Origin of the sequence: Falsochrobactrum tianjinense, from assembly GCF_019100495.1 — a bacterium.
Classification (GTDB): Bacteria; Pseudomonadota; Alphaproteobacteria; order Rhizobiales; family Rhizobiaceae; genus Brucella; species Brucella tianjinense.
Map to the genome: position 1 here is coordinate 1 of NZ_JAHRVA010000007.1, position 229,496 is coordinate 229,496.

The window sequence follows — 229,496 nt, forward strand, 5'->3', positions numbered from 1 at the left end:
AGACCCCAACATCCAAAACTGTCAACGACAAAAAAACAAAAATGACATTTTTATTTCCACAGGGGAAAGAGTTGGATTTTACTCTTTATCGAGGGTTTTGGCCACGCCGATTCTGATGCCAGACAATATGAAGACTGGCCCATGAGCACCCCCTTGAAATCGCTCAAAAGGTACTCCATCCCATGTGTCTTGCCACCGCGTCGGCCAAGGCACGGACTCGCTGACCCATACCCTCTATAATATCAGGCCGCGCTTCCGCAGCCATCATCGACAAGGCAACGCCTGCCACCGGGCGAGACTGGCTGTCGCATATTGCGGCACCGATGCAGAACATACCTTCACGCAACTGGCCATTATCGAGCGAATAGCCTTTCGCACTCACTTCCGCTATTTCCACCCCCAATGCCTGCACCGAGCGCACACTTGCAGGCGTGATCGGATCGGGCCAGTCTGGAGGAAGGTGGCGAATGCGCTCGTGCTGAGACATTGCGGCAAGCATGGCCTTGCCGGTAGCCGTGAAGACGGCAGGCACCCGCATACCGATGCGGAAGGTGATCCCAAGTGGCGCCGATGAATTGCGGCAAGAAAGATAAATGACTTCCGGCCCTTCGAGATGCGAAAGCGTCAGGGTATATGCATCAAGCTCTTTCTCCTGCACAACCGCGGCATGAAAGGCCCCGATAATATCACTACTCGCCAGAAACACATTGGCCCAGCGCACCGATTGCGGCCCCATGGTAAAACTGCCGTCACTATTGAGTTTTAGAAGCTTAAGATACACCAGTGTGTGGCAAAGCCCATGCACACTGCTTTTCGGCAGACCGGTCTGGCGCACAAGATCGGAAAGTTTCATTCCTCCGCCTGCCTGTGCGATTTGGTCCAGAATTTGTGCGGCGCGCATCACCGCCGGGACCAGCTTCAGGGAACTCTCCCCGCTCGATATCGTTGTATTCATGACACCCGCTTGATTGATTGACTTTGGTGCTTATAGCTGATTAATTCAATATATCATACAGTGTTCAATATACTGAACAGAATTCTGATGCAATATGGGGATGAGAAATAGTCATGATTGCCTTGAAAGATGGTTCGCTGCTCAAATCGCAATGCTTTGTCGATGGCCGTTGGACCGACGCAGCCGATGGCCGCACCATTGATGTCACCAATCCTGCTGACGGTTCGCTTATTGGCACTGTCCCATCGTTGTCGGTGGATTCGGTCAGGGAAGTCATCGCTGCATCAGCCCGGGCGCTTCCGGCGTGGGCGGCGAAACCAGCAAAGGAACGCGCCAGCATACTGCGCAAATGGTTCGAGCTTATCGTCGCCAATGCCGATGATATCGCCCTCATCATGACCTCGGAACAAGGCAAGCCGCTGGCCGAGGCGCGCGGCGAAGTGCTTTATGCCGCCTCATTCATCGAATGGTTCGCCGAAGAAGCCAAGCGCGTCTATGGCGACGTCATCCCCGCCCCGCAGAATGGCCAGCGCCTGACCGTCATACGCCAGCCGGTCGGTGTAACGGCTGCGATCACCCCATGGAATTTCCCGGCAGCCATGATTACTCGCAAGGCAGCCCCTGCCCTTGCCGCGGGCTGCACCATGATCGTGCGCCCTGCCGACCTTACCCCGCTGACGGCTCTGGCACTTGGCGTATTGGCCGAAAAGGCTGGCATTCCGGCAGGCGTTCTGCAAATCGTGACTGGTAAAGCACGCGATATCGGTGCCGAGCTCACCAGCAACGATACTGTGCGCAAGCTTTCCTTCACCGGCTCGACCGAAGTGGGCCGCCTGCTGATGGCGCAATGCGCGCCCACCATCAAACGTATCTCGCTCGAACTGGGCGGCAACGCGCCCTTCATCGTTTTTGATGACGCGGATCTCGATGCGGCGGTTGAAGGCGCGATGATTTCGAAATATCGTAATGCAGGCCAGACCTGCGTCTGTGCCAATCGAATTTATGTGCAGCGCGGCATTTACGACAAGTTTGCCGAAAAGCTCGCCGCCAAGGTCAAGGAACTCAAGGTTGGCAAAGGGACCGAGCCGGGCGTCGTGATCGGCCCGATGATTGAGGAAAAAGCCATCACCAAGGTCAAGGCACATATTGACGATGCGGTTTCCAAGGGTGCCAAGCTCATCACTGGCGGCAAGGAATTGGGTGGCCTGTTCTTCGAGCCGGGTATTCTGACCGGCGTCACGTCGGAAATGATCGTGGCCAAAGAGGAAACCTTCGGCCCCCTTGCCCCGCTCTTCGCCTTCGATACGGAAGAAGAGGCCGTCGCCATGGCCAACGATACGATTTTCGGACTGGCGGCTTATTTCTATACAGAAAATTTCAGCCGTGCGATTCGTGTCAGCGAAGCGCTGGAATATGGCATGGTCGGACATAATACCGGCCTCATCTCCAACGAAGTCGCCCCCTTCGGCGGCGTCAAGCAATCCGGGCTTGGCCGGGAAGGTTCGAAATACGGCATCGAGGAATATCTTGAAACCAAATATGTCTGCAGCGCTTACAAGAACTGAATACAGGGCAAATCGGCCTTAAAAGGCGGCGGCATTGTTTACGCCGCCTTTTTTATTTATAGACCATGCGAACGAACCATGGCTCTCCAAACAATCCGGAAAATCAATGCTGCGCCGCCTTTACGATTGGACGATTTCGCTCGCTGCCAGAAAATCCGCCGAATGGTGGCTCGCCATCATTGCTTTCATCGAAAGTTCGGTTTTTCTCGTGCCTGCCGATGTGCTCTATCTACCCATGGCACTCGCCCGGCCCGAGCGCGCCTGGCGCTATGCGCTTGTCGCAACCATTGCTTCGGTTCTCGGTGGCATTGCGGGCTGGTATCTTGGGTTTTATGCTTATGAACAGATCGCAAAACCGGTGCTGGAAATATATGGCAAGCTCGACACTTTCGAGCAACTGCGCGGCTCGACCAGCGCGGACATGATTCTGCTGATGCTCATTACATCAGGGCTTGCGCATCTGCCGCCGATCAAGGTCGTGACAATCCTTGCCGGAGCGGCTGGCATCAATATATGGCTTTTCATTGCTTCGGCCATTGTCGCCCGAGGCGCACGCTTTTTCTTCCTCGCGTGGCTTTTGCAGCGTTATGGCGAGCCGATTCGCGAATTCATTGAAAAGCGGCTGGCGCTGATTGCGAGTGCTGCGGCGGCTTTGCTGATCGGACTTTTTTTTGCTGTAAAATATTTACACGCTTGAGTTAAAGCATTTCCAGCAAAAGTGTGAAACGGTCTTGCGCCCGGATAATGCGTCAAAACAAAGAATCAGAGCCATTTCAGGAAACACCATATGGTATTTTCACTTAATAACCCGGTCGGCAAAATTCAGGCTTGGACCGCAGGTATCATGACGGTCGGGCTTGCTGCCACTGTCGGAATTGCACTCGGCTTCGAACACCTTGCTGGTTACATGCCCTGCAAGCTCTGCCTTGAACAGCGCACGCCCTATTATATCGGCGTTCCGGTTCTGGCGGCAGCATGGGCTTCCCACGGCCTCAAATGGCCTCCGCTTCTCACGCGCGGCCTGATTCTCGTCGGCGCGCTTCTGATGACCTACGGCTTGGCACTTGCGGTCTATCATACCGGTGTCGAGCTGAAATATTGGCCGGGGCCGGAAGATTGCAGCGCAGCGACCATGAGAGTCACGCTTGATGCAGGCAATCTGCTGAGCGAGCTTAACTCAACCCGTCCGCCCGCATGCGACAGTGCACCAGGACACTTCCTCGGTCTGTCATTTGCCGGATGGAATGTCATCGCCAGCGCATTGTTTGCGGCTATCGGCTATTACGGGGCATTTGCAAAAGGTAAGGATTAAGGCTCCAGTTCGACATCCCAATAAAGGAAATCGAGCCAGCTTTTATGCAGGTGATTGGGCGGAAAGAGCCGGCCATTATTGTGCAGTTCCTGCACCATAGGCATACTCGGCTTTTGGCGCGGCCACATGTAGGCGGCTGCAGGCATCAATCCTCCTTTGCGCAGATTGCAGGGGGAGCAGGCGGCCACGACATTTTCCCACGTCGTCTGGCCGCCATGACAACGCGGGATAACGTGATCGAAGGTAAGGTCGTGCGGCGAGCCGCAATACTGACATTCGAAGCGGTCGCGCAGAAAAACATTAAAGCGGGTAAAGGCCGGATAGCGCGGCGGCTTCACATAATCCTTCAGGCAAATCACACTCGGTACGCGCATGGAAAATGATGGCGAGGATACAACGTGGTCGTATTCCGCGACGATATTAACGCGTTCGAGAAAGACGGCCTTGATCGCATCCTGCCACGACCATAGCGACAGGGGATAATAACTCAGCGGACGGTAATCCGCATTCAAAACAAGGGCGGGCAATCCGCCTTGTGAAACAGCCCCCGTTGAGACAAGCCCAGTTGAGACGTGCACTGTCAAAAACGCACCTCCTTCAGAACAATTCCACGGAAAAGTGTGAAACGGTTTCCGTGGAATTGCGCTATTTACGGAGCATGCGCGCATCCCATGGGTACGCTAACAACGCTCCAACCTCATGGGACGGCGCTGCAATCTGCGAAAAAGCCAGTTTTCTGCGAATCAAAACGCCGCCTCAGCCGACTGAAATAATGTAAGCCCGACATGACAGGATTGTGAAGCAGAAACGCATTTATGCGCATGTCTAGAAGTCATTTTTCACAGAACCGGAGCGACTTCGCGACCCTTGATGGCGGCATAATAAGCCCAGAAAAGCCTCGCCGCCACACCGCGCCACGGTGCCCATTGCCGGGCAAGCGTGCGCAGGGCGATGGCGTCAGGGCGTGGGTCCTGAGCAAAGGCATGGCCGACCGCCGCCTGCAAGGCCACATCACCCGCCGGAAAAATATCCGGGTGTCCCGCAGCGAAAAGCAGATAGACCTCCGCCGTCCACGGCCCGATCCCCTTGAGCACGGTAAGCTGGCCGATTGCCTCCTCGGCGGGCAGATCGCAAAGCCCGTGCAAATCGAGCGCACCCTCGGTCAGAGCTTCACTCAAGGTGAAAAGCGTACGCTGCTTGGGGCGCGAAAGTCCGGCGAACCGCCACGCCTCCTCCCCGCCCGCAATAAAGCCTGCTGGCGTCAACGGATCGATCACCTGTTTGAGCCGCGCCCAGATAGCATCGGCACTGGCAGTGGAGAGCTGCTGGGCGACAATGATCGATGCGAGGCTTTCAAAGCCCGGTGTGGACCGGCGCAGCGGCACCGCATGGGCGATAGCGCGCACATCGGCCAGCCGTGCATCGGCGCGCACCAGCGCCTCCAGCCCCTCACCGATATCTTCCAGACTATCGATCCGTTGCATCATCCGGCCCTTTAATTCTGTTCACAGACACCCTATCAATGGAATAGAACGATAATCAACCGGCGTGACAATGACCAAGCCTGTCTTCCGTTTTGCTCCTAGCCCCAATGGCCGCCTACATCTGGGCCATGCTTATTCTGCTCTGCTCAACGCAAAAATGGCATCTGGGAGTGCCGGGCGTTTTCTGTTGCGCATGGAAGATATCGACACGGAACGCTGCACCCCGGAACTCGAACAGGGGATTTATGACGACCTGCGCTGGCTTGGCCTTGCATGGGAAGAACCTGTGCGCCGCCAGTCCGAGCATTTTTCCGAATATCGCAATGCGCTGACCCGTCTGGCGGATAAGGGCCTGGTCTACCCTGCGTTTCTGAGCCGCGCACAGATACACTCCCTCATCAATGATTCGCACGCAAAGGGTACGCCATGGCCGACCGACCCGGACGGCACGCCCCTTTACCCGCAAGGCGAACGTAATCTCACCGAACAACAGCAACTCGAACATATGGCGACTGGCATGCCTTATGCATGGCGGCTCGATATGGAGAAGGCTTTGGCGGCAGCTGGGGTGCCTTTGTTCTGGCGTGAAAGCGGCGCAGGCCCGCAGGGTGAGACCGGCAGTATCGCTGCCGACCCGGCCAGATGGGGCGATGTGGTGATCGCACGCAAGGACACGCCAACCAGCTACCACCTTTCCGTGGTGGTGGACGATGCTTTGCAAGGCGTCACTCATATCGTGCGCGGGCGCGACCTGTTTCATGCAACCTCCGTTCACCGGCTTTTGCAGAAGCTGCTCGATTTACCCGAGCCGCTTTACCATCATCACGATCTGATACTGGCAGAAAACGGGTTCAAACTTTCCAAAAGCCGCAAAGACACCGCCCTTGAAAGCTTACGCGAACAGGGCTGGACGCCAGACGATATTCGCGCACGTTTGAAACTCTAGGACATATGGGCAGTTATTTTCGCCTTGGCGTCACAAATGATATGCCCGCACCACGGTTGACGAAATCACTGCAAAGCGGTTCAAGACTATATGGAAAGCCAGTCCTCAGGGGCTGGCAGAAATTCTGAAGGAGGCCAATCCATGCGTGATTATGTCGAGATCGAAGGCTTGCGCGTTGCGCCTGAACTCGTGGAGTTTCTGGCCAAGGAAGCGGCACCCGGCACGGGCGTGGAACCGGATGCCTTCTGGAAGGGCTTTGCCGCCATCATTCGTGATCTTGCCCCGAAAAACCGCACCTTGCTTGCCAAGCGCGACGACATTCAGGCCAAGATAGATGCCTGGTACAAGGAAAACCGCGATAAAGGCTACACCCAGGCCGACTACCAACAGTTTCTGAAGGACATCGGCTATCTTCTGCCGGAAGGCGGCGAGTTCAAGGTTTCGACCGCCGATGTCGACCCGGAAATCACCCACATCGCTGGCCCGCAGCTCGTCGTCCCGGTCATGAATGCCCGCTATGCGCTCAACGCCGCCAACGCGCGCTGGGGTTCGCTCTATGATGCGCTTTACGGCACCGATGCAATTTCCGAAGCCGACGGCGCTGAAAAGCGTAAGGGCTATAATCCGAAGCGTGGCGAAAAAGTCATCGCCTGGGCGAAGAGTTTCCTTGATGAAAGTGCGCCGCTTGGCACCGGCAAATGGGCCGATGTGGCCGGTCTTGCGGTGAAGGACGGCAAGCTTGAAATCAAGCTGACCGACGGCGCCGCCACCGCGCTGAAGGATGCAAGCCAGTTCAAGGGCTATAACGGCGACGCCGCAGCCCCGACCAATGTGCTCCTTGCCAAGAACAACATGCATGTCGACATCGTCGTCAATGCCGATCATCCGATCGGTAAGACTGACCCCGCGCACATCGCCGATGTGGTTCTCGAATCGGCAATCAGCACGATTCAGGATTGCGAGGATTCGATTGCCGCCGTCGATGCCGAAGACAAGGTTGCCGTCTATCGCAACTGGCTCGGCCTGATGAACGGTAAGCTGGAAGACACGTTCGAAAAGAACGGCAGCCAGATGACCCGCCGCCTCAACGGCGACCGCTCTTACAAGGCTGCTGACGGTTCCGCGCTGACGCTGAAAGGCCGCTCGCTGATGCTGGTGCGCAATGTCGGCCACCTGATGACCAACCCGGCCATTCTCGATGCTGAAGGCAACGAAGTGCCGGAAGGCATCATGGATGCGGCTTTCACCAGCCTCATCGCGCTGCATGATATCGGCCCGAACGGCCGCCACCTGAACTCGCGTGAAGGTTCGGTCTATATCGTCAAACCGAAGATGCACGGACCGGAAGAAGTGGCGTTCGCCAACGAGCTTTTCACCCGCACGGAAGAGATGCTCGGCATGAAGCCGAATACGCTCAAGATGGGCGTCATGGACGAAGAGCGCCGCACCACCGTCAATCTCAAGGAAGCGATTCGCGCCGCCAAGGAACGCGTCGTTTTCATCAACACCGGCTTCCTCGACCGCACCGGCGACGAGATTCATACCTCGATGGAAGCAGGCCCGATGATCCGAAAGGGCGACATGAAGCAGGCCGCATGGATCGGCGCTTATGAGCAATGGAACGTCGATATCGGTCTGGAATGCGGCCTGTCGGGCCATGCGCAGATCGGCAAGGGCATGTGGGCCATGCCCGACATGATGGAAGCGATGCTGGAACAGAAGATCGCGCATCCGAAGGCCGGCGCGAACACCGCATGGGTTCCCTCCCCAACAGCAGCAACCCTGCACGCCACTCATTATCATCAGGTGGACGTCGCCGCCGTTCAGGAAAAACTCAAGAGCCGCCCACGCGCCAGCCTCGACGATATTTTGTCGGTGCCAGTCGCAACCCGCCCGAACTGGACGCCGGAAGACATCCAGAAGGAAATCGACAACAACGCACAGGGCATTCTGGGTTATGTCGTGCGCTGGGTCGATCAGGGCGTCGGCTGTTCCAAGGTGCCGGACATCAACAATGTCGGACTGATGGAAGACCGTGCAACGCTGCGCATCTCCGCACAGCACATCGCCAACTGGCTCCATCACGGCATTGTTTCTGAAGCTCAGGTGATGGAAACCATGAAGCGCATGGCAACTGTCGTCGACAAGCAGAACGAAGGCGATCCGCTCTATCGTCCGATGGCCGCAGACTTCGACAAGTCGATCGCTTTCCAGGCCGCTTGCGATCTGGTCTTCAAGGGTCGCGAACAGCCAAACGGCTATACCGAGCCGGTCCTGCATCGCCGCCGTCTGGAGCTGAAGGCGCAGGGCTGAGCTTCTTCACACATAATGAAGCGGCGGGAGAAACCCCGCCGTTTTGCTTAATGGTTATACAAAGATAAAACGTTCAACGTCCGCGATTATGCGTCCGCTCGTAAAGCTGACGAATGATCGTGCTTGCCGTTTTCTCGAACAGGAATGGCAGGATTGCATGAATCAGCGCGGCAAACGCCGCAGCGAACAATTTCGCTGAAAAACCTGCTGCAAACATCATATGCTGAAAATAGGTCTCATCGACCGATTGCGGATGTGCCGTGAAGAGACGCATGATGCGTGTGCTCATTGCAAAATCTCCCAATATAATAACAGTTTCAGTCGATCGCATGAAAGCGAACTCTTGAAGAGCTATTCTATCATTCCAGTTGCGAATCTTGTCTCAAATTGGACTTGATTCTTGCACCTATTTGAGACAATCATCCCAACATGGCAGCAAATATGGATGAAATTGACCAGAAAATTCTGGTCGAACTGCAAATTGATGGCACATTGTCAGTCGATTCGCTTTCGGATCGTGTCCACCTATCGCGCAATGCCTGCTGGCGGCGGGTCAAACGCATGGAAGACGAAGGCATCATCAAGGGGCGGGTCGCGCTAATCGATGCTGAAATGGTCGGCTGCGGCCTGTCGGTCTTCATTCTGGTGCGCACGTCCAGTCACGATCCCGAATGGCTCGCCCGCTTTCGCGGCGTCGTCGGACGGCATCCTGAAATCGTCGGCGTCTATCGCATGACCGGCGATCTCGACTATGTACTCAAAGCCCGCGTCTCCGACGTGAAAGCCTATGATCGTCTTTATCAGCGCCTGATCGCCAGCGTACCCCTATCGGATGTCTCTGCATCTTTTGTGATGGAAGAAATCAAGGAGACGACGGCTGTGCCACTGGAAAACCGTTAAATATGCATGACAGCCGTGCTGGTCATCCGCTATCGTTGCAAAACTGCAAATAGACGGTACACCTTTGTTGTGTTTTCACGTATGAGCGTCGCCAATTTGAACGCACGCAGGAAAGGCTCCCTCATGACCGCAGCATCCTCTTCCGCGCCAACGCTTGGCGTCATCCGCCTCGAACACGCGACGGGCCTTGAGCTTCCCGCTTATGAAACCAGCGGCTCGGCTGGCATGGACTTGCGCGCAGCAGTAGCCGAAGACCGGCAGATAGTTCTGCTGCCCGGTCGCCGCACACTTGTTCCGACCGGCCTGATATTTGAGATTCCTCACGGCTTCGAAGTGCAGGTTCGCCCCCGCTCCGGCCTTGCTTTCAAGCATGGCATAACCTGCCTCAACACGCCGGGAACGATTGATTCCGACTATCGCGGCGAAGTGAAGGTGCTTCTCGTCAATCTAGGCGACGACGATTTCCGCATTGAGCGCGGCATGCGCATTGCGCAGGCTGTCTTTGCGCCGGTCGTCCAGCCGATAATCGACGAACGCGATACGATAAGCGAAACGGCTCGCGGCGCGGGCGGCTTCGGCTCGACCGGAACCGCCTGAAACCAGTTTCAGTTACTAGAGCATTTCCAGCAAAAGTGCATAGCGATTTTGCGTCCGGATAATGCGTTAAAACAAAGGCTTAGAGCGGTTCTAATGATCCGTTTAAACAGAAACCGCTCTAAAGTTGCAGCCGGAGCCACAAGTTCCGGNAAAACAAAGGCTTAGAGCGGTTCTAATGATCCGTTTAAACAGAAACCGCTCTAAAGTTGCAGCCGGAGCCACAAGTTCCGGCTTTTACTTAAAAACAGGTAGTTTAGCGCCCTATTTCTAGGACTATTGAGCGCATGACAAATAATTAAGATGAATTCTGCTATCGGGAAGCATAAATATCCCGATAAGATCAGTTGTTCAGACAAAGAATGCGCCTGAAACATTGCCTTTCGGGTGCATTTTGTCCTGTTTCTACGTAAATCAGAATTGCAACGGGGAATGAACATGGCTCCACGCAAAGACTGACTATCAGGGGTTAGAAGGTGCTTAAATCTACCGATTCTTCTCAAGCGGACCAGCGTCCGGCGTCACATAAGCGTGCGCGGCGCAAGCAGCGCCGCTGGTGGCTTTGGGTGCTCATCGTCGCAGCTGCTCTGGGCACGGGCTGGTATTTTTTCAGCTCGCACGAAGCAGGCAGCGAAAAGAATGCCTATCTCGCCGAAGCCGTGACGCGCGGCAATATTGAAAATGCCATCACCGCCGTCGGCACGTTGAACGCCTTGCGCAGCATTAATGTCGGCGCGCAGGTTTCCGGCCAGCTCAAAAGCGTGCAGGTCCAGGTCGGCGATCAGGTCCAGCAGGGCGAGTTCCTGGCGGAGATCGACCCCTCTCCCTTTGAAAAGAAAGTCGAAATCGCAAGTGCCCAACTCGACAATCTCCGGGCCCAGCTTCTGAGCAAGCAAGCGCAGCTCACACTCAAAAAGGCCAATGCGGCCCGCCAGCGCTCGCTTCTCGCAACCCGCAACGCCTCGCAATCGACCATCGATCAGGCGGATGCCGAACTGGCCATGGCCGACGCGGATGTAAAGGCACTAGGCGCGCAAATCCGCCAGCAGGAAGCCCAGCTTGCCAGCGACAAGGTGGACCTCGGCTATACCAAGATTTACAGCCCCATGGACGGGACCGTGGTCGATCAGAGCGCGAAGGAAGGCGAAACCCTCAATGCCGTGCAAAGCGCGCCAACCGTCGTCACGGTTGCCGATCTCAAAGTGATGACGGTGGAAGCACAAGTGTCGGAAGCCGACATCAGCAAATTGACGCCCGGAATGCCGGTCTATTTCACTCTGCTCGGCCAGCCGGAAAAGCGCTTTACGGGTACGCTCCGCCAGATCAAGCCAACGCCGGAAACCACCAATAATGTAGTGCTTTATTTCGCATTGTTCGACGTACCCAATCCCACCGGCGAACTCATGATCAATATGAGCGCGCAGGTCTATTTCGTGCTTGAACAAGCCGATGATGTTCTGCTCGTCCCCACATCAGCCCTCAATCACAGCCGTGAAGGCGGTGAAGAACCGCAGACCAGCGTCGATGTAGTGGATACAAACGGTGTAGTCGTAAAACGCTCTGTGGAAATCGGCGTGCGTAACCGCGTTCAGGCCGAGGTCAAGAGCGGGCTTGAGGAAGGCGATCAGGTCGTCGTCACCAGCGCATCGGAGACAACTCCACAAGGCCGCCGTAGATCCAGCATGCGCTTGTTCTGATGAGGCCATCAGTGAACGGCACCCCCCTCATCAAGCTGGAAGAAATCAGCAAAACCTATCACAATGGCGATCTTGCCGTTGAGGTTCTGCACGGCATATCGCTCGATATTCGTGCTGGCGAGTTCGTCGCTATCATGGGCGCATCCGGCTCGGGCAAATCTACGCTGATGAATATCCTGGGCTGCCTCGATAGCCCGACCGGCGGACAATATCTGCTCGATGGTGAAGATGTTTCCACTCTCGACGCTGATGCTCTCGCTGCATTGCGACGCCGTACCTTCGGTTTCGTATTCCAGAGCTATAATCTCATTGCGACTTCGACTGCGCAGGAAAATGTCGAGGTTCCGGCCATTTACGCGGGCATGCCTGCAGTTGAACGGCACGAACGCGCAGCAGAGCTGCTCACTTCGCTGAAATTGGGCGACCGGCTCGACCATCGCCCCAACCAGCTTTCCGGCGGTCAGCAGCAGCGCGTGTCCATTGCCCGAGCCCTGATGAATGGCGGGCAGATCATCCTTGCCGACGAACCGACTGGCGCACTCGACAGCCAAAGCGGCAAAGACGTGATGGCGCTTCTGCGCTCCATGCACGAGCAAGGCCATACGATTATCGTCATTACCCATGCTCGCGAAGTGGCCGAACGAGCCGACCGGGTGATCGAGATTCGCGATGGGCAGATCCTTTCCGATACGGTCAAACGGAATGCACCCAACGATTCCGAAGCGAGAGCGTTCGGGCAAAAAGCCACAGGTCATGCGGCGCGCATCGCTGATATTTCCGAAGCCGTTAAAATGGCCATGCGCGCCTTGCGCGCAAATATATTCCGCACCATTCTGACGCTGCTGGGCATCATTATCGGTGTCAGTTCTGTCGTCACGATGCTTGCCATCGGCACCGGCGCGCAGAATTCCATTCTCGACCGCATCAATGCCATGGGCACCGATCTGGTGCTGATTCGCCCGTCCATGCCGGGTTTTCGCGGCACAGGTTCTGTCGCGACGCTGGTGCCTGAAGATGCGGATGCAATCCTGCAATTGCCCAATGTGAAATCCGCCGTTCCCGAAGTAACCGGCAGCGTCACCCTGCGGCGGGGCAATATCGATTACCAATCGCAGGCCAACGGAACGGTTCCCGCCTTCCCAGAGGCCAAATCGTGGAAACTCGCAAGCGGGGATTTCATTACGCAACGCGACATGGAAGCTTATGCGCCAGTCGCCGTCCTCGGCGCGACGATAGTGAAAACCCTGTTTCCCGATGGCGGCAATCCGGTAGGCCAACATATTCTGATCCAGAAAATCCCATTTCAGGTAATCGGAACATTGGAACCGAAAGGTGCAGGCTTCGGTGGGTCTGATCAGGACGATATCGTCATCGTACCGCTTTCGACCGGCAATCTTCGCCTTTTCGGCCAGAAATATGTCCGCACCATCACTGTGCAGGTCAAGGATTCAGACCTTATCGACACCACGCAGGATCAGATTCAGACGCTGCTGGATGATCGGCACAAGCAGCGCGATACGATGATTACCAATATGTCATCGATTCGCGACAATGCGACCGCCATGTCTAATACCATGACGTTGTTTCTGGGTTCGGTCGCAGCAATCTCGCTTCTGGTTGGCGGTATCGGCGTAATGAACATCATGCTTGTCAGCGTCACCGAACGTACCCGCGAAATTGGCGTCCGAATGGCGACCGGTGCACGCAGGCGCGATATCCTGCTTCAATTCATCACCGAGGCGTTGACCGTTTCGGCCATAGGTGGCGCTTTCGGCGTGATGCTGGGCTTGGGCGCTGCTGCGCTGTTATCATTGGCCGGAATGCCGGTTGGCTTTAGCATCGGCCCCGTACTGCTTGCCTTTGCCTGCGCCTTCGCCACGGGACTGGTTTTCGGTTTTCTTCCCGCCCGCAAGGCCTCGCGCCTGCGACCTGCTGTTGCGCTGGCATCCGAATAAGCCAAAACAAATTCGGCCTGTCACAAAGCAACAGGCCGGATTTTCCCAACATCCACTTTCGGGGGGTGCTTTACTTGAATAGCAACGGTAGGGTGATTGGCATGCGCGCCTTGGCCATAGCGGTTGGCGGAGCAGGTACCGGAGATGCGCGGCGGGCAGCCTCCAGCGCCAGTTGATCGACTGAGGAATCACCCGACGAACCTGCGAGACGCGCCGAGAGCACGTTTCCTGACGGATCAATAACAAATGTCACCCGAACCAGCCCCTTGGCATTTCTAGACTTGCGTTGCAGGAAACGGACATTGCGCGCCATATGCGCCTGCAATTTGGACGTCCACTTCGCGGAGCTGGCACCGGGAGACACAGAACTCTGTCCCTTGCGATTGGCTACGGCCTTCGAACCGCTATCTGCGTCGATGCGCGGCGCACTTGCCTGCCGCGTTTTCTTGGCTTTCTTTACTGGCTTGGGCTTGGATTTTTCTGCCTGTTTAACCTGTTTGGACTTCTCCGGCTTCGGCTTTTCGACCTTTGGCTTTTCCGGTTTTATTTCTGGCTTTTCCGCCGGAACAGGTACCACTAACTCCGGCATGGGGGCTTCGGTCACGTCGGGGATAGTTTCCTCCGGCTCATCGACAGGCTCCGGCTCCTGCACGGGTTCCATGACGGGTTCCGGCTCTGGCTCTGGCTCGGGTTTCTGTTCCTCTTGAGGAACATCCTCCGGCTCAACCGTCTCTTCCGGCTCGGTAGCGGTTTCTTCCTGCGCAACTTCCGACACCTGCTCTTCGGCAGGGGCCATCGGTTCAGGCGCAAGCTCTACGAGCATGGCCGCCACCTGCCCACCGTCGGGCTGGTCATCTTCCTGTGTCACATGAACGGCATAAGCACCCGCCGCATGCACGGTCAGAACAATAATGCCCGCACCGATCCAGCGCCCCGCATCGCGCCAGAGCGGATAAGAATGGCTATCCGGCGAGGCTATCTTTATCGGAGGATGATCGGGCGGAAGAATACTCATTGCGCTGCTCCCTGCGCAGCGGGAGCAAGAACGGCGTCGTCGGGCGATGTAGCCCCTAGCGTTTCGAGTCCGACCAGCGCAATCTTGAGATAACCGGCTTCGCGCAGCAGGTTCATCACGCGCATCAGCTCGCCATAGCCGACATTCTTGTCCGCCCGCAAGAAAACGCGCGCTTCCTTGTTACGTTCCGAAAGACCGTCGAGGGCAGAGCCAAGTCCTTCCCTCACTACCGTATCGTTGCCGACACTGATGCTCAGATCGCCCTTGAGCGTCACATAAATCGGTTTATCGGGACGCGGCGCGGGTGCCGCCGTCGACGCAGGCAAATCGACGTTCACATCGACCGTCGCCAGCGGAGCCGCGACCATGAAAATGATAAGCAGCACGAGCATGACGTCGATGAAAGGCGTCACATTGATCTCGTGATTCAGTTCCAGATCGTCACCATCGCTTTCGCGGATTCTGCCAGCCATGACTTTTACTCCGCAGCGTGCAGCGTGCCTTTATGCACGCCCGCAGTTCTGAAATCGAGCTCGCGGCTTACAAGTCGCTCGACGCCGGCGGAAGCATCGGCCAAAAGCTGGCGATAACCTGAAATAGCGCGGGCAAACACGTTGTAGATCACCACAGCGGGAATAGCGGCAACAAGTCCGATCGCCGTTGCAAGCAATGCCTCGGCGATGCCGGGGGCCACGACGGCGAGATTGGTCGTCTGTGCCTGGCTGATCCCGATGAAAGAATTCATTATGCCCCAGACCGTGCCAAACAGGCCGACGAAAGGTGCGACGGAACCGATTGTTGCAAGAATACCGGTTCCTTTGGATATGCGCCGTACGGCCTTGGCCTCGATGCGCATGAGGCGCGAGGAAACGCGCTCCTTGATGCCCTCGCCGCTCACGCGCGGCAACGCAGGAGAAGAAAGCCGGACCTCGTCTTCCGCCGCGCGCACCAGAACGGTGGCTGGACCTTTCACGGCTTCCAGAACCCGAACCGCGTCGGACAATGTTGCCGAATGACCGATGACTTTCAGCGCCTTGTTGGCACGGCGGCGCGCACCGGCAAGCTCAAGCGATTTGGCAACCCAGATCGTCCATGTCAGGAGCGAGGCGATGGCAAGACCGATCATGACCGATTTGACCACCCAGTCAGCCGCCATGAACATGCCCCATGGAGACAGATCATGCGGCAGGATCAGCCCGTTCTGTGTCTCCTCGGAAGCTGCCGGCTCTGCTACCGCTACCGCGTCTAGCTGCTGGATCGACTGTGCCTCGACCGGCTGCTGCACCGGCGCGGCATTCGGAGCCTGTGCGGCGGCAGGCTGCGAGGATGAAGGAGCCGGACTGGTGATGGCAGGATCAGACACTTCCTGCGCAAGGGAGGAACCTGCAAATGCGAGCAGCCCCACACCCATCGCCATGGCTATGCAGCCTTTTCGCCAGAAACCAGTCATCTTTGATCGCCTTTTGATTATTCAGTTCCGAGCGCGCATGACATATCATCCATGCAGGCCATCGCGCCGCTTGTCGGGCCTTTTCTTAACTCTCATTAATATGATTATGCAAGTCATGTTTTGAGCTTAACGATATTTCCCCACGCCAGCAGCATCGATATAGCGCGGACAGTGCAAGAAATCACACTTGCATAAACTCTGCAAATCAGACCTGATAGGACTGATCTGCCAACCATTTTATTGTTTATAAAGCAGAACGGATCATGGGAAAACCGGGGAGAACATTCCGATGATGCTCAAGGACATCCAGATACTCGAAAATGCGGCCCGCACCGCCATGGCGGGCAATGATGATCCCCTTCCCACTGAACGACGCATGCTAAAGCCGTCCCACCTTGGGCTGGCCATTCTCCTCCTCATCGGCGCTGCCTGTCTCTTGCTCATCTGAACAGAAGGGCAGACTTTCGCTTGTCCACCTGCGGCCTTGCATGCAACCATTGCGCCTGCGAAGCGTTATCGGACTGCTGCCCCATGCATGGTAGGATCCGCGATCACAATAGGAGGCTGGATATGGCGCGAGAGACCACGAAGACGAACAAAATCGAAGAAAATCTTGAAGAAGCATTCTCGGAGTCGAGCGCCGAAGATCTTCAAGCGCAGGTCGAGCAACTCAAGGAAGATATTGCCGCCATTGCTGCGACACTGGCTAATCTCGGTTCGCAAACGGTTCGTGACGCGGGACGCACTGCAAAACATACCTATAGAAGCGCCTATATGCAGGGAGAAGACGTTGTTGACGACCTCAAAAGCAAGGCGCAGGATGTTGAAGCGCAATTGTGCGCAACCGTCCGCGAAAGGCCCATCGCATCGCTGGTGACGGCGTTGGGCGTCGGCTATCTGCTTGCACTCCTCTCACGCCGCTGACGTGCTCCATGCTGAAAATTCTCACACCTCTGCTGACAGCGCTGGCCGGTGAGGAGTTGAGACTCGCTACCAGGCGAGTCAGGCGGGCAGCGATTTTTGGAGCGGTGGTTGCCGTCTTCGGCCTCATCGCCCTCATCTTTCTCTGCGTCGCCGCTTTTCTGGCGCTGGCACAGAATTACGGTGGGCCGATTGCAGCCCTCATCCTCGCTGCCCTGTCTCTCATTATTGCCCTGCTTGTCCTCGCCGTTCTGAAAATTCAGGCTGCGGCAGAGGAGAAAAAGCGCAAGCAACGGATTGAAGCGGATAAGTCCGCCCTGATGGCGACTGCGGCAATCGCAACCGTGCCGTCCATTCTTAAACGTCCGATACTGGCGGTGGCCCTGCCTCTTGCAGGGGTCATTCTTGTCAATCTGCTTTCAGACAAAAAGAAACGATAACATTATTAAAACGGGTGGCTTCTATCCTTGGATAGCCCCCCGTTTTGATTTGACCGCGTCTGTGTCGGGGAGTGCATCGCAACTGGCAAGCTGTCCCTGCGCGAGCGAGGAAAGGCGAACCGTCACCCGTGTTCCTGTACCGTCTTCCATCGCGGCATAGATCGGCTTATCACCAAACTGCATGCATAATTGCTCAACAACCAGCATACCGAGTCCATTATGCGCACCCGGTTTTTCCAGATCTTTCCCTTGCCATCCCACGCCGTTGTCCTCGACGACCAGTGCGGGCACATGATCGCTCTCGTCAAGCACGAACCTGACCAAAACCCGGCCTTCCTTGCGTCCCCGGAAAGCATGCTTGACCGCGTTGGTAATCAATTCTCCGACAATAATGCCGATGGTCGTTACATCGCGGGCCTTGAGGTCGAGTGGCGCGAAATCCGTCTCGAAACTGATCTTTCCATCACTGCCGATGGCATTGCGTATATCATCGATGACCGTTGCGAGAAATTCATCGACGCGTGTTGATTCCATATCCTCTCCCAGCCGCAGCCTGCGGTGGGCGGTGGAAACTGTCTGCACACGGTCACGAGCGGCGGAAAGGGCTGCACGCGCTTCTTCGTTACGGATCTGCCGCAATTGCAATCCAAGCAATGAGGACACAGTCGCCAGGGAGTTGCCGATCCGGTGATTGGAATCCTGGAGCAGGATTTCCACGCGTTGGCGTTCCCTTTCGGCGATACGGCGCTCCTGATCGAGTTCGGCAGTGCGCTCCTGCACCCGTTTCTCCAGAAGCTCTTTTTCCGACAGCAGCGCGGACTGCCCATCGATCAGCGCTCGCGCATAGCGCTGGATGCGACTGAACAGCAGCAACCCCAGTATGACGGCCGAGGCCAATGCCACGATAGAAGTGGCTGCCATCCAGTAGCGTATCCGGTTGATATGCGCATTGCGCTTGAAAAGCTCCCGCTCCTCGATATCAGTGAATTGCGAAACCGTGTTGGAAAGCTGGTCGATGAGGACCTTTCCCTCATCCCCGCGCACTTTTTCAATGGCCTCATCTACCTTGCCTTCCTTGGCCAGATTGATGGTCTGGCGCACATCCTCATGCTCACGGTCGACCAGCGCGCTGATTTGCTGCACTCGGGCATCTTGTTGCGAATTATTTTGCGTCAGCAAAGCAAGTTCGGAAAGCGTCTGGTCTATGGAAAGGACCGAGCGCTGGTAGAGGTCGAGATAGGTTTCATCCAGCGTAAGGAGATAGCCCCGGCGGCTCATCTCGATATTATAGGTAAGCTGCGCTACCTTTTCGACTTGCTGGCGCAGATCGAAATTCCGTGCAATATCGACGACCTGCTTATTGACGCTCATCGAAAGAAACAAAGTCATCGCGGCTGAAAGCAACACCAGACCGAGCGAGACGATTACCGCGAGCGGTCGTAAGGATGGCTTGAACAGGTGTTGCGAAAAGGCTGATGACAAGGGGCTATCCACGATAAGCGATTATTCCGCTAAAGCATAATGTACCAGAACCTGTTCAAGCAATGCGCTTTATTCCTTTGTTTAACATGTCATCCGAAACAGGAAGCATTCACCCGATAACCGGAACGATTATTGGGTGAATGTTCAAATAAAGAAGTATCAGTGGAACTTGATATTTAACAGGCAGGAGGCCCTAAGCAAAGCTTCTCAGCGTGGCCCGTGAAGAACTTGCATCAGGTCCGTAATCGGTTGCATCCCCTTGAATTTGCAATATTTCCTGAAGTCGCGTCCGTGCACGGCTGACTCGGCTTTTAATTGTGCCGACAGCACAGCCGCAAATTTCCGCAGCCTCCTCATAGGCAAAGCCCGAAGCACCGATGAGAATGATCGCCTCGCGTTGATCGTCGGGCAACTGTTCCAGCGCCGCTTTGAAATCCTGAAGATCCAGCGAGCCATATTGCGACGGATGTACGGCAAGCTGCTCGCTGAATACGCCATCCGTATCCTGCACCTCTCGGCTCCGCTTGCGCATCTGCGTGTAAAATTCATTACGTAGAATGGTGAATAGCCAAGCCTTCATATTGGTGCCCAGTTCAAAGGACTCCTGCTTGGCCCACGCTTTCATGATCGTATCCTGCACGAGATCATCTGCCCGATCATGCTGGCCGATCAGCGATATCGCGAATGCGCGCAAGCTCGGTAAAGCCGCCAGAAGCTCGCGCTTGAACTGCGGCGTTTCCTTAACTGGCGGAACCGGTTTTTTGCCCACGCACACCCTCCTGTTCGGCCTGATCGAGTTTTTCCAGCAGATCGAGAAAACGATCCGGAATAATCTCGTCCTGTATCGAGGCGTAAAGCGCCTTGAGTTTCAGACCGACCTCGCAATTCGGTCCCAATATGTCCTTCCGGACGCGCCGAGTCGCCGATAGTCCGGCGCCATTCGCATGAAGGTTACTCTTTTGTGTCATCTTTTGATCATTCTAGGCCCTATGCCCTTGATGTGTTATTGACCCAAGCTATTTGCTAAATGCGATCATGCACAAAAAGTTCCTTAAATTGTCTCGCGCAGGCGGAACTTTTTTCAAGGGATGACGTTAACGATCCATAATGCCGCTCTCCGAAGCGTCTTCCCGATGATCTTAATGACTCTCGCACGGGTGATGCAAAAGATAAAGAATTGCGGCTGTGAGGAGTTTCGAACATGACGTTATCGACGCGTATAGCGCCGCACCTTCCTTATTTACGCCGTTTTTCGCGTGCGCTCACCGGCTCCCAAGTATCGGGCGATGCCTACGTAGCAGCCACTTTGGAAGCCTTGATCGCTGATATAAGCATCTTCCCTGACGCATCGACAGATCGGATCGCGCTGTATCGGCTGTTCTGCAACCTTTATAAAACTGCTTCCATCCCTATGCCGGAGCCCACATCCGAACTCACATGGGAGAAGCATACGGCACGCAATCTCTCGCATATCGCGCCCCTTCCCCGTCAGGCATTTCTTCTGGTCGCGGTCGAAGGCTTCAGTGATCATGAGGCAGCGGAAGTTCTTGAAACGAACGAAGCCGATTTCGGCCTTCTTCTGTCTTCTGCTTCCGCCGAAATTTCAAAACAGGTCGCAACCCGCCTCATGATTATTGAGGACGAGCCCCTGATCGCCATGGATATCGAACAAATGGTCGAGAGTCTGGGCCACGAAGTCGTCGGCATCGCACGCACCAAGGAGGAGGCGCTGACGCTTTACAGGCAAGAAAAGCCACGCATGATTCTGGCGGATATCCAACTTGCTGACGGCAGCTCCGGGATCGACGCCGTCAATGAAATATTGCAGGACGATACGGTCCCCGTCATTTTCATCACAGCGTTCCCGGAACGATTGTTGACCGGTGAAAGACCGGAGCCGACATTCCTTGTGACCAAGCCCTTCAACCCCGATATGGTTAAAGCCTTGATCAGTCAGGCGCTGTTCTTTGAAGAATCGGCGCAAGTCGCAGCCTGAAACGCATAAACCGGCCAGCCCGATCCATTATGCTCCTGTGAAGAGAAATCTTTACAGGGACAAAACAGCAGACAAAGCTTGCATTCGCTAAGGAAACAAGCGTTTGATTGTCCGGATTTTAAACTTGCCAATCGACAGGAACCAAAGCCCCCTATCCCGCGTTATCTCTTCAATCGATGAAGAGGAGAACGGATATGCTTTATTATGCTCTTGTATTTCTTGTTGTCGCACTCGTCGCGGGCGCTCTCGGTTTTGGCGGCATAGCAGGCGCATCAGCCGGTATCGCTCAGATTCTGTTTTTCGTATTTCTGGCGCTGCTTGTCATATCTCTTATCGCATCAGCCATACGCAAAGCGTGATCCCCGGATATCTCAGGACAAATTCAAAGGGCGACGTTCCTTCAGCGCCTGTGCTTCTGCCGGGTGACGACGGTAAGGGACGAGCCGCTCCACAAGATCATTTAATGATCGTGCGGCCTCAACGGCTGGCACGATCATTATCATTCACCAATTACGAATTATCTAGCGTCATGAAAGTCAGCACAATCAAAACCCCAGTGCGCAATGCTGGGTGTGGTATCCCATCAGCAACTCCGCGCTGGCGTTCATGTCGCGGGCAGTCCACACATGGGAGCTGAGGCATTCATGACTGCGCCGCACCCACCTTTTCAGGAAACAGAACCGGACGCCGGACGCCTGCGGGCGCTGCTTAGGGCGGTGCGCAACAGCAATGTATGCGTTCTCTACCAGAGCCTCGATTTGCGCTATTTATGGGGCGAGAATTTGCCATCTTACTGGCAGGAAAAATGGAAAGTCGGCGGCCAGGACTGCGATTTCATTTTCTCCACATCCATGTCGCGCCTCGACCATGCAAAACGCGCCGCACTTGAAAGCGGTACGGCACAGAATGTTGAATTGGCGATAAACGATGGTGACATGCTCCGCTGGATAGAGTTTCACATTGATTGCGATCGCGACGCGCAGGGAAACGTTCTCGGTCTCGTCACCACGGCGCTTGAAATCAGTGAACTCAAGCGGCGTGAACAGATTTTGAAGACACTGCTGCGCGAAGTTAGCCACCGTTCGAAGAATCTCCTGGCCATTGTGCAAAGCATCGCCAGCCAGACCGCGCGGTTTACCGATTCCATTGACGACTTCCTGCTCAAATTCCGCGGGCGTATCCAGTCTCTTTCCTATTCGCAGGATCTAGTGACCGATTCGAACTGGCATGGGGCACTGTTTCTTGACCTTTTTCATTCACAGATCGAAAAATACATCGATATCAACGATGAACGCCTCATCATAGACAGCGACAATCCCTATCTCTTTCCCGGTGCGGCCTTGCATCTGGGCCTCGCCCTTCATGAATTGATCGTCAATGCTACATCGTTCGGCGGTCTGTCCATCCCCTATGGCCGTGTGCTTGTCACAGCAAAAGTCTTGCATATGGAAGATGGCGGTGAACAATTCTTCTTCCGCTGGGAAGAAACCAATCCAGCCATGCCCGAAGTCTACAAGCACGATCCACGTTTCGGCAGCGCCGTCCTGCAACGCATCGTGCCTGCCGCGGTCAGCGGCACGGCGGAATACCGCGTCGACGGATCAGGTGCGATTTACTCGCTGACAATCCCCTCCGAACAGTTCGATTCCTGACCGCCCGGTTTCATTTTTGAGTGTCACAGAAAAGCCGCCATGACGTTAAGCCATGGCGGCTCTGAAGATACGGAATACCTGCTGCATCACGGACGGTCGTCAAGTACCCTCTGGACGCATAAAAGATGCGTCTGTTTGAACCTCCGCATCATATCTGCCAAAATCAATCCGATTTTTCAGTCCGATGCAGCGGGCCGTTGCGCGGCATTCTCGTCGTCCGCTTCGTACGGGGAGTTTGAAGCAGACTCTGAAGACCGCTTGCGGGGCGGGGGATGCGGCCTTCATGATCGTAGAACGCCGGTTTAATAGTTTGGTTCCGTCAGGAATTGATTTTTTTGCAATAAAGCTCAAGGCGATGATGTACGATCTCATAACCGAGCGATCGGGCTATCTCGTCCTGCAGTTTTTCGATCTTGTCGGAATGGAACTCAACGACTTCGCCTGAATCCATATCGATAATATGATCGTGATGCGTGCCGGTTGCCTGCTCGAAGCGCGACGGACCCCCATCAAAAGCATGGCGGTGGATGGCTCCGCGCTCTTCCAGAAGCGTCATGGTCCGGTAAACGGTCGATAGCGAGATATTATTGTCGATCTCGACCGCGCGGCGGAAAATCTCAAGCGCATCAGGATGATCGTCGGTATCGCTCAATATGCCCAGAATGATGCGCCGGGGTCGCGTGATGCGCACGCCCGCCTGCCTCAGTTCCTGCTCATAATCGGGTCTTGGCTGCAATTGTCTCATAATGCGATTATGCACCCCCGCCGCGCCAGTTGCAAATTTTTGCAACTGGCGCGGAACAATCTCCCCAATCCTTTTCATAGATCGTAGATTATGGCGCGACACTACTCAGGTCGACAGCTCAAGCCTGCCTGCATTCCCTGCAAGCTTGACTGTTTGGCGAGGTTTTTTTCCGCATTCGCAAGCGCATGAAGTTTGCGCTATCGCAAATAGGCTGGTGCTGATTTCCTCTATGGTAGCCTCGATGGAGGAACAGCATGAAAAAAGAACGCCTTTCGCCCAAACGAGCGGTTTCTATTAGCGGAGATCAGTCGAGCGGCGGCGATTCAAAAGGAAGTACGCTTGCCCCCATGCTGATTGCAGGACTAATTCTTGTCATTCTGGGCGGCATTGGCGTTATGATGTTTGTCTGACATATCCCGCCGTTCCATAAGCTCGTCGGGATATTCAGGTGGAGCCAGTTTCATGTTGTGCGGTACAAGATATGCAGCCTGTGTACCTGATCTTTAAATTCCTCCACCGGCCCTTCGGTTACCGCGTCATTTATGACCTCGCCAATGGATAAGGCCCGCACTGGAGAGGGCGGCATGCCAAGCTCTGAAAGCCATTTGCTTAGTTGTTTCGATGAACTGGCGTAGACAATTCTACCCAATCCAACCCAGCCATGCGCGGCAGCGCACATTGGGCAATGTTCGCCAGACGTATAAACCGTCGCCTTGGCCCGTTCCGAAGCGCTCATATTCTGTGCTGCCCATCGGGCAATGGCGAATTCCGGATGCTGGGTATGGTCGCCTCCTGAAACGCGATTATGATCTTCAAACAAAACCTCACCCTCAGCGGAAACCAGAACTGAACCAAACGGCTCATCACCTTTGGCAAGCGCTTCTGCTGCCAGATCTACGCAGCGCTGAAGGTATTTTTGATCGGCGTTACTGATCATGGCTCTTCCAATAAAATAACTCTTTTCACACATACATATAGTTATCTGAACAGGTATTTTGAGATAGCGACCAAACATATTCGGGCGTGTAAACCCGCAAACAGCAGGAACTGGCGAAAGCGGGGAACACTCCGGCTTTGGTCGTACTCCCCTCAACTTCGCTATCGCCTTTGGAAAGAAGCTATAAAATTGAATATATGGTCGTGACCAGCATGCCAAAAGCGATTGCAAGCCACCATTTTTCTATATTTCTGAATGTTACCCTCTGACGTACATTGCTCATGAGTTCCTCCCTCTCATTAGCTGCAACGCAATGAAAGCCCAAGCGCCGTCAAATGGCAAGCAGGGAAATACCCATTTCATATGCTTCCGGAAGCATCGATAGAACGCCAGAGCGATCAGCTTCCGAAGAAGTCAATTCAGGTCGATTTGCAAAACATAGATTTGCTGGTACGCCCAAGGGGAATCGAACCCCTGTTTGCGCCGTGAGAGGGCGCCGTCCTGACCGCTAGACGATGGGCGCTCAGCGGCATATAAATATCACGGATATATGCCGAAAGCAGAGCGTCGATATAAGCGGCATTCGCCAAAAGCGCAATGCCGTTGTACGAAATAAATGAGCAGCCTATACAGGCCGCCCGGCGATTTTTACTCGACATTACCGAGCTTGATCCGCCCGATGACACGAGATTCCCGATAATCGTAAACGAGAATTTCCGTACCCCCGTCAGGCAGCAGTGTTTCCAGCGAAAGCTGACCACCAGATAGGCTTTGCGACAAAAGGCGAGTGCCGGGCGCAAGCTCGATTTGCGACTCGATCAGCTTGACGGGTTCGGGCTGAACCGGAGCGGTTTGCCCCGGAATGTCTGAACGCGCTTCTTCGACCGCCGCAGCATCGGGGGCGCGATTGATCTTGTAGACAACGGCGACGAGCACAGCCATAAGACCGATCAACATAACGCCGATGGAAACTGCAAGCAGCCGAATCATCTTGCGACGGACCCGTTCCATTGCGGGATCGAGCGGAGGCTCCGGCTGTTCATCCGGATAGTATCCCTGCTGATGGTCCTGATATCCTGAATCCTGGTGATTTTGATATCGGGGGTAGTGTGGATCCTGCATTAAAAGACTCCGGTTCATGCATCCGCGTGGCGCGTGATAACGAAGGGAAGACACGATTGAAAGAGCTAATTGCCGACACCGATGCCGCAGGCAAGCGTCTGGACCAGTGGCTGGCCGCAGCATTGGGGCCGGAACTCTCGCGCAGCCGCGTTCAGTCCCTGATAGCCGAAGGCCATGTGACCGTCGACGGCGCGCCTGCCCGCGAAGCCAAACAAAAGCTGCGCGAAGGCATGAAGATTGCCATCGTACTGCCTGAGCCTGAGCCTGCCGAACCGGAAGGGGAGAACATCCCGCTCGATATTCTTTACGAGGACGATGATCTTATCGTGATCAACAAGCCCGCCGGGCTTGTGGTTCACCCCGGCAACGGCAACTGGACGGGAACGCTGGTTAATGCCCTCATATATCATTGTGGCGATAGCTTGTCCGGAATTGGCGGAATACGACGTCCGGGCATCGTTCATCGCCTCGACAAGGATACGAGCGGCGTCATGGTCGTCGCCAAGAATGACCGCTCGCACCGGCATTTGAGCGAACAATTCGCCGACCATGGCCGCACCGGCGATCTGGAACGCGCCTATCTCGCACTCGTCTGGGGCATGACCGAGCGTCCCCAGGGCACCATCAACGCCCATCTCGGGCGCTCCCATCGCGACCGCACCAAACAGGCAGTCGTGCGCGAAGAACGCGAGGACGCGCGCCACGCCGTCACCCATTACGCGATGATGGAAAAATTCGGACCCCGCGACGATGCCACAGCCCTCGCCTCCCTGGTCGAATGCCGTCTTGAAACAGGCCGTACGCACCAGATTCGCGTGCACATGGCTCATATCGGCCATCCGCTTGTCGGCGATATGGATTATGGCAGCGCCTACAAAACAAAAGCCAACAAACTGCCCGCACCGTTGCAGGATGCCGTGCGGGGATTTCATAGACAGGCGCTGCATGCTTGGCTGCTGGCCTTCACGCATCCGGCAACGGATAAGTTGATGCGCTTTGAAGCGGCAGTACCGGAAGATATGGAGCATCTACTGGAAAGTTTCCGCAACTCCTCTATATAGCCCTGTAAATAACATCAGCTCCGAAACAGCTTGAAGCTGTGTAACTGTTGTATTGAGCTGGTCGCTGATCTCCATTCTTGGAGATATCTGCGGTTCAAGCCGCGTTCACATTGTAGTGACACATTGTTTCATGAGTTAAAGCATCGTGTTTTTGCCAAAATGATGCTTATATATGAAGGCTCGCGTTGGAAGTGCAGGAGGCAGCCGACGCGACAGGTTCGCCAGATGGGAGCCTGAAATTATAAAGGAGGGTGCTCTATGGCCCAGATGAATCTCCCTAGCGTTACGACCGGTGACGGTGGACTCACTCGTTATCTGGAAGAAATCCGCCGTTTTCCCATGCTTCAGCCGCAGGAAGAATATATGCTGGCGAAGCGTTATCATGAACATAGCGATCCCAAGGCTGCTCATAAGCTGGTAACAAGCCATCTTCGTCTCGTCGCAAAGATCGCGATGGGTTATCGCGGTTATGGCCTGCCGATCGGTGAGGTAATTTCCGAAGGCAATGTCGGCCTTATGCAGGCGGTCAAGCGCTTTGAGCCGGAACGCGGTTTCCGTCTCGCTACTTATGCAATGTGGTGGATCAAAGCCTCGATTCAGGAATATGTCCTGCGCTCGTGGAGCCTTGTGAAAATGGGTACGACCGCCAACCAGAAGCGGCTGTTCTTTAATTTGCGCAAGATGAAGAGCAAGATTCAGGCGTTGGATGACGGCGATCTCAATCCCGATCAGATCAAGCAGATCGCCACCAAGCTACAGGTCAGCGAAGATGAGGTGGTTTCCATGAACCGCCGTCTTTCGGGCGACGCCTCGCTCAATGCGCCATTGCGTGCAAGCGAAGGCGAATCCGGCGAGTGGCAGGATTGGCTTGTCGACGATAGCGACAGCCAAGAACAAACACTCATCGAGCAGGACGAGCTGGAAAACCGCCGCTCCATGCTGGAACAGGCCATGGACACGCTCAATGATCGCGAACGGCGCATCTTTCGGGCGCGCCGCCTGTCGGAAGACCCGATAACGCTGGAAGATCTTTCCGGAGAGTTCGGCATCAGCCGCGAACGCGTACGCCAGATTGAAGTGCGTGCTTTTGAAAAAGTTCAGGCTGCGGTCAAGGCTGCGGCTCTCAAGCAGCAAAAGGCACTCACCCCGCTGGAGCCAGCCCACGCCTGATTATCGCTGATAACCCTTATAAAAGGCCGCAGCAAGCGGCCTTTTATTTGTCTCATGCTCGATCCCGCTTTTGCTGGAAATGCTCTAGCCCGCACTGAGGACTTCATTAAAGACTTTCTCGCCCGGAACGCCCTTTTCGAGGCTGATCAAGGCGCGACGGCCATTGCGGTAGGAAACCGGAATATCGATCCATTGCAGGCGCCGCATCAGCGAAAGATTGGTATCCTGCGCTGTGCGGGCATCATTGAGCCATATAATAAAGAAATTATCCGCGATCTTGGACGGCACGGCAATCAACGGGTTGCCCGCCGCTTGTTCCGTATCCTTGAAAGTGATGCGCTGCACATTATCGACCACACCGCCAGAAAAGTCTTCCGGCACGGTAAAGACCATTTCGATCAGATGACTAGCCGGAATCGACTGATCCGTATTCTTGCGGATCGTCATTTTCAATTCGACCTTGCTGTCAGGCATAGTGACATTGCCCCGAATAGCAGGCTCGGCCGGCTCACCCTCGTTCGGGCTTTCCTCGATCACCGACCAGACCACATTGCCGCGCTCCACCGAGCCGGAATCCGTGCCGCCGCGCTCTTCATAAAGGAGCGCCTGCTGTCCTACGGCCACGGCCTGGCCTGGCTGCGGCTGATTCTGGTTCGCAGCCCCGGCCCCAGATGTGGAGGAGGGCGTGGAAGCTGCCGTTGAGGTGCCTTCGCCTATTCCGGCTTCGCCACCAGCGGGTCCCTCATCGACTTCGCTGCCATCCGGCATGAGGCGCTGCGTCAGTTTCTGCTCCTCCGCAGGTGTCTGGGGTGTTTCTTCCCCGCCTGTCGCCTCGTCCGCAGGCGGTGTTTCCTCGCCAGACTGACTCTGCGTATCATCACCCGGCGCATCGCTACGGCCAATGCTTGACGCGAATTCCTGTAGCTTGTCCTTGTTGGCCCAGATTCCGTAGCCTGCGCCGCCAAGCAGCAGGATAGCGACAAGACCGGCAATCAACCCCTTATAGGAGCGCTTCTCGCCCAAAGTGTCGGGATCAGTATACTCGCTGCGGCGGGGGGACTCGTTCTCCACGATGCGATCATGATCGCGTTCCATCGCCCATTCATCGTCGCGACTGCTACGAGCGGAAGAAGCGTCATTTTCCGGCAAGCCATTCTCGTCCGGTAATTTGGCCAGCGGCTCAGCAGCAGCTTCTCCACCACTGCCATGGGAAGAAGATTGCGATGTGTGCGTCGATTCCTGCAGGAAATCTTCCAACGGATCATTCAGCGGCTCTTCAACCACAGGTTCCGATGGTGCGTAAAAGGTCTCAGTTTCTTCGATAGCGTCTTCAAGAAGTTTGCGCTGCCGCACGGCTACGGCCTGCGAGGCGTTTGCCGTTACAAGCTTCTGCTCAATCGTCGCCCGTGCTTTCGCATAGACACGCTGGCGAAGCTCGGGCGATTTATCCGCCTGCGCATCAATCGTCTTTTTCAGGACCGCTACAAAATCTGCCATGCCGTCTTACCCAGTTTCCGCGAGTACGAGATGCAATAAATGCCTCAATAATCATAATAATCAAGGGAAAGCAAAGCTTGAGACAATGATTAAGTGAAGCCTTTCAGAAGGATCGGTCAAATAAAGGCGATATTGCGCCCGGTCGGCAGGCTTCGCCAACCGGGCATTTCAATTTTGTCAATCGTGGAATGGGTCCGTTACCAGGACAGTATCGTCGCGTTCCGGACTTGTCGAAAGCATGGCGACCGGCGCGCCGATCAATTCTTCGATATGACGAACATATTTGACCGCCTGTGCCGGAAGCTCGTTCCACGAACGCGCGCCTGCGGTGGTCTCCGACCAGCCGGGAAGCGTTTCATAGATTGGCTTCACGCGCGCCTGCGCGCCCATCGAGGACGGCAGATAGTCGATGCGCTTGCCGTGGAGTTCATAAGCCACGCAGATCTTGATTTCCTCCAGACCGTCAAGAACGTCGAGCTTGGTCAGCGCAATGCCATTGATGCCGGACGTACGCACCGTCTGGCGCACAATGACGGCATCAAACCAGCCGCAACGGCGCTTGCGGCCTGTCACCACCCCGAATTCATGGCCCTTGGTACCGAGAAATTCGCCGATCTCGTCATCAAGTTCGGTCGGAAACGGGCCTTCGCCCACCCGCGTCGTATAAGCTTTGGTAATACCGAGCACATAGCCGATGGCCGTGGGCCCAAGGCCCGAACCGGCAGCAGCCTGACCGGCAACCGTGTTGGACGAGGTGACGAATGGATAGGTGCCGTGGTCATTGTCGAGCAGCGCGCCCTGCGCGCCTTCGAACAGGATGCGGGCACCAGCCTTGCGGCGCTCATCGAGAACGCGCCAGACCTGATCGATATAGGGCAGAATTTTATCGGCCACGGACGTCAGTTCTTCGAGAATCGTTTCAACTGCGATTTCCTCAAGGCCCATGCCGCGGCGAAGCAGATTGTGGTGCGTGAGCAGGCGTTCAACCTTCGGCGCCAGTGTTTCTGGCTCGGTCAGATCGATGACGCGGATGGCGCGACGACCAACTTTGTCTTCATAAGCGGGACCGATGCCGCGCTTGGTGGTGCCGATCTTGAGGCCGCTCGTCGAGCCTTCGCGCATGGCGTCGAGCTCGCGATGAACCGACAGGATCAGCGGTGCATTTTCAGCGACACGCAGCACATCGGGGTTAATTTCAACACCCTGCCCGCGCAGTTTTTCGATTTCCATCACGAAATGATGAGGATCAACGACCACGCCATTGCCGATCACGCTCAGTTTCCCGCGCACAAGGCCGGATGGCAGAAGCGAAAGCTTGTAACTGACGCCATCGATGACAAGCGTATGACCGGCATTATGGCCGCCCTGATAGCGCACGATCACATCGGCGCGCTCGGACAGCCAGTCCACGATCTTTCCCTTGCCCTCGTCGCCCCATTGCGACCCGACGACAACTACATTCGCCATTGAGAAAACTCCTCGGTCCGGCATTCAGCCGCGTTAACTAGCCCAAGGATCGCAAGCAGCCCGTTAATGCAACGCGGGGTGCTGATCCCTCGTCTCTATACAGATTGAATCCCGCTCGCGCGACTCTTTCGTGCGACAAACGTGTAAATAACGTGAAAATTTTCACGCGAATGTTGAAAAAGATGGCATCAGGTTGCTTGAGATTCTGATTATGGTGCGGCGAAAAGACTGCCAGAACCTGACTATGTGCGGCCTACCCCGCGCGCACCATATAGAGCGCTTCATCTGAATAACCTTTAAGCTTTTCTTCAAGCGCGGGAACGTCACGCACGATAAAGCCTTTCTTTTCCCAGAAGCCTTGCGAGTCATTGACGGCAGCGAGCGCCATGGTGACAAAGCCGTCGCGTTCCGCCTGCCCAGCCATCAGTTCCACAACGCGCGATGCCTGCCCGCCCGAGCGTGCTTGCGGCAAAAGCGCTATGTCGTGGATATAATAGGTGGTCGGATCCTGCGGTAGTTCACCAAGAACCGAATCAAGTGCGGGCACCGAATCGAGTTGCCAGGGATGGCTGATACCATAGCCAAGAATCTCATCCCCCCGGCCCAACACGAAACAACCCGCCGGATAGAGTTTGAAGCGGTCCCGGAAGACCGCCTCATCCTCGAAGAAATCGGAATGAACACTATTACCCACGACACTTACCCGCGCAATATCCTGCTCGCGCATGCGCCGCCATTGCGGTCGTTCGATTTCTTCGGTCATATCGCTCAGGCTTCCTCGATATTGAATTCCAGTGGCCGTGCCGACTTGATTGCCTCCTGCGCCGTCAGTTCGTCAAGCACCGCCTGCGGAATTCTTTCATCGACATAAAGCATCGCAATTGCATCGCCGCCGGGGTGGTTACGCCCGAGAGCAAAATTGGCGATATTAACATCATGCTTGCCGCAGATGGTGCCGAGCAGGCCGATCATACCCGGAATATCGACATTGGTCACATAGAGCATATGCGGCCCGACTTCCGCATCGAGATTGATGCCCTTGATCTGGATGAAGCGCGCCTTGCCGTCAGAAAAGCATGTGCCCGCAATGGCCCGCTCGCGCGTTGTCGTCTTGACGGCAAGCTTGATATAGCCATCGAAAATGCCCGACTTGTCGCGCTTGACCTCGGAAACGATGATGCCGCGCTCCTTGACCATGATCGGCGCGGAAACCATATTCACATCGGCGACCTGCGGACGAATGAGACCCGCCAGCGCCGCGCTGACCAGCGCGCGCGTGTTCATACCCGCCGTCGAGCCGTCGAAAAGCACTTCCACTTCCTGAATGGGTTCGTCCGTCACCTGGCCGACAAAAGCGCCCAGCACTTCGGCAAGCTTCACGAACGGCTTGAGGCGCGGTGCTTCTTCCGCCGTGATCGAGGGCATGTTGATCGCATTGGATACCGCGCCCTTGATGAGATAATCCGACATCTGCTCGGCTACTTGAATCGCTACATTTTCCTGCGCTTCGGACGTAGACGCACCAAGATGCGGTGTACAAACGACATTGGGCAGGTCGAAAAGCTCATTTTCGGTTGCGGGCTCGGTCTCGAACACATCAATACCAGCTCCCGCCACATGGCCGGATTTCAGAGCCTCGACCAGATCCTTTTCGACAATCAGACCGCCCCGGGCGCAATTGATGATGCGAACGCCTTTTTTGGTCTTGGCGAGTGCTCCAGCATTAATGATACCGCGCGTCTTGTCGGTCAACGGCGTGTGCAGCGTGATGAAATCGGCACGCGCCAGGAGCTCGCCCAGCTCCACCTTCTCCACGCCCAGTTCCTGCGCACGGCCTTCTGAAAGGAACGGATCAAAGGCGACCACATGCATTTTCAGCCCGATGGCGCGCGTCGCCACAACTGCACCGATATTGCCACAGCCGATGACGCCCAGCGTCTTGCCGGTGATTTCAACGCCCATGAAGCGGTTCTTTTCCCACTTGCCGGTGCGCGTGGAAATATCCGCTTCCGGCAGCTGGCGCGCAACGGCAAACATAAGGGCGATAGCATGTTCGGCAGTGGTGATCGAATTGCCGAAAGGTGTGTTCATCACGATGATGCCGCGCCGCGATGCGGCGGGAATATCGACATTATCGACACCGATACCGGCGCGACCCACAACCTTGAGGTTTTTAGCGGCAGCGATCAGTTTTTCCGTGACCTTTGTGGCCGAGCGAATAGCCAAACCGTCATATTGGCCGATGACTTCAAGAAGCTTTTCCTTGTCCTTGCCAAGGTCGGGCAGATAATCGACTTCAACGCCGCGATCCTTGAAAATCTGAACAGCCGTTGGCGACAATTTATCGGATACGAGAACGCGAGGTGCCATAATGGCCTCCATCAACTAAGCATGCTTCCCAAAAGCGGAAACCGGTTTTGGGTTTAAAGACATGCGTTAAAACAAAGATTTAAAGCGTGTCGCATGACTATTATTAAACGCGGCACGTTTTAAAATGATCTCAATAAGGAGAAATGCAGGCCGTGACCGCCCCAACGCAATCACGGCTTGATGCATAAATGTCCGATCAGGCAGCAGCCTTGAGCGTGGCTTTCTGCGTCGCAAAAGCCCAGTCGAGCCATGCAGTCAGCGCTTCCAGATCGGAAGCTTCAACCGTTGCCCCAGCCCAGATGCGCAGGCCGGACGGCGCGTCGCGATATGCGCCGATATCATAGGCCACGCCTTCCTTGTCGAGAACCGACACGATGCCCTTGGCGAAAGCCGCCTGCTGATCGGAGGCAAGCGCTGTCACTTCCGGATCGACGATGGTCAGGCAGACCGACGTGTTGGAACGCGTTTTCGGATCGACTGCCAGATTGGCGATCCACGGCGTCTTTTCGATGAAGGCATCCAGAACAGCAAAGTTTGCATCCGCACGCGCAACCAGTCCATCGAGACCGCCAACCGACCGAGCCCAGCTCAGCGCATCGAGATAGTCTTCGACGCACAGCATGGACGGCGTATTGATGGTTTCACCAACGAAAATGCCCTCAATAAGCCTACCGCCCTTGGTCATGCGGAAGATTTTCGGCAGGGGCCAGGCTGGCTTGTAGCTTTCCAGACGCTCGACAGCGCGTGGGCTGAGGATCAGGATGCCGTGGGCACCTTCGCCGCCCAGCACTTTCTGCCAGGAGAAGGTCACGACATCAAGCTTGGCGAAATCAAGACGCTGCGCGAAAGCTGCGGAAGTCGCATCACAAATCGTCAACCCTTCACGAGCTGCCGGAATAAAATCGGCATTGGGAACGCGCACGCCCGATGTGGTGCCATTCCAAGTGAAGACGACATCGCGATCGAAATCAACCTTGGAAAAATCCACGATCTCGCCATAGGGCGCCTCGAAGGTGCGCACGTCTTCGAGCTTGAGCTGCTTGATCACATCCGTGACCCAGCCCGAACCGAAACTCTCCCATGCAACCATGTCCACGCCGCGTTCGCCAAGCAGCGACCACAGCGCCATTTCGACTGCACCTGTATCGGATGCTGGAACGATACCAATGCGGTAATCGGCTGGAACGCCAAGAATTTCGCGGGTAAGGTCGATGGCCTCTTTCAGCTTGCTCTTGCCGATCTTCGCGCGATGCGAACGACCAAGCGACGCATCAGCGAGCGCTTCAAGCGACCAGCCGGGGCGTTTTGCACAGGGACCAGATGAAAAATTAGGGTTAGCCGGGCGAATTGCCGGCTTCACAATCGTCGTCATGATGTTTCCTATCCTCTCAGATAGCACGCGCCTCGTTGGGGAAGCGTGGCCCACTGATGAAAATACCGGAAACGGCAATTTTAACAATAGCACTTTTCAGGATTATTTTTCAAACTCGTCCAAGCTGGCTTGATGATGCCCGCCAGCAGCAAAAATGCCCAATACGGCAAATATAACCAGGCAGTGAAAGGCCCGGAAACAGGGCCTTTCAGGGAATAAGGATGGCTGGATTTATCCGCCGAACATATAGCGCAGGCCGACGCGGACATCGTGGATATGCATGCCCTTGTCGTAGCCGTCGCCCAGCCACGGATTACCTTCGAACATCTTGCCGCCATTGACATGACGATAGCGGTAGCCCGCATCAAGCTTGAGATTATGCGTGAGGTCAACCGATGCGCCGGCCATGAGAGCATAGGTGAAGCGCCAGTTTGCCGCCCCTTCCTGCGTGCCCCCATAACGCACGTCATGTAGATCGGCCCATTTCACGCGCGTACCGCCTAGACCGGCACCGATATACGGCGTAACCCCGCCGAAATTACCCAGATCGACATAGGCATTCGCGAGAATCGACAATGCCGAGAAATGCCCACGTTCATCCGAGGCACAATCAATATTGCCGTCACAATTTGCACCATAGGTATTTCCGTTGAATTTGGCGCGCGTCATATAATCCAAGGTCAGGTCGGTACGGAAATAATCTGTCACCTGATAACCGACACCGCCGCCAATCAGGAAAGAGCCCTTGAGATCGCCATGGAGCGTGTTGCTGCCAAAAGTAGGCGAGCCAGCGCCGCACCCCACACAATTATCGATTGTGGCATAATCGGCATTCTTGAATTTGCTCCAGGAATAGCCAATATCCCCGCGCAGATACCAGCCACCAATTGCTGGCGGAGCAATAACCACTTCGGGCACTGGTTCGATATAATCTGCCGTCAAGCCAGCCGATGCGCCAGCCACCAAAACAACCGATGCCGCGAGACCGGCGTAAAAAGTTCTAACAAGACCGTTCATTTATCTGTCCCATCGAATTGTCACGCCGCAATCGCGCCGGAGACGAATATTCGAGAACAGACTATGCATGAAAAGTTAAATACAACTTAACCTTGTTTTTTTACTATATTTATTAAGCATTACTAAAAAATACTCTGGCCGAGACGGCATAGCACACACAACAAAATGGCCCGGTCGTGCCGCGCCATTTTGTTTCGATGTACCCTGAATTTTCTCAGGCAGCAGTGCTGTTCGAAGAAATCACGCCGACAATATCATTCACCACCTTCTCGATCAGGCTGCGGTCGTCACCTTCGGCCATGACGCGAATGAGCGGTTCGGTCCCCGACGGACGGATGACCAGACGGCCCTGCACTCCAAGCCGGTCGCGCGCTTCGTCGATAGCGCACTTGACCGTTTTGTTTTCAAGCGGCTTACCGCCCGTGGTGCGGACGTTTTTGAGCAGCTGCGGCACCGGCTCGAACTTGTGGCAAAGCTCGCTCAGCGGTTTGTTTTCTTCTTGCGCGACCGCGAGTATCTGCAAGGCCGAGATCAGGCCATCGCCGGTCGTTGCAAAATCAGACAGGACAATATGACCCGACTGTTCGCCGCCGACATTGAAGCCATGTTGGCGCATATGCTCGACGACATAGCGGTCGCCCACTTTCGTCCGGGCGAGCGACAGATTGCGTTCGTTCAGAAAACGTTCCAATCCGAGATTGGACATGATCGTGGCCACGATGCCGCCGCCCTGAAGCCGATCCGTATTCGCCCATGATTCGGCGATCACTGCCATGAGTTGGTCGCCATCAATCACAGTTCCGGTTTCATCGACCAGCAGCACGCGATCCGCATCACCATCGAGTGCGATACCAACATCAGCGCGCACTTCATGCACCTTCTTCATCAGACCGATCGGATGGGTGGAACCGCAATCCTCATTGATGTTGAGGCCATTCGGCTCATCATTGATGGTGATGACTTCCGCGCCCATTTCCCACAGGGCGGCTGGCGCGACCTTGTAGCCCGCGCCATTGGCGCAATCGACCACGACGCGCAGACCGTTGAGCGAGATATTGCGCGGCAAAGTGCGCTTGGCAAATTCAATATAGCGATAAATATCGCCATCCACGCGCTTGGCCTTGCCCACCTCGCCATGGCTGGCCAGATGCGAAGAAAGATCGCCATCGATGAGGCTTTCGATCTGAAGCTCGATATTGTCCGAAAGCTTGTAGCCGTCCGGGCCGAAAAGCTTGATGCCATTATCGTAGAAAGGATTGTGCGACGCGGAAATCATCACCCCTATATCTGCACGCAGGGAGCGACACAGCATGGCGACTGCAGGGGTCGGAATGGGGCCTAGCAGAAAGACGTCCATGCCCGCCGCCGTGAAGCCCGCCACCAGCGCGTTCTCCAGCATATAGCCCGAACGCCGCGTATCCTTGCCAATCACGACACGGGACGCCTGCCCATTGCGGCGAAAGATATGGCCGACCGCCATACCGACTTTCATGGCGATTTCCGGTGTCATTGGAAAACTGTTTGCCTGACCACGAATGCCGTCGGTCCCAAAATATTTCCGTGTCATAATTTTAGCCTTGCGTTGAGCCATAGGGCGATCTGGAAGCTCCTGACTATCTGCCACTTATAAAAACGAAACAGCAATAACTGACCGGGAACCCGAACCCGGTAGGTAATACCAGATGCGTTATTAACGCATAAACCCTCTACGTTGCAATTTCGCTTTTACAACGGCTTAAACGGATTTCGCATCTGAAAGATGCGAACAATTCATATGAGGACAGGATGCGCCGAAATCCTTAACCAAGCGTTTTCAGGCTACCTGCTTGATTGCGCATATTCTACGCGGATCGAGGAATGAAGAAAGCCGGGCAATTTGCCCGGCTTTTAAAGACTGTTACAGGCGCTTACTGGGGCTGTGGATTAGGCTCCATACCCGGCTCGCCTCCCGGTTCATCGCCTTTGCGTTTGCGCGGAGTGCCAGCCTTGGGCACGCCCGAACCGCGTGACGGCGTATCGTTGCCCTGATCGCGCGACGGCTTGTTGCCTGCGATCAGTTCCTTGATTTCGTCACCGCTGAGCGTTTCATATTCAAGCAGCCCTTCGGCCAGCGCGATCCAGTCCTTCTTTTTGGTCGTCAGGATGCGCGTCGCTTCGGCATAGGCTTCGTCGATCAGGCGACGCACTTCGGCATCGATGATCTGCGCAGTTTCTTCCGAAACATTCTGCGTACGGGCTACCGAATGGCCGAGGAAGACTTCTTCCTGATTTTCGCCATAGGCTACACGGCCAAGCTTATCCGAATAGCCCCACTGTGTCACCATTGCGCGAGCCAGCTTGGTGGCCTGCTGAATGTCGGAAGAAGCGCCGGAAGTAATATTCTCCTTGCCGAATTTCAGTTCTTCGGCAACGCGACCGCCCATCATGATGGCAAGACGCGAAACCATCCATGTATAGGTCGCCGAATAGCGATCGCCCTCAGGCAACTGCATCACCATGCCCAGCGCGCGACCGCGTGGAATGATGGTAGCCTTGTGAACCGGATCAGCCTTGGGCACATTAATCGCCACGATGGCATGTCCGGCTTCGTGGTAAGCTGTATTGGCCTTTTCTTCAGGCGTCATGGCCGAGCGCCGTTCCGCGCCCATCATGATCTTGTCCTTGGCGTCCTCGAATTCCTGCATGGTCACGACGCGCTTGTTGCGGCGCGCAGCCATCAATGCCGCTTCGTTGACGAGGTTAGCCAGATCGGCACCCGAAAAGCCGGGGGTTCCGCGCGCCACGATCTTGAGATCGACATTAGGCGCGAGCGGTACATTGCGCACATGCACTTTCAGGATCTGCTCACGACCGACAATATCCGGGTTCGGCACAACGACCTGACGGTCGAAACGGCCCGGACGCAACAAGGCGGGGTCGAGAACATCGGGACGGTTGGTCGCGGCAATCAGAATGATCGATTCATTGGCTTCGAAACCGTCCATCTCCACGAGCAACTGGTTGAGCGTCTGTTCGCGCTCGTCATTGCCGCCGCCAAGCCCTGCGCCGCGATGACGGCCAACCGCATCGATTTCGTCGATGAAGATGATGCAGGGCGCATTCTTCTTGGCTTGCTCGAACATGTCGCGTACACGGCTTGCGCCGACGCCTACGAACATTTCCACAAAGTCCGAACCGGAAATGGTGAAGAACGGAACATTCGCCTCACCAGCGACCGATCGTGCAAGCAGCGTCTTACCGGTTCCGGGAGGGCCGACGAGCAGCACACCACGCGGAATCTTGCCGCCCAGGCGCTGGAACTTCTGCGGATCGCGCAGGAACTCAACGATTTCTTCCAGATCCTGCTTGGCTTCCTCGACGCCCGCAACATCCTGAAATGTCACGCGCCCATGGGCTTCAGTCAAAAGCTTGGCCTTCGACTTGCCAAAACCCATCGCGCCGCGCGAGCCGCCCTGCATCTGGCGCATGAAGAAAATCCACACGCCAAGAATGAGGATCATCGGTAGCCACGAAAGCAGAATGCCTAGAAGCGAACTGGACCCATCGCTTTCAGGACGTGCCGTGATCGCCACATCCTTCGCCTCCAGTCGAGAGACGAGACCGGTATCGCCCGGAGAATAAGTCTGGAAAGTGGCGCCGTTATCGGCATATGTCCCGGTGATTCGCTCTCCCATGATCGTCACCGATTTCACGCGTCCATTGGAAACGTCATCAATAAACTGGGAATAGGAAACTTCACTGGAATTCGTGCGCTGCCCAGGACTCTGGAACAGGTTGAACAACGCGATCAGGAGCAGGGCAATGATCGCCCACAGGGCGAAGTTGCGATAGTTCGGATTCATAACGGGTCCAATCGATACCACTCTCACCCCGCGAGCACGGGACGATATTTCGTACTAACATAGGATCGAAGAATGACCTTGCCAAGGCGCACAACACTCCTTGCCAGCAATTCTTGTCAGTCTGGTTTATAAAAATTAGGACATTTACGGCCAAATTGCCTTTCAACCGCATTTGCCAGCCCAAAATCATAGCCCGGCAGCACATGATCGAAGAGCGCAAAGTGCCTCTCGATATGGATTTGCCCCAGGTTTCCATCAGGGATTCCCTCCGCCGGATTCTGCTCATTGATGGATAGCAGACGCGCAAGCCTGCCGTCTGAGTAAAGCGCGGGCAGAACCAGCAATGCCTCTCTTTGCACGGCATCGATTTCAAGCCCTGCGGCCTTGGCAAAATCCGACAGTTCCTGCCTGCCGGGCGCACCGACATCAAATATATGCTTACTCCGATTGGCCAGACGGAAGCGCCCATCCCACACGATATGTTCGCCTGGGGCCAGATGCATGGTCGGCAGATTGCGCCGCTCGCGCCGAAAGCAGTGTGCCAAGCGATTTTCGCCCCGTTCGATCAATGACCCGAACACCGTCAGCCGCCCGCTTTTCTCCTGCCCTGAAAGAACCCTTTCAATGCGGGAACGCTCCGTGTCTCCGGGAAGAAAGCGCCGCCCGCCCGCAATCGAAGCAAGCAGCCCCGACAACAAGCGGCGCGGATTTTCCGGCAAGGCTGTATAAATTCCCGCATCAAGGCAAATGGAGCCGAGCGGATCGATCGCAAGACTGTACGGATCGGCCAAAGCGGCGATCAGGGCGGCGTTGTCACGTTTGCGGGTAGCGCTCGCCAGTGCGATCTGCGCAAGAACCACCTCCGGGTCTGCCTTGGCAGCAGTTGTGAGTCGCACGCGGGGTCTTTCGTAATCCGTGTTGGAATTGCTTGGATCGTCGATCCAGACAATGCCGCGCCCGATCAGTTCATCGCGCAAATCTTGTCGTGATACGTCCAGCAGCGGACGAATCAGCTCGACCGAATTTTCCAGAATCGAACGCACCGCCATTGCCGCCAGCCCCCGCGCTTGCGAATGGCTGCTGCGTTCCCTGCGCATCAGAAAGGTTTCGATCTGGTCGTCCTGGGTGTGCCCGGTCGCAATGAAATCCGCCCCCGCTTCCCGCGCCGCCTGCACCAGAAGCCGGTAACGCGCCGAACGCGCGGCAGCCGCAAGCCCTCCGGAGGGCTTTGGCTCGTCCCAGGCCAGAATACGATGGGCGATACCGTGGGCACCGCAAAGCACGCTGACATCTTCGGCCTCACGGCGCGATTCACCACGCAGCCGGTGATCGATGGTCACGGCGGTCAGCGGCGGTGCATCATCGAGCGTCGCCAGATAATCTTTCAGCAGGAACAACAGCGCAAGGGAATCGCCGCCACCGGAAACGGCAGCAACAATCCCCCGCGCGTGTTCAAGCCCAAAGGGCGCAAAAATATCGTTCGGGGAAAGCCCCACAGACGTCTCCGCTATCAGCACTTGATCCGGCTGCGCTCGTCGGCAACCCGTTTCAGAATAGCCGGCGCGGCCTTGGGATAGCGTTCGGGAATCTGCTTGAAGGTAGCGCAGGCCACATCGCGATTGTCCATTTTCTCAAGCGTCATGCCAAGCTTGAACATATTTTCAGGCGCGCGCTTGGAATCGGGATAATCGCGCTGCATATCGATGAAAACTGTGGCCGCTTCCGGAAAGCGCCCCTGCCCAAACAAGGATTCACCAAGCCAATAACGCGCTTCTGCGGTCATCGGATCGGCGGGATAACGCTTGACATGCTCCCGGAAACCGGTTTCCGCAGCCTTGTAGTCTCCCGACATCAGATACTGATAGGAAGCCTGATAAAGCGAGTTCGGATTATCATCGCTGGGAAGCGACGCCAGCATATCACCATCCGATGCATTCTCGCCCTGCTCGCCCCCCCTTTGCTCAACTGAGCGCGGCGTGGCATTGAGCGTTTCGCCGATTACATTGCCATTGGTGTCGAAACGGATGGAGCCAAGCGTTTGCGGCGGCTGGCCGCGCGCCGGACCGCTCTGCAAAGCCTCCGAACCAATAGCCACGGAATCGGCGCTCACAGCATTGCCCGCTGCCGCCTGATGAGAAGAAGCAGACGAGGCATCTTGCGATGCCTCGTCTGTTGCGGAAGGGCGCGCGCTTGCGACCGCATGATCGCCATCGCTGCCCGCATCCGAACGCTTGTCTTTTTCCAGTTCCTGAAAACGGAATTCATTATCTTCCTGCGTCTTGCGCAACTGGTCCTGCAATTGAAGAATCTGGAAATTCAGCTCTTCGATCTTGCCTGAAAGCTGACGAAGCTGCTCCTGAAGCTGGCCGACGCGTGGATCACCTACCTGCGCAAGCTGCACGGATTGTTCCGGCGTGGAAGTTCGCTTGCCGCCCCAACCCGGCAGCAGGCCATCGGCGAAAGCCGTCTGAACCGGTTTTGCAATCGGACCAACTCCGCTGGCGAACACACCGGCAGCGAAAGCTGGCGCACCCGCCAAAAGCGGCAGCATGACGATTGCCAGTGTCACTTTCCTCATTCGTTTCCTCATTCCTTTTTGCCCCGTTTTCCTGGCTCCGTTTTTCCTGCACCCCGTTTTTCCTGCACAATGAGTAGGGTATCGGATACCGTGCCTGAATGGTTTCTGAACAGTCCATTTGCGCGGTACTTGTGAGCTTTTAGAACAAATCATCAAAAAGCAAACATGAAAAATAAAGACGCTTTCTCTATGACACCGCCGACTTCGGCCAAAATTTGTCCAAGCGGCGAAACTCTGCCTCAGAAACGAAAAAAGCGGCCCAAAGGCCGCTTTTCCGTAATATCGTTGCATGATCGCAAATTAGCTTCCGGCACCGTTGAGAACGGTGACAGCGCGGCGGTTCTGCGACCAGCAGGAGTCGCTGTCGCAAACGGCGACCGGGCGCTCATTGCCGTAGGAAATAGTGCGCATACGACTGGTCGGCACGCCACGAGCGGCGAGGAAGTCGCGCGTAGCGGCTGCACGGCGTTGCCCGAGAGCGAGGTTGTATTCACGCGTACCGCGTTCATCGGCATGGCCTTCGACCGTGATGGTGTACTGCGGATAACGCTGGAGCCACTGCGCCTGCTTCGATAATATCTGCTGCGCATCGGCACGGATCAGCGATGAATCGAGATCGAACAGAATACGGTCGCCGACATTCACGGTGAAGTCTTGCGAAGAGCCCGGCGTTGCTGCGCCAGCAAGGCCAAGATCACCGGCATTGTTTGGAAGGTTCTTCTTGGACGCGCAGCCGGCAACGGCGAGCGACATGAAAATGGCAATAGCGATAGGGCTACGTGCGATCGACTGGAAACGGCGCATGGGCCGGGGCTCCTTAAGATTTGATGTCCTGCGTAATCAACCAATAATCATATCGAGGTTAAAACAGGCTCAAGAAGTATAGTTAACGTTTTCTTGCGGCCAGATGCAAGCCGGTCATTTCCCGGCAGCAATGCTGTTTGTAGCCCTGATGGTAAAATGCGGCAGAAACACGGCCTGAACGTTATGATTGTGGCGAATGATCGAAAATGAGGGCGCGGAATAGTCGTTCCGCGCTTTTTATTTGCCATTATTCGAGAAGCGGCGACCAGGCCGGATCGGAGGCGAAGTTCGGCGTCTGTATCTGCCGTTCATTGCGTCCGGTCAGATCGATGGTGAAAAGCTTCGGGCCGCCGGCTCCCGCAGCCTTGCGGAAGAACATCAGCACGCGACCATTGGGGGCCCATGTCGGACCTTCATTGTGGAAGCCCGAAGTCAGCAGACGCTCGCCCGAACCGTCGGTCTTCATCACGCCGATGGAGAACTGCCCCTGCGACTGCTTGGTGAAGGCGATCAAATCGCCGCGCGGAGACCAGACAGGTGTCGAATAACTGCCGTCGCCAAACGATATGCGGCGCGGGTTCGAGCCATCTGCGCCCATGAGGTAAAGCTGCGGGCGACCGCCGCGGTCGGAAGAGAACACGATCTGCGAACCATCGGGCGAATAGGACGCGCTGGTGTCGATCGCCTGACTGCTGGTCAAGCGCGTTGTCGTACGATTACGCAGGTCCATCGTATAGATATTGGCGCTGCCATCGTCCTGAAGCAGGCTCATGGCGACCTTCTGGCCGTCAGGCGAGAAGCGAGGCGCGATGGTCATGCCGGGAAAATTGCCGACAAGTTCGCGCTGGCCGGTCTCGAGCTGAAGCAGGTAAACGCGCGGCTGGCCACCGGCAAAGGACATATAGGTCACTTCCTGGCGGTTCGGCGAAAAACGCGGCGTGAGTGCCATGGCGCGGCCATCCGAAAGATAACGCACATTGGCGCCGTCCTGATCCATGATGGCCAGGCGCTTCACGCGCTTCAGGGCCGGGCCGGATTCATCGACAAAAACGATACGCGTATCGAAATAGCCCTTTTCACCGGTCAGACGCTCATAGATGGCATCCGCGATGATATGGGCTACACGACGCCAGTTATCGGGCGTCGTGAAGAATTGCTGGCCGATCATCTGCTGACCGCCGAAAGTGTCCCATAGACGGAATTCCGCCTTGAGCCTCCCGTCCGGCTGCTGCGTGATCCGGCCCGTAACGAGCGCCTGCGCATTGATGACTTTCCAGTCCTCGAAACGTGGCGAAGCGTCGGGATTGGAGATCTTTTCTATGAAAGCGCCCTTGTCGATCGGCGCAAACAGACCCGAGCGTTCAAGGTCGGCTCCAATCACCGATGTAATGTTCGCTCCAAGCTGGTCTCCCGATAGAAAATCGGTGATCGCAATCGGTAATGGCTCAACCACGCCCTGATTGATGTCGATCTCCACCACGGCACGCGCGGGCATGGTCGCAACAAGGCTTGCGGCAATCATACAGGCGAAAGCCGAAAGAATTGTCCGGATCTTTGTATTTATGATGCCGATTTTCATGTCTATAGGGACCTCTTTGTCCTTGGCCTCATCAGGCATACGTTGAAATTGACCAGCCGGGCTGATCAGAACATATCGCTCGGGTCGAAGTTGACGATAACCTCCGACCATGAATCATACTTGTCGCGCGGCAGATTGTAAGGCGCACAGCGCAGCACAGCGCGCTTGGCGCTTTCCGCAGCCGCTCTCCCCACCCCGGAATCGCCGCCGCCAGACGTGACTTGCGGCGCGCCTCGAATATCGCCGGATTCCGTCAGATGCATCCTGACGGTTACGACAAGTCCGGGCGCGTCAGCCACTCCGGCGGGCACGTTCCAGCATTTTGAAATCGCACCGCGCAACGCGTCCATTTCGCTCTGCGTCAGCTTCGAACCGCCTGTATTTCTTCTGCCGCCAAGCGAAGCCTGATCCGTAGAACGCTTTGCCCCGCCGCCAGACGCCTTTTCCTTGTTCAGGAGGGCTGCAACCTCGTCGGCAATAGCGTCATTCTTCGACTGGCTCGTCTGCGAAGCACTTGCTTTTTTCTTCGGCTCTTCGGCGGGCTTGCGGTCCGGCGTTTTGGCTGTATGCGCCTGCGGCGGCTTGGGCTTGGCCTGTGGCGCGGGCACATTATCGGGAAGCTTCGGCGCATCGGGTTCAGGCGTTTCGGCCTGTTTCTCGATGGCTTCCGCCACCGGATCCGGCTTCACTTCCTGTTTTGGCTCCGGCTTGGCCTGCACTTCCGTCGCGGGAACCGGCTCAGGCTTCTGTGCGGGCGCGGGTTCCGGTTTGGGTTCGGGCTCCGGCTCCGGCTTTTTTACCGGCTCAGGCTGGGCCTTCGGCTCTTCTGCGGCTTCGACAGGCTTGGGCTTGTTTTGAGGCTGCGGCGGCGTTGTGGTATCAATCTCCTGATCACCCACATTTTCGGCATCGGGAACCGTTTGCGGCTTTGCCGTCGGCTTCGGCGCGGCTTTTTCGCTTATCGGCGCGGTCTTTTCGCCCTGCTGGATTTGCGTGATCGATTCAATCGGCACGATATCGACCGGGAACGACTCGGAATCCTGCACGTCGAATGCCTTCGGCGCGGAAAACGAGAACAGCCCCAACGCAATGGCGATGGTATGCAGCGCTACGGAAGATGTCAGGCCAGCCTTCATGATGGCGTCAGCTATCCTGCTCCTGGAGGGTCACAAGACCGATATTCCTGAAACCCGCGGCGGAAATACGCGCCATGACCTTCATGACGGTGCCGTAATCGGCAGCCTTGTCGCCGCGCACGAAAATACGCTCTTCATATCCGGTTTTGGCGATGGCCTGAAGTTTTGCCACCACCTCGTCAACGGGAACTTCCGTTTCCTGAAGATAGACTTTACCTTCATTGTTGACCGAAACCGTAATCGGCTGCGTGTCGGCATTCATGGCCTGGGCCTGTGTATCGGGCAGATCGATAGGCACGCCAACCGTCAGCAACGGTGCCGAAATCATGAAGATGATAAGCAGCACCAGCATCACATCCACGAATGGCGTAACGTTGATTTCGCTCATCAATGCTTTTTTGCGGCCACGCCTGCGGCGTCCGCCCGATTGCATTCCCTGATTTCCACCCGACATGCCCATTGCAACATTCCCGAAGGCTTGAATTAGAGTATGGAGAGCCGCCGCTCAGTTACGCGGCGTTAGCTTCTCATCGATTTGGCGCGACAGTATGGCAGAGAACTCGTCTGCAAAACCTTCAAGTCGCCCCGCGATCTTTCCCGCGTCGCCCGTAAGCTTGTTATAGGCAATAACCGCCGGAATTGCGGCGAGAAGGCCGATTGCCGTTGCAAGCAAGGCTTCCGCGATACCCGGAGCCACCACGGCCAGATTGGTATTCTTGGAAGCCGCAATGGCCTGAAACGCCGTCATAATGCCCACAACCGTACCAAAAAGACCGATAAAGGGCGCAGCCGAACCAATTGTTGCAAGAAAGCCCAGGCGCGATTCCAGCTTGTCGCTTTCGCGCGCAAGCGCCACATCCATGGCCTTGTCGATACGCATTTGCAGCGCGATGGGTGAGCGTGCGCCTTTTTCAAAAGACTTCTTCCACTCGCGCATAGCTGCCATGAAAATAGAAGCCATGCCGGTCGTGCGCCGCTCATTGAGGTTGCGGTAAAGCTCTTCCAGCGACTGCCCCGACCAGAAAGTCTGCTCGAAACGATCCACGGCGCGCTTCGCCCGCCCATAAGAAATTGTCTTGTCCACGATGATCGCCCAGGTCCATACCGAGGCGACCAGCAAACCTAGCATAACCAGCTTGACCACCCAGTTCGCCTGCATGAACAAGCCCCAGAGGGTAACATCGGCGACCGGGGCCGCTAACGCAACATTTTCCATCAATCCACCGTCCTGGAGCCTTTTCGTCCGGCCAAACCGGACAGCGCCCCGTACCTTGTGTTTTTCCGCATTTGTCGCCAGCAAAGCCGCTACGCACTTTTGCTGGAAATGCTTCTGAATCCAAACGCCCGGCCACATGACCGGGCGGCATCGCAAATCTTTTACGAAGCGTCCGCCACGGAACGCCGCAAACCTGCCCAGCTTCAATCAAGGAGTTTCCGCATATTCCGACGAATATGCCGATATTCCATGCCGTAACCGCCATTGCCGGATTTCAATTTAAAACCTTCATGGCTTGTTACGGTTAATTTTGGTGAAAGGAAGGCGCTGCGTCTCAAGCCTGCCTCTCAACCGATTCCATCAGCATGATTCATGGAATATTATGGTTAAAGATGCGTTAGCATTCGCGCAGAAGGATGAAAACATTCCCGCATTATTGTGAAAACGGGAGGCAGAAACCGCGATCAGTTGCGACCGTCTTTCGTGAAAGCCTCGCGCCATTCATCCGGAATACGGCGCGGATGACCCTGCTTTGTAATCATCACCGCCTCAACTCTCGCCTCGCAGAGCAAACGCTCCTGACAAGTGATCTTCTGCGTCATGATAACCCGCGCGCCGCGGATTTCGCTGACCCGGGTTTCAATAGCGATGAGATCGTCCATACGCGCCGGTGCCCGATAATCAATCTCCATGCGCCGCACGACCCAGACCATTTCCTCGCCCAACGAACCATCCGCGAGCTCGATATGGTGCACACCCTGAAGACGCAGGAAATCGGTGCGGCCACGTTCGAAAAATTCAAGATAACGGCCATGATAGACAAAGCCCGAAAAATCCGTATCGGCATAATAGATGCGCGCCAAAAGCCGATGGCCGCCGTCTTTCAACTCGCCAGATATAGATCTGCCCGGTGCCTGATATTTCCCGTCAGTCATTCTTCTTCCATAAAAAGGCCGAACTGCGTCTGTCGAATAATTTCAGCAGGAGCAGGAAGCCCCATATGCTGCCATGCGACCGCCGTCAGTACGCGCCCGCGCGGCGTGCGCTGCAAAAAGCCTTGTTGGATAAGATAGGGCTCGATAATGTCCTCAATCGCGTCGCGCGGCTCCGACAGCCCTGCGGCAATCGTTTCGATGCCGACGGGACCACCGCCGAAATTGCGTGCGATCATGTCGAGATAACGCCGGTCGAGCTGGTCAAAGCCGCGATGATCGACTTCGAGGCGCGACAGCGCCTCGTCGGCGATCTTGCGGTCGATGACATCTGCGCCTGCGACCAGCGCGAAATCGCGCACGCGGCGCAAAAGACGTCCGGCAATACGCGGCGTACCACGCGAACGGCGCGCGACTTCCAGCGCACCATCCGCCGAAATGCCCATCTGCATGATGCGCGCGCCGCGCCGCACGATATATTCCAGCTCCTCGACCGTATAGAAATTAAGCCGCACCGGAATGCCGAAACGGTCGCGCAACGGCGTGGTCAGTAGACCGAGACGGGTTGTGGCTGCAACCAGCGTAAACTTGGCAAGGTCGATTTTCACCGAACGCGCCGCCGGTCCCTCGCCGATGATGAGATCAAGCTGGAAATCCTCCATCGCCGGATAGAGAATTTCCTCGACTGCCGGGCTGAGGCGGTGAATCTCGTCGATAAAGAGCACGTCGCGCTCTTCAAGATTGGTAAGCAGTGCCGCCAGATCGCCGGCCTTGGCGATGACCGGACCAGAGGTGGATCGGAAATTAACGCCAAGCTCCTTGGCCATGATCTGCGCCAGCGTGGTCTTGCCAAGACCGGGTGGCCCGACAAAAAGCACATGGTCGAGCGCTTCCCCACGCACTTTGGCCGCCTCGATAAAAACCTTAAGATTGGCGCGCGCCGCCGCCTGCCCGACAAAATCGCCCAGCGTTTGCGGACGCAATGTGGTGTCGGCGTCTTCTCCGCGCTTGTCAGCATCAATGAGAGGATTACGATCGCTCATGGCGTTTTCCTCGCATGGACCCGGCTTTCAGGCAAGCGTCTCACCGCGACAGCTCCTTCAATCCAAGCCGGATGAGCTTGGCCGAATCAGCCCCCTCTCCCGCCTCCCTCATGGCCGCGGCCACCGCATTGGCGGCCTGGTCACGCGAATAGCCAAGATTGGCAAGCGCCGAAACCGCATCCGCCACCGGAGCGGGGGCAGCGCCTGCGCCAAGCTCCTGCTTGAGCCCGATCGTGCCGCTGGCCTCGCCAGCAAAGGCGGGTGCCTTGTTCTTCAACTCGGTGACGATACGCTCGGCGACCTTCTTGCCGACACCGGGCGCGCGCGACACCATGGCAAGATCGCGCAGCGCAATCGCATTGGCGAGTTCAGAAGCAGACAAGGTTCCAAGTACGGCAAGCGCAACCTTGGCTCCCACCCCCTGCACATTCTGCAACAGGCGGAACCATTCGCGCTCAAGCTGCGAGGCGAAACCGTAAAGACGGATCATATCCTCGCGCACATAGGTTTCGATGAACAATATAACGGCTTCCCCCACGCCGCCGAGATTGCTCAGTGTTCTAGCCGAACAGAACGCGACATAGCCAACACCGTGTATATCGACAATGACATGATCATCGGCGATTTCATCGATTACGCCCTTCAGTTTACCGATCATTACGCCCCTCAACCAGCCAGTAATGCCTGCATCCGGCGCGCGCTTACAATGCTCTGCCGATGATGGGCATGGCAAATGGCGATAGCCAGCGCATCGGCAGCGTCGCTCGTGTCGAACGTAGCGCGTGGCATCAACACCTTCACCATCATATGAATCTGCTGCTTCTCACCATGACCTACACCAATCACGGCTTTCTTGACCGCATTGGGCGCATATTCCGCAACTGCGAGACCCGCCTGCGCCGGTGCCAGCAGCGCAATGCCGCGCGCCTGCCCCAGCTTCAGTGTCGCCGTGGCGTCCTTATTGACGAAAGTGTGCTCGACGGCTGCTTCATGCGGCATGTGATCATGCAGTACTTTCGCAAGCCCTTCATGCAGTTGACAGAGCCGTGAGGCGAGATCCATTTCAGCATTCGAAGAGATCGTACCGGAGCCGATGAAATGCAGCGAATTTCCCAGCGATTCGACAATGCCCCAGCCGGTACGGCGCAGGCCCGGATCGATACCAATGATGCGAATCGTTTCTTTCATAAGTGAACCCTATCCCAGACGGATTCACTTGACACCACAAAAGTGAACAAAAGAGAAACATAAGTCACGCAATCCACAACCGGCTACAACCAGGCACGGGAGAACAGGCTTATGAGGCGCCGAAAGCAGTCTTGAGCAAGACGATCTGCTCCGAAACCGGATTGCCGCCGGAATGGCCTTGTAGAGAAACGACTTCGCCATAGACATTGCGGTCCATGCGACGCACACGGGACTGCAAACCTATCGAACGCTCGATAAGTTCGATGAAGTCCTCAGGCAACTCGCTCCAACCCGCTGCAGCTTCGCCCGCGGAAGGCGTATCGAGACGGATCTTGGATTTTTCGGCGGCGATCTGCTGGCGTGTCATCTCGCCGTTGCGCGCGGCGCGCTGCAATAGAAGCCACGAAGCGACCTGCATGAGACGCGTGGTCAGGCGCATTGATTCGGCCGCATAAAGCGTGGCCGCCACCCGCGAGAGATTGCGCGCATTTTCGCGCCCCTCGCCGTCGAGATAGCTCGCGGCTTCCTCGACCATATCCATGCCTTCACCGTAAATCGGCTTGAAGGAGTCCGAGAAGACCATACGCTCGGCGAGGCTGATCATATTGCCCGGCATTTGTCCCTGTTCGCTAATCACTGCTCTGCCACCTTGCATAGCCGCGACAGGCGGCCAATCCATTGCCCGCTTCCGCGCAATGCGGAGGCGAAATACTCATCGAACTTCTGTTCGATCATGGAGACGCTCAAGACGGAACAGGCAGATCAGATGAGTCCACGATAAACTGCACCTTCATGCACTGTGGCGCAAGTTTATGTTTAACGTTCGGTTAATATTTCACGGCTGTTTTGAAAGGATGGCGGGAACCGACCTATTTTCGCCCATAAAAAAAGAGCCGCAAAGGCGGCTCTCAGGAGTTTAACAGGGAGGCGTCAAACAGAGTGGCTAAACCACTCGGTAAGAATCCAGCCGAACTGGATGTAAACCATTTAAAGCGATTAAGATTAATGAAAAGTTAATATCGTAAAATACAGTGGAATAATTCCGCGAAACATCGTTCTCAGTAAAAAGCCGCCCAGAGGCGGCTTTCTAGATGGGGAGCCATCACACTTGCGGCAATACCTGCTTGGGCCGATTGGCGAGCGGCGCTTTCGCAGCTGCGGCAATTATTGCGGGTATGGGTTTGGCGGCGGGCTTCTTGCCCCAGCCGATGCTCGGCAGCCATTCAAGGTAATAGGCCAGAGCGAACTGCATCACCACACCGGTTGCAATCAGCAGCGTGTCATAGGGCAGGCCGCCCGGATTTACGAGCTTCATCACCTGCGCCACCATCGCAAGCAACGTGCCGGCGATGAAAACGGGAAGCGAATGCTTGCCCAGAATGGCCAACGGATTGTGCGGCGCAGTCCGGGCAATGCTGTTGAGCGTCGGAACCACCGCAATCAGATAAGCTATCGCCAGCACATGCAGCAGACGCGGCGCGGACAGGAATGTCTTGTCGAAACCGGTGAGCACGGCGGGCATGCCCATCGACGCATCGATTCCCCAAAGCGGAATGCGAACCCAGGCAAGCGACAGCACCAGATAGCCGACGGCCACAGCGATCAACGCAGGATGCGCGAACAGCTTGCCGCCACGGCGCACATGCATCGTACCGGCAACGCCGATAGCGAACACGAACTGCCATGAAAACGGATTGAGAAACCATACGCCTTCCGTCGGATAATTGATCGGCGCAAAATGATAAAGTCCCGACAGCAGCCAGACCGCACCCGATACGCCCAGCATCAGGAACAGATTGACGCGTGCCAGCAAAAGCATCAGCGGCGTCATCAAAAGCAGCACGGCATACATGGACAGGATATTATTATAGCCAAGCTGATGGCCGAGCGTGACCAGACCCAGCAGGGCCTCCACCGGCTGCTTGACGAGCGGGCCGATATTGATCTGACTGAGAAGCTCGCCATGCTTGAGGAAGATGGCGGCGGCGGCGAATATGCCGATCGTGGCCAATGTCGTCATGATATGTGCCGTATAGAGCACACCGGCGCGCCGCCACATTTTCAGCGACAGCAGCAAGCGGTTGCCTGGAGCAAATTTACTGCCATAGGCGAGCGCCACGGCCATGCCGGAGATAAGCACGAAAGCTTCGGCCGAGTCCGAAAAACCCAGATTCTTATGGGTGAAATGCTCGTAAACCGTTCCCGGAATATGATTGATGAAAATGGTCAGCAGCGCCAGTGCGCGGAAGACGTCAATGCGTGTATCCCGCCCTTGCGGCACCGTTTTTGCCGTTTCAATCGTCATTTCGCCTGCCTGTCATCTATTTATCCGCCACTCGAAGACGGCTTTCATTTGATGGTATATAGCTGTTAATTCCGGCGAAACGCGGTTGGCCCCAATCAACTTTCCTTCCAACCTAAAACATAATGCCAGTATCGGGCACTCTGCCGCGAAAGGGCTGTTAAATGCCGGTCACTTACTTTATGCCCGAATTCCATCAATGTTTTTCGCTAGGTTAGCTTTATGAACGCGCCCTCCACCACCAAACAACCCGAACGCTGCCGTGTCCTGCTCGTTGCCCCGCCGCTTGCAGATGCGAACGCACTCGCTGGTCTTCTAACAGCGGCCCTTTCGGGCGGTGATGTCGCAAGCGTGATCCTCGATTCAGGTGATCTTGACGAGGCAAGTTTTCAGGCAGCAGCGCAAAAAGCTGTCCCCGTCATTCAGGCGGCAGGCGCTGCCGCCATTATTCTCAACGATACGCGCATTGCCGGTCGTGTTGGCGCGGATGGCATCCACATCGAAGGCAACACCGCCACGCTTGCGGAGGCCATCGAAAAGCATACGCCCAAAATGATTGTCGGAACCGGCAATCTGCGTGACCGTCACGGCGCGATGGAAATCGGAGAACTTCAGCCCGATTATGTTTTCTTCGGTAAGATTGGCGCTGATACAAAACCCGACGCCCATCCGCGCAACCTCGCATTGGCGCAATGGTGGTCGGAAATGGTCGAGATTCCCAGTATCGCGCAGGCGGGCAATTCGCTGCAAAGCATTATTGCCACAGTCCGCACCGGCGCTGATTTCGTGGCGCTCGGACGCGCCGTCTTCGAAGCGGACGACCCCGCCAAGGCTGTAGCCGAAGCCAACCAGTTGCTCGATGAACACGCTCCCTCTATTGAAAACTGAGTTCACCAAGGTCGCTTCGCCCTCATGAAGAGCAGATTTCTTATCACCGCCGCTTTGATTTTTATGCTTTTCCCTCCACTCGCACTGGCTGCGGGAGAAGCTATCGAAACGCATGGAAACGCAAACAACAAGGGCGACAGACCAGCGGAAAAACCCGTAATGCTGCCCCAGCCCGCCACGACCGGGCCGATGCCCGCAATCGACCCGAACCGCTTTGGCGACAGGCCCCCTGATGAAGCTTTCGGAGCCTATCAGCGCGGCCTTTATCTCACAGCCTTCAACCTCGCCATGCCACTGGCCGAAAAAGGCGATCCGGCATCGCAGACGCTGGTTGCGGAAATATATGCGCGTGGCCTCGGTATCCCTGCTGATCAGGAAAAGGCTGCGCATTGGTATGCCAAGGCAGCGGAGCAAGGCGTCAACGAAGCGCAATTTCGCTATGCGGCTTTGTTGCTTCAGGGCAAATATGTCCAGAAAGACCCGGCCAAAGCCGAAAAGTTGATGCAAAAGGCGGCCGAAGGCGGAAATACCATGGCGCAGTTCAATTACGGCCAGATTCTGCTGATGAAAACCTCTGGAAAGGTAGGGCTTGACGCCGCATTCCCGTGGTTTGAGAAAGCCGCCGAAGCAAAACTGCCCGATGGCGAATATGCGCTCAGCCAGATTTATGCCAATGGCTCTGTCAAGATTGCCCGCAACGATAAAAAGGCCCGTGAATATTTGTTGCGTGCTGCGCAAAAGGGATATGACACAGCACAATTCGATCTGGCGCGCTGGCTGGTCGAAGGCCGTGGCGGCGAGCGCAATTACGAGCAGGGCTTCGGCTGGATGTCTCTGGCCGCACAGCGAGGCACGGTTGCCGCGCAAACCTGGCTTGCGCGGCTTTATCGCGACGGCATCGGCACCGAAGGCAATACGGTCAAGGCTGCGGCATGGTATATCATCGCCCAGCGCGCCGGTTTTCGCGCGCCCGACCTCGATGACATGATGGACGGGCTTACCGACGAACAGCTCAAGCAAGCCGTCGAAACGGCCAATAATCTGCGTGTGCGGTAGATTCAGGCTGTTTTTCGCTTTCAAAACCCTCTGATTGCCCGCTCAGGCTTGCACAAAGAGCCGTTTTGTGGTCTTGGAAACGCCGATTATTGTGGTCCGAGTTAAGATGGACGCAAGCCCCGTGCGCAAGCGGGAGATTGCCTTTCACTCATGATGCACCGGACCATGAACGATTCCACATTTATTCCCGGATCAAGCTTATGAAAATCAATGGTAACGAAATCCGCCCCGGCAATGTCATCGAGCACGATGGCAGCCTGTGGGTTGCGGTCAAGACCAATGCGGTCAAGCCCGGCAAGGGCGGCGCTTACAATCAGGTCGAACTCAAGAACCTCATCAACGGCACCAAGCTCAACGAGCGTTTCCGTGCCGCTGAAACCGTCGAGCGCGTTCGTCTGGAGCAGAAGGACTTCTCGTTCCTTTACGAACAGGGCGACGCGTTGATTTTCATGGATACCGAGTCCTACGAGCAGCTTGAACTGGCGAAGGATTTTGTCGGCGACCGTTCCGCCTTCCTTCAGGACGGTATGATGGTGACTGTCGAGCTTTATGAAGAAAAGCCCATCGGCATCCGTCTGCCCGATCAGGTAACGTTGGCAATTACCGAAGCCGACCCGGTCGTCAAGGGCCAGACTGCAGCTTCTTCCTACAAGCCAGCCATACTTGAAAACGGTATCCGTATCCTCGTTCCGCCATTCATCGGATCGGGCGAGCGCGTGATCGTCGACACCAATGAACTGACCTACGTCAGCCGCGCCTGATCCGGCGCTCCCGCCTCTTCTGGGAGCGGCGCCACTTTCGCTTTGCGGCGCCGCGACGTGGCGCCGCCGTCCAATGTCCGCCTGCGGGCATTGCGACAGTTCTTTCTCAGATTGCTCAGTTTTGAAGGACGATCAAAATGGCTCGTTCAGCCCTCCTCAATGTTATGGTTCAGACCGCCATCAAGGCCGGACGCAGCCTTGCGCGCGATTTCGGCGAAGTCCAGAATCTTCAGGTTTCTCTCAAAGGCCCTGGCGATTATGTCAGCCAGGCAGACCGCCGCGCCGAAAAAATCATCTATACCGAACTGAGCCGTGCTCGCCCGGATTACGGTTTCCTGATGGAAGAATCGGGCGAGGTCGAATCGAAAGACGGGCAGCATCGCTGGCTGGTCGATCCCCTCGACGGTACCACAAACTTCCTGCATGGCATTCCGCTTTTCGCCGTCTCTATCGCTCTTGAGCGTCAGGGACAGATCGTTGCAGGCGTCATCTACAATCCGGCCATGGACGAGCTTTACACTGCCGAACGCGGCGGCGGCGCGTTTCTCAATGATCGCCGCCTGCGTGTTGCCGCACGCGGCAAACTGGTCGATTCGGTCATCGGCACTGGCATTCCGCATCTGGGCCGAGGCCATCACGGTCATTATCTCGTCGAATTGCGCAATGTCATGGCCGAAACCGCTGGCATCCGCCGCATGGGTGCGGTCGCACTAGACCTCGCTTATGTCGCGGGCGGACGCCTGGACGGCTTCTGGGAAGACGGCATGCATCCATGGGATATGGGCGCAGGCATGCTGATGATCCGCGAGGCAGGCGGCTTCATATCCGACAAGAATGGCGGCCAGGAAATTTTTGCCACCAAAAGTATTGTTGCAGGCAACGAGGCTATTCACGGCGCACTTCTCAAGACGCTCAAAAAGCCGATCTGAAATAGAAAACCGGGCGATTTCCCGCCCGGTTTCCGATATTAAGATATTTTTAGCACGGACTAATTTGGAGTATCCGTATACAATGTATAGCTAAATATTAGCCATACATTGCTTGGAGTACATCCAGAAATTTGTGCCCCGAGGTAATAGCAACGTTAAACAGTAGTCCAGCAATAATACTTAACATATTTCACCATTTTCAATTTTGTATTTCTAACGATTCAATATTATTGATGATCACGAAATATAACAATTCGCAATTTTGTATTTTTATATTAGCCCCAATTTTTTATATACCTATAGATGATACTGGCAAGCGAGCGCGCACCACATCAGTGACACGGAATTTTCTTATTTGAAATGATTCCGCTTCGGGAAAGAATGCGATAGGCTCCCGGCCAGAAGCACATCCATGGAGCGAAACGCATGAGCGATTTGAGACTTTCAGGGGAGCGTCCGGGGCGGGAGCAACTGGACGGGGGCCGCGATTATGACCCGTACCGCCTGACAAGCCCACGGATCGTCATTCTGGCCATGGTGATCTTTCTCATTATCGTGGCCTTTCTGGCAGCGATATTGATGCGGCAGATCCATACGTTCTTCGTTACCAATCCCGGCCTGAACGGGCTGATCCTCGGCGTCCTTCTCGTAGGCATCCTGCTCGCCTTTGGACAGGTTCTGCGTCTCATGCCGGAAATCCGCTGGGTCAACTCCTTCCGCCATGGCGATGCGGATGGCTCATCGCGCCCCCCGGTTCTGCTCGCGCCCATGCGTGCACTCATCGGGCGGCGGCAATCCATGGCCCTGTCACCGGCATCCATGCGCTCGATCCTCGATTCCATAGCCACCCGTCTGGATGAAAGCCGCGACATCTCGCGCTATCTGATCGGCCTTCTGGTCTTCCTCGGCCTGCTCGGCACTTTTTGGGGCCTGCTGGAAACAGTCAGCTCCATCGGTCGCACCATTCAATCGCTTGATCCAAGTTCAGGCAGTACAAGCGATGTGCTCGATTCGCTCAAGGCCGGGTTGCAAGCCCCCCTTTCGGGCATGGGGACAGCGTTTTCATCTTCCCTGTTCGGCCTTTCCGGCTCACTCATTCTGGGCTTTCTCGATCTGCAATCGGGCCGTGCCCAGAACCGCTTCTATACCGAACTTGAGAACTGGCTTTCTTCAGTAACCGATCTTGGCTCCGATCTCGCCACCGACACCGGGAATTCGGACGAAATCCGCGTTCTGGCGGACAGGTTGCAGAACATGCATGGCGCAGATGCCTCCGGCCAGCGCACCACCGCCGCTCTCGCCAATCTGGCCGAAGGCATTCAGGGACTGGTCAGGAGCATGCGAAACGAGCAGCAGATCATGCGCGACTGGGCCGAGAAACAGGCCGAGGAGCAAAAGGCCATCCGGCAAACCCTTGAGCGGCTTTCCGACGCCATAGGCGAACGTGCGCACGATCGCACCCGCTCGGAGTAAAGCGCCATGGCTCTCGCTCGTAACCGCCGCCCGCAACGCCATATCGATTACTGGCCCGGCTTTGTCGATGCGCTGACCACCCTGCTTCTCGCCATCATGTTCCTGCTGACCGTTTTCGTGCTGGCGCAATTTCTGCTCAGTCGCGATGTCGACACCAAGGACAGCGCTCTGGCTCGGCTTAACAGCCAGATACAGGAACTCACCCAGCTTCTCTCGCTTGAGCGCAGCAACACCCAGGATATGCAAGACACCATCGTCAACCTGCAAGCTTCGCTCTCCAGCGCCGAAAGCGAACGCTCGCGGCTTCAGTCCCTGCTCAATGAAGGAAGCGGCGCGGGCGCTGCCGCCGAAAAACGGGCGGGCGAGCTTTCGCAAAACCTTGACGCGGAAAGGCAGGTCAGCGCACAGGCGCTCTCGCAGGTGGAACTGCTCAACCAGCAGATATCCGCGCTTCGCCGCCAGATTGCAGCACTCGAAGACGCGCTCGATGCATCCGAATCACGCGACCGCGAATCCAACGCCAAGATTGCAGATCTGGGACGGCGGCTTAATGTGGCGCTGGCGCAGCGTGTGCAGGAACTCAACCGTTATCGCTCCGATTTCTTCGGCCGTCTGCGGGCGATTCTCTCCGACAAGGAAAATATCCGCATAGTCGGGGACCGCTTCGTCTTCCAGTCCGAAGTGCTCTTTCCCACCGGTTCTTCGGATATCAATCCAGCCGGTCTGGAAGAAATGAAGAAACTGGCCGATGCGGTCGTCACGCTCAACCAGGAAATACCTGACGACATTAATTGGGTATTGCGCGTCGATGGTCATACCGACAATGTGCCGCTCGCCGGCACCGGACGCTTCCGCGACAATTGGGAGCTTTCCTCAGCGCGTGCGACCGCCGTGGTCAAATATCTGATCGCAAACGGCGTACCGGCTAATCGCCTGGTCGCCGCAGGTTTTGGTGAATATCAGCCGCTCGACAACGAAGACAGCGCCGAAGCGCGTGCCAAAAACCGCCGCATCGAACTCAAACTGACAGAGAGATAGAAAAACAGGAAGGGCTTCTGCCTTCATCTCCCCTGAAAGGCGTCCACGCCTGCTTCAAATTGCAGTCTGGCGAGGCGCGCATAAATTCCGTCTTTTTCGACGAGACTGCGATGCGTACCCTCTTCCACGATATGACCACGGTCAAGCACCAGAATACGGTCTGCTTTCAGCACCGTGGCAAGGCGATGCGCAACGACGAGCGTGGTGCGTCCCTTCATCAAACCGTCCAGCGCCTTCTGCACCAGCATTTCGCTTTCGGCGTCCAGCGCCGAAGTGGCTTCATCAAGCAGCAATATGGGTGCCGCACGTAAAATGGCGCGCGCAATGGCAATACGCTGGCGCTGCCCGCCAGAAAGCGTAATCCCGCGCTCGCCGACCTGCGTTTCGTACCCTTTGTTCAGCGCCATGATGAAGTCGTGGGCAAGGGCGGCTCTTGCCGCAGCCTCTATGTCCTCGTCACTGGCTCCCGGCCTGCCAAAGCCGATATTTTCCCGGATGCTTGCGGCAAAAATCGTCACATCCTGCGGCACCACCGCGATACGCTGGCGTACGGCGGCAGGAGTCGCGTCCGGCAATGCCACCCCATCCATCAGCACCGCGCCCGACTGCGGATCGTAATAGCGCATGAGCAGCGAAAATACCGTGCTTTTGCCCGCCCCTGACGGACCAACAATTGCAACCGTCTCGCCCGGTTTGACAGTGAAGCTCACACCCTTGAGAGAGGGCGCGTCAGGACGAGTAGGATAGGAGAAATGCACCTGATCGAATACGACCTCGCCGCGAGGTGGCTCCGGCAAGGCCACAGGATTCGCAGGTGAGACAATACCGGGATTTTCATCGAGAATTTCTGCCAGCCGCTCCGTGGCTCCCGCTGCCTGGGCAAGCTCGCCCCCCACTTCCGAGAGCGCTCCGAATGCACTGGCCGCAAAAACCGCATAGAGCACGAATTGCCCCAGCGTGCCTGCGGTAATGGTGCCGGAAAGCACGTCGCGCGAGCCGAACCACAGCACCGCGACGACGCTCGAAAAAATAAGGAAAATCGCAAAAGCGGTCAGGATCGCGCGCGCCTTGATAGAAGAGCGCGCCGCCTGATAGGCCATCTCGACAGCACGGCCAAAGCGGCCCACCACCATGGTTTCATTGGTGAAGGCTTGCAGGGTGCGCATGGCACCGATCTGTTCGCTGGCATAGGCGTTGGCGTCAGCGAGCATGTCCTGCATCCTGCGCGAGCGGCGGCGCACGGAACGGCCAAATGCAATCAGCGGTATGATAATCAGCGGTATGGCGGCAATTACCAACGCCGACAGTTTAGGGCTGGTTATAACCATCATGATCAACGCGCCCACGCCCAGAATGATGTTGCGCAACGCCACGGAAGCGGTCGCGCCGACAGCCGATTTAATCTGCGTGGTATCGACGGCAAGACGCGAGACGATCTCGCCCGACTGCGACCGGTCGAAAAATTCCGGCGAAAGGCTGGTTACATGCGAAAAGACCGCATTGCGCAGATCAGCCACCACGCGCTCACCCAGCGAGATGACAAAGAAATAGCGCAGGCCCGACGCCAGTGCCAGCATCAGCGCCAGAAGCACGAGCATGCCGAAATAATTGTTGACGAAAATGGCGTTTGCACCGGTGAAACCATGATCGATCATCCGGCGCACCGCTACCGGCACGGCAAGCGTAGTGACGGCAGCAAGAACCAGCGAAAACAGTGCGCCAGCGACGAGCGTCTTATAGCGCACAAGGAATGGAATCATTCGCTTCAGCGGCTTCAGGGAGCGGCGTTTACGGTCCTGCTGTGCATCGATATCGGGGTTCATGCGAATTTGACTGCCTCTGCTGGCCATTCTTGAGATTGTACCCTTGTTATTGGCGTGCGCCTGATGTATAGGCTCGCCAACCCTTTTGGAAGCCGTTGCACGCAAGTAACGGGTCTTCATATCTGCCATAGGGCGGAAGTGCCGCAGTTTCCAATGTGAACTGCGCTTTCGCCTCCCAGATTTTCAGGATTGAGAAGATGAAAGCCAATATCCATCCCGACTACCACACCATCAAGGTCGTGATGACCGATGGCACTGAATACATGACCCGTTCAACCTGGGGCAAGGAAGGCGATACGATGAATCTCGATATCGATCCGACCACGCATCCGGCCTGGACCGGTGGTTCGCAGACCCTGCTTGATCGCGGTGGCCGCGTAACCAAGTTCAAAAACCGTTTCGGCAATCTCGGCATCTAATACCGATTTTGTTGGATTTACGAAAAACCCCGCTCTGGCGGGGTTTTTTATTGCCTGCAAACTACGACACACATAAAAAAACTCCCGGTCGAGCCGGGAGTTTCGAGCTTTGACACTGAGCCTGAAATCAAGCGCTGAGCTTTTCCATGATTTCATCGCTTACTTCGAAATTGGTGTAAACGTTCTGCACATCATCATCATCTTCGAGCACATTGAGCAATTTGAGGACGGAGCGCGCCTTTTCCTCGTCAAGTTCGGTATTGGTCTGCGGCTTCCAGATCGTCTTGATCGATTCGGCCTCCCCAAGCGCCGCTTCAAGCGATTTCGACACATCGCCGATGTCCTCGAAGGCGCACAGGATCACATGCTCTTCCTCGCCCGACTGGACATCCTCCGCACCCGCTTCAATGGCTGCTTCCATCACCTTGTCGGCATCGCCCACTTCGGCCTTGTAGATGATTTCGCCAACACGGTCGAACATGAAGGAAACCGAGCCGGTTTCGCCGAGCGACCCGCCAGCCTTGGTGAAGGCCGCGCGCACATTGGAAGCAGTGCGGTTACGGTTGTCGGTCAGCGCCTCGACGATAACGGACACCCCACCGGGACCACGACCTTCATAGCGTACTTCATCATAGTTTTCACTGTCATTGCCCGCCGCCTTCTTGATGGCGCGCTCAATATTGTCCTTGGGCATGGACTGCGCCTTGGCGTTCTGAATCGCCAACCGCAAGCGCGGGTTCATCGTCGGGTCGGGCATACCCTGCTTGGCGGCGACGGTAATTTCGCGCCCCAGCTTGGAAAACATTTTCGACCGCACAGCATCCTGACGCCCTTTGCGGTGCATGATATTCTTAAACTGTGAATGGCCAGCCATAACACCCCTGTTCCGTTTAAATAAAACGCACAGACGAAGCATCACAAAATTGGGGCAGGCCGCAGCTCGGGCTGCCATGCTTTCCGTGCAGATGGGCGCGTTATAAGGAATTGAGCCCCATTCGTCCAGCAAAAGCACAGACTTGCAACTTTCCCTGTCGATAAAACAGTCGACACTCGACGCCGGGCAACAAAATAGATTATCTATAAAATCATGAATCAGCGCGCAAACGAACCCCACGGCGAAACGATAGCCGTTCGCATCAGCCGCATTCTGGCCGACCGCATCATTGCGGGCGAAATCGAACCGGGCACGAAATTGCGGCAGGACCATATCGCGGCGGAGTTCGAAACCAGCCATGTGCCAGTACGTGAAGCTTTCCGCAGGCTCGAAGCACAGGGACTTGCGGTTTCTGAACCGCGTCGCGGCGTGCGCGTGGCCTCTTTCGACATTGGCGAAATCCGCGAAGTGGCGGAAATGCGCGCAGCGCTTGAAGTGCTGGCCCTGCATCATGCGGCACCGCATATAACCCGCGCCACTCTCGATGCGGCGGAAGAAGCAACGCTTGAAGGTGACAAATCGCGCGATGTAAAGAGTTGGGAAGAGGCAAATCGTCGCTTTCACCGGTTGATTCTCGATCCCTGCCGCATGCCGCGCCTACTGGCCGCCATTGACGATCTGCACGCGGCAAGCGCCCGTTTTCTCTTCGCGACCTGGCGCTCGGAATGGGAAACGCGGACCGACCATGACCATCGTGCCATTCTGGACGCATTGCGTCATAACGATATCGATCAGGCAGCGGCCATCCTCGCGCGCCATGTTCAATGGATCGGCCATCGTCCGGTCAAGACAGCGTCGGGAAAGACCCGCGATTCGTTTGCGATCGTTGGCTGACCTGCGTCCTTCTCCTTCCACTTTCTCTTCCCCCCCCCCCCGCAACTCTCGTCGTTTTGCGGGCTTCTTATTTCTCGCTTGCAAATTTCTTCACTTCGCCGGAAATTAAATAGATCGAATCTCTATTTTATCTATAATTTGAGGAAACCATGACAAACATCACCCAAACACACACATCCTTCAGCCCGCTTAGACTTGAAGCCCGTTCCCCGGCGCTGCGACTCGCAGCGGTCACTTTCGGCACATTGATCCTCGCGCTTACATCGCAGATTGAAGTTCCGATGATTCCGGTTCCAATCACGCTGCAAACGCTCATCGTGCCGCTCATCGGCGCGCTTTACGGCTGGCGCCTTGGCCTCGCCACCGTTCTGGCATGGCTCGGCGAAGCCATGATCGGCCTGCCGGTTCTTGCCGGTGGCGCTGGCGGCATTCATCATTTTGCAGGCTCCACCGGCGGATATCTGGTCGCCTTCCCGATCATCGCGGCAATGACTGGCTATCTGGCTGAACGCGGCTGGAACGGCCAGCGCGTCGGCCTTGCTTTCGTGTCGTTCCTCGCTGCCAATCTTCTTTGCCTTGCACTTGGCGCTTTATGGTTATCGAGCCTGATCGGCATGGAAAAGGCCGTCGCCTTCGGCATGACGCCCTTCCTTGCTGGCGCACTCATCAAATCGGCGCTTGGTGCTGCCATCCTCAAGGCTGCGGTCCGAAAATAAGCCCAGATCCCAAAAACGGAAAAAGCCGCCCTTTTGCCAATGGCGGCTTTTTCATTTTGTCTAGCGCATAGAATTTATTGCTGTTTTCGCCTGCGCCGCGCCAACATGTTGAGTGCCTCGACCAGCGCCGAGAACCCCATGGCCGCGTATATATAGCCCTTCGGCACATGATAGCCGAAGCCATCCGCGATCAGCGTCATGCCGATCATCAGCAGGAAACCCAGCGCCAGCATGACGATCGTCGGATTGGCGGCGATGAAGCGCGACAGTGGATCGGCGGCTAGCAGCATGACCGAAACGGCTGCAACAACTGCAATGACCATGATAGCGATTTCATCGGTCATCCCCACGGCGGTAATGATCGAGTCGACCGAGAAAACCAGATCAAGCAACAGAATCTGCACGATAGCTGCCCCGATGGTCAGTTGAGCGACCTTGCCGCCGATATTCTCCTTGCCGTCATCGGGATCGACCGTGTGGTGAATCTCCTTGGTCGCCTTCCAGACAAGGAAAAGTCCGCCTGCGATCAGAATGATGTCGCGCCATGAAAAGCCATGGCCGAAAGCCTCAAAGACCGGCTCTCTCAACTGCACGATAATGGAAATAGTGAAGAGAAGCGCCAGACGCAGAATGAGGGCCGCGCCGATACCGATCCGCCGGGCGCGCGACTGCTGCTCCGCCGGAAGCTTGTTGGTGAGGATCGATATGAAGATCAGGTTGTCGATGCCAAGCACGATTTCCATCGTAACCAGCGTCACAAGTGCGGCCCATCCGGCAGGACTTTCGAGAAAGGCCAGGTGCTCGGCAAAAAACTCCATGTAATCTCCTTACGAAACAATTGCGCCCGTCGGCCCGATGCAAACAGACATGTCGCAAGAAAATAGGGTGCGGCAGCACGCTTTCAATTAGCTGTTCGCAAAAATCAACACCAGAAGTGCGGAATAGTTTCTTCGAGCCTTGGACCCATACGCAAAGGAGCGATTTTTTCTGCAAGGCCCGTGCGGTCGGAAATCTCAATCCCGACGCCGCACAGGGTTGCTTCTCCATTGGCCGCTTCAAAGCGTCTTTTGGACACTTTGGAGAGGAAGCGGTTCAGCGGCTCTTCTTTGTCCATGCCAAGCGAGGAATCATAATCGCCGCACATGCCCGCATCCGACATATAGCCGGTGCTACCGCGCAGAATCTGGCAATCGGCCGTGGGTACATGCGTATGCGTACCGATCACCGCACTGGCGCGGCCATCCACAAAATGGGCGAAACATTGCTTTTCGCTTGTCGCCTCCGCATGGAAATCGAAAAAGACTGCATCTGCCTGCTCACCGAGCGGACAGGCTTCAAGAATTCTCTCGGCCGCCACGAACGGATCATCGAGATCGGGGTGCATGAAGACGCGTCCCATCACATTGGCAACGAGTACGCGTGCGCCGTTGCGGGCGATATAAAGCCCCTCGCCCTTGCCAGCCGTCCCTTTGGGAAAATTGGCCGGGCGAAGAAAACGCTCTTCGCGCTTGGAAAAATCCAGCGCCTCGCGCTGATCCCACACATGGTTGCCAGTGGTAACAACATCCGCACCCGCACGGATAGTGTCATGAAATATCTCTTCGGTAATCCCGAAGCCGCCCGCAGCGTTTTCGCCGTTGACGATCACAAAATCCAGTTTGAGGTCGGAAACCAATCCCGGTAGCTTATCATATACCGCCGTGCGCCCCGATCGCCCCACCATGTCGCCAAGAAAAAGTAATCTCATGAAAAGGTCTTTATCAGCCTTGATCGAAAAAGCGCAAGCCGCTCTCAGTCAGTATCTGATTAAGAGCAATATCATGCGGCTCATTAGGTACATATGCGACTTCCTGACAATCGAAAGCCATGCCGATCAGCAACGGCTGCAGCCCACGGCTGGAAAACCCGGCCAGCGCCCGGTCGTAATGCCCCGCGCCATAGCCCAGCCGGTGTCCTCGCCCGTCAAACCCGGCCAGTGGCATCAGCATGACGGCCGGCTCCGCCAGAGGCGCGTCTTCATCCGGCCCCATGGTGCCAAAACCGGTGGGTACCAGTTCGGCGTCGGGCAGGAATTCACGAAAGGCAATGGTTTCCCGGTCCAGCACCACGGGCAGACAAAGCCTCGCGCCTTTGGTGCGCAATGCGGACAAAAGCGGGCGCGGATCGATTTCAGAGCGGATCGGCCAGTAACCGGCCACCATCGCCTTATCGGGAAGCGCAATCGTTGCTTCCGCCTCCTGCGCCGCACTAAGCGAAGCCTCATAACGATAGCGCGGGTCGAGTGCATCACGGCGCGCGAGAACTTCGCGCCTGAGTGCCTGCTTGTCGTCATTGCGGCTTTCCCCCGCTTGCGCCATCGTGGCTCCTCCAATTTGCGTCAGGACTTTCACAAGGCTTTTCAAGAACCAATAAAAAATGCCCTGAACCGTGCAAACAGTCAATTTCGGCCATAATAACCGCCGCGCAATGCAGCGCCGGAAAGTATCAGAACCATGAGCAGGGAAGGAAGCGGCGACCACGACAGCCGATGGAAGAGATTGATCCCGGGAACCTACAAAGTAGGTGGGCGCCATATGCGAAAGCCCACGGGCCTCCACAGGGATAGCTCCCTTTAAGATCAATAAGGCCCCGGGGATGCTATTACTCCTGTCGGGAAGCGCAGTTCGCCAATGCCTATATAATCCTTGTTGCAGCCCGGCGCCAGTGGCTTACACGGCCTTGGCGAAGAAACTTTCACAAGACAGGATTATGTCAGGAAGTGCCTGAGGCAGGCAGGATGCGCGCCGCAGCCTGTTCGATACGCACCGCCACTTCCGAAAGCATGTCCGTCAGCACCGCATCATTCCTGTCAGCGCTCGCAAGGGCTTCATCGCGCGATCGGCGCAAGGTTTCCGCTTCACTTTCCAGTCCTGTGATGCGCTTCTGCAATTCAGCAAGCTCATCGATCACCATGATACCAGCCATCACTGTGAGGCGCAGGTCGCCTATCTCCCCGAAGGACGATTTGAGATGGGTAACGTATTGATCGAAACGGTCGGCTAGCCCGGCAAGATGTTCTTCCTGCCCTTCGTCGCAAGCCATCCGATAGGCCTTGCCATCGATGGTAACGGTTACGGTTGCCATGGAGCCTCTCCTATCGATCCAGAACGGCGCGGATTGTCTCCATTGCCGTGACAAGGCGGCGCGATACTTCGCGGTTTGCGGCCTCCAGCCGCTCGGCGCGTGCTTCCGACTGGTCCAGTTCCTGGGCAAGCCGACTGCGATCAGCATTCATGCGCTGCACCTCTTCCTCAGCTTCGACAAAGTCGCCTTCCTTGTCCAGCCGCAAGTCAACCGCTTCTTCAAGCGTGTTGAGTGCCTTTTCCAGCCGTTCCAGGACTTGCCTGAGGGTTGTTTCGGGTGCCATCCATATCCTTTCCAGCGTGGCGGTTCTGAATTTTGCATCACTTCGAAGCGACACCGGCGACAAATTCAGTACCAAAGGGCAACTATCTGGCATGGTGTCGCAGGCATCGAATCGTACCAGCCCGACAAGCCTCTTTCAAAAGACTGTAATAATCAGCTCCGCGATAAGCAACAAATGAGGGGGGCAAGCATGGATTCATGCACCGTTATCCGCTCAAAAACGGCTTTTCGGTGGTAGAAGACGAAGCTCCTCCCACTTTATTGGTGCAATCGTGAAGCGTTTACGGCCCAAAACTCATCGATTTATTGACTCCTTATGCGCAGGTGCTATGTGTCCCCATGCCTAAACCAAAGGCATCGCCGCAACCCCGTTAAACCCTCTATGGAAAGACGGCTGAGACCATGACCAATTCCGACAAACAGAACCAGATGGCCAACGCAATCCGCTTTCTCTCGATCGACGCGGTCGAGAAAGCCAACTCCGGCCATCCCGGCCTGCCCATGGGCGCAGCCGACATAGCGACCACGCTTTACACCCGCTTTCTCTCGCACGACCCGCAGAACCCGCATTGGCCGGATCGCGACCGTTTCGTGCTTTCTGCCGGTCACGGCTCGATGCTGCTCTATTCGCTGCTTTATCTTTCGGGCTACGAAGACATCACCATCGATGAAATCAAGAATTTCCGTCAACTCGGTTCGCGCACTGCCGGCCATCCCGAATATGGTCACGCCGCAGGCATCGAGACGACAACCGGCCCGCTCGGTCAGGGCATTGCCAATGCCGTCGGCATGGCGCTGTCCGAACGCATTCTCAATGCCCAGTTCGGCGACAGCCTTGTCGATCACTATACTTATGTGATCGCTGGTGACGGCTGTCTCATGGAAGGCATCAGCCAGGAAGCCATCGCGCTTGCCGGCCATCTCAAGCTCAACAAGCTCATCGTCTTCTGGGATGACAACAACATTTCCATCGACGGCCCTGTCACGCTTTCCGACAATACCAATCAGCCTGCCCGTTTCGCCGCTTCCGGCTGGAATACGATGGCTGTCGACGGTCACGATCAGGAAGCCATCGCCAAGGCCATCGAACTGGCTAAAGTTTCCGACCGCCCGACCCTGATTGCTTGCAAGACGACCATTGGTTTCGGCTCGCCCAACAAGGCTGGAACCAACAAGGTCCACGGTTCGCCACTGGGCGCGGAAGAAATCGCCGCGACCCGCAAGGCTCTTGGCTGGACTGCCGAACCTTTTACCGTTCCGGCGGAAATTCTCGATGGCTGGCGCGTGGCTGGCCTCAATGCCGCCAAGAAGCGTCAGGAATGGGAAAAGCGTTTCGCTGCCGTTGATGCGGATACCCGCGCCGAATTTGAGCGTCGTATGCGTGGCGACCTGCCCGTCGGTTTCGATGATGTGATCAACGAATACAAGAAGAAGCTTTCCGCAGAAAAGCCGAAGGTCGCGACCCGCAAATCCTCGGAAATGGCGCTGGAAGTCATCAATGGCGTTGTGCCGGAAACAGTCGGCGGCTCCGCTGACCTGACCGGCTCCAACAATACCAAGACCAGCCAGACCAAGGCTGTTACCCCGGAAAATTATGGTGGCCGTTATATCCACTATGGCATCCGCGAACATGGCATGGCTGCTGCAATGAACGGAATCACGCTGCATGGCGGCCTGATTCCTTATTCCGGCACCTTCCTGACGTTCTCGGATTATGCCCGTCCGGCCATGCGTCTTTCTTCGCTGATGGGCATCCGCGTCGTCTATGTCATGACGCATGATTCCATCGGTCTTGGTGAAGACGGCCCGACCCACCAGCCGGTCGAGCATCTGGCCGTGTTGCGCGCCATCCCCAATCATAATGTCTTCCGCCCGGCAGATGCCGTAGAAGCGGCAGAATGCTGGCAACTGGCGCTCAAGTCGAAAAAGACCCCTTCGACATTGGCGCTGACCCGCCAGAATCTGCCGACCGTGCGCACCGAGCATCACGACGAGAACCTCTGCGCCCATGGCGCTTACGAACTCGCCGCCGCAAGCAGTGACGCCAAAGTCACGATCTTCGCATCCGGATCGGAAGTGGAAATCGCTCTGAAAGCGCGCACTCTGCTGGAAGGCAAGGGCATTGCGACTCGCGTGGTTTCCGTGCCCTGCTTCGAACTGTTTGAAGAGCAGAGCGACGCCTACAAGCAGGCGACCCTCGGCAATGCGCCAGTCAAGGTTGCCATCGAAGCGGCAATTTCGCTGGGCTGGGAACGCTTCATCGGCGAGAACGGCGTCTTTATCGGCATGAAGGGTTTTGGCGCTTCCGGCGAGATCAACGATCTCTACAAGCATTTCGGAATCACCGCCGAACATGCTGCCGAGGCTGCGGAAAAGAAGCTCACCACCGCCGCATGATTTTTGGAACGCCGGTGTCGCAAAACGCCGGCGTTTGTCTTTCCAGTCAGGATTACCCAAATAACACTGGCTGAATTACAGCCCTATATGCAGAACCCCGTCGGGAGATTTAGAGAAAATGGCAGTTCGCGTCGCAATCAACGGTTTTGGCCGCATCGGCCGCAATGTCCTTCGCGCTATCGTCGAGTCGGGCCGCACCGACATTCAGGTCGTTGCGATCAACGATCTCGGCCCGGTCGAGACCAACGCGCATCTTTTGCGTTATGACAGCGTCCATGGGCGTTTCCCCCATGAGGTGAAGGTTGCTGGCGACACCATTGATGTGGGCTACGGCCCGATCAGGGTTCATGCGGTTCGCAACCCAGCCGAACTGCCCTGGAAAGAAGAAGGCGTGGATATCGCCCTTGAATGCACCGGCATCTTTACTGCCCGCGACAAGGCAGCACAGCATCTGGAAGCTGGCGCAAAGCGCGTTCTCGTTTCGGCTCCCGGCGATGGCGCTGACCTGACCGTCGTATACGGCGTCAACCATGACAAGCTGACCAAGGATCACATCGTCGTTTCCAACGCCTCGTGCACCACCAACTGCCTTGCGCCGGTGGCCATGATCCTCAACAATGCTTTCGGCATTGAAAAAGGCTTCATGACGACGATCCACGCCTATACGGGTGATCAGCCGACGCTCGACACCATGCATAAGGATCTCTACCGCGCACGCGCTGCCGCCATGTCGATGATCCCGACATCAACGGGCGCTGCCAAGGCTGTCGGCCTCGTTCTGCCGGAACTCAAGGGCAAGCTCGACGGCACGTCCATTCGCGTTCCGACCCCGAACGTTTCGGTCATCGACTTCAAGTTCCTGGCGAAGAAGAATGTGACCGTCGAAGAAGTGAACGCCGTTTTGGTCGCTGCTTCCGAAGGTCCGCTCAAGGGCATTCTGGCCTATACGAACGACCCGCTCGTCTCCATCGACCTCAACCACAATCCGGCATCGTCCACCTTCGCCCTTGACCAGACCAAGGTCATCGAAGGCAATCTCGTGCGCGTGATGTCCTGGTACGACAATGAATGGGGCTTCTCCAACCGTATGTCCGATACGGCTGTTGCCATGGGCAAGCTGCTCTGATTTGTGAATAACGCCCCTTCATCCGGAGGGGCGTTATTCGTTCTGCCATGAAGAATTTTCAAGGATCATGCCAATGAGTTTCCGCACTCTCGACGATGCCGACGTCAAATCGAAACGCGTTCTTGTCCGGGTTGACCTCAATGTGCCGATGGCTGACGGAGACGTCACCGATCTGACCCGTATCGAACGTATTGTGCCAACCATCAAGGAACTCACGCAGAAGGGCGCGAAGGTCATCCTGCTGGCCCATTTCGGCCGTCCCAAGGGCGTTGCGTCGGATGAGAATTCGCTCCGACAGGTCGTCAAGCCGCTGGCCAAAGTGCTTGGCCACGCCGTTCACTTCGCTGACGACTGCATTGGCGACAAGGCCAAAGCCGCTATTGACGCGCTCAAGGATAGCGACATCCTGCTTCTCGAAAATACCCGCTTTCATAAGGGCGAGGAAAAGAACGATCCCGAATTCGTGCAGGCTCTTGCCGCCAATGGCGATCTTTACGTCAATGACGCCTTTTCCGCCGCTCACCGTGCCCATGCATCGACGGAAGGCCTGGCGCATGTGCTGCCAGCCTATGCCGGTCGCGCCATGCAGGCGGAACTCGAAGCGCTGGAAAAGGGTCTCGGCGATCCCGCCCGTCCCGTGGTGGCGATCGTCGGCGGCGCCAAGGTTTCAACCAAGCTCGATCTGCTCTCCAATCTGATTGAAAAGGTCGATGCACTGGTCATTGGCGGCGGCATGGCCAATACGTTCCTTGCAGCCCAGGGCCACGATGTCGGCAAATCGCTGTGCGAACATGACCTTGCCCAGACCGCGCGCGACATCATGGCGAAGGCGGAAAAAACCAAATGCGCCATCATCCTGCCTGTTGACGCGGTTGTGGGCTGGCATTTTGCCGCCGACACGCCCAACCAGACCTATGGCATCGATGCCGTCCCCGCTGACGGCATGATTCTCGATGCGGGCAGCCTGTCCACAGACCTGATTGCGTCCGCCGTAGACGACGCGGCAACGCTCATCTGGAACGGGCCGCTCGGCGCTTTTGAATTGCGCCCCTTTGATGCGGCAACCGTCAAGACGGCGCGCCATGTCGCAGCCCGCACCAAGGCTGGCAAGCTCGTTTCAGTGGGCGGCGGCGGTGACACCGTAGCAGCCCTCAACCATGCGGGCGTGGCCGATGATTTCACCTATATTTCGACGGCAGGCGGCGCTTTCCTCGAATGGATGGAAGGCAAACCGCTGCCCGGTGTGAATATGCTGAAGAAATAGGCTTATTCTTTCGGGGTCAGCCGCAGCAATCGGCCCGGATTATCGTCCTCGATCAGCCAAATTGCGCCATCGGACGCAACGGCTACATCGCGGATGCGGTTTTCCATGGTAAAGCGCTCGGCCTCGTCGGGCTGTCCATCGCTGTTGATGACGACACGCACCAACGCCATGACCGAAAGCCCCCCAATCAAGGCCGAACCGTCCCAATCAGCAAACATCTTGCCTTTATAGAAGGCCAACCCCGCCGGAGCGATCACCGGCGTCCAGAACAAAGGCGGGGCCTCAAAGTCCGGTCGAGTGCTATGGCGTGGAATCGGCCTGCCGCTATAATTGTCGCCATTGGAAACCAGCGGCCAGCCATAATTGAGGCCCGACTTGATGTGATTAAACTCATCGCCTCCACGCGGCCCCATTTCATGCTCCCATAATTTTCCATCCGCCGCGAAAGCAAGACCATACGGATTGCGATGGCCAGTCGACCATGTCAGCGCTTTTATGCCGTCCTCATTTGCATAGGGATTGTCCGCAGGCACGGAACCGTCGAGATTCATACGCAAGATTTTGCCCATGGGCGCATTGTCGTTCTGGGCAGTTGCAGGCTCCATGCGGTCGCCGACCGTAAGAAACAGATGCTTACCGTCCGGCGCAAAGGCGATAATTCCGCCCGGCTGGCCGCCGCGTGCGGCAACCGTCTGTTCCCAGATTGCCACTTTGTCTTCAAGCTTCGCCTTGCCGCCATTTTCATTGAGTATCGCGCGTGCCAGAATAACCCTGCTGCCACCGTTCGCCGGGGCATTGAAGGTGAAATAGATTGCCTTGCTCGTTTTGAAATCGGGCGCTGGCGCAATATCCAGCAAGCCATTCTGGCCGCTATAAGAAACCTCGGGAACCCCCGCGACTTTCGTCTTTTCGCCCCCCTGGGTAATGATGAAAACCCTGCCGCCCTTTTCCGTGAGAAGCAGCCGGTCGTCGGGCAGGAACGCTATCGCCCATGGCGTGTCGAATTCTGCGATGGCGGTGATATTGAACGGCGCTTGCGTCCTTGCTTCGCGTCCGCCCGCATTGATGCTTTCCGCACGGACAATTTGCGGCGCAAGGACGATCATGAATGCCGCCAGAAACATTGGCAGATCTGCAAGAATCCGACGCATTTCTCCTCCTTTTTCTATCTCCATTAAATGGGGTTTGGCACGCCAATGTCAAAGAGCGCACTTGAGAGAGGACGGAACTTGCGATTTTGCGATCGGGCTTATGTTCCCGTGAAATGAAAACCGAGGGTCAGCGCCATAATCAGAATGGCCACAACGGCGATCTTCCAGAAATCACCCCGCCGCCTTAGCCCCGGCAAACCGAGCGGCTTGATGATATGCAATCCCATAAGCGCCAATAACAGTACGGGCAAAATCTTGGTCACAACATGCCTTTGCTTTCCTGATCGTTTCTTGTGCCGCAGTCGCATCGAAGCTGCAAGTACACAAACACTTGCCAATCATTCTGTATCGTATCAATCTTAAGTTTGATGGACGCGGCCACGCTGCTTTGCTCTGTCCCAGGGCAGAACCTTGTCGTGTTTCTCGGAGGAGCAATATGACTTCAAAATATGCTGAAACCTATGGGGCCTGGCAGAGCAACCCGGAAGCCTTCTGGGCGGATGCCGCTGGAGCGGTCGACTGGTTCAAGCCATGGGATCAGGTTTTTGCAGCAGATCAGGGTATTTATGGCCGCTGGTTTGCAGGAGCGCAGTGCAATACCTGCTACAATGCGCTCGACCGGCATGTGGCCAACGGGCGAGGCGACCAGATCGCCCTCATCTATGAAAGCCCTGTCACCAATCGGGTGCGCAAGATCACCTATCGCGAATTGCTCGAAGAGGTCGAGGCGCTTTCCGCAGTCATGATCGATCATGGCGCAAAAAAAGGCGACCGTATTCTCATCTATATGCCCATGGTGCCGGAAGCTGCCGTCGCCATGCTCGCATGCGCGCGTATCGGAGCTGTACATTCCGTGGTCTTTGGCGGTTTCGCCGCCAGCGAACTGGCGACCCGCATCGACGACGCCCGGCCTGTCATGATCGTCGCAGGCTCCTGCGGCATCGAGCCGACGCGCGTAGTTCCCTATCAGGACATGCTCGACAAGGCCATCGACCTCGCCCGACACAAGGTTTCGCATTGCATTATCCTGCAACGACCCGAGCATCAGCACCAACTGGTCGAGGGCCGCGACATCGACTACAAGGCCGCAGTGGACGCTGTGCGGGGCCGTCACATCCCCTGCACGCCGGTCGACGCCACCGACCCGCTCTATGTGCTCTACACTTCCGGCACGACGGGCGAACCCAAGGGAGTCGTGCGTGATAATGGCGGCCATATGGTGGCACTTATCTGGTCGATGAAACATGTCTTCGACGTCAGCCCTGGACAGGTCTTCTGGGCCGCGTCCGATGTTGGCTGGGTTGTCGGCCATTCCTACATCGTCTATGCGCCGCTGCTCGCAGGGGCCACAAGCATTCTCTTCGAAGGCAAGCCCATCGGCACACCCGATGCGGGTACTTACTGGCGCATTATCGCCGAACATGGCGTCGAAGTGATGTTCACCGCACCGACCGCCCTGCGCGCCATCAAGAAGGAAGATGCCGACGGCAATTTTGTCCGCCGCTACGACCTGTCGAAATTCCGCGCACTCTTTCTGGCCGGAGAGCGCGCCGATCCCGACACGATCCACTGGGCAGAAAATCTGCTGGGCTGTCCGGTCATTGATCATTGGTGGCAGACCGAAAGCGGTTGGCCGATGGTGGCGAACCCGCTTGGCCTGGGACTGCTCGAAACCAGATATGGCTCGCCCGCCGTCTGCCTGCCGGGCTACGATATTCATGTTCTGGATGATGAAGGCCATGAAGTGGAACGCGGCCAGCTTGGCAATATTCTCATCCGGCTGCCTCTGCCGCCCGGTTGCCTGCCGACGCTATGGAATGCCGATGATCGCTTCCGCAAGGCCTATCTCGCCGAGTTTCCCGGCTATTATAAAACAGCCGATGCCGGCTACATGGACCGCGATGGCTATCTCTATATCATGAGCCGCACCGACGACATTATCAACATTGCCGGCCACCGCCTGTCGACGGGTGCGATGGAGGAAGTGCTCTCGACTCACCCCGATGTGGCCGAATGCGCGGTGCTTGGCATCTCCGATCCAGTCAAGGGGCAGGTCCCCTGCGGTCTTCTCGTGCTCAAATCCAATATCGACCGCGATCTGCATGAGGTCGAGGCGGAATGCGTTACCATGATTCGCGACAAGATCGGACCTGTTGCCTCTTTCCGGCTCGCATTGACCGTCAAGCGCCTGCCCAAGACCCGCTCCGGCAAGATACTGCGCTCGACGATCCAGAAAATTGCCGATGGCGAGCAATGGAAAATGCCCGCCACCATCGACGATCCGGCGATACTCGATGAGATAAGAGCGGTCCTGAGCGAGCGTCATATCGGCCTGGCATTTGCTTAGGGAATATCTCTCAAAACCGGTCTTGACCGGCAGTTTTCACAAGTTCACTCTTCGCCAAAAATCGGAGAGATTTCATGCAGCTTGAAGGCAAGGTAGCTATCGTTACGGGTGCAGCGCGCGGTATTGGCTATGCTATAGCAAAACGCTTTCTGATGGATGGCGCAAGCGTTGTCCTATCGGACGTGAATGGTGCAGCAGCCTCACGCGCCGTCAAGGATCTCGAACAATATGGCAATATCCACCCTGTCGCCGCCGATGTTGGCGACAAGCTCGATGTGCACAACCTGCTGACATACACGACGACCAATCTGGGCGAGGTCGATATTCTCGTCAACAATGCCGGGATCGTGCACCGGGCGGAATTCCTCGACCTAAAGGAAGAGGATTTCGATCGTGTCATGCGCGTCAATCTGAAGGGCGCGCTTCTGTGCGGACAGGCTGCCGCCAAACGCATGGTTGCGCGCGTGGAAGCGGGCGGCGACGCCGGTACGATCATAAACATATCATCGGTAAATGCCATTTTCGGCCTACCTGACCAGCTTGCCTATTCCGTTTCCAAAGGCGGCATGAACCAGCTCACTCGGGCAATGGCGATAGCACTGGCGCAATGGGGTATCCGCGTGAACGCCATAGGCCCTGGCTCCATCGAGACCGAAATGCTTTCTGCAGTCAATGAGAATGCGGAAAGCCGCAAGAGGCTCCTGTCGCGCACTCCGCTGGGTCGCGTCGGCCAGCCAGACGAGATAGCCGCCATCGCATCCTTCCTCGCCTCGCCGGATTCAAGCTACGTGACAGGGCAGACGATCTATGCGGATGGTGGACGCTTGCCGCTCAATTATACGGTTCCAGCCTCCTGACAGAAGGCTGTCAGGAGGACTATGCGATAGTGCGTTTCCATAGATGAGGGAGACTTGCCATGACTATCGCGATTGCACCACTGATCGCCATATTGAAAGAATATAAGCGCAGACAAGATGCTCGCCGTCGTTTCGTGCGCACACAGCGCACCATCGATGGGCTGCCCAAGGAACTGCGCAAAGATATGGGATGGCCGGATCGCTATCTCGAACAGTGCCGCAAGGGAGAATGATACCGGAATGCGCCGCGCCGATCGCCTGTTTCAGATTGTTCAGCACCTGCGCGGTGGCAGGCTTGTCACCGCGCACCAGCTTGCCGGGCGGCTGGAGGTCTCCGAACGCACCATTTACCGTGATATAGCCGACCTTCAATCAACGGGCGTGCCCATCGATGGCGAAGCCGGCGTCGGTTATATATTGCGCCAGGGATTCGAGCTCCCCCCTCTGATGTTCACCCGCGACGAGATCGTGGCGCTCGTTGCTGGTGCCCGCCTGATCCGCGCCTGGGGCGGTGTATCCATGGCGCGCGGAGCGGAAGAGGCGCTGGTCAAGATTGAAGCCGTATTGCCCAAACAAGAGCGTGCCCGCATCACCGGTACGCAGATTCATTCACCTTCGGCAAGCATCAGCGTAAGCGAGCGCCGCATCATCGATGCCGTGGAACGCGCTGTGGATCAAAGCAACGTTCTCAACATCCGCTATCGTGATCTTGAGCTGAAAGAAAGCGAACGTGACATTCGTCCCCTGGGCCTGTGGTTCTGGGGCAAGGTATGGACGGTGATCGGGTGGTGCGAATTGCGTGATGCATTTCGCACCTTCCGCACGGATCGCATTCTCGAAGCCAATGATGCCGGTCGCCATTTCCGCGCCGAGCGCGGCAAAACACTGACGGACTTTTATCGCTTGATGGAGCTGAGCGAATATAATGCCTTCAAGGATTAGCCACGCCTCCCGAGCCATTCCTCCCGGGAATCAAAAAAGCCCGGTTTTACCGGGCTTTTTTTCAATTCATCCGTAAATAATTATTCTTCATCTTCGTCTTCGTCGCTTTTCGGGCCCTGAAGGGAGGACAGCTTGGCAAAAACCTTGTCCGCATCCAGTTCTTCCTCTTCCGCCGGTGCTTCGTCACGATAATCGAGGTTTTCGGTCGCCGATGCTGGCAGCAGGGTGCTGTCCTCCGCTGCGGCAGGACGATTACGGGCAGCACGATCAACTTCAAGATCCAGATCGATCTGCGAGCAAAGGCCCAATGTGACCGGATCCATGGCCGTCAGATTGGGCGAATTCCAGTGAGTGCGATTGCGAATCTGTTCGATGGTCGATTTCGTCGTGCCTATCAGGCGCGAAATCTGGGCATCCTTGAGTTCAGGATGATTACGCACCAGCCACAAAATCGCATTCGGACGATCCTGACGCTTGGAAAGCGGCGTATAGCGCGGTCCCTTGCGCTTGGCTTCCGGCACTCGCACCTTGGGATCGGCAAGCTTGAGGCGATGATTAGAATCTTTCTCGCCCTTGGCAATTTCCTCGCGGGAAAGCTGTCCAGTGATGACCGGATCAAGTCCCTTGATACCCTGCGAAGCTTCACCGTCGGCGATTGCCTTGACCTCAAGCGGATGCAATTTGCAGAATGCTGCGATCTGATCAAAAGACAGCGCCGTATTATCGACAAGCCAGACGGCCGTTGCTTTCGGCATAAGAAGCTGGGTGGCCATTAGATATAATCCTCTTGTTCGTCCGCTCCGGGGGCGCGGGCCGTGGGCAAAAACCACAATTTCCGGGAAATCACGGCCTATATATATTTTTTTTGGTCTCAGAGCAAGAAAAGTGCTGCAATTGTCTCCACGGTGTTGAAAAGCACCTGTTCTATCACGCAATATCCAGCACGATCTTGCCGATATGCTTGCTACCTTCCATGCGTTCATGCGCCCGCCATGCATCTTTCAGCGAGAAAATCATATCCATGACGGGGGCGATCCGTCGTTCTGCCAGAAGCGGCCAGACTTTCGCCTCCAGTTGACGTGCGATCTCCGCCTTGAACGCGACCGGGCGCGGGCGCAATGTCGAGCCGGTATGGGTCAGACGCTTGGTCATCAATACGCCGACATTGGCCGTTGCCTTGGCACCGTTTAGGAATGCGATCTGCACAATGCGTCCATCCTCTGCCGCCGCCTTGTAATTGCGATCAACATAGTCGCCGCCCACCATGTCGAGAATGACATCCGCGCCGCGGCCATCGGTCGCCTCTTTCACAGCAGCGACAAAATCCTCGTCGCGATAGTTGACGACCCTGTCCGCGCCCAATTTCAGGCAGGCTTCGCACTTCTCGTTTGAGCCTGCCGTCGTAATTACATGCGCGCCAAATGCCTTGCCAAGCTGGATTGCCGTAGTTCCGATGCCGGAAGAGCCCCCATGGACCAGCAACGTTTCGCCGCTTTTCAGTCCGCCACGCTCGAAAACATTATGCCAGACCGTAAAGAAGGTTTCAGGGATCGCCGCTGCTTCGATATAGCCGTAACCGGTCGGCAGCGGCAGCGCATTGGTCTCGTGCACAACCGCATATTCGGCATAGCCGCCACCGGCAAGCAGCGCCATCACCTGATCGCCCATCCGATAGCGCTCGACACCTTCGCCAAGCGCTACGATGTCTCCGGCGATTTCCAGCCCCGGTATGTCGGACGCGCCGGGCGGCGGCGAATAATTTCCCTGCCGTTGCAGCACATCGGGCCGGTTCACCCCGGCAGCACGCACGCGCACCAGAATTTCTCCGGCCCTGGGTTCAGGCATGGAGCGCTGTGCGGGGCGCAGCATATGCGCGCCGCCCGGTCCGGCAATCTCGATTGCTGTCATCTGGGAAGGCAATTCGGCCATCATCGTCAAACTCCTGTTCAATCCCTCGTCCGTCATGGCGGACACTGCTCCGCATTATGCCTGTTCTGGAAAGAACTTGCCCGGAATTAGGGAAATCATCATCGATTTTCATGAATATATATGCGAAGATTCAAGGTGTTAAATCTTTTCTCGGCGCCCAGGCGTATAAGGGGCGCGTCATTGACTTCGGAGGACGGTCATGAGCGGTTTCGATGAGGATGTGATAAAGCCTCGCCATAGCCTGATACTGAGCGAGGAAGAATTGTCGCTGCTTTCGCTGACAGAGATCGATCAGCATATTGCCGTGCTGCAATCCGAAATAGAGCGGCTCAAAGCGGAGAGACTGAGAAAAGGCGACAGCCGAGCCGCAGCGGAAGCGCTCTTTCGGTAGTCTACGCAACAAAGCCATTCTATAATTCCGGGAAAGTTCATTGCGCATTTACATTCAGATTCTGGCCCTTCTCTGCGGAACAGCCTTTCTTCTGATCGCTTCCGGCCTGCATGGGCTATTGCTGCCATTGCGCGGCGGCATCGAAGGCTTTTCCGTAACTTCGCTGGGCCTGCTCGGCACCACATGGGCAGGCGGTTTCGTCGCCGGTTGCATCTTCGCACCTCGCCTCGTGCGCCGTGTCGGACATGTGCGCGCCTTCGGCTGTTTTGCCGCGTCGGCGGCCATTATCGCTTTGCTATCCGGCATCTATATCGATGCGACAATCTGGATTCTCCTGCGTGCTTTCACCGGCTTTTCCATGGCTGGCGCTTTCATGGTCATCGAAAGCTGGCTCAATGAGCGCGCCACCAACGATTCGCGCGGCAGGATTTTCGGCTTCTATATGATGGTCAATTACGGAGCTACTATGGGCGGGCAAATGCTGGTCGCCGCCGGGGATGTGCATGCGGATCATCTGTTCATGGTGACTGGCATATTCTTTTGTCTGGCTCTCATTCCCACCGCCATTTCCACCGCAGTCAGCCCCAAGCCGCTTACAGAAGTACAACTGGACCTGAAGGCACTCTACCGTAACTCCCCCGCCGCTTTTGTCGGCTGCATCTTGATCGGAATCGCCAATGGCGCATGGGGTACGCTCGGTGCGGTCTTCGGCGCGCAGTCCGGCATATCAACCACTGAAATCGCCCTGATGGTCAGCGCCACCATCGCCGCCGGAGCACTCATGCAAATTCCGGTCGGGCGTATTTCCGATCTGGTGGACCGGCGCTTCGTGCTTGCAGGCGTTGCCGCGCTCGCAGCCTTCGTCGGCCTCCTCGCCTTCATTATCGGCCCCTCCAACGGCACACTCATCATCACCATGACGGGCTGTTACGGCGCGCTGGCCTATGCGCTATATCCAGTCGCTGTCGCCCACGCCAACGACCATGCATCATCAGAAAACTTTGTGAAAGTATCGAGCGGCCTGCTTCTGCTCTATGGTTTTGGCACTATGCTCGGCCCATTGCTGGCGGCTATTGCCATGGATATTTTCTGGCCATCGGGCCTCTTCGCCGTCACCGCCTTCGCCCATATCCTGATTACGGCCTATGCGCTGTTCCGTTCTCGCCAGCGCGCATCGGTGCCAAAGGAAGAAAAAGATCAATTCAAGAGCATGCCAGCCAGCCGCAGCGCCACACCTGAAGTCATGAAACTGGACCCAAGATCGGATATGGAAAGCTGACCATCATAGTCGGCGGCTGCGATACAGCCGCCTGACTTGTTTTATTTTTCAGAAAATTTCAGGATTCCGCTATTAGTGGTGAGTTACTTGAGTTCTCAATTTTTCAATCTGCTCTTTGAGCACCAGCTTCTTGCGTTTGAGAGATGCGACATGAAGGTTATCCATTGCCGGTGACGCCAGGGCTTCGGAAATTTCCTGTTCCAGAGCGCCGTGCTTCTTTTCGAGCGTGGCAAGATGGGACTCGATAGCCATCATCATTTCTCCTTTGATTAATTTTCCGTCGGATGGTCCGATGCAGCGCACCCGCAACGCCTCATCCGCATTACCGCGCAGCCATCTGGCAATCCTGCCTCCCAGCTACCCAGTTCCGACCGCCATGAACCGCAGGTTCAACGACCGCCGTTCGTGACAGAACCATGACAGTTTGGCATGAGTTTGGTGTAAAGTCGAATTTGTCATGGTAGCATTTTCCAATCTCGGAAAATATGGTAAGGGCTTCGCCCGTAACAGGCGATAATGAGCTGTACTCGATAGTTCGGCACGGCCTGTAACGTCACTCTGAACAGAACGGGGCAAGCCGCATGTCCGATCAGGAACAGGCCGAAATCAGATTGGCCGTAGCGCGTCTGAAACAGGAACACGCGGATTTCGATGCTGCCATCAACGCCATGATGGCTATGGGCTGTGACCAGTTGCGCATCCAGCGCATGAAGAAGAAAAAACTGGCAATCAAGGACAAGCTTCAGGAAATGGAAGATCAGATCATCCCCGACATTATCGCCTGATCTTCCGATCGCGCATTCTTGCAGCCGGGATTCACCCGGCTTTGTTTTTCATTCCTCAGCCAGCCAATACGGGAAAATCGATGAGCGCCAGTGCAGACATAGCTATTATCATGGGCAGCCAGTCCGATTGGGAAACCATGCGCCATACGGCGGAAACGCTGGATGCGTTGAACATTACCTATGATGCCCGCATCGTATCCGCCCATCGCACGCCTGATCGTCTGGTTGCTTTTGCCAAGGGCGCGAAGGCGGAAGGTTTCAAGGTGGTGATCGCCGGTGCTGGCGGCGCAGCGCATCTGCCCGGCATGACCGCTGCAATGACGCCCCTGCCGGTTTTCGGCGTGCCCGTGCAGTCGAAAGCCCTGTCCGGCCAGGACTCGCTGCTCTCCATCGTGCAGATGCCCGCTGGCATTCCCGTCGGCACACTGGCCATCGGACGCGCAGGCGCGGTCAATGCTGCCCTTCTTGCCGCAGCCGTTCTGGCGCTTCATGATGACGATCTCGCTTCCCGCCTCGATGCCTGGCGCATAGCCCAAACCGAAAGCGTGGCAGAACGTCCATCCGATGAGATTTGATATGACTGAGAACGCTCTGAAGCCCGGCTCTACAATAGGCATTATCGGCGGTGGCCAGTTGGGCCGTATGCTGGCCATGGCCGCAGCCCGCCTTGGCTACCGCACGGTGATTCTGGAGCCGCAGCCCGATTGTCCGGCAGCACAAGCAGCAAACCGCCAGATTGTCGCCGCCTATGACGATCCGGCCGCTCTGGATGAACTGGCAGCGGCCTGCGATGTCATCACATATGAATTTGAGAATGTCCCGGTAAAGGCTGCCGACAGGCTTGCGGAAACAGCGACCGTGCTGCCGCCGCCTGCCGCCCTTGAAATCTCGCAGGATCGCTTTACCGAAAAGCAGTTCCTCAATGAAAGCGGCATTAAGACCGCGCCATGGCATCTGGTTGACGACGAGGAATCACTTATTGCCGCTCTGGGCGCGCTCAATGAGCGCGGTATTCTCAAGACCCGCCGCCTCGGCTATGACGGCAAGGGACAGGTGCGCCTGACCTCGCTTGACGAGACACAAGCTCGAGACGCGCTTGAAGCCATCAATCTTGCCCCCGCCATTCTTGAGGGCTTCGTCGCCTTTGAACGCGAAGTCTCCGTGATTGCCGCGCGTGATCGCAGCGGCAATGTAGCGATCTTCGATATTGCCGAAAATGTGCATAAGGACGGCATTCTCGCAACTTCAACAGTTCCCGCCAGCATCTCCGCGCAGACGGCGGAAACTGCCCGCAAGGCCGCGGAAAAACTTCTCCACGCGCTTGATTATGTTGGCGTGCTCGGCCTCGAATTTTTCGTCCTTGAAGACGGAACGCTGCTTGCCAACGAGTTTGCGCCCCGCGTTCATAATTCCGGCCACTGGACCGAAGCCGCCTGCGCGATCTCGCAGTTCGAGCAACATATCCGCGCGGTCGCCGGTCTGCCTTTGGGCAATACGGACCGGCATTCAGACTGTGTGATGGAGAATCTGATCAGCACCGATGTCGAGAAAGTACCCGCGATTCTATCGCAACCCAATGCCGTCCTGCATCTCTATGGAAAAAGTGAAGCGCGTCCGGGCCGCAAGATGGGCCATGTGACCCATATAGCGCCGCGCGCACCTCTTGCTAAGTGATGAATCCGCGTATTTTGCCGCAAAGCCCGCACTTGCGGCAAGTTTTTCGGCTCTTGCATCTGTGAATCTGCCGCGTAGGAGTTGACATTTGACCGAAACTTTGTGTATTTCGGCCAACCCTTCAGGCACATATCCGTGTCTGTGATCAATTGGCGCCTCGGGCGCCTGTTTTTATGACGCCCGGCGGCATCTTCCTGTCGATGGGCCAACCAGACCGGTGATTGACATGAAGATCAAGAACTCGCTCAAAGCGCTCAAGGCCCGTCATCGCGACTGCCAGCTCGTTCGCCGCAAGGGCCGCGTTTACATCATCAATAAGACTGCCCCGCGCTTCAAGGCTCGCCAGGGCTAATCTTATTTGGCATTTTGCATTTGACGTTTCGCTGCGCATGATAAACATTATGCGCATGCGGAACGCTTTTGCATATTTGAACCCTGTGGCGGCTTTTATCGGCTTTGGAGCCAGCCTGCTCCTCGCCATGTCGGCACATGCGCAGACCAGACCTGCCCTCTCGACGCCGCCTGCCCTCACCGCGCCGCTTGTTCCGGTGCAGATTGGCCCGGACAGTGAACAGAAGTCCGCTCAGGCAGCATCAGAAGCACAAACTGACGAAGAGCGCCTCGACAAGCTCTTTACCGATCTGCGCCGTACCAGCAATGAGGCCAAGGCACGACGCATCACCGTTCAAATCAATCGCATCTGGTCGCAATCGGGCAGCGCCACCATTGATCTGCTGGTGCAATGGGCCAATTCGGCCATGCTTGAGCGTCGCTATGTGCCAGCGCTCGATTTCCTCAATGAAGCGATTGCACTCGACCCTGACTATGCGGAAGCATGGAACCGGCGTGCGACAGTCTATTTTCTGCGCAACGACTATGCGCACGCCATGTATGACATCAATCGTACGCTGGCGCTGCAGCCGCGCCATTATGGCGCGCTGACGGGCATGGCGGCGATCCTGCGCGCCCGCGGCTTGAAGGAACAGGCTCTGAGAGCCTACGAGAAGGCGCTGCTCATCAACCCGATGATGCGTGATGCGCAAAAAAGCTACATTGATCTGACTGAAGAACTGACTGATACCCGTACTTGACCCTTGGTATAAGCTGAAACGAAAACGCGCCCCCGAAGAGGCGCGTTTTGCTTGAATCGCGAGCCGATCAGATTGCCGACTGGCCGTCAGCACCGATATAGGCGATGCGCAGCATATTGGTCGCGCCGGGCGTACCGAAGGGCACGCCTGCGGTGATAATGATGCGATCTCCCGCCTTGGCAAATTTTTCCGTATAGGCGATCTGGCACGCATGATCGACCATACCTTCCAGCTCTTCCGCATCATGCGTTACCACGCAATGCAGGCCCCATACCAGAGAAAGCCTGCGAGCGGTATCGACCACCGGAGAAAGCGCGATGATCGGCGTGCTCGGACGCTCGCGCGCCGCACGCAGGCCGGTCGTGCCAGAAGCGGTATAGGTGACGATAGCGGAAAGCTTGAGAGTTTCAGCAATCTGGCGCGCAGCCAGCGAAATAGCGTCCGCACCGGTCGGCTCGGGAATAGCGCGTTGCGCATCGATTATGGTCGAATAGGTCGGCTCCTGCTCCACCTTTTCTGCGATACGGTTCATGGTAGCGACCGCTTCAACCGGATATTGGCCGGAAGCGGATTCTGCTGAAAGCATGATCGCATCCGCCCCTTCAAACACTGCCGTCGCAACGTCGGAAACTTCGGCGCGGGTCGGCACAGGCGCGGTTATCATCGATTCGAGCATCTGCGTTGCAACCACCACCGGCTTGCCGGCACGACGCGCCTTGCGGGTGATCTGCTTCTGGATGCCCGGAACGCTTTCAAGCGGCATCTCGACGCCAAGATCGCCACGGGCAACCATGAGGGCATCCGAAAGCTCGATGATCTCGTCGAGACGCGTGACCGCCTGCGGCTTTTCAATCTTTGACATCAGCCCAACCTTGCCGCGGGAGATCTTGCGCACTTCCGCAAGATCTTCCGGGCGCTGGATGAAGGACAGCGCCACCCAGTCGATTTCTTCCTTGAGAACGGCCTCAAGGTCCCGGTGGTCCTTTTCGGTCAGCGCGCCGACGCCCAGCGTCGTGTCCGGCAGGCTTACGCCCTTGCGATCAGAAATACGGGTGCCCGAAACCACCTTGCAGCGGATCGACTTGCCGTCACAGACTTCTGCGACCAGATGCAGCCTGCCATCGTCAATGAGCAGGCGATGACCGGGCTGCACGGCTTCCAGAATTTCCGGGTGAGGCAGAAAAACACGGTTTTCATCGCCAGGTTCTTCATTGTTATCGAGCGTGAAAGTCTGGCCGGGAACGAGGTCGACCTTGCTGTCTCTGAATTTTCCAACGCGCAGCTTGGGGCCTTGCAGATCGGCAAGAATGCCGATGGGACGGCCCAGTTTCTTTTCCACATTGCGGATACGCTTGACGAGTGTTCGCATCAGATCGTGATCGGCGTGGCTCATATTGATGCGAAAAACATCGGCACCGGCTTCAAAAAGCTTGGCGATGACAGCTTCTTCACCTGACGCCGGACCCAGCGTGGCGAGAATCTTGACCTTGCGGTTGCGCTTCATTGATTATTCGTTCCTGTAACTGTGGGGTTGTCCAACGGCGCTTCATCGGTGAGCTGCACCATCCAGCTCGACTGCTCGCCAGTATCGTATTCCTGAAAGCCGTTGCGCTGGAAGCCGCGCGCAAAACAATCCTGAACGCCTGTGATACGGAATTCCTTTTCCGCCACACACATGTTCACTTTTCCTTCCCAGCGTCCGCCGCTTTGGGAGTCTTCGGCATAGATATAATAATAGCGTGAGGTAAGCGGGCCTTCGATCAGCGTCTTGCAGGTCGAGCCGTCAATATGCCACCAGCCCTCCGTCACCCAGCCCGCCTTGGCGCGATAGCCGATAGCGACACCGACAAGATTCTGGGTGGAATTACACACTCGAAAATCGGCCCGCGCTTCCATAGACGTCATGCCCATTGCACCCATCAGCACACTGGCAAACAAACCAAGAAACAGTGGAAGTCGCATTCGCCGAACTCCTTCAGCCCGCAATCGCTTTTGCCTCATCAGGGAAATCTTCTCCCGTCGCTCCCTTTTCGGCAGTTTCGCCTTTGATGTCAACGCAATCCCATAGAGAACCAATAAGCTAGAGCATTTCCAGCAAAAGTGTGTAGCGGTTTTGCGTCCAGATAATACGACAAACAAATACCTGGAGCGGGTCCAAAAATTCCTTTTAAACAGGAACCGCTCTCCCGCAAGAATGATCGTTGCAATCCCGGCTTTCTCGTGACAGATCTGGGCTGTTCTTCCTTGCGGCCCGGATAAGTCTTGATGTTATTCAGGGAAATCATTCCATGTCATTTTCGCCTGCCCACCTGATCGGTGGCGATTTCAGCCTTGGCCTGTTTCTGACCGCCGACCATGGACGGCGCGATCTGCCCGCCGAATATGGTACATTAGGCTTGGCAAAAAGCGAATTCGACCGCCACATCGCTTATGATATCGGCGTCGAGGAATTGACGCGGCAACTGGCCCGTCGCCTTGGCGCGCCCGCAGTCATGGGCGGTTTTTCCCGCCTGCTGATTGACCCCAATCGCGGCGAGGACGACCCGACCCTTATCATGCAATTATCCGACGGCGCGGTCATCGCCGGCAATTACCCCATATCAGCGGGCGAACGCGAAAGACGGCTCGCGCGCTTCTATCGCCCCTATCACGATGCGGTTGCCCGTATGAGCGCCGGGGTCAAGGCTACCAGCGGCAAGGCGCCCTTCATCGTTTCCATCCATTCGTTTACCCCGCACTGGAAGAAAACGGCCCGCCCCTGGCATATCGGCCTTCTGTGGGACAGTGATCCACGCGCCGTGGCGCCGCTTCTTTCTATGCTACGCGAAAATCCCGACCTCATTGTCGGCGACAATGAGCCATACGACGGAGCCCTGCGCAATGATGCCATGTATCGCCACGCCACCGCCAATGGCTATGCCCATGTGCTGATTGAGGTGCGGCAAGATCTGATTGCCGATGAAAAGGGTGCTGCCGAATGGGCGGAGCAACTCGCGCCGTTGCTCGCCCGCATCAATGCCCATTCCGAAATTCACGAAATCCGGCATTTCGGGTCCCGCACTGGCCCGGTCATCTGAACGGCTTTGCCCGCTATCCACAGGCATTGCGTCGCAAAACAGTGCCAGCCATCGAAAAAATGCTTAATTTTGGCTGCGACTCACAGGACAAACATTTCCGACTTTCGGCAACAGCCTTATTACTCTAACTCAACCATTCATCATCGACTTGTATTGGAGAAACCCGTGAGCGACGATATTACCAGCGAAGCCCAGACCATTGCCGTTGGCCAGTTGCGTGCTTTCATCGAACGTATCGAGCGTCTGGAAGAAGAAAAAAAGACCATTGGTGACGATATCAAGGAAGTTTACGCGGAATTGAAGGGTTCGGGATTTGACAGCAAGGTCGTAAGAACCATTATTCGTCTGCGTAAAAAAGAAGACCATGAACGTCAGGAAGAGGAAGCCATGCTCCAGCTTTATATGGATGCACTTGGCATGGGCTGATTCTGCCGCCCTCCCTTCCTGAAATCGTAACCCTACGAATCCATCTGGATTCACATTCAAAGGAAGGGGATTGGGTCCATGGAGTTTAGAAAGCTCGGACAGACTGAGCTCGAAGTTTCGCCGCTGTGTTTTGGCGGCAATGTTTTCGGGTGGACGGTTGATGAAGCGACTTCGTTTTCGCTGCTCGACCGTTTTGTCGATGCGGGATTGAATTTCATCGACACGGCGGACGCCTATTCCTCGTGGGCGCCCGGCAATATCGGCGGCGAATCCGAAACTATCATCGGCAACTGGCTGAAATCCCGCGGCCTGCGCCATAAAGTCGTCATCGCTACCAAGGTCGGCTCGGAAATGGGTCCCGGCGAAAAGGGCCTCTCTCCCGCCTATATCCGCAAAGCCGTCGACGCCTCCCTTAAACGGCTGCAAACCGACTATATCGATCTCTACCAATCCCATTGGGACGACCCCGAAACACCTTTCGAGGATGTGCTGGGCACCTATAAGGAACTGATCGAAGCTGGCAAGGTGCGAGCTATCGGCGCTTCAAACCTTACACCGGAACGTCTCTCCGAAGCGCTGGAAACGGCGCAAAAGCATGATCTGCCGCGCTATCAAAGCTTGCAGCCGCTTTACAATCTCTATGATCGCTCAGATTTCGAAAACGGGCTTGAGGCGATCTGCCGCGATAACGGACTGGGCGTCATCCCCTATTTCTCCCTTGCAGCCGGCTTCCTTACCGGGAAATACCGCTCAAAGGATGATCTTGGCCAGAGCGCACGCGGCGGGACGGTGGAAAAATACCTCACCGACCGCGGATTGCGCATTATCGCGGCGCTCGATCAGGTGGCCCGCGCCAGAGATGTCACGCCAGCCCAGATCGCTATTGCCTGGCTGATCGCCCAGCCGTCGATAACCGCACCGATTGCCAGCGCAACCCGCTCCGCCCAGTTGGGCGAACTGATTGACGCAATGCAGATCAAGCTTGATGCAGAAGCTATCGCGCTCCTCAATAAAGCCAGTGCCTGACAAGCAACAGACAGTTGGAAGGGATTACCCTTCCAACTCTTCCCTTAGCATCTCCAGCTCCAGCCATTCTTCTTCCATGACCGAATGCTCGGCGCGCTTCTTTTCCAGATAATCGGCGGTCTTTGCAAAAAGCTCCGGGTCCTTGGCGTAAAGCTGCGGATCGGCCAGCTTCTCTTCCAGCACGGCTATTTCCTTTGCCAGTGCATCCATCTTGCCGGGTAAGGTTTCGAGCGCGAATTTCTGCTTATAGGAAAGCTTGCGCTTCTCTTCGCGCTTTGGCGGCGAAGCCTCTCCGGCCTTGTCATCGGCACGCGTAGCAGCCGTCTTCACATTGCGCCGCGCCAGGGCTTGCTCCTTGCGCTGTGCCATCATATCCGCATAGCCGCCTGCATATTCGAGCCAGCTTCCGTCGCCTTCCGGCGCAATGACTGACGTAACGGTGCGGTCGAGAAAATCGCGGTCATGGCTGACCAGAATGACCGTGCCGGGAAAGCCTGCGACCAGTTCCTGCAACAGATCGAGCGTTTCCATGTCAAGATCATTGGTCGGCTCGTCAAGAATGAGCAGATTGGCAGGTCGCGCAAGCACGCGTGCGAGCATCAGGCGCGCCCTTTCGCCGCCCGAAAGTTCGCGAATCGGCGTTCGTATCTGTTCGGGCTGGAACAGAAAATCCTTCATATAGGACACGACATGGCGCTGTTCGCCATTGACGACGAGGCTTTCACCACGCCCATCGGTCAGATAATGCGCCAGCGTATCATCCAGATTGAGGCTCTCACGCTTCTGGTCGAGTTCCGCCATTTCCAGATTGACGCCAAGCCGCAAGGTGCCTGAATCAGGCGCCAGCTTGCCAGTGAGAAGCGACAGAAGCGTGGTTTTTCCCGCGCCGTTCGGTCCGACAAGACCAATGCGGTCGCCACGCTGCACGCGCGTCGAGAAATCCTTCACCAGCACGCGTTCGCCATACGCCTTGTTGAGGCCCTTTGCCTCGATCACCAGCTTGCCCGATTCTTTTACATCACTCGCCGCCAGCACAGCACTGCCCTGCGCCTTGCGGTGATTGCGGAATTCGGCGCGCATCCCGTGTAATTCGCCCAGACGGCGCATATTGCGCTTGCGCCGCGCGGTGACACCATAACGCAGCCAATGCTCCTCACGCACGATCTGGCGGCCCAGCTTATGCAGATCACGCTCTTCCTCTTCGAGAATCTTGTCACGCCACTCCTCGAAATGCGCAAAGCCCTGTTCGATACGGCGCGTGATACCGCGATCCAGCCACACCGTCGAGCGGCTGACATTCTCAAGAAAACGGCGGTCATGGGAAATCAGCACGATGGCCGAACGTATCTGCCGCAACTCGTCTTCCAGCCATTCGATGGTGTTCAGGTCGAGATGGTTGGTCGGTTCATCCAGAAGCAACACATCGGGCTGCGGCGCGATAACCCGCGCCAGTGCGGCGCGGCGCGCCTCCCCGCCCGAAAGATGATCAGGTTTTTCCTCGCCAGTCAGCCCCAGATGTTCGAGCAGATAGGTCACGCGATGCGGGTCGTCCGCCGGACCAAGTCCCGCTTCGACATAGGTGCGCACATTGGCGAAACCATCCAGATCAGGCACCTGCGGCAAATAACGAACCGTCGCGCCCGGATGCTTGAACACTTCTCCCGAAGTCGGCTCCACCATGTTGGCGGCTATCTTGAGCAGGGTGGACTTGCCCGAGCCATTGCGGCCGACCAGCGCGATCCGATCACCCTCACTGACGGAGAGCGCGGCTTCTTCCAGAAGCGGCGTACCGCCAAAGGTAAGTTTTATCTGATCAAGACGAAGAAGCGGAGGTGCCATGGTTCTCTTTGAAAAATGCCGTTGAAAATTCCGCCCTGCTTGTCGGAGACAAAAGCGGTTATGTCAAATGGAACCGTTGAAAAACAAGCAGGCCGGGTTGCCCCGGCCTGCTTTTGAACTTTGGTGCCGCATAACGGCATGTAACTGATTAGTTACATGGTGCTTCATAGATGCGGCCATAATTATCGCGATAACGGCAATATTCCACGCCATTGCGCGACTGCGCCGCACCGACCAGCGTACCGGCAACGCCGCCAATTGCGGCACCTGCCAGGGCGCCGCGGCCGCTGCCTGTAATAGCACCGCCTGCTAGCGCGCCAAGAGCGGCGCCGCCAACACCATAACCAGCGGTACGCTTTTCCGAAGTCGTGCATGCTGCCATCGAGAACGCGAACACGCCGACAATTGCAATCATGGAAAGACGTGATTTCATGAAACAATCTCCTGTAAGAGTTGACATAACCACCGACTTTGCGTCCCCAATTTCGGCGTAAAGCAGATGATATCCGCTTGAGTCATTTACAATACATTTTGCTTGCAAGCGTCAAGCGTTTTCGGGCGCTAAGGTTAGCGCCCATCATCGAACGCCATTGGCCCCAAATTAGCCAAGAGTATCGCAAGACCAGAACGCATGGTAACGTGAAGAGTTCCATGCACTATATTCGAAACGGTCCACGAGGAACCGAAGGGCAAGGTCACATTATCTAACGGCCACTGCGCATTTGTGATTGAAAGCCCTTCAACAGTGCAGAAATTCACGACACTGAAAAGCGTTCCCTCTGCAAAATCATAAGCGTGACGTCCAGCCACAAGAGGCCATGCTTCTTCCGTGCCGCTGGTAAGAAAGATATCGCGGCCCCTGTTCGCCTGCGCTGCTGCCATCGTCAGATGCAGTAATGTGTGGTCCGTGCGCGCCCCCCCGAAAGCGCCGCAAAGAATGGCCTTGGTCGCCCCACGCTCGAAGGCTTCTTCCAGCGCCAGTTCTCCGTCCGTCATATCCTTGGCGCACGGAAAGGTCTTTTGCGGTATATGCGCATATCGTTTGCGCAAATCTTCCGATGTCGAATCAAAATCTCCCAGCCATAGTTCCGGCTCCACGCCGAGCGCTGCCGCATGACGGATGCCGCTATCAGCCGCAAGAACATGCGCGCCGGAAATCTGACGCTTCAACCGTTCGGTAACGGCGAGATCGCCGCCCAGAAGAATGATGAATGTGCTCATAAGCCGCTCATAACACGAGCAAATCGCAGCCGGAAGCCCAGTTGTGGAAGCGAAGCCTCTCCCTTGCCCTTCTGGCAGGAAAGCATTATCGTCACAATTGCTCTAACGGGGTGCCATTCGCTGTATGAATGGCTGAGAGGCCGCGCTCCGGCCAACCCGCAGAACCTGATCCGGTTTGCACCGGCGGAGGGATTAGATGCTGCCCGATATCCAGATAACGGCGCTCAATCCTCTCGAATATGAAGAAAGGAAGTTCCGTTATGCGGTTTTTATCTTTACTCGCCTTTTCCGCAATCATGGTCCTTGCACCGGCTGCGCAGGCGAAAGACAAGCTCACGATCTACACCTATGACAGTTTCGTTGCAGAATGGGGACCCGGCCCCAAGGTGAAGGAAAACTTCGAGAAGGAATGCAACTGCGAACTCGAATGGGTCGCTTCCGCCGATGGCGTCGCCCTTCTCAACCGTCTCAAGCTTGAAGGCGGCAACACCAAGGCCGATATCGTGCTTGGTCTCGACACGAACCTAACGACCGAAGCGCGCGCTACCGGCTATTTTGCACCGAGCCTCGTCGATCAGGCCAAAATCAGCGTGCCTGGCAACTTCAGGGACGATATTTTCGTACCTTATGATTACGGTTATTTCGCCGTGGTCTATGATTCGGAAAAGCTTGCCCGTCCGCCGCAAAGCCTCAAGGAACTGGTGGATGGCGACCCGTCACAAAAGATCATCATACAGGACCCGCGCACATCCACGCCCGGCCTCGGCATTTTGCTATGGATGAAATCCGTCTATGGCGATCAGGCTGGTGAAGCGTGGGAAAAGCTTCAAAGGCGTATCCTGACCGTCACGCCCGGCTGGTCGGAAGCCTATGGGCTTTTTACCAAGGGCGAAGCGCCAATGGTGCTGTCCTATACGACCTCACCCGCCTATCACATGATTGCAGAGAATACGCAGCGCTATAAGGCGCTGGCCTATCCGGAAGGAAATTACCTCCAGATCGAACTGGCAGCCCAGACCGCGCGCGGCGCAAAAAACCCGCTGGCGCAGAAATTCCTCGCCTTCATGACTGGGCCGGGTTTTCAGGATGTCATTCCCGAAACCAACTGGATGTTCCCGGCAGGCCAGACATCGACGCCCCTGCCCGCAGCTTTCGATCAACTGCCAAAGCCTGAAAAGGCACTTCTCCTGCCACCCGACGAGGTTGCGAAAAATCGCAAGGCATGGGTCGACGAATGGCTGGCTGCGACCAGCAAATGATCCGAACCGGAATACATAACCGCCTGACTGCACCTCCTGTGGTGAAATCATTCGCGGGGGGTGCAGCACTCATCCTGCTTGCAGCACTCGCTGGTGGTTCCCTTGTCGCACTCGGTCTTGAAGCCAGCAGTTCCGACGAGGCCTTCAATTTCGATGCCTATCTGTTACGGGTCGCGCGTTTCACGGTTTTGCAAGCCGTAGCCTCAAGCCTCCTGTCGGTCGCCTTTGCAATTCCGGTCGCGCGCGCCCTCTATTCGCAAGCGCGCTTTCCGGGACGCGGCCTGATCCTGCGCCTTTTCGCTCTGCCTTTGGCTTTGCCCGCACTTGTCGCCGTTCTCGGCGTTACAAGTATTTATGGACGCAACGGCTTTATTGCGCAGGCATCGCAATGGCTCGGCTATCCCTTGCAGCCCGACATTTACGGCCTGACCGGCATTCTCATCGCGCACATCTTTTTCAACATGCCGCTGGCCGCACGGCTGATTCTGGCAGCGTATGAATCCATCCCCACCGATTACTGGAAGCTCGCGGCTCAATTAGGTATGAACAATAGAGCGCGTTTTCGCCTCATCGAATGGCCCGTTATCCGCCGTAACCTGCCCGGAATGACCGGCCTTATTTTCATGCTGTGCGTTACGAGCTTCACCACGGTTCTGACATTGGGGGGCGGGCCGCGCGCCACGACGCTGGAAGTTGCGATCTACCAGAGCCTGCATTTCGATTTCGACCCAGCCCGCGCTGTTGCTCTCACCTTCACCCAACTGGCCTTGACGCTTCTGATCCTGCTTGCACTGCGCCTGACGGGGCGGCCATCGGAGGAAGGCTTCACGCTCGCGACCAGCGTGCGCCACTACTCAAAACCACCAACGTCCGAGCGCCTCTTTAATGTCGTCGTCATCGCAATCGGATTTCTCTATGTGGCCCTGCCGATTGCCGGTGTCGTCGTTTCCGGGCTCGCCGCCGATCTAGTCCGGCTTCTGAGCGAGCGAATCGTCTGGCGCGCTATCGGTACCAGCATCGTGCTTGGCTTCTCGGCGGCATTTCTTTCCGTTATCCTGTCGCTTGCGCTCGTGATTGCCCGCGAAGCGGCCCGGAGTGCCCGGCTGGCCAGCTTCTTCGACACCGGCGCGAGCCTCATTCTGGTCATGCCGCCCATCGTCATTGGCGCGGGCTGGTTCATCCTGCTGCGCCATTTCACCGATCCATTCGGCATGGCGCCCATTATGGTCGTGACCGTTAATGCGGCCATGGCGATGCCCTTTGCGGTGCGGCTTCTGCGCCCGGCCTGGGATACGGCGGCGGCGCGCCATAACAAGCTTTGCGCCCAGCTTGGCATTCATGGCCTCAGCCGGCTGAAACTTGTCGATTGGCCATCGATCCGCAAGCCTTTCGGCATGGCTTTCGCTTTCGCCATGGCGCTTTCGCTGGGAGATCTCGGAACAATCGCCCTTTTCGGCAGCGATGCGCTACAAACCCTGCCCTATCTGCTGTTGCAGCGCATGGGCAGTTATCGCACATTCGACGCAGCGGGCCTTGCGCTCATTCTCGGCCTGTTATGCCTTGGCCTGATGATGACCGCAGATCGCGCCGCCAGCCGTGAAAGTAAATCCGCATGACGACTTCGCCTTCTGCCGCAATCGAGCTGCGCGACGTGCATTTCAGCTATGGCGAGACTGTCATGCATTTTGACGCCCGCGTGCCAGGCGGCGCCATCACTGCAATCGTCGGCCCCAGCGGCTCAGGAAAATCCACCTTGCTCAACCTCATCGCCGGTTTCGAAACCCCGCAAGCAGGCCGCGTTTTCATTGGAGCCGCGGATATTACCGCGCTTCCCCCGGCCAGCCGCCCCGTTTCCATGGTGTTTCAGGAAAACAATTTGTTTGCACATCTGAATGTCGAACAGAATGTCGGACTGGGCCGTGCACCCAATCTCAGGCTGACACAACAAGACCGGCAAGCAGTGGCGGACGCGCTTGGTCGCGTGGAGCTTCGGGGCAAGGAGAAGCGCAAACCCGAAGCGCTTTCGGGCGGCGAGCGCCAGCGGGTCGCCATTGCCCGCGCTCTGGTGCGCGAAAGACCCGTATTGCTTCTGGATGAAGCTTTCGCGTCGCTTGGCCCGGCTCTGCGCCATCAAATGCTCGATCTCGTCCGGCAATTGCAAAGCGAGACCCAAATGACCGTGCTGATGGTGACGCATACGCCCGAAGACGCGCTTTATCTCGACGCATTGTTGCTGTTTCTTGATAATGGCCAAATCGCCGCGCAAGGCCCCGCGCGGGAATTACTATCACCATCTGGACCGGAAGCGCTCCGGCACTATATCGGGGAGCAGGCTTTGAATCTGAAATAGAGTTACACCAACGGACATATTTTGTTCGCAATCACCTTGAAGAACCACCTCCGGCAGTGATCTGCCGCTTGTACCTGTTTGCGTCTGTAGCTAGATTTGCGACAGATCGACCCGGTGCTGATTCAATTGCGAGGATAAGATACTGTTCCGTCAAAAGACCCTCATGCGGGCCTCCCTGTGTCTTCCAGATCTCCTGCCAGTATGGAGGCCGCGCAATTGGCGGCAACCGGCCACCGGACTCGGACTGCTGGCGGTTTCCCTCATATCCGGTTGCCAGTCGATCAATTCAAGCCGTGATCTCGGACTTCAACCATCCTCCAGTCCGGTAACGGTCGAGAACGTTACGCGCAACGACCGTCTGGCCCAGCTTGGCGCGCAGCAGCATCCGCGCATTCTCGCCACCTATGGCGGCGAATATAAAGACCCGAAACTAGAGCGTATGGTCGCCAAGATCGTCGGCAAGCTGACGACAGTCTCCGACAAGCCCGACCAGACTTACCGCATCACTATTCTTGATTCACCCAATATCAATGCTTTCGCATTGCCCGGCGGTTTTCTCTACATAACGCGCGGTCTTCTCGCGCTTGCCAACGATTCATCGGAAGTGGCGGCAGTCATTGCCCATGAGATGGGCCATGTGGTTGCTAATCACGGGATTTTGCGTCAGGAAAAGGAAGCCGAAACGGCAATTGCCGGTCGCGTGGCAAGCGAAGTTCTGCATAATGAGGCTGCGAGCCGTGAAGCGACCATTCGCGGCAAATTGCGTCTGGCACAATTCTCCCGCAATCAGGAGTTGCAAGCCGATGTCCTTGGCATCAGGATGATTGGCGAAGCCGGATATGATCCCTTTGCCTCGGCCCGCTTCCTGCAATCGATGGAAGCCTATACCAGCTTCCGTTCGGTCTCGGGAGCGACCGACGCAAGCCTCGATTTCCTTGCCAGCCATCCGGCAACACCGCAGCGTATCGAACTGGCCCTTGGCCATGCGCGCCGTATCGGTGCGCCGGGCGTGGGCACCGCCGACCGCGATCCCTTCCTCAACGGCATTGACGGGCTTCTTTATGGCGACTCACCCAATGAAGGCTATGTGCGTGGCCAAACCTTCCTTCATCCGAAACTGGGCGTAGCCTTCCGCGTGCCCGATGGCTTCAGCATCGACAATTCGGCCAATGCCGTCATGGCGAGCGGCCCAGGCGAGATCGCCATCCGCTTCGACGGCGCATCGCTGCCATCGGGCTCAAGCCTCACCGACTATATCCGTTCCGGATGGGTGAAGGGTCTCGACGAAAGCTCGATCCGGCCGCTGACGATCAATGGTATGCCTGCCGCCAGTGCGCGCGCCAGCGCCGACCGCTGGCAATTCGATATTGTGGTGATCAGTATAAACAATAAGGTCTATCGCTTCCTGATCGCAGCCCCCAAGGGAAGCGGCGCGCTGTCGCCTGCATCGCAGGCTGTCACCCAATCGTTCCGCCAGCTTTCAGACACCGAACGCGCTGCAATCAAGCCATTGCGCATCCGCGTCGTCACCGTGAAGCCAGGCGATACAATGGCAAGCCTTGCCGCGCGCATGCAAGACGCCACACGCAAGCTCGATCTATTCCGCCTGCTCAACGCCATGCCAGCAGGCGCGACCGTCTCGGTCGGCGACCGCGTAAAACTGATCAGTGAATAAGCCAGCAGAGGAACGCTCAAAATGAAAGTCCGCATTCAAGCTTTGCTTGCTGGCCAGATAGCCCCGCTCGGACCACGACAAGCGCCGAGCGGCATCGACAAGAAGCCGGTCATGCACAGCGTCAAAGTGCTGCGCGAGGGCCTTGAATGTGATGCCCAGGGCGACCGGAAAGCACATGGCGGGCCGGAAAAAGCCCTGCATCATTACCCGCATGATCATTATGCAAGCTGGCGTGAGGAAATTGGCGACAATTCGCGTCTCGATACAACCGGGGCCTTCGGCGAAAATCTTTCCACCACCGGACTGACAGAACAGAATGTAGCAATCGGCGACCGCTTCCGGCTCGGCAGCGCCGTGATCGAGGTTTCGCAGGGACGCCAGCCCTGCTGGAAGCTCAATGCACGGTTCGATCTGCCTGACATGGCGATCCGGGTACAGAAAACCGGACGCACTGGCTGGTATTATCGCGTTGTACAGGAAGGCACGGTTGCAGCAGGCGACACCATGACACTAATCGAGCGGCTCTCACCGGAATGGACCCTGCATCGCCTCTGGCACCTGCTTTATGTCGATATGCTCAATTATGACGAACTGGCCCTGATGGCCAATATTCCTCATCTGGCCGATGGCTGGAAGCGCTACGCCGTACGCCGTCTCGAAAACCGCAAGGTCGAAGACTGGTCGTCACGCCTGGAAGGGGAGAAACAATAGTTCTTTAGCCGCAGATTCACCGCTACAAGCGCTACGCTTGATAGGCCGCCATTTCATGCTGATCCAGCAGAGCCAGCTTCAGCTTTTCCAGCGCTCGGCTTTCAATTTGCCGGACACGCTCCTTTGATATGCCGAGTTTTTGACCCAGCGCTTCCAAAGTTACCCCGTCATCGTCGAGGCGGCGTTCGCGGATGATATGCAGTTCGCGCTCATTGAGGGAATCGAGAGCAACATGAAGCCAGCTCGCGCGGCGCTCCGTATCGATCGTGCTTTCTACAATCTCATCCTGCAACGGGCGATCATCGACGAGAAAATCCATACGGCGTGAAGCTCCCGATTCCTCATTGTTCATTGAGGCCGACAGGGAACTGTCCGGCCCAGAGAGCCTGCTGTCCATGAACTCGACATCTCTGGCCGAAACGCCAAGCTGTTCGGAAATTTCCCGATAGATTTGAGCCTTGCTCATCGTATCGTCTTCCTGCGCCAGTTTGGAGCGCAGCCGCCGCAGATTGAAAAATAGCGACTTCTGCGCCGAACTCGTCCCGCCCCGCACGATAGACCAGTTGCGCAATATATAGTCCTGCATGGAAGCGCGAATCCACCATGACGCATAGGTGGAAAACCGCACCTCACGCTCAGGATCAAAGCGCGCGGCCGCCTCCAGAAGCCCGACATAGCCTTCCTGAATGAGGTCGCTCATCGGCAGCTTGAACTTGCGGAAGCGTCCCGCCATTGAGATGACCAAACGCATGTGCGATGAGGTGATGCGATGGAGCGCCTCTTGATCCCTGTTCTCTTTCCAGCGGATAGCGAGATTGCGCTCTTCCTCACGCTCCAGATAAGGCGCGGACATCGCATTGCGGATCATGGACTGGGAAGATGCGGCGGGCGTCTGAAAACTACGTAAGGTGGATGGTGCCCGGACTGGTGGAACGGTGGAGGAACTGCCCGTGGATGACGGCTTCATCTGGTTCTCCTGTTCTGGCTGCGACGCCTTCAATACAATTGAAATGCAGGACCAAAATTCGCCAGCTCTGCCGGAACCGAAAAACGAATACTCCCTTCGTTCTCAATTCCTTTTCAGACCTGTTTCGAAGTCGGAGTAAAACGCCCCAAAACAAACCCGTTTTCGAACTGGTATTATGGAGAACGCGGAAAGAACCGTCCGGTTCCATCAAACAGGCAACAAATCCCCAATAGACCGAAAAAAGAAGACCTCAAACAATGAGTTCCACAACTCCGATATAGCTATGCATAAATAAAAAGCCCGGACTAAGCCGGGCTTTTTTAAAAGAAAAGGCAGGTTTTCTATGCTGCTTCGACTTCGTTGCCTGCAACGTCACCTTCGGCTTCGGTCTCTGCATCAGCCTTGCCGCGCTTCGGTCCCTTGGCGAGATTGGTTTCGATAAGGCGAACGGCTTCCGTCTCCGACAGCTTGTTCACGGCTGCTATTTCGCGCGCCATGCGGTCGAGCGCTGCTTCATAAAGCTGGCGTTCCGAATAGGACTGCTCCGGCTGGTTTTCTGCGCGGTGCAGGTCGCGCACGACCTCCGAAATGGAGATCAGGTCGCCAGAATTGATCTTCGCATCATATTCTTGCGCACGGCGCGACCACATGGTGCGCTTGACACGGGCGCGGCCCTGTACGACCTTGAGCGCGCGCTCGACATAATCCGTCTCGGACAATTTGCGCATGCCAATGCTGACCGCTTTGGCGACAGGCACCTTGAGGCGCATCTTGTCTTTTTCAAAATCGATTACAAAAAGCTCAAGTTTGTGGCCCGCCACTTCCTGCTCTTCAATAGCTACGATCTGACCCACGCCATGCGCTGGGTAAACAATGGATTCACCGGTTTTGAAACCCTGACGGGCGGGGGATTTCTTCTGCTGGGATGACATACGCTTCAATACTCCCTGTTGTGCCCGGCGTATTTCGCCGGCTGACACATGACACCGACCACACATCTTGTCAGAAGTGCGGAAGTCGTTATCGGTCCTGAACTGAAAGCGTTTTTGAAAAGCACAAACTTATTGACCGGGAGTTATTGGTGGGAAACGGTTGCGAAAATCGCAATAACCCATTCCCGTGCCATACAGCCCAGTAAAAAAGTGCAGCCTTTCAGAGATTAACGCGTTTGCGCCACGAGTTGACGTCCAGTCACCGAAATTATTAACGCAACCTAACACAATTTCGCGAAAGAATCAACAAATTGCCAAATATGTCGCATTTGGCAACTTTATGGCGCTGCCAATCAAGCTTTTTCATTGCCCGACGCAACCAGTTTACGGCAAAATCGTTGCCCGTATGGCGGTTTTAATCGCCCGTGCCGGGTTCCGGCGAGAAGAACTGCTCGAACTTGCCTGACGTGCCATCCATTTCCTTGGCTTCCGGCATCTCGTCCTTCTTGGCCGTGATATTTGGCCACTTCACCGCATATTCGGCATTAAGCTCAAGCCACTTGTCGAGACCCGGTTCGGTATCGGGGCTGATGGCTTCGGCGGGGCATTCCGGCTCGCAGACGCCGCAATCGATGCATTCGTCCGGATTGATGACGAGCATATTCTCGCCTTCATAAAAGCAGTCTACCGGACAGACTTCGACGCAGTCCGTATACTTGCAGCGAATGCAATTATCGGTCACGACATAAGTCATTGTCCAACTCCTATTGCCATTCTTGTGCTCAAGAAATGGCTTTTCTATCCCGAACTGGCCACTGCGGTCTTCCGATCGAACATCTGAAGTGACCCAGCCGCTGCTGCAACTGGACGCTATTGCGAGTCCAGCTCATATCCTTGCAATAACCATAGGTGAGGTAACGATTTTATGACCCCGTGACAAGGGTCCAATCGCCGCAATATGAATATCTCGCAAAGGTTTGAAACAACATTTCCTCAACGCAGCGGCAGCCGGAAAAGTCTTTTACTTTATGAGCTTATTGCGCAACTTCCGTTACAGCCGCTTCCATTCCTGCGGCATCACGTCCTGCCTCAAATGCGACATCCGGCGCGAAGACAGCCAATAAAACGTCATGTGTCCCGCAAGCGGTCCATATCGCGACGTTCTTTCTTGGTCGGTCGGCCAGCCCCGCTTTCGCGCCGGGGAGGCATCCCTTCCGTTGAATTGGAGCGTTCGACCGGCGGAGACATGTCTTCATAAAGAAGCCGGGCTTCCAGTGCCGGGCCGCGCCGCTCGGCGCACGAAACTATCTTGTAGACAAGAATACGCCGTTCAAGCGTGATGGTCAGCACGTCGCCAACCTTCACCGGGTAGGAAGCCTGATCGATCTTATCGCGATTGACGCGAACCTTGCCGCTGGCGGCGAGTTTCGCCGCCAGCGATCTGGATTTGACCACGCGCGCGAAGAACAGCCACTTGTCGATACGCTGTCTTGCAATCGCTTCGCCGGCCATTTTACTTCTTCAGTTGCTCCTTGAGCGCGAGCAGCTTCGCGAAAGGCGAATCGGGGTCGATGCGCGCAGGACGTTCCTGCTCGAACCGCTTGTTGCCCTGCTGGCCAGCATTCTCGCGCTTGGGCTGGCGATCGCGACCGCCGCCGTCACGCGGCTTGCCCTTGAAGCCCTCGCGCTTGCCCTGATTTTCGCTATTGTGACGCTTGTTCTTGTCGAAGCGCTTGCCACCCCCACGCTGTTCGGGAGCGCTCTGGCCCTCGCCCTCAGCCTTGCCGGCTTCGCCGCCGGAACCACGCTGCTGGCCACGATTATGCCGCTGCCGGTTCTGCTCCTGATTGCGGTTGCGACCCTCGAAGCGCCCCTGACGCCAGAGGAAGACGAGCTTGGGCTCTTCGGCCACAGCTTCTTCCTTGGCTTCGGCGACCGGCCCATCTTCTGATGCAATCTCGGCAACTGGTGCGGCTTCGACAACCTTCTCCTCAGCCCGTTCTCCGGTAGGCTTTTCCTCAACGACCGGCGCAGGCACCGGCTCTGCTGGCGGAACGGCGGGCTTTGCATCGACAACCGTAGCAGGGGTACTCTCTTCAGCAGCCTTGAAAACCGTCTCCTTGGCCGCAGCCTCCTCTGCAAAAGCATCGAGTTCGGCAAGCTTTGCCGCTACTTCGCCTGCATCGGCTTCCTCATGGCGATAGCCCAGGCTCTTGAGGATTTCTTCCATATCTTCGGAAGTCGCGCCAAGAATGGACATCATGGCAGGCGTTACGATGAAACGTCCGCCATTATAAGCGCCTTCCGGACGAGCGCCCGAGCCTGGACGCCAGGCAAGCGCCGGACGGATAAGATCGGCAAGGCGTTCCAGAATATCGATGCGCACAGCACGGCGACCGAGCACGCGATATCCGGCGAGACGATAGAACATCGGATCAAAAGCCGGGTCAACGACAGCAGATGTACGCCCCGCCGCCAGAACATTGACCACATCGCCATAACCGGCACGCTCACGCCCGTCATTCTTCAAGGCCCAGAGCAACGTGATGAGGCCAGCGGGAGCTGGCTTCAGCAGCATCGGCATGAAAACATGATAAGCGCCGAAGCGCACTCCGAGGCGGCGAAGTGCCGCGCGCGAATCCTGATCGAGACCACGCACTTCCTCTGCCACGTCACGGCGTTGGAGAATGCCGAGGTTTTCGACGATCTGAAACGCGAGACCGCGCGTCATACCGGTCAGCGCATCGGCGCCGGCAAGATCGGTGAGCGGCTTCAGGACGGTTTCGATATGATGCGCCACAAAGCGATCGATACGCGCGGCAACCTTATCGCGCGCGGGTCCGGTAAGCTGCTCATCGGCCAGAATGACCGCGCGCGGCTTGAGGGTTTCCTCACCCGCGACCAGCGAGGCGACTGTTGCCCCGACCCAGCGCAGCACGCCATCCGAACCCAGCGCGAAATCGGCATTAGGCGCTGCGGCAAAGCGCTCGGCGCGCCGTTCGAATTCGGCGGCGAGCGCCTTTTGTGCAACTCCCTTCACGGCCTTCGCGTCCGGCCCCTCGGCCTGAACGTCGGCAGTGAAACGGAACCCTTCCAGTTGCCCGACATTATGACCTTCGACAATCACGTCTCCGGTCGGGCTGATTTCTGCTTCAAGCATGGCATTCTCTCTCAGGCGCTTCATAAGCACGCTTGTCCTGCGGTCTACAAAGCGTTTCGTCAACCTTTCATGCAGCGCATCGGACAGTCTGTCCTCTATTTCGCGCGTCTTTTCCTGCCAGTGTGTCGGATCGGCAAGCCATCCAGGCCTGTGCGACACAAAAGTCCAGGTTCGAATTTGCGCCACCCGATGCGACAGAGCATCGATTTCTCCCTCTGCACTGTCCGCGAGGCGCACCTGTTTGCTCATATAATCTTCATCAACGCTCCCCCGGCGCACCAGATCCTGATAGATGGTTGCAATGATATCGGCATGTTGCGCCGGTGCAATCTTTCGATAGTCGGGAAGCGCGCAGGCATCCCATAAAAGTGCGATTCGCTCTGGCGTGGTGGCGAGCCGCGCAATGCTCTCGTCTCTCGACAGGTTTTCGAGAGCCTGCTGATCGACGGCGGGCAATGCCTTGGCAAGCCCTTCGATGGGACTGGGCGTTTCCAGTGATCGGCGCAGGGCATCGAACGACGAGAAATCGAAACGTCCGGTTCGCCATTGCAGAACTTTCACCGGATCGAAAGCATGGGCCTCGACCCGCTCGACCAGTTCGATGTCGAAGGGATCGACCTGGCCGGTCACTCCGAACGTGCCGTCACGCAGATGCCGCCCAGCCCGCCCTGCGACCTGCGCAACTTCGGCAGGCGTGAGATCGCGAAACTGATATCCGTCGAATTTGCGGTTCTGCGCGAAAGCGACATGATCGACATCGAGATTGAGGCCCATGCCGATAGCATCGGTCGCCACCAGAAAATCAACGTCGCCGGATTGATAAAGCTCGACCTGCGCATTGCGGGTGCGCGGGGACAGCGCGCCCATCACCACCGCAGCGCCGCCCCGCTGGCGGCGGATCAGTTCGGCAATGGCATAGACTTCATCTGCGGAAAACGCCACGATAGCAGATCGGTTGGGCAGGCGCGTAATCTTCTTCGATCCCGCATAATTCAGTTGCGACAAGCGCGGCCGCGTCACGACATTAATGCCGCGCAGCAACTTTTCCAGAATGTCGCGCATGGTGGCCGCACCCAGCAGCAAGGTCTCCTGACGTCCGCGCAAATGCAGGATGCGGTCAGTGAAGACATGGCCACGTTCCAGATCACCTGCAAGCTGCACCTCGTCGATAGCCACAAAAGCGACATCCGTGTGGCGCGGCATCGCCTCTACAGTGCAGACGGCGTAACGCGCGCCGGGCGGCACAATCTTTTCCTCGCCCGTCACCAGCGAGACATTGGCGGCCCCGACCTTTTCGGCCACCCGATTATAGACTTCACGCGCCAGAAGCCGCAGCGGCAAGCCGATCATGCCGCTTTCATGCGACAGCATACGCTCGATAGCGAGATGCGTCTTGCCGGTATTGGTTGGCCCCAGCACCGCCGTTACATCGCGGCCACTCAGGATCAGCGGCAAGTCATGGGCGGGGAGATGGTTCATGCCAATAATAGAATTCCCGAAACAAAGGCTATACGCGAAACCACGCGATAGCACTATATGACCTGAGCCGAAAGCCGCTCCTGTTAAGTTTCAATCAGTGTTTTAGCCGTCGTTTTCGAATTTAACAAACCCGGACTTTAACAAATAGAACGAGTCTGGAACAAATCGGCTACGAATCGCTGACACTTCATTCTTCGCCTTTTGTTCACGGCTACATATAGTATTCCTATCCCCAAGTCCCACAACATAGTGAATCTGACCTGTTAAGAACTTGTGTTTTAATGGAACAAACTGCTGCACCCGTTAACCTTTGGCGACTGTCCTTTACGACGTAAGGTCAATCGAGCAATAAATTAATAAAACCTCAATGTTTTCTTAAAGTTAATTAACTTCTCCATCACAAAAATCAGCCCTGCCGTTAACCTTCAGGCCAAAGCCGGAACGAATCGGCTACGAATCGCTGATGTGCAAATATTCCCTCTTTGTTCTCACAATATCTAGTGGTGAGTGAGTGCCGCTCCCATAGAATTTCACCCAATTGCTTCCGTTCCAGAAGCAAAATCCAGTCTGTTGTTAACTTTTACGCAAGAGACCTCTGGTTTTCAGGCCGAAATGCCAAGGGCGGCCATCGGGCCGCCCTGCACTATTTCTTTGTTTATTTCCGGCAATCAATCGCGTTCTACACACATGGCGACGCCCATGCCGCCGCCGATGCAAAGCGTAACAAGCCCCCGTTTGGCATTGCGCCTCTTCATTTCATAAAGAAGCGTCGTGAGCACGCGCGCGCCGGATGCACCGATTGGATGACCGATGGCGATTGCACCGCCATTGACATTGACGATTTCGGGATCAAGGCCCAGATCGCGCACCACCGCGCAGGATTGCGCCGCAAAAGCCTCATTAGCCTCGATCAATTCCAGATCGCCCACACTCCAGCCAGCGCGCTCCAGCGCTTTTTTCGTTGCGGGAATGGGTCCAGTTCCCATGATCGACGGATCGACACCAGCCGTCGCCCATGAAACGATACGTGCAAGCGGCTCGATACCGCGCTTCGACGCTTCGTCGCTATCCATCAGAACAACTGCCGCAGCCCCGTCATTAATGCCTGAAGCATTACCCGCCGTAACAGTGCCTTCCTTGTCAAAAGCGGGTCTGAGCTTGGCCAGCGCCTCTGGCGTCGTGCCGGGGCGGATATGTTCGTCTGCTGCAACAATGGTTTCGCCCTTGCGGGTCTTTACCGTGAACGGCACGATTTCCTCGTCGAACCGTCCGGCCTTCTGCGCAGCTTCCGCCTTTTGCTGCGATGCAAGGGCGAATTCATCCTGATCGCTGCGGCTCAGTTGCCATTGCCTGGCGATGTTCTCTGCGGTCGTTCCCATATGATAGCCATGGAAGGCATCAGTCAGGCCGTCCTTGAGCATCGTATCCACCAGCTTGAAATCGCCCATCTTCACGCCGCCGCGTAAATACGCACAATGCGGTGCCATGGACATGGATTCCTGCCCGCCCGCCACGACGATCTTCGCATCGCCGGAAAAAATCTGCTGCATCCCCAGCGCCACGGCGCGCAAACCGGAGCCGCATAGCTGGTTGATGGAGAAAGCCGTCGTCTCCTTGGGGCAGCCGGCTTCCATCGCCGCCTGACGCGCGGGGTTCTGCCCCTCGCCCGCCGTCAGCACCTGTCCCAGAATGACTTCATCGACATCGGCGGCTGCAACACCGACCCGTTCCAGCGCCGCACTGATCGCCACCGCCCCCAGTTCATGCGCCGGAACATTTGCAAAAGCGCCGTTGAATGTGCCCACCGCCGTGCGCGCGGCACTGGCAATGACGATGGTTTTCGAACCGTTAGCAGCAGTCATTCTTTCCTCCTTGAAAGCCCTTTGCGAGAGAGAAAGACCAAAATGCGCCTCTTGGCAAGTTTTGCATTCGGATTTCAGACATCGAAGATCCCGGCATCATGACCGACATCGTCTGATAATAACAAAAGCCGCTTCCGGCAAACCGGAAACGGCTTTTTGAAATATCGCTTCTGATTCCCGCAAGACTGCGGGGTCAGGATTTATTCCTTCGGTTCGATAACCTGACGGCCACGATACATACCGCTCTTCAGATCGATATGGTGCGGGCGGCGAAGTTCACCCGAGTTCTTGTCTTCAACATAAGTCGGTGCCTTCAACGCATCGGCCGAACGGCGCATGCCGCGACGCGATGGAGAAGTTTTTCGTTTTGGTACAGCCATGGATTCAGCTCCACTGATCGGTCAATAAAGGTCCGGCACGGCCCCGGCGGAGCCTGTCACAGCGGACAAAATTCCGGAAAGTCAGGTGCCTATACACGCTCTCGCGGCATTTGACCAGCGGGAGTCTGATCTTTTTTTCAGTCTGCCCATTTATCGCACACAAGTAACATAAGGCCCCGCCCTTGCCGCACGTCCCGAAAAGATGCGCGCGATGCGCTGCATGTTGCGTGTGGGCTTGGTCGGATCGCGCAGGATCGGATTGGGCAGTGTGATGGCCAGCAAGGATGACTGCCGCGCATTGAGCTTGGCTGCAGGCCGCTTGAAATGATACTGTGCGGCAGCTTCAATCCCGTAAATACCCGGCCCCCATTCGGCGATATTGAGATAGATTTCCATGATGCGCCGCTTCGAAAGAATCGCATCCGCGGCGATGGCGAGCGGAAATTCCAGCGCCTTGCGGATATAGGAGCGCCCGTTCCACAGGAAGAGGTTCTTGACCATCTGCATCGTTATGGTCGATGCGCCACGGCTCGGTGTCCCCTCGCCCGCATCGTCCAGAACGAGGCTGAGCTGGTGCCAATCCACGCCATCATGACTGCAAAACTGGCCGTCTTCCGCCATCATGACCGTATTGACCAGCACAGGGGCTATATCCTCGATATTCACCCAGCGCCGGTTCACATCCTGCAATAAGACCTTGTCCTTGACCATAAGCATCGAAACAGGGTGCACGGGGGTCACAGAATAGAGAAAAAGCAGCGCGAACGGCAAAAGGGCCAGAAGCAACAGGAACCTGAATGCAATCACAATCCGCCTGCCCCAACGCGGCTCAGCGAGATAATTGCGCCCACCCTTGCTCTTGATGATGACCTTCGCCACGACCTCTGCCCGCTTGCCTGCACCCTTTTGGCCATCCCTTAGCAGATTTGAACTCGATTCCATAATCTAAAGCATGTCTCGGAAAAGAGGGAGCCGGTTTTCGGAATAGGCGCAAGATGACTGCCGTATGAAAAAGCCTGTGCTCATCCTTCTGATCAGTTGACCCCGGCAGCGCTTTCGTCCATCCCGTTTACATGGAAAATCTCTCTGTCGATTTTGTTCGGTCTCTTAACCGACGCGCGCTCGAAGTCGAGACAATGCTGGCTGGCCTGCTGGATCATCGCGTGCGCACAAGCGAAGTCGCGCGGCCGCAGCGCCTGCTCGCGGCCATGCGCCATGGCGTATTAAACGGCGGCAAAAGGCTGCGGCCTTTTCTGGTAATCGAAAGTGCCGCCCTGTTCGGCAAAAGCGGCGAAGCGGTTCTGCGTGTGGCGGCTGCGCTTGAGTGCATCCACTGTTATTCTCTCGTCCATGACGACCTGCCCGCCATGGATAATGACGACATGCGCCGTGGTCAGCCCACCGTGCACCGGGCTTTCGATGAAGCTGCTGCCATTCTGGCAGGTGATGGTCTACTTACCTATGCATTCGACATTATCGCCTCGGACGGCACCGATCTGCCGCCGCAAGCCCGCGTGCAGCTTGTTGCCGCCCTTGCCCGCGCCGCAGGGATTGGTGGGATGGTGGGCGGTCAAGCGCTCGATCTGATGGCCGAAGCCGACAAGCCCGATGAAGCGGGCATCATCACGCTGCAAGCCATGAAAACCGGTGCGCTGATCCGGTTTGCCTGCGAGGCAGGTGCGATCATTGCCAATGCGCCGCGCGAGGACCGCGAACGCATGGCCGAATTCGGCTCGGCAATCGGCCTCGCTTTCCAGCTTGCCGACGACCTTCTCGACGTGACATCCGACGCCTCAGCCATGGGCAAGGCCACCGGAAAGGACGCAGCGGCAGGCAAGGCCACCCTGGTCTCCCTGCATGGCGTAAACTGGACACGCAGGCAGCTGACGGGCCTCGTCAGCCAGGCGGAAAGCCTGCTTGAGCCATTCGGCGAAGACGCCACCATCCTCAAACAGGCCGCCAACTTCATCGCGGACCGGCAAAGCTGATCAGGAAGCGATCTTGCGACCCAGCCCGAAGCGGTTTTCGATATAGTCGGCAACCATCTTCTGGAAGTCTTTGGCAATCGCCGGGCCGCGCAGGGTCGTCACCTTCTTGCCGTCGACAAAGACCGGCGCGGATGGTGTTTCCCCCGTACCGGGCAGAGAAATGCCTATATCGGCATGTTTCGATTCGCCCGGCCCATTGACGATGCAGCCCATGACCGCCACCGAAAGCGCCTCGACGCCCGGATATTTCTCGCGCCAGACCGGCATATTGCGGCGAATATCATCCTGAATGGTCTGCGCCAGTTCCTGAAATACGGTCGATGTGGTGCGCCCGCAGCCGGGACACGCTGCAACAATCGGAATGAATTGACGAAATCCCATCGTCTGCAACAGCTCCTGCGACACCTGCACCTCGCGGGTGCGGTCGCCGCCCGGCTCCGGCGTCAGTGAAATACGGATCGTATCGCCAATGCCCTGCTGCAAGAGAATGCCCATGGACGCTGAAGAAGCAACAATTCCCTTGGTGCCCATGCCGGCTTCGGTAAGGCCCAGATGCAGCGCATGGTCGCAGCGTTTGGCAAGCATCGTATAAACAGCGATCAAATCCTGCACCTGACTGACCTTAGCCGACAGGATGATCTTCTCACGCGCAAGCCCGATCTCCTCGGCGAGATTGGCCGAAATCAGCGCGGACTGCACAATGGCCTCGCGCATGACTTCCTGCGCGCTCAGGGGCGCGCCCTCGGCCTGATTGCGATCCATCAGCGTGGTCAGCAATTCCTGATCGAGCGAGCCCCAGTTCACACCGATACGCACCGGCTTGTCATAGCGAATAGCCATCTCGACAATATCCGCGAACTGCTTGTCTTTCTTGTCCTTGAAGCCGACATTGCCCGGATTGATGCGATACTTGGCCAGAGCTTGTGCGCATCCGGGGTGATCGGCAAGCAATTTATGGCCGATATAATGAAAGTCGCCCACCAGCGGCACGTCCAAACCGAGCCGTTCAAGCCTATCGCGGATTTTCGGCACGGCAGCAGCGGATTCATCGCGATCTACCGTTATACGCACGATCTCGGACCCGGCCTGATAGAGCGCTGCCACCTGGGCCACCGTGGAATCCACATCCGCCGTATCGGTATTGGTCATGGACTGGACGACAACGGGCGCGCCGGCACCGACCATAACGCCGCCGACATCGACACCAACGGACTGACGGCGGGGGAAAGGATGGGAGAAATAGTTGGGGGTCTCGAAAGACATATCGCTCTGTTCTTTGTCTGCGCAATTCAGAATGGAAAGCCGCTTCACACTTTCCTGGAATTGCTCCTGATCGGGCCTGCATTCAGGTGGCGCGGCGCGACGCATTTGTCAATGTCCATCCGCTTGTGATTTCCTCTATATAATCTCTTGCCGTTGCGCTGTCGCCCTCTCATTATACGACCATTGGCAAGGAGGATATAAGTCGATGAGCGCTTCCCCGGACCGCAAGACCGCAATCATTACCGGCTCCAATTCAGGCATCGGCCTTGCTATAGCCCATGCAGTTGCAACGGCCGGGTACAATGTCGTGATCAATTCCTTCACGGATCGGGACGAAGATCACACGCTGGCGGAGACAATCGCCAGAAAACATGGCGTTAAAGTGATCTATATTCAGGCCGATATGGCAAAGGCCGAAGAATGCCGCGCACTCATTGATAAAAGCATCGAAGGGCTGGGCGGCGCCGATATTGTCATCAACAATGCCGGTATCCAGCATGTAGCGCCGATCGAGGAATTTCCGCCTGAGCAATGGGACCGCATCATTGCAATCAACCTGACCTCCGCCTTTCATACCATCGCCGCAGCGATCCCGCATATGCGCAAAGCGGGATGGGGCCGCATTATCAATATCGCATCCGCCCACGGCCTTGTGGCCTCGCCCTATAAATCGGCCTATGTCGCGGCCAAGCACGGCATTATCGGCCTGACCAGAACCACCGCGCTGGAACTTGCGCAACATCACATCACAGCCAACGCCATCTGTCCCGGCTATGTGCTGACGCCGCTGATCGAAGCACAGATTCCTGACCAGATGAAAGCCTATAATATGGATCGTGAGACAGTCATTCATGATGTGATGCTGGAAAAACAACCAACGAAGCAGTTCGTCACTGCAGGCCAGGTCGGCGCTCTTGCCGCTTTCCTGCTTACGGATGCGGCAGCGCAGATCAATGGCGCGGCGCTGCCGGTCGATGGGGGCTGGACGGCGGAGTGAGTTTCAACCAGATCGAAACGCGCTCTAATGCTTGTGATCAGCGTAGCGCGCAAGCCCTGAAAAGGACACGACGATCAAAAGCAGCACCGGCATGACAACGAAAACCACGCCGAAACCGCTATGGCGCGCCACAAAGCCGATAAGCGAAGGCGCCACCAGCATACCCGAATAGCCAAGCGTCGTAGCGATGGACAGGCTGACGCCGGGATTGACGCCCGGCAGGTTCCCCGCCATGGAAAAGGCTATCGGCACCATATTGGAAATGCCGATGCCGCAAATGGCAAAGCCCACAATCACCGCATAGGGGTGACTGGTAAGCCCGGCAGTCAACAGGCCAACAATCGCAATCAATGTACAGACGCGCAGCGTCTTTACCGCACCGAAACGGTCGCGCACCAGATCGCCGGCAAAGCGCATGACCGCCATGGTGAAAGAAAAGGCTGCAAAGCCGAAGCCCGCCACCACGACCGAAGCACCCAGTTCGTCACGAAGATAATAGGCGCCCCAATCAAGGATCGCTCCTTCGGGGATCATGGAGAACAGCGCCATGATTCCAATCAGCCAGGGCAATGGATTGCGCGGCAATCGCAATTTCTGCTTCGGGCCGGATTGATGATCCGGCTGATCCGAAATAACTTTCGGCCATGCGATGGCAAGCAGGATAGCAGCCACGACCATCGTGATGACAGCATGGGTCGTCGCGCCGAAACGTGCGATCAGAAGACCGCCGGTTGCCGAGCCGATCAGCCCGCCGAGACTCCAGAAAGCATGGCAGGACGACATGATGGCGCGGCGCATGGATTTCTCCACTGCCACCGCATTGGTATTCATCGCCACATCCATGGCTGCGATTGTCCCGCCAAAATAAAGCATGGCGGCAATGGCCGCTGGAACGGTTGGAACCAGAGCGATGATGAGCAAGGCAGGCACGAGCCCAAGCGCGGCGATACGTGCAACGATGCGCGAACCGTGATGTGCCGACAGCGCGCCGGCAATAGGCATGCAAGCCAGCGATCCGACCCCGAAAACGAAGATCATCAGCCCCATTGCTGCGCTGTCGAAGCCGAGTCGTGCAGCAAATTCAGGGATTTTCGGTGCCCAGCCGCCAAAGATATAGCCGTTCATCAGGAACAGCAGGGCAATGGCCACGCGTTCTCTGGTGATAAGCGGCGGGGCTTTTCCCGCAGCGTTTTCCCGTCCGGCTAGCTGTTCCATTTCATCACTCGTCAATTCCGGTGCAGATCACTCCGCATAAACGATCAGCAGATCCTTGGCGTCAATCTGCTCGCCCGGGCGCGCCAGCACTTCGGCAATTGCGCCGTCGCGCTCGGCACGCAGCGCCGTTTCCATCTTCATGGCCTCAATAGAAAGCAGCACGTCGCCCGCTTTCACATTCTGGCCCTGCGTGACAGCAACCGTGGAGACAACGCCCGGCATCGGCGCGCCGACATGCTTGTCATTGCCCAGTTCGGCCTTGCGACGGACACCGCCTGAAGCGCCTTTGGCGCGGTTCGGCACCTTGACACGGCGGGGCTGGCCGTTGAGTTCGAAGAACACCGTCACCATACCTTTTTCATCCGTCTCGCTGATCGCCTGATTGACGATCACCAGTGTCTTGCCGCGTTCAAGGTCGACGAAGACTTCTTCTTCCGGCTTGAGGCCGTAGAAATAGACCGGCGTCGGCAGCACGCTTGTCGGCCCGTAATTTTCCTGCGCCGCCGCATAGTCGGTGAAGACCTTCGGATACATCAGCGCGGATGCAAATTCCTGATCGCTGATTTCGCGCTCGACGGTCAGCTCGACCGACTTGCGCTCAGCCTCCAGATCAGCCGGTTCCAGAAGCGAGCCGGGGCGTTCGGTGAACGGCTTTTCGCCCTTCAGCACCTTCTTCTGAAGCGCCTGCGGCCATCCGGCTGGCGGCTGGCCCAGATCGCCCCGCATCATCGAGACAACCGAATCAGGAAAGGCAATGTCCTTGTCGGGATTTTCGACATCGGCCACCGTCAGGTCCTGTGAAACCATCATCAGCGCCATGTCGCCCACCACCTTGGAGGATGGCGTCACCTTGACGATATCGCCGAACATGCGATTCACATCGGCATAGGCCTGCGCCACCTCATGCCAGCGGGTTTCAAGCCCCAGCGAACGCGCCTGCTCCTTGAGGTTGGTGAACTGCCCGCCCGGCATTTCATGCAGATAGACTTCCGAAGCCGGTCCCTTGAGGTCGCTCTCAAAGGCCGCATACTGATTGCGCACTGCTTCCCAATAGAAGGAAATGCGGCGGATGGATTCCGTATCCAGTCCCGGATCACGCTCGGAACCGTGCAGCGCCTCGACAATGGAGCCAAGGCAAGGCTGCGACGTGTTGCCCGAAAGCGCGTCCATCGCCGCATCAACCGCATCGACGCCCGCATCCACCGCCGCAAGCACGGTCGCCGCCGAAATGCCCGACGTATCATGCGTATGGAAATGGATCGGCAGATCGGTTTCCTCGCGCAGCGCCTTGAACAGCACACGCGCAGCCGCAGGCTTCAACAGCCCCGCCATATCCTTGACGGCAATAATATGCGCACCGGCCTTTTCCACCTGCTTCGCCAGGTCGGCATAATATTTGAGGTCGTATTTGGCGCGCTCGGGATTGAGAATATCGCCCGTATAGCAGATCGCCGCCTCGCAGAGCTTGTTCTCCTCCAGCACCGCATCCATCGACACGCGCATATTCTCGACCCAGTTGAGGCTGTCGAAAACACGGAACAGGTCCATGCCGCCGCGCGCGGCTTCACGGACGAAATATTTCACCACATTGTCGGGATAGCTTTTATAGCCCACGCCATTGGCGCCGCGCAGAAGCATCTGCAACAAGATGTTCGGCGCACCTTCGCGCACCTTCGCCAGACGCTCCCACGGATCTTCGGTGAGGAAGCGCATGGAGACATCGAACGTCGCCCCGCCCCAGCATTCGAGCGAAAACAGATTGGGCAGCGCCTGCGCGTAAGAATTTGCGATGCGCGCAATATCATAGGTACGCACGCGCGTCGCCAGCAGCGACTGATGACCGTCGCGCATGGTCGTGTCCGTCACCAGCACGCGCTTTTCATTGCGCATCCATTCGGCGAATTTCTTGGGTCCAAGCCTGTCGAGCAATTGCTTGCTGCCGTCCGCAGGCGAATGATCGCCAAACCACGGCACGATCGGCGTTGCGGCATCAACCGGCGGCTTCGCCCGCCCCTTGGTTTCGGGATGGCCGTTCACCGTCACATCAGCAACATAGGTCAGAAGCTTGGTGGCGCGGTCCTGCCGCTTCATCTGCGTGAAAAGTTCCGGCGTGGTATCGATGAAGCGCGTCGTATAATCGTTCGACAGGAATTTCGGATGATTGATGATCGCTTCGACGAAAGTCAGATTGGTCGCCACGCCCCGGATGCGAAACTCGCGCAGCGCGCGATCCATGCGCCGGATGGCTTCCAGCGGGGTTGCGCCCGACGCCGTGACCTTCACCAGCAGCGGATCGTAATAGCGGGTGATGACCGCGCCCGAATAGGCCGTGCCGCCATCCAGACGGATGCCGAAACCTGATGCCGAACGATAAGCCTGGATACGACCATAATCGGGAATGAAGTTCTGCTCAGGGTCTTCGGTGGTAATCCGGCACTGTAGCGCATGGCCGTTGAGGCGGATTTCTTCCTGCGGCGGCACCCCCGATTCCGGCGTGCCGATCACCGCTCCGTCGAGAATATGAATCTGCGCCTTCACGATGTCGATGCCCGTCACTTCTTCGGTGATGGTGTGTTCCACCTGAATGCGTGGATTGACCTCGATGAAATAAAAGGCCCCCGTATCGGTATCCATCAGGAATTCGACCGTTCCTGCACCGATATAATCGGTTGCGTGCGCGATCTTTAACGCATGGGCAGCCAGTTCCTGCCGCTGTGCATCGTCGAGATAGGGTGCGGGCGCGCGCTCCACCACTTTCTGGTTGCGGCGCTGGATCGAGCAGTCACGCTCATAAAGATGCACGGCATTGCCATGAGTATCGCCCAGAACCTGCACTTCCACATGGCGGGCACGCTCAACAAGCTTTTCGAGATAGACTTCATCCTTGCCGAAAGCAGCTTTGGCCTCGCGCCTGGCTTCCGTCACCTCACGCGCAAGGTCTTCCTCGGCACGGATGGCGCGCATGCCGCGCCCGCCACCGCCCCAGCTTGCCTTGAGCATGAGCGGATAGCCGATCTTGGCGGCAAGTTTCTTCACTTCTTCAATATCGTCAGGCAGCGGATCGGTGGCAGGCACCACCGGCACGCCAACCTCGACAGCAAGATTGCGCGCGGCCACCTTGTTGCCCAGACGGCGCATCGTCTCCGGCTTCGGCCCGATGAATATGATGCCGTTTTGCGCACAGGCTTCGGCAAATTCCGGGCTTTCCGACAAAAGCCCGTAGCCCGGATGGATGGCGTCCGCGCCCGAAAGCCTGGCGACACGGATGATCTCATCGATGGAAAGATAGCTTTCGATCGGCCCCAGATCGCGGCTCAGATGCGGCCCGCGCCCCACCTGATAGCTTTCATCCGCCTTGAAACGATGCAGCGAGAGCTTGTCTTCCTCCGCCCAGATCGCCACTGTTTTGAGACCCAGCTCATTAGCGGCGCGGAACACGCGAATAGCGATTTCTGAACGATTGGCGACCAGAATTTTTCTGATAGGCAAGGCAGAACTCCCATACTGCATCGATGAATTCGCATTTGCTTACCCTGCAATGGGGTGGAGTGCAAACGAACTGTGCAGCGGGCATGCAAAAACAAAATGCCCGGCCAAAAGCCGGGCATGATGAGGAATTCCAGTGCTTGTTAGAGCGCATCCCGAAAAGTGTGAAACGGTTTTCGGAAAAGATGCGCGTTAAAACAAAAGCCTGGAGCGCAGATCTGATTCAACCAGATCGAAACGCGCTCTAGGCTCTGGTCTTAGGCAATTTTACTTCTGGAAGTAATTATACTTGCCGTCATCCCCCTTGCGCCATTCGAACATGACATAGGGCGACAGGGTCGGATCGCCATTCTCATCGTAGGATACATCGCCGAGCACCGTCATGAACGGACCCTTGGACTTCAAGGTTTCCGCCACTTCCTGAGGATCGTTGCTGCTGGCGGCATTGGCTGCATCAACCAATGACTGCACACCAGCATAGGCATAGAACGTATAGGCTTCCGGCTCGAAACCCTTGTCGCGGAATGCCTTGATCAGTTCGGCATTGGCCGCATCCTCACGCGGATCTGGACCGAAGGTGTTCATGACACCCGCCACCGCATCGCCAGCAATGGAAGCCAGCTCGTTTGATACGATACCATCGCCGGAGATGAACTGTGCGTCGAGATTCTGGTCCGCCATCTGGCGGATAATCAGTCCGGCTTCACCATGCATGCCGCCCCAATAAACCACGGTGATGCCCGCCGCCCTCATCTTGGAAATCAGCGCCGAGAAATCCTTGTCGCCCTGATTGACGCCTTCATAAAGCGTTTCTTCCATGCCATTCGCATTCAGCGACTTTTTTGTCTCATCGGCAAGGCCCTGGCCGTAAGGCGTCTTGTCATGCAGGATCGCGACTTTGCCGTCCTTGTAATGATCAGCAATATACTTGCCCGCAACAATGCCCTGCTGGTCATCGCGGCGGCAGGTGCGGAATGTGTTCCACAATCCGCGCTCGGTAAAGGTCGGATTCGTGGTCCCCGGAGCAATCATCAGTACGCCGTTTTCAGCATAGATATCCGAGGTTGGAATGCTGACGCCGGAATTAAAGTGGCCAATCACAAACTGAACGCCATCACCGACGAATTTGTTTGCAACCGAGATGCCCTGACGTGGATCGGCGGCATCGTCACCATATACGATCGAGATCTGCTCGCCGTTCATCCCGCCTTTGGCGTTGGCTTCTGCAACCGCCGCCTCGACGCCACGCTTGATCTGCTCGCCAAATGCCGCCTGACTGCCAGTCAACGGCGCGCCAACACCGAGAAACACATCGGCAAACGACGTGCCTGCCATAGCTGCCAATGCCGAAAGGCAAACGCCGCAGAACAAAGATTTCTTCATTTCAATAAACTCCCACTAAATACGATCCCCGGACCAGATTCCGCAATCGTCAACTCCACCGAAAGAGAAACCCACCCTCCGGATATGAATGGCGAATGGAAAGCGGCGGTTCCGTCAACTTCCGCGCCGCGTGGTTCCGCTACACCCAGGTTTCTCCTCCGGGCACGAACTGCTTGCCGCCTGTTAGGTCAAACAATTTCGCATCCATAGATAAAGTGATATTAAAGCACCTTGTCCATCCCAAGAAATAAACAACTTCAAGGTTTTTATGCATGACATCATGCTGCAATCGAACATAAAAATAAAAATGCCCGGCTTATAAACCGGGCATTCTTCAACGATGAGAAACAATACTGTATATAATTACTGCTGCACGTAATTATATTTCCCGTCGGAGCCCTTTTCCCATTTGTAAATGACGTAACCGGGAAGCTTCGGATCGCCATTCTCATCATAGGAAAGATCGCCAAGCGCAGTCTTGAAGGGGCCATTTTCCTTCAGCGCCTTTGCAACTTCCTGTGGATCGTTGCTGCCGGCAGCCTCAGCGGCCTGTGCCAGAGACTGGACCGCTGCATAAGAATACAGCGTATAAGCTTCAGGTTCGAAACCTGCATCACGGAATTTCTTTACGAGTTCCTCATTGTCCGGGTTGTTACGCGGATCGGGTCCAAAAGTATTGAGCGTTCCCTCAACCGCATCTCCGGCAATCGATGCCAGTTCGTTGGAAACGATGCCGTCACCAGAAATAAACTGCACCTTCAGCCCCTGATCGGCAAGCTGCCGCATGATAAGACCGGCTTCGGCGTGCAATCCGCCCCAGTAGAGAACACCAATATCCTGCTGCTTGAGCTTGGCGATCAGAGCCGAGAAGTCCTTCTCGCCCACATTCACGCCTTCATAGACCGTTTCCTCGATGCCCAGTTCGTTCAGCTTCTTCTTGGTTTCGTCGGCAAGGCCCTGACCATAAGGCGTCTTGTCATGGATCACCGCAATCTTGGCGTCCTTGAAGTTGTCGGCGATATACTGGCCGGCAACGATACCCTGCTGATCGTCACGGCCACAGGTGCGGAACGTATTCCACAGATCCTGCTCCGTATAGACAGGGTTCGTGCAGGCCGGCGAAATTTCCAGAATTCCATTTTCCGCATAGACAGACGAAACCGGAATACAGACACCGGAATTGAAGTGGCCAATGACATATTTCACGCCATCAGCAGCAAACTTGTTGGCGACAGAAATGCCTTGCTTCGGATCGGACACGTCGTCACCGAGCGTAATCACAATTTTTTCCCCATTGAGACCACCGGCATCATTGATTTCTTTAATTGCAGCTTCTGCGCCCCTTCGGATCTGCGCACCATAAACAGCATTTGGCCCCGTCAATGGCGCCCCGACACCGAGCAGCACATCAGCCCAGGCCGATCCACCAAAAGCCATGACTGCTGCAAGAGCAACGCTTGAGAAAAGCGACTTCTTCATTCTAAAAACTCCCGATTTCAGTTACCCCGGAACGATGTTTTTACATCGTTTTATTATCGTGCTGGTTTACCAGCAGCATTTACGCTGAATTTTGTTTTCAGCGCAATTCTTTAAAAAACTCCACCATTTCAAGCATTTCCAGCAAAAATGTAAAACGATTTTGCGTTAGGATAATGCGCAGAACAAAGAAATAGAGCGGTCCCGATAGCTCCATCAAAACTGGAGCCGCTCTAAATGGTGGAGCTCAAGTTTATTTTGCCCTCCAGCTTAGTGGGGAAGCTTTTTCATAAAGCCAGTTATACTGGTGCACCATCTGCTTGGTACGGGTATAACGGAAGCCCACCGTCCCGATAATAACAAGCACGATGACATCGACCAGAAAATAATGGAGCGAAAGCAGCGTTCCTTCAAAGAGTGCATAATGGATAAAGCGGACAGTAGCGCCGAGCGGGACCAGATAGACCAGCAGCATCCAGTAGGGACGCCATGTCTGTGCGCAGGCTCGGCCCGTCATCCACGCGGCCCAGCCGCCCAGTAGGCAGGTGATCAGAAAAAACAGCCAGAATGACGGTTCTTCGTAAAGAATACCCTGCATGATCTCTCCCTCAAGCATTTCCAGCAAAAGTGCGAAACGGTTTTGCGTCAGGACAATGCGTCAAACAAATAAATAGAGCGGTTCCAATGCTTCTGTCAAAACCAGAACGGCTCTAATGCCTTCCGCCTTCGAGATAGGCGGCACGGACTTCCGGATCAGCCAGCAAGTCGCGGCCCGAACCGCTCATCGTGATCGATCCATTGACCATAACATAACCGCGATCGGCAAGCTTGAGCGCGCCGAAAGCATTCTGCTCGACGAGAAACACCGTCAATCCTTTTGTCCGATTCAACTCCTTGATCGCCTCGAAAATCTGCTTCACGATCAGAGGTGCGAGTCCGAGCGAAGGCTCGTCCAGTAGCAGCAGGCGTGGACGCGCCATCAATGCGCGCGCAATAGCCAGCATCTGCTGTTCGCCGCCCGAAAGTGTACCGCCGCGCTGGTTGATACGTTCTTTCAGACGCGGAAACAGTTCGAACATCAGCGCCACATCTTCCTCGAAATGCTTCTGATTATCAAGGTTTGCGCCCATTTGCAGGTTTTCAAGCACCGTCATGCGCGGAAAAATACGACGGCCTTCCGGCGACTGCGCAATGCGCAGCTTGGCGATTTCATGCGGCGGAAGCTGCGTAATATCGCGCCCTTCATATAGGACACGCCCGCTACGTGCGCGCGGCGAGCCGAAAATCGTCATCATCAGGGTCGATTTTCCGGCACCGTTCGCGCCGATCAGTGTGACGATCTCCCCTTCCTCGACATTCAGATCGATGCCCTTGAGCGCGCAAATATTGCCATAATAGGTCTCGATCTTTTCGACGGCCAGAAGAGGTTGCTTTTTCTGCATGGTTTCAGCCTGCATCATTTGTCTCCCTTCCTCGGCTTCTTCGTGCTCTTTGAAGCCTTTGCAGGAGCGCTCTTGTGGCTTGTGGGAACTTCACCTGCTTCCACGCGCGCGGAAAATTTTGTTGCTTCGCCCGTGACCAGCTGCTTTGCCTGCCCGACCCAGTCTTCGCGGGCGATGCGCCCGTCAAATTCAAGATAGGTTTCGGCCTGGGCTATATCAGCTTCGGTCCACGCGGCGATCTGGTCGAAATGATAGATACCATGCGCATTGAGCTTATGCTCGTTGACTTCGCCGATCCCCTTGATGAGCGTGAGGTTGTCGGGCTTGCCATCGCGGGCGGCAGAAAGCCCCCCCGCAAAGCGAACGGCCTCTTCCGCTTCCACCTCTTCGATAGCCTCCTCCGCAAGCTGTGCCGTCGCGGCCTCAACCACATCGGTCGTGCCAGGCTTGTCGGCTTCCTCGATCAGTTCGGCGATCTCCTCATCCTCGACACCAAGATAGGCGGCAATTACACGCGGATCATTCCGGACTTCTTCCGGCGAGCCGTCAGAAATCTTCGTACCATATTCAAGCACGATGACATGGTCGGAAATCTCCATGACGACCGACATATCGTGCTCGATCAGCAGGATCGAGGTACCAGTTTCGTTGCGGATGTCGAGCAGCAGCTTGTTGAGCTGTGCCGATTCGCGCGGGTTCAGACCAGCAGCCGGCTCATCAAGACAGAGAATTTCCGGTCCGGTGCACATAGCCCTGGCAATTTCCAGACGGCGCTGATCGCCATAGGGCAGATCGCCTGCCGGATCGTCAGCACGAGCGATCAGATTGATCTTTTCGAGCCAGCGGCGCGCATTTTCGATGGCATCCTTTGCCGCCACCTTGTAGCCAGGCAGGCCGAAAAGGCCCAGAATTGTGAAGCCCGACGAGCGCATCAACGTATTGTGCTGCGCGACTAGAAGGTTCTCCAGCACAGTCAGCCCCGAAAAGAGCCGGATATTCTGGAAAGTACGCGCCACTCTGGCCTGCTTGGTGATCTTGAAGTCAGGTAGGCGCTCCAGAAGGAACTGCTCACCCGTACTCCGGTTCATGGTCAGCATTCCGCCCGTTGGCTTGTAGAAGCCAGTGATGCAGTTGAAGACCGTAGTCTTGCCCGCCCCGTTAGGGCCGATGATCGCCGTGATATCGCCGCGCTTCACTTCGAAGCTCAGATCGTTGATCGCAACGAGACCGCCAAAGCGCATCGAAAGATGCTCAACAGCGAGAATGGTCTCTTTCGAACCATTGCCGGTCATAATTATTGTCTCCGCCATCAGCCGTGCCCTTCCTTGGTAAAGGCACCTGACACCATCTTTCTCTCATTGAGGAATGCGCTCGGTTCCCGGCTTCCGACAAAGCCGCGCGGCTTCCAGACCATGACGATCACCATAGCGAGACCAAAGATCAGCATGCGGTAAAGTTCCGGGGTGAAACTCGGGCCGAAAATGGCTTTCAGGAAGTCCATCTCGCGCAGGATTTCCGTACCCCCGATCATGACCACCGCCGCAACGGCGATACCTACCAGAGATCCCATGCCGCCCAGAACCACAATGGCCAGAATGACCGCAGATTCAAGGAAGATGAAGGATTCAGGGCTGACAAATCCCTGACGCGCTGCAAAGAACGAGCCAGCAAAACCGCCGAACATAGCGCCTGTAGCGAAAGCCGTGAGCTTCGTCGTCGTGGTATTGATACCCAGAGACCGGCAGGCGATTTCGTCTTCGCGCAATGCTTCCCACGCCCGTCCCACCGGCATGCGGCGCAGGCGGATCGTGACGAAAGCGGTTAGCAGCGCCAGCAGGAGAATGACGTAGTAGAGGAAGAATTTGTAATGCGCTGCCGAGAATGCCAAGCCGAAATAGGCGGCGAAACCATCCTTGCTGGCATTGAATGGCAGGCCGAGGAACGTTGCTTTCGCAATGCCCGATATGCCGAAAGTTCCCCTGGTCAGATCGGTCCAGTTTATCAGGACAAGCCGGATGATCTCCCCGAAAGCCAACGTCACGATGGCCAGGTAATCGCCGCGCAGGCGCAGGACCGGAAAACCCAGAATGACGCCCCATGTCGCGGCCAGAATGCCGGCCATAGGCAAAAGCATCCAGAAAGACAGGCCGAAATAGCTCGACAGGATTGCGTAGGAATAAGCCCCCACCGCATAGAATGCGACGTAACCAAGATCAAGGAGTCCCGCAAGGCCGACGACGATATTGAGGCCCCACGCCAGCATCACATAGATGAGAATCTGGACGCCGAAATTGTCCACCCATTTCAGCGACCCCTGCCAGCCAAGCATGCTGACGACGAAGATCGGGTAGACGAAAAGGAACACCACACCGATCTGCGAGAAATGCCGGACCAGAAAGGATCGGTCTTCCGCAGCCACCGCCGGGCGGCTGCCTTTCGCGAGTTTACGCGCCTCAAGCCAGGGAGAAACGAAAGCGATAAAAACGAAACGTCCCACTGCCGCCAGCGCAACAAGCACCGCAAGCGTTCCCCAGCGCTGATCCAGCACCAGTTCGTTATTGATATTCTGATCGGTTTGAAAGCCGACGATGAGAATAAACAGTCCCAGCGCCAGTAGTCCGGCAATGATGCCTTCACGAATGGCCCGGCCAAAAAGGGAATCCGGGCGTGAACCTGTTTGTACGGCCATGATTATACCTTTTCGACTTCAGGACGACCAAGAATGCCGGACGGCATGAAGATCAGCACGATGGCGAGGATCGAGAACGCTGCGACATCCTTGTAGTCGATCGAGAAATAAGCCGACCACAATGCCTCGATGAGACCGATCAGCAACCCGCCTACCACCGCGCCCGGAAGCGAACCAATCCCGCCCAGAACCGCTGCCGTAAAGGCCTTGACACCGGGGATAAAGCCGTCGGCAAAGGAGATCACACCATAGAAAGTAAGATAAAGCGTACCGGCCACGGCAGCGAGCATCGCACCCATGACGAAGGTGAGCGAAACTACCCGATCAACATTGATGCCAAGCAGCGCCGCCATCTTGCGATCCTGTTCGCAGGCGCGCTGCGCACGCCCAAGAGAAGTGCGATTGACCACATACCAGAAGACGGTCAGCAGCACTGCCGTCACCACGATGACCACGACCTGCTTCAGCGAGATCGTCACATTGGTGCCGAACAGGCTGTAGGTTCCGTTGAGCAGATTGGGTACCGGCTTGTTGCGCGGACCCTGCGTCACCTGAACGAAATTCGACAATGCGATCGACATGCCGATCGCCGTGATCAGCGGTGCCAGTCGGAACGAGCCACGCAAGGGTCGATAAGCCGCGCGCTCGATGACCCAGCTCCACAACCCCGTCAGAAGCATTGCGACGACCATCATCAGAAGCAGCATCAGCGCAAGCGGTAGCGCGCCGATGAAGGTTGTGATGAGCAGAAAAACAATCAGCGCCATAAAGGCGCCGAGCATGAAGACATCGCCATGTGCAAAGTTGATCATGCCGATAATGCCATAAACCATCGTATAGCCGATGGCGATCAGGCCATAGATCGATCCGAGCGCAAGCCCGTTGATCACCTGCTGGAAGAAATATTCCATCGAAAAGCCACCCATTTACTCTGCCGGGATCTTATTGCCGCATCATTATTTCGTGCAGCTTCATTTTATTCCCGGTTAATTACACCTAACGGCTGTATGGAGGATTGCAACCCCTTTTGTCTTCGACAAAAGACTAAGTTCCCATTCTCTCCCCAAACTAGTTATGTCCCCTATAAAGCATCCTGTATATATTTTTTTCTCCTGCCTGCGGCGCGTTATTTCATTTTTTTCCCGCAGGGGAAACAGCAAAAAATTGGACATAGATCCCTGTTTTTGCCAACCGTACCCGTTTTATGCAACACTAAATCCATGTGCGAACGGGTCGCGATCATCGATAAAGATCGTATTATAGCCGGTCATGCGCGCCCAACCCGCAATGGACGGGACGATTCCGGCCCCCCCTGCGACTTCCACCGCCTTTTCCACGCGACCGTGAAACAGCGAGCCGATGATTGATTCGTGCACGAAATCATCACCGGACTTGAGCTTTCCTTTGGCCGCAAGCTGCGCCATACGCGCCGAAGTCCCGGTGCCGCACGGCGAGCGGTCGATGGCCTTATCGCCATAAAAAACCGCGTTGCGCGCATGGGCTTCGGGGTGATTCGGCTTTCCCGTCCATAGAATATGGGTCAGGCGATTGATATCGGGCAGTTCGGGATGCTGGAATTTATATGCCTCGTTCAGGCGCTGTCGCAGCACAGGGCTCCATGCGATGAGTTGCAGCGCAGTATAATCTTTCATGTCAGTGTAATTTTCTTGCGGCTCGACAATGGCGTAGAAATTGCCGCCGTAGGCGACATCCACCCTGAGCAGCCCCAAATCGGGACATTCCACCTCAAGATTCTGCGCATAAAGAAACGCCGGAACGTTCGTCAGCCGCACGCGCTCGACATATTGCCCGTTCTGCTCATATTCGATCGCGACCAGACCGGCGGGCGTATCCAGATTGAGCTTGCCCGGCACTTTTGGCGTAACCAGTCCCTGCTCGATCGCCATTGTCACCGTACCGATGGTTCCGTGGCCGCACATGGGCAGGCAGCCCGAGGTTTCGATGAACAGCACCGCGACATCGCAATCGGGTCGCGTCGGCGGATAAAGAATCGAACCCGACATCATGTCGTGACCGCGTGGCTCGAACATGAGACCCGTGCGAATCCAGTCATACTCCGCCAGAAAATGCGCCCGCTTTTCCATCATGGTCGAGCCTTGCAGGTTCGGGCCGCCGCCGGCCACCAGACGCACGGGATTGCCGCATGTATGTCCGTCGATGCAGAAGAATGAATGTCTTGCCATGATGGTTAGTTCCGAAAACGTTGGGGCTTGAATGGGGAGGGATCAATTGCTGGAGCGCTTTCCAAAATGAGATCACGAATGAGCCGTGCGGTCGCAGCCGACTGCGTGAGACCGAGATGGCCATGACCAAAACCGTAATAGATGTTCCGTCCCGCAGAAGCGCGTCCGATAACAGGCAGGGAGTCGGGCAGTGAGGGGCGATAGCCCATCCATGGCCGCCCGTTTTGCGTTTTAAGACCCGGCAGAAACAGCGATGCCTTTTTGAGCATCGCCTCGGAACGCGCGAAGTTCGGCGGCAGGTCCAGCCCGCCAAATTCGACAGCGCCTCCCACCCGCAAGCCCGTTTCCATCGGCGTAATGACGAAGCCATGTCCGGGAAAAGTAAGCTGGCGCTTCACATCGAAACTGTCTGTCGGCAGAGTGGTATTGTATCCGCGTTCGGTATCGAGCGGAACGCTATCGCCAAACGCCTGCGCCAGACTGCGCGACCACGCACCCGCCATGATAACCAGATGTGCGGCAGCGATTTCCGTCCCATCTTCCAGCCGAAGCCTGGCGCCGGTATCCGCCGGTTGAGCGCTCACCACCTTGCCTTGCTGAAATCGGGCACCAAGCCGTTCCGCATAGGCCCAGACGGCCTGGCCGAACAGTTTCGGATCACTGACATTCTTCCAGCCCGGCACGAAAGTTCCCGCAACGAAGCGAGGGCTCAATCCCGGCTGCAATTCGGCAAGTTGCGTTCCACGCACATGCTCATAGGCAATTCCTGCCTTTCCACGCACATCCCAGCCGGGCTGGGACGCAGCAAGCTCGCCCTCGCTTTCATAAAGCTCCAGATTGCCGTCTTCGCGCAGGCGGTCGCGCAATTGCGCGCGTTCGATCAGCGACAGCATCTCACTTTCGGCCAGACGCATGATAGCCGCCTGCGCCCTGGCCGTTTCAGCCTGAACGCTGGCGCTACTTGCACGCCAGAAGCGATAGAGCCACGGGATCATTTTGGGAAAGTACGACGGACGGATCGTGAAGGGGCCCAACGGGTCCATCAGCCAACCTGGCACCTTGCGCATCACTCCCTTGGAGGCCATCGGCAGAATATCTGAGAAGGCCAGAGCCGCCGCATTGCCGGAACTCGTTTCCTCGCAAATACCGGTTCGGTCGATGACCAGAACCTTGCGGCCAGCCTCCACCAGCAATGCGGCGGTAGCAACGCCTAGAATACCTGCCCCGATAATGACCACGTCTTGCTGGTCTGCCAAATCCGATCTCATCTACGCGGCTCCCCCGCCATTATCTATCCGAATTCAAATCCTCTATGCCCCCGAAGGTATTTCGGGGCCGCATCGATCCGATTGTCTATCGATTCCTTGGAATAATCTTGTGCGTAGAAATATCCTTGCCGCCTCAATGCCAACCGTAATGACGAATTGATATATCAGTGGTATATCTATAGCGTGACTTTACACCAATCACAATCGTCAAAGGGCAGAAATCGGCATGTCCGAAGTTGAAAACCGCGGCCTCTCCGCCCCCCTGCTTTCACAAGTATCCACCGTCGCAACTGACGGCTGGGCCGCCGAAAGTCTGGCCGAGCGCGCTTACCGCATTTTGGAGCGCCTGATCGTCACACTACAGCTTGAACCCGGTACTGTTGTCAATGAGCGTAACCTTGTCGAGTTGACCGGTATGGGACGTACGCCCGTGCGCGAGGCGATCCAGCGGCTTGCATGGGAAGGGTTGATGGAGGTCCGTCCGCGCGCGGGTATCACCATTGCGCCCATTTATCCGCCGGATTTCGGCAAAGTACTCGACGCACGCGAAGGTGTTGAACAGGTTCTTGCCGGGGCAGCCGCGCGCTTTGGCAGCAGACGCGATTATACACGTCTGGAAGCTGCGGCGGAACTGATGCGTCAAGCGGTTAGTGCGCAAGACGTGATCCTGTTTCTCGATGCAGACAAGGCTTTCGACCTGGTGCTTGGAGTAGCGGCAAACAATTCCTATGCGGCTCGCCTTGCTGCTCCCTTGCAAACCCATAGCCGCCGCTTCTGGTTCCAGCGACATGCGTTTTCGAGCATTGCCAGTTCGGCAGCGGCACATGCCGCGCTAATTGACGCCATCGTTACACGCAAACCCGAACGCGCGGCCACAGCCGCCAAAGCGCTGATGAATTATCTGCGTTCTCTTGCACCGTAAAAGCAGCCCAATCGCCGGCTCCTTGTCTTAGAGAGGCTTAGATAGAGGGCTTAAAAAGAAAAGCGGGCTAAAGCCCGCTTCACTGAACATTCAAAATAGATCCATATCAGGCCGGCAGGATCGTTCCCTGCAACGTCATAAGCTGGTGCAGGAAGATTTCTGCCTTGGTTCGATGTTCGTTCGACGAAGCATCGTCCAGCATCTTGCGGGCGTGTTCGATACGGCGCTGAATGTCAGCCGGGTCGATATCGTCCACATGAGTTGCCGATTCAGCCAGTACGGTGCAGCTTTGCGGTGTAATATCGGCGAAACCGCCGAACACCACGTAAGAGTCCGACTTGCCGTCGACCAGCTTCACCGAAACGACACCCGGCATGATCGTCGTCATCAGCGGAGAATGACCGGCGAGAGCCGTCAGATAGCCTTCGCTACCCGGAATGACGACTTCCGTCACCTGCGCAGAAAGCAGGAGCCGTTCAGGCGACACGAGTTCGAATTGGAAAGCTTGAGCCATGATTCTCACTTGAATTTCGAATGATTGAGTATTCGCGGCGGGCACGAATGCCCGCCCGAAACTTAATAGGAACTCAATTCATCAGGCCGCTTCGGCAGCCAGCTTCTTGGCCTTCTCGACCGCTTCCTCGATGCTGCCGACCATGTAGAAGGCAGCTTCTGGAAGATGATCGTATTCGCCAGCGCAAAGACCCTTGAAGCCCTTGATGGTGTCGGCGAGATCGACCAGCTTGCCCGAAGCGCCAGTAAAGACTTCGGCAACAAAGAACGGCTGCGACAGGAAGCGCTCGATCTTGCGGGCACGGGCGACGGTGAGCTTGTCTTCTTCCGAAAGCTCGTCCATGCCCAGGATCGCGATGATGTCCTGCAACGACTTGTAACGCTGAAGGATCGACTGAACCTGACGGGCCACTTCGTAATGCTCATCGCCGACAACAGCCGGATCAAGCATGCGCGAGGTGGAGTCGAGCGGATCGACAGCCGGGTAGATACCCTTTTCAGCAATCGAGCGCGACAAAACCGTCGTGGCGTCCAAGTGAGCGAACGAAGTAGCCGGAGCCGGGTCGGTCAAGTCGTCGGCAGGCACGTAAATGGCCTGAACCGAGGTGATCGAGCCCTTGGTCGTCGTGGTGATGCGTTCCTGCATCGCGCCCATGTCGGTTGCCAGCGTCGGCTGATAACCCACGGCAGAAGGAATACGGCCGAGAAGAGCCGACACTTCCGAACCCGCCTGCGTGAAGCGGAAAATGTTATCCACGAAGAACAGAACGTCCTGGCCCTGGTCGCGGAAGTTTTCAGCAACCGTCAGACCCGAGAGAGCAACGCGTGCACGAGCACCCGGGGGTTCGTTCATCTGACCGTAAACGAGGGCTGCTTTCGAGCCTTCGCCACCGCCGAGCTTGTTCACGCCCGATTCGATCATTTCGTGATAAAGGTCGTTACCTTCGCGGGTACGTTCACCAACGCCTGCAAACACGGAGTAACCGCCGTGTGCCTTTGCGACGTTGTTGATGAGTTCCATGATAAGAACGGTCTTGCCGACGCCTGCGCCGCCGAACAGGCCAATCTTGCCGCCCTTGGCGTACGGGGCCAGAAGATCGACAACCTTGATGCCCGTAACCAGAATTTCGGCTTCCGTGGACTGCTCGATATACTCGGGAGCATCCTGGTGGATAGCACGCAGCGTCTTGGTCTTGAGCGGACCGGCTTCATCGACCGGCTCGCCGATGACGTTCATGATACGGCCCAGCGTTTCTTCGCCTACCGGAACCATGATCGGGTTGCCCGTATCGCGCACTTCCTGACCGCGAACGAGGCCTTCGGTCGCATCCATAGCGATGGTGCGAACAGTGTCCTCACCCAGATGCTGCGCCACTTCGAGCACCAGACGGTTGCCCTGATTGTCGACTTCAAGCGCGTTGAGGATCAGCGGGAGCTGGCCTTCTTCGAACTTGACGTCAACAACAGCGCCAATGACCTGAGTGACGCGTCCAATCGATCCCGTCGCAGCGGTCTTCGGCGCGGCGGCAGACTTGGTTGCGGTCGTCTTAGGCGTCGCCTTCTTGGCGGGAGCCTTGGCCGCTGCTGGCTTTGCTTCGGCCGCGGCGGTAGTTTTCGGGGTCGCTGCTTTTGCCATCGATCCTTACCTTCCGATTAGAGCGCTTCCGCGCCCGAAATGATTTCGATCAGTTCCTTGGTGATCTGCGCCTGACGCTGGCGGTTATACGTGATCGACAGCTTGTTGATCATGTCGCCCGCATTGCGCGTCGCATTGTCCATTGCGCTCATCTTCGCGCCCATCTCGCCTGCCACGTTCTCCAGCAATGCGCGGAAAATCTGGACCGAGATATTGCGCGGGATCAGCGTGCTCAGGATCGCCGCAGGATCAGGTTCGTATTCATAAATCGCGTCACCCTCGGCTTCCGCTTGCACGTCATCGCCAGCCGAAGCGGGAATGAGTTGCTGCGCGGTCGGAACCTGGGCAATAACCGACTTGAATTCGGAATAGAACAGCGTGCAGACGTCAAATGCGCCTTCATCGAACAGCCCGATCACTTTGTGGCCGATCTGGTCGGCATGCACGAAAGCGAGCTGTTTGACTTCACGCAGATTGACATGATCGATGATCAGGCTGGCAAATTCACGACGCAAAATATCCGCGCCCTTCTTGCCGACCGTGATGATCTTGACCGTCTTGCCTTCAGCCAGGAGCTTGCGGGCATGGTCACGCGCCAGACGCGCGATCTGCGAATTGAAACCGCCGCAAAGGCCGCGTTCAGCTGTACAGACGACGAGCAGATGCACGTCGTCCTTGCCCGTACCAGCCATCAGGGCCGGCGCGTCTTCACCGCTGACATTCTGCGCGATATTCGCGAGAACGGCGCCCATGCGCTGCGAGTAAGGCCGTGCGGCCTCCGCAGCTTCCTGGGCACGGCGCAGCTTCGCCGCAGCGACCATCTGCATCGCCTTGGTGATCTTCTGCGTCGCCTTGACCGAGGCGATACGGTTTCTCAGATCCTTTAGTGAAGGCATCCGTTCATCCCGTCACAAATTTCAGGCAAAGGACTTGGCGAAAGCGTCGATCGCTGCCTTGAGCTTGGCCTTGATGTCGTCGGTAATGGCTTTCTCGTCGCGAATGCTCTCCAGCACATCCTTGTGCTCGGTGCGCAGCGAAGCGAGAAGACCTTCTTCGAACTTGCCGACCTGATTGACGGCGAGCTTGTCGAGATAGCCGTTCACACCAGCGTAGATCACGGCAACCTGCTCTTCCGTCTTCAGCGGCGAGAACTGCGGCTGCTTCAGAAGTTCAGTCAGACGCGCACCGCGATTGAGCAGGCGCTGCGTCGAAGCATCAAGATCGGAGCCGAACTGGGCGAAAGCTGCCATTTCACGATACTGGGCGAGTTCACCCTTGATCGAGCCTGCAACCTGCTTCATCGCCTTGATCTGAGCCGAAGAGCCAACGCGCGAAACCGAGAGGCCGACGTTCACGGCAGGGCGGATACCCTGATAGAACAGGTTGGTTTCGAGGAAGATCTGACCGTCGGTGATCGAGATCACGTTGGTCGGAATAAACGCGGAAACGTCGTTGCCCTGCGTTTCGATGATCGGCAGAGCCGTCAGCGAACCCGCACCGTTCTCGTCGTTGAGCTTTGCAGCGCGTTCAAGAAGGCGGGAGTGCAGATAGAACACATCGCCCGGATAAGCTTCACGGCCCGGAGGACGACGAAGCAGAAGCGACATCTGACGATAAGCGACAGCCTGCTTGGACAGGTCATCGTAGCCGATCAGCGCATGCTGACCGTTGTCGCGGAAATATTCGCCCATCGCGCAGCCTGCAAACGGCGCGAGGTACTGCATCGGAGCCGGATCGGAAGCGGTAGCCGCGATCACGATCGAATATTCAAGCGCACCGCGTTCTTCGAGGATCTTCACGAACTGGGCAACAGTCGAACGCTTCTGGCCGATTGCGACATAGACGCAATAGAGCTTGTCCTTGTCCGGACCATTGTCGTGGATCGGCTTTTGGTTCAGAAAGGTGTCGAGAATGATTGCGGTCTTGCCAGTCTGGCGGTCGCCGATGACCAGTTCGCGCTGGCCGCGACCAACCGGGATCAGGGCGTCGATAGCCTTGAGGCCGGTCGACATTGGCTCGTGAACCGACTTGCGCGGGATGATGCCCGGAGCCTTGACGTCCACGCGGCGACGTTCCTTGGCCTTGATCGGACCCTTGCCATCGATCGGATTGCCGAGAGCATCGACCACGCGGCCGAGCAGTTCGGGACCAACCGGAACGTCCACGATCGCGCCAGTACGCTTGACGACGTCGCCTTCCTTGATGTCGCGGTCGGCACCGAAGAGAACGACGCCGACGTTGTCGCTTTCAAGGTTCAGCGCCATGCCGCGAACGCCACCGGGGAATTCGACCATTTCACCGGCCTGAACATTGTCCAGACCGTAGACGCGGGCGATACCGTCGCCGACGGACAGAACCTGGCCGACCTCGGAGACCTCAGCCTCCTTGCCGAAGTTCTTGATTTGCTCTTTCAGGATAGCGGAAATTTCCGCGGCGCGGATGTCCATCAGCCGACCTCTTTCAGTGCAAGCTTGAGAGAAGAAAGTTTGGTGCGAAGGGACGTGTCGATCTGACGCGAACCCATCTTGACGATAAGACCGCCGAGGATCGACGGATCGACGGTGACGTTGATCGCCACGTCCTTGCCGGCTACGCCCTTCAGCGTTGCCTTCAATTCATTTTGCTGCGCGGCAGTAAGCTCATGCGCAGAAATAACATCGGCGGAGACTTCGCCGCGATGCTCGGCTGCAATCTTGCGGAATGCGGCAATAATGCCTGGCATCACAAAAAGGCGACGGTTGCGCGCAACCACGCGAAGGAAGTTACCCACCAATCCCTTGATGCCTGCCTTGTCGGCGATTGCACCGACAGCATGCAGCTGGTCTTCAGCGGAAAAGACCGGGCTGGAGATCAGGCGCTTCAGGTCTTCGCTTCCATTGAGAAGCGCCTCGAAACGGCCAAGATCCTTTTCCACAGCCGCAACGGATTTCGCGTCAAGCGCAAGATCAAAAAGTGATCCGGCGTAACGCTGTGCGACACCTGAAATGAGCGAAGACGTTTCTGCCACGAACAACCTGCTCTCTACGTTGAAATCATCTTTTTGGAACCCACCGGGACGCCGGGACCCAAACAGATGATTTTATTGAATGTTTCCGGAGAACCGCCGACGCGCGAGCGCGCCAACACCGAAATGTGATTGCCGTCTAGCATAGACGAACCAGACTCGCAACACGCGAATCCCGCTCTTTTGTGTAACCCACCTCGCATTTTCTGGTCAATAAAGTCACAGGCGGCGCACTCCTCTGGCAAGCAGCGCTTTAGCACCTCGTAAAACTAGGCAATGAAGCCGAAAGCATAGAGCAGTGGGCCTGCCGCAAGCGCGAATTCGATAATGGCGGCAAATATGTTGTAAAAACTTGTACCTCTATCCGACATCATTGAAATAAACCGGCCGAACAGGGCGAATCCCCAGCAGGCGCCAAGCACCACCCATAGAAAAGGCTGCGCAAAAACCAGGCAGCCGAGCCCAATGCCAAGATAGAACCCGGCCATAGTGGCGCGGATTGACGCATAGGCTCCTACATGTTCGTGCGCGGGCTGCAATCTCAGCAGCTTCATCGACAGCCCCGGCGCAAAAAGCATGATCGCGCCCATAAGGGCCGTGACGGCAGCTGAACTCCAGGCGAGCCATTCGCCCGTGCTTGCGGGAAGATAGAATTCCATTCTCTTTACCTCATGGTTCCTGCCTGTTTATCAAAGAAAACTTTGCGGATCGATATCGATCTGTACGCGCAAGGAGCCGCGCTCTTTGGGCGCAGCAGCAAGCAAGGCCCTTATAAAGCTTTGAATATCCGCGCGTTTCGTACCATGGACGAGAATACGGAATCGATAGCGGCCGCGCACCAGCGCCAGCGGTGCCTCCGCAGGTCCGAGCACGGAAATTGACGGCGACAATGGGGCCGCGCGGCGCAGGGCACGCGCATGATTCTCCGCGGCGGGGCGATTATCAGCAGAAATGATGAGCGCCGCGAGCCTTCCGAATGGAGGCAGGGCGCTGCGTTCCCGCTCCTCGATTTCGCGCGTGTAAAAAGCCTCCGAATCACCGCCGACAATGGCGCGCATGACCGGGTGGTCGGGTTGATATGTCTGGAGAAGACCCAGACTTTTACGCCCCGTGCGCCCCGCCCGGCCTGTCACCTGATTGAGAAGCTGGAACGTTCGCTCAGCCGCACGCGGATCGCCATTGGCAAGCCCCAGATCGGCATCCACCACGCCGACCAGCGTCATATTGGGAAAATTATGTCCCTTGGCGACAAGCTGCGTCCCGATGACGATATCCGCCTCGCCCTTGGCAATCGCATCCAGTTCCAGCCGCAGGCGCTTCACGCCTCCCGCCATATCAGACGAAAGGACTATGATTCTCGCCTCGTTGAACGTCGCCGCCACCTCTTCGGCAATACGCTCCACGCCCGGACCGCAGGCGACCAGATGATCCAGCGTTCCGCATTCGGGGCAGGCCTCCGGCACCGGCTCGTGATAGCCGCATTGATGGCACATCAACTGACCGCGAAAACGGTGCTCGACCAGCCAGCTTGAGCATTGCGGGCACTGGAAGCGATGGCCGCAGACACGGCACAATGTCAGCGGCGCATAACCGCGCCGGTTGAGGAACAATAACGCCTGCTCACCGCGCCCCACCGTCCTGCCCATTGCTTCGGTGAGCGCGGGCGACAGAAAGCGCCCTGGAGGCGGCGGGGATCGGCGCATGTCGATGGTTTTAAGCTCTGGAAGTGCGGCTTCCGCATAGCGCCCGTAAAGCTTGATTCGCTTGTAGCGGCCCTGATCAGCATTGACCTGGCTTTCGATGGACGGCGTAGCCGAAGCCAGCACAACCGGAAAGCCGCCAATATGGCCGCGCACCACCGCCATGTCGCGGGCATTGTAGAAGACGCGATCTTCCTGCTTGTAGGCCGGGTCATGTTCTTCATCGACCACGATCAGTCCCAGTTCCCTGAAAGGCAGAAACAGTGCCGACCGTGCGCCAGCTACAACGCGCACCGTACCTTCGGCCACTTGCCGCCAGACACGCTCGCGCGTTCTGGGCGCAAGATCGGAATGCCATTCGGCAGGTTTCGAGCCAAAACGATCATGGAACCGGTCGAGAAACTGCTGTGTCAAAGCGATTTCGGGCAGAAGAATCAGCACCTGCTTGCCCTGATCCAGTGCTTTCGCGACGGCTTCAAAATAGACTTCGGTCTTGCCCGATCCGGTCACGCCGTCAAGCAGCGAGACGGCAAAACTGCCCGCTTCGACCGTTTCACACAGCATTTCAGCTGCGGCCTGCTGGTCTTCCGACAATGTGGCGCGCGCATAACCCGTGTCGGGAGCGGCGACGATTGCCGGTGGCGGCAACAGCACTTCCTCGAAAATTCCCTGCGCCTTGAGGCCGTCCACAACGGTCAGCGAAACCCCCGCCGCATGAGCCAGCCCCGAGCGGGTCCATGCAAGCCCGCCGTGCGCAAGCTCCAGCACGCGTGCGCGTGCATCGGTCATACGTTCCGGCTCGCCGCCATGATAGCGAAGCCCCGGCACATGCGGTTCGGGATCGAAGGCTGCAGGCGCGCGCAGCACCATGCGCGCGACCATTCCGGGCGGTGAAAGCGTGTAATCCGCAGCCCAGCGCATGAAGCGTAACATCTCGTCATTCACCGGCGGACAGTCGAAAACCTCCACGATCGCGCGCAGCTTTTTCGCATCGACCGCATCCGTCGCGCCCTCACAGACGATTCCCGCGACCTCCCTTGGCCCCAACGGCACGCGCACGATGGAACCGGGCTGGACCTGCATCCCCTCCGGCACCATATAAGAATAGGGTCGCTCAGCAGGCATGGGGACGAGCACCGGCACCACCCTCGGAGAGAGTTCCGCGAACAGTCCAGAAATATCGTGCGAATCTTTCGACATGACTGCGTGACCTTGGCGCGGCTTTGCGCTAAAGAAAAGCCACCTTCCGGGATTTAAATGGATTTAACTCCCCTCACACCCGCGCTCATTATGGAGGAACGTTATTATGAAGTTTTTCGTCGACACTGCGGACGTCAAGGAAATCCGCGAACTCAACGATCTTGGGCTGGTTGATGGCGTTACCACCAACCCTTCCCTTATCGCAAAGTCGGGCCGTGATATTCTGGAAGTCACCAAGGAAATCTGCGGCATCGTCAAGGGCCCTGTCTCCGCCGAAGTGACTGCCACCGATTATGACGGCATGATCAAGGAAGCCGCCGTGCTTTCCAAGCTCGCCGACAATATCTGCATCAAGGTGCCTCTCACCTTCGACGGCCTCAAGGCCTGCAAAAAGCTCAGCTCCGAAGGCCTCAAGACCAATGTCACGCTTTGCTTCTCGGCCACTCAGGCGCTTCTCGCTGCCAAGGCTGGCGCGACCTTCATCTCGCCTTTCATCGGCCGCGTCGATGACATGGGCATCAACGGTATGGAACTGATCGCCGAAATCCGCACGATCTACGACAATTACGATTTCCGCACGGAAATCCTTGCCGCATCCATCCGCACGGTAAACCACGTCAAGGAAGCAGCCCTTATCGGCGCCGACGTCGTGACCGTACCGCCGGCAACGCTAAAAGCCCTCGTCAAGCATCCGCTGACCGACAAAGGACTGGAAGCCTTCCTCGCCGACTGGGCGAAAACCGGCCAGAAGATCGCCTGATCCTCAGATCACAAGCTGAAACAAACGGCGGGTCATCGATCCGCCGTTTTGCTGTTGTGCCAAAAATAAAAGGCGGCGCATGAAACGCCGCCTTTTCAATTCCAAAAGCTTATCTGCTCAGAGCTTTGAAAGCTTCATCGCCAGATCCAGATAGATCTGTTGCGCCAGCTCTTCCGCTGCCCGCTTTCGGGCATCCCGTTCAGCACGCAGATTAGCGAATTCCTGACGTGGACGGTCGAATGACGCCCCCACCGTGCGCGTGCCGGTCGTAAGCGGCTTGCCGTCCCTGTCGAACAGAACATAGTTCGAGGTTGCCTTCACGATACCCGCTGAAGGCCGCCCGGTGCGATCTGTCCGATCGCCAATATCAACGCTGACTGCCGAAAGCGTGGACTGACCCAGGCCCAGACGGAGCCTGTAGGTCGGATTCGCCGGTTCGCCGGCCCCGCCGCCAAGCAGGAAGATCAGCCGATTGCGGACCTGCTGGCCGAACACGTCGCCCGCCGGATCGATTGCGACCGAGGCAAGCTTGCTGCGCATATCGGGTGCAACGCTGCCCCCGACCGTGCTTCCTGCACTGCCCGATGAATAGAGCGGCTGCACGGTGCAGCCTGCCATGAAAACAACCGCAGCAAAAGCCGCGATCACGACGCGAAAGCGCCTGAAGGTGAAGGCGAGGCGATCAGGCAACGACATTGACGATCCTTTGCGGCACCACGATGATCTTTTTCGGCGTGCCCCCATTGAGCGCAGCCTTGACGAAGTCAAGTTCGAGCACCGCCTGCTGGATGCTAGCTTGATCAGCGTCGCGGGCGATTGTCAAATCCCCGCGCTTCTTTCCGTTGATCTGAACAGGCAAAACGATCTCGTTTTCCACGATCATCGCCGGGTCGAATGTTGGCCATGGCGCGCGCGCGACCAGCGTTTCCTTGCTCGCAATTGTGCCGCCCAGTTCGCTCACGCATTGTTCGGCCAGATGCGGCATCATCGGCGCAAGCATCAGCAGGAGCATTTCTGTCGCTTCGCGCAGCGCCGCCTTCAATCCGTCATCGGCCTTGCCGGACGCTGCCTGCTGCAACGGCGTGGCAAGCGCATTCACCAGTTCGTAAAGCCGCGCCACGGCCCGGTTGAAAGCCAGCTTTTCAATATCATCGCCAACCGCCTTGACGGCTTTGTGCGCGGTCTTGGAAATGGCCAGCGCTTCGCCTTCCCGACCGGCTTTCGGCGCAATGCCCTTGAGGGCCGGAGCCGTTTCCGAAATCAGGCGCCAGATGCGTTGCACGAAGCGGTGCGCACCTTCTGCACCGGCCTCGGTCCAGATCACGTCACGCTCAGGCGGGGAATCCGAAAGCATGAACCAGCGCGCCGTATCCGCGCCATAAGAAGCGATGATGTCGTCGGGATCGACCACGTTCTTCTTCGATTTCGACATTTTCTCGATCGAGCCGATTTCGACCGGTGCACCACCCTCGATCAGCGTGGCGATACGCCTGCCGTCCTGTTCTTCGAGGCGTATATCGGCGGGAGCCACCCATTGGCCATCGGCCTTGTAGGTTTCGTGCACCACCATGCCCTGCGTGAACAGGCCCTTGAACGGCTCTTCAATACCGACATGACCGGCCACTTTCATGGCGCGGGTGAAAAAGCGCGAATAAAGCAGATGCAGGATCGCATGTTCGACGCCGCCAATATACTGATCGACCGGCAGCCAGTGATCCGCCGCCTTGCGGTCGGTCGGCTCATTTTCCCACGGCGCGGTGAAGCGCGTATAATACCACGACGAATCGACAAATGTGTCCATCGTATCGGTTTCGCGGCGCGCATCGCCACCGCATTTGGGACATTTGACATGCCGCCATGTCGCATGGCGATCAAGCGGATTGCCGGGGCGGTCAAACTCCACATCATCCGGCAGCTTGACTGGCAGATCGGCGCGGGGCACCGGATTGACGCCGCAGCTTTCGCAATGAACCATCGGGATCGGACAGCCCCAGTAGCGCTGGCGCGAAATACCCCAGTCGCGCAGGCGGAACTGCACCTTGCGCACTGCTTGCGAACGTCCGTCCAGATCGGCCTTTTCCAGACGATCCGCCACTTCATTGAAAGCCGCTTCCGGCGTCATGCCATCGAGGAAGCGCGAATTCACCATCACGCCATCATCGGTATAGGCCGTCTCGCCAATGGCAAAACTTGCCGCATCCTCGCCCTTGGGCAGCACTACCGGCACAACCGGCAGGCCGTATTTATTGGCGAATTCCAGATCGCGCTGATCATGGCCGGGACAACCGAAAACAGCCCCCGTGCCATATTCCATCAGCACGAAATTGGCGACATAGAGTGGCAATTCCCAGTTCTCATCGAACGGATGCCTGACCTTGACGCCGGTATCTATGCCCTTCTTTTCGGCGGTTTCAAGAGCCGCCAGCGAGGTGCCCGCATGGTGGCATTCGTCGATGAAGCCGGACAGCTTGGCATTGTTCTTCGCCAGCTTCTTCGCCAGTGGATGATCGGCAGCAATGGCCACGAAGGATGCGCCAAACAGCGTATCGGGGCGGGTCGTATAGACCTCGACTTCCGAAAACCCTTCCGGCGTAGTAGCGCTATCGAGCGCAAAACGGACCTGCAAGCCTTCCGACTTGCCGATCCAGTTTTTCTGCATGAGGCGGACCTTGTCCGGCCATTGGTCGAGCGTATCGAGACCGGCCAGCAATTCCTCGCTGAAATCGGTGATCTTGAAGAACCATTGCGTCAGCTCGCGCTGTTCCACCAGCGCACCCGAACGCCAGCCGCGCCCATCCACCACCTGTTCATTGGCCAGTACGGTGTTGTCCACCGGATCCCAGTTGACCTTCGAGGTCTTGCGCGTCACCAGGCCCTTTTCATAAAGGTCGATGAACAGCATCTGCTGGCGGTGATAATAGTCGACATCGCAGGTCGCGAATTCACGCGTCCAGTCGAGCGACAGGCCCATGGATTTGAGCTGGCGCTTCATCGTGGCGATGTTCTGATAGGTCCATTCCTTCGGATGCACCTTGTTCTGCATCGCAGCATTTTCCGCAGGCATGCCGAACGCATCCCACCCCATCGGGTGCAGAACGTTGAAACCTCTGGCGCGCTTGTAACGGGCCACCACATCGCCCATCGCATAATTGCGCACATGGCCCATGTGAATGCGCCCCGACGGATAGGGGAACATTTCGAGCACATAATATTTCTCGCGCGGATCGCTATTGTCCGTCTCGAAAGTCCGGTTTTCTTCCCAGATTTTCTGCCAATGAGCTTCCGCCACGCGCGGATTATAACGTTCGGCTGCCATGAGCGTGTTTACTCGTATGAAGATGATACATAGAAAGAGTCGTAATTTACCGGCGACCTTCACCACGTATTGGCGAAAGCGTCAACCTTTTGCGCATGAAAAGCCTGAAAGCGAGAGTTCCATGTCTGATATTGTAACGAACCTGAATTTGGTCAAAGGCCAGATCGCCAATGCCGAAAAAGAAGCGCGTCGCGATAAAGGTTCGGTAACGCTCGTTGCAGTCTCCAAAACATTCGATGCGGAGGAAATCAGCCCGGCGCTGGATGCCGGCCACCGTATCTTTGGCGAAAACCGCGTGCAGGAAGCGCAGGGAAAATGGCCTCAACTGCGTGAGCGCTATTCCGGCATCGAACTGCATCTCATCGGCCCACTGCAATCCAACAAGGCTGCCGACGCGGTTGCATTATTCGATGTGATTGAAACGGTGGATCGCGAAAAGATCGCAGCCGCCATCGCAGCCGAAATCAGAAAACAGAACCGCGCGCCCAAACTCTATGTGCAGGTCAATACCGGACTTGAGCCGCAAAAGGCCGGGATCGAACCGAAGGACGCCCTTGCATTTGTCGAGCGCTGCCGCAAGGAACACGGCCTTGAGATCGAGGGGCTGATGTGCATTCCACCTGCCGATGAAAATCCGGGGCCACACTTCGCGCTTCTGGAAAAGCTTGCCCGCGAAGCAGGCGTCGAAAAACTTTCAATGGGCATGTCGGGCGATTATGAAACGGCAATCGGCTTCGGCGCGACATCCGTGCGCGTAGGCTCGGCCATTTTTGGCGGGCGCGACTATTACGCGCCAGCCTGAATGCATTTAACGTCTAATGCATCACGATCTCGCCGCGTGCATTGCGCCAGTCCGATGGACCAAGCAGGCGGCAATGCGCATAGCTGACCGAATGCAGAGGCCCATCGATTTCCCGCTGCCAGAATTCAATGAAATGATTGAGCATCGGAAAGTCGGGCGCGACATCGTAATCCTGCCAGACGTAAAGCTGGAGCAAATGCGGATGATCCGGCATATGATAGAAGATCTTCGCCGTTGTCAGGCCATAGCCGGCGAGTTGCAATTCGAAAGCTGTCTTCGAATTAAAAGCGGTCGTCGTCATGGCGATTTCCCCTTTTCATAAAGAGCCTGTTGTAGACTCATTATGACAGATAATTGCTGAGATTGGTTTTTAAATAGTAAAAACAATATGTTAGCATCAATTGAATTGGAGTGCTGCCAGCCCATTCATTTTTTATGCTGCGTCACTGTGGACCATAGGACATTCCATTGTCTAATTTACCTTATCGAATATGAACTGTAGATGAGTCTGGCGACGGCCATGCCCTGATGCATGCTGTCGATTGCGGCGGGAGGATCGCCGGACGTTAGGAGGATTTTATGTCGGACAAGCTTTACCCGGTGCTGGCCGAGGCAAAGAAGAACACGCTCATTGACAATGCGACCTATCTTGAATGGTATGAGGAGAGCGTGACCGACCCCGATGGCTTCTGGGCCAAGCACGGCCGACGCATTGACTGGTTCAAGCCCTTCACCAAGGTCAAGAACACCAGTTTCGACGGCGATATATCGATTAAATGGTATGAAGACGGTATCACCAACGTCTCGTATAATTGCATCGACCGTCATCTCAAGAGCCGCGGCGATCAGGTTGCCATTATCTGGGAAGGCGACAATCCCTATATCGACAAGAAGATCACCTATCGCGAGCTTTACGAAAATGTCTGCCGCATGGCGAATGTTCTCAAAAAGCATGGTGTCAGGAAAGGCGATCGCGTCACCATCTATCTGCCGATGATCCCGGAAGCTGCTTATGCGATGCTCGCCTGCGCCCGGATCGGCGCAGTGCATTCGGTCGTCTTCGCTGGTTTCTCGCCGGAAGCACTGGCAGGTCGCATCGTTGATTGCGAATCCACCTTCGTCATCACCGCCGATGAAGGTGTGCGCGGCGGCAAGCCTGTTTCTCTCAAGGAAAATACCGACACCGCCATTGATATTGCCGCCAAGCAGTATGTGATGGTCAACAAGGTTCTGGTCGTGCGCCGCACCGGCGGCAAGGTCAGTTGGGGTCCGGGCCGCGACATCTGGTATCATCAGGAAGTCGCAAGCGTTGAGCCGCATTGCGAGCCCGAACCGATGAATGCGGAAGACCCGCTTTTCATTCTTTATACTTCCGGTTCCACCGGCAAACCGAAAGGCGTGCTGCATACCACAGCAGGCTATCTCGTCTACACCTCGATGACGCATCAATATGTCTTCGACTATCATGACGGCGACATCTACTGGTGCACGGCGGATGTGGGCTGGGTAACGGGCCACTCCTATATCGTCTATGGACCGCTTGCCAATGGCGCGACCACGCTGATGTTTGAAGGCGTGCCGAATTTCCCCGATCAGGGTCGTTTCTGGGAAGTGATCGACAAACATCACGTCAATATTTTCTATACCGCCCCGACCGCGCTGCGCTCGCTCATGGGTGCGGGCGACGAGTTCGTCACCCGCTCTTCGCGCTCGTCCCTGCGGCTGCTCGGCTCCGTCGGCGAGCCGATCAATCCGGAAGCCTGGGAATGGTATTACCACGTCGTGGGCGACCAGAAATCACCAATTGTCGATACGTGGTGGCAGACGGAAAATGGTGGCATTCTCATCACGCCGCTACCGGGTGCAACCGACCTCAAGCCGGGTTCCGCCACACGTCCGTTCTTCGGTGTCAAGCCGGTTCTGGTAGACAATGAAGGCACGGTACTGGAGGGCGTAGCCGACGGCAATCTTTGCATTTCCGATAGCTGGCCGGGCCAGATGCGCACCGTCTATGGCGATCATGCGCGTTTCATCGAAACCTATTTCTCCACCTATAAGGGGATGTATTTTTCCGGTGATGGCTGCCGCCGCGACGAGGACGGCTATTACTGGATCACCGGTCGCGTCGATGATGTGCTCAATATTTCCGGCCATCGCATGGGCACGGCGGAAATCGAATCGGCGCTCGTCTCGCATCATTCGGTGTCGGAAGCTGCCGTGGTCGGCTACCCGCACCCGATCAAGGGGCAAGGCATTTATTGCTACGTCACACTGATGACCGGCGCGGAAGATCAGAACCCCGATGAATTGCGCAAGGAGCTGGTAAGCCATGTACGCAAGGAAATCGGCCCCATCGCCACGCCCGACAAGATTCAGTTTGCGCCGGGCCTGCCCAAGACCCGCTCGGGCAAGATCATGCGCCGTATCCTGCGCAAGATCGCCGAAGATGATTTTGGCGCGCTGGGCGACACCTCGACGCTCGCCGATCCGGGCGTCGTGGACGATCTGATCGAAAACCGGCAGAATAAGAAATAACCAATGGAAAGGCCGGGAAATTCCCGGCCTTTCCATTTAATCTTGTAAACATGAGCACCTGATTTTATGAGATTTTGCTCCCGCGCGATTTGCAGGCCGGAGCGAGAAATATCCCAAATTCAAAAATCGATGGTGCGTCCCTTGATTTCCCAGTCGCCAAAACGGGCCGGATCCTTGCCGCCACGCCCGCCAATTTCCCGCGGCGCTTGCGCTTCCTTTTCGGCAGCGCGGCGCGCTTCGGCTTCCTTCAGCGCGCGCTGGGCAGCAGGTGGCAAACCCTCAAACACCCCTATTTCGGTAATTTGCATATTTTCAGTTGCGTTCGGTTTTTCGGTCATCAGTCACGATTCCAGTTCGCTGCTTAAGCTTCGAATATTGAAGCTTGGGCTATTTATACCCATCATATAGGCAGAAAGGCACGCGGCGCAAAACCCGATTCTGGTCATGCACCGTCACATTTGGAGACCGCCACGGATGAATATGACGAAAACAGCCATGCTGATCGCCCTCATGACGGTGATGTTCATGAGCATCGGCTATTTGTTGGGCGGCGGTGGCGGCATGATGATCGCGCTCTTAATCGCCGTCGCCATGAACCTGTTCAGCTACTGGAACTCCGACAAGATGGTGTTGCGCATGTACAATGCGCAGGAAGCAGACGAGCGCACAGCGCCCGAATATTTTCGCATCGTGCAGGGCCTCGCCGCCAATGCCGGTCTGCCGACGCCAAAGATTTATATCATCCATGAGGACCAGCCGAACGCTTTCGCCACAGGGCGCAATCCGGAAAACGCTGCCGTTGCAGCCACGACCGGCCTTCTCCAGCGTCTGACGCCGGAAGAAGTCGCGGGCGTTATGGCTCACGAACTGGCGCATGTGCAAAACCGCGACACGCTGACCATGACCATTGTGGCGACACTGGCGGGTGCGATTTCCATGCTCGGCAATTTTGCTTTCTTCCTCGGCGGCAATCGCGAGAACGGCAATGGCATTATCGGCATTATCGGCACGATCCTCGCCATGATCGTCGCGCCTTTTGCCGCCATGATCGTACAGATGGCCGTCAGCCGTACCCGCGAATACGCTGCAGACAAACGCGGCGCGGAAATCTGCGGCAACCCGCTCTGGCTCTCATCTGCGCTCAACAAGATCGCGCGCAGCGCAAAAGCCATCCCCAATGAGGAAGCCGAACACAATCCGGCGACCGCCCATATGTTCATCATCAACCCGTTGAGCGGGCGCGGTGCCGATAGTCTCTTCTCAACCCACCCCGACACCGACAACCGCATCGCCGCCCTTGAGCAGATGGCCACGCAGATGGGCATCCGGTCAGCGGGCCGGTCAGCAGACATGCGCGCGGCCCCTTCCCAAAGTAGCGGTCCTTGGGGTAATGCTGGCGGCAACGACTCTAGCGGCAGTTCCGGTTTCCGGGGGCCGTGGTCCTAACCAAGAAGAAAAACATTGAGTGAAGCAAAGCCCGCGCAAAAGCGCGGAAACGATAAGCCGCAAATTGCAAGCCGCCCCGGTTTGGCCGCGCGTCAATGCGCAGCCCGCCTTCTGGGCGCGGTGATCGAAAAGAGGACCTCGCTCGACGGCCTGACCGATAATAGCAACGGTCATCCGCAATATCTGGCGCTGGAGCCGCGCGACCGCGCGCTGGTTCGCGCCATTCTTGGTTCCGCCCTGCGCAATCGCGGTGCTATCGAACGCGCCATATCAAAACGCCTCGACCGGCCCTTGCCGGAGAACGCCGTCGCGCTCAAACATCTTCTTCATGTCGCGGTCGCGCAGATTTTCTATCTCGACCTGCCCGATCATTCGGCAGTTGATCTGGCGGTGGAAGCAGCCGGTGCCGACCCACGCAACCGCAAATATGCGGGCCTCGTCAATGCGCTTCTGCGGCGGCTTTCGCGCAACAAGGAGCGCGCGCTTGCCCATACGCTCCAACTGGAAACTAATGTACCGGAATGGTTTTCAACGAGTATTAAGGAAGCCTATGGCACGGAGAAGTCTGCGGCCATTTTTGCCATGCATGCTTACGAGCCACCCATCGATTTCACTGTGAGAGGCGATCCGAAACTCTGGGCCGAAAAGCTTGGCGGCGTGGTGCTTCCCAACGGCTCGGTGCGCCTTGAAACTGTGGAAGGCATACTCACGGAACTCCCCGGCTTCGCGGAAGGCGAATGGTGGGTGCAGGACGTCGCAGCCAGCCTGCCGGCCCGATTGATGGGCAACATCAGGGACAAGCGCGTGGCCGATCTTTGCGCCGCCCCCGGCGGCAAGACGGCGCAACTTGCGCTTCAGGGCGCTAAGGTGACGGCGCTCGATCTGTCCGAAAACCGGCTGAAACGGCTTCAGGGCAATCTCGAGCGGCTGGGCTTTAACGCAGAAACCATCGCGATAAACCTCCTCGATTATAAGCCGGTTAATCTTTTTGACGCAGTGCTACTCGATGCGCCCTGCTCCTCGACCGGCACGGTACGCCGCCATCCTGATGTGCCATGGACAAAGACGCCCGCCGATATCGATAAGCTGGCTAATCTTCAGGCAAAACTGCTGGCTCACGCGGCAACATTGGTCAATCCCGGCGGCTTAATCGTCTTTTCCAATTGCTCACTGCATCCGGAGGAAGGCGAGTTGGTGGCCCAGGCTGCTGCGGAGAACCCCCTGCTGGAATCTTGCCCGATCACGCCGGCGGACTGCCCCGGTCTGGAAGGCCTGATTACGCCAGAAGGTTTCTTGCGCTCGACTCCTGCCGACCTACCCGCCGAGTGCTTCGATGGCAATCCGCGCTTGGCTGGCATGGATGGTTTCTTCGCCGCACGGTTCAAACGGCGCTCATAAGTCCAAAAAATCGCTAAATTTGCCGTATCAAGTGCCCTGCACCCGGTATGGTTAACACTCGATTCACCATTATATACAATTGTATAAAAGCATGATTCCGGAGAGCGAACCCTGCTTTCGGAAAATCATGCCCTGTAAAGGAAGTCGGGCTTGTTATTTGGCCCTCAAAAGAATGGCAGACAAAACGGAGAACGAACGGGTGTCAGTCGCGCTGAGCGAAACCCCGCATCTTTGGGGACTGGCCGTTGCACAGGCTTGGCGCAGGTTCAGCCGCCGCCTTCGCATGGGGCCGCTTTATCGCTGGCGCTTCACCGGTTTTACGCCCGAACGCATCCTCATCGCGCCTCCCGATCTTCGTGTCGCCGACCCCCAGCTCGCGCAGGAATTTTACCACGGGCGCTTTGCGCTCGCTGGCCGTCTGGTCGAAACTGGCGGATTTTCGCCTTTCGCCGTCGAACCGCCGACATCGGAATGGGAGGCGGCTCTGCATGGTTTCGGCTGGCTGCGTCACCTCAAAAGCGCCAATAGCGAGCTTGCCACCGCCAATGCGCGCGCGCTCATTGATGACTGGATGCGCCTTTACGGAAAACGCATCGGCGGGCTGGCCTGGTCGCCCGAAGTCACTGCGCAGCGCACCATCGCGTGGTTGCAACACTCGAATCTCATCCTGTCGGGCGCAGAACTACCCGCTTATCGCAAATTCATGCGCTCGCTCGCCATGCAAGTGCGTTATCTACGCACCGTGGCCTCGGCGATGGATGACGGCGAAGAACGCCTTCGTGCCCGCATCGCGCTTGCTTTTGCAGCGCTGGCGCTTCCGGTTTCACCCCCGACCGCACGCGCGGCGCGCCGCAATCTCGAATATGAACTCAAACGCCAGATTCTGCCCGATGGCGGGCATATTTCACGCAATCCGGCGACCGTTCTGGAGCTTCTGGCCGATCTGCTGCCCTTGCGCCAGACCTATGCCAATGGCACGGAATCGCCGCCCAAGGCGCTGATCGAAGCCGTAGAGCGCATGTTGCCGGCGCTACGCTTCTTCCGCCATCAGGATGGCAGTCTTGCGCTCTTCAATGGTGTCGGCCCGACCATGTCGGAGCGTATCATCTCCGTTCTGCGCCACGATGAAACGGCAGGCTCACCCCTCACCCATGCACCCTATTCCGGCTATGAACGCCTCTCTATGGGTTCTACCACCATCATTGCCGATACGGGCCTACCGCCGCCGGTTATCGCCTCGCGCGATGCCCATGCCGGTTGCCTCGCTTTCGAGATGTCGTCGGGGCGCCAGCGCTACATCGTCAATTCCGGCATAGACCGTTACGGGCCATCTGAATTCCGCCCGCTCGGTCGCTCCACCGCAGCCCATTCGACCGTGACCATCAACGACACTTCATCGTGCCGTTTCAGCCTGAATGCCGGACTTTCCAGCATGATCGGCACGCCGGTCATCGCTGGTCCTACAAGAGTGCAACGCGACCGCGTGGAAGATATGGGGCGGCAGGGCTTCGTCGCCAGCCATGACGGCTATGTGCGGCTTTTCGGCATTTTCCATGAACGTCGCATGGTGCTTTCGCACAATGGCAGTGTGATTCAAGGTGCGGACCGCTTTTATCGCGGCGACGCAAAGGCGCTGAAAGCTAATGGACGCGATAATATCGCCGTACGCTTTCATATCCACCCATCGGTCGATATTTCCTTTGATGAAAATGGCCTGATCGTGCTGAGTGCCGATCATGACGACACCTGGGCATTTTCCTGCTTCGAGGTCGCGCCGCAGCTCGAAGACAGCATCTTCTTCGCCGGCTTTCGCGGCCCCGTGACCTCGAAGCAGATCGTCCTGTCCTTCCCCGCTTCGCAACTGCCGGAAGTGAACTGGCAGTTCAGCCGCATCGCTATTGGCAGCTATGCTTAAGTGCTACAGTTTAAGGTAGGATTCCCGTTCTTCCTGTGCTAATCCGCCTGCGTCCACCCTTCCTGAAGGCAAAATGCTTCAGCAACGAAGAGACCATTTCCTATGGCTGTCAGCTCCAAACATATTCCCGCTCCCGACCTTTGTCGGGTGCGACGCGCCCTCCTTTCCGTATCCGATAAAACGGGCCTGATCGAATTCGCCAGAGCGCTTCATGCGCATGATGTCGAAATCCTCTCGACAGGCGGCACGGCCAAAGCAATCGCCGCCGAGGGGATTCCTGTGCGCGATGTATCGGAAGTCACAGGCTTTCCCGAGATCATGGATGGGCGCGTGAAAACGCTGCATCCGGCAGTCCATGGCGGTCTTCTCGCCGTGCGCAATGATCCCGAACACGTTGCCGCGATGGAAGAACATGGAATAGGCGGCATAGATCTGGCCGTCATCAATCTCTATCCCTTCGAGGAAGTCCGTTTTCAGGGCGGCGATTACGACACGACCGTTGAGAACATCGATATTGGCGGCCCGGCCATGATCCGTGCCTCGGCCAAGAACCATGCCTATGTGGCAACCGTGGTCGATCCTGCCGACTATGCGGATGTCGTGGCCGAGCTTGAAAAGCAGTCCGGCTCGCTACCGCTTTCCTTCCGCAAGAAGCTTGCCGCCAAGGCTTTTTCGCGCACCGCTACCTATGATGCGGCCATTTCCAACTGGTTCGCGGAAGCTACCGAAGAAGAAACGCCGGTCTGGCGTTCGGTGGCAGGCAAGCTGCATTCGGTCATGCGCTATGGCGAAAATCCACACCAGAACGCAGGCTTCTACCTGACTGGCGAACAACGTCCCGGCGTTGCCACCGCAACCCAGCTTCAGGGCAAGCAGCTTTCCTATAATAATATCAACGACACCGATGCCGCTTTCGAGCTCGTCGCCGAATTCGACCCGGCGCGTATTGCAGCGGTTGCGATCATCAAGCACGCCAATCCATGCGGCGTAGCGGAAGCCGCCAGCATCAAGGAAGCCTATCTCAAAGCACTGGCCTGTGATCCGGTTTCGGCTTTCGGCGGCATTGTCGCGCTCAACCGGACGCTTGACGAAGAAGCGGCTGAAGAAATCGTGAAAATCTTCACCGAAGTCATCATCGCACCCGACGCGACAGAAGGCGCGAAGGCCATCGTTGCAGCCAAGAAAAATCTGCGCCTGCTGGTGACTGGCGGCCTGCCCGACCCGCGCGCACGAGGCATTGCGGCAAAGACGGTTGCAGGTGGCCTGCTGGTTCAGTCGCGCGACAATGGCAATGTCGATGATCTCGATCTCAAGGTCGTGACCAAACGCGCACCTGGCGAAGCTGAACTTAACGACATGAAATTCGCCTTCCGCGTCGCCAAGCATGTGAAGTCGAACGCCATCGTCTATGTAAAAAACGGTGCGACAGTCGGCATCGGCGCAGGCCAGATGAGCCGCGTGGATTCGGCTCGCATCGCCGCCCGCAAGGCGGAAGATGCAGCGCAAGCCGCAGGTCTCGCCGAGCCGCTGACCAAGGGCTGTGTGGTGGCATCCGACGCCTTCTTCCCCTTTGCCGACGGCCTGCTTTCTGCCGTCGAGGCCGGTGCCACCGCCGTCATCCAGCCGGGCGGCTCGATGCGTGACGATGAAGTCATCGCCGCAGCCGACGAACATGGCATAGCCATGGTCATGACAGGGATGCGCCATTTTCGGCATTAGAGCGCATCCCGAAAAGTGTGAAACGGTTTTCGGACAAGATGCGCGGTAACAACAAATTGTTAGAGCCCCGGAAACACGCGGTCCGGGGCTTTTTCTTGACCTTCACGTTTCGTATGATTCGCTTGTATTCGTTTTGGAGGAGCATCGTCCATGACCCGCTATATCGGTTCCATCGATCAGGGGACCACCAGTTCGCGCTTCATTATTTTTGACCGGAATGGCGATATCATTGCCGTGGACCAGCGCGAGCATGAGCAAATCTATCCGAAAGCGGGCTGGGTGGAGCATGATGCAACGGAAATCTGGCGCAATACGCAGCATGTCATTGATGGTGCACTGAAAAAGGCCGGATTGCGAGCCTCTGATATTGCCTCTGTCGGTATCACCAACCAGCGTGAAACCACACTGCTATGGGACAGAAAAACCGGCGCGCCGCTCTGCAACGCTCTGGTCTGGATGGATACGCGCACCGACGAGATGGTGGCCCACTTCGTGAAGGATGGCGGCGCCGACCTCCTGCGTGCGAAGACAGGCCTGCCGATCTCCACCTATTTTTCCGGCCTCAAGCTGCGCTGGATTCTCGATCACGTTCCCGGCGCGCGCGAAAAAGCGCAAGCAGGCGATGCCCTTTTCGGCACCATCGACACATGGCTGGTCTGGAACCTGACCGGTGGCGCCAATGGCGGCATCCATATCACTGATGTGACGAATGCTTCGCGCACCCAGCTGATGGACATCGCTACGCTGAAATGGGACGAGGAAACCCTGCGCCTGTTTGAAATTCCACCTGCCTGCCTGCCGGCAATCCGCTCCTCAAGCGAGATCTATGGCGCAATCGCCCTGCCATCGCTGGAAGGCGTCAAGCTTGCAGGCATCCTCGGCGACCAGCAGGCAGCCCTTTTCGGTCAGGCATGTCTTCAGCCGGGCGAAGCCAAGAACACCTATGGCACCGGCTGTTTCATGCTGATGAATACAGGCGAAAAGCTGGTGCCGTCATCCTGCGGTCTTCTGACTACCGTTGCCTACCGTTTGGGCGAAGCAAAGCCGGTCTATGCACTGGAAGGCTCGATTGCGATCACCGGTGCTCTCGTGCAATGGCTGCGCGACAATCTCGGCATCATCAGCAATAGCGGTGAAATAGAAACCCTCGCCCGCACGGTCGAAGACAATGGCGATGTCTATTTCGTGCCTGCCTTCTCCGGTCTTTATGCGCCACACTGGCAAGATTCCGCGCGCGGCATCATTGCGGGCCTCACCCGTTTCGCAAACAAAGGTCATATCGCCCGCGCCGCCCTTGAGGCAAGCTGCTATCAGGTGCGCGAAGTGCTCGAAGCCATGGTTAAGGATTCCGGCGTCGAGATCAGCGAACTGCGGGCCGATGGCGGCATGACCATCAATGAACTGCTTATGCAATTCCAGTCCGATATTCTCAATGTGCCGGTAGTGCGCCCTAAAATCATTGAGACAACGGCCCTGGGAGCTGCCTATGCGGCGGGCCTTGCCGTGGACTACTGGAGGAGCACGAACGACATCGTTGAAAACTGGCAGGTGGGTCATCGCTGGCATCCGAAAATGGGCGAAAAGGAACGCAGTCGCCTTTTCCGCTCATGGGAAAAAGCGGTGCAGCGCTCGCTCAACTGGATCGAATAATATTATCGGCTGGATAGGGCGTGGCCTTTGCCAGCACCAGACCAGCCGCAAAAAAGACGACCAGAACCGACATCCCCAGCGCTGCCGAGCCGCTGAGCGCCGTCACACTCGCCACCAGAAACGGTCCCAGAAAGCTGGTCGCACGGCCTGCCAGCGCATAAATGCCAAAATAGCGCCCCGATTCCTGTGGCGCGATACTGCGCGCAAACCACGACCGCGACGACGCTTGTACCGGCCCGAAAGCCGCACCGATCAGCAACCCGTAAAACAGAAAAGCGTGTTCGGCAGGCGTTGCGAACAATCCGTCAGCCCCGGTGACGCTGAACGAAACAAGACCGAATAATGTATGATCATGCCCGGTGGATACGATGCCCAGCGAAGCGAGAAGAAGAAGCACAACCGACACCAGAACCACGGCTTTCGACCCCAGCCTTGTGTCGAGACGGCTTGCGACGAGACAGCCGAAAATCGCTGTCACATTGAGGATCATGCCAAAAAGCCCGATTTCGGTGATCGACCAGCCAAACAATATGGCGGCATAGCCCGCTCCCAATGCAAGCAACGCATTGACACCATCCTGATAGATCATCCGGGCGATCAGAAAGCGCATGATGCCGGGACGTTTACGCACCTCGGCAAGCGTCACTTTCAGCTCTGAAAGCCCCGAACGCAGCGCCCGCCCTAGCGGCTCGCCCCGCGCCGCATCGGGCGTGAAAAGGAACATCGGCAAGATGAAGACGAAATACCACGCCGCCGCCAGCGGGCCCGCAATGCGCGCATCCTCGCCTTTTGCCGGATCGAGCCCGAACAACGGCTCCATACCGATGATCGTCCTGCCGGTTTCAGGAGAGCCCGCCAGACAGAGAACGATAAAGACCAGCACAATCATGCCGCCCAGATAGCCAAGTCCCCATGCAATATTGGAAACACGCCCGATATCTTCGTTCGCAACGAGGCGTGGCATCATGGAATCATTGAAGACGATCGAAAATTCCGCCGCCACCATTGCAATTGCAAAGACGAGCAAAACCCAGAACAGGCTTGCCCCCGGCACGGCGAACCAGAGCAGCGACAGGCATATTATCTTGAGGGCGGCAAAGAAGGCGATCCATGGCTTGCGCGCGCCGGTTCGGTCGGCGACCGCGCCCAGTATGGGCGACAGAACCGCGACCAGAAGGCCGGCGACGGCAATGCCATAGCCCCATGCAATCTGTCCCGCTTCGGGGCTTTCCGCCATACGCGAGATGAAATAGGGGCCGAAGATAAAGGTCGTCACCACCGTAAAAAACGGTTGCGCCGCCCAGTCGAAAAATATCCATCCCCAAATACCGCTCCGCGGGGCAGGGTTGCGGACGCCTAACGTCTGGTCTGTCACGCGCCCATTCCTCCCCGCTCCGGTTTTTAAAGCGCCAGATCCGACATGAGGCCGGCAGCGACCGCAAGACGCGAGACCGTCAGGTCCCCGCCTTCCGTCAGCGCCACCATCCGGCCCCTGACCTGTTCAATGCGCTCGCCATCCGCCGCAAACCACGCCGAAGCCGGGTCCTTCTCCCTGGCGAAGCGCTTCAAGGCCGCGACCGTAATGCCGCGCGCTGCCTGCGTAATCGTTTCGGCCGCGCGCGACAGGGCCAGCCCGTCATAATAGTCCGTCACCGGAATAGCACGCGCGGCCTCCTCGATACGGCCGATACGGAAGACTTCCGTCACTCCGAAATAGGCCTTGGCGGCGGAAACCAGATCGGCCTTGGCCAGATGCGCCACCAGCGCGACATCCGGCATGATAGCCGCAAGCTGGAGATGCGCCAGACGCACAGCGAGCGCTTCCGGTGCGCCTTTTTCGATAAACGCCGCCTTGTCTTCCTGCACAATGCTGGTGAGGAATTCCGGCATGAGTTCGATCATATGCGGCTCAAGTTCGGTGCGCGCCTTGACGATGGTATCGACCAGTTCGGCCAGCGAAGCGCCGGTGGTATCGTTACGCAGCACCCAGGCTGTCGTCGCTTGCAGCATATCGCCGACAAGCTGGTAGAACTGGTTCTGTACCTCGCCTGTTACCTTACTGTCGAGCGCGTCGATGGCATCATAGATTGCCTTGACCCCGAAACCATCACGCACCGCCACATAGGCCCGCACAATATCGGCAGCCGGTTTGCCCGTCGTATCCTCAAGATTGCTGACAAAGGTGACGCCGCCGCGATTGACCACATCATTGGCCAGTTGCGTCGCGATGATTTCGCGCCTCAAACGATGGCTTGAAATCTCCTCCGCATAGGTCTTGACCATCTGCGGCGGAAAATAATCGAGTAGAAGAGAGTGGAAATAAGGCTGGTCGGGAAGCTGGCTCGCCACCAGATCATCACAGAGCGAAAGCTTGGAATAGGCCAGAAGCACGGCCAGTTCCGGGCGGGTCAGCGGCTGGCCAGCCTTTTGCCGTTCGTTGAGCAGCGCGTCCGACGGCAGGTTTTCCACCTTGCGGTCAAGCAGCTTGCGGCTTTCCAGTTCGTCCATGAAGCGCGCCTGATAGGGCAGGCCTGCTAGCCCCTGCCGCTCGACCAGCGAAAGGGCCAGCGGTTGCAGATAATTGTTACGCAGCACCAGCTGCGCCACATCGTCCGTCATACTGACCAGCAGCTTGTCGCGCGCCGATCGCTTGAGCTTGCCCGACCGCATGGCCGCCGCCAGAGCGATCTTGATATTGACCTCGACATCCGAGCAGTTGACGCCAGCGGAATTGTCGATGGCGTCCGTATTGCCGCGCCCGCCCTTGCTTTCAATACCGCCATTGAGCGCATATTCAATGCGTCCGCGCTGCGTCATGCCCAGGTTGGCACCCTCGCCGATCACTCGCGCACGCACATCCGAGCCGGTAATACGGATCGCGTCATTGGCGCGGTCGCCCACCTGCGCATCCGTCTCAACGGAGGAGCGAATATAGGTGCCAATGCCTCCGAACCAGAGCAGATCCACTGGCGCTTTCAGGATCGCCGTCATGATTTCTTGTGGCGTAGCCGTGGTTTTGCCAATGCCGATTGCAGCGGCAGCCGCAGCCGATAATGTGATCGTCTTCTGGCTGCGGCTGAAGATGCCGCCGCCGGGCGAGAGCTTGGAGCGGTCGTAATCCTGCCAGCTCGAACGCGGCAGATCGAAAAGGCGCTTGCGCTCGGCAAAGCCGGTCGCAGGAGCCGGATCGGGGTCGATGAAGATGTCGCGATGGTCAAAAGCGGCAACCAGCCTTGTTTGCTGCGAAAGCAGCATGCCATTGCCGAACACATCGCCCGACATATCCCCCACGCCTACAGCCGTGAAATGCTGGCTCTGGATGTCGATATCCAGCTCGCGGAAATGCCGCTTCACCGCTTCCCACGCGCCGCGCGCGGTGATGCCCATGCCCTTGTGGTCATAGCCCGCCGAACCGCCGGAGGCGAAAGCATCATCCAGCCAGAAATCATGCGCCTGACTGATGGCATTGGCCGTGTCCGAGAAAGTAGCCGTTCCCTTGTCGGCTGCGACGACGAAATATGGATCATCATTATCGTGACGCACGACATCGTTGGGCGGCACGACATGGCTATCCTCGATATTGTCCGTAACCGACAAAAGCGTGGTGATGAACACCTTATAGGCCTCACGCCCTGCCTCGAAAACCACATTGCGATCCCCACCAACTGGCAAGCGTTTGGGGTAGAAACCGCCTTTGGCGCCCACCGGCACGATAACGGCGTTCTTCACCTGCTGTGCTTTTACAAGTCCCAGCACTTCGGTGCGATAATCCTGCGCGCGGTCCGACCAGCGCAAGCCCCCACGCGCCACCGCGCCAAAGCGCAGGTGAACGCCTTCCACTTCCGGCCCATAGACGAAAATTTCGCGATAGGGACGGGGTTCCGGCAGGCCCTCCACCAGGCGCGGATTGAGCTTGAAGGCAAAGGTCACACGCGGCCTTCCATCGACATCGGGCTGCCATGCATTGGTGCGCAATGTCGCTTCGATCAGATTGCGGAAACGACGCAAAATCTGGTCGTCATCGATGCTCGGCACTGCCAGCAACGCCGTTTCAATCGCATCGACCAGCTTGTTTTCGGCCTTTTCCCGCCGCTTCGACGCAGGATTGAAGCGCAGATCGAACAGCGAATAAAGGTCTGTGGCGATTTCCGGGTAGCGATTGAGCGCGGCAGCAATAAAGCTTTGCGGATAGGCAATGCCCGCCTGTTGCAGATAGCGGCCATAGGCGCGCAGGATCATGATCTGCCGCGCCGTCAGGCGTGCCGTCTGGACCAGTGCATTATAGAAGTCATTATCCGCCTCTCCGCCCCAGACGGTGCGGAACACCTCCTCCAGCATCTCGCCCTCATCGGTGAGATCAACCGGCGCGCCATAGGCATTCACCAGTTGCATGTCGTGAAAGAACACCGGAACGTCCGCGCCGCCTGCATCGGGCAATTCGATGGTCTGCTCGCTGATGACGCGAAAGCCCATATTTTCCAGCAGCGGTACGCGCTGCGAGAGCACCACGGGAGCGCCATAGTGATAAAGTTTCAGCGAAACTCCGTCCGGCCCGTCGGTGCGATACCGGTAAAAATCGACGAAAAGCGGCGCTTGCGGGCTGAGCCCTTCAATGCGCCTGGCATCAACCAGCGCATCGGCAGGTGTGAAAATCTCGCGATAAGAGGGCGGGAATGCCGAGGCCAGCGCAATCGTGGACGCATTTTCCGTGGTTGCGCTTTCAGAAACCACATCCTCCCATGTGCGGATGATATCGCGTACTTTCGCCTCCAGCGTTTCGCGATCCACATGCGGCATCGAACGCTTCGTGCGGCGAATGACGAATTGCACGCGCGTCAGCCCATTGGGCAAAAACACCGGATGAAATTCAAAACTGTCACCTTCATAGACCTCGACGAGATGACGCCCGATCTTCTCGCGCGCTACTGAATCGTAGCGGTCGCGCGAAATATAGACCAGAACAGACGCAAATCGCCCGAAGCGGTCATGGCGCGGTATCACGCGGACGCGCGGACGTTCGCCCAGCGCAAGGATCAGTTCAGCATTGGCCGTCAGGCTGTCCGTATCGATTTGAAACAGCTCGTCGCGCGGATATTCTTCGAGCACGCTCACAAGCGCCTTGCCCGAATGGTCCTCACGATTGAAGCCCAGATGCCTGATGACGGCATCGGCCTTCGAGCGGATGAAAGGAATGCTGGCGATGGAACTGGTATAGGCAACCGACGTGAACAGGCCAACAAGGCGCAATTCGCCGACCGCCTCGCCCTTCTCGCCAAATATCTTGATGCCGACATAGTCGAGATAAGTGCGTCTATGGACCAGCGAGAGCGTATTCGCCTTGGTGACGATCAGCGGTTCGGCGCTGTCGAGAAAATCGGTAATCTCTGGCGGTGTGAGCGTATCCTCATCGTCCTTGCGCAGCACGCGCACGCCCTGATCGCCAAGAACGCCCAGGGGCTTTCCAACCGTCACCAGTTCGCGCTTTCTGCCGCTGCCCTCGAACGCCAGTTCGCGCATACCCAGAAAGACGAAATTATCGTCGCGCAGCCATTCGAGAAAGGCAATGGCCTCCGGCATGGCGGCATTTTTGGTCAGCTCATAGGTGCGTTTATAATCGGTGATCGCTCCATCGATGCGCCGGAGCATTGGTTTCCAGTCTCCAACCGCCAGATCGACCTGCCCGATGATGCGGTCGAGAGAAGCAATCAATTCGTCCTGTGCATCCTTGGTCATTGCCGAAAGATGCATCTGCACCACGCTGACGCGCTCAACCTCTTTGGCGGGAGGGAGCTGCGAGGCTTCGCCAAGAATGACGAGCTTGTCTTTTTCATGCGATATATCGAGAACCGGATGCACGAGAAGAAATATCTGTCCGGCATGATCACCAAGCTCACCCATGATGGAATCGAGCAGGAACGGCTTGTTGCCATTGACGATAGTGACCACGCTGACGAGGCGGCCCTGCCGCTCGATGCCATTGTCGATATTGATGATAGTTTTTCCCTTGCGCCAGCGCTCCAGCGCGGCATAGGCGATATGAGCTGAACTTTCGAGGACCTTGGCGTCATAGGCGGCGAGGTCTTCCGGCGGTGCCCATTCGAAAAGAAGCTGCGAGAAAGCAGCCAAAGCCTTGGGCTTCCCCCCCCTTTTTTCCTCCTTGCCTGCCTTGGAACTTTTTACTTTACTCGACCGGTCCTGCTTTGCAGTCACGTCGGATACTCCTGTTATGGTGGCAATGCGGCTCAAATTAACAGATTGAGAGTTTGTTTCGATGGCAAATCGTTGAAAACAACCAAAAAAATCCGTTAAAGATAGAAAAAGACGATCTAATCAATTTAATTTGGAATAAAATTCTGAAAATTCATCCCGCCCTTTTCCAAAAATGACGAATTATTTTCTTATCTGCGGTTTCGTCAAAGCTCGATGAGATGATCGTCAAGCTCGTTGGGCGTATCCGGCCCGGACGGAAAATGCTGCGCCAGCAGGACACCCGCCTGCCCGATCGCCAGCACGAAGCCTTCCGCCGCGCTTTCGCGCGATGCATGATGGGTCAATGTCGCGACGATGGCGTTCCAATCCTCCTGTTTGACATGCATATGAATACCCGCATCGGCGATCACCTCCGCATAATGTTCGGCCTCTGATACAAACAGCAGAATACCTGTGCGTTGCTCGGTGATATGGACATTGCGCGCCAGAAACTGCTGCACGGCATTGAGATGCGCGCGCTTGTAGCGGATGCGCCGCGGCACCAGCATCATGCGGATTGACGGCAGAAACCACAGCACCAGCATTGCCGAAACGAAAGCGGCCAGAATGGCAAGCCCGAACATTGGCAGTGCTATGTCGAACCAGTACCAATGCGCGAGACATGCCGCAATGACGGACGCGATGAGGATGCCGCAGGTTGCGACAAAGCCCGCCGCGAAAAAATAATCGTCGCTTGAGCGGGCCAGCACCGCATAGATTTCGCCGCTCGTACCAGCCTCGGCCTTGCGGATCGCCTCCGCGATACGAGCGTGATCTTCTGCATCTATGAGATTTCTATTTTGCATCGCCCCTCACCAACTGCCCGAGGCGCCGCCGCCGCCCGACGAACCGCCGCCGCCGGAGAAGCCGCCCCCGCCCGATGACCAGCCGCCACCACCGCCACCCAGCCCACCGCCCCAACGTCCACCGCCGCGCGAATTGCGCCCACCGCTGGTGCCAACGCGCATACCGAGCCATTCATACTGGCCGGGGCCGATCTTGCGCCCGAATACCGGCGCGAGCACCGCCATGCCAAAACCGCCGAAGAAGATGAGGAACCAGAATGTAACAAAAACGACCGCGATCCAGTCCACATCATCGGAACTTGTCTGCGTATTGCGTCGGGCGCGCGCTTCGAGTTCCGCCGCATCGCCTGAAAGCACCGAGAGAATACCATCCACGCCCTGCATGATACCGCTGCTATAATCGCCATTGCGAAAGGCGGGAATAATCGTGCCATTGATGATGACGCTCGAAAGCGCGTCTGTCATAGTGCCTTCCAGCCCATAGCCGACCTCGATGCGCACCTTGCGGTCATTGGGGGCCACGACCAGCAATATGCCGTTATCTTCCTGCTTCTGCCCCAGCGACCAGGCCCGGAAAAGCCGGTTAGAATAGGTTTCGATATCCTCGCCATTGAGGCTTGGCACAGTGACGACCACCACCTGATCGGAGGATTTCGTTTCGAAATCGGCCAGTTTTTGGGTGAGTTGCGCCCGTTCGGCGAGATCGATGATCCCCGCATCATCGACCACACGGCCAGTCAGCGCCGGAACGGGTTTTTGTGCGTCCTGCGCCCATGCGCCCGCAAGCATGAAAAACGCGGCCAGAAAGACGGCGAAAAACGCAAGCGGATTTCGTCGCTCTTTCACGCCATAAATTGCTTCACGCATTGCAAGCACAGCAGCCACCGAACGCCCAATCAGTTATTGAAATTCACCTGAGGCGCGCTCTGGCTGGCTGCATCAGCAGTGAAACTCTGCATGGGTTCGGCATCGCGGAACCAGAACATCTTCCACAACATGGTCGGCATGGTCTTCAGCCCGGTATTATAGACCCGTACCGCTTCGATGTAATCGCGGCGAGCCACCGCAATGCGATTTTCCGTTCCCTCAAGCTGCGACTGCAAGGCAAGGAAGTTCTGATTGGCCTTGAGGTCGGGATAGCGTTCGACAACCACCATCAAGCGCGACAGGGCACCGGTCAGATTGGCCTGATTATCCTGAAACTGCTTGAAAAGCTCGGGATTGTTCAGCGTTTCCGGCGTGATCTGCACCTGCGTCGCCTTGGCGCGCGCGTCAATCACTGCTTGCAGCGTTTCCCTTTCATGGGCTGCATAACCTTTTACGGTTTCGACCAGATTGGGCACCAGATCGGCGCGGCGCTGATACTGGTTCTGCACCTCGCTCCATGCGGCTTTGGCCTTTTCCTCATTGGTCGGGATCGTATTGAAGCCGCAGGCGGAAAGCAGCGGAACCAGAACGAGAAGGCCAAGAGCAATAGAAATTCGGCGGAAAGAAAGAGAAGTCGCGATCATCGCAGCCGACATGGGGTTCTCCTGAAAAAGCGCTGTTGACTGCACCCGCGTATAAGCAATCACGCAAATGCGAGCCGTTAAATCAACAAGATAGAGAAAAATCGGCGATCGTCCAGCTGTTTGACGGCAGGACGGACCAGCACATGAAAAAAGCGGCAGATTGCTCCGCCGCTTTCACAAAACGCTGACTACGAAGGAATTATTCGCTTGCAGCTTCTTCAGCTGGTGCTTCTTCCGTTGCGGCTGCTGCGGCAGCGGCAGCTTCAGCAGCCTTGGCTGCGGCGTCTTCTTCCGCCTGCTTGGCCAGAGCGATACGCTCCTGGGCCTTCTTGCCGGGCTCAGCCTTGGTCGGGTTGTTGCGGGCCGGACGCTTGGCGATACCAGCCTGATCAAGGAAGCGCAGAACGCGGTCGGTCGGCTGCGCGCCCTGTGCAATCCAATGCTGGATGCGGTCGGCATCGATCTTTACGCGCTCGGCATCCTTGGCGAGCATCGGATTCCATGCACCAATCGTTTCGATGAAACGGCCGTCGCGCGGCGAGCGAACGTCGGCCACGACGATGTGGTAGTAAGGGCGCTTCTTGGAGCCAGCGCGGGCGAGACGAATCTTGAGAGCCATTTTAGTATCCTCGTTTGGTCATATTCCGGGTTGGTGCCCAGAGCTTCTGGATTGATGAAACCCAGAGAGTGTTTGGGTTGAAATTTTAGTTTGCGCCGTGGTTTGCGGCGGTATGCTCATGATGCCGGATGACTTCCTTCACGATGAAGTTGAGAAATTTCTCGGCAAAATCGGGATCGAGATTGGCAGATTGCGCCAGCGAACGAAGGCGCTCGACCTGCTGTTTCTCGCGATTGGGATCGGCAGCCGCCAATCCGCGTTCAGCCTTGAGAATGCCCACCGCCTTGGTGCAGCGGAAGCGTTCGGCCAGCATATGAATGAGCGCTGCATCGATATTATCGATGGAAGCGCGCAATGCCAGAAGTTCAGCGGGTATGGTGTTCTGCTCGTCGCTCATGACACTCACTTTTTCTTCGGCAATCCGGGAAGTCCGCCACCAAGTCCGGGAAGTTTCGGCCCGCCCAGTCCAGGGAGGCCGCCCGGAAGACCGCCGCCCTTGGTGAGTCCCGCTGCTTCCGCCTGCTTGGCCAACGCCTCAAGCTGTTTGGGATCCATCTTGGAAAGATCAGGCATACCGCCCATTCCCCCCATTCCGCCATCCATTCCACCGAGGCCCATCTTGCCCGCGAGACCGCCCATCATCTGCTTCATCATTCCGCCCTTGCCCTTGCCCATGACTTTCATCATGTCGGCCATCTGGCGATGCATCTTGAGAAGCTTGTTGATATCGGCGGCGCTCGTACCCGAACCCTTGGCGATACGCTGCTTGCGGCTGTGCTTCAAAAGGTCGGGATTGCCGCGCTCGGCCTTGGTCATCGAGCCGATGATCGCAAGCTGGCGGTCGAAAACCTTGTCATCGAGACCGGCAGCAGCCACCTGATCCTTCATCTTGCCCATGCCGGGCATCATGCCCATTATGCCGCCCATACCGCCCAGTTTCTTCATCTGGTGGAGCTGATCGGCAAGATCGTTGAGATCGAACTTGCCCGACTGCATCTTCTTGGCCATCGCTGCGGCTTTTTCCGCGTCGATGTTTTCAGCAGCCTTTTCAACGAGCGAAACAATGTCGCCCATGCCTAGAATTCGGTCGGCAATGCGCTTGGGGTAGAATTCCTCCAGCGCATCCATCTTTTCACCCGTACCGATCAGCTTGATCGGCTTGCCGGTGATGGCGCGCATCGAAAGAGCAGCGCCGCCGCGTCCATCGCCATCCATGCGGGTCAGGACGATGCCGGTAATACCAACGCGCTCATCGAAATTACGCGCCAGATTGACGGCGTCCTGGCCGGTGAGGCTATCGGCGACGAGAAGGATTTCGTGTGGATCGGCCACCTTGCGGATATCGGCCATTTCGACCATCAGCGGCTCGTCTATATGCGTGCGGCCTGCCGTATCGAGAATAACCACATCATGACCGCCGAGCTTCGCGGCCTGCACGGCGCGTCCGGCGATTTCCACCGGCGACTGCCCGGCAATGATCGGCAAAGTATCGACCGATGTCTGGATTCCGAGCTGGCGAAGCTGTTCCTGTGCAGCGGGCCGGCGCGTATCGAGCGATGCCATCAGCACTTTTTTGCGCTGGCGCTCGGTCAGGCGCCTGGCAATCTTGCCGGTAGTCGTCGTCTTGCCCGAACCCTGCAAGCCGACCATCATGATGACGACTGGCGCGGGTGCGTTCAGATCGATCGTAACACCTTCGGTGCCCAGCATTTCGACAAGCTCGTCATGAACGATCTTGACGACCATCTGGCCGGGCTTGATGCTTTTGAGAATTTCCGCTCCGACAGCCTTTTCGCGGACCTTGTCGGTGAAAGAACGAACCACTTCCAGCGAAACATCGGCTTCGATCAGCGCGCGGCGTACTTCGCGCAGCGCCGCCGTCACGTCGCTTTCGGAAAGAGCGCCGCGTCCGGTAAGACCGTTCAGAATGGAGCCAAGACGCTCCTGAAGTGATTCAAACATCGAGTTTCCTTTAATCCGCGAAGAGCAGGCATCTCCATGGATAGTTCGTACCGCCGATCTGCCAGATCAAGCCCTGCCAAAGAGGTATCGCACCCGAGGGCGCATCGCGCTGTCGGATGTGGACCTCCGGGATCGTTTTATACCATAAAGGGTCCCGGTCGGCGGCTCGCGTTCTGAAGATCGCGGATAGACTGGGCAGCGTTTATGGCCTTAAACCGCTTCTGTCAAGCAAAAGCGCGGTAAACGGCGTTTCTTTCCCGCCAATCACGCATGACATTTGCCGTAAAGAATGGCAAATTCGCGCCAGGATCGAATCAACTCCGAAGGAGATAATGAATGGCATTGGTTGCCAAAGGCCGGTCAGTGACCGCAGCAGCAGTCCTTGCAATGGGGATGATTGTCGGAACGGGTGCCGCCGAAGCGGCACAATGCGGTAATGATGGCGCAGGATACAATGCCTGGCTGCGACAGACGGTGAAGGCCGCGCAAGGGCGCGGCCTCGGCCAGGCCGCCATCAATGCCCTGTCCAACACCAAATATGCGCGCGCCACGATCAACGCGGACCGTAACCAGAAGAGTTTCAAGCTTTCCTTTGAAGAATTCAAGAAGGTTCGCGGCACCGCTACCATCATCAAGCGCGGCCGCACATTCAAGCAGCAGAACGCCGCTCTTTTCGCTGCTATCGAAAAGCGTTACGGCATTCCCGCCGGTCCGCTGGTCGCTATCTGGGGCATGGAGACAGCCTTCGGTTCCTATATGGGTAAACAGCATACGCTTTCAGCGGTTGCAACACTCGCTTATGATTGCCGTCGCAGCGATTATTTCACCGAACAGCTTTATGCGGCCCTCACGCTCATCGATCGTCAGGATCTCGATCCCAATGCGATTGGCGCGATGCATGGCGAGATTGGCCAGACCCAGTTCCTGCCCCTCAACGTGCTCAGATATGGCATAGACGGCGACGGCAGCGGTCACATCGACATGGCCCGCTCCAAGGCCGATGCGCTTTATTCGACCGCCAATTTCCTTGTTGGTCATGGCTGGCAGCGCGGCGCGGGCTACCAGCAGGGAGAGCCTAATTATGCAGCCATTCAGGGCTGGAACGCCGCAAGCGTCTACCAGCGCGCCATTGCCGAAATGGGCAAGGCCATCGACGGCAAATAATCAAATAATATTGTAAATCACAATGAAACGCCCGGAAATTCCGGGCGTTTTCATATCCAGCGATGATTGATCCGGTCATCCATTAATCGGGGCGTTTGAAATCGCCCGTCTGGTGATCCATGACCCATAATTCACCGGTGGAAATATCGAACCACGCACCATGCAGGGTGAGCTTGCCCTTCTTTTCCAGAATATCAACGCAGGGAAAAGTGCGCAGGTTCTTGATAGAATAGCGGATCGAAATGCGCTCAAGGGCCGTATGCCGTTCAGTAGAGGTCATGAGTCCGTTGCTGCCAACTGCGGCTGCCGCAGGCGCGATCAGGCTCATCCACTTGCCAATGAAATCACCTGGCGACAGCGGGCCGCTTCCCGTATCGAGCGCCGCCTTGATACCACCGCAGCGTCCGTGGCCCATAACCACGATATGCTTGACCTTGAGGCTCTGCACGGCAAATTCCAGCGCAGCGGAAGCTGCGTGATACTCGCCATCGGGCTCATAGGGCGGAATGAGGTTTGCGACATTGCGCAGAACGAAGATTTCACCCGGCGCAGCATTGAAAATGGTTTCGGGGGCTGCACGCGAATCGCAGCAGGCGATCACCAGTGTCTGCGGTGACTGCCCCTTGTCAGCCAATTCCCTATAACGTGTTGTTTCATGCGAAAAATGCTCGCTCATGAAGGTGCGATAACCGGCGAGCAATGTATCTGGAAGGTCTACCATGCTTTTTCATTATCCCTATCGAAAACCCAGAGCAATAAAAAATCGCAAAATATGCACGATTACCGTCAAGCTCTCAGCCCTTTTGTAGGATGGACCAGTCGCCGGGTTTGCACCATGGCCATGGGCGAGGAGAGACTGGCGGCATCGGCTTCGAGCATAAGCTCGTCTGCTCCGCGCTTTGCAGCCCGTGCCATGACCTCGAACACCGCCGCCGTGGTGCTTTGCAGCATCTTTTCTTCGGAAAAGCCCAACAGCTTTCGTGCCAGAAGTACTGCGGCAGTCAGATCACCAAGCCCGTTGGTAGGCCCTTCCACGCAGCGATGCTCTGCCATCAGCGCAAGGGTCGGCGTAAGCAGAATATTGCCGATACTGCCTGTCATAAGCGGAAAGGCCGATGTCACCAGCATGGTCGCAGGCCCGGTATCGAGCGCTGCTTCCATCAGCGCCTTGTTATCCTCAAGCGGTACGCCCGTCAGCCAGGAAAGCTCGAAACGATTGGGCGTGGAAATATCGGCCAGAGGCAGGAGACGATCACGGATGCCGACCGCTGTCGCCTCCGGCACATAGAGCCCCTTTTGATCGCCGATCACCGGATCACAAAGATAAACGGCTTCTGGATTGCGCGCTTTCACGGTTTTGACAAGTCCGGCAATGGCTTGCACCTGCTCGGGATGGCCGAGATAGCCGGTCAATATAGCCCCGACCTCACCAAGCCATGGCGCCCGTTCAAGATCCTGCAACAGCATTGAAAACTCCTGCGGCGGCGGCACGATGCGCCCCGCAAGCCCGTGGCCGGGATGCCAGGGCAGCACCACAGTCGGCACGGCCCAGACGGGAAAGCCAAGCGATTCCAGCGCGAAGACTGCGGCGCGATTCCCCACGGAACCACGCACGACATGGCTTGAGATGACGATAACGCTTGTCGCGTCCGAAGATGCGGAAGATGCCATACGGGTTCTAGCCTTGCATGAGATAAAGGATAAGCCAGACAATGATCGCAGACGTTATGAGAAGACCGAGCATACGTCCGATGCGGGTGGCCCAAACTTCTATATGATCGTCCTTATCCGCATCCTGCGCGGAAAGATGGCTGGCGGTGCGCGACAGCCCGCGCTGCACCATGGATTGCGTCGCGCTTGATTCGCGCTCCAGCCGTTCCAGTATGCGCCGCGCCTCTTCCTGTCCCTCCAGCACCGGCGCTTGCTTCTCACTATTCCCGCTTGTTCCTGCCTGCCGTCGTTCGGCCATGATCCGCCTGTCTGTCAATGTTGAGTGCGCGGTCCGGCAGCCCGAAGAACCTGCCCGGATCGTTTTCACAACATCACGCCCGAAGCGCGCTTGTGCAAGAAGAATCGTCATCTCCTACGCACCCTGAGCGAAGTGAGGATGCACAAAAGCAAAAATACGCACGCCCGCAGCAATGCGGGCACACGCAGCCAAAAAAAGTCGACGATAAGTTTACTTCATCGTCGGGATGACGAACTCCGCACCGTCTTTAACACCAGACGGCCAGCGCGAGGTGACGGTCTTTGTCTTGGTGTAGAAACGGAACGCATCCGGCCCATGCTGGTTGAGATCGCCAAAACCGGAAGCTTTCCAGCCGCCGAACGTGTAATAGGCGATGGGAACTGGAATCGGCACATTTACGCCGACCATGCCGACCTGTACGCGGCTTGCGAAATCGCGGGCCGCATCGCCGTCACGGGTGAAAATGGCCACGCCATTGCCATATTCGTGGTCGTTGGGCAAAGCGAGCGCTTCTTCATAGTTTTTGGCGCGCACGATCGAAAGAACGGGCCCGAAAATCTCTTCCTTGTAGATGCGCATATCCGGCGTCACATGGTCGAAAAGACAGCCGCCCATATAGAAGCCGTCCTCATAGCCCTGCATCTTGAAGCTACGGCCATCGACAACGAGTTTTGCACCTTCTTCCACGCCAAGATTGACATAGTTGCGCACGCGCTCAAGCGCTTCCCTTGTCACCAGTGGGCCGTAATCAGCGGAATTGTCGGTCGAGGGGCCAATCTTCAGCGCCTCGACACGCGGAACGAGCTTTTCCATCAGGCGATTGGCGGTATCTTCGCCGACCGGCACCGCAACCGAAATCGCCATGCAGCGCTCACCTGCCGAACCGTAACCTGCACCAATCAGCGCATCCACGGTCTGGTCCATATCGGCATCAGGCATGATGAGAAGATGGTTTTTTGCGCCGCCGAAGCACTGCACGCGCTTGCCGTTCGAGCAGCCGCGACTATAGATATATTTCGCAATCGGCGTAGACCCGACAAAGCCGATAGCCTGCACATCGGGATCGTCGAGCAGCGCATCGACCGATTCCTTGTCACCATTGACGACATTGAAAATACCTGCCGGAAGCCCTGCTTCAATGAACAGTTCGGCAAGACGCATCGGCACGCCCGGATCGCGTTCAGACGGCTTCAGGATGAAAGCATTGCCGCAGGCAATCGCTGGGCCTGCCTTCCACAGCGGGATCATGGCCGGGAAGTTGAATGGCGTGATACCGGCGACGACACCGAGCGGCTGGCGCATGGAATAGGTGTCGATGCCGGTTCCGGCATTATCGGTAAATTCACCCTTGAGCATATGCGGCGCGCCAAGGCTGACCTCAACCACCTCAAGGCCGCGCTGGATATCGCCCTTCGCATCGCCAAGGGTCTTGCCATGCTCGCGCGCCAGCAATTCGGCGAGGCTGTCATATTCAGCCTCGACCAGTTCGATGAATTTGCGCAGCACGCGCACGCGGCGCTGCGGGTTGGTGGCAGCCCATGCCGGCTGCGCAGCTTTGGCGTTTTCGACCACTGCGCGTACTTCTTCTTTGGTGGCCAGCGCCACCTTGGCCTGCACAGTGCCGTCGAGCGGCTGGAAGACGTCCGCCGTACGACCGCTCTGGCCTGCGACATGCTTGCCGCCGATAAAATGTCCAATATTACGCATCGATAGACCTCCCTGAAAGTCGTGAAAGGGCAGGATGCCCCTATTCATGCTCCATCATCGCTCTGCAAAATATTGATTGCAAGGCACTGAAAAGCGTATCCGTTGTGCGTTTTTTATAGTAAAGATGGGGCACGATCATGCTGGGACAAAATGCCATGAACTGGGATGATATACGCATCTTTCTCGCTGTGGCGCGTTCCGGGCAGATTCTTGGCGCTGCGAAACGGCTCGGCCTTAATCACACCACGGTCGCCCGCCGCCTGACCGCGCTGGAAACCGCGCTGTCAACAACCCTTCTGACGCGCCGCACCAATGGCTCGACCCTGACGCAGGCGGGTGAGGAATTTCTGCTTGCTGCCGAGCGCATGGAAGCGGAAATGCTTGCTGCCCGCGCGCAGGTTGGCAATGCTGATATCGCCGTCTCGGGCACAGTGAGAATAGGAGCGCCGGATGGCTTCGGCGTCACCTTTCTTGCACCACGGCTGGCGCGGCTCACGCAGCAATATCCCGATCTCACCATCCAACTCGTACCGGTGCCTCGCTCATTCTCGCTCTCACGCCGCGAGGCTGATATCGCGATCACGGTCGAACGCCCCGAACAGGGGAGGCAGATCGCGCGCAGACTGGTGGATTACACGTTAGGTCTCTTTGCCCATCGCAGCTATCTCGAAGAACGCGGCATGCCGCAAAGTGTGGAGGAACTAAGCACCCATCGCCTCATCGGCTATGTGGAAGATCTGGTCATCAATCCATCTCTCGCCTACGCGCCGGAAATCAGCCGCGATTGGAAACCGGATTTTGAAGTGTCCAGCGCTTTAGGCCAGGTGGAGGCGGTTCGCGCAGGCGCCGGTATAGGCATTCTTCATTCTTTCATTGCGCGCGCCGCTCCCGATCTCGTGCCGGTACTTCCCGATCGGTTTATCCGCCGGGCCTACTGGCTGACCTATCATGAATCCGCACGTACATTGCGCCGCGTAACAGCCGTTTCCACCCTCATTTCGGAACTGGTCGAGAACGAAAAATCGCTATTCGTTTGAGGTCAGTTTTTGACGCGCGCATAGACAATCATGACGCCTACCATGGTCGCGGCGGGTACGAACAGCGCACCGAGCCCGATCAGGAAATGGCAGACGCCCCCGAATATCGCACCCAGCATCAACGAGGACCAAACGGCCAGATGCTGCACCCATCGCCATTTGGGTGTTTCCCCGCGCAACGAACAGGCGAGATCCGCCGCCGCGTTAAACAACGTGCCCGTGACGTAAGTAACACCCAGTCGCGCCGAACCGATTGGCTGCACCGCTGCGTTCTGCGCACCCATGGCCGCTGCGAGAAGCAGAGCCGGCTGGATCAGAAGCGCGCCTTCCCAGCCCAATATGCCGACGAGAAGCAGCATCGCGACGACACTCGCCATGACAAGCAGGCTACCTCGGCGGCCATAGGCGCGGACGACAAGGGTTCCCGTGAATGCGCCGGTAAAAAACAGGGCGATCAATGCGGCTGGAAACCAGATGATAACACGCCCCAGCACACCAGGCTGTCCGGCGAAACCGATGCCAAGTTGCGTGGTATTGCCGCTCATGAAGGAAGCAAAAAAGCCGCCCAGTTGCATAAAGGCAATCGCATCGACAAAGCCCGCCGATGCGGTCAGCACCAGACCAAGCGCCAGTTTGGAATTGGGTGTCATGGTTCTTTTTCAGAAAGAAACCCGGCAAGCTTCCGCCGGGTCTGCTAATTATGTCGTAAGCCGCTCAGACGCGTTTGACGATACGCAGAATGAGCAACAATATGGCCGCGCCGATAAAGGCATTGATGATTGAGGCGATCACACCGCCCCCGATGGCAAAACCAAGGCGCGGCAGGAGCCAGCCTGCGAAAAATGCACCAATCACGCCAACGATGATATTGCCGATCAGGCCGAAGCCCCCGCCCTGCACGACTTTACCGGCCAGCCAGCCGGCGATGAGACCTACAAAAAGGAATACAAGAAGACTTCCAATATCCATGCGCATTCTCCCTCTCAAAATGCGTCGAGCGACGCAGCGCTGCATGCCGGAGTTGACAACAAGTTCCGCTCACGCACAAGAGGGAGAAGCTAATCGGTCGGCGAAATAGTGGTGCAATACGGATTAAGGGGCGAGATGCCGGAATGCAGCGACGACTTCTTCATAGACCTTGCGCTTGAAGGGGACGATCAGATCTGGCAACTGGACCATCGACTTCCATTCCCACATGTCGAATTCGGCTGTATGCCCGCCGGGCGGGGGATTGATTGCGATTTCGCTTTCATCGCCTTCAAATCGATAAGCGAACCATTTCTGCGTCTGCCCGCGAAATTTGCCCTTGAGCGCCCGCCCGACCAGATGCGGCGGCAATTCGTAATTGATCCAGTCCGTTGCTTCTTCAAGCAAGGAGACGGATTTCATGCCGGTTTCTTCATATAACTCGCGCAACGCCGCTTCTTCCGGCCCTTCGCCCTCGTCGATGCCGCCCTGCGGCATCTGCCAGAGCTGTGTCGCCCCGTCGAGTTCATCGCCCGGAATGAGGATCCGTCGCCCGGCCCAGACCAGCCCGGCCCCATTGAGCACCATCAGCCCCACACAGGGACGATAGGGTAGGCTTTCAGGATCGACAGGCCCCTTCTGCTTCGACATTCTGTTCTCCGTAATTGCTGTCAATCGCGTTTTCACGCAAAAGCGCGGAAGCGATGGCTCCCGCGCTTTTGCATTTCATTCATTCTCATGAATCATTCAGTTCAGAACGCCCTTCTTGGGGTCGGGCGGGAATGCGGCATTGGCCACTTCACCGCGCAGGAGCTTCAAGGCTTCATTAAGCTGGATATCATCCTTCGCCTCGGCAGGAACATAGGCGGCGGAACCCGACCCTTCGTCATCCTCGGCATTGCCCTTGATATGACCCTTGAGCTCGGATTCACCCCGGACGACGTCCTCGCCGCGCAATTCAGGCGGCAGCGGCTGCTCGACCTTGATGTCCGGCGTGATGCCCTTGCCCTGAATGGACGTACCCGACGGCGTGTAATAAAGCGCCGTGGTCAGGCGCAGCGAGCCATTTTCGCCCATCGGTATAATCGTCTGTACCGATCCCTTGCCAAACGACCGCGTGCCAAGCACGGTCGCGCGGCGATGATCCTGAAGCGCACCAGCAACGATTTCCGATGCGCTGGCCGAACCGCCATTGACGAGAACAATCACCGGCTTGCCGTCGGCAAGGTCGCCCTTGCGGGCATCAAAGCGCGTTACATCCTGCGGATCGCGACCACGGGTAGAGACGATTTCGCCTTTATCAAGGAAGGCATCGGACACGGCCACCGCCTGATCGAGAAGTCCGCCCGGATTAAGGCGCAGATCCAGAACATAGCCCTTCAGCTTGTCCGCAGGCACCTTGTCCTGAACGTCCTTGATGGCCTTCTTGAGGTCTTCCGCCGTCTGTTCTGTAAAGGAGATCACGCGCAGGTAACCCACATTGTTTTCGACGCGGTAGCGCACGGCCCTGACCTTGATGATGGCGCGCTCGATAGAAAGCGTTATCGGCTTGTCTGCACCCTGACGGACGATGGTCAATTCGATTGCCGAGCCAACTTCGCCGCGCATCTTATCCACCGCATCGGTCAGGCTGAGGCCACGCACTTCCTGACCGTCGATCTTGGTGATCAGGTCGCCCGCCAGTACGCCCGCCTTGGAAGCAGGCGTATCGTCGATCGGCGCAATGACCTTCACAAGATCATTTTCCATCGTCACTTCGATACCAAGGCCGCCAAACTCGCCCTTGGTCTGCACGCGCATATCCTGCGCGGCTTCGGGGTTGAGATAGGAAGAGTGCGGATCAAGCGAGGTCAACATGCCGTTGATCGCGCTTTCGATCAGCTTCTTGTCGTCGGGCGGCGTCACATATTGCGCGCGCACCCGCTCGAAAACATCGCCGAACAGCGCCAGTTCCTTGTAGACATCCCCGTCTTTGCCCGCGGCAAAAGCGGAAGAAGTCGGCGCACCCTGGACCATCACCATAGCAGACGCCCCCAGAAGGGCTCCGGCGAAAAGCAGCGACAGTTTACGTATCATTTTGTGCCTTTCCAGAAAGCCGTTTCGTCCACCAAGGGGCCGGATCAACGGGTTTTCCATCCTTTCGAAATTCAATGTAGAGCAACGGCGCCCCATTGCCCACCTCTATCGGTGCAACACTTGCAAGAAGTTTTTCTCCCATTGCGCCGACAGGCTCACCCGCCAATACGAACTGGCCTTGCGCCACATCGATTCGGCCCATGCCAGCCATCACGATATGATATCCGCCGCCAGCATCCAGGATCAAGAGCTGCCCATACGATCTGAATGCGCCTGCATATAATACAACGCCATCGGAAGGTGACGTAATCGTGGCGATGGGCAAGGTTTCAACAATCTGCCCCATCATATGGCCGCCCACGCCGTCCTTTTCACCGAAATGACGAAGCGTCTTGCCGGCCGCAGGCAGTGCGAGCCGCCCGCGCAGAGATGCAAAATCAATCTGCGCATGCAGGCGATTTTCGTCAGGCGTGGTTTCTCCCGCTCTTTCGCGCGCTTTCGCCAGCCGCTCTGCTTCCGCCTGCCGCGCAGCATCGGCAGCATCGCGCACGCTCGCCATTTGCTGATCAAGCGTATCGATCAGTTCCTTGAGGCTGCCAGCCTTCGCCGCCAGTTCTTCCGAACGCTTGCGCTGGGCGGCAATTTCCTGCTCCGATTGCGCCTGCAATTTCTTCTTCTCTTCAAGCAGAAGGGATTGGCGCTTCTGCTCCTCGGCCTGCGCGCTGCGCGTTTCTCCGAGCTTTTGCTGTTCCTGCGTGATCGACGCAGTGATACGCTGCATATCCTGCAAGTCGCCGGTCAACTCCTCCACCTGCTCGCGCATTTCCGGCACGACTGCGCCCAGAAGAACCGCGCTGCGCACAGAGGCCAGCGCATCGTCGGGCCGCACCAGAATGGCAGGCGGCGGGTTCAGCCCCATGCGCTGCAATGCCGCCAGCACTTCCGCCAGCACGCCGCGGCGCGCGCGCAAGGAACCACGAATACCTTCTTCCTGCTCATGCAGAGAGACCAGCCTGTCGGCAATATCGGCAATATCCTGCTGCAATTTCTTGTCCGTCTTGGCGGACTGGATAAGCGCTGCGGTAATGGTCGCCTGATCCTTCTTGAGTGCCGAAACTTCACCTTCAAGCTGTTTCAGCTTATCGCCGGTTACGGTCAATTCACTGTTGAGTTTTTCAAATTCGCTCGCCGCCTGATCGCGCTGCACTTGCAGCCCGTCCTCGGCCAGTCCCGCCCCGGCTGTTACAAAAAGACCAGCCGCGACAAGGCTCGCCCGCAACAAGGCGGACAACAGGAACTTCTTGTGGGGGCGAACAGAATTCATGGCGCGCTATATCAATGATGAAGGGCCAAAACTAGCGGCATATCGTTAAGGATCTGTTAGCCATGATCGATCAGGAGCGATGATAGGGGTGTCCCGCCAGAATGGTCGCAGCCCGATAAAGCTGTTCTGCAATGAGAATACGGACAATCTGGTGCGGCCACGTCAACGCACCCAGCGCCAGAACGAGATCGGCGCGCGTGCGCAACCCCGGGTCATGACCGTCCGGGCCGCCAATAGCGACGATCAGCTGCCGTTTGCCCTCATCGCGCATATGCCCGATACGTTCGGCAAAAGCTTCCGAACCAAGTGCCTTGCCGCGCTCATCCAGCAAGATCAGCGCAGCACCATTATCCAAAGCCTCATGAATGCGCTGCGCTTCTTCGCTTTTACGCAAATCTGCCGTCTGGCCGCGGCTTTCCGGAATTTCGTTTACTCCGGAAAATTCAAGCCCCAGAGGGGGACCCGCCTTGGAAAACCGGTCAAAATAACGCTCGACCAGTTCCCGTTCGGGGCCGGCCTTCATCCGGCCCACGGCAAAAACGCTCACACGCATGGCGCCCTCACTGGGAAAGGGCGGTCAATGAACGGTTCCCGCTGCGCGCGGCATTTCGGAACCATCATCCAGCCAGATTTTTTCCAGATTGTAGAAATCACGGATTTCCGGGCGGAAGATATGAACAATAATATCGCCCGTATCAATGAGAACCCAATCGCCGCTCTCAAGACCTTCTACCCGAATGTCCTTGCAGCCCATGTCGCGCAGCGCCTGCAAGAGGTGATCTGCGACAGAGGTGACATGACGATGGGACCGGCCCGACGCGACGATCATATAATCGCCGATCGAAGATCTTTTGCGAATGTCGATGGGGATGATGGATTCCGCCTTGGAGTTTTCGAGACTGGCCAAGGCCGCGTCGAAGGTCTGGGACACGAAAGCAGTTTCGTTCATCCCGACCGTTGAAGGCGCGTGGTGAGCCTTCTTCTCAAGTGCTGTTCTCAGTGTATTTCCTTTCTAACAAGAACAACCAAGTGCGGCAGTTGTAAGCACCGCACATCCTAAGATAGGCAGAGTCCCTGTTTTCTTTCAAGGGTGGAGGCCGATTATGGCCGTTCACTTTTTCAGTTTTCCCTTACGCAGCGCACTGGAAGACAGCAAGGAACGCGGACCATGGATGAAAGTCCATGCCGGAGGTGTCCGCCTTGCCAGCATGGGTGCATAGCGCTCGTCGAGACGGCTGTCGGAAAATGTCTGCGCCATGCGCGACGAAAGATAGGCGAGTGTCGATCCCGGACGATCAATCACTGCAATCGGAAAATTCCTGGCGATTTCGCGCCAGCGCTGCCAGTGATGGAAAGATGCGAGGTTGTCCGCGCCCATCACCCAGACAAAATGCACGCCAGGATTGGCTTCGCGGATCAGCGCCAGCGTATCCGCCGTGTAGCGGACGTTAAAGGCAGCTTCCAGCGCCGTCACCTTGATGCGTGGATCGAGCGCAACGTCCTCGCTTTGTTTGAGCCGGTCGGCAAGCGGAGCAAGCTCGCGATGATCTTTCAGCGGATTGCCCGGCGTTACCATCCACCAGAGCTGATCGAGCTTAAGCCGCCGTAACGCAATTTCCGCTACCAGCGCATGACCGCCATGCGGCGGATTGAACGAGCCGCCGAAAAGCCCCACCGCCATACCCTTCTCGACATGCGGCATACGCAGATAATGCGCATCAACGCCCGGATAGCTCGCCTTCAATGCTGGAAGCCCAAAGCCGAAACGCATTAGCTGCGAACTTGTCCATTGCCACGAACACGATACTTGAACGAGGTCAATTGCTCGACGCCGACCGGCCCGCGTGCATGCATCTTGCCGGTGGCGATGCCGATTTCCGCGCCCATGCCGAACTCGCCGCCATCCGCAAACTGTGTCGAGGCATTGTGCAGCAGAATGGCCGAGTCGATCTCGTTGAAGAAACGCGCTACGACATCCGCATCGTCCGCCACTATGGCTTCGGTGTGGTGTGAAGAATAGCGGTTGATGTGCGCAATTGCTCCGCCAATGCCCTCCACGAGCGTCACCGAAATGATCGCATCGAGATATTCGGTCGACCAGTCCTCGTCGGTCGCAGGCGTGGCGGCAGGATAAAGTGTCCTTACCTCTTCGCTCGCGCGAATTTCGCAGCCCTTTGCGGCAAGTTCTTCCAGAACCGGCACCAGATGCGTTGCGGCAACCGCGCGATCCACAAGCAGCGTTTCCGCCGCCCCGCAAATACCGGTGCGCCGCATCTTGGCGTTAACGGCAAGCCTGCACGCCATATCGAGCTCAGCGGATTTATCGATATAGAGATGGCAGATGCCTTCCAGATGCGCAAAAACCGGCACCCGTGCTTCCGACTGAACGCGTGCGACAAGGCTTTTGCCGCCACGCGGCACGATCACGTCAATCGCGCCGCCCAGACCTTTGAGCATTTCGCCCACTGCCGCGCGATCCGTTACCGGCACGATCTGGATTGCATCCCCAGGCAGACCGGCAGCTTCTAGTCCCTTGACCAGCGCCTTATGAATGGCTGCCGACGAATGGGCAGAATCAGAGCCGCCGCGAAGGATCACCGCATTGCCGGCCTTCAGGCACAATGCGCCCGCATCTGCCGTCACGTTGGGGCGGCTTTCATAGATCACGCCGATGACACCAAGCGGCGTGCGCACGCGCTCGATATGCAGACCATTCGGGCGATCCCACTCGGCAATGACCTCCCCAACCGGATCGGCAAGCGCGGCAATGGCGCGGATGCCGTCGGCAATGGCATCGATGCGGTTTTCGTCCAGCGTCAGCCGGTCGATAAACGACGCTGCCATGCCGCTTTTCGCGGCATTGGCAAGGTCGATCTTGTTGGCTTCGAGAATAGCCGCACGCGCTTCGAGGATCGCAGCGGCTGCGGCATTGAGCGCCTGATTTTTCTGCCCGGCGCTGGCAATGGCGAGCGGTACTGCGGCAGCTTTTGCCTTGTGGCCGACCTCGGCCATGATTGCAGCAATATCGGTTCCGGCTTCCACTTTCGTCAGCATATCTTCCCCTCAGACCTCCTCGGCCTCAATGGCAACGGCGGCGCCACGCATTACCAGATCATTGCGATGGATCATTGCAGTCCGGGCATCATAGCCAAGAATGGCGCTAATCTCATCGCTTTTGTGCCCGGCGATCTTGCGGGCGTCGACGGCGTCATAAGCAATCAGTCCACGCGCGATTTCGCGGCCTGCCTCGTTCAATACGGCCACCGTATCGCCACGCTCGAAATGCCCGTCAATGGCCTGCACACCGGCAGGCAGCAGCGATTTGCCGGATTTCAGTGCTTTCGCTGCTCCCGCATCGACCGTCAGACGGCCAGCCGGCTCCAGATTGCCGGAAATCCACGTTTTCCAAGCATTGACCGGCGCATGCGACGGTTCGAACAATGTCGCTCGCTCGCCCCGATCGATTGCCGAAAGCGGCGCCATGCGTGTACCCGACGTGATGATCATCGCGGTTCCGGCGGCATTGGCGATCTTGCCCGCATCGAGCTTGGTCTTCATGCCGCCTCGCGAGAGTTCGGACGCGGCAGCGCCCGCCATTGCTTCTATCTGCGGTGTGATGGTTTCGACCAGAGGGAGAAATTCCGCGTCTGGGTTCTTGTGCGGCGGTGCGGTATAAAGTCCGTCAATGTCGGAAAGCAGGATCAGCAGATCAGCACCCATCATGGTCGCAACGCGAGCCGCCAGACGGTCATTATCACCGTAACGGATTTCGGTCGTGGCGACCGTGTCATTCTCATTGATGATCGGCACGGCCCTGAGCTTCAGAAGCGTATCAATGGTCGCGCGCGCATTAAGATAGCGGCGGCGCTCCTCGGTATCGGAAAGCGTGACCAGAATTTGGCCCGACCTGATACCGTGACTATCCAGCACATCGGCATAGGCCTTGGCGAGCGCGATCTGGCCGGCCGCCGCAGCCGCCTGACTTTCCTCAAGCTTCAGCGCCTTTTTCGGTAAGCCCAAAACGGTGCGCCCCAGCGCGATTGCACCAGACGACACCACCAGGACTTCCACGCCCGCATGATGCAGCGCGGCAATATCCTGCCCCAAACTTTCCAGCCAGTCGCGCTTCAACCCCTTGGCGCGATCTACGAGCAATGCGGAGCCGATTTTGACGACGATGCGGCGATAGTCCTTCAGTTGCTTCAGCATACTTTCATTCCCCTCGCCGCGCGCCCGATTAATCCCGGTCCGCCTGCGATATATCGTCCGCATCAGCCGTTCCAGCCTCTTCGGCACGGCTCATATCTATGATGGCCGCCAGTTGGCGCAGCGTGTCGTTCAAGCCTTCATGGCTGACTGCCGACAAAAGCAGCGGATCGCGTCCGCACGCCTTTTTCAGCGCCTTGATCTTCGCCTTGCGTGCATCGGGATCGAGCGTATCGACCTGCGACAGCGCCACGATCTCCGGCTTGTCGGCAAGGCCGTGCTCATAGGCTTCAAGCTCCCCGCGAATGACCGTATAGGCCTTCGCCACATCTTCTTCCTGTGCGGAAACCAGATGCAGCAGCACGCGTGTGCGCTCGACATGGCCGAGGAACCGGTCGCCAAGGCCCACGCCTTGGCTCGCGCCTTCAATGAGGCCCGGAATATCCGCGATCACAAATTCGCGTCCGTCGACCCGCGCCACACCCAGATTGGGATGCAGCGTGGTGAAAGGATAATCGGCAATCTTGGGCTTCGCGGCCGTCACACTTGCGAGGAAGGTGGACTTGCCTGCATTGGGCAGCCCCACCAGACCGGCATCGGCAATCAGTTTCAGGCGCAGCCAGATCGTGCGTTCGATCCCTTCCTGCCCCGGATTGGCGCGGCGCGGCGCGCGGTTTGTGGACGTGGTGAAATGCAGATTGCCGAAGCCGCCATTGCCGCCTTTGGCCAGACGATAGCGCTGGCCAATTTCGGTAATATCACAGATAACCGTCTCGTTATCTTCTTCAAAAATCTGCGTTCCGACCGGCACTTTCAGGACGACATCATCGCCCTTGCCGCCGGTCATGTTGCGGCCCATGCCATGCATGCCGGTCTTGGCCCGGAAATGCTGTTGGTAGCGATAGTCGATCAGCGTATTGAGACCGTCTACGGCCTCCACCCAGACGTCGCCGCCGCATCCACCGTCCCCACCATCGGGCCCGCCGAACTCAAGAAACTTCTCACGGCGAAAAGAAACGGCTCCCGCCCCGCCACTGCCAGAGCGGATATAGATCTTGGCCTGATCGAGAAACTTCATGGAACTCTACCTCTTGCGGCGTACCCGCATTCCGAAAATATTCTGGTACCACGCCTGAACAAACGCGATCCCGATTGCAATTACAGCAAAACCCGCTCCCTGCAAACCATCGCGAAGGCGGGAATGTGACAAGGCCCGCGAAATGCGCAGGGCCTCATCCTTATGACTGCCAGCTTCTCAGGCCGATCCATGTACGCCGGTCGAGCACATAACGCTCGACAGGTACATTCCCGGCGGAAAGGGAATCCCCCATGCCCATGGCGCTGAACTGGAAGCCGCATTTGTGAATCACGCGCCGCGAAGCCCCATTGCTGACGCGGCACGATATATGTAGCCGCTCGATTGAGGTCGCGCGAAAAGCCAGATCGATCAGCGCATGAGCTGCCTCGGTAGCGTATCCATGCCCCCAATAGGGCTGGCCCAGCCAGTAGCCGATCTCCAGCCCCTCCCCATGTTTATGCGCATGAATTCCGCAACAACCCATAAAGATGCCGGTCTCTGCTTGCGTGATTGCATAGATGCAATTGCCCATCTCGCCTTTTCGGGTGCGCTCGACAAAGTCGATGGCATTATCGCGCGTATAGGGGTGCGGCATGCGGGCAAGCATGTCGGCGACGCGGGCGTTATTGGCAAGATAGGAAATCGCATCCACGTCTTCGCCATGGGGCGGGCGCAAGACCAGCCTTTCCGTGACGAGAACGGGACAATCCAACTCATGAGCCAGATCAGGGGGCAATTCCGGCGCCGCACCGGGCGACAGATCAGCGAAACTCCCCTCTCGCCTGCTACTGCTTCCGTAACAATCTTCTTCCAGAACTTCGACAACCATTTTTCGTTCCTCCAGATGCAAAAAGGGAAGATGGTGGTCCCATCTTCCCTTCGATCTTTTGGCTTGGCTGCCATATGCACCGGGTCCAATGGGACGCCGGTGCTTTATGAGAGTGCCCGACTTACTCTGCTGCTTCCGCGATCGGGTCGACCGACACGTAGGTACGGCCATTAGCTTTCGCGCGGAAAGACACCGAACCCTGCGTAAGCGCAAACAAGGTGTGATCCTTGCCCATACCCACATTGGAACCCGGATGCCATTTAGTGCCGCGTTGGCGCACGATGATGTTGCCAGCGAGCACTGCTTCGCCGCCAAACTTCTTCACGCCAAGGCGTTTGGATTCTGAATCGCGACCATTACGCGAGGAACCGCCAGCTTTTTTGTGTGCCATTGGTGTTCTCCTTTAATCTCTCTACTTACTCAGCCGACTCGGCCTTGGCTGCGGCCTTCTTGGGCGCTGCCTTTTTCGGCTTTGCGACTTCGCCTTCAGCGGCGGCTTTTGCCTTCGGAGCCTTCTTTTCGGCAACCTTCTTGGAAGGCTTTGCACCGTCGGTGAGGATCTCCGAGATACGGATTGTCGTCAGTTCCTGACGATGTCCGCGGGTACGCTTGGAGTTCTGACGGCGACGCTTCTTGAAAGCGATGACCTTGCGGGCACGGCCCTGCTCGACGACTTCAGCCGTCACGACAGCGCCTGCAACAGTTGGAGCGCCAACGGTCGTGCCGACCATCAGGACTTCTGCAAATTCTATGACGTCACCGGCTTCACCAGCAACTTTTTCGACCTTGATAAGGTCATTTGCGGCAACGCGGTACTGCTTGCCACCAGTTTTAATGACTGCGAACATTTGTTTTCCTTTCGGTGTTCGGTCCAGCTCTCATTTCAACGACATTTGCGTCGAAGCGATGGGCCGTCTTTTTATCAGTCGGTTGAATGACGGGCTTTCAGCCCTTGACCACAGTTCCCGAAGCCGGGAAATCTCCAATCAAAACAATAAGCGCAGACAGCGCCACGCATAAAGTCCGGTGCTTATAGGTATGAGGCGACGGAAAAGTCAAGAATTTTCACGACCAGATACAAATTAGGTCTTGTCTAATCGCGCTCTGGCCGTTATTGAGCCGCTGCACGCTCGGCATTCGCATCTGATGCTCGTTACTGTTCGATTCTTCATGGATCGTTTTACAGTGCTGCAAAACGCGGAGAGGTGGCTGAGTGGTTGAAAGTACCGCACTCGAAATGCGGCGTGGGGGTAACTCCACCGTGGGTTCGAATCCCACCCTCTCCGCCACTATCAAATTGCAAACTCTCCACCACCCCATTTAAACGCCGAAATTCCTTTTGATTTCAAAGGGGGTTAGCGGCTTCGACCGAACCTCTGAGACCGGCAAAGGGCCAGATTTCAGTCTCTGAACAGCTTTTGTCTCAAACCATGCGAACCTTGGTCGATTTGGTTCGGTCAAAGAATACTCCATGATTTCAATATTTTGCAATTCTTGAACTGCGCCCGAGTTGCAACGGGTGTCACTACCAGCCAGCCTGAACTGAGACACCCGAGGTGGACGTTTCCGGGCGGAATGTAGAGCAATTATACGAGCCGATGTCACTGTAGAACATAGAAAGCTACCATTCGACCGCTCGCCTTTTTGAAAGCACTTGTCTTTAATATTGACCGGTTGGTTGTAATTCCTACCCGATTTTTCTAAAGTCGGAGATTCGTGTCAGCAATATTTAACCCGGCTCCCCAAGCATTGTTAATTATGGACCAGAGAACCAGACCGGACTGAGGACGGAAAATTGACCGAGAAAATAACACCCACAGCAGGCCCGGCAAATTCTGAGGATGCTGTTCCGCCGCCAGAAGGTGCTACTGAAATTATTAATACCGATTACGAGATCGGCCAGGACAACATCAATTATCGAAGACGACTAGTTTTCGAATTCGACGTCCACAACCCCGTATTCGGCATATCCGCCCTGGCCATTGTTACCTTCACGATACTGACGCTGATTTTTCAGAGTACTCTTGGCCCCTTCTTTGTAGCCACACGGGATTTCCTAACGGCTAACCTTGACTGGTTCTTTATCATCGCCGGTAACATTTTTGTCCTGCTTTGCGCGGCCTTAGTCCTGCTCCCGTTGGGAAGAGTTCGGCTTGGTGGCCCAGACGCAACCCCTGATTATAATTACATCTCCTGGTTCTCCATGTTGTTTGCCGCGGGCATGGGTATTGGATTGATGTTCTATGGCGTATCAGAACCATTGGGTAATTTCACCGCTGCGTTCGAAGGTCCCATCACGAACGCAGACGGAGTTCGCACCGATTGGGCGCCGCTGGATGGCATGGCCGGCGATGCTGAGGGCGCGAGGCGCCTCGCGATGGCGGCAACCATCTTCCATTGGGCGCTGCATCCATGGGCGATATATGCCGTTGTCGCTCTCTCACTAGCGCTGTTTGCGTTTAACAAGGGCTTGCCGCTCACCCTTCGCTCTGTCTTCTATCCGATTCTGGGCGATCGCATTTGGGGGTGGCCGGGGCATGTCGTCGATATTCTTGCCATTCTCGCAACGCTGTTCGGGCTCGCCACCTCGCTAGGCATTGGAGCGCAGCAAGCCAGCGCTGGTCTTGATTTTCTCTTCGGTCTTCCATCGACCACCGGCAGCATGGTTGTTTTGATCATTGTGATCACAGCGATTGCCACTATTTCGGTCGTTGCCGGAATGGATAAGGGCGTGAAGCGGCTATCCGAACTCAATATGGGCCTCGCACTGCTGCTTTTGTTGTTTGTCGTTGTGGTCGGGCCGACATGGCAAATCACGACTGGTTTTTTTAAGAACCTCTTGGCCTATGTCGAGTATTTGCCCGCGCTTTCCAACCCAATCGGGCGCACCGATGATAATTTCCGGCATGGTTGGACGGCTTTCTATTGGGCGTGGTGGATCAGTTGGTCGCCCTTTGTGGGCATGTTCATCGCCCGTGTAAGCCGAGGGCGGACCGTGCGCGAGTTCATCATCGCAGTGCTCTTTATTCCTTCAATCGTCTCGACGATCTGGATGACTGCGCTTGGCGGAACTGCCATCAGCCAAGTGGTCGATCAGGGCATGACTTCGGTTCAGTCTGCTGTCCTGGAACTGCAACTCTTTGAAATGCTGGCCGGCCTTCCTCTGACTCCGTTGACTTCTTTGGTCGGCATTGTTTTGGTTATCGTGTTTTTTATAACATCCTCGGACTCTGGATCGCTCGTTATTGATACGATCGGTGCCGGCGGCAAGATGAATGCACCGACGCCACAACGAGTTTTCTGGGCAACTTTCGAAGGCTTGATCGCTATTGCATTGCTTCTCGGCGGCGGTCTTGCCGCCTTGCAAGCCATGGCGGTTTCTACGGGGTTTCCGTTCACCATCGTTCTGCTCGGGGCATGTTTCGCTTTAGTGAAAGGGTTGGTGACCGAACCACGCTGATCTTCGAAAAGTCGGCGTTCTGGCCCGTTATGCAACATTTCAACTCGTCCGTGGTCAAGCGCTGTCGATGGTGTGTCACTAAAATGCGCAAAGGGCGGTGGCTTTCAGGAAGTGGTTGGAGTGTTAGGAACGACGATGCTGGGGGCAAAATGCAGACCACGCAAAAAACATCTGAGACAAACATGACGAGTCAATCCGACAGTCGCTTGAGTCCTATTTGTTCCGCGCTCGTAACTGTTGTGCTCGCTTAGATTGGAAAAGAGTTGAGAACGGTCAAGGTTTTGCGAGCGTCCAGCTGCCTCACAGAGTAGAATCTGATGGCGTGCCGAATACCGCTTCCATCTGCTCCGCCCATGGCAGTTCGGCGACAACCATCAGATCATTGAGCGACAAGGACGGCGGGATGCGATGGATGAGCAGCCTTTCCAGCACGTCCGGGGCAAGATAGGCCAGTCGCATCATCCGGCTGACAAAGCGATCGCTGACATTGTCGGCCTTGGCAATATCGGCAATGGTTGAGGCCTCGCCGCGTTCGATCCTGCGCCGCCAGTTCCAAGCGCGAGCGATGGCCCGCAACACATGCGCGTCCTGCATCCGAGCCTCGGTGGGCGTGTGCTCTGCTGGCGGCAGGATCTTCGGACGACCGTTCTTCTTGCGAATGGTGAGCGGGATGACCACGCGGATGGTGTTTTCCGTCATGCCGCATCCTTTCCCATCTGCGGCGCCAGCATCTGTCTCGCCAACGATTTGATACCGTCATGCCGCAGATCGACGGCAAGACCTGATGCACCAACCGTGACGCGCGCCACGAGCAACTGGACAATGCGCGCCTGCTCGGCCGGAAACAGCGAAGCCCAGAGCGTGTTAAAATCTCCAAGCGCGGCAATAACCGCCTTGTCGTCGATGTCCGGTGTGTCCGATTTCAGGGCGGCAAGTGCCCGCGCTCTGACTTCAGGCGTGGCAATCATGCGGCGGATTTCGCCGACAACTGCATCCTCAACCATGGCGGCAGGAAGCCGCTGCGGTCCTTCTGTATCGGTGGGTCGGTTTCGAATAAGGTCCATTGAGGTGTAGTAACGATAGAGCTTGCTGCCTTTTTTCGTTGCGGTCGGCGTCATCGCGGTGCCGGTGTCAGTAAAGATCAGCCCCTTCAGCATCGCAGGTGTCTGGTTTCTCGACGCGGCGGCACGCAGCCGAGGGCTGGTCTTAAGGACGGAATGAACCGCGTCCCATAGCTCACGATCAATGATCGCCTCATGCTCACCGGGATAGCTCGTCCCCTTGTGGATGGCCTCGCCGATATAGATGCGATTGTTGATCAGCTTGTAGAGAAAGCCCTTGTCGATCAGCCTGCCGCGTTTGTTGACGATGCCCTCAGCTGCCAGCGCCCTCGCGACTCTGGTGGCCGATCCGATCGCCACGAAGCGCTCGAAGATCATCCTGACCGTTTTGGCCTCTTCTTCATTGATCACCAGTTTCCGGTCGCGGACATCATAACCAAGCGGGACATAGCCGCCCATCCACATGCCCTTCTTGCGCGAGGCGGCGAACTTGTCGCGAATGCGCTCACCGATTACCTCGCGCTCGAACTGGGCAAAGGACAACAAGATGTTCAGCGTCAGCCGGCCCATCGACGTGGTGGTGTTGAAGGACTGGGTGATCGAAACGAAGGTGACGTTGTTGCGGTCGAACACTTCCACCAGCTTGGAGAAATCCATCAACGAGCGGCTCAATCGGTCGATCTTGTAGACGACCACTACGTCGATCAGCCCGTCCTCGATATCGGCCAGCAGCCGCTTCAACGCAGGGCGCTCCAGCGTGCCGCCCGAAAAGCCGCCGTCATCATAGCGTTCGCGGATTGTGGCGAACCCTTCCGAGCGCTGGCTGGCAACATAGGCCTCGCAAGACTCCCGCTGGGCGTCGAGCGAGTTGAACTCCATGTCGAGCCCCTCCTCGCTGGATTTTCGGGTGTAGATCGCGCAGCGCAGACGACGCTGGGTCTGTGCGGTGTTCATCGTTCGGCCCTCCGTGCGTCGCCAAGGCCAAAGAAACGGTAGCCATTCCAATTGCTGCCGGAGATTGCCCTGGCGGCTGCCGACAGCGACTTGAAGCGGCGGCCCTGCCATTCGAAGCCGTCGCGCATCACGGTGACGGTGTGCTCGACGCCCTCCCATTCGCGCACCAGCCTGGTGCCAGCTACCGGATTGCGCGCATCGGCGATGATCGCCTTGCGGTCGGACTTGCCATCGACCTCGTCTGCTAACAGGTCCAGCATCTTGCGGGTTTCGCGGGAAAGCCCGCCGAGGGTCAGTTCCTGGATGCGCCAGGACAGCCGCATTTCCAGATAACCGCGGCTGTTGTTCGGCGCCGTAGTTGCAAACAGGACCTCCCACTCGCCTTTCAGTTCCTTGACCGACATGCGCTTGAGCGCGGCCAGCCTGACCAGCACCGGCGTGTCCGCCGCGGCGCCCGCGCGCTGTTGTTTCATTCCGGGGCCGGCCCGCTTCGACATTCCCGACATCATCACCCTCCAACTCGGTTGCTCGGTTTGCGACGACCAACACGGCGTTTGAGGGCCAAGATGTCGAATGAACTGTCTCCACCGGCGGCAGATAAAGAGCTGGACTGTTGGGACAGGATACGCCTCAGCCCGGCAGCCAGGATTGCGCCAACTTCGGCAAGCCGCTCATCCGCCGACATCAGGTTGGGTGACAAGGGATTCGGGGTTGAAGAAATGTCGTGCATGAGACCGTTCGCAATCATTGATGGTGAGCAAACGGTAGATGAGAAATAAGCAATAACAAGCAATATCAATCGCTTATCATGCTTGTGCGAAATCATCCGCATCGCTGCGTGCCACGGAACGGTGGAAATTGCTGCCCTCGGTGACTGCGCCGAACCGGCAGGCGGCGCATTGGCGCGAATCAGGCCTCATGCTCAGATGGTTCGTCTGCAGTACAAGGCGCCGCATTGACGGTCACTGTATTTCGCTCTACGTCAATCCGCATAAATGCGTGATAAAAGGGAATGGTGACCGCCATGCGATCAAGATGACATCGACTCTCGGACAGTCGATCGCCAAAGCCAGAAAGGCGAAGGCGCTAAGCCAGAAGGATCTGGCTGGCCGTATCATGAAGGAGGAAGACGGCAGGGCCATCTCGCCACAATATCTCAACGACATCGAACACGATCGACGAAGCCCAACCTCAGATCATCTCATTCGGCAGTTCGCGGTTGCCCTCGATCTTTCCGAAGATATGCTGTTCGTCCTGGCTGGAAAGATTCCAGATGAGGTACGTCGTGATCTCACGGATCCGGCAAAGGCTGGGGAGGCCTTCATGAATTTTCGGAAGACGATAGCAAAGAGGTAGTTTGTGCATGGTCAAGATGGTTCGTGATCTGATGGGCCGCTTTGCGCAACGTCCCTACTACCTCGCTGAGGAACTGGACCGCGAATGCGAGCAGGTCGTCACGGCCTTCTTGTCTGCCCGGCGCGACGAGGTCTGCTTTCCGATCACCACTGACGAGCTGTCTGTGCTGATCGAGACGGAGGGAGCCGACCTCGATTCGTGCGTAGACCTTTCCCGTTACGGCGACGACGTCGAGGGCGTGACAGCTTTCTACGCCGACCGGGAGCCGGACGTGATGATCTCCGATCGTCTGGCAAATGATCTTCGCCGCGAGAATCGACTGCGCACCACACTCGCCCATGAATTCGGCCATGTCCGTTTCCACCGCCACCTGTGGGCCGAGAAGCTGGCCACCGGCGACCTGTTTGCCGTCCAGAGTGAGAATGACAACAAGGCGATCTGCAAGCGCGACACGATCCTGAATGCGCGCCAGAGCGACTGGATGGAATGGCAGGCCGGCTATATCAGCGGCGCCATCCTGATGCCTGTTTCAGCCGTCCGAAAGTTGGCCGACGAATATTGCATGCCGCAGGGCATCCATGGTGCAGTCGAGCTCAACTCGGATCACGGCCAGATTCTCGTCCATTCAGTCAAGGATGAGTTCCAGGTGTCGGAGGAAGCCGCTCGTGTGCGGCTTCAGGCCTTGCATTTGCTGTCGGGCACCACGCAGCAATCCACACTGTCGTTCTGAGTTTTCCCCGTTAATCCGCTGAACAGCGTATTTTTGCGATTGACACCGCCCATCTACTCACTACGCTCTTTAGCAGATCGGCGTGTGGTGCGCCGAATTCTGACAAGGAGCAGATATGCCTTCGATTACTGCATTCATCCGCAAGACCCCCGCGACATCCCTCCGCACTTATTTTGAGCACAGCGGGATCGAACTACCGGTCGCCGTCAACTGGAATGAGCCTGACACCGACATCGTGCGGCCTCTTCTCCAGGCTGCCGACGAAATGGCCGATGACACTCGTGCCCGCATGAAACTCGATACCGAGCGCATCAATGGCATGGCCGATGAAGGCGGCCAAACCGCACTCTACGGTGTAATCGACGATCGCGCGGTACTTGATGATCTCGGCAACGGCCACGCGCGCGCCCTCTGGCTATTTCTCAATGACCGCGCCCGATTTCAACGAGCTGAGGAGGTTCGTTACACTGACGAGCGCCGTCGTGGGCGATATTGGGATGGCTTCGTCAGCATGCCAGGGCGCGATCTGCGCCGCGACCAGGCATCACTGGATGCTTTCAAAGCCGCTCTGCAGGCACGCTTTTCTTCAAGGAATGTACATGTCGATATTTTTGAGCGGACGCGGTCGATCTCAGACGGGACCGATTCCGAGATCGTCCAAATCACGATCTATCGCGAGGGACTGCCCGACGACCAGTTCGCCTTCAACAATGCTGGCGTGCTGCAGCGCCGCCCGTATCGCCCAGTCTTCGAAGCATCCATGACCTACGAGCCCGCGACGGGCGTGATCGAAGTCGTTGCGAACGATGGGGAAAGCCGCGCTGAACTGGCCCATTTCCTGACGCGCGACCTGATCGGCATTGAATTTCGTGGCGAGAAGGTCCCACTTCGCAAATACGATCTCGACGTCCTGCTTCGCCCGCACGAATTCCCGACCGATCCCGAGGATGGGATCGAATCGGTCGAGATCAAGCTGCTACGGTTGATGCCATTCGACAGCAATGGTGAACGGATCACGCTGGAATGTCTGCGTGGCACAGACCGCTCCATCTGGAGCATGGCGGCCGAACGGTTCGGTGCCCATGACCCATTGGCTGGGGGATGGCGAGCGACGCAGGCGAAACTCACCATCAAACTGCGACCCAAGGGCGATTCAAAACGCGGCAAGACGCTTCCGCTGACGATTACGATGTATGGCTGCAATCTGAGAGAGCAGACGGAAGCCGAGCAACTGATCGGCGAGAAATATCTGCGTCGTTGGGGCATTCTCTCCGAGGTGGAAAGTGTCGACGCCGATTGACCGCAAGGCCGTCGAGCTGCTGCTGTCGGTTCTGGAAAGTCCGGGCGCGAGGATCTCCGGATCGTTGCTTTCGGACTACCATCCGAAGCAGAGGGTGCAGTTGCTCGCTGCCAATCTGCTCAAATCTTGCGGCTATACCCCGGTAACCGCATCGCTGGCTGATCATGACGACGAACCGGTTTCGCTGATCTGGTCGGCCGAGCACGATGGCTATGGATATTTCAGCCCGTCAGCGGGCTGGATTACCGTTCCCCACGAGCGCCTCGCCGTTTTCAGCGTGAACTATCCAGCGCTGCTGGCACAGATGATGGTTCAGTTCGACCTTGCATCACGTGGCGGGGCGACGGCGCTGGTACCGGACGTTCTTTGGGAAATTGGCGATGCCCGCATCGGCCGCCGCAAGGCTCGCACATCGATCTGGTTTGCGCGTCGGCTGTATGACTCAGCAATCCGCCGACAGATTGTCGATGCAGCCGCTCGGCGGCCGGTCACACAGGTTCGGATCCTTCTGACCACCACAACTGCTGCTCGTCTGCCAGACCAGCCAATCCCCGGTCACCTTATTGTTCCCGTCCGCGATGTCTTTGATTTCGGCGCAGGCCTGGCCATCCGGCCCGATATTCTTACAGCACGCCTAGATGGAACGTCCCACATTGACGTGAAGGAACGGCTCTATCTGTCGCCGGACGGACGGAAACTGATCATCGATGGAAACGTCACGATCAACTTCAAATCGGAAATTCACATCGCGATCATCCGCATGCTCGTCGACGGCTTCAAGAAGCACAAGCGCTTTAGCGCCCGAGAGCTTCTCGATCACGCGCATTCCGGTGCCGATTCACCGCGCACGGCATTCGGCAATAAGAAATGGAAAGAACTGGAGCCCTACCTGACTTCCGTCGATGGACTATGGGGCTTTGAACTTTGACGATTTTCTCTCTGTTTTTCTCTCTCTGACTGGGTCGGTTTTCTCTCTCCCCGTCCGCCAATCTCCTCGGGTCTTCGAACGAAACCCAAGGAGAAACCGATGTCTACCAGGCACCTCTCCCAGATCGAGCTTGCTGCCCGCTGGAACATTTCGCATCGCACACTGGAACGTTGGCGTTGGACGGGCGAAGGCCCGCAGTTCGTCAAGCTCGGCGGCCGCGTCGTCTATCGCCTTGAAGATGTAGAGGCCTACGAGGCGGAGCAGATTCGCCAGAGCACTCCCGGCCGTAGCCACCAGGCACAGGCGTAGGGGGTGGCGATGATGATTTCCAACCGTACGCCCAAGATCGCCGCCTTGTGCGAGCACCACTACGGTCTCGACAGGCTTCCTACCGCCGTTCGCGTCCCGGCATTCGCTGGCCGCGACGAGACGCTGAAGTCGATCGAGACGACCACAGTCGATGATCTCGCTTTCGCGCTGATCGGCCTCAATGAGCAGTCGTCCGCCCTTTATCGCGAGATCGAGGCGGTGCGCATCATCCACGACGAAGCCCGCAAGGCCGGTGCCCTCGGCACCGACATTGCCATCGACGCGGTGGTCGCTGCGAAGGAGAGCAAATAATGGCCCTTCCCATTATCACCATCGACGAGCGGATGGCAGCGCCGCGCAGCATCAAGGGCTGCATCTTCGGCAAATCCGGCATCGGCAAGACGTCGCTGTTGTGGACGCTTGATCCCGCCAACACGCTGTTCATGGATCTGGAAGCCGGCGATCTCGCCATCGAGGGTTGGGCCGGCGACACTATCCGCCCCAAGACCTGGGAGGAGTGCCGCGATTTTGCCGTCTTCATCGGCGGACCCAATCCGGCGCTGCGCGACGACCAGGTCTACAGACAGGCGCACTACGACAATGTCGTCGCGCAGCTTGGCGATCCCGCCCAACTCGATCGCTACCAGACGGTATTCATCGACTCGATCACGGTCGCCGGCCGGCTCTGCTTCCAGTGGGCCAAGGGTCAGCCGGATGCGTTTTCCGACAAGACCGGCAAGCCCGACATTCGCGGCGCCTATGGCCTGCACGGCCGCGAGATGATCGCTTGGCTGACGCACCTGCAGCACACACGTTCAAAGAACATCTGGTTCGTCGGCATCCTCGACGAGAAGCTCGACGACTTCAATCGCAAGCTGTTCGTACCGCAGATCGAGGGCGCTAAAACCGGCCTCGAACTGCCCGGCATTGTCGATGAAGTTATCAGCATGGTCGAGCTGAAGGACGATGACGGAGTGCCTTACCGCGCCTTCGTCTGCCAGACGCTGAACCCTTTTAGCTTTCCCGCCAAGGACCGCTCGGGCCGGCTCGATGTGATCGAGCAGCCCGATCTCGGGCGGCTGATGGACAAGATCCGCAACGCCGCGCGCCAGGCTTTCGCCACGCCGGTGACGACCGCCCCTTCCCAATCCTCCCTCTCCGCAGCTCAAGAACAAGGAGCCTGACCCATGTCGGCATGGAACGATTTCAACGACGCCAAGTCCAACACCAACCTCATCCCCAAGGGGACGCTGGCCAAGGTGCGGCTCACCATCCGCCCCGGCGGTTTCGACGATCCGGCGCAGGGCTGGACTGGTGGCTATGCCACGCGCGGCTCGACCGGCGCCGTCTATCTCAATGGCGAGTTCACAGTGCTGGAAGGTCAGTACGCCCGGCGCAAGATCTTCACGCTAATCGGCCTTTACAGCCCGAAGGGTCCGGATTGGGCCAATATGGGCCGGGCCTTCGTGCGCGGCATGCTCAACTCCGCGCGCGGCCTTTCCGACAAGGACCAGAGCGAGGCAGCACAGGCCGCGCGCCGTATCTCGGGCTTTGCTGACCTCGATGGTTTGGAGTTTGTCGCCCGTATCGATCTCGGCACCGATACCAACGGCGACGACAAGAACGAGCTTCGCGCCGCCGTTACGCCCGACCACAAGGACTACGCTGCGATCATGGGCTTGGTCAGGGCAACGCCGCAGACCAGCACGCCGCAAGCCGGTGCTCCGCAAGCCAACGCCTATGCCGAGGCCAAACAGCATGGCAGCGCGCCTTCAGCCCGCCCGTCCTGGGCACAGTAGAGCGAGGACCCTGCATTGTTGCTTCGTCCCCGCCAGAAACTCTTTGTTGAGCGCAGCCTGTCTGCGCTCGACACCCACGCCAACACGCTCGGCGTTGCGCCAACCGGTGCCGGAAAGACGATTATGCTGTCGGCCGTTGCCGGCACGGTGCTCGGCGATACTGACGCCAAGGCGGCCGTTCTTGCCCATCGTGATGAGCTGACCGCTCAGAACCGGGACAAGTTCGCCCGCGTCAATCCCACCATTACCACCTCGGTGGTGGATGCCAGCGACAAATCCTGGAACGGCCGTGTCACCTTCGCGATGGTGCAGACATTGTCGCGCAGCACCAACCTTTCGGCCATGCCAGCGCTTGATCTGCTGGTGATCGACGAGGCGCATCACGCCACCGCTGAAAGTTACCGGCGCATCATCGACCAGGCGCTGAAGGCCAATCCGTCCTGCCGCATCTTCGGCGTCACCGCGACACCCAACCGTGGTGATCGCAAGGGCCTGCGCGAGGTCTTTACCAACGTCGCCGATCAAATCCGCATCGGCGAACTAATCCGATCCGGTCACCTGGTGCTGCCGCGCACCTTTGTTATCGATGTCGGCGTCAAGGACGAACTGGCCAAGGTCAAAAAGACCGCCAGCGATTTCGACATGGGTGAGGTCGAGCGCATCATGAACTGCGCGCCGGTCACCGATGCGGTCGTCAAGCACTGGAAGGACAAGGCCGCCAACAGGCAGACCGTCGTGTTCTGCTCGACGGTCGATCACGCGCGCTGCGTCACCGACGCCTTCAATTCCGCAGACATTGCGGCCGGCCTCATCCATGGCGAGATGGCTGATAGCGAGCGCAAAGCTGTGCTTGCCGCCTATGGCGCCGGTGATGTCCAGGTCGTCGTCAATGTCGCCGTGCTGACCGAGGGTTGGGATCATCCGCCGACCTCCTGCGTCGTGCTGCTACGCCCGAGCTCGTTCAAGTCGACGATGATCCAGATGATCGGGCGGGGCTTGCGCACCATCGATCCCAATGAACATCCGGGCATCGTCAAGACCGATTGCATCGTGCTGGATTTCGGCACCTCGAGCCTGATGCACGGCTCGCTGGAACAGGAAATCGATCTCGTCGGCCACGAGGCCTGTGGCGACGCGCCGACGAAATGCTGCCCGCAATGCGAGAGTGATATCCCAATCGGCTGTCAGGAATGCCCGCTTTGCGGTTTCGTTTTCGAAGGCGTCGAGGCTGGCAGCGACATTCCGCTCACCGATTTTGTGATGTCGGAGATCGATCTCCTCAAGCGCTCCAGCTTCCACTGGTGCGATCTGTTCGGCGACGATGCAGCCCTTATGGCCAACGGGTTTTCTGCATGGGCCGGTGTCTTCTTCCTGAATGGCCGCTGGTATGCGGCTGGCGGCGCCAAGGGGCTCGAACCGCGCTTGCTGGCGATCGGTGAGCGCATGGTGTGCCTTGCCGCTGCTGATGACTGGCTGAACGAGCACGAGTCTGATGAGAGCGCCCACAAGACCAGGCGCTGGCTGTCGCAACCGCCCACCGACAGGCAACTGGCATATCTGCCGCCGGACTATCGGCATGATTTCGGGCTGACCCGCTATCAGGCATCCGCGCTGCTCTCCTTCCAGTTCAACCGCAATGCCATCCGCAGTCTGGTCTTCGGAGCAGACCGACAGGATCTGGCGAGGGCAGCATGATGGTGGACCCGTCCGAGGCCGAGCAGGCTGCCATCCGCAGTGCGATGAAGCCGGTCGCCGAGATCTTGGAGGAGATTGGTTGGCAGACCCGTCTTGCCGATCTCTCCGAACATCAGGCGCTGACCCTGATCGAGGTCACCGTCACCGGCTACCAGGACGCTCTGCGTGAATACATCGCCGCCAATCCACCTATTGATCCGGAGATACCGTTTTGATGCTGGACTATAATCACAGACCCAAACCCGGCGAGCAGATTACCGCCCTGATCGATGCCGCACTGGTGACCGAGAACAAGGCCACACCGCCGCGCTCTTACCTTGGCGGCTCTCGCCTTGGGCAGCCTTGCGAGCGCGCCCTGCAATATGAGTTTACGGCAACGCCCAAGGACGAGGGCGCCGGCTTTTCTGGCCAGACGCTGCGCATCTTCGCCATCGGCCATGCGCTCGAGGATCTAGCGATCCGATGGTTGCGTGCGGCCGGCTTCGACATCTACACGCGCAAAGGTAATCGTCCCGACGGCGAGCAGCTCGGATTCTCGGTCGCCGGCGGCCGTGTCCGCGGTCATGTCGATGGCATCATTGCTGCTGGCCCGGAGGGGTTCGACCTGGCCGTTCCCGCACTCTGGGAATGCAAGACCATGAATGCGAAGAACTGGCGGGCCTGCGTCAAGAACGGTGTCGCCAAGTCAAAGCCAGCCTATGCCAGCCAGATCGCGGTCTATCAGGCCTATATGGAGCCGCAGGTTCCCGGCATCTCGGCCGCACCGGCGCTGTTTACCGCCATTAATAAAGACACAGCTGAGCTCTACCATGAACTGGTGCCGTTCGATGCCGAGCGCGCTCAGACCGCCAGCGATCGCGCCGTGCGTATTCTTGCCGCCACTGACACCGGCGAGTTGCTGCCGCGTATCTCCACCACCAGTGACTTTTTCGAATGCCGCTTTTGTCCGTGGGCTGAGCGTTGCTGGGAGTTGCCGGTATGAGCGACGAGCACGATGACAACATGACCGGCTCCCCCGAACAGCCCGTCACCGGCGAAATTGTCCACTTCAATCCCTGGCGCGACTTTAACGATGCGCCGCGCCAGATCGACGTGTTCGGCGACGAGCCGGACCCCGACCAGATCATCCAGTTCATGGATGTGGTGTTCGGCTATTGCGAAGGTCTGATTCCGGTACGCAGCTTCATCGACAAGGGTCAGGGCTTTGACGGGCGCCCGCACAATATCTGGATTGAGGCCGACAATAATGTTGCCGACAAGATGGCAACATTTGCCAATTGGGCCGGCCGCGAGGGGGCCGCCGTCTATGTCATTCCCGGCACCGTTGCCGCAAAAGGCCAGGCCAAGGCTGCGGACATCCTGCAAATGCAGACGGTGGTCGTCGATATAGACACCGGCGACATTGCCGCCAAGCGCGCCCATCTCGAGCGCCATCTCGGATCTCCCACCATGGTGGTGGAAAGCGGCGGGGCGACGCCGGAGGGCCAGCGCAAGGCCCATGTCTGGTGGAAGCTGAGCGAACCCGCTGAAGGTGACGACATCGCCCGTGTCTGCCGTCTGCGCGGCGACATTGCCGCCAGGGTCGGCGGCGACATACATTTTCGCTCAGCGCATCAGCCGATCCGGGTGGCAGGCTCTGTCTATTACAAGAACAGCCTCAAGACGCAGGTGCGTATTGTCGAGCTGAATGCCGACCTCGAGCGCGATCTTGAGGAATTCATCGAGGCCGTCACCGACATGCCGCCCGCGCCGGGCATTTCGCTCCAGCCCGACTTCTCGACGCCCGACAAGCCCGCTGTCGCCGATGTGCTGGTGACGCCGGTGCGCGAGGGCGCCCAGGATGACTGGTCACGCTTCGAGGGTGCTTCGGCGGCGATCGGCCATTACATCCGCATGGTGCATGATGGCCGGCTGTCGAAGGACGAAGGCTGGCAGGCGATCTGCGAATACAACGCTGCCATGCTGCGCCCCCAGTGGCCGGTCGAGCGGTTGAAGCGCGAATCCGAGCGGCTCTGGGCCATCCATGTCGAGAAATACGGGCCTCCGCTCATTCGCCTCGACAGTGCAGCACCTGTACCCAATGAGCTGCCCAGTTTCACGCTTAGAGCGCTGCTCGACGACACCAGTCCGATGCCGGCTGACATCATCGCACCGCGCGTGCTGACACCTGGCGGGCTCATGGTGCTGGGGGGCGCGCCAAAGGTCGGCAAGAGCGACTTGCTGATCAGTCTGCTCGCCCATATGGCGGCAGGCGTGCCATTCCTTGGGTTCACGCCGCCAAGGTCGCTGCGCATCTTCTATCTACAGGCCGAGATCCAGTATCACTATCTGCGCGAGCGCATGCAGCAGATCGCTCTCCCGCCCGAAGTCATCATGGCGGCACGTGACAATCTCGTTGCCACGCCAAAGCTGCAGATGCTACTCGATGCCGAGGGCAGCGTGCGCGTCGCCACCGCGATCCGGCGCGCCTTTCCGGTCGATCCGGTCGACATCATCTGTATCGATCCGATCCGCAACCTTTTCGACGGCGGGCCGGATGGTGGCGGCGAGAACGACAATGACGCGATGATGTTCTTTCTCATGGAGCGCGTCGAGGTCCTGCGTGATCACATAGATGCCGATTGCGGCGTTGTCCTGATCCACCACACTAGGAAGCTTTCCAAGCAACAGGTGAAAGACGATCCCTTTCTTGCACTCTCCGGTGCCAGCGCTCTGCGCGGTTTTTACACCACCGGCCTCATCCTGCACCGGCCAGACGAGGATGTCTCCCAGCGTCGTCTGGAGATCGAACTGCGCAACGGTCCAGCGTTGTCGGCAAAACTCATCGACAAGGTCAATGGCCAGTGGGTTGAAATCAACCCGATGAACGAGCGGCTGGTGCGTGCCGAGGTCGGTGCAAAACATGATGCTGAGCGCATGCGCAAAGGCGATGTGATCGTAAGCCTGCTCTACGACGAAGCTCTTCGTGGCAAGGTCTACACGATGACCCAGTTCGCCGAAGCTTTCGAGAACACGGGAGGTCTCGGCGGACAGACAGTCATACGTGATCGTTTGAACGTGTTGACGACCAAAGGAGCGATCAAGTTTGTCCGCGGCGCTGCTGCCACCCGTATTGGGCTTGCCGCCGAGCGGAGCAAATATGGCTATCTGTGCGTCGAGGGCATGGCGTTTGCCACCGGCGGTGACGTCGTTGATCCTGAAACCGGAGAGGTCGCACCGGAACTTATTCCGGTTCTGCCCAGCCATTATAAATGCCCACAGACCGGTGCCGTCCTGCCCGTCGAGAACCCTGCCGTCTGGGTTTATCAGGGAGAGGATTTGGCATGACCTACACGCTCTCCTGCTTGCAAAATCTGGTCGGCAATTTCCGAAATCTGCACCAGATTTTGCAAAATCTGCTCTCCCCGCGAAATCTGGAATCTGGTTTTCTCGATTTAAAATCAATGACTTGGAAAGTTATTTCCAGATTTCGGACACAGCTTTCCGAAATCTGCTCCACAATCTGGAATTATTCAATGCAATCAATGACTTCTAAGCAGATTCCAGATTTCGGAAAAGCACCCCTAAAGGGGTGGGTGGACTCCCCCGCAAGGCGGGATGTCCACCACCCACCCCTGGGCAAATTTCTCGGGCTCAAATCTGGGTTCGAGACACCATCCGACGGCAGCGATCTTCTGCCCGCGCGGCACCAGGCCGCCGTCATCCACCAGAAAAGTCACCCCAAGAAGGAGGCTGATCATGGCTGATCCGATTCAGCGCATGGCGGACAACGGGACAATCCCTGCGCTGCCGCTCGACACGCCCGGTAACCGCTGCATCCTCGCCCTCGACCTCGGCACCACCACCGGGTGGGCATTGCGTAGCGCAGACGGACTGATCACCAGCGGCGCGCTGTCGCTTCGTCCAGGTCGCTTTGACGGTGGTGGCATGCGCTATCTGCGCTTCGCCAACTGGCTGGCCGAGATCGATCGGCTGTCCGGTCCCATGGCCGCGATCTATTTCGAGGAAGTCCGTCGTCACCTCGGCACCGATGCGGCTCACCTCTACGGTGGCTTTCTCGCCACAGTGACATCCTGGTGCGAACGGAAGGGTGTCGCCTATCAGGGCGTGCCGGTCGGAACCATCAAACGCCATGCCACCGGCAAGGGCAACGCCGGCAAGGAGGCCGTGCTTGCCGCCGTTCGTGCACGCGGCTTCAGTCCTGCTGACGACAATGAGGCCGATGCAATCGCGCTGTTGCTTTGGGCGACGGAAACCGCAGGAGGTGTGCGATGACCGGTTGGACGCCGAGCATGGTGGAGGAGCGCCTCGCAGAAGCCGCAGCAGTGCTGAAATGTCTGCCCGAACCGCGGCGGCAAGGATACTTCAACACGTGGCCAGCCTATTTCTACGAGTTCGCCGATCTCGTTGGTCAGGTACCGGCACCAATACGACTTGCGCCGTCGCCTGCTGCCATCGGCCGGATGGAGCAAACACTCACCTGGACCATGGGTCTCGAACCGATCGATGGCAAGATCGTCTGGATGAAAGCCTATGGCTGGCGCTGGAAGATCATCTGCCGCAACGTTGGTCTCCAGCGTTCTGCCGCCAATGAGCACTGGCTTTACGGACTGTGCCTCATCACTCTGAAACTCAATCAGCAGCGGTTCAATCGCAATCTGTCGAGACGCAAGGTGATCAAGCTGGTTTGTGCGTCGTAACTGTGAGCAGTCGATAGAACTCTGTTCGGCGGACAGTTTACGAACGGACAAAAACGGCTTCTATGGGGTATATTCTGACTAAGCTCGCGAGAGTAGCGTCCGCTGGAGATGATCGTCGCGGGCGTTGTTGTTTCACCGCCCTTAGCATCATTGAGGTTAGCTTTGCCTGTTCGTCCGCCAGTCCATCGCCCCGTGGGGTGGCGCGAGAAGAGTGAACGCGACCGGGACTATGATCGCAAGCGCGATCCGGTTGCACGTAGGCTTTATCGCTCGCGCCGCTGGCAGGCCGAACGCCTGGCTTTTCTGCGCGAGCAGCCACTCTGTGTCGACTGCGAAGCTCATGGCCTGATCCGCCCGGCGAACATCGTCGATCATATCGATCCGCATCGAGGTGATGAGACGGTGTTCTGGGACAGGGACCGATGGCAGGCGCTCTGCGCCTCTTGTCACAGCAGGAAGACAGCGACGAGCGACGGCGGCTTCGGAAATCCTCGGCGCTCAGCGTGAGGCTTTCATGCCCCCGGGGGGCCTTGAAAGTTGCAAAGGCTCCGATCGGAGACCAGGGCGCGCCAAAAACACATCCGTGGCCAAAATGGAGCATGGGGGGTGCGCCCCAAAATGAACGATCCAGAAGAAGGACAATTTCGTGTCAGCTACCGATCAGGAACCTGCTGTTCTCGGCGCTATCGATCGCCAGCTTGCGGTGGAATACCGCCGCCTGGATGAACTGGTGCCCTATGCCCGCACGCATTCCGAAGCGCAGGTCGCCGAGATTGCCGGCTCGATCCGCGAATTCGGCTTTACCAACCCGGTGTTGATTGCCGAGGATGGCACCTTGATTGCCGGCCATGGTCGCGTGCTTGCGGCACGCAAACTCGGCATGGAGACATTACCTGCCATCGTCCTATCGGGCCTTTCGGAAACGCAGCGTCGGGCACTGGTGCTTGCTGACAACCGCATCGCCATGAATGCCGGATGGGATGAAGAATTGCTCGGTCTCGAACTCTCTGATCTGCAGGAGGCAGGCTTTGACCTTGGCCTCACCGGCTTTGACGATGATGAATTGCAGGACCTGCTTTATGGCAATCGTGATGAGCAGGACGGCCTGACCGAGGATGACGCCATTCCGGAAGTCCCGGTAACGCCGGTGAGCCGGCGCGGCGATCTCTGGTTGCTTGGCAATCATCGCTTGCTGTGCGGTGACAGTACCGCTCCAGCAGATGTCACGCGCTTGATGAACGGCGAGCGGGCGGCGCTGTTTGCCACCGACCCACCTTACCTGGTTGACTATGACGGCACCAATCATCCGACCAAGAAGAACGCGTCAAAGCGGGCGAAGAAGATCGCCAACAAGGATTGGTCTGAAGATTATATCGAACAGCCCCACTGGGATGACTCCAGCCAGGGGCCAGAGTTTTATGAAGCCTTCTGCCGGGTGGCGATCGATCATGCCATCGCCGAGGATGTCGCCTGGTATTGCTGGCACGCCTCGCGTCGTCAGCGCATGCTGGAAAATGTCTGGGACCAGTTCGATGTTCTGCATCATCAGCAGATCATCTGGGCGAAATCTCGCCCGGTGCTGACGCGCTCGGTGATGCTGTGGGCGCATGAGCCCTGCCTGTTTGGCTGGGTTCGCGGCAAGAAGCCAAGGATCAATCGCGAGGGGTTCGAAAGCTGGCCGACGACGGTCTGGAACATCCCGTCCTCGGAAATCGAGACCCGAGAGCATCCGACCTCGAAACCGGTGCGGGTGTTCACGCTGCCGATGCAACTGCACACCCGTCCTGGCGATATCTGTTACGAGCCGTTTTCCGGCTCCGGATCGCAGCTGATTGCCGGCGAAAAGACCGGCCGCAAGGTTTATGGTCTCGAACTGTCAGAAGCCTTTTGCGACGTGGTCATCCGACGCTGGCAGGCGTTTACCGGCAAGCAGGCGACGCTCGAGGGCGACGACCGCAGCTTTGACGCGATCGCCGCCGAGCGCGTGCCCGATACCGGAGATACGGCCAAGGATGCAGCGGCATGAAGCAGTCGCGCACCATGTCGCTGGTGGAAGCGCTCACCAATGTCGCCATCGGCTATGGCATCGCCGTCATCACCCAGATCGTGGTGTTCCCACTGTTCGGACTGACGACCACGCTTTCCGAAAACATGGCGATGGGCGCCATCTTCACCGTGGTGTCGATCGCGCGGTCCTTCACCTTGCGCCGCCTTTTCGAAGCGGTACGCCTTCGCGGAGAAGGCTCTGGATAAACATGGGGGTTTCGACATGGCCGGCCGCAAGCCGCTGCCGACGCATCTGAAGCTGGTTAAGGGCACGGCTCGCCCGCACCGTATGAACAAGGCCGAGCCGAAACCGGTGGTGGCAGTTCCTTCGCCGCCGGATCATCTTGATGAGGAGGCAAGCGCCAAGTTTACCGAAATGGCCGAACTGCTCGCCCGTCATGGCGTCATGACCGAGCTCGATACCGGTGCGCTGGCCCGGTACGTCGTGATCTGGCGGCGCTGGCTGGAGGCGGAGCAGGAAGTCAAACGCCGCGGCCCGGTGGTGAAGACGGCGAACGACAACATCATCCAGAACCCGTTCCTGGCCGTTGCCAACAAGTGCCTGGCGCAGATGGCGCAGATCGAGAGCGAGTTTGGGCTCACACCTTCGAGCCGCTCGCGCATCCGCATGGCGGAACCCGCCGAGACCAGTGATCCATTTGAGGACTTCTTGAGCCGTGGCAGAAAAGCGTAATTCCCGCCCACCGCGCAATCCGGGTGGTGGCAGGAAGGCACCGTCCTGTCCGGTCACCGCCTACGCCCGGGCTGTCGTTGACGGCAAGATCGTCGCCGGCCGTCTTGTTCGTTTGGCCTGCGAACGGCATCTAGCGGACCTGAAAGCTGGAAGCAAACGCGGTCTGGTTTGGGATATTGATGCTGCACGGCACGCGATCGACTTCTTTGGTCATCTGCGCCACTCGACTGGTGAATGGGCCGGCGAGCCCTTCGTGCTGCAGGACTGGCAGCAATTTGTGGTCGGCTCGCTCTATGGCTGGAAGCGGGCAAATGGATTGCGCCGCTTTCGCACGGCCTATGTCGAGGTGGCGAGGAAGAACGGCAAATCGGTGCTGTTGGCGGGAACCGCGCTCTATGCACTGATTGCCGATGGTGAACCGGGTGCACATGTCTATTCTGCGGCGACAACACGCGATCAGGCCCGCATCGTGTTTGGCGAGGCCGAGCGCATGGTGGCGGCAAGTTCAGCGCTCCAGGCACGTATTACCAGGACCGTGAACAATCTCGCCGTGCTGCCGACCTCGTCCTGGTTCCGGCCGCTGTCAGCCGATGCCACCAAGATGGACGGGTTGAACATTCACTTTGCCGCAGTCGACGAGGTGCATGAACATCCAGGCCCCGAGATCATCCAGAAGCTGAACACCGCCACTGGAGCACGGCGCCAACCACTGATCTTCGAGATCACCACGGCCGGCTATGATCGCCATTCCGTCTGTCGCCAGCATCACGAGTTCTCGGTCAAGGCGCTGGAGGGCACGGTGCCGACGGAGTCTTCAGACAGCTGGTTTGCCTATATCGCCACTATTGATGATGGCGATGATTGGACTGACCCTGCGGTCTGGGTGAAGGCGAACCCCAGCCTCGGTGTCACCGTCAAGGTTGATGATCTTAAGCGTCAGATCGACGAGGCCAAGGAAATGCCAGCGCAGCAGAACGCGATCCGCCGGCTGCGGCTCAACGAATGGACCGAGCAGGTCACCCGCTGGCTCGACATGGGCGTCTGGGAGGAGGGAGGTCTGCCGGTTGCCACTGACTGGCGCATCGTCAAACACGAGCTGGAAGAACTGGAGCGGAAGCTGCTTGGGCGCGAATGCTATGGCGGGCTCGACCTGGCTCGCGTCAACGATCTATCGGCTTTCGTGCTGGTGTTTCCACCGACGCTGGATGACGATCTCGGTGAGTTTGCCGACAAGTGGATCGTGCTCTGCCGTTTCTTCATTCCGGAGGACGACATTCTGCGCCGGGTGCGCCGTGATCGTGTCCCCTATGATGTCTGGCGTGATCAGGGCTTTCTGACAGCTACCCCCGGAAACGCCACCGATTTTGTCTTTGTCGAGAAGGAAATCCTCGAACTGGCGTCCCGCTACGATCTGCGTGAGCTGTCCTATGATCGCACCTTTGCCGGCGAGATCGTCCAGCAATTGTCCGATGAAGGCTTGAACCTCGTCCAGTTCGGTCAGGGCTTTTTATCCATGGCAGCACCCACGGCGGAACTGGAGCGGCTGTCAGTGTCACGATCACTCTGGCACGGCGGCCATCCGGTGTTGCGCTGGAACGCCTCCAATGTCGCCATGCGCCATGATCCGGCCGGCAACATCAAGCCCGACAAGGAGCGCTCGAGTGAGCGTATCGACGGCATTGTCGCGATCTGCAACGCTCTCGGCCGGGCTCTGGCCCGTGACGTCAATGCCGGCCGCTCAGTTTATGAGAACCGCGGCATCCTGATGCTGTAGCGGCGACTGCAGAGAAGAAGAGAGTAGATGGCATTCTGGTCAAACTGGTTCGGCGGGGCAAAACCGCCGGCCGCATCTCCGCGTGCGTCGTTCCATGATGCCGGCGGTGGCCTGGTCATTGCGACCAGCCAGCAACTCGAAGAGGCGCTGCGCTCTGGAGCGGTAACGGCATCGGGTACGACGGTGACGCCGAACAGCGCCATGCGGGTGGCGGCTGTCTATGCCTGCGTGCGCATTATCTCCGGTGCGGTGGCAACATTGCCTTTACACATCAAGCGCCGGGTCGATGAGCGTACCCGGCAGGACGCCTCCGACACGCCGATCTGGACCGTGCTGCGACGACGGCCGAACCGCTGGCAGACGCCGTCGCAGTTTCGGCGTATGCTGCAGGCGCATCTGCTGTTGCGCGGCAATGCCTATGCGATGATCGTGCGCTCGCGCGGGACTGTGCAGGAACTGATCCCGCTGCATCCTGATCGGGTTGAGGTGAAGCAGCGCGACGATCTTGCGCTGGAATATTTTTATACGCGCCAGGACGGACGGCGCATCCAGCTTGCTCAGACGGAAGTGTTCCATCTGGTTGGGCTGACGCTCGACGGCGTTCATGGCGTGTCGGCCATTGGTTACGCTCGCGAGACCATCGGCCTATCGCTGGCCATGGAAGATCATGGTGCCGCCACCTTCCGCAACGGCGCGCGTGTGAGCGGTGTCTTGAAACATCCCAACAAGCTCGGGCCGGAGGCCGTCGCCAATCTCAAGGCCGGGCTCGAGGAATTCCGCTCCGGCGGCGAACAGGAAGGCAAAAATCTCATCCTCGAAGAGGGCATGGATTATGCCCGCATCGCCATGACGGCAGAGGATGCGCAATGGCTGGAGGCGCGCAAGTTCAGCCGCACGGACATTGCCATGTTCTTTGGGGTGCCGCCGCACATGATCGGCGACACGGAAAAGAGCACGTCCTGGGGCACCGGCATCGAACAGCAGTCGATCGGCTTTGTTGCCTATACGCTCGAAGACCATCTGACCATGTGGGAAGAGGCGATCAACCGCGACCTGATCGACCCAGAGGGAAAGCACAACGACAAGCTCTATGCCCGCTTTAATCGGGCGGCGTTGGTCAAGGGCGACATCAAGGCTCGCTGGGAAGCTTACGTCAAAGGCCTGCAATGGGGCGTCTACAGCCCGAACGAAATCCGCGCGCTCGAAGACCAGAACCCGCGCGATGGTGGGGATGTCTTCTATCCACCGCCGAACACGGCGGGGATGCCGATCACCAACGATGGCGACCATGGCGACAATGATCGGCCGCTCATCGAAAAGGACACTGACACATGAGCCTTCGCAAACTGCCCGAGGCACGGACGTTCCCTCGGCCGCAGAACTACCAGTGGGATACGCCGAGCGGCGTGCTGACGAAATGGTCCGAGCATCCGCTGGCGGCGACGCCCGGTGCAGATGGTGACACCACTATCTCCATGTTTGACGTCATTGGTGAGGATGGCTGGTCCGGTGGTGGCGTCACCGCAAACCGCATCTCGGCAGCGCTGCGGTCGATCGGCAGCAAGGACATTACTGTCTGCATCAACTCGCCGGGCGGCGACATGTTCGAGGGGATTGCGATCTACAATCTGCTGCGTGCCCATCCGGCCAAGGTTACGGTCGAGGTGCTGGGCTGGGCGGCGTCGGCTGCCTCGATCATCGCCATGGCCGGTGACGACATCCGCATGGGGCTCGGCTCCTTCATGATGGTGCACAATGCTTGGGGGCTGGTGATCGGCAATCGCCACGACATGCGTGACGCCGCCACCCTGTTCGACCAGTTCGATGCTGCCATTGCTGATATTTACGCAGCACGCACCGGCATGGAGCGCGCCCATATCGAGCAGCTGATGGACGCGGAAACCTTCATGGCGGCGGCGCAGGCTGTCGAATATGGTTTTGCCGATGTCGTCGACGATGCCGAAATCCACCCAGAGACCAATGCGCCCGCGCAGGTCCGTCCTGAAATCCACGCCAAGCGCCGCATCGATGCCGCCTTGGCGCAACAGGGCATCTCGCGCACGGAGCGGCGCAAGATGTTTTGCCAGATTGCCGGCATGCACGACGCTGCCGACACCGCCACGCACGACGCTGGCTCCCATGCAGCCGCCATCCAGCGGCTGATCGACACCATCAGATCATAGGAGATCCCGTCATGGGTATCGAACTCACCCCGCGTGCGCGCGGGATCCTTGCCGTTCGCGCTGATTCCGGCAGCACCACAAAGATCCTCGCCGAACTGCAGAAGACTTTTGAGGACTTCAAGGTCGAGCGTGACAAGGAACTGGCCGACATCAGGGCCGGCATGGCCGATGTGGTGCAGACCGAGAAGGTCGACCGCATCAATGCCGAGATCACGACCCTGCAAAAGGCGCTCGACGAAACCAACGCCATGCTGGCAGCGGTGAAGGTCGGCGGTGTTGGCGGAGTGGAAGACCCGGACAAGCGCGAACACGCGCAAGCCTTCGACCGCTTCTTCCGGCGCGGCGTCGATGCCGGCCTGCGTGATCTGGAGGTCAAGGCCAAGCTGACCACGCAGTCCGACCCCGACGGTGGCTATCTCGTCCCGGAAGAAATGGAAGCCGGCATCGACCGGGTGCTTGGCACTGTGTCGACCATCCGTTCGCTCGCCCGCACCATCTCCATTTCGACCAACACCTACAAGAAGCTGGTCAATATGGGCGGAGCTACATCCGGCTGGGTTGGCGAGGAACAAGATCGTCCTGGTACGGCCACACCGACGCTACGTGAGATCGCCATTAATACCGGCGAGATCTACGCCATGCCCGGCGCGACGCAAACCTCGCTCGACGATGCACGCATCGACCTTGCCGCTTGGCTGGCCGACGAGGTGTCGATCGAGTTCGCCGAGCAGGAAGGGGCAGCTTTTGCCAATGGCGATGGCATCAACAAGCCGCGCGGCATTCTCGCCTATGACACGGTGGCCAATGCTTCCCATGCGTGGGGAAAGATCGGCTTCATTGCCTCGGGCAAAGCGGATGGCTTCCTCGCCGCGACCACTTCGGTCAGCCCGGCCGATTGCCTGATCGATCTCTATTATGCGCTCAAGTCCGGTTACCGGAACGGGGCGTCGTGGCTGATGTCGGATGCAACCATGAACACGGTCAGAAAGTTCAAGGATGCGGAAGGCGCTTATATCTGGGCACCGCCGTCGGGTGCGGCGGAAGTTGCCACCATTCTTGGCAAGCCCGTTTACACCGACGACAACATGCCGGCGGTTGCTGCCAGCGAATTCCCCATCGCTTTTGGCGACTTCAGCCGCTCCTACCTGATCGTCGACCGCATCGGCATCCGGGTGCTGCGTGATCCGTTCACCTCCAAGCCCAACGTCCTGTTCTACACGACCAAGCGTGTCGGCGGTGGCATCGTGAACTTCGAAGCCCTGAAGCTGCTGAAGATCAGCACCTGATTATCGGCGTGATCCAGCGGCAGGCGGCCATCACACTGTCAAAGGACGGTCACCCGCTTCTAATCCCATTCATCGAAAGGACTTTTGTCATGAAGGACGGTATCTCCGGCCTCGGCCTCGTTGCATCTCTGGTTCCCGCCGTGGTCACGGCCACCACCAAGGGCAGCCATGCCGATCTGCAGGGCGTCAACTCCGCAACCCTGATCATCAATACCGGCGCGATTGCCGGCGATGGCCTCTTCGTCGTCGCCATTCAGGAGAGCAACACGACCACGGATGGCGATTTTGTCGATGTGGCAGCCGGCGATCTGCTTGGAACCCTGCCGGCAGAGCTTGCGGCCAACACGGTCTACAAGCAGGGCTACAAGGGCACGAAGCGCTATATCCGCGCCGTCATCACCAAGACCTCCGGCACGTCGATTGCCGCCGGTGCGGTTTTTGCGCTCGGCCATCCCCACGACGCGCCAATCGCCTGACATCATTGAAGCGATCAGCCCATCACTCGCCCGAACGGCTGGTCGCTTTTCTTTATTATATGGATCGCAAAACGTGCCCGCACCCGTTCGCACAGTCGCCCCGGTCAACATGCCGGTGTCGCTGGCCGAGGCTAAAGCCCATCTGCGTGTCGAACACGACGACCAGGACGACCTGATCACTGCCCAGATCAGGGCCGCGACCGCATGGCTCGACGGTTATGCCGGCATTCTCGGCCGGGCGCTGATCACCCAAACCTGGCGGCAGGATTTTGCCGGCTTTGCCGATCGCCTGGCTTTGCCAATATCGCCGGTAATTGCCATTGTCAGCATCAGCTATTTCGATGTCGGCAATGTGCAGCAGACGCTGGATGCCGGCGTCTACGATCTGCTTGCTGACGCGCGCGGCGCTTATATCACCCTGCGGCCGGGACAATCCTGGCCGGCCACCTTCCGTCGCGCTGACGCTGTCTCCGTCACCTTTACCGCCGGTTATGGCGCGGCGGCCGATGTGCCCGAGCCCATCCGCCAGGCCATCCTGCTGATCGTCCAGCGCCTGTTCGACGGGGCCGACACGGAGATCGACGCCGCCATCGACCGCACAGTCCATGCTCTCATTGCACCCTTTCGGAAAAGTCCGATCTGATGGCCAGGATCACCGCCAATGCCCTGCGCGACCGCGTCAGCCTCGAAAAGCGCGAGGAAGTCGATGACGGCTACGGCAACACCTACGGCCAGTGGGTCCCACAGTTCGAGCGCGATGCCTGCATCCTTCCATCGAAAGGCGGCGAGACCGTCATCGCCTCGCGCCTGCAAAGCGTCCAGCCAGCCCTGATCATCGTGCGCTACGATGCCGAAACCGCAACCATCAACGCCGCCTGGCGGCTGATCGAGACACGTTCAGGCACCGTCTACAACATTCGCACCGCCGCCGACATGGAGCGGCGCGGCCGCTTCATCACCATGCTGTGCGAATCCGGCGTGGCGACCTGACGCGCGCATTGTGTCATCGCTCGGCAATCTCGCGAAAGGATCATCATCATGACCACCAACGTGCTCTCCGGCGCGGCGATCCCGGCTGCACCAGACAAGTATCATGTCTATCGTCCGTTGCTCGATCTGATCGGCTTTGCCGAGGGCACGGACAGGAAGCGTGGCTATAACGAGACGCTGGCCTACGGTGCCTTCACTGGCGGCGACGTCAATCTCGTCACCATGACACTACAAGAAATTGATGCTCTGCAAACCCGCATGCTGAAGCATCCCAAGAACCGCTTCAACTCGTCAGCCCTCGGTCGCTATCAGATGGTGCGCACCACGCTGCGCACCATCCGCAAGACGCTTGGTCTACCAACGTCCGCCCTGTTCGACGCCGCCATGCAGGATCGATGCGCCTGCTATCTCCTCGGCCTGCGTGGTATCGACAAATATCTCGCAGGGCGACTTTCCCAAGATACACTCATCAACAATCTCGCACGCGAGTGGGCCTCGCTCCCGACCACCTCCGGCAAAGGTGCTTATGCCGGCCAGAACGCCGCTGTGAACCCAGACCGGGTGCGCCAGATCTTGGCTCAGGTAAAGAAGCGCCACCATGATACCCAGCCTGTCCGTGAAATCCTGGTGGAACGGGAAATCGACAAGCCGGTCGTGCCGATCACCGTCGAAGCTGAAATCCGCAAGCGCACCGATCAGTGGAGTTGGATCACCACCATCTTTGGCTCGGGTGGTGCAGGCCTTGCAGCTCTCACCGGCATGGACTGGCAGACCGTCGTCGCGATCAGTGCACTTGCCCTTGGAGGGCTCACCATCGCGCTGCTGTTACGGCGCCAGATCGTCTGTGCGGTGCAGGATGTTCGGAGGATGATCGAGGGGGTGACTTAACACTCTACGAAGCTAATTTCGTTTTTCTATTTACTCACTTGAATCCAAATGCCGAAGAGCTTCAGCGAGAGGGGTTGTTTTCAGGTTAGCTCTCTGACCCTGTGCCTGGAATCATGCGATTTTATAAAGTCAGCATGATATCAAAACAGCCGGCTTTTTATAGCTTATGCGCACAGTTAACGAGTGAACCATGTGTAATTGACGACTCAGACAGCGTTGGGTAGTCTGAGATTTCCACCAGGGGTGTCCCGTCAAGGGGCTGAGATTCTGCTGGGCCGCAAGGCAGCGCAGTGACCCTATGAACCTGATCCAGTTCATGCTGGCGTAGGGACGGTGCTGATGCCTTCTCGGCCGCATACGGCAATCGGGCATGCATTTCCTCTCGTCAGCGCTGGTCTCCATAGCCACGACACGAGGAACCTCGAAATGACGTCCAAACAAATCCCGACAGTTACGACCGGACCGCTGCCTGCTTCGTCTAAGGTCTTCAAGCCCGGTGTGCTGTATCCAGATATACGCGTGCCCATGCGCGAGATTGCCCTGCATCCCAGCGCCGGCGAACCACCGGTGACAGTATATGACTCCTCCGGTCCTTATACCGATCCCGGTGTCGAGATCGCTATTGAGCGTGGCCTGCCGCGTTTGCGTGAAAGCTGGATCATGGCGCGAGGCGATGTTGAAACTTACGACGGGAGACAGGTCAAGCCCGAGGATAACGGCTTTGTTTCCGGCGACCGGCTGGCACCTGAATTCCCTACCCGGTACCGGCCCTTGCGGGCATCTGGTGGCAAGGCCGTCACTCAGCTTGCCTATGCCAGGGCAGGCATCGTTACACCCGAGATGGAGTTTATCGCTATCCGTGAAAATCTTGGCCGCAAGGCTGAGCGGGAAGCACTGGCGCGAGACGGTCAGGATTTTGGTGCATCTATTCCCGATTTCGTCACGCCAGAATTCGTGCGCGATGAAGTGGCACGTGGACGGGCGGTCATCCCATCCAACATCAATCATCCCGAGGCCGAACCAATGATTATCGGCCGCAATTTTCTGGTCAAGATCAACGCCAATATCGGCAATTCGGCGGTAACATCTTCGATGGCTGATGAGGTCGAGAAGATGGTTTGGGCGACACGCTGGGGTGCGGATACGGTGATGGACCTGTCTACCGGGCGAAATATCCATAATATCCGCGAATGGATCATCCGTAATTCGCCCGTTCCGATTGGCACCGTCCCGATCTACCAGGCACTGGAGAAGGTCGGTGGTATCGCCGAGAACTTGTCCTGGGAGGTGTTTCGCGACACGCTGATCGAGCAGGCCGAACAGGGGGTGGACTATTTCACGATCCATGCCGGGGTGCGACTGCATATGATCCCGTTGACGATTGAACGCGTGACCGGCATCGTGTCACGTGGCGGCTCGATCATGGCAAAATGGTGCCTCCATCACCACCGGGAAAGCTTCCTTTATGAACACTTCGAGGACATTTGTGACATCATGCGCGCCTATGATGTCAGCTTCAGCCTTGGTGACGGCTTGCGTCCCGGCTCGATTGCCGATGCGAATGACGCTGCACAATTTGCTGAACTGGAGACACTGGGTGAGCTAACTAAAATCGCCTGGGCGAAGGATTGTCAGGTCATCATCGAAGGGCCAGGTCATGTGCCGATGCACAAGATCAAGGAGAATATGGACAGGCAGCTTGCTGTTTGCGGCGAGGCGCCGTTTTATACGCTTGGGCCGCTGACAACCGATATTGCACCAGGCTATGATCACATCACCAGCGGCATCGGGGCTGCAATGATCGGCTGGTTTGGCACGGCGATGCTTTGCTATGTTACACCCAAGGAGCATCTGGGCCTGCCTGATCGCGACGATGTGAAAACTGGGGTTATCACCTACAAGATTGCAGCTCATGCCGCAGATCTGGCCAAAGGGCATCCGGCCGCGAAAATTCGTGACGATGCCCTTTCTCGGGCCAGATTCGAGTTCCGCTGGGAAGACCAGTTCAATTTGTCTCTTGATCCTGAAACAGCGCAAGCTTTTCACGACGAGACCTTGCCAAAAGAGGCACATAAAGTCGCACATTTCTGCTCAATGTGCGGGCCGAAATTCTGCTCGATGCGAATTTCGCATGACATCCGTGCTGAAGCACAGAAAGAGGGCATGGCTGCAATGGCGCAGAAATACCGGGAGGGCGGTGACCTCTACATACCGGTAGGCTGATCAGCCCAGACTGTTATACGGCCTCATCTCCTCATGAGGCCGTAATGACGTTTGATAGCCTCGCCATCTCTTGCGCGATTGCATGGGGCCTTCGATCAGGGGTTTGCGGTCTGCCCGGTAGTCTAGGATCTTTGCCGCAACGGCCTTGTAAAAAAATGTCCAACGGAAACGCTGCTCGCCGTTCGCGTCGCCGAACCGCTCACTCCAGAACGGTTCATTCCTGAACCGGTCGATGTCCTGCTGCTGGCCGTCGAACGCAAAGGCAAGCAGGCCATCCTCCATCCGGCCGCCCGGCGCGACCCGCCAAACCGTGGCGCGGTTTGTGTAGAAGTACCATTCGCGGGGCGGCGATACGGGCGTCCAGTTGACCTAAACACGCTTGCCGTCGTCGAGATTGGCAATGATTGCGCCGACCGCCTTGATGGCCATCACCGAGACAGTGGCTCCGCGGATGTCGAACGGCAGCTCCCGCTTGCGAAATGACTTGATCGCAATCCTGTCGCTCGGCCGCATCGCGCGTACGAGATCGCCACACTTGCCGTCCTCGTAGCCGTTTTCACAGATCTCCTACGGGAGAAATCTGTAAGCGGTGTTTAAGCCCCACCTATTTTTCGTTTTTCTGTTCCGGCATTTTGATGTCGCGAATGGATATAGCGGAGTTTCTCCATGGAGCCACGAGTAGACCTCATTCTTTCACGCCATTCTTAGTTCAAGCCGGTGCTTGCGCTTAGGCCAATCGGGTAGGACGCGGTCGAGCAGTTCGAAGAACTCCGGTCCGTGATGTGGCACCGCGATGTGGCAGAGCTCGTGCGTGATGACGTAGTCGATGGCATCCATAGGCGCCTCGATCAGCCGGCGATTAAGCAGCAGGCGAGATGCCGGCGACATCGAACCCCAACGCTGCCGAAGTTGGCGGACGATCAAGCCCTTGGGGCGAAAGTCTTCAGGGGTCGGGAAACGCAAAAGATTGACTTCCAGACGCTCGGCAAATTTTGCGTGAGCGCGCTGCCGATACCAATGCTCGACAAGCTCCCGGGTGACCTCGGTTCGCTCGGGTCGGTGCGTTTGGACGACGATGAAGCCACGGACGAGCTTTACTCCCGCCTGGACGTGGGGCACCACCTTCAGCCGATACTGGCGTCCGAGGTAGAGATGAGTCTCGCCCGCCACGTACTGGCGATCCGGGGTGCGCGGAAGGAACTGGATGAAGTATCGCTGCTGACGCCGGATCCAGGCTGCACGCTTGCGTACCTTCTCTTCGATCACCACCAACGAGGCAGCCTGCGGAGCAGCGACGACAACGGAGGCATCCGGCTCGACAGCTATTTCCAGTGTCGTCCGTTCACGGCGCACGATGGCGAAGTCGATTCTGTGTTCACCGTACTGGACGCTGTGTCGTTCGGTTTTCATCCCGGAAACCGCGCTCGTGCGAGATCCATGATCTTGAGCTCAAGGTCGTCCATCACCTCGACAGGCAACTCGATGCCGCGTTCGTCGCGAAGGACGTCGAAGAAATAGTCATCGATGGCGTTGCGCATCTTGTTCTGAGCGATGTCGTTGGACCAGACATCGACGATGTGATGGGACTTGATGATGTCGATGATCGTGAGCGCTATGGCGGCAACTTCGTCCCCCTCGATCGGTTTGCCATCATCGGTCGCGAGAGCACCTTCAAGTATCCCGAAAAACGCCTGCCCATCGTCATTGCCCTTGATCGCATCCGGCACCTCGCGCCCCCGGTCCTTGCGCGCGACCTTGCTCGCCAGATCGACAACGTTCTTGAGGTAATCCCGCTCGGAAATCCGTTTGGCCCGATAGTCGCGGATGGTCTCCTCCAGCAGCTCCGAGAACTTGCGGTAGAAAGTAGGGTCCTCGTCCATCTTTTCGGTGATGGTCCGGCGCGTCGCGCTGGCGATCCGGTCCGCCCTTGAAGCCTCGGAGACGCCCGTTTCCTCCACCACGGCCTTCAGGGCGTCCGGGTCGTTGATGTTGACCATCTCGATGATCGTTTCGGCCGGCATGGCAACCACATGGTCGTCGAGCAGCTTCTGGATCTTCGGCTCGAACTCCTTGACGTCGACGGTCTCCTGGTAGCGAAGCTGGACCGAGCGCCGCAGCTCGGAGAACTGCTTCCAGTCCTTCTTCATGGCGTCGATCTTCGCCTCGTCGAAGACGTCGAAGAGCTTGTCCGACGACAGCGAGATATGGAGGCAGCGGCTGAATGCCTTCAGTCGTTCATAGAATTCCTGCCGGATAGCTTCATCGGCCAGGAACTGCTCGAACTGCTCCATGTCCTTCTTGTTCTTGACCGGCTTGAACAGGTCCCAGAGCTGATCGTGCAGCTGAGGCAGCTTCCGGATTTCCTCGCGCACATCGTGGACCGTGCCGGCGAGATCGGCGGCGTCGAAGCCCTCGAAGGCGCTGTAGGTCGTCAGCGCCGTGTCGAGTTCTCCGAGCAGCCCCTCGTAGTCGATGATGAAGCCGAACTGCTTCTCGGTCGCGCCGTCTTCGTAGAGCCGGTTCACGCGGGCGATCGCCTGCAGCAGGTTATGTTCGCGCAGCGACTTGCACACATAGAGCACGGTATTGCGCGGGGCATCGAACCCGGTCAGCAGCTTCGACACGACGATGAGGATCTCCGGATCGCCCGAGCCCTTGAATGCATCGATGATCTGCCGGGTGTATTCGTCCTCGGTCTTGTACCGGGCCATCATCCGCGCCCAGAATCCGCGCACGAGGTCCTTCGATTCCTTGTCGACCTCCTCGTTGCCCTCGTTGTCATCGGGCGGCGAGATGACGATTTCGCTGGTGACGTGCCCGATCTCGTCGAGCACCTCCTTGAAGCGGACGGCCGCTGCCTTGGACGGCGCCACAAGCTGCGCCTTGAATCCCGTGCCTTGCCAGTGCTGGCGGAAGTGCTCCGAGATATCGAAAGCTTTCGCCCGGATCGCCTGGCCCGTCTTTGAGAGCGCGTCCATGCGGGAAAACTTGCGCTTCAGGTCGGCCTTCTGGCTGGGGGTCAAGCCCTCGCTGATCTTGTCGAACCACTTGTCGATCACGCCGCCATTGACCTGCTGCTCGACAAGCCGTCCCTCATAGAGGAGCGGCACAACGGCCCCGTCGGCGACAGCCTCGTCGATCGCGTATTTGTGGATCAGGCCGCCGAAGGTCGAGAGCGTATTCTTCTCCTTCTTCAGGAGTGGCGTTCCGGTGAAGCCGAGATAGCAGGCCTTCGGCAGCAGCCGGCGCATCCGTGTTGCGAACTGGCTGTGACCGCCATAGCGGCCGGTCTGCGAGCGATGGCTCTCGTCGACCAGGACGAAAACGTTGGCATCCTCGTCGACGTCCTCGGCAGCTTTGGCCGCTGTATCGAACTTGTTGATGATGGTCGTCACGAGCGGTGTCCGGTTACGGATCAACTCGATCAGATGAGCGCCGCTGGTCGCCCGTACGGGTTCGAGCTCACAGGACTTGAAAGTGTCCTTGATCTGTTTGTCGAGATCGTCGCGGTCGGTGACGATCAGAATGCGCGGATTGGGAATGGCCTTATCGAGCGCGAGGGACCGACCCAGCATCACCATGGTCAGCGACTTGCCAGATCCTTGGGTGTGCCAGATCACGCCACCCTTGCGGCGGCCGTCCAGATTGAACTGACGGACGCGTTCGACAGCCTTGCGGATCCCGAAGAACTGCTGGTGGCGCGCGACCTTGCGTGCGCCGCCATCGAACACGGTGAAACGACGGATCAGGTCCAGCAGCCGTTCCGGCCGACACAGCGCGTGAATGGCACGGTCCTGCGCCGTGATCGCGCGCGGGCCTTCAGCCGCCAGCGCCTCGAAATGGGCACGCGCGAAGGCGAAATCGCCCGAGAAGACCGCATCGGCCTCCGCCGCTGTGAGAGGGCGATTGGCCAGCGGATCGATGATCTCGTCCCTGTCTTCCTCATCCCGCCACGTCTGCCAGAACTGCCGTGGAGTTCCCACGGTAGCGTATCGCGCCTCGACACGGTTCATAACCATGAGAAGCTGCGCAAAGTGGAACAGCTGCGGAATGTTGTCCTCATTCTGATAGCCGATCAGCTGGCTGCCGGCCTTTTTCAGGCTCTCGGTCGGCCGCTTGTTTTCGATCACCAGAAACGGGATGCCGTTCACGTAAGCGACGATGTCGCACCGCTTGGTCTGGGTGCTGGCTGTCCGTTCGACGGAGAGCTCAGCCGTCACGTGATAGACGTTATTCGACGGGGTCTCCCAATCGATGTAGCGAAAAGAATAGGACTTGGAGTCCCCCTGGATCGTCTTGGTGATGGTCGTGCCGAGGACGAGGGTGTCGTAGATGTCCTGGTTGGTGCCGCGCAGGCCCTTTTGTCGGTCGGGCGTGGGCTTCAGCCGGCGAATGGCCTCATGCGCATCTTCGAGGTCGAAGGGATACTCCCGGCCGCGATGGGTGAAGCTGTTGATCCGCAGGAGCTGGTCCGCAAGGACGTCGTCAAGCACCACATTGCGGAGGCGACCGCCCCGCAGACGCACGGCCTCGGCCTGGGACAGCGGCGTGAATCCCAGCGCCACCAACAACTGCAAGGCGGGGATCTGGGACTGATGCTTCTCGGCGGCATCGAAGGTCATTGCGGGCCCTCCGCAAACAGCCCGGAGAGCGCTGCGCGTGCCGCGACCGCGTTGATGTTGGCCTTGATAACGCGGTCCAGTTCACTCCCGTCCGTGTAGATCGCGGGGACGGCGCGGTGGACCCGACCATCCTTAATGTAGTTGTCGGCCTTGCCGCGCGCGCCCTTGGTGTGGGGCTTGAACACCGCGACCGAAAGGCCGCCCTGTTCTTTCACGAGTCGAAAGCACGGGATGTCGGTCGAGCCGTCGCCGATGAACACCATGTTCTCGAAGGGCACCGGCCTGTCGCGCTTTTCCACGAACTGATTGACCTTGCTATTGTCGCTCAAGTCGAAGGCGCCCTTGTTGATGCGGAATAGGTACTGCGTCTTGGTTGTGTAGTTCACGGCGAGCGCAGGCCAAGCGGCGACACCATTCTGGTCGAACATGAACTTCGACGCATAGACCTGGGCGAACTTGGAAGCGATCGGTGTGCCCGCGAAGATCTCTGCGTTCCCGGACGAGACGAGGTAGTGCTGGATGCGGACACCCTGCGCCCTGCCATAGCCGGTGATGCGGTCGAACCATTCTTCGACCCCGTCGAATAGCTGGATGGCTCTGCCTCGCGCCTTGAAATCCTCGCGCCGTACCGGAACGCCCGCGGCGGCGGCCTTGCGCAGCATCAGGTTCATGTAGACGAGCACTTCGTCCGCCTGATGCTCTTTGGTGAGGCGCTTCACCTCGGTCCAGAAGTCCTTCGGTTTCATGCCGATATCGGGCAGGAACTGGTGTTCCTGCATGTTGCCGTCCGCCAACGTGCCGTCGAAGTCGTAGGCGATCGCCATTTCAATGTGTTTCCGAGCCATACGATCTCTCCTTCAGACGGCGACGCGCCATTCGCCCGTCAGCAGTTTCTGCATCAGGCCGCGTTTCTGGCGGGTGAGGGCTTCGATTTCGGTATTGAGGGCGTCAAGGTCGGTCTGTGCCGTACGCAACACCTCTGCGATGGCCCTCTGTTCGGCCAGCGACGGAAGCGGAAAGGGCAGTTTCGAGAACTCGCTCCAGCGCAGACTGCCGCGCCTGTCCACGGAAGCGCTGGTGCTGACCTCGAAGATGTGCCGATAGAGCCCGGTCTTCAGCACGGCAAAGGCGTAGTCGGCATCCACCTTCTCCGGCGCGAAACGGAAGACCGTGTAGATGGGACTGACGACGCCGACGTCTGTCAGGTTCTGAAGGCCGATGGAGCCTTCCTCGACATGGTTGCTGGGAAAACCGAAGTCGCCACGCCAGATTTTCTTGTAGCCTGACAGATCGGCGCTGAAGACCTGCTTCTTGAAGTACTCAAGCGACCGGACGAACCCGTCGTATTTCGAGCAGGACAGGACTTCATGCTGCTCTCCGTCGCCGTTCCGTTCGGAAATCTCGCGCGCCAGCTTGCCGATGGGCTTGGTGCCCCAGGTTGCGGGAAGCGTGAACCAGCGATGCGCGGCCACTTCGTCCGTGGTGCGGAAGCGATCCAGTTGGCGCGTTCCGAAGACCAAAGAGTGGGTCAACGCGCGATGCCGACGCAGCTTAGCCGCCCGCAGCGCCTCCAGCTTTTCGATGGCCTCGTCCCATGTCCGCAGGATTTCGGCGATCTTGCGCTGTTCAGGGAGTTCAGGGAGGCCAATCTCAATTGATGAAAGATGGCCTTGGTTTACCGATGGAACTGCACTTTCCTGACTGAAGCGACCAAGATCTTGCGTAAGCATAAAGTAATACAGGAAGTAAGTATCAACCCGGCTCTCATCAGGTATCGCCGCCATCATGTTGTTATCAATAACCGTAGGGCGGGTGAGAATCCTTCTTCTGTTCAATTTTAGTGCAGCGCCAACTTTCGCAAATACAACAGCGCCCTCTGGCTGTAGGTTCGCTCGCAGCATCTTCAGAGTCTTCTGGGAAACCCAATTCTGCGCATCAGTAATGTATTTTTCGTTGCCCGGCAGCGTCAGATCACTCACCTTAATGAATGGGAACTCCCCTGACAGTTGCCCTTGATACTCTTCCTTGAAACCGTTGCCGCCTCGAAAGGTGCAAATGTCTCCAAGGCTGGTTTCTTCCCAATCGGCCGCCTGAAATTCTAGTTCACGCATCCTTGGCCCTCTTCTTCCGCTCTTTGGCGGCCTTTTCCATGCCCTCCAGCTGGGCGATGTCGACCTCATCCGCCGCCAGCGCCTCGGCGGTGCGGCGGTTGGCGTCGAACACCTCGAACCGCTCGACGGCCAGCTTCTGGGCCACGTCCATCCGCAGCCGGCCGGCATGGGTCAGCACGTCGCGCTCGTTGAAGGACAGGAAGGCGTCGAGCTTGTCGGCCCATTCGGCCATGGCGACCGGGCGGCGGCGCCTCGCCTGGTCCTCAGCGTAGTCGAGGTACATCACGACGATGCGGTTGAGCTCCTCGACCTCATCGGCCTTCAGGTAGTTCTTGGCGGTGCCGACGTCGCCCTTCCGAACGATCGAGCCTTTCCAGCTGGTCAGGCCCATGTTGGGGGCGCTCGGATCGCTGCGGTTCTCGATCAGCTCGGCGGCCGTCTTGCCCGTGACCGCCCAGAGCATCTTGTTTTGCACCTTCTTGAAGAAGGCCTGCGCCTGCTCGGACGTCTTGTCGTAGTCGATGGCGGTCGTGTAGAGGTCGCGGACCTTCTGGTAGAAGCGCTTCTCCGAGGCGCGGATGTCCCGGATGCGGGCAAGCCATTCGTCGAAATAGTCCCATTGCTCCGCCTGCTTCAGCCGGGCATCGTCCATGGCGAAGCCCTTGATCAGGTATTCGCGCAGGACCGTTGTGGCCCAACGGCGGAACTGGGTGCCCCTCGGGGAGCGGACGCGGTAGCCGACCGCCAGAATGGCGTCCAGATTATAGACCTTCGTGCGGTAGGCCTTGCCGTCCGCGGCAGTTGTCAAGGATTCCTTGACAACTGACTCTGCCGCCAGCTCCCCCTCGGACAGGATGTTGTTGATGTGCAGGCTGACATTCTGCTTAGAGGTGTCGAACAGCTCGGCCATCTCCAGCTGCGTCAGCCAGACTGTGCCGTCGATGGCCCGCAGGCCGATGGTCGCGGCGCCGTCCTCGGTGCTGTAAAGGATCAGTTCGCCCTCAGACATCGACGCCCAGCTCCTTCAGGTAGCCGGCCATCTTGCCCCGCACCTCGGCCAGCTCGGCCTCGATGGTGTTGATCTGCTTCTGCAGTGCGGCGACGTCGATTTCTTCCTCCGGCTCGAAGGTGTCGACGTAGCGGGGGATGTTGAGGTTGAAGTCGTTCTCCGCGATTTCCTCCGGACTGGCGCGGTGGGAGTACTTCTCGGTCTCCGCCCGCGAGGCGTAGGTTTCCAGAACCTTGTTGATATGCGCCTCGTCCATCACGTTCTGGGTCTTGCCCGGCGTGAACTCCTTGCTGGCGTCGATGAACAGCACGTCGCGGCGGTCCTCGTTCGCGCCGCCCTGTTCGCGGGAGCGGTCGAAGACTAGGATGGCCACCGGAATGCCCGTGGTCGTGAAGAGGTTGGAGGGTAGGCCCACCACTGCGTCGAGCAGGTTCTCCTCGATCAGCGCCTGGCGGATACGCCCCTCGGCCCCACCCCTGAACAGCACGCCATGCGGAACGATGACGGCCACCCGGCCGCTCTGGCGCTTGGCGATTTCGATCATGTGGGTGATGAAGCCGTAGTCGCCCTTGGATTTGGGCGGGATGCCGCGCCAGAAGCGCTTGAACTGGTCGGTGTCCGCGTTCTCCGCCCCCCACTTGTCGAGGCTGAACGGGGGATTGGCCACCACTACGTCGAACTTCATCAGGTGATCGCCCTCGACCAGCGCGGGGCTGTTGAGTGTGTCACACCACTCGATGCGCGCGGCGTCCTTGGTGTGGAGAAACATGTTCATCCGCGCCAGCGCCCAGGTCGCGCCGTTCACTTCCTGGCCGTAGAGGGCGAAGTTCTCGGACCCGACCTCCTCGGCCGCCCGGATCAACAGCGATCCGGATCCGCAGGCCGGGTCGCAGATCGTGTCGCCCGGCTTGGGTGCCGCCAGTTTCGCAAGCATGCGGGAGACAGCGGAGGGCGTGTAGAACTCGCCAGCCTTCTTGCCCGCGTCGGAGGCAAAGCGCGAGATCAGGTAGATATAACACTCGCCGATGATGTCTTCGGTCACGCGACTAGGGCGCAGATCGAGCGCAGGCTTGGCGAAGTCCTCCAGCACGTTCTTGAGGCGCCGGTTGCGATCCTTGACGCGCCCGAGATTGGCCTCGGAGTTGAAGTCGATGTTGCGGAACACGCCTTCGAGCTTGGCGCGGTTGGCGTCTTCGATCCGCTCCAGCGCGATGTTGATCCGCTCGCCGATGTTGGGTTCGTTCCGGGCCTCGTAGAGGTCGTAGAAGCTGGCGCCTTCGGGAAGGACGAAGCGCTCGCGCTCCAACCGCCGACGGATCCGCGTTTCATCTCCGCCATACTGCTTACGATAGTTTTCGAGGTGATCGTTCCAATGGTCGGAGATGTACTTCAGGAACAACATTACGAGTATGTAATCCTTGTACTGTCCGGCATCGACGACGCCCCGGAAGGTGTCGCAAGCGGCCCAGGCCGTTTGGTTGACCTGTTGTTGGGTAAGCTGGTCGGTCATTGGGGCGTCTTTCCTTTCCTCGTTCTGGTGCGCATCCTGCTCGCTCGCTCGACGAGGATCAGGCTCATCATCTTTCTTCGCGTCTCGGCGGCGAGCTGGGACAGCTCCCGCTCCCTTTCGGCCAGCGCATCGACGGCGACGATTCTTCTCTGTGTCTCGATGTCCGGGACGTCGAGTTCGAGGTCGTCGAGGCTGGATCGAGGTATCATCCGGATGTTCGTGCCGCGTGCCGCAACGTCGAAGTGACGCTGCGCCGGGTGCTGATTGATCGCCCATGCCAGATACTCGGGCGTCACGACGTTGCGGTTCGGACGCAAAACCATCAGGGGCAGCACCGCGAGGGCTGGCTCCCGCAGACGTTCGTCCAGGGCAGACGCCGTGTTTCGTTCGCCCCGCGAGCGGAACACCACGTCACCGGCGCGCACGAAATAGCGGTCCGCCAGGTCCTCCAACTGGACTCGCGTCAGGCGCTCTGGATCGACGAGGCCGTCAGAGGAAATGTCGCGCAGCTGGATCGCGAGCACACCTCCGGCGGTCGTCGGCTCCAATCTGCCGCGAGCGGTATAGCCGGTGTGGATGGTGCAGACGTCAGCGAGGCGCATCGAAAATCCTCTGTAACTATCGCTACAGAAGGTAGGCGTGCGCAAGCCTGCTGTCAATGTCAAAATTTGCTGTAGAAAAGCCTACTGCATTTTGGGTTCTGCCGGACCCATCCAGGTCGCGATGTGGGTCCGGCAGCAACTCTTAACCGTGGGCCTGCGCCCTCTCGTTCGCTGGCGTACACGTCCTCAGCATGGTCTGCTCATATTCCTCAATATCTGATAGCCGGTACACCACCCGGCCGCCGAGTTTCACGAACTTCGGCCCCTCGCCGGTCCAGCGCCACCGTTCAAGCGTACGATGGCTGATCCCCCATCGCACCGCCAGTTCAAGTTGGTTCATGCATGTCGCCTTCATTTCCGTTTCCTTTCGCTCAGGCCAATTTGACTGCGACACAACGAAGGCGTGGGGGGGAAATACTATCAAGGTAATACTGGAGTGAGCGCCGAGCACCAGGTGAAGTGGCGTCTGGTCATGTAGCGAAGTTCTGCGGTGGCGAATATTCACTTAAGAATACGAAGGCGCGCTGGCGGGATGTGGGGCATACTTCGAGCGAGTTTGTCGAAGAGTCCTGCCCCTCCGCCATTGACTCAACAAAACCCTGCTTACAATAAAATGCTGCACTGAGAGCCCCTGCGGGGCGCCAGCAGGACGCGCCATTACGCGTTTGCGCAGCGCAAGAGCTTTGTAGCTGCTAAGATCAACTTCCATTTCAGCGCCCCAGCCAATAACGACCGTGGTATACGCATTTCGATAAAACGGCTTCTATCATTTTGGCCATGCATAGCCACACATGGCAATGACAGCACAAAAGCGGATTCGTTTGTGTCCTCACATTGTCGTGTTTTCAAAAATTAAAGTTGCGCACCACTTTTCGGCTATATACATACCCGCCTGTATGTAGCTGATAGCCGAACCTTCGTGGAGACCGAATACTAATGAATTTTAGATATACCACATTCTTTTTTGCTGGCATGGTGCTCCTGGCTGGCTGTCAGAAAGAAGACCAGTCTCAGGCCGCGCAAACGCCCCCGCCTGTGGCTGTCGGCATCGTAACAGCCGCTCCCTCGGCCTTGCCGATCACCAATGAATTACCCGGACGCATCGCACCCACGCGCCTTGCGGAAGTCCGCCCGCGCGTTTCCGGCATCGTCGTAGAGCGCGTTTTCGAGCAGGGTTCGCAGGTGGAAAAGGGCGACGTGCTTTACCGCATCGACCCCCGCTCGTTCCAGGTGCGCGTCGACAGCGCCGAAGCAACGCTGCGCCGCGCCCAGGCTGCCCTGTTGCAGGCGCAGCAGAACGCAGGCAGGCAGGAGCAGTTGCGTAAGTCGAACGTGTCCTCGCAGCAGGGCTATGACAATGCCATTGCCGAGCAGGCCAAGGCGGAAGCAGAAGTCGCTGTTGCAGAAGCGGGTCTGGCCGAAGCACGCCTCAATCTCGACTATTCGGAAGTAACTGCGCCGATCAGTGGCCGCATCGGGCGCGCCATGATCACCGAAGGCGCGCTGGTCAGTTCCAGCAGTTCCGAAAATCTCGCAACGATCCAGCAGCTCGATCCTATCTATGCCGACTTCACCCAGCCAGTGACCGAACTGATCCGCCTGCGCAAGGCTTTGCAGGACGGCCAGTTGATGACCGGCCCTAACGAGGCCGAAGTGCAACTGCTGCTTGATGATGGCAGCGCCTATCCGTATACGGGCCGTCTGCTGTTTTCGGAAGCAGCCGTCGATGCGAGCACCGGGCAAGTGACATTGCGCGGCGAATTCCCTAACCCCGATGGCGATCTGCTGCCGGGCATGTATGTTCGCGTACTCATCGAACAGGGCATCCAAAGGGCAGCCATTGCCGTTCCTCAGCAAGCTGTCCAGCGCGATGCCAGCGGCTCTGCCCGCCTGCTGGTGGTCAATGCCGAAAACAAGGTCGAGGAGCGTCAGGTCATCGTGGGACGCAATGTCGGCGACCGTGTCGTGGTGGTGCAGGGACTGAATGAAGGCGACCGCGTCGTTGCGGAAGGCTTCCAGAAGACGGCGCCTGGTGCGATCGTTGCGCCCCAGCCCTGGCAAGTCAATGAACAGGCCGAAACCAGTGCGAGCCCGACGCAGGCAGACGCCGCCACCACCTCCCAGAGCAACGAAGCTGCGACCGATTAATCAAGGCGAATAACTCATGGCACAATTTTTTATTAGCAGGCCGATCTTCGCCTGGGTCGTCGCAATTTTCATCATGATTGCCGGTATTCTTGCAATCCCGATGCTTCCTGTCGCCCAGTACCCCGATGTTGCGCCGCCGCAAATTTCGATCACCACCTCTTATGCAGGCGCTTCGCCGGAAGACGTATATCAGAGCGTGACCTCACCGATCGAGCAGGAACTCAACAGCGTCGATGGCCTGATCTATTTTGAATCGACCTCCAATGCCACGGGTCTGGTCCAGATCAATGCGACCTTCGAGCCGGGCACTGATTCCGCTAAGGCGTCCATCGACGTGCAGAATGCAGTGCGGCGCGTGGAAGCGCGTCTACCGCAGGTGGTCAAGCAGCAAGGCGTTCAGGTTCAGGAGGCTGGCAGCAGCTTCCTGATGATGGTCGCCCTGGTCTCCGAAGACGGCAATCTCGATGTCGTTGGGCTAGGCGACTACCTCAACCGAAACGTGCTGGGTGAAATCCAGCGTATCGATGGCGTTGGCCGTGCCCAGGTTTTTGCCAGTCAGCGCGCCATGCGCATCTGGATAGATCCCGACCAGATGGTAGGCCTGAACCTGTCGACCGCCGATATTAACAACGCCATTGCCTCGCAAAACGCACAGGTCGCGGCCGGTCGTATCGGCGCGCGGCCCAACCCGATCAATCAGCAGACTTCTGCCACCGTTCTGGTGAAAGGCCAGCTTACATCGCCCGAAGAATTCGGCGCGATTGTTCTGCGCGCCAATCCAGACGGCTCTTCTGTCCGCCTGCGCGATGTCGCGCGCATCGAGGTGGGTGCAGAAACCTACAACTTCTCGACCACGATCAACGGCAAGCCTGCCGCCGCCATCGGTATCCAGCTTTCTCCATCAGGCAATGCGATGGAAACTGCTGCCGCCGTGCGTGCCAAAATGGCCGAGCTGGCCGAATTCTTCCCCGCAGGGCTGGAATATCAGATCCCCTATGACACATCGCCATTCGTCGCCGTTTCCATCGAGAAAGTCATTCACACGCTTATCGAGGCCATGCTTCTCGTTTTCGTGGTGATGTTCGTCTTTCTCCAGAATTTCCGTTATACGATCATTCCGTCACTTGTCGTTCCGGTCGCGCTGCTGGGAACCTGTGCGATCATGTATGTCAGCGGATTTTCGATCAATGTGCTGACAATGTTCGCCATGGTGCTCGCCATTGGTATTCTGGTCGACGACGCCATCGTCGTCGTGGAAAATGTCGAACGCATCATGGCCGAAGAGGGACTTTCTCCCCGCGAGGCAACACGCAAGGCAATGCGGCAGATTTCCGGCGCGATCATCGGCATTACGCTGGTGCTGACCGCCGTGTTCATTCCCATGGCCTTCTTCCCCGGCGCCGTCGGTATCATTTACCAGCAGTTCAGCCTGACCATGGTCGTTTCGATCCTGTTCTCCGGCCTTCTGGCCCTTTCGCTGACCCCGGCGCTTTGCGCGACCTTCCTCAAGCCCATTGCCCCCGGACATCACGAAAAGAAGGGCTTTTTCGGATGGTTCAACCGCCGCTTCGATGCCGGCACCAGAAAATATTCCGGCTCCGTCGACTGGATCGTGCGCCGTGCGGGCCGCTTCATGATAATTTATGTCGTGCTCGTCGGTGGTTTGATCTATCTCTTCATGGGCCTGCCATCATCCTTCCTGCCAAATGAGGATCAGGGCTTCCTCATCGTCGATATGCAGACACCGGCGGAAGCAAGCACCAACCGTACCGAAGCCGTCTCCGCGCAGGTCGATCAGATATTCGCTGAGGAACCAGCAGTCGCAGACCGCACGCTGATCAATGGCTTCAGCTTTTCGGGCTTTGGCGACAATGCCGGTCTGGCTTTCATCACCCTGAAAGACTGGAGCGAGCGCGACGAGGAAAATTCGGCTCAGTCGCTCGCCCAGCGTATCAATGGACAACTGTTCCAGATTCGTGACGCCATGGCCTTCGCACTTTCGCCTCCGCCCATTCAGGGGCTTGGCAATGCGGGCGGTTTCAGCTTCCGGCTTCAGGACCGTTCGGGCGCGGGCCAGACCGCGCTCGCCATGGCCACCGATCAGTTGATGGCGGCAGCAAGCCAGAGCCCGGTATTGACCGGCATGCGTATCGAAGGGATGCCTGCCGCGGCCCAGCTGATTGTCAATATCGATCGCGAAAAGGCCAATACGTTCGGCGTCACCTTTGCCAGCATCAACTCGACCATTTCGGCCAATCTGGGTTCAGCCTATGTCAACGACTTCCCCAACGCAGGACGGATGCAGCGCGTGACAATTCAGGCCGATGCACATCAGCGCATGAGCGCGGATGACATTCTCGGACTCAACGTGCCCAACGCCAACAACGGCATGGTGCCGCTGCGCGCCTTTGCCGACGTGGAGTGGACGAAAGGCCCCGCGCAGGTGGTCGGATATAATGGCTATCCCGCCGTGCGCATCAGCGGCAATGCAGCCCCGGGTTACTCCTCGGGCGCTGCGATCGCTGAAATGGAACGCCTGACCAGCGAATTGCCAAACGGCTTCGGTTATGAATGGTCCGGCCAGTCCTTGCAGGAAATCCAGTCCGGCAACCAGATGCCATTCCTCATGGGGCTGACGGTCGTCTTCATCTTCCTTCTGCTGGCGGCGCTTTATGAAAGCTGGTCGATACCGCTTTCGGTCATGCTCGTGGTTCCGCTCGGTATTATCGGCGCGGTTCTGGCGGTCATGATGCGCGACATGCCCAATGACGTCTACTTCAAGGTCGGCATGATCACGATCATCGGGCTATCGGCGAAAAACGCCATCTTGATCGTCGAATTCGCCAAGGATCTCTATGCCGAGGGAATGCCACTTCTGGATGCGACGGTCGAGGCGTGCAAACTTCGCTTCCGTCCGATCCTCATGACGTCGCTTGCATTCAGCCTCGGCGTTGTTCCACTGGCCATTGCAAGCGGCGCCAGTGCGGCGAGCCAGAACGCTATCGGCACCGGGGTTCTTGGCGGCATGATCTCCGCGACTGTTCTTGCGGTGTTCTTCGTTCCCGTGTTCTTTGTCTTCATCATGAAGCTTGCTCGCAGGAACGAAAAAAACGTGCCGGTGAGCAGCGAGAAGGAAGCAGTAAATGCGGCGAACCAAGGCTGAAGCCGCTGAAACCCGCGAAGCGATCCTTTGCTCTGCTGAACGGATCTTCTTCGAAAAAGGGCTGGCTCATTCAACGCTGGATGAGATTGCGACAGCCGCAGGCGTGACAAGGGGTGCCATTTACTGGCACTTCCAGAACAAGGCCGATATTTTTCTGGAACTGTTCGACACTGTCCGCCTGCCTCGCATCAGCGTGCTCGATCTCGATGATGCGGATGGCAACCCGAAAGACCCTCTGGCCTTTATCGAGAAGACAGCCTGCGACTGGCTCGATACCCTTGTCGTCGACGAGCAGCGACAGCGCTTGCTGACGATTCTGGTGCGCACCAACTTCGCCGATGAATTCGCGGAGGTGCAGGCGGCAAAGGATGCTCTTGAGGAAGAGCAGGCACGCATTCTCGTCGCCATCATGGAAAAGGCAGCCACACAGGGCATCCTTCATCCCCAATGGTCCGCGCAATCGGCCTCCAATGCATTTCGCTGGCTGATGAAGGGCATGGTCTGGGAATGGCTGCTTTCAATGCGTTCCTTTGAGATCGCAACCGATGGCAAGAAAACCTTGCAAACATTTCTTTCGTCTATCAGAAAAGCTTGAAAAGAAATCGCCCGGAAGAATTTATCTTTCCGGGCGATTATTCAGCGCGCCGAAACCGGCTTGCGACGGCCTCGCCTCAAAAATGCAAACAGCAAAATCGCAAGGATGATCGCGGCTCCAGCGGCAATGCCTATTCGCGCCGCCCAGATCAACCACGTCGAGGTTGGCCCGCCAGCACGCAATTGTGCCACCTGCTCCACCGTAACCTTGCCCGCTGGATTGCCGAAATGCTCAATCAGATAATTACTCAAGGTGGCGACCTGCGTATCCGAAAGCTCCTTGCCAAACCCCGGCATGAGCACATCGGGCTGCCGCCGCAATCCTTCCAGAATCACCATGACCAAATTGTTGGTGTTCTCCCGGCCAAGCGCTGTATTGTGCACCAGCGAAGGAAGTCCGCCCTCAAAACTGCCCTGTCCCTGTGCCTGATGGCAGGTTGCGCAATAGGCGTCATAGAGCTGCGCTCCGCTTAATGTGTCGTGGTCCTGTGGCCAGGCCACGCCGCGAATGCTTGCCAGTTCGTCCGAAGGCTCGCCCCAGGAAAAGACCGGTTGCGTATCGGCAGCATCGCGGACCGGTTCGACAGTCTTCAGATAGACCGCCATCGCCTTCACGTCTTCGTCGGTCATGTGACGGAAGCTGTGATCGATCGCTTCAGCCATCGGACCTGCCGCCTGGCTTTTTGCGATATTGCCGTGCTTCATATAGGCGACCAGTTCCTCGACGCTCCAGCCGCCAATGCCGCTATTGGCATCCGATGTGATATTGGGCGCATGCCAGGGACCAATATCGGCACCCGCCATTTCGCGCGATGTCTGTTCCGCCATAAAGAGATTGCGCGGCGTGTGGCAGGTGCCGCAATGGGCCGGTCCCTGCACCAGATAGGCACCCCGGTTCCATTCCGCATCCTTCGCGGGATCGGGCTTGTAGGGACCGCTTTGAAGAAACAGAAGGTTCCATGCCGCCATCGAAAGACGGATATTGAATGGAAATGGCAGCTTCGTTTCGGGTGGGCGCGTTTCCACCGGCTCCACCCCTTCCATGAAATAGGCATAGAGCGCCGCGACATCCTCATCCGTCAGCAACGCATAGGCCGTATAGGGCATGGCGGGATAAAGATGCTTGCCATCGGCGCGCACGCCCCTGCGCACCGCCGCGTCGAACTGCTCCAGCGTATAATTGCCGATGCCGTTTTCCTTCGACGGGGTGATGTTGGTCGACATGATCGCGCCGATAGGGGTTGCCAGCGGCAGGCCGCCAGCCATTGGCTGGCCGCCGGGTGCCGTGTGGCAGGCGACGCAATCGGACGCGGTCGCCATATATTTGCCGCGTGCGATCAGATCTGCATCCGCCGCGAGCGCCGGAATTGCAAGAAAGGAAGCACAGACCGGCAATGCAAGCAGGGCGGCAAGACGGCCGGACAGTCGAGACAGGATAGGGCTCATGACTTTGCTTCCCCGTTTACATTGGTCGCAGCGCTCTGCTGTTCCAGAATATGGGCGACCGAGCGCAGCGCTACCGCAAGTCCGTTTTCCGTCGAATTGCAGGTCGATGAGGTCGGCAGAACCGCCGTACTGGCGAAGAACAGGTTCTCATGGTCGTGGGCGCGACCCCATTGATCGCAGACCGAGGTCTTGGGATCGTTACCCATGCTGAGCGTGCCGCAAATATGCTGGTTGTTGGCAAACTCGCCCTCCTTGCTGAAGCGCAGATTGGTGCCGCCCATCAGTTCGGCGATGCGACGGAAATCCTGCTGCGAGCGCTCATGCCCCCGGCGTGTATAATCGTCGATCGAATAATGCGCCTCCGGCTTGGGAAGCCCCAGCGCGTCCTTCTCGGAACTGAGCGCAATTCTGCGTTCGGGGTCCGGCAGCACTTCAAGGACGTTCTTCACATTCATCTCGCGCGCAGCGCTGTAGCGCAGGCGCTTTTCAAGTTCTGCACCATAAATGCCTGCGCCGATCAGGCTGCGCGTTACGCCATCGACGCGCGAAATATTGGTGAAGTCGAGACGGTAGGGCGAATGCTCGGAACGGAAATCGCCATCGCGCATGAAGTTGATCGAGCTTGGGCTCTGCGGTCCGCGGCCCAGCCACACATCCTCATCGGCGTCGAAGGTCAGGGAGGTGCTCGGATGATCCATCAGATTGCGCCCGACCATATCGGAACTATTGGCGAGGCCTTTGGGAAATTTGTCGCTGGCAGACAGCAGCAGCAAGCGTGGGCTTTCGATGCCATTGGCCGCAACGATAAAGGTCTTGCCGGTCACGCGATGGGTGCCCTTGTCGGGATCGTAATAGAGCGCCGCCGTGATATTGCCCTTCTCGTCATGTTCGAGCTTGTAGACATTGGCGTTGGGGATCAGTTTTGCCCCGGCAGCTTCGGCGGCGTCTGCCGACAACCCGCCATGATATTGCGCGTCGATGGGACAGATCGGCTGGCAGGAATTGTTGCCGCAACAGGCCGGCCTGCCATCATAGGGACGGCTGTTGCGGGCCGTGGTATTGGTGACGACTTCATATTCGGGCGCGAGCCGTTCGCGCAGGCGACGCATCGCATAGGGCTCCGTCACCGGCTCCATCGGGAAAGGCTGGCTGCGCGGCGATCCGGTATTATCCGCACCCGAAACGCCCATAAGCTCTTCGGCTTCCTGATAGAATGGTTCAAGCTCGTCATAGCCGAATGGCCAGTCAACACCCACGCCATACAGGCTTTTGATCTTGAAATCATTGGGCACGTTGCGCCAGGCATGGGCGGCCCAGTGCCATGTGGTTCCGCCCACCTGCCTTATATATTCAGCCGCATAGGGATAGGGTCCAGCCTGAACAATATGATTGTTCGGCTCGGGCTGGTAAATCGGGTGCGGCGCCCACGGCACCGATGGATAAGGCGACATCCAGTCGCTGCGGCGCGTAGAATTGCGAAACCGCGCGACCAGTTCTTCGCGCGTTACGCGTGGGCCTGCCTCGAGAATGATTACCGAGGCACCCGTCAGCGCCAGCTTGCGCGCCGCCAGCGAACCAATAATCCCTGAACCGACGACGACGAAATCTGCCGACAGTGTATCTGCCATGATTTTCCCTCAGATTGGTTTTCTGGCCCAGCTGCCATAGGCACCATAAGAATAGGTCGGCGGCCTGAGCACATCACCAACCACTTCAGCATTCAACGCCTTTTCAAAAGCAAGCGCGCGCGCGTTAAAGCCTTCACCCACAATACCCATATACCACGCGGTCACGATCCGCCGCGGCAAGGCAATAAGCGCAGACTTTTCATCGTCAAGGATGGTTTGCAATTGCATCGGATCGATCTTGCGCTCCTCGATCAGGGCGAGCAGTGCCTTGGCCGCCGCTGGAAAGCCCGGATCGTCGGCGACAAGGGCCGCATATAGCCGTTGCGCCTGAGCTGCATCGAGCGACTGGCGTCCGACCAGTATGGCCGACAATGCCAAAAATGCGCCCTCATCGGCATCCGACGCTTCCTGTGCCAGCGCCCAGGGAATAAGGGTTGCCGTATAAGCCGACACCAGTCCAAAAAGAAGCAGCCTTCTTGTCCGATCTGGCCGATCGCCGTCATAAATAAGCTGGTTCATAATCCCCTCTTTCAGCGCCGGACTCAAAACTGCACCGAAGCAGTATTGAGTTCTCGCGGATGGCTGGAGCGGCCCACTTTCAAAGAAACCATGAACCGCTCCAGTTATTTGCAATACATTTTTCTCAGCCGTCCAAACGGGCGGGGGAAATGCCCTGATCGTCAGCCTTCGCCCATGCCTTCCGCGGGCTTGGATGCATGTCCCTGACGCACCTTCTCCTCGATACGGGCACCGACATCGGCATCGACGCTCTTCCAGTAATCGAAGGCGCGGCTCAATACCGGCTCACGCACACCGCCAAGCAGGCTGCCTGCGACCTGATCCACCAGTTTGGCGCGCTGTTCATCGTTGAACACTTCGCGCACCAGAATGCCCGGCTGGCCGAAATCATCGTCATTGCTGCGCAAGGTATAAGCGCTGCGTACCATGTCGCCGTCGGTTTCCCAGCCATCAGGCATTGCGCCCGTCTCGTCGGCCCATGGCCGCCCGCCGCTATTGGGCGCATAGACAGGAGCATTGCCGCTGTGATGATAGGCCATCTGGCCATCGAACATATAGGTGTTCACCGGCACCTTGGGCTGGTTCACCGGAAGCTGGTGGAAGTTGGTACCGATGCGGTTGCGCTGTGCATCATTGTAAGCGAAGGCGCGACCAAGCAGCATCTTGTCCGGCGACAAACCAATTCCCGGAACCGTATTGCCGGGTGAAAACGCCGCCTGCTCAATCTGGGCGAAGAAGTTTTCCGGATTGCGGTTGAGCGTCATCTTGCCCACCTTGATCAGCGGATAGTCCTCATGCGGCCAGGTCTTGGTGAGATCGAAGGGGTTGATCCGGTAGGTCTTGGCGTCGGCATAAGGCATGATCTGGACGGAAAGTACCCAGCTCGGATGTTCACCGCGTTCAATGGCATCGAAAAGGTCGCGGCGATGGAAATCCGCATCCGCGCCCGCCATGGTCGCCGCTTCTTCATTGCTGAAGAATTTCATGCCCTGTTCGGTATGGAAATGATATTTGACCCAGAATTTCTGGCCCGAAGCATTGACCCACATATAGGTATGCGAGCCATAGCCATTCATATGGCGCCATGTACGCGGCAATCCGCGTTCGCCCATCAGATAGGTGACCTGATGCGCGCTTTCTGGGTTATTGGTCCAGAAATCCCACTGCATATGGTTATCGCGCAATCCTGAATCCGGCAACCGCTTCTGGCTGCGGATGAAATGCGGAAATTTCATCGGATCGCGGACGAAGAAGATCGGCGTATTGTTGCCGACCAGATCATAATTGCCTTCACTGGTATAGAATTTGAGCGAAAAACCGCGTACATCGCGCCAGGTGTCGGGACTTCCCATCTCCCCGGCAACTGTTGAGAAGCGTGCCAGCATTTCGGTCGAGGCACCCTTCTGAAACAGCGCCGCCCTGGTGTAGGTCGATACGTCTTCTGTCGTCTCGAATACGCCAAATGCGCCTGCACCTTTCGCATGGGGCTGGCGTTCTGGAACTTTCTCGCGGTTGAAATGTGCCATCTGCTCAAGGAAATGAACATCGTGCAGCAGGATCGGGCCATCGGGACCTATGGTCAGGGAATTGCGATCACTTGGAGCGGGTGCTCCGGCCCCGGTGGCGGAACGTGTATCACGGGGCTTACCTTGGTCTGACATGGGTACCTCCTCAGGGCGCTTCGAGGCAAAGCGCGCATGTTATGATGACTATGAAATATCCTGTGGACGGGCCTCGCTCACCAATGCTCGAATCTGATAGCGGTCATAAGCAACGACCGTTTAGCCTAATAACAACTCCCCAGCAGGAAACCGTCAAGCCATATTTAATGAAATAAATGTGCGCGCGCATTGCCAGGCATAGAAGGAGCCAGGTCCGAAGACCAGCTGTTCGGGATCTGTTGCAAACATTGGTTTAGCACGGGGCGCAGCTTA

Annotated in this window: 218 protein-coding genes, 2 tRNA genes, 1 other RNA gene, 2 pseudogenes and 2 riboswitches; of the genes and pseudogenes, 95 read left to right on the plus strand and 128 right to left on the minus strand. The window is 57.4% G+C overall.

Going from position 1 to position 229,496, the window contains the following annotated elements; genetic code table 11:
- Nucleotides 1–163: 163 nt before the first annotated feature.
- Nucleotides 164–955, minus strand: a complete 792-nt coding sequence (locus tag KUG47_RS14335; RefSeq protein WP_217678667.1) for an IclR family transcriptional regulator — start codon at nucleotides 953–955, stop codon at nucleotides 164–166.
- A gap of 113 nt (nucleotides 956–1,068) precedes the next feature.
- Here KUG47_RS14335 and KUG47_RS14340 point away from each other — a divergent pair, with 113 nt between their 5' ends.
- From KUG47_RS14340 to KUG47_RS14350, 3 genes are all read left to right on the plus strand, one after another.
- Nucleotides 1,069–2,520 carry an NAD-dependent succinate-semialdehyde dehydrogenase gene (locus tag KUG47_RS14340; protein WP_217678668.1) on the plus strand — a complete coding sequence of 484 codons (1,452 nt, stop codon included), beginning with the start codon at nucleotides 1,069–1,071 and terminating at the stop codon, nucleotides 2,518–2,520.
- A gap of 106 nt (nucleotides 2,521–2,626) precedes the next feature.
- Entirely contained in the window at nucleotides 2,627–3,217 is a 591-nt protein-coding gene (locus KUG47_RS14345) for a YqaA family protein (protein WP_217678669.1), read from the plus strand.
- A 90-nt stretch (nucleotides 3,218–3,307) separates the two neighbouring features.
- Complete coding sequence (locus KUG47_RS14350; protein ID WP_217678670.1) at nucleotides 3,308–3,832, plus strand: disulfide bond formation protein B; 525 nt, start codon at nucleotides 3,308–3,310, stop codon at nucleotides 3,830–3,832.
- Here the strand turns inward: KUG47_RS14350 and KUG47_RS14355 are convergent.
- Together KUG47_RS14355 and KUG47_RS14360 are read right to left on the minus strand one after the other, a co-directional pair.
- The gene (locus KUG47_RS14355) at nucleotides 3,829–4,416 is read right to left on the minus strand and encodes an HNH endonuclease (RefSeq protein WP_254799577.1); all 588 of its coding nucleotides are present in this window, start codon (nucleotides 4,414–4,416) and stop codon (nucleotides 3,829–3,831) included. The genes KUG47_RS14350 and KUG47_RS14355 overlap by 4 nt on opposite strands.
- Nucleotides 4,417–4,671: 255 nt before the next feature.
- Nucleotides 4,672–5,316: a DNA-3-methyladenine glycosylase family protein gene (locus KUG47_RS14360; RefSeq protein ID WP_217678856.1), complete on the minus strand. Its 645-nt coding sequence runs from the start codon at nucleotides 5,314–5,316 to the stop codon at nucleotides 4,672–4,674.
- Nucleotides 5,317–5,386: 70 nt separating this feature from the next.
- On the opposite strand from KUG47_RS14360, the gene gluQRS reads away from it, so the two are divergent.
- Together gluQRS and KUG47_RS14370 are read left to right on the plus strand one after the other, a co-directional pair.
- Nucleotides 5,387–6,262 carry a tRNA glutamyl-Q(34) synthetase GluQRS gene (gluQRS, locus tag KUG47_RS14365; RefSeq protein WP_217678671.1) on the plus strand — a complete coding sequence of 292 codons (876 nt, stop codon included), beginning with the start codon at nucleotides 5,387–5,389 and terminating at the stop codon, nucleotides 6,260–6,262.
- A 141-nt stretch (nucleotides 6,263–6,403) separates the two neighbouring features.
- Nucleotides 6,404–8,575, plus strand: coding sequence for a malate synthase G (locus KUG47_RS14370; protein WP_217678672.1), 2,172 nt, complete (start codon nucleotides 6,404–6,406; stop codon nucleotides 8,573–8,575).
- Nucleotides 8,576–8,648: 73 nt separating this feature from the next.
- Here KUG47_RS14370 and KUG47_RS14375 read toward each other — a convergent pair whose 3' ends face one another.
- The gene (locus KUG47_RS14375; protein ID WP_217678673.1) at nucleotides 8,649–8,864 is read right to left on the minus strand and encodes a DUF6356 family protein; all 216 of its coding nucleotides are present in this window, start codon (nucleotides 8,862–8,864) and stop codon (nucleotides 8,649–8,651) included.
- A 140-nt stretch (nucleotides 8,865–9,004) separates the two neighbouring features.
- On the opposite strand from KUG47_RS14375, the gene KUG47_RS14380 reads away from it, so the two are divergent.
- The 4 genes from KUG47_RS14380 (at nucleotide 9,005) to KUG47_RS14395 (ending at nucleotide 13,721) form a co-directional block, all read left to right on the plus strand.
- Complete coding sequence (locus tag KUG47_RS14380) at nucleotides 9,005–9,475, plus strand: Lrp/AsnC family transcriptional regulator (protein WP_217678674.1); 471 nt, start codon at nucleotides 9,005–9,007, stop codon at nucleotides 9,473–9,475.
- A gap of 123 nt (nucleotides 9,476–9,598) precedes the next feature.
- Nucleotides 9,599–10,072, plus strand: a complete 474-nt coding sequence (gene dut, locus KUG47_RS14385) for a dUTP diphosphatase (RefSeq protein WP_217678675.1) — start codon at nucleotides 9,599–9,601, stop codon at nucleotides 10,070–10,072.
- 473 nt (nucleotides 10,073–10,545) lie between these two features.
- Nucleotides 10,546–11,766: an efflux RND transporter periplasmic adaptor subunit gene (locus tag KUG47_RS14390; RefSeq protein WP_217678676.1), complete on the plus strand. Its 1,221-nt coding sequence runs from the start codon at nucleotides 10,546–10,548 to the stop codon at nucleotides 11,764–11,766.
- Nucleotides 11,766–13,721 (plus strand): MacB family efflux pump subunit, encoded by a 1,956-nt coding sequence (locus KUG47_RS14395; RefSeq protein WP_217678677.1) that lies wholly within the window; start codon nucleotides 11,766–11,768, stop codon nucleotides 13,719–13,721. Before KUG47_RS14390 ends, KUG47_RS14395 begins: the two co-directional genes overlap by 1 nt.
- Before the next feature lie 70 nt (nucleotides 13,722–13,791).
- On the opposite strand, the gene tolA is transcribed toward KUG47_RS14395, so the two are convergent.
- From tolA to exbB, 3 genes and pseudogenes are all read right to left on the minus strand, one after another.
- Nucleotides 13,792–14,736, minus strand: coding sequence for a cell envelope integrity protein TolA (tolA, locus tag KUG47_RS14400; RefSeq protein ID WP_217678678.1), 945 nt, complete (start codon nucleotides 14,734–14,736; stop codon nucleotides 13,792–13,794).
- A complete protein-coding gene (gene exbD, locus KUG47_RS14405; protein WP_217678679.1) occupies nucleotides 14,733–15,209 on the minus strand; it encodes a TonB system transport protein ExbD in 477 nt (158 codons plus the stop codon). The genes tolA and exbD overlap by 4 nt, the downstream gene beginning before the upstream one ends.
- A 5-nt stretch (nucleotides 15,210–15,214) precedes the next feature.
- Nucleotides 15,215–15,931 (minus strand): annotated as a pseudogene (gene exbB / locus KUG47_RS14410) (tonB-system energizer ExbB); the annotation flags it as partial.
- Nucleotides 15,932–16,475: 544 nt separating this feature from the next.
- Here exbB and KUG47_RS14415 point away from each other — a divergent pair.
- The 3 genes from KUG47_RS14415 to KUG47_RS14425 all read left to right on the plus strand — a co-directional run bounded on the left by KUG47_RS14415 (nucleotide 16,476) and on the right by KUG47_RS14425 (nucleotide 17,547).
- Nucleotides 16,476–16,634 carry a hypothetical protein gene (locus tag KUG47_RS14415; RefSeq protein ID WP_217678681.1) on the plus strand — a complete coding sequence of 53 codons (159 nt, stop codon included), beginning with the start codon at nucleotides 16,476–16,478 and terminating at the stop codon, nucleotides 16,632–16,634.
- 122 nt (nucleotides 16,635–16,756) lie between these two features.
- On the plus strand, nucleotides 16,757–17,110 hold the full coding sequence (locus KUG47_RS14420) for an ElaB/YgaM/YqjD family protein (RefSeq protein WP_217678682.1): 354 nt from the start codon (nucleotides 16,757–16,759) through the stop codon (nucleotides 17,108–17,110).
- 8 nt (nucleotides 17,111–17,118) lie between these two features.
- The gene (locus KUG47_RS14425) at nucleotides 17,119–17,547 is read left to right on the plus strand and encodes a phage holin family protein (protein ID WP_217678683.1); all 429 of its coding nucleotides are present in this window, start codon (nucleotides 17,119–17,121) and stop codon (nucleotides 17,545–17,547) included.
- Nucleotides 17,548–17,568: 21 nt separating this feature from the next.
- Here the strand turns inward: KUG47_RS14425 and KUG47_RS14430 are convergent, their stop codons facing one another.
- From KUG47_RS14430 to KUG47_RS14440, 3 genes are all read right to left on the minus strand, one after another.
- A complete protein-coding gene (locus KUG47_RS14430; protein ID WP_217678684.1) occupies nucleotides 17,569–19,029 on the minus strand; it encodes a sensor histidine kinase in 1,461 nt (486 codons plus the stop codon).
- A gap of 193 nt (nucleotides 19,030–19,222) precedes the next feature.
- Entirely contained in the window at nucleotides 19,223–19,798 is a 576-nt protein-coding gene (locus tag KUG47_RS14435; RefSeq protein WP_217678685.1) for an RNA polymerase sigma factor, read from the minus strand.
- Nucleotides 19,770–19,997, minus strand: a complete 228-nt coding sequence (locus KUG47_RS14440) for a NepR family anti-sigma factor (protein WP_217678686.1) — start codon at nucleotides 19,995–19,997, stop codon at nucleotides 19,770–19,772. Before KUG47_RS14440 ends, KUG47_RS14435 begins: the two co-directional genes overlap by 29 nt.
- 233 nt (nucleotides 19,998–20,230) lie before the next feature.
- On the opposite strand from KUG47_RS14440, the gene KUG47_RS14445 reads away from it, so the two are divergent.
- The 3 genes from KUG47_RS14445 (at nucleotide 20,231) to KUG47_RS14455 (ending at nucleotide 22,677) form a co-directional block, all read left to right on the plus strand.
- A complete protein-coding gene (locus KUG47_RS14445) occupies nucleotides 20,231–21,025 on the plus strand; it encodes a response regulator (RefSeq protein WP_217678687.1) in 795 nt (264 codons plus the stop codon).
- A 194-nt stretch (nucleotides 21,026–21,219) separates the two neighbouring features.
- A complete protein-coding gene (locus tag KUG47_RS14450; RefSeq protein WP_006473348.1) occupies nucleotides 21,220–21,384 on the plus strand; it encodes a DUF1328 domain-containing protein in 165 nt (54 codons plus the stop codon).
- A gap of 285 nt (nucleotides 21,385–21,669) precedes the next feature.
- Nucleotides 21,670–22,677, plus strand: coding sequence for a sensor histidine kinase (locus KUG47_RS14455; protein WP_217678688.1), 1,008 nt, complete (start codon nucleotides 21,670–21,672; stop codon nucleotides 22,675–22,677).
- 319 nt (nucleotides 22,678–22,996) lie between these two features.
- On the opposite strand, the gene KUG47_RS14460 is transcribed toward KUG47_RS14455, so the two are convergent.
- The gene (locus KUG47_RS14460; RefSeq protein ID WP_217678857.1) at nucleotides 22,997–23,422 is read right to left on the minus strand and encodes a ferric uptake regulation protein; all 426 of its coding nucleotides are present in this window, start codon (nucleotides 23,420–23,422) and stop codon (nucleotides 22,997–22,999) included.
- A gap of 254 nt (nucleotides 23,423–23,676) precedes the next feature.
- On the opposite strand from KUG47_RS14460, the gene KUG47_RS14465 reads away from it, so the two are divergent.
- Nucleotides 23,677–23,832: a hypothetical protein gene (locus KUG47_RS14465; RefSeq protein ID WP_217678689.1), complete on the plus strand. Its 156-nt coding sequence runs from the start codon at nucleotides 23,677–23,679 to the stop codon at nucleotides 23,830–23,832.
- 50 nt (nucleotides 23,833–23,882) lie between these two features.
- Here the strand turns inward: KUG47_RS14465 and KUG47_RS14470 are convergent, their stop codons facing one another.
- The 3 genes from KUG47_RS14470 to KUG47_RS14480 form a co-directional block, all read right to left on the minus strand.
- Nucleotides 23,883–24,437, minus strand: coding sequence for a nucleoside deaminase (locus KUG47_RS14470; RefSeq protein ID WP_254799578.1), 555 nt, complete (start codon nucleotides 24,435–24,437; stop codon nucleotides 23,883–23,885).
- Between the two features lie 370 nt (nucleotides 24,438–24,807).
- A tRNA-Glu gene (locus KUG47_RS14475) sits at nucleotides 24,808–24,882 on the minus strand.
- A 125-nt stretch (nucleotides 24,883–25,007) separates the two neighbouring features.
- On the minus strand, nucleotides 25,008–25,481 hold the full coding sequence (locus KUG47_RS14480; protein WP_217678690.1) for a hypothetical protein: 474 nt from the start codon (nucleotides 25,479–25,481) through the stop codon (nucleotides 25,008–25,010).
- Nucleotides 25,482–25,501: 20 nt separating this feature from the next.
- Here KUG47_RS14480 and KUG47_RS14485 point away from each other — a divergent pair, with 20 nt between their 5' ends.
- Nucleotides 25,502–26,542, plus strand: a complete 1,041-nt coding sequence (locus KUG47_RS14485) for an RluA family pseudouridine synthase (protein ID WP_422718097.1) — start codon at nucleotides 25,502–25,504, stop codon at nucleotides 26,540–26,542.
- A 258-nt stretch (nucleotides 26,543–26,800) separates the two neighbouring features.
- Entirely contained in the window at nucleotides 26,801–27,712 is a 912-nt protein-coding gene (gene rpoH, locus KUG47_RS14490; RefSeq protein ID WP_217678692.1) for an RNA polymerase sigma factor RpoH, read from the plus strand.
- A gap of 84 nt (nucleotides 27,713–27,796) precedes the next feature.
- Here the strand turns inward: rpoH and KUG47_RS14495 are convergent, their stop codons facing one another.
- The 21 genes and pseudogenes from KUG47_RS14495 to KUG47_RS14595 form a co-directional block, all read right to left on the minus strand.
- Entirely contained in the window at nucleotides 27,797–29,209 is a 1,413-nt protein-coding gene (locus tag KUG47_RS14495) for a transcriptional regulator (protein ID WP_217678693.1), read from the minus strand.
- Between the two features lie 177 nt (nucleotides 29,210–29,386).
- Nucleotides 29,387–30,676 (minus strand): adenylosuccinate synthase, encoded by a 1,290-nt coding sequence (locus KUG47_RS14500; protein ID WP_217678694.1) that lies wholly within the window; start codon nucleotides 30,674–30,676, stop codon nucleotides 29,387–29,389.
- Between the two features lie 253 nt (nucleotides 30,677–30,929).
- On the minus strand, nucleotides 30,930–31,439 hold the full coding sequence (locus KUG47_RS14505; protein ID WP_217678695.1) for a GNAT family N-acetyltransferase: 510 nt from the start codon (nucleotides 31,437–31,439) through the stop codon (nucleotides 30,930–30,932).
- Nucleotides 31,440–31,444: 5 nt separating this feature from the next.
- Nucleotides 31,445–33,046 carry a phosphoglycerate dehydrogenase gene (gene serA / locus KUG47_RS14510; RefSeq protein ID WP_217678696.1) on the minus strand — a complete coding sequence of 534 codons (1,602 nt, stop codon included), beginning with the start codon at nucleotides 33,044–33,046 and terminating at the stop codon, nucleotides 31,445–31,447.
- Nucleotides 33,047–33,242: 196 nt separating this feature from the next.
- On the minus strand, nucleotides 33,243–34,418 hold the full coding sequence (locus KUG47_RS14515; protein ID WP_217678697.1) for a phosphoserine transaminase: 1,176 nt from the start codon (nucleotides 34,416–34,418) through the stop codon (nucleotides 33,243–33,245).
- A 231-nt stretch (nucleotides 34,419–34,649) separates the two neighbouring features.
- A complete protein-coding gene (locus KUG47_RS14520; RefSeq protein WP_217678698.1) occupies nucleotides 34,650–35,435 on the minus strand; it encodes an outer membrane protein in 786 nt (261 codons plus the stop codon).
- A 214-nt stretch (nucleotides 35,436–35,649) separates the two neighbouring features.
- Complete coding sequence (gene glmM / locus KUG47_RS14525) at nucleotides 35,650–37,002, minus strand: phosphoglucosamine mutase (RefSeq protein ID WP_217678699.1); 1,353 nt, start codon at nucleotides 37,000–37,002, stop codon at nucleotides 35,650–35,652.
- 340 nt (nucleotides 37,003–37,342) lie between these two features.
- Nucleotides 37,343–39,277, minus strand: a complete 1,935-nt coding sequence (gene ftsH, locus KUG47_RS14530) for an ATP-dependent zinc metalloprotease FtsH (protein WP_217678700.1) — start codon at nucleotides 39,275–39,277, stop codon at nucleotides 37,343–37,345.
- Nucleotides 39,278–39,393: 116 nt separating this feature from the next.
- Nucleotides 39,394–40,773, minus strand: a complete 1,380-nt coding sequence (gene tilS, locus KUG47_RS14535) for a tRNA lysidine(34) synthetase TilS (protein WP_217678701.1) — start codon at nucleotides 40,771–40,773, stop codon at nucleotides 39,394–39,396.
- Nucleotides 40,774–40,787: 14 nt separating this feature from the next.
- Nucleotides 40,788–41,603, minus strand: a pseudogene (gene ybgF, locus KUG47_RS14540) (tol-pal system protein YbgF); the annotation flags it as partial.
- Between the two features lie 552 nt (nucleotides 41,604–42,155).
- Nucleotides 42,156–42,659, minus strand: a complete 504-nt coding sequence (gene pal / locus KUG47_RS14545; RefSeq protein WP_217678703.1) for a peptidoglycan-associated lipoprotein Pal — start codon at nucleotides 42,657–42,659, stop codon at nucleotides 42,156–42,158.
- A 247-nt stretch (nucleotides 42,660–42,906) separates the two neighbouring features.
- Entirely contained in the window at nucleotides 42,907–44,238 is a 1,332-nt protein-coding gene (tolB, locus tag KUG47_RS14550; protein ID WP_217678704.1) for a Tol-Pal system beta propeller repeat protein TolB, read from the minus strand.
- Between the two features lie 65 nt (nucleotides 44,239–44,303).
- Nucleotides 44,304–45,374, minus strand: a complete 1,071-nt coding sequence (locus KUG47_RS14555) for a cell envelope integrity TolA family protein (RefSeq protein WP_217678705.1) — start codon at nucleotides 45,372–45,374, stop codon at nucleotides 44,304–44,306.
- A gap of 7 nt (nucleotides 45,375–45,381) precedes the next feature.
- Entirely contained in the window at nucleotides 45,382–45,834 is a 453-nt protein-coding gene (gene tolR, locus KUG47_RS14560) for a protein TolR (protein WP_217678706.1), read from the minus strand.
- 45 nt (nucleotides 45,835–45,879) lie between these two features.
- Nucleotides 45,880–46,590: a protein TolQ gene (tolQ, locus tag KUG47_RS14565; RefSeq protein ID WP_217678859.1), complete on the minus strand. Its 711-nt coding sequence runs from the start codon at nucleotides 46,588–46,590 to the stop codon at nucleotides 45,880–45,882.
- 464 nt (nucleotides 46,591–47,054) lie between these two features.
- Complete coding sequence (ybgC, locus tag KUG47_RS14570) at nucleotides 47,055–47,525, minus strand: tol-pal system-associated acyl-CoA thioesterase (RefSeq protein WP_217678707.1); 471 nt, start codon at nucleotides 47,523–47,525, stop codon at nucleotides 47,055–47,057.
- Nucleotides 47,522–48,565, minus strand: a complete 1,044-nt coding sequence (ruvB, locus tag KUG47_RS14575) for a Holliday junction branch migration DNA helicase RuvB (RefSeq protein WP_217678708.1) — start codon at nucleotides 48,563–48,565, stop codon at nucleotides 47,522–47,524. Before ruvB ends, ybgC begins: the two co-directional genes overlap by 4 nt.
- A gap of 40 nt (nucleotides 48,566–48,605) precedes the next feature.
- Entirely contained in the window at nucleotides 48,606–49,223 is a 618-nt protein-coding gene (gene ruvA / locus KUG47_RS14580) for a Holliday junction branch migration protein RuvA (protein WP_217678709.1), read from the minus strand.
- Nucleotides 49,224–49,231: 8 nt separating this feature from the next.
- A complete protein-coding gene (gene ruvC, locus KUG47_RS14585; RefSeq protein ID WP_217678710.1) occupies nucleotides 49,232–49,753 on the minus strand; it encodes a crossover junction endodeoxyribonuclease RuvC in 522 nt (173 codons plus the stop codon).
- 109 nt (nucleotides 49,754–49,862) lie between these two features.
- The gene (gene rcdA / locus KUG47_RS14590; RefSeq protein ID WP_217678860.1) at nucleotides 49,863–50,369 is read right to left on the minus strand and encodes a protease adaptor protein RcdA; all 507 of its coding nucleotides are present in this window, start codon (nucleotides 50,367–50,369) and stop codon (nucleotides 49,863–49,865) included.
- A 486-nt stretch (nucleotides 50,370–50,855) separates the two neighbouring features.
- The gene (locus tag KUG47_RS14595; RefSeq protein ID WP_217678711.1) at nucleotides 50,856–52,058 is read right to left on the minus strand and encodes an OpgC family protein; all 1,203 of its coding nucleotides are present in this window, start codon (nucleotides 52,056–52,058) and stop codon (nucleotides 50,856–50,858) included.
- Nucleotides 52,059–52,277: 219 nt separating this feature from the next.
- Here KUG47_RS14595 and KUG47_RS14600 point away from each other — a divergent pair, with 219 nt between their 5' ends.
- The 6 genes from KUG47_RS14600 (at nucleotide 52,278) to KUG47_RS14625 (ending at nucleotide 58,200) form a co-directional block, all read left to right on the plus strand.
- Complete coding sequence (locus KUG47_RS14600; protein WP_217678712.1) at nucleotides 52,278–52,943, plus strand: thiamine phosphate synthase; 666 nt, start codon at nucleotides 52,278–52,280, stop codon at nucleotides 52,941–52,943.
- Between the two features lie 24 nt (nucleotides 52,944–52,967).
- Nucleotides 52,968–53,999, plus strand: a complete 1,032-nt coding sequence (locus KUG47_RS14605) for a tetratricopeptide repeat protein (RefSeq protein WP_217678713.1) — start codon at nucleotides 52,968–52,970, stop codon at nucleotides 53,997–53,999.
- Between the two features lie 200 nt (nucleotides 54,000–54,199).
- Nucleotides 54,200–54,760: an elongation factor P gene (gene efp, locus KUG47_RS14610; protein ID WP_217678714.1), complete on the plus strand. Its 561-nt coding sequence runs from the start codon at nucleotides 54,200–54,202 to the stop codon at nucleotides 54,758–54,760.
- A gap of 137 nt (nucleotides 54,761–54,897) precedes the next feature.
- A complete protein-coding gene (locus tag KUG47_RS14615; protein WP_217678715.1) occupies nucleotides 54,898–55,689 on the plus strand; it encodes an inositol monophosphatase family protein in 792 nt (263 codons plus the stop codon).
- A 426-nt stretch (nucleotides 55,690–56,115) separates the two neighbouring features.
- Nucleotides 56,116–57,162 (plus strand): MotA/TolQ/ExbB proton channel family protein, encoded by a 1,047-nt coding sequence (locus tag KUG47_RS14620; RefSeq protein ID WP_217678716.1) that lies wholly within the window; start codon nucleotides 56,116–56,118, stop codon nucleotides 57,160–57,162.
- A 6-nt stretch (nucleotides 57,163–57,168) separates the two neighbouring features.
- Nucleotides 57,169–58,200 carry a peptidoglycan -binding protein gene (locus tag KUG47_RS14625; protein WP_217678717.1) on the plus strand — a complete coding sequence of 344 codons (1,032 nt, stop codon included), beginning with the start codon at nucleotides 57,169–57,171 and terminating at the stop codon, nucleotides 58,198–58,200.
- Nucleotides 58,201–58,223: 23 nt separating this feature from the next.
- Here KUG47_RS14625 and KUG47_RS14630 read toward each other — a convergent pair whose 3' ends face one another.
- Complete coding sequence (locus KUG47_RS14630; protein WP_217678718.1) at nucleotides 58,224–60,152, minus strand: ABC transporter transmembrane domain-containing protein; 1,929 nt, start codon at nucleotides 60,150–60,152, stop codon at nucleotides 58,224–58,226.
- Between the two features lie 68 nt (nucleotides 60,153–60,220).
- On the opposite strand from KUG47_RS14630, the gene rpmE reads away from it, so the two are divergent.
- Nucleotides 60,221–60,442 carry a 50S ribosomal protein L31 gene (gene rpmE / locus KUG47_RS14635; protein ID WP_002964804.1) on the plus strand — a complete coding sequence of 74 codons (222 nt, stop codon included), beginning with the start codon at nucleotides 60,221–60,223 and terminating at the stop codon, nucleotides 60,440–60,442.
- Between the two features lie 127 nt (nucleotides 60,443–60,569).
- Here the strand turns inward: rpmE and KUG47_RS14640 are convergent, their stop codons facing one another.
- Nucleotides 60,570–61,316 (minus strand): YebC/PmpR family DNA-binding transcriptional regulator, encoded by a 747-nt coding sequence (locus tag KUG47_RS14640; RefSeq protein ID WP_217678719.1) that lies wholly within the window; start codon nucleotides 61,314–61,316, stop codon nucleotides 60,570–60,572.
- Nucleotides 61,317–61,529: 213 nt separating this feature from the next.
- Between KUG47_RS14640 and KUG47_RS14645 the strand changes: the two genes are divergently transcribed.
- Both KUG47_RS14645 and KUG47_RS14650 read left to right on the plus strand, forming a co-directional pair.
- Nucleotides 61,530–62,210 (plus strand): GntR family transcriptional regulator, encoded by a 681-nt coding sequence (locus tag KUG47_RS14645; protein WP_217678720.1) that lies wholly within the window; start codon nucleotides 61,530–61,532, stop codon nucleotides 62,208–62,210.
- 149 nt (nucleotides 62,211–62,359) lie between these two features.
- On the plus strand, nucleotides 62,360–62,926 hold the full coding sequence (locus tag KUG47_RS14650) for a biotin transporter BioY (RefSeq protein ID WP_217678721.1): 567 nt from the start codon (nucleotides 62,360–62,362) through the stop codon (nucleotides 62,924–62,926).
- A gap of 74 nt (nucleotides 62,927–63,000) precedes the next feature.
- Here the strand turns inward: KUG47_RS14650 and KUG47_RS14655 are convergent, their stop codons facing one another.
- The 6 genes from KUG47_RS14655 to KUG47_RS14680 form a co-directional block, all read right to left on the minus strand.
- Nucleotides 63,001–63,744 carry a TerC family protein gene (locus KUG47_RS14655; protein ID WP_217678722.1) on the minus strand — a complete coding sequence of 248 codons (744 nt, stop codon included), beginning with the start codon at nucleotides 63,742–63,744 and terminating at the stop codon, nucleotides 63,001–63,003.
- 104 nt (nucleotides 63,745–63,848) lie between these two features.
- Nucleotides 63,849–64,673, minus strand: a complete 825-nt coding sequence (locus tag KUG47_RS14660; protein ID WP_217678723.1) for a TIGR00282 family metallophosphoesterase — start codon at nucleotides 64,671–64,673, stop codon at nucleotides 63,849–63,851.
- 13 nt (nucleotides 64,674–64,686) lie between these two features.
- Nucleotides 64,687–65,283: a 5-formyltetrahydrofolate cyclo-ligase gene (locus KUG47_RS14665; RefSeq protein WP_217678724.1), complete on the minus strand. Its 597-nt coding sequence runs from the start codon at nucleotides 65,281–65,283 to the stop codon at nucleotides 64,687–64,689.
- Between the two features lie 152 nt (nucleotides 65,284–65,435).
- A non-coding RNA gene (gene ssrS / locus KUG47_RS14670) (6S RNA) lies at nucleotides 65,436–65,594 on the minus strand.
- Between the two features lie 83 nt (nucleotides 65,595–65,677).
- Entirely contained in the window at nucleotides 65,678–66,049 is a 372-nt protein-coding gene (locus KUG47_RS14675) for a cell division protein ZapA (RefSeq protein ID WP_217678725.1), read from the minus strand.
- Between the two features lie 10 nt (nucleotides 66,050–66,059).
- Nucleotides 66,060–66,332: a DUF4164 domain-containing protein gene (locus KUG47_RS14680; protein ID WP_217678726.1), complete on the minus strand. Its 273-nt coding sequence runs from the start codon at nucleotides 66,330–66,332 to the stop codon at nucleotides 66,060–66,062.
- Between the two features lie 401 nt (nucleotides 66,333–66,733).
- Between KUG47_RS14680 and tkt the strand changes: the two genes are divergently transcribed.
- The 3 genes from tkt (at nucleotide 66,734) to KUG47_RS14695 (ending at nucleotide 71,118) form a co-directional block, all read left to right on the plus strand.
- Nucleotides 66,734–68,728, plus strand: coding sequence for a transketolase (gene tkt, locus KUG47_RS14685; protein WP_217678727.1), 1,995 nt, complete (start codon nucleotides 66,734–66,736; stop codon nucleotides 68,726–68,728).
- A gap of 118 nt (nucleotides 68,729–68,846) precedes the next feature.
- A complete protein-coding gene (gene gap / locus KUG47_RS14690) occupies nucleotides 68,847–69,854 on the plus strand; it encodes a type I glyceraldehyde-3-phosphate dehydrogenase (protein ID WP_217678728.1) in 1,008 nt (335 codons plus the stop codon).
- 73 nt (nucleotides 69,855–69,927) lie between these two features.
- A complete protein-coding gene (locus KUG47_RS14695; RefSeq protein WP_217678729.1) occupies nucleotides 69,928–71,118 on the plus strand; it encodes a phosphoglycerate kinase in 1,191 nt (396 codons plus the stop codon).
- A gap of 2 nt (nucleotides 71,119–71,120) precedes the next feature.
- On the opposite strand, the gene KUG47_RS14700 is transcribed toward KUG47_RS14695, so the two are convergent.
- Together KUG47_RS14700 and KUG47_RS14705 are read right to left on the minus strand one after the other, a co-directional pair.
- Nucleotides 71,121–72,269 carry a PQQ-dependent sugar dehydrogenase gene (locus KUG47_RS14700; protein ID WP_217678730.1) on the minus strand — a complete coding sequence of 383 codons (1,149 nt, stop codon included), beginning with the start codon at nucleotides 72,267–72,269 and terminating at the stop codon, nucleotides 71,121–71,123.
- Between the two features lie 98 nt (nucleotides 72,270–72,367).
- Nucleotides 72,368–72,577 (minus strand): hypothetical protein, encoded by a 210-nt coding sequence (locus KUG47_RS14705; protein WP_217678731.1) that lies wholly within the window; start codon nucleotides 72,575–72,577, stop codon nucleotides 72,368–72,370.
- 128 nt (nucleotides 72,578–72,705) lie between these two features.
- Here KUG47_RS14705 and KUG47_RS14710 point away from each other — a divergent pair, with 128 nt between their 5' ends.
- The 4 genes from KUG47_RS14710 (at nucleotide 72,706) to KUG47_RS14725 (ending at nucleotide 76,415) form a co-directional block, all read left to right on the plus strand.
- Nucleotides 72,706–74,616 carry a propionyl-CoA synthetase gene (locus KUG47_RS14710; protein ID WP_217678732.1) on the plus strand — a complete coding sequence of 637 codons (1,911 nt, stop codon included), beginning with the start codon at nucleotides 72,706–72,708 and terminating at the stop codon, nucleotides 74,614–74,616.
- Between the two features lie 74 nt (nucleotides 74,617–74,690).
- Complete coding sequence (locus tag KUG47_RS14715) at nucleotides 74,691–75,473, plus strand: SDR family NAD(P)-dependent oxidoreductase (protein WP_217678733.1); 783 nt, start codon at nucleotides 74,691–74,693, stop codon at nucleotides 75,471–75,473.
- Between the two features lie 59 nt (nucleotides 75,474–75,532).
- On the plus strand, nucleotides 75,533–75,706 hold the full coding sequence (locus KUG47_RS14720; RefSeq protein ID WP_217678734.1) for a hypothetical protein: 174 nt from the start codon (nucleotides 75,533–75,535) through the stop codon (nucleotides 75,704–75,706).
- 7 nt (nucleotides 75,707–75,713) lie between these two features.
- Nucleotides 75,714–76,415, plus strand: a complete 702-nt coding sequence (locus KUG47_RS14725) for a helix-turn-helix transcriptional regulator (protein ID WP_217678735.1) — start codon at nucleotides 75,714–75,716, stop codon at nucleotides 76,413–76,415.
- Nucleotides 76,416–76,495: 80 nt separating this feature from the next.
- Here KUG47_RS14725 and KUG47_RS14730 read toward each other — a convergent pair whose 3' ends face one another.
- Both KUG47_RS14730 and KUG47_RS14735 read right to left on the minus strand, forming a co-directional pair.
- Complete coding sequence (locus tag KUG47_RS14730) at nucleotides 76,496–77,188, minus strand: DUF1013 domain-containing protein (RefSeq protein WP_217678736.1); 693 nt, start codon at nucleotides 77,186–77,188, stop codon at nucleotides 76,496–76,498.
- A gap of 154 nt (nucleotides 77,189–77,342) precedes the next feature.
- Entirely contained in the window at nucleotides 77,343–78,347 is a 1,005-nt protein-coding gene (locus tag KUG47_RS14735; protein WP_217678737.1) for an NAD(P)H-quinone oxidoreductase, read from the minus strand.
- Nucleotides 78,348–78,543: 196 nt separating this feature from the next.
- Here KUG47_RS14735 and KUG47_RS14740 point away from each other — a divergent pair, with 196 nt between their 5' ends.
- A complete protein-coding gene (locus tag KUG47_RS14740; RefSeq protein ID WP_217678738.1) occupies nucleotides 78,544–78,735 on the plus strand; it encodes a DUF1192 family protein in 192 nt (63 codons plus the stop codon).
- A 40-nt stretch (nucleotides 78,736–78,775) separates the two neighbouring features.
- Nucleotides 78,776–80,014, plus strand: coding sequence for an MFS transporter (locus KUG47_RS14745; protein WP_217678739.1), 1,239 nt, complete (start codon nucleotides 78,776–78,778; stop codon nucleotides 80,012–80,014).
- A gap of 72 nt (nucleotides 80,015–80,086) precedes the next feature.
- Here the strand turns inward: KUG47_RS14745 and KUG47_RS14750 are convergent, their stop codons facing one another.
- Entirely contained in the window at nucleotides 80,087–80,269 is a 183-nt protein-coding gene (locus KUG47_RS14750) for a YdcH family protein (protein ID WP_217678861.1), read from the minus strand.
- Between the two features lie 326 nt (nucleotides 80,270–80,595).
- Here KUG47_RS14750 and KUG47_RS14755 point away from each other — a divergent pair, with 326 nt between their 5' ends.
- The 5 genes from KUG47_RS14755 (at nucleotide 80,596) to KUG47_RS14775 (ending at nucleotide 83,564) form a co-directional block, all read left to right on the plus strand.
- Entirely contained in the window at nucleotides 80,596–80,799 is a 204-nt protein-coding gene (locus tag KUG47_RS14755) for a YdcH family protein (protein WP_217678740.1), read from the plus strand.
- A gap of 80 nt (nucleotides 80,800–80,879) precedes the next feature.
- Nucleotides 80,880–81,374, plus strand: coding sequence for a 5-(carboxyamino)imidazole ribonucleotide mutase (purE, locus tag KUG47_RS14760; RefSeq protein ID WP_217678741.1), 495 nt, complete (start codon nucleotides 80,880–80,882; stop codon nucleotides 81,372–81,374).
- A gap of 1 nt (nucleotide 81,375) precedes the next feature.
- On the plus strand, nucleotides 81,376–82,473 hold the full coding sequence (locus KUG47_RS14765; protein WP_217678742.1) for a 5-(carboxyamino)imidazole ribonucleotide synthase: 1,098 nt from the start codon (nucleotides 81,376–81,378) through the stop codon (nucleotides 82,471–82,473).
- Between the two features lie 226 nt (nucleotides 82,474–82,699).
- Complete coding sequence (gene ykgO, locus KUG47_RS14770; protein WP_002967908.1) at nucleotides 82,700–82,825, plus strand: type B 50S ribosomal protein L36; 126 nt, start codon at nucleotides 82,700–82,702, stop codon at nucleotides 82,823–82,825.
- A 127-nt stretch (nucleotides 82,826–82,952) separates the two neighbouring features.
- Nucleotides 82,953–83,564 (plus strand): tetratricopeptide repeat protein, encoded by a 612-nt coding sequence (locus KUG47_RS14775; protein ID WP_422718098.1) that lies wholly within the window; start codon nucleotides 82,953–82,955, stop codon nucleotides 83,562–83,564.
- 67 nt (nucleotides 83,565–83,631) lie between these two features.
- Here KUG47_RS14775 and pyk read toward each other — a convergent pair whose 3' ends face one another.
- Both pyk and KUG47_RS14785 read right to left on the minus strand, forming a co-directional pair.
- Complete coding sequence (gene pyk, locus KUG47_RS14780) at nucleotides 83,632–85,068, minus strand: pyruvate kinase (protein ID WP_217678744.1); 1,437 nt, start codon at nucleotides 85,066–85,068, stop codon at nucleotides 83,632–83,634.
- Nucleotides 85,065–85,526, minus strand: coding sequence for a DUF1036 domain-containing protein (locus KUG47_RS14785; RefSeq protein ID WP_217678745.1), 462 nt, complete (start codon nucleotides 85,524–85,526; stop codon nucleotides 85,065–85,067). The genes pyk and KUG47_RS14785 overlap by 4 nt, the downstream gene beginning before the upstream one ends.
- 326 nt (nucleotides 85,527–85,852) lie before the next feature.
- Here KUG47_RS14785 and KUG47_RS14790 point away from each other — a divergent pair, with 326 nt between their 5' ends.
- The 3 genes from KUG47_RS14790 (at nucleotide 85,853) to KUG47_RS14800 (ending at nucleotide 88,093) form a co-directional block, all read left to right on the plus strand.
- Nucleotides 85,853–86,641, plus strand: a complete 789-nt coding sequence (locus KUG47_RS14790) for an N-formylglutamate amidohydrolase (protein WP_217678746.1) — start codon at nucleotides 85,853–85,855, stop codon at nucleotides 86,639–86,641.
- Between the two features lie 165 nt (nucleotides 86,642–86,806).
- Nucleotides 86,807–87,067 (plus strand): DUF2312 domain-containing protein, encoded by a 261-nt coding sequence (locus KUG47_RS14795; RefSeq protein WP_007876730.1) that lies wholly within the window; start codon nucleotides 86,807–86,809, stop codon nucleotides 87,065–87,067.
- 78 nt (nucleotides 87,068–87,145) lie between these two features.
- Complete coding sequence (locus KUG47_RS14800; protein ID WP_217678747.1) at nucleotides 87,146–88,093, plus strand: aldo/keto reductase; 948 nt, start codon at nucleotides 87,146–87,148, stop codon at nucleotides 88,091–88,093.
- Nucleotides 88,094–88,117: 24 nt separating this feature from the next.
- On the opposite strand, the gene KUG47_RS14805 is transcribed toward KUG47_RS14800, so the two are convergent.
- The 3 genes from KUG47_RS14805 to KUG47_RS14815 form a co-directional block, all read right to left on the minus strand.
- A complete protein-coding gene (locus KUG47_RS14805; protein WP_217678748.1) occupies nucleotides 88,118–89,932 on the minus strand; it encodes an ABC-F family ATP-binding cassette domain-containing protein in 1,815 nt (604 codons plus the stop codon).
- A gap of 148 nt (nucleotides 89,933–90,080) precedes the next feature.
- A complete protein-coding gene (locus KUG47_RS14810) occupies nucleotides 90,081–90,365 on the minus strand; it encodes a glycine zipper domain-containing protein (RefSeq protein ID WP_217678749.1) in 285 nt (94 codons plus the stop codon).
- Nucleotides 90,366–90,499: 134 nt separating this feature from the next.
- Complete coding sequence (locus KUG47_RS14815) at nucleotides 90,500–91,153, minus strand: thiamine diphosphokinase (RefSeq protein ID WP_217678750.1); 654 nt, start codon at nucleotides 91,151–91,153, stop codon at nucleotides 90,500–90,502.
- A 96-nt stretch (nucleotides 91,154–91,249) separates the two neighbouring features.
- A riboswitch (TPP riboswitch) is annotated at nucleotides 91,250–91,362 on the plus strand.
- Between the two features lie 51 nt (nucleotides 91,363–91,413).
- Between KUG47_RS14815 and thiB the strand changes: the two genes are divergently transcribed.
- From thiB to KUG47_RS14840, 5 genes are all read left to right on the plus strand, one after another.
- Nucleotides 91,414–92,412: a thiamine ABC transporter substrate binding subunit gene (gene thiB, locus KUG47_RS14820; protein ID WP_217678751.1), complete on the plus strand. Its 999-nt coding sequence runs from the start codon at nucleotides 91,414–91,416 to the stop codon at nucleotides 92,410–92,412.
- Nucleotides 92,409–94,028, plus strand: coding sequence for a thiamine/thiamine pyrophosphate ABC transporter permease ThiP (thiP, locus tag KUG47_RS14825; RefSeq protein WP_217678862.1), 1,620 nt, complete (start codon nucleotides 92,409–92,411; stop codon nucleotides 94,026–94,028). The genes thiB and thiP overlap by 4 nt, the downstream gene beginning before the upstream one ends.
- Nucleotides 94,025–94,762: a thiamine ABC transporter ATP-binding protein gene (locus KUG47_RS14830; protein WP_217678752.1), complete on the plus strand. Its 738-nt coding sequence runs from the start codon at nucleotides 94,025–94,027 to the stop codon at nucleotides 94,760–94,762. The genes thiP and KUG47_RS14830 overlap by 4 nt, the downstream gene beginning before the upstream one ends.
- Before the next feature lie 163 nt (nucleotides 94,763–94,925).
- Entirely contained in the window at nucleotides 94,926–96,437 is a 1,512-nt protein-coding gene (gene cdlP, locus KUG47_RS14835) for a cell division protease CdlP (RefSeq protein WP_217678753.1), read from the plus strand.
- Nucleotides 96,438–96,458: 21 nt separating this feature from the next.
- Nucleotides 96,459–97,148, plus strand: coding sequence for an MOSC domain-containing protein (locus KUG47_RS14840; RefSeq protein ID WP_217678754.1), 690 nt, complete (start codon nucleotides 96,459–96,461; stop codon nucleotides 97,146–97,148).
- Nucleotides 97,149–97,179: 31 nt separating this feature from the next.
- Here KUG47_RS14840 and KUG47_RS14845 read toward each other — a convergent pair whose 3' ends face one another.
- The 8 genes from KUG47_RS14845 to mtgA all read right to left on the minus strand — a co-directional run bounded on the left by KUG47_RS14845 (nucleotide 97,180) and on the right by mtgA (nucleotide 106,807).
- Entirely contained in the window at nucleotides 97,180–98,115 is a 936-nt protein-coding gene (locus tag KUG47_RS14845; RefSeq protein ID WP_217678755.1) for an RNA polymerase factor sigma-32, read from the minus strand.
- A gap of 341 nt (nucleotides 98,116–98,456) precedes the next feature.
- Nucleotides 98,457–99,047, minus strand: a complete 591-nt coding sequence (locus KUG47_RS14850) for a CarD family transcriptional regulator (RefSeq protein WP_217678756.1) — start codon at nucleotides 99,045–99,047, stop codon at nucleotides 98,457–98,459.
- Nucleotides 99,048–99,462: 415 nt separating this feature from the next.
- Nucleotides 99,463–99,801, minus strand: coding sequence for a ferredoxin FdxA (gene fdxA, locus KUG47_RS14855; protein WP_217678757.1), 339 nt, complete (start codon nucleotides 99,799–99,801; stop codon nucleotides 99,463–99,465).
- A gap of 374 nt (nucleotides 99,802–100,175) precedes the next feature.
- Nucleotides 100,176–100,559, minus strand: a complete 384-nt coding sequence (locus KUG47_RS14860) for an RNA-binding S4 domain-containing protein (protein ID WP_217678758.1) — start codon at nucleotides 100,557–100,559, stop codon at nucleotides 100,176–100,178.
- Nucleotide 100,560: 1 nt separating this feature from the next.
- Nucleotides 100,561–103,686, minus strand: coding sequence for a helicase-related protein (locus KUG47_RS14865; protein WP_217678759.1), 3,126 nt, complete (start codon nucleotides 103,684–103,686; stop codon nucleotides 100,561–100,563).
- 668 nt (nucleotides 103,687–104,354) lie between these two features.
- Nucleotides 104,355–105,548 (minus strand): acetyl-CoA C-acetyltransferase, encoded by a 1,194-nt coding sequence (locus tag KUG47_RS14870; protein ID WP_217678760.1) that lies wholly within the window; start codon nucleotides 105,546–105,548, stop codon nucleotides 104,355–104,357.
- A 200-nt stretch (nucleotides 105,549–105,748) separates the two neighbouring features.
- A complete protein-coding gene (gene rpmF / locus KUG47_RS14875) occupies nucleotides 105,749–105,928 on the minus strand; it encodes a 50S ribosomal protein L32 (RefSeq protein WP_217678761.1) in 180 nt (59 codons plus the stop codon).
- Nucleotides 105,929–106,078: 150 nt separating this feature from the next.
- Nucleotides 106,079–106,807, minus strand: a complete 729-nt coding sequence (mtgA, locus tag KUG47_RS14880) for a monofunctional biosynthetic peptidoglycan transglycosylase (RefSeq protein WP_340162815.1) — start codon at nucleotides 106,805–106,807, stop codon at nucleotides 106,079–106,081.
- Nucleotides 106,808–107,001: 194 nt separating this feature from the next.
- On the opposite strand from mtgA, the gene KUG47_RS14885 reads away from it, so the two are divergent.
- Nucleotides 107,002–107,916 (plus strand): polyprenyl synthetase family protein, encoded by a 915-nt coding sequence (locus tag KUG47_RS14885; RefSeq protein WP_217678763.1) that lies wholly within the window; start codon nucleotides 107,002–107,004, stop codon nucleotides 107,914–107,916.
- On the opposite strand, the gene ispG is transcribed toward KUG47_RS14885, so the two are convergent.
- On the minus strand, nucleotides 107,917–109,179 hold the full coding sequence (gene ispG, locus KUG47_RS14890) for a flavodoxin-dependent (E)-4-hydroxy-3-methylbut-2-enyl-diphosphate synthase (RefSeq protein WP_217678764.1): 1,263 nt from the start codon (nucleotides 109,177–109,179) through the stop codon (nucleotides 107,917–107,919).
- 205 nt (nucleotides 109,180–109,384) lie between these two features.
- Here ispG and KUG47_RS14895 point away from each other — a divergent pair, with 205 nt between their 5' ends.
- A complete protein-coding gene (locus KUG47_RS14895; RefSeq protein WP_217678765.1) occupies nucleotides 109,385–110,176 on the plus strand; it encodes a 3-hydroxybutyrate dehydrogenase in 792 nt (263 codons plus the stop codon).
- Nucleotides 110,177–110,200: 24 nt separating this feature from the next.
- Here the strand turns inward: KUG47_RS14895 and KUG47_RS14900 are convergent, their stop codons facing one another.
- The 11 genes from KUG47_RS14900 to KUG47_RS14950 form a co-directional block, all read right to left on the minus strand.
- The gene (locus KUG47_RS14900; protein WP_217678766.1) at nucleotides 110,201–111,391 is read right to left on the minus strand and encodes an MFS transporter; all 1,191 of its coding nucleotides are present in this window, start codon (nucleotides 111,389–111,391) and stop codon (nucleotides 110,201–110,203) included.
- 27 nt (nucleotides 111,392–111,418) lie between these two features.
- A complete protein-coding gene (gene pyc / locus KUG47_RS14905) occupies nucleotides 111,419–114,901 on the minus strand; it encodes a pyruvate carboxylase (RefSeq protein WP_217678767.1) in 3,483 nt (1,160 codons plus the stop codon).
- Nucleotides 114,902–115,144: 243 nt separating this feature from the next.
- Nucleotides 115,145–116,260: a branched-chain amino acid ABC transporter substrate-binding protein gene (locus KUG47_RS14910; protein WP_217678768.1), complete on the minus strand. Its 1,116-nt coding sequence runs from the start codon at nucleotides 116,258–116,260 to the stop codon at nucleotides 115,145–115,147.
- A 363-nt stretch (nucleotides 116,261–116,623) separates the two neighbouring features.
- Nucleotides 116,624–117,739 (minus strand): branched-chain amino acid ABC transporter substrate-binding protein, encoded by a 1,116-nt coding sequence (locus KUG47_RS14915; RefSeq protein WP_217678769.1) that lies wholly within the window; start codon nucleotides 117,737–117,739, stop codon nucleotides 116,624–116,626.
- Between the two features lie 250 nt (nucleotides 117,740–117,989).
- A complete protein-coding gene (locus KUG47_RS14920) occupies nucleotides 117,990–118,334 on the minus strand; it encodes a DUF6867 family protein (protein ID WP_217678770.1) in 345 nt (114 codons plus the stop codon).
- Nucleotides 118,335–118,446: 112 nt separating this feature from the next.
- Entirely contained in the window at nucleotides 118,447–119,193 is a 747-nt protein-coding gene (locus KUG47_RS14925; RefSeq protein WP_217678863.1) for an ABC transporter ATP-binding protein, read from the minus strand.
- Entirely contained in the window at nucleotides 119,193–120,470 is a 1,278-nt protein-coding gene (locus KUG47_RS14930) for an ATP-binding cassette domain-containing protein (RefSeq protein WP_217678864.1), read from the minus strand. The genes KUG47_RS14925 and KUG47_RS14930 overlap by 1 nt, the downstream gene beginning before the upstream one ends.
- 17 nt (nucleotides 120,471–120,487) lie before the next feature.
- A complete protein-coding gene (gene livM, locus KUG47_RS14935; RefSeq protein ID WP_217678771.1) occupies nucleotides 120,488–121,867 on the minus strand; it encodes a high-affinity branched-chain amino acid ABC transporter permease LivM in 1,380 nt (459 codons plus the stop codon).
- Nucleotides 121,868–121,869: 2 nt separating this feature from the next.
- Nucleotides 121,870–122,778 (minus strand): ABC transporter permease subunit, encoded by a 909-nt coding sequence (locus KUG47_RS14940; RefSeq protein ID WP_217678865.1) that lies wholly within the window; start codon nucleotides 122,776–122,778, stop codon nucleotides 121,870–121,872.
- Nucleotides 122,779–123,069: 291 nt separating this feature from the next.
- Nucleotides 123,070–124,071 (minus strand): 4-hydroxyproline epimerase, encoded by a 1,002-nt coding sequence (locus KUG47_RS14945; RefSeq protein ID WP_217678772.1) that lies wholly within the window; start codon nucleotides 124,069–124,071, stop codon nucleotides 123,070–123,072.
- 5 nt (nucleotides 124,072–124,076) lie between these two features.
- Nucleotides 124,077–125,339 carry an NAD(P)/FAD-dependent oxidoreductase gene (locus KUG47_RS14950; RefSeq protein WP_217678773.1) on the minus strand — a complete coding sequence of 421 codons (1,263 nt, stop codon included), beginning with the start codon at nucleotides 125,337–125,339 and terminating at the stop codon, nucleotides 124,077–124,079.
- Between the two features lie 226 nt (nucleotides 125,340–125,565).
- On the opposite strand from KUG47_RS14950, the gene KUG47_RS14955 reads away from it, so the two are divergent.
- Entirely contained in the window at nucleotides 125,566–126,261 is a 696-nt protein-coding gene (locus KUG47_RS14955; protein WP_217678774.1) for a GntR family transcriptional regulator, read from the plus strand.
- 106 nt (nucleotides 126,262–126,367) lie between these two features.
- On the opposite strand, the gene KUG47_RS14960 is transcribed toward KUG47_RS14955, so the two are convergent.
- The 7 genes from KUG47_RS14960 to KUG47_RS14990 all read right to left on the minus strand — a co-directional run bounded on the left by KUG47_RS14960 (nucleotide 126,368) and on the right by KUG47_RS14990 (nucleotide 134,314).
- Complete coding sequence (locus tag KUG47_RS14960; protein ID WP_217678775.1) at nucleotides 126,368–126,775, minus strand: F0F1 ATP synthase subunit epsilon; 408 nt, start codon at nucleotides 126,773–126,775, stop codon at nucleotides 126,368–126,370.
- 81 nt (nucleotides 126,776–126,856) lie between these two features.
- On the minus strand, nucleotides 126,857–128,410 hold the full coding sequence (gene atpD, locus KUG47_RS14965; protein WP_185920428.1) for a F0F1 ATP synthase subunit beta: 1,554 nt from the start codon (nucleotides 128,408–128,410) through the stop codon (nucleotides 126,857–126,859).
- A 17-nt stretch (nucleotides 128,411–128,427) separates the two neighbouring features.
- Nucleotides 128,428–129,306 (minus strand): F0F1 ATP synthase subunit gamma, encoded by an 879-nt coding sequence (locus tag KUG47_RS14970; RefSeq protein ID WP_185920427.1) that lies wholly within the window; start codon nucleotides 129,304–129,306, stop codon nucleotides 128,428–128,430.
- Between the two features lie 21 nt (nucleotides 129,307–129,327).
- Nucleotides 129,328–130,857, minus strand: coding sequence for a F0F1 ATP synthase subunit alpha (gene atpA / locus KUG47_RS14975; RefSeq protein WP_185920426.1), 1,530 nt, complete (start codon nucleotides 130,855–130,857; stop codon nucleotides 129,328–129,330).
- Nucleotides 130,857–131,417, minus strand: a complete 561-nt coding sequence (locus KUG47_RS14980; protein WP_185920425.1) for a F0F1 ATP synthase subunit delta — start codon at nucleotides 131,415–131,417, stop codon at nucleotides 130,857–130,859. Before KUG47_RS14980 ends, atpA begins: the two co-directional genes overlap by 1 nt.
- 266 nt (nucleotides 131,418–131,683) lie before the next feature.
- Entirely contained in the window at nucleotides 131,684–132,073 is a 390-nt protein-coding gene (locus KUG47_RS14985; RefSeq protein WP_217678776.1) for an AGROH133_08824 family phage infection protein, read from the minus strand.
- Between the two features lie 30 nt (nucleotides 132,074–132,103).
- Nucleotides 132,104–134,314, minus strand: a complete 2,211-nt coding sequence (locus KUG47_RS14990) for a primosomal protein N' (protein ID WP_217678777.1) — start codon at nucleotides 134,312–134,314, stop codon at nucleotides 132,104–132,106.
- Nucleotides 134,315–134,420: 106 nt separating this feature from the next.
- Here KUG47_RS14990 and fsa point away from each other — a divergent pair, with 106 nt between their 5' ends.
- Nucleotides 134,421–135,074 (plus strand): fructose-6-phosphate aldolase, encoded by a 654-nt coding sequence (fsa, locus tag KUG47_RS14995; protein ID WP_217678778.1) that lies wholly within the window; start codon nucleotides 134,421–134,423, stop codon nucleotides 135,072–135,074.
- A 117-nt stretch (nucleotides 135,075–135,191) separates the two neighbouring features.
- Here the strand turns inward: fsa and lptE are convergent, their stop codons facing one another.
- Complete coding sequence (gene lptE / locus KUG47_RS15000) at nucleotides 135,192–135,770, minus strand: LPS assembly lipoprotein LptE (RefSeq protein ID WP_217678779.1); 579 nt, start codon at nucleotides 135,768–135,770, stop codon at nucleotides 135,192–135,194.
- Nucleotides 135,757–138,390 (minus strand): leucine--tRNA ligase, encoded by a 2,634-nt coding sequence (gene leuS / locus KUG47_RS15005; protein WP_217678780.1) that lies wholly within the window; start codon nucleotides 138,388–138,390, stop codon nucleotides 135,757–135,759. The genes lptE and leuS overlap by 14 nt, the downstream gene beginning before the upstream one ends.
- A gap of 121 nt (nucleotides 138,391–138,511) precedes the next feature.
- On the opposite strand from leuS, the gene KUG47_RS15010 reads away from it, so the two are divergent.
- Nucleotides 138,512–139,192, plus strand: a complete 681-nt coding sequence (locus tag KUG47_RS15010) for a YggS family pyridoxal phosphate-dependent enzyme (RefSeq protein ID WP_217678781.1) — start codon at nucleotides 138,512–138,514, stop codon at nucleotides 139,190–139,192.
- A gap of 13 nt (nucleotides 139,193–139,205) precedes the next feature.
- Here the strand turns inward: KUG47_RS15010 and KUG47_RS15015 are convergent, their stop codons facing one another.
- Nucleotides 139,206–139,493: an usg protein gene (locus KUG47_RS15015; protein ID WP_217678782.1), complete on the minus strand. Its 288-nt coding sequence runs from the start codon at nucleotides 139,491–139,493 to the stop codon at nucleotides 139,206–139,208.
- Nucleotides 139,494–139,771: 278 nt separating this feature from the next.
- Between KUG47_RS15015 and acs the strand changes: the two genes are divergently transcribed.
- The gene (gene acs / locus KUG47_RS15020) at nucleotides 139,772–141,727 is read left to right on the plus strand and encodes an acetate--CoA ligase (RefSeq protein ID WP_217678783.1); all 1,956 of its coding nucleotides are present in this window, start codon (nucleotides 139,772–139,774) and stop codon (nucleotides 141,725–141,727) included.
- Between the two features lie 119 nt (nucleotides 141,728–141,846).
- Here the strand turns inward: acs and KUG47_RS15025 are convergent, their stop codons facing one another.
- Entirely contained in the window at nucleotides 141,847–142,065 is a 219-nt protein-coding gene (locus KUG47_RS15025; RefSeq protein ID WP_217678784.1) for a DUF1674 domain-containing protein, read from the minus strand.
- 136 nt (nucleotides 142,066–142,201) lie between these two features.
- On the opposite strand from KUG47_RS15025, the gene htpX reads away from it, so the two are divergent.
- From htpX to glpK, 5 genes are all read left to right on the plus strand, one after another.
- The gene (htpX, locus tag KUG47_RS15030) at nucleotides 142,202–143,173 is read left to right on the plus strand and encodes a zinc metalloprotease HtpX (protein ID WP_217678785.1); all 972 of its coding nucleotides are present in this window, start codon (nucleotides 142,202–142,204) and stop codon (nucleotides 143,171–143,173) included.
- A gap of 15 nt (nucleotides 143,174–143,188) precedes the next feature.
- The gene (locus KUG47_RS15035; protein ID WP_217678786.1) at nucleotides 143,189–144,571 is read left to right on the plus strand and encodes an RsmB/NOP family class I SAM-dependent RNA methyltransferase; all 1,383 of its coding nucleotides are present in this window, start codon (nucleotides 143,189–143,191) and stop codon (nucleotides 144,569–144,571) included.
- 172 nt (nucleotides 144,572–144,743) lie between these two features.
- Entirely contained in the window at nucleotides 144,744–146,486 is a 1,743-nt protein-coding gene (locus KUG47_RS15040; RefSeq protein ID WP_217678787.1) for a heparinase II/III family protein, read from the plus strand.
- Between the two features lie 102 nt (nucleotides 146,487–146,588).
- Nucleotides 146,589–148,205, plus strand: coding sequence for a bifunctional phosphoribosylaminoimidazolecarboxamide formyltransferase/IMP cyclohydrolase (gene purH, locus KUG47_RS15045; protein WP_217678788.1), 1,617 nt, complete (start codon nucleotides 146,589–146,591; stop codon nucleotides 148,203–148,205).
- Nucleotides 148,206–148,355: 150 nt separating this feature from the next.
- Nucleotides 148,356–149,855, plus strand: a complete 1,500-nt coding sequence (glpK, locus tag KUG47_RS15050; protein ID WP_217678789.1) for a glycerol kinase GlpK — start codon at nucleotides 148,356–148,358, stop codon at nucleotides 149,853–149,855.
- Here glpK and KUG47_RS15055 read toward each other — a convergent pair.
- From KUG47_RS15055 to ffh, 8 genes are all read right to left on the minus strand, one after another.
- A complete protein-coding gene (locus KUG47_RS15055) occupies nucleotides 149,839–151,230 on the minus strand; it encodes an MFS transporter (protein ID WP_217678790.1) in 1,392 nt (463 codons plus the stop codon). The two genes, glpK and KUG47_RS15055, sit on opposite strands and share 17 nt — an antisense overlap.
- 26 nt (nucleotides 151,231–151,256) lie before the next feature.
- Nucleotides 151,257–156,065, minus strand: a complete 4,809-nt coding sequence (locus tag KUG47_RS15060; protein ID WP_217678791.1) for an NAD-glutamate dehydrogenase — start codon at nucleotides 156,063–156,065, stop codon at nucleotides 151,257–151,259.
- Nucleotides 156,066–156,268: 203 nt separating this feature from the next.
- Nucleotides 156,269–156,910: a TPM domain-containing protein gene (locus tag KUG47_RS15065; RefSeq protein ID WP_217678792.1), complete on the minus strand. Its 642-nt coding sequence runs from the start codon at nucleotides 156,908–156,910 to the stop codon at nucleotides 156,269–156,271.
- Nucleotides 156,911–156,916: 6 nt separating this feature from the next.
- Complete coding sequence (locus KUG47_RS15070; RefSeq protein ID WP_217678793.1) at nucleotides 156,917–157,777, minus strand: TPM domain-containing protein; 861 nt, start codon at nucleotides 157,775–157,777, stop codon at nucleotides 156,917–156,919.
- Between the two features lie 29 nt (nucleotides 157,778–157,806).
- Nucleotides 157,807–158,433 (minus strand): LemA family protein, encoded by a 627-nt coding sequence (locus tag KUG47_RS15075; protein WP_217678794.1) that lies wholly within the window; start codon nucleotides 158,431–158,433, stop codon nucleotides 157,807–157,809.
- A 187-nt stretch (nucleotides 158,434–158,620) separates the two neighbouring features.
- Nucleotides 158,621–159,040, minus strand: coding sequence for a 30S ribosomal protein S16 (gene rpsP, locus KUG47_RS15080; protein WP_217678795.1), 420 nt, complete (start codon nucleotides 159,038–159,040; stop codon nucleotides 158,621–158,623).
- 85 nt (nucleotides 159,041–159,125) lie between these two features.
- On the minus strand, nucleotides 159,126–159,437 hold the full coding sequence (locus KUG47_RS15085) for a chorismate mutase (RefSeq protein ID WP_217678796.1): 312 nt from the start codon (nucleotides 159,435–159,437) through the stop codon (nucleotides 159,126–159,128).
- A gap of 5 nt (nucleotides 159,438–159,442) precedes the next feature.
- A complete protein-coding gene (ffh, locus tag KUG47_RS15090; protein WP_217678797.1) occupies nucleotides 159,443–161,002 on the minus strand; it encodes a signal recognition particle protein in 1,560 nt (519 codons plus the stop codon).
- Nucleotides 161,003–161,338: 336 nt separating this feature from the next.
- Between ffh and KUG47_RS15095 the strand changes: the two genes are divergently transcribed.
- Nucleotides 161,339–162,166, plus strand: coding sequence for a lytic murein transglycosylase (locus KUG47_RS15095; protein WP_254799580.1), 828 nt, complete (start codon nucleotides 161,339–161,341; stop codon nucleotides 162,164–162,166).
- A gap of 82 nt (nucleotides 162,167–162,248) precedes the next feature.
- On the opposite strand, the gene KUG47_RS15100 is transcribed toward KUG47_RS15095, so the two are convergent.
- The 4 genes from KUG47_RS15100 to KUG47_RS15115 all read right to left on the minus strand — a co-directional run bounded on the left by KUG47_RS15100 (nucleotide 162,249) and on the right by KUG47_RS15115 (nucleotide 165,842).
- A complete protein-coding gene (locus tag KUG47_RS15100) occupies nucleotides 162,249–162,887 on the minus strand; it encodes a carbonic anhydrase (RefSeq protein WP_217678798.1) in 639 nt (212 codons plus the stop codon).
- A 65-nt stretch (nucleotides 162,888–162,952) separates the two neighbouring features.
- Nucleotides 162,953–163,837, minus strand: coding sequence for a pyridoxal kinase PdxY (gene pdxY, locus KUG47_RS15105; protein ID WP_217678799.1), 885 nt, complete (start codon nucleotides 163,835–163,837; stop codon nucleotides 162,953–162,955).
- A 7-nt stretch (nucleotides 163,838–163,844) separates the two neighbouring features.
- A complete protein-coding gene (locus tag KUG47_RS15110; protein WP_217678867.1) occupies nucleotides 163,845–164,135 on the minus strand; it encodes a hypothetical protein in 291 nt (96 codons plus the stop codon).
- Nucleotides 164,136–164,345: 210 nt separating this feature from the next.
- Nucleotides 164,346–165,842 (minus strand): CoA-acylating methylmalonate-semialdehyde dehydrogenase, encoded by a 1,497-nt coding sequence (locus KUG47_RS15115; RefSeq protein ID WP_217678800.1) that lies wholly within the window; start codon nucleotides 165,840–165,842, stop codon nucleotides 164,346–164,348.
- Nucleotides 165,843–165,997: 155 nt separating this feature from the next.
- On the opposite strand from KUG47_RS15115, the gene KUG47_RS15120 reads away from it, so the two are divergent.
- Nucleotides 165,998–166,879: a LysR family transcriptional regulator gene (locus tag KUG47_RS15120; protein WP_217678868.1), complete on the plus strand. Its 882-nt coding sequence runs from the start codon at nucleotides 165,998–166,000 to the stop codon at nucleotides 166,877–166,879.
- A gap of 2 nt (nucleotides 166,880–166,881) precedes the next feature.
- Here the strand turns inward: KUG47_RS15120 and KUG47_RS15125 are convergent, their stop codons facing one another.
- The 14 genes from KUG47_RS15125 to rplU form a co-directional block, all read right to left on the minus strand.
- Nucleotides 166,882–167,529 (minus strand): YoaK family protein, encoded by a 648-nt coding sequence (locus tag KUG47_RS15125; protein WP_217678801.1) that lies wholly within the window; start codon nucleotides 167,527–167,529, stop codon nucleotides 166,882–166,884.
- Nucleotides 167,530–167,593: 64 nt separating this feature from the next.
- On the minus strand, nucleotides 167,594–167,848 hold the full coding sequence (locus KUG47_RS15130; protein ID WP_217678802.1) for a GlsB/YeaQ/YmgE family stress response membrane protein: 255 nt from the start codon (nucleotides 167,846–167,848) through the stop codon (nucleotides 167,594–167,596).
- Between the two features lie 123 nt (nucleotides 167,849–167,971).
- Complete coding sequence (locus KUG47_RS15135; RefSeq protein WP_217678803.1) at nucleotides 167,972–168,496, minus strand: RNA pyrophosphohydrolase; 525 nt, start codon at nucleotides 168,494–168,496, stop codon at nucleotides 167,972–167,974.
- 96 nt (nucleotides 168,497–168,592) lie between these two features.
- Nucleotides 168,593–169,921, minus strand: coding sequence for a S41 family peptidase (locus KUG47_RS15140; protein WP_217678804.1), 1,329 nt, complete (start codon nucleotides 169,919–169,921; stop codon nucleotides 168,593–168,595).
- The gene (locus KUG47_RS15145; RefSeq protein WP_217678805.1) at nucleotides 169,911–171,245 is read right to left on the minus strand and encodes a murein hydrolase activator EnvC family protein; all 1,335 of its coding nucleotides are present in this window, start codon (nucleotides 171,243–171,245) and stop codon (nucleotides 169,911–169,913) included. The genes KUG47_RS15140 and KUG47_RS15145 overlap by 11 nt, the downstream gene beginning before the upstream one ends.
- A 70-nt stretch (nucleotides 171,246–171,315) precedes the next feature.
- On the minus strand, nucleotides 171,316–171,798 hold the full coding sequence (gene rlmH, locus KUG47_RS15150) for a 23S rRNA (pseudouridine(1915)-N(3))-methyltransferase RlmH (RefSeq protein ID WP_217678806.1): 483 nt from the start codon (nucleotides 171,796–171,798) through the stop codon (nucleotides 171,316–171,318).
- Nucleotides 171,799–171,822: 24 nt separating this feature from the next.
- On the minus strand, nucleotides 171,823–172,194 hold the full coding sequence (gene rsfS, locus KUG47_RS15155) for a ribosome silencing factor (RefSeq protein WP_217678807.1): 372 nt from the start codon (nucleotides 172,192–172,194) through the stop codon (nucleotides 171,823–171,825).
- A 162-nt stretch (nucleotides 172,195–172,356) separates the two neighbouring features.
- Nucleotides 172,357–173,016 (minus strand): nicotinate-nucleotide adenylyltransferase, encoded by a 660-nt coding sequence (locus KUG47_RS15160; protein WP_217678808.1) that lies wholly within the window; start codon nucleotides 173,014–173,016, stop codon nucleotides 172,357–172,359.
- Entirely contained in the window at nucleotides 173,016–174,299 is a 1,284-nt protein-coding gene (locus KUG47_RS15165; protein ID WP_217678809.1) for a glutamate-5-semialdehyde dehydrogenase, read from the minus strand. Before KUG47_RS15165 ends, KUG47_RS15160 begins: the two co-directional genes overlap by 1 nt.
- Nucleotides 174,300–174,308: 9 nt before the next feature.
- Nucleotides 174,309–175,454 carry a glutamate 5-kinase gene (gene proB / locus KUG47_RS15170; protein ID WP_217678810.1) on the minus strand — a complete coding sequence of 382 codons (1,146 nt, stop codon included), beginning with the start codon at nucleotides 175,452–175,454 and terminating at the stop codon, nucleotides 174,309–174,311.
- A 28-nt stretch (nucleotides 175,455–175,482) separates the two neighbouring features.
- The gene (gene obgE / locus KUG47_RS15175) at nucleotides 175,483–176,529 is read right to left on the minus strand and encodes a GTPase ObgE (protein ID WP_217678811.1); all 1,047 of its coding nucleotides are present in this window, start codon (nucleotides 176,527–176,529) and stop codon (nucleotides 175,483–175,485) included.
- A 160-nt stretch (nucleotides 176,530–176,689) separates the two neighbouring features.
- Nucleotides 176,690–177,358 carry a GNAT family N-acetyltransferase gene (locus KUG47_RS15180; RefSeq protein ID WP_217678812.1) on the minus strand — a complete coding sequence of 223 codons (669 nt, stop codon included), beginning with the start codon at nucleotides 177,356–177,358 and terminating at the stop codon, nucleotides 176,690–176,692.
- A gap of 121 nt (nucleotides 177,359–177,479) precedes the next feature.
- On the minus strand, nucleotides 177,480–177,749 hold the full coding sequence (gene rpmA, locus KUG47_RS15185) for a 50S ribosomal protein L27 (protein WP_217678813.1): 270 nt from the start codon (nucleotides 177,747–177,749) through the stop codon (nucleotides 177,480–177,482).
- Nucleotides 177,750–177,774: 25 nt separating this feature from the next.
- Nucleotides 177,775–178,206 (minus strand): 50S ribosomal protein L21, encoded by a 432-nt coding sequence (rplU, locus tag KUG47_RS15190; protein WP_217678814.1) that lies wholly within the window; start codon nucleotides 178,204–178,206, stop codon nucleotides 177,775–177,777.
- Between the two features lie 351 nt (nucleotides 178,207–178,557).
- Between rplU and KUG47_RS15195 the strand changes: the two genes are divergently transcribed.
- Nucleotides 178,558–178,647, plus strand: a tRNA-Ser gene (locus tag KUG47_RS15195).
- 506 nt (nucleotides 178,648–179,153) lie between these two features.
- Complete coding sequence (locus tag KUG47_RS15200; protein ID WP_175556656.1) at nucleotides 179,154–180,818, plus strand: BCCT family transporter; 1,665 nt, start codon at nucleotides 179,154–179,156, stop codon at nucleotides 180,816–180,818.
- Between the two features lie 300 nt (nucleotides 180,819–181,118).
- On the opposite strand, the gene KUG47_RS15205 is transcribed toward KUG47_RS15200, so the two are convergent.
- The 4 genes from KUG47_RS15205 to KUG47_RS15220 are packed head-to-tail and all read right to left on the minus strand — an operon-like array spanning nucleotide 181,119 to nucleotide 183,665.
- Entirely contained in the window at nucleotides 181,119–181,517 is a 399-nt protein-coding gene (locus tag KUG47_RS15205) for a hypothetical protein (protein WP_217678815.1), read from the minus strand.
- Entirely contained in the window at nucleotides 181,514–182,833 is a 1,320-nt protein-coding gene (locus tag KUG47_RS15210; protein WP_217678816.1) for a recombinase family protein, read from the minus strand. Before KUG47_RS15210 ends, KUG47_RS15205 begins: the two co-directional genes overlap by 4 nt.
- Nucleotides 182,830–183,330, minus strand: a complete 501-nt coding sequence (locus KUG47_RS15215) for a DUF2924 domain-containing protein (protein WP_254799581.1) — start codon at nucleotides 183,328–183,330, stop codon at nucleotides 182,830–182,832. The genes KUG47_RS15210 and KUG47_RS15215 overlap by 4 nt, the downstream gene beginning before the upstream one ends.
- 11 nt (nucleotides 183,331–183,341) lie before the next feature.
- On the minus strand, nucleotides 183,342–183,665 hold the full coding sequence (locus KUG47_RS15220; protein WP_217678817.1) for a hypothetical protein: 324 nt from the start codon (nucleotides 183,663–183,665) through the stop codon (nucleotides 183,342–183,344).
- Nucleotides 183,666–183,691: 26 nt separating this feature from the next.
- Between KUG47_RS15220 and KUG47_RS16775 the strand changes: the two genes are divergently transcribed.
- The 28 genes from KUG47_RS16775 to thiC all read left to right on the plus strand — a co-directional run bounded on the left by KUG47_RS16775 (nucleotide 183,692) and on the right by thiC (nucleotide 208,210).
- Nucleotides 183,692–184,189, plus strand: coding sequence for a helix-turn-helix domain-containing protein (locus tag KUG47_RS16775; RefSeq protein ID WP_254799582.1), 498 nt, complete (start codon nucleotides 183,692–183,694; stop codon nucleotides 184,187–184,189).
- A 7-nt stretch (nucleotides 184,190–184,196) separates the two neighbouring features.
- Nucleotides 184,197–184,919 carry an ImmA/IrrE family metallo-endopeptidase gene (locus KUG47_RS15230; protein WP_217678818.1) on the plus strand — a complete coding sequence of 241 codons (723 nt, stop codon included), beginning with the start codon at nucleotides 184,197–184,199 and terminating at the stop codon, nucleotides 184,917–184,919.
- A gap of 115 nt (nucleotides 184,920–185,034) precedes the next feature.
- The gene (locus tag KUG47_RS15235) at nucleotides 185,035–186,219 is read left to right on the plus strand and encodes a hypothetical protein (protein ID WP_217678819.1); all 1,185 of its coding nucleotides are present in this window, start codon (nucleotides 185,035–185,037) and stop codon (nucleotides 186,217–186,219) included.
- Nucleotides 186,203–187,147 carry a hypothetical protein gene (locus tag KUG47_RS15240; protein ID WP_217678820.1) on the plus strand — a complete coding sequence of 315 codons (945 nt, stop codon included), beginning with the start codon at nucleotides 186,203–186,205 and terminating at the stop codon, nucleotides 187,145–187,147. The genes KUG47_RS15235 and KUG47_RS15240 overlap by 17 nt, the downstream gene beginning before the upstream one ends.
- Before the next feature lie 99 nt (nucleotides 187,148–187,246).
- On the plus strand, nucleotides 187,247–187,456 hold the full coding sequence (locus tag KUG47_RS15245) for a helix-turn-helix transcriptional regulator (protein ID WP_217678821.1): 210 nt from the start codon (nucleotides 187,247–187,249) through the stop codon (nucleotides 187,454–187,456).
- Between the two features lie 9 nt (nucleotides 187,457–187,465).
- Complete coding sequence (locus tag KUG47_RS15250; RefSeq protein ID WP_254799583.1) at nucleotides 187,466–187,768, plus strand: hypothetical protein; 303 nt, start codon at nucleotides 187,466–187,468, stop codon at nucleotides 187,766–187,768.
- A complete protein-coding gene (locus KUG47_RS15255) occupies nucleotides 187,768–188,640 on the plus strand; it encodes an ATP-binding protein (RefSeq protein ID WP_254799584.1) in 873 nt (290 codons plus the stop codon). Before KUG47_RS15250 ends, KUG47_RS15255 begins: the two co-directional genes overlap by 1 nt.
- Nucleotides 188,641–188,643: 3 nt before the next feature.
- Entirely contained in the window at nucleotides 188,644–189,255 is a 612-nt protein-coding gene (locus KUG47_RS15260; protein ID WP_217678822.1) for a hypothetical protein, read from the plus strand.
- Between the two features lie 15 nt (nucleotides 189,256–189,270).
- Nucleotides 189,271–190,950, plus strand: a complete 1,680-nt coding sequence (locus tag KUG47_RS15265; protein WP_217678823.1) for a DEAD/DEAH box helicase — start codon at nucleotides 189,271–189,273, stop codon at nucleotides 190,948–190,950.
- Nucleotides 190,947–191,165: a DUF6511 domain-containing protein gene (locus KUG47_RS15270; protein WP_217678824.1), complete on the plus strand. Its 219-nt coding sequence runs from the start codon at nucleotides 190,947–190,949 to the stop codon at nucleotides 191,163–191,165. Before KUG47_RS15265 ends, KUG47_RS15270 begins: the two co-directional genes overlap by 4 nt.
- Nucleotides 191,165–191,932 carry a PD-(D/E)XK nuclease family protein gene (locus tag KUG47_RS15275; RefSeq protein WP_217678825.1) on the plus strand — a complete coding sequence of 256 codons (768 nt, stop codon included), beginning with the start codon at nucleotides 191,165–191,167 and terminating at the stop codon, nucleotides 191,930–191,932. The genes KUG47_RS15270 and KUG47_RS15275 overlap by 1 nt, the downstream gene beginning before the upstream one ends.
- Nucleotides 191,929–194,277 carry an AAA family ATPase gene (locus KUG47_RS15280; RefSeq protein WP_217678826.1) on the plus strand — a complete coding sequence of 783 codons (2,349 nt, stop codon included), beginning with the start codon at nucleotides 191,929–191,931 and terminating at the stop codon, nucleotides 194,275–194,277. The genes KUG47_RS15275 and KUG47_RS15280 overlap by 4 nt, the downstream gene beginning before the upstream one ends.
- Nucleotides 194,274–194,696: a hypothetical protein gene (locus tag KUG47_RS15285; protein WP_217678827.1), complete on the plus strand. Its 423-nt coding sequence runs from the start codon at nucleotides 194,274–194,276 to the stop codon at nucleotides 194,694–194,696. Before KUG47_RS15280 ends, KUG47_RS15285 begins: the two co-directional genes overlap by 4 nt.
- A gap of 13 nt (nucleotides 194,697–194,709) precedes the next feature.
- Nucleotides 194,710–195,225 carry a crossover junction endodeoxyribonuclease RuvC gene (locus KUG47_RS15290; protein WP_217678873.1) on the plus strand — a complete coding sequence of 172 codons (516 nt, stop codon included), beginning with the start codon at nucleotides 194,710–194,712 and terminating at the stop codon, nucleotides 195,223–195,225.
- Entirely contained in the window at nucleotides 195,222–195,650 is a 429-nt protein-coding gene (locus KUG47_RS15295) for a DUF6362 family protein (RefSeq protein ID WP_217678828.1), read from the plus strand. Before KUG47_RS15290 ends, KUG47_RS15295 begins: the two co-directional genes overlap by 4 nt.
- Before the next feature lie 162 nt (nucleotides 195,651–195,812).
- Nucleotides 195,813–196,157, plus strand: coding sequence for an HNH endonuclease signature motif containing protein (locus tag KUG47_RS15300; RefSeq protein ID WP_254799585.1), 345 nt, complete (start codon nucleotides 195,813–195,815; stop codon nucleotides 196,155–196,157).
- 139 nt (nucleotides 196,158–196,296) lie between these two features.
- Nucleotides 196,297–197,676, plus strand: a complete 1,380-nt coding sequence (locus KUG47_RS15305) for a DNA methyltransferase (RefSeq protein ID WP_217678830.1) — start codon at nucleotides 196,297–196,299, stop codon at nucleotides 197,674–197,676.
- Nucleotides 197,673–197,903 carry a DUF7220 family protein gene (locus tag KUG47_RS15310; protein WP_217678831.1) on the plus strand — a complete coding sequence of 77 codons (231 nt, stop codon included), beginning with the start codon at nucleotides 197,673–197,675 and terminating at the stop codon, nucleotides 197,901–197,903. The genes KUG47_RS15305 and KUG47_RS15310 overlap by 4 nt, the downstream gene beginning before the upstream one ends.
- A 16-nt stretch (nucleotides 197,904–197,919) precedes the next feature.
- A complete protein-coding gene (locus KUG47_RS15315) occupies nucleotides 197,920–198,390 on the plus strand; it encodes a phage terminase small subunit P27 family (RefSeq protein ID WP_217678832.1) in 471 nt (156 codons plus the stop codon).
- Nucleotides 198,374–200,164 carry a terminase large subunit gene (locus tag KUG47_RS15320; protein WP_217678833.1) on the plus strand — a complete coding sequence of 597 codons (1,791 nt, stop codon included), beginning with the start codon at nucleotides 198,374–198,376 and terminating at the stop codon, nucleotides 200,162–200,164. Before KUG47_RS15315 ends, KUG47_RS15320 begins: the two co-directional genes overlap by 17 nt.
- Nucleotides 200,165–200,191: 27 nt before the next feature.
- A complete protein-coding gene (locus KUG47_RS15325; RefSeq protein WP_245410281.1) occupies nucleotides 200,192–201,499 on the plus strand; it encodes a phage portal protein in 1,308 nt (435 codons plus the stop codon).
- A gap of 71 nt (nucleotides 201,500–201,570) precedes the next feature.
- The gene (locus KUG47_RS15330; protein WP_340162814.1) at nucleotides 201,571–202,347 is read left to right on the plus strand and encodes a head maturation protease, ClpP-related; all 777 of its coding nucleotides are present in this window, start codon (nucleotides 201,571–201,573) and stop codon (nucleotides 202,345–202,347) included.
- An 11-nt stretch (nucleotides 202,348–202,358) separates the two neighbouring features.
- The gene (locus KUG47_RS15335; RefSeq protein WP_217678835.1) at nucleotides 202,359–203,633 is read left to right on the plus strand and encodes a phage major capsid protein; all 1,275 of its coding nucleotides are present in this window, start codon (nucleotides 202,359–202,361) and stop codon (nucleotides 203,631–203,633) included.
- 89 nt (nucleotides 203,634–203,722) lie between these two features.
- Entirely contained in the window at nucleotides 203,723–204,109 is a 387-nt protein-coding gene (locus tag KUG47_RS15340; RefSeq protein WP_196108471.1) for a hypothetical protein, read from the plus strand.
- Entirely contained in the window at nucleotides 204,072–204,752 is a 681-nt protein-coding gene (locus KUG47_RS15345) for a head-tail connector protein (protein WP_254799586.1), read from the plus strand. The genes KUG47_RS15340 and KUG47_RS15345 overlap by 38 nt, the downstream gene beginning before the upstream one ends.
- Nucleotides 204,752–205,099: a phage head closure protein gene (locus KUG47_RS15350; RefSeq protein WP_196108472.1), complete on the plus strand. Its 348-nt coding sequence runs from the start codon at nucleotides 204,752–204,754 to the stop codon at nucleotides 205,097–205,099. The genes KUG47_RS15345 and KUG47_RS15350 overlap by 1 nt, the downstream gene beginning before the upstream one ends.
- A 48-nt stretch (nucleotides 205,100–205,147) precedes the next feature.
- The gene (locus KUG47_RS15355) at nucleotides 205,148–205,987 is read left to right on the plus strand and encodes a lysozyme family protein (protein ID WP_217678836.1); all 840 of its coding nucleotides are present in this window, start codon (nucleotides 205,148–205,150) and stop codon (nucleotides 205,985–205,987) included.
- A gap of 229 nt (nucleotides 205,988–206,216) precedes the next feature.
- Nucleotides 206,217–206,336: riboswitch (TPP riboswitch) on the plus strand.
- A gap of 77 nt (nucleotides 206,337–206,413) precedes the next feature.
- Nucleotides 206,414–208,210 carry a phosphomethylpyrimidine synthase ThiC gene (thiC, locus tag KUG47_RS15360; protein ID WP_217678837.1) on the plus strand — a complete coding sequence of 599 codons (1,797 nt, stop codon included), beginning with the start codon at nucleotides 206,414–206,416 and terminating at the stop codon, nucleotides 208,208–208,210.
- Here thiC and KUG47_RS15365 read toward each other — a convergent pair whose 3' ends face one another.
- The 10 genes from KUG47_RS15365 to KUG47_RS15410 all read right to left on the minus strand — a co-directional run bounded on the left by KUG47_RS15365 (nucleotide 208,211) and on the right by KUG47_RS15410 (nucleotide 218,404).
- Nucleotides 208,211–208,492, minus strand: coding sequence for a hypothetical protein (locus KUG47_RS15365; RefSeq protein ID WP_217678838.1), 282 nt, complete (start codon nucleotides 208,490–208,492; stop codon nucleotides 208,211–208,213). It abuts the gene before it with no gap.
- An 87-nt stretch (nucleotides 208,493–208,579) separates the two neighbouring features.
- On the minus strand, nucleotides 208,580–208,723 hold the full coding sequence (locus tag KUG47_RS15370; protein WP_217678839.1) for a hypothetical protein: 144 nt from the start codon (nucleotides 208,721–208,723) through the stop codon (nucleotides 208,580–208,582).
- A 180-nt stretch (nucleotides 208,724–208,903) separates the two neighbouring features.
- The gene (locus KUG47_RS15375; RefSeq protein WP_217678840.1) at nucleotides 208,904–209,620 is read right to left on the minus strand and encodes a M48 family metallopeptidase; all 717 of its coding nucleotides are present in this window, start codon (nucleotides 209,618–209,620) and stop codon (nucleotides 208,904–208,906) included.
- The gene (locus tag KUG47_RS15380) at nucleotides 209,617–212,832 is read right to left on the minus strand and encodes a type I restriction endonuclease subunit R (RefSeq protein WP_217678841.1); all 3,216 of its coding nucleotides are present in this window, start codon (nucleotides 212,830–212,832) and stop codon (nucleotides 209,617–209,619) included. Before KUG47_RS15380 ends, KUG47_RS15375 begins: the two co-directional genes overlap by 4 nt.
- Nucleotides 212,829–213,677 carry an HAD family hydrolase gene (locus tag KUG47_RS15385; RefSeq protein WP_217678842.1) on the minus strand — a complete coding sequence of 283 codons (849 nt, stop codon included), beginning with the start codon at nucleotides 213,675–213,677 and terminating at the stop codon, nucleotides 212,829–212,831. The genes KUG47_RS15380 and KUG47_RS15385 overlap by 4 nt, the downstream gene beginning before the upstream one ends.
- A 12-nt stretch (nucleotides 213,678–213,689) precedes the next feature.
- Nucleotides 213,690–214,943, minus strand: coding sequence for a restriction endonuclease subunit S (locus KUG47_RS15390; RefSeq protein WP_217678843.1), 1,254 nt, complete (start codon nucleotides 214,941–214,943; stop codon nucleotides 213,690–213,692).
- Nucleotides 214,936–215,952: a virulence RhuM family protein gene (locus KUG47_RS15395; RefSeq protein ID WP_217678844.1), complete on the minus strand. Its 1,017-nt coding sequence runs from the start codon at nucleotides 215,950–215,952 to the stop codon at nucleotides 214,936–214,938. Before KUG47_RS15395 ends, KUG47_RS15390 begins: the two co-directional genes overlap by 8 nt.
- Nucleotides 215,945–217,462 carry a type I restriction-modification system subunit M gene (locus KUG47_RS15400; protein WP_217678845.1) on the minus strand — a complete coding sequence of 506 codons (1,518 nt, stop codon included), beginning with the start codon at nucleotides 217,460–217,462 and terminating at the stop codon, nucleotides 215,945–215,947. The genes KUG47_RS15395 and KUG47_RS15400 overlap by 8 nt, the downstream gene beginning before the upstream one ends.
- The gene (locus KUG47_RS15405) at nucleotides 217,459–218,064 is read right to left on the minus strand and encodes a restriction endonuclease subunit S domain-containing protein (protein ID WP_217678846.1); all 606 of its coding nucleotides are present in this window, start codon (nucleotides 218,062–218,064) and stop codon (nucleotides 217,459–217,461) included. Before KUG47_RS15405 ends, KUG47_RS15400 begins: the two co-directional genes overlap by 4 nt.
- A gap of 142 nt (nucleotides 218,065–218,206) precedes the next feature.
- Nucleotides 218,207–218,404, minus strand: a complete 198-nt coding sequence (locus KUG47_RS15410; protein ID WP_254799587.1) for a helix-turn-helix transcriptional regulator — start codon at nucleotides 218,402–218,404, stop codon at nucleotides 218,207–218,209.
- A 596-nt stretch (nucleotides 218,405–219,000) separates the two neighbouring features.
- On the opposite strand from KUG47_RS15410, the gene KUG47_RS15415 reads away from it, so the two are divergent.
- From KUG47_RS15415 to KUG47_RS15425, 3 genes are read left to right on the plus strand one after another with little or no spacing between them, the layout of a single operon-like run.
- Nucleotides 219,001–220,212 (plus strand): efflux RND transporter periplasmic adaptor subunit, encoded by a 1,212-nt coding sequence (locus tag KUG47_RS15415; protein WP_217678848.1) that lies wholly within the window; start codon nucleotides 219,001–219,003, stop codon nucleotides 220,210–220,212.
- Nucleotides 220,213–220,228: 16 nt separating this feature from the next.
- Nucleotides 220,229–223,375, plus strand: coding sequence for an efflux RND transporter permease subunit (locus KUG47_RS15420; protein WP_217678849.1), 3,147 nt, complete (start codon nucleotides 220,229–220,231; stop codon nucleotides 223,373–223,375).
- The gene (locus KUG47_RS15425) at nucleotides 223,356–223,970 is read left to right on the plus strand and encodes a TetR family transcriptional regulator (protein ID WP_217678850.1); all 615 of its coding nucleotides are present in this window, start codon (nucleotides 223,356–223,358) and stop codon (nucleotides 223,968–223,970) included. The genes KUG47_RS15420 and KUG47_RS15425 overlap by 20 nt, the downstream gene beginning before the upstream one ends.
- Before the next feature lie 41 nt (nucleotides 223,971–224,011).
- On the opposite strand, the gene KUG47_RS15430 is transcribed toward KUG47_RS15425, so the two are convergent.
- From KUG47_RS15430 to KUG47_RS15445, 4 genes are all read right to left on the minus strand, one after another.
- The gene (locus KUG47_RS15430) at nucleotides 224,012–225,415 is read right to left on the minus strand and encodes a c-type cytochrome (protein WP_217678851.1); all 1,404 of its coding nucleotides are present in this window, start codon (nucleotides 225,413–225,415) and stop codon (nucleotides 224,012–224,014) included.
- The gene (locus KUG47_RS15435) at nucleotides 225,412–227,043 is read right to left on the minus strand and encodes a GMC family oxidoreductase (protein ID WP_217678852.1); all 1,632 of its coding nucleotides are present in this window, start codon (nucleotides 227,041–227,043) and stop codon (nucleotides 225,412–225,414) included. The genes KUG47_RS15430 and KUG47_RS15435 overlap by 4 nt, the downstream gene beginning before the upstream one ends.
- 9 nt (nucleotides 227,044–227,052) lie before the next feature.
- A complete protein-coding gene (locus KUG47_RS15440; protein ID WP_217678853.1) occupies nucleotides 227,053–227,562 on the minus strand; it encodes a sorbitol dehydrogenase family protein in 510 nt (169 codons plus the stop codon).
- Nucleotides 227,563–227,723: 161 nt separating this feature from the next.
- Nucleotides 227,724–229,223, minus strand: a complete 1,500-nt coding sequence (locus tag KUG47_RS15445; RefSeq protein WP_217678854.1) for a catalase — start codon at nucleotides 229,221–229,223, stop codon at nucleotides 227,724–227,726.
- Nucleotides 229,224–229,496 lie beyond the last annotated feature (273 nt).

Coding starts and splice junctions, on each gene's coding strand:
- KUG47_RS14335 (WP_217678667.1), bottom strand. CDS start 955: ATGAATACAACGATATCGAGCGGGGAGAGTTCCCTGAAGCTGGTCCCG.
- KUG47_RS14340 (WP_217678668.1), top strand. CDS start 1,069: ATGATTGCCTTGAAAGATGGTTCGCTGCTCAAATCGCAATGCTTTGTC.
- KUG47_RS14345 (WP_217678669.1), top strand. CDS start 2,627: ATGCTGCGCCGCCTTTACGATTGGACGATTTCGCTCGCTGCCAGAAAA.
- KUG47_RS14350 (WP_217678670.1), top strand. CDS start 3,308: ATGGTATTTTCACTTAATAACCCGGTCGGCAAAATTCAGGCTTGGACC.
- KUG47_RS14360 (WP_217678856.1), bottom strand. CDS start 5,316: ATGCAACGGATCGATAGTCTGGAAGATATCGGTGAGGGGCTGGAGGCG.
- gluQRS (WP_217678671.1), top strand. CDS start 5,387: ATGACCAAGCCTGTCTTCCGTTTTGCTCCTAGCCCCAATGGCCGCCTA.
- KUG47_RS14370 (WP_217678672.1), top strand. CDS start 6,404: ATGCGTGATTATGTCGAGATCGAAGGCTTGCGCGTTGCGCCTGAACTC.
- KUG47_RS14375 (WP_217678673.1), bottom strand. CDS start 8,864: ATGAGCACACGCATCATGCGTCTCTTCACGGCACATCCGCAATCGGTC.
- KUG47_RS14380 (WP_217678674.1), top strand. CDS start 9,005: ATGGCAGCAAATATGGATGAAATTGACCAGAAAATTCTGGTCGAACTG.
- dut (WP_217678675.1), top strand. CDS start 9,599: ATGACCGCAGCATCCTCTTCCGCGCCAACGCTTGGCGTCATCCGCCTC.
- KUG47_RS14395 (WP_217678677.1), top strand. CDS start 11,766: ATGAGGCCATCAGTGAACGGCACCCCCCTCATCAAGCTGGAAGAAATC.
- tolA (WP_217678678.1), bottom strand. CDS start 14,736: ATGAGTATTCTTCCGCCCGATCATCCTCCGATAAAGATAGCCTCGCCG.
- exbD (WP_217678679.1), bottom strand. CDS start 15,209: ATGGCTGGCAGAATCCGCGAAAGCGATGGTGACGATCTGGAACTGAAT.
- KUG47_RS14415 (WP_217678681.1), top strand. CDS start 16,476: ATGATGCTCAAGGACATCCAGATACTCGAAAATGCGGCCCGCACCGCC.
- KUG47_RS14420 (WP_217678682.1), top strand. CDS start 16,757: ATGGCGCGAGAGACCACGAAGACGAACAAAATCGAAGAAAATCTTGAA.
- KUG47_RS14425 (WP_217678683.1), top strand. CDS start 17,119: ATGCTGAAAATTCTCACACCTCTGCTGACAGCGCTGGCCGGTGAGGAG.
- KUG47_RS14440 (WP_217678686.1), bottom strand. CDS start 19,997: ATGACACAAAAGAGTAACCTTCATGCGAATGGCGCCGGACTATCGGCG.
- KUG47_RS14445 (WP_217678687.1), top strand. CDS start 20,231: ATGACGTTATCGACGCGTATAGCGCCGCACCTTCCTTATTTACGCCGT.
- KUG47_RS14450 (WP_006473348.1), top strand. CDS start 21,220: ATGCTTTATTATGCTCTTGTATTTCTTGTTGTCGCACTCGTCGCGGGC.
- KUG47_RS14455 (WP_217678688.1), top strand. CDS start 21,670: ATGACTGCGCCGCACCCACCTTTTCAGGAAACAGAACCGGACGCCGGA.
- KUG47_RS14460 (WP_217678857.1), bottom strand. CDS start 23,422: ATGAGACAATTGCAGCCAAGACCCGATTATGAGCAGGAACTGAGGCAG.
- KUG47_RS14465 (WP_217678689.1), top strand. CDS start 23,677: ATGAAAAAAGAACGCCTTTCGCCCAAACGAGCGGTTTCTATTAGCGGA.
- KUG47_RS14470 (WP_254799578.1), bottom strand. CDS start 24,437: ATGTTTGGTCGCTATCTCAAAATACCTGTTCAGATAACTATATGTATG.
- KUG47_RS14480 (WP_217678690.1), bottom strand. CDS start 25,481: ATGCAGGATCCACACTACCCCCGATATCAAAATCACCAGGATTCAGGA.
- rpoH (WP_217678692.1), top strand. CDS start 26,801: ATGGCCCAGATGAATCTCCCTAGCGTTACGACCGGTGACGGTGGACTC.
- KUG47_RS14495 (WP_217678693.1), bottom strand. CDS start 29,209: ATGGCAGATTTTGTAGCGGTCCTGAAAAAGACGATTGATGCGCAGGCG.
- KUG47_RS14500 (WP_217678694.1), bottom strand. CDS start 30,676: ATGGCGAATGTAGTTGTCGTCGGGTCGCAATGGGGCGACGAGGGCAAG.
- KUG47_RS14505 (WP_217678695.1), bottom strand. CDS start 31,439: ATGACCGAAGAAATCGAACGACCGCAATGGCGGCGCATGCGCGAGCAG.
- serA (WP_217678696.1), bottom strand. CDS start 33,046: ATGGCACCTCGCGTTCTCGTATCCGATAAATTGTCGCCAACGGCTGTT.
- KUG47_RS14515 (WP_217678697.1), bottom strand. CDS start 34,418: ATGACGACGATTGTGAAGCCGGCAATTCGCCCGGCTAACCCTAATTTT.
- KUG47_RS14520 (WP_217678698.1), bottom strand. CDS start 35,435: ATGAACGGTCTTGTTAGAACTTTTTACGCCGGTCTCGCGGCATCGGTT.
- glmM (WP_217678699.1), bottom strand. CDS start 37,002: ATGACACGGAAATATTTTGGGACCGACGGCATTCGTGGTCAGGCAAAC.
- ftsH (WP_217678700.1), bottom strand. CDS start 39,277: ATGAATCCGAACTATCGCAACTTCGCCCTGTGGGCGATCATTGCCCTG.
- pal (WP_217678703.1), bottom strand. CDS start 42,659: ATGCGCCGTTTCCAGTCGATCGCACGTAGCCCTATCGCTATTGCCATT.
- tolB (WP_217678704.1), bottom strand. CDS start 44,238: ATGAAAATCGGCATCATAAATACAAAGATCCGGACAATTCTTTCGGCT.
- KUG47_RS14555 (WP_217678705.1), bottom strand. CDS start 45,374: ATGAAGGCTGGCCTGACATCTTCCGTAGCGCTGCATACCATCGCCATT.
- tolR (WP_217678706.1), bottom strand. CDS start 45,834: ATGGGCATGTCGGGTGGAAATCAGGGAATGCAATCGGGCGGACGCCGC.
- tolQ (WP_217678859.1), bottom strand. CDS start 46,590: ATGGAAAATGTTGCGTTAGCGGCCCCGGTCGCCGATGTTACCCTCTGG.
- ybgC (WP_217678707.1), bottom strand. CDS start 47,525: ATGACTGACGGGAAATATCAGGCACCGGGCAGATCTATATCTGGCGAG.
- ruvB (WP_217678708.1), bottom strand. CDS start 48,565: ATGAGCGATCGTAATCCTCTCATTGATGCTGACAAGCGCGGAGAAGAC.
- ruvA (WP_217678709.1), bottom strand. CDS start 49,223: ATGATCGGTAAACTGAAGGGCGTAATCGATGAAATCGCCGATGATCAT.
- ruvC (WP_217678710.1), bottom strand. CDS start 49,753: ATGAAAGAAACGATTCGCATCATTGGTATCGATCCGGGCCTGCGCCGT.
- rcdA (WP_217678860.1), bottom strand. CDS start 50,369: ATGCCGGGCAATATGATCAGCCTCGCCGAGCGTATGGTCTTCTCGGAC.
- KUG47_RS14595 (WP_217678711.1), bottom strand. CDS start 52,058: ATGACGATTGAAACGGCAAAAACGGTGCCGCAAGGGCGGGATACACGC.
- KUG47_RS14600 (WP_217678712.1), top strand. CDS start 52,278: ATGAACGCGCCCTCCACCACCAAACAACCCGAACGCTGCCGTGTCCTG.
- KUG47_RS14605 (WP_217678713.1), top strand. CDS start 52,968: ATGAAGAGCAGATTTCTTATCACCGCCGCTTTGATTTTTATGCTTTTC.
- efp (WP_217678714.1), top strand. CDS start 54,200: ATGAAAATCAATGGTAACGAAATCCGCCCCGGCAATGTCATCGAGCAC.
- KUG47_RS14615 (WP_217678715.1), top strand. CDS start 54,898: ATGGCTCGTTCAGCCCTCCTCAATGTTATGGTTCAGACCGCCATCAAG.
- KUG47_RS14620 (WP_217678716.1), top strand. CDS start 56,116: ATGAGCGATTTGAGACTTTCAGGGGAGCGTCCGGGGCGGGAGCAACTG.
- KUG47_RS14625 (WP_217678717.1), top strand. CDS start 57,169: ATGGCTCTCGCTCGTAACCGCCGCCCGCAACGCCATATCGATTACTGG.
- KUG47_RS14630 (WP_217678718.1), bottom strand. CDS start 60,152: ATGGCAGATATGAAGACCCGTTACTTGCGTGCAACGGCTTCCAAAAGG.
- rpmE (WP_002964804.1), top strand. CDS start 60,221: ATGAAAGCCAATATCCATCCCGACTACCACACCATCAAGGTCGTGATG.
- KUG47_RS14640 (WP_217678719.1), bottom strand. CDS start 61,316: ATGGCTGGCCATTCACAGTTTAAGAATATCATGCACCGCAAAGGGCGT.
- KUG47_RS14645 (WP_217678720.1), top strand. CDS start 61,530: ATGAATCAGCGCGCAAACGAACCCCACGGCGAAACGATAGCCGTTCGC.
- KUG47_RS14650 (WP_217678721.1), top strand. CDS start 62,360: ATGACAAACATCACCCAAACACACACATCCTTCAGCCCGCTTAGACTT.
- KUG47_RS14655 (WP_217678722.1), bottom strand. CDS start 63,744: ATGGAGTTTTTTGCCGAGCACCTGGCCTTTCTCGAAAGTCCTGCCGGA.
- KUG47_RS14660 (WP_217678723.1), bottom strand. CDS start 64,673: ATGAGATTACTTTTTCTTGGCGACATGGTGGGGCGATCGGGGCGCACG.
- KUG47_RS14665 (WP_217678724.1), bottom strand. CDS start 65,283: ATGGCGCAAGCGGGGGAAAGCCGCAATGACGACAAGCAGGCACTCAGG.
- KUG47_RS14675 (WP_217678725.1), bottom strand. CDS start 66,049: ATGGCAACCGTAACCGTTACCATCGATGGCAAGGCCTATCGGATGGCT.
- KUG47_RS14680 (WP_217678726.1), bottom strand. CDS start 66,332: ATGGCACCCGAAACAACCCTCAGGCAAGTCCTGGAACGGCTGGAAAAG.
- tkt (WP_217678727.1), top strand. CDS start 66,734: ATGACCAATTCCGACAAACAGAACCAGATGGCCAACGCAATCCGCTTT.
- gap (WP_217678728.1), top strand. CDS start 68,847: ATGGCAGTTCGCGTCGCAATCAACGGTTTTGGCCGCATCGGCCGCAAT.
- KUG47_RS14695 (WP_217678729.1), top strand. CDS start 69,928: ATGAGTTTCCGCACTCTCGACGATGCCGACGTCAAATCGAAACGCGTT.
- KUG47_RS14700 (WP_217678730.1), bottom strand. CDS start 72,269: ATGCGTCGGATTCTTGCAGATCTGCCAATGTTTCTGGCGGCATTCATG.
- KUG47_RS14705 (WP_217678731.1), bottom strand. CDS start 72,577: ATGCGACTGCGGCACAAGAAACGATCAGGAAAGCAAAGGCATGTTGTG.
- KUG47_RS14710 (WP_217678732.1), top strand. CDS start 72,706: ATGACTTCAAAATATGCTGAAACCTATGGGGCCTGGCAGAGCAACCCG.
- KUG47_RS14715 (WP_217678733.1), top strand. CDS start 74,691: ATGCAGCTTGAAGGCAAGGTAGCTATCGTTACGGGTGCAGCGCGCGGT.
- KUG47_RS14720 (WP_217678734.1), top strand. CDS start 75,533: ATGACTATCGCGATTGCACCACTGATCGCCATATTGAAAGAATATAAG.
- KUG47_RS14725 (WP_217678735.1), top strand. CDS start 75,714: ATGCGCCGCGCCGATCGCCTGTTTCAGATTGTTCAGCACCTGCGCGGT.
- KUG47_RS14730 (WP_217678736.1), bottom strand. CDS start 77,188: ATGGCCACCCAGCTTCTTATGCCGAAAGCAACGGCCGTCTGGCTTGTC.
- KUG47_RS14735 (WP_217678737.1), bottom strand. CDS start 78,347: ATGATGGCCGAATTGCCTTCCCAGATGACAGCAATCGAGATTGCCGGA.
- KUG47_RS14740 (WP_217678738.1), top strand. CDS start 78,544: ATGAGCGGTTTCGATGAGGATGTGATAAAGCCTCGCCATAGCCTGATA.
- KUG47_RS14750 (WP_217678861.1), bottom strand. CDS start 80,269: ATGATGGCTATCGAGTCCCATCTTGCCACGCTCGAAAAGAAGCACGGC.
- KUG47_RS14755 (WP_217678740.1), top strand. CDS start 80,596: ATGTCCGATCAGGAACAGGCCGAAATCAGATTGGCCGTAGCGCGTCTG.
- purE (WP_217678741.1), top strand. CDS start 80,880: ATGAGCGCCAGTGCAGACATAGCTATTATCATGGGCAGCCAGTCCGAT.
- KUG47_RS14765 (WP_217678742.1), top strand. CDS start 81,376: ATGACTGAGAACGCTCTGAAGCCCGGCTCTACAATAGGCATTATCGGC.
- ykgO (WP_002967908.1), top strand. CDS start 82,700: ATGAAGATCAAGAACTCGCTCAAAGCGCTCAAGGCCCGTCATCGCGAC.
- KUG47_RS14775 (WP_422718098.1), top strand. CDS start 82,953: ATGTCGGCACATGCGCAGACCAGACCTGCCCTCTCGACGCCGCCTGCC.
- pyk (WP_217678744.1), bottom strand. CDS start 85,068: ATGAAGCGCAACCGCAAGGTCAAGATTCTCGCCACGCTGGGTCCGGCG.
- KUG47_RS14785 (WP_217678745.1), bottom strand. CDS start 85,526: ATGCGACTTCCACTGTTTCTTGGTTTGTTTGCCAGTGTGCTGATGGGT.
- KUG47_RS14790 (WP_217678746.1), top strand. CDS start 85,853: ATGTCATTTTCGCCTGCCCACCTGATCGGTGGCGATTTCAGCCTTGGC.
- KUG47_RS14800 (WP_217678747.1), top strand. CDS start 87,146: ATGGAGTTTAGAAAGCTCGGACAGACTGAGCTCGAAGTTTCGCCGCTG.
- KUG47_RS14805 (WP_217678748.1), bottom strand. CDS start 89,932: ATGGCACCTCCGCTTCTTCGTCTTGATCAGATAAAACTTACCTTTGGC.
- KUG47_RS14810 (WP_217678749.1), bottom strand. CDS start 90,365: ATGAAATCACGTCTTTCCATGATTGCAATTGTCGGCGTGTTCGCGTTC.
- KUG47_RS14815 (WP_217678750.1), bottom strand. CDS start 91,153: ATGAGCACATTCATCATTCTTCTGGGCGGCGATCTCGCCGTTACCGAA.
- thiB (WP_217678751.1), top strand. CDS start 91,414: ATGCGGTTTTTATCTTTACTCGCCTTTTCCGCAATCATGGTCCTTGCA.
- thiP (WP_217678862.1), top strand. CDS start 92,409: ATGATCCGAACCGGAATACATAACCGCCTGACTGCACCTCCTGTGGTG.
- KUG47_RS14830 (WP_217678752.1), top strand. CDS start 94,025: ATGACGACTTCGCCTTCTGCCGCAATCGAGCTGCGCGACGTGCATTTC.
- cdlP (WP_217678753.1), top strand. CDS start 94,926: ATGCGGGCCTCCCTGTGTCTTCCAGATCTCCTGCCAGTATGGAGGCCG.
- KUG47_RS14840 (WP_217678754.1), top strand. CDS start 96,459: ATGAAAGTCCGCATTCAAGCTTTGCTTGCTGGCCAGATAGCCCCGCTC.
- KUG47_RS14845 (WP_217678755.1), bottom strand. CDS start 98,115: ATGAAGCCGTCATCCACGGGCAGTTCCTCCACCGTTCCACCAGTCCGG.
- KUG47_RS14850 (WP_217678756.1), bottom strand. CDS start 99,047: ATGTCATCCCAGCAGAAGAAATCCCCCGCCCGTCAGGGTTTCAAAACC.
- fdxA (WP_217678757.1), bottom strand. CDS start 99,801: ATGACTTATGTCGTGACCGATAATTGCATTCGCTGCAAGTATACGGAC.
- KUG47_RS14860 (WP_217678758.1), bottom strand. CDS start 100,559: ATGGCCGGCGAAGCGATTGCAAGACAGCGTATCGACAAGTGGCTGTTC.
- KUG47_RS14865 (WP_217678759.1), bottom strand. CDS start 103,686: ATGAACCATCTCCCCGCCCATGACTTGCCGCTGATCCTGAGTGGCCGC.
- KUG47_RS14870 (WP_217678760.1), bottom strand. CDS start 105,548: ATGACTGCTGCTAACGGTTCGAAAACCATCGTCATTGCCAGTGCCGCG.
- rpmF (WP_217678761.1), bottom strand. CDS start 105,928: ATGGCTGTACCAAAACGAAAAACTTCTCCATCGCGTCGCGGCATGCGC.
- KUG47_RS14885 (WP_217678763.1), top strand. CDS start 107,002: ATGGAAAATCTCTCTGTCGATTTTGTTCGGTCTCTTAACCGACGCGCG.
- ispG (WP_217678764.1), bottom strand. CDS start 109,179: ATGTCTTTCGAGACCCCCAACTATTTCTCCCATCCTTTCCCCCGCCGT.
- KUG47_RS14895 (WP_217678765.1), top strand. CDS start 109,385: ATGAGCGCTTCCCCGGACCGCAAGACCGCAATCATTACCGGCTCCAAT.
- KUG47_RS14900 (WP_217678766.1), bottom strand. CDS start 111,391: ATGGAACAGCTAGCCGGACGGGAAAACGCTGCGGGAAAAGCCCCGCCG.
- pyc (WP_217678767.1), bottom strand. CDS start 114,901: ATGCAGTATGGGAGTTCTGCCTTGCCTATCAGAAAAATTCTGGTCGCC.
- KUG47_RS14910 (WP_217678768.1), bottom strand. CDS start 116,260: ATGAAGAAATCTTTGTTCTGCGGCGTTTGCCTTTCGGCATTGGCAGCT.
- KUG47_RS14915 (WP_217678769.1), bottom strand. CDS start 117,739: ATGAAGAAGTCGCTTTTCTCAAGCGTTGCTCTTGCAGCAGTCATGGCT.
- KUG47_RS14920 (WP_217678770.1), bottom strand. CDS start 118,334: ATGCAGGGTATTCTTTACGAAGAACCGTCATTCTGGCTGTTTTTTCTG.
- KUG47_RS14925 (WP_217678863.1), bottom strand. CDS start 119,193: ATGCAGGCTGAAACCATGCAGAAAAAGCAACCTCTTCTGGCCGTCGAA.
- KUG47_RS14930 (WP_217678864.1), bottom strand. CDS start 120,470: ATGACCGGCAATGGTTCGAAAGAGACCATTCTCGCTGTTGAGCATCTT.
- livM (WP_217678771.1), bottom strand. CDS start 121,867: ATGGCCGTACAAACAGGTTCACGCCCGGATTCCCTTTTTGGCCGGGCC.
- KUG47_RS14940 (WP_217678865.1), bottom strand. CDS start 122,778: ATGGAATATTTCTTCCAGCAGGTGATCAACGGGCTTGCGCTCGGATCG.
- KUG47_RS14945 (WP_217678772.1), bottom strand. CDS start 124,071: ATGGCAAGACATTCATTCTTCTGCATCGACGGACATACATGCGGCAAT.
- KUG47_RS14950 (WP_217678773.1), bottom strand. CDS start 125,339: ATGAGATCGGATTTGGCAGACCAGCAAGACGTGGTCATTATCGGGGCA.
- KUG47_RS14955 (WP_217678774.1), top strand. CDS start 125,566: ATGTCCGAAGTTGAAAACCGCGGCCTCTCCGCCCCCCTGCTTTCACAA.
- KUG47_RS14960 (WP_217678775.1), bottom strand. CDS start 126,775: ATGGCTCAAGCTTTCCAATTCGAACTCGTGTCGCCTGAACGGCTCCTG.
- atpD (WP_185920428.1), bottom strand. CDS start 128,410: ATGGCAAAAGCAGCGACCCCGAAAACTACCGCCGCGGCCGAAGCAAAG.
- KUG47_RS14970 (WP_185920427.1), bottom strand. CDS start 129,306: ATGCCTTCACTAAAGGATCTGAGAAACCGTATCGCCTCGGTCAAGGCG.
- atpA (WP_185920426.1), bottom strand. CDS start 130,857: ATGGACATCCGCGCCGCGGAAATTTCCGCTATCCTGAAAGAGCAAATC.
- KUG47_RS14985 (WP_217678776.1), bottom strand. CDS start 132,073: ATGGAATTCTATCTTCCCGCAAGCACGGGCGAATGGCTCGCCTGGAGT.
- KUG47_RS14990 (WP_217678777.1), bottom strand. CDS start 134,314: ATGTCGAAAGATTCGCACGATATTTCTGGACTGTTCGCGGAACTCTCT.
- fsa (WP_217678778.1), top strand. CDS start 134,421: ATGAAGTTTTTCGTCGACACTGCGGACGTCAAGGAAATCCGCGAACTC.
- lptE (WP_217678779.1), bottom strand. CDS start 135,770: ATGTCGTTGCCTGATCGCCTCGCCTTCACCTTCAGGCGCTTTCGCGTC.
- leuS (WP_217678780.1), bottom strand. CDS start 138,390: ATGGCAGCCGAACGTTATAATCCGCGCGTGGCGGAAGCTCATTGGCAG.
- KUG47_RS15010 (WP_217678781.1), top strand. CDS start 138,512: ATGTCTGATATTGTAACGAACCTGAATTTGGTCAAAGGCCAGATCGCC.
- KUG47_RS15015 (WP_217678782.1), bottom strand. CDS start 139,493: ATGACGACGACCGCTTTTAATTCGAAGACAGCTTTCGAATTGCAACTC.
- acs (WP_217678783.1), top strand. CDS start 139,772: ATGTCGGACAAGCTTTACCCGGTGCTGGCCGAGGCAAAGAAGAACACG.
- KUG47_RS15025 (WP_217678784.1), bottom strand. CDS start 142,065: ATGACCGAAAAACCGAACGCAACTGAAAATATGCAAATTACCGAAATA.
- htpX (WP_217678785.1), top strand. CDS start 142,202: ATGAATATGACGAAAACAGCCATGCTGATCGCCCTCATGACGGTGATG.
- KUG47_RS15040 (WP_217678787.1), top strand. CDS start 144,744: ATGGCAGACAAAACGGAGAACGAACGGGTGTCAGTCGCGCTGAGCGAA.
- purH (WP_217678788.1), top strand. CDS start 146,589: ATGGCTGTCAGCTCCAAACATATTCCCGCTCCCGACCTTTGTCGGGTG.
- glpK (WP_217678789.1), top strand. CDS start 148,356: ATGACCCGCTATATCGGTTCCATCGATCAGGGGACCACCAGTTCGCGC.
- KUG47_RS15065 (WP_217678792.1), bottom strand. CDS start 156,910: ATGCAAAATAGAAATCTCATAGATGCAGAAGATCACGCTCGTATCGCG.
- KUG47_RS15070 (WP_217678793.1), bottom strand. CDS start 157,777: ATGCGTGAAGCAATTTATGGCGTGAAAGAGCGACGAAATCCGCTTGCG.
- KUG47_RS15075 (WP_217678794.1), bottom strand. CDS start 158,433: ATGTCGGCTGCGATGATCGCGACTTCTCTTTCTTTCCGCCGAATTTCT.
- rpsP (WP_217678795.1), bottom strand. CDS start 159,040: ATGGCTCTCAAGATTCGTCTCGCCCGCGCTGGCTCCAAGAAGCGCCCT.
- KUG47_RS15085 (WP_217678796.1), bottom strand. CDS start 159,437: ATGAGCGACGAGCAGAACACCATACCCGCTGAACTTCTGGCATTGCGC.
- ffh (WP_217678797.1), bottom strand. CDS start 161,002: ATGTTTGAATCACTTCAGGAGCGTCTTGGCTCCATTCTGAACGGTCTT.
- KUG47_RS15095 (WP_254799580.1), top strand. CDS start 161,339: ATGGCATTGGTTGCCAAAGGCCGGTCAGTGACCGCAGCAGCAGTCCTT.
- KUG47_RS15100 (WP_217678798.1), bottom strand. CDS start 162,887: ATGGTAGACCTTCCAGATACATTGCTCGCCGGTTATCGCACCTTCATG.
- pdxY (WP_217678799.1), bottom strand. CDS start 163,837: ATGGCATCTTCCGCATCTTCGGACGCGACAAGCGTTATCGTCATCTCA.
- KUG47_RS15110 (WP_217678867.1), bottom strand. CDS start 164,135: ATGGCCGAACGACGGCAGGCAGGAACAAGCGGGAATAGTGAGAAGCAA.
- KUG47_RS15115 (WP_217678800.1), bottom strand. CDS start 165,842: ATGCGTAATATTGGACATTTTATCGGCGGCAAGCATGTCGCAGGCCAG.
- KUG47_RS15120 (WP_217678868.1), top strand. CDS start 165,998: ATGAACTGGGATGATATACGCATCTTTCTCGCTGTGGCGCGTTCCGGG.
- KUG47_RS15125 (WP_217678801.1), bottom strand. CDS start 167,529: ATGACACCCAATTCCAAACTGGCGCTTGGTCTGGTGCTGACCGCATCG.
- KUG47_RS15130 (WP_217678802.1), bottom strand. CDS start 167,848: ATGGATATTGGAAGTCTTCTTGTATTCCTTTTTGTAGGTCTCATCGCC.
- KUG47_RS15135 (WP_217678803.1), bottom strand. CDS start 168,496: ATGTCGAAGCAGAAGGGGCCTGTCGATCCTGAAAGCCTACCCTATCGT.
- KUG47_RS15140 (WP_217678804.1), bottom strand. CDS start 169,921: ATGATACGTAAACTGTCGCTGCTTTTCGCCGGAGCCCTTCTGGGGGCG.
- KUG47_RS15145 (WP_217678805.1), bottom strand. CDS start 171,245: ATGAATTCTGTTCGCCCCCACAAGAAGTTCCTGTTGTCCGCCTTGTTG.
- rlmH (WP_217678806.1), bottom strand. CDS start 171,798: ATGCGTGTGAGCGTTTTTGCCGTGGGCCGGATGAAGGCCGGCCCCGAA.
- rsfS (WP_217678807.1), bottom strand. CDS start 172,194: ATGAACGAAACTGCTTTCGTGTCCCAGACCTTCGACGCGGCCTTGGCC.
- KUG47_RS15160 (WP_217678808.1), bottom strand. CDS start 173,016: ATGCGTTTCGGCTTTGGGCTTCCAGCATTGAAGGCGAGCTATCCGGGC.
- KUG47_RS15165 (WP_217678809.1), bottom strand. CDS start 174,299: ATGCTGACGAAAGTGGAAGCCGGAACCGATATTGCTGCAATCATGGCC.
- proB (WP_217678810.1), bottom strand. CDS start 175,454: ATGCTGAAGCAACTGAAGGACTATCGCCGCATCGTCGTCAAAATCGGC.
- obgE (WP_217678811.1), bottom strand. CDS start 176,529: ATGAAGTTTCTCGATCAGGCCAAGATCTATATCCGCTCTGGCAGTGGC.
- KUG47_RS15180 (WP_217678812.1), bottom strand. CDS start 177,358: ATGGTTGTCGAAGTTCTGGAAGAAGATTGTTACGGAAGCAGTAGCAGG.
- rpmA (WP_217678813.1), bottom strand. CDS start 177,749: ATGGCACACAAAAAAGCTGGCGGTTCCTCGCGTAATGGTCGCGATTCA.
- rplU (WP_217678814.1), bottom strand. CDS start 178,206: ATGTTCGCAGTCATTAAAACTGGTGGCAAGCAGTACCGCGTTGCCGCA.
- KUG47_RS15205 (WP_217678815.1), bottom strand. CDS start 181,517: ATGACGGAAAACACCATCCGCGTGGTCATCCCGCTCACCATTCGCAAG.
- KUG47_RS15210 (WP_217678816.1), bottom strand. CDS start 182,833: ATGAACACCGCACAGACCCAGCGTCGTCTGCGCTGCGCGATCTACACC.
- KUG47_RS15215 (WP_254799581.1), bottom strand. CDS start 183,330: ATGTCGAAGCGGGCCGGCCCCGGAATGAAACAACAGCGCGCGGGCGCC.
- KUG47_RS15220 (WP_217678817.1), bottom strand. CDS start 183,665: ATGCGGATGATTTCGCACAAGCATGATAAGCGATTGATATTGCTTGTT.
- KUG47_RS15230 (WP_217678818.1), top strand. CDS start 184,197: ATGGTCAAGATGGTTCGTGATCTGATGGGCCGCTTTGCGCAACGTCCC.
- KUG47_RS15235 (WP_217678819.1), top strand. CDS start 185,035: ATGCCTTCGATTACTGCATTCATCCGCAAGACCCCCGCGACATCCCTC.
- KUG47_RS15245 (WP_217678821.1), top strand. CDS start 187,247: ATGTCTACCAGGCACCTCTCCCAGATCGAGCTTGCTGCCCGCTGGAAC.
- KUG47_RS15250 (WP_254799583.1), top strand. CDS start 187,466: ATGATGATTTCCAACCGTACGCCCAAGATCGCCGCCTTGTGCGAGCAC.
- KUG47_RS15255 (WP_254799584.1), top strand. CDS start 187,768: ATGGCCCTTCCCATTATCACCATCGACGAGCGGATGGCAGCGCCGCGC.
- KUG47_RS15260 (WP_217678822.1), top strand. CDS start 188,644: ATGTCGGCATGGAACGATTTCAACGACGCCAAGTCCAACACCAACCTC.
- KUG47_RS15270 (WP_217678824.1), top strand. CDS start 190,947: ATGATGGTGGACCCGTCCGAGGCCGAGCAGGCTGCCATCCGCAGTGCG.
- KUG47_RS15275 (WP_217678825.1), top strand. CDS start 191,165: ATGCTGGACTATAATCACAGACCCAAACCCGGCGAGCAGATTACCGCC.
- KUG47_RS15280 (WP_217678826.1), top strand. CDS start 191,929: ATGAGCGACGAGCACGATGACAACATGACCGGCTCCCCCGAACAGCCC.
- KUG47_RS15285 (WP_217678827.1), top strand. CDS start 194,274: ATGACCTACACGCTCTCCTGCTTGCAAAATCTGGTCGGCAATTTCCGA.
- KUG47_RS15290 (WP_217678873.1), top strand. CDS start 194,710: ATGGCGGACAACGGGACAATCCCTGCGCTGCCGCTCGACACGCCCGGT.
- KUG47_RS15295 (WP_217678828.1), top strand. CDS start 195,222: ATGACCGGTTGGACGCCGAGCATGGTGGAGGAGCGCCTCGCAGAAGCC.
- KUG47_RS15310 (WP_217678831.1), top strand. CDS start 197,673: ATGAAGCAGTCGCGCACCATGTCGCTGGTGGAAGCGCTCACCAATGTC.
- KUG47_RS15315 (WP_217678832.1), top strand. CDS start 197,920: ATGGCCGGCCGCAAGCCGCTGCCGACGCATCTGAAGCTGGTTAAGGGC.
- KUG47_RS15325 (WP_245410281.1), top strand. CDS start 200,192: ATGGCATTCTGGTCAAACTGGTTCGGCGGGGCAAAACCGCCGGCCGCA.
- KUG47_RS15335 (WP_217678835.1), top strand. CDS start 202,359: ATGGGTATCGAACTCACCCCGCGTGCGCGCGGGATCCTTGCCGTTCGC.
- KUG47_RS15340 (WP_196108471.1), top strand. CDS start 203,723: ATGAAGGACGGTATCTCCGGCCTCGGCCTCGTTGCATCTCTGGTTCCC.
- KUG47_RS15350 (WP_196108472.1), top strand. CDS start 204,752: ATGGCCAGGATCACCGCCAATGCCCTGCGCGACCGCGTCAGCCTCGAA.
- KUG47_RS15355 (WP_217678836.1), top strand. CDS start 205,148: ATGACCACCAACGTGCTCTCCGGCGCGGCGATCCCGGCTGCACCAGAC.
- thiC (WP_217678837.1), top strand. CDS start 206,414: ATGACGTCCAAACAAATCCCGACAGTTACGACCGGACCGCTGCCTGCT.
- KUG47_RS15365 (WP_217678838.1), bottom strand. CDS start 208,492: ATGGAGGATGGCCTGCTTGCCTTTGCGTTCGACGGCCAGCAGCAGGAC.
- KUG47_RS15370 (WP_217678839.1), bottom strand. CDS start 208,723: ATGCGGCCGAGCGACAGGATTGCGATCAAGTCATTTCGCAAGCGGGAG.
- KUG47_RS15375 (WP_217678840.1), bottom strand. CDS start 209,620: ATGAAAACCGAACGACACAGCGTCCAGTACGGTGAACACAGAATCGAC.
- KUG47_RS15380 (WP_217678841.1), bottom strand. CDS start 212,832: ATGACCTTCGATGCCGCCGAGAAGCATCAGTCCCAGATCCCCGCCTTG.
- KUG47_RS15385 (WP_217678842.1), bottom strand. CDS start 213,677: ATGGCTCGGAAACACATTGAAATGGCGATCGCCTACGACTTCGACGGC.
- KUG47_RS15390 (WP_217678843.1), bottom strand. CDS start 214,943: ATGCGTGAACTAGAATTTCAGGCGGCCGATTGGGAAGAAACCAGCCTT.
- KUG47_RS15395 (WP_217678844.1), bottom strand. CDS start 215,952: ATGTCTGAGGGCGAACTGATCCTTTACAGCACCGAGGACGGCGCCGCG.
- KUG47_RS15400 (WP_217678845.1), bottom strand. CDS start 217,462: ATGACCGACCAGCTTACCCAACAACAGGTCAACCAAACGGCCTGGGCC.
- KUG47_RS15405 (WP_217678846.1), bottom strand. CDS start 218,064: ATGCGCCTCGCTGACGTCTGCACCATCCACACCGGCTATACCGCTCGC.
- KUG47_RS15410 (WP_254799587.1), bottom strand. CDS start 218,404: ATGAACCAACTTGAACTGGCGGTGCGATGGGGGATCAGCCATCGTACG.
- KUG47_RS15415 (WP_217678848.1), top strand. CDS start 219,001: ATGAATTTTAGATATACCACATTCTTTTTTGCTGGCATGGTGCTCCTG.
- KUG47_RS15420 (WP_217678849.1), top strand. CDS start 220,229: ATGGCACAATTTTTTATTAGCAGGCCGATCTTCGCCTGGGTCGTCGCA.
- KUG47_RS15425 (WP_217678850.1), top strand. CDS start 223,356: ATGCGGCGAACCAAGGCTGAAGCCGCTGAAACCCGCGAAGCGATCCTT.
- KUG47_RS15430 (WP_217678851.1), bottom strand. CDS start 225,415: ATGAGCCCTATCCTGTCTCGACTGTCCGGCCGTCTTGCCGCCCTGCTT.
- KUG47_RS15435 (WP_217678852.1), bottom strand. CDS start 227,043: ATGGCAGATACACTGTCGGCAGATTTCGTCGTCGTCGGTTCAGGGATT.
- KUG47_RS15440 (WP_217678853.1), bottom strand. CDS start 227,562: ATGAACCAGCTTATTTATGACGGCGATCGGCCAGATCGGACAAGAAGG.
- KUG47_RS15445 (WP_217678854.1), bottom strand. CDS start 229,223: ATGTCAGACCAAGGTAAGCCCCGTGATACACGTTCCGCCACCGGGGCC.